The following is a 226,200-nucleotide window of genomic DNA, read 5'->3' as shown; positions in this document are numbered from 1 at the left end:
TCGAGCCCGTGCTCGGCGCCGCACATGTTGACCCTGCGGGCCAGACCGGCGTTGGAACAGCCGGCTTCCTGAATGAGAGCCTGCAGCCGTTCGTTCGGCTGCCGCGCGACGAGAGGCCTGGCGGCCATGGCGTACCCCCTGTGTGCGCCGAGAAGAACTCGATGAGAAGAACTCGGTGGAGAAGCCTCCCGATGAGGAAGCGTCCCGATGATCAATGCCCAGGAATGCGCCAAGGCATGACGAAATATGCGGGATTCACATAAATTCAGGTCGAACCACATGACTTAACGTCAACTGTCGGCAAACCGGGCCCCTGCCCGGGTTACTCCTGCATTGCTGCCGGTTGTCGATCCCACCCAGCTGGCTACCCATCCCCCGCGGCAGATCCGCATGCGCGCCCCCGCCCGTGCACCCATGCGCCCCGGATGCAGGATCGATGCGCCTGACCTGCGCGGTGCGCCCCCGTAACCCGAGGTGGCGGCGGGAGTTGAGTTCATCGTGGAAGAGACCATCACAGGCACAGGAGCCGCGCAGATCCCCAAGCAGCGCGGAGAACAGCTGCTCGACACCGCGGTGCGGTACGCGGAGGAACGCCACTGGGACGTGTTCCCCGGCACCTGGCTGGAGGCGTCCGAGGGCGTGGAGCGCTGCTCCTGCGGCGACGTCTCCTGCGCCCTGTCCGGTGCGCACCCGGCCCGCGAGGACTGGGCGACCCAGTCGACGGGGAGCGCGACGGTGGCCCGCCGCCTGTGGTCGAAACAGCCCAAGGCCTCGATCCTGCTGCCGACCGGCCGCACCTTCGACGCGCTCGACGTCCCGGAGACGGCGGGGTTCCTGGCGCTTGCCCGGATGGAGCGGATGGAGCTCACGCTCGGGCCGGTGACTCTGACGCCGAATCGCCGGATGCAGTTCTTCGTGCTGCCGGGGGCGACTGCGAAGGTGCCCGATCTGGTACGCAAGTCGGGGTGGCCCCCGGCTTCGATCGACCTGCGGGCGCTGGGTGAGGGCGACTGGGTCGCCGCGCCTCCGACCCGGTTCGGGCCCCATGGCGCTGTGCAGTGGGCCCGGCGGCCCACGCCTGCCAACCGGTGGCTGCCGGACGCGGAGGAGCTCCTCAGCCCGCTCGCCTATGCCTGCGGGCGCGAGGGGCGTCGCTGAGTTCCTCAAACGCCGGACGGGCTGATTCATCGCTGATGAATCAGCCCGTCCGGCGTTTGAGGACATCTTTGAAGCCGTCCGCAGGACTTTCGGGAAGGGGCGGGGTGGGGGACATATCTTTGGGCGCGTGACTGAAGACGCCGTACGCGTACAAGGGCTGTGGAAGCGATTCGGCGAGCAAGTCGCCGTGGCCGGGATCGATCTGGCCCTCCCGGCAGGGAAGTTCATCGGGCTCGTAGGGCCCAACGGGGCAGGCAAGACCACGACCTTGTCCATGGTCACCGGCCTGCTCAGGCCGGACCACGGGACCGTCGAGGTCGTCGGCCACGACGTATGGAAAGACCCCGCCGAGGTCAAAGCAAGGATCGGCGTGCTGCCAGAAGGGCTGCGGCTCTTCGAGCGATTGTCAGGCCGCGAACTCCTCGCGTACACGGGACGTCTCCGCGGCCTCCCCGGCGACGAAGTCGACAAGCGCGCCACCCAACTCCTCGACGTCCTCGACCTCGCCGGATCCCAGCACAAGCTGGTCGTCGACTACTCCACCGGCATGCGCAAGAAGATCGGGCTCGCGGCGGCGCTGCTGCACAATCCCGAAGTGCTGTTCCTGGACGAGCCGTTCGAGGGCGTCGACCCCGTCTCCGCCCAGACCATCCGCGGCGTCCTGGAGCGCTACACCGACTCCGGCGCGACCGTCGTGTTCTCGTCCCACGTCATGGAGCTCGTCGAATCGCTCTGCGACTGGGTCGCGGTCATGGCCGCGGGCCGCATCCGCGCGCAGGGCACCCTCGCGGACGTACGCGGCGACGCACCGTCCCTGCAGAGCGCGTTCCTCGAACTCGTCGGCGCGAACGGCCGGGACTCCGGGCAGTCCCTGGACTGGCTGGGCGGCGGCGCGGGCGGACCCCGATGAGTACACAGAGTACGCAGCGCACGCCCGACGCCACCGCGCTCACCCCCGTCTTCGTACGGCTGAAGCTGTCCCTCCTGCGCAACGGCCTGCGGCAGTCGTCCGGGCGGCGGGCCGCGTACATCGCCTCCGTCGTCGGCGCCCTCCTCCTGGCCGCGCTGCAACTGCTCGGCCTGGTCCTGCTGCGCGGCAACGAGCACGCGGCGACCGTCGTCGTCCTGCTGGGCGCCGTACTCGCGCTCGGCTGGGCGGTGATGCCGCTGTTCTTCCCCAGCGGCGACGAGACCCTGGACCCCACCCGTCTGGTGATGCTGCCGCTGCGGCCCGAGCCGCTGGTGCGGGCGCTGCTCGTCAGCTCGCTGGTCGGGATCGGGCCGCTGTTCACGCTGTGCCTGGTGGTGGGTTCGGTGATCGCGGTGGCGCACGGCGCGGCGGCGGTGGCGACCGGGGTGGTCGCGGCCGCCCTGACGCTGCTCGTGTGCGTGGCGCTCGCGCGGGCCGTCGCGGCCGCCAACATCCGTCTGCTCAGCAGCCGCAAGGGCCGCGATCTGGCGGTGCTCAGCGGGCTCGTCATCGCGGTGGGCGTCCAGGTCGTGAACTTCGGTGCGCAGAAGCTCGGCCAGTCGGGCGGGCTCTCGCGGCTCGATCCGGCGGCGGACGTGGTCCGGTGGATCCCGCCGGCGTCCGCGCTCGGCGCCGTGGACTCGGTGGGCGAGGGAGCGTACGGGAGGGGAGTTCTTCAACTCGCGCTCACCGCAGGTCTGTTGGTGGCGCTGCTGCGGTTCTGGCAGCGCAGCCTGACCCGGCTGATGACCTCGCCGGACGGCTCCACGCTGCAGGCCGCCGAGCCCACCCGCGACAAGGCCCGCGCCCACGGCCTGTCCCGCTTCCTGCCCGACGGGCGCACCGGGACGGTGATGGAGCGCAGCCTGCGCTACGTGTGGCGGGACCCCAAGACCAAGGCGGCGTGGGTGACTTCGCTCGCGATCGGGCTGATCGTGCCGCTGTTCAACGCGTTCCAGGGCACGGGGTCGGTCTACTTCGCCTGTTTCGCGTCCGGGATGCTCGGCATTCAGATGTACAACCAGTTCGGCCAGGACACCTCGGCCTTCTGGATGGTCGCGACGACGATCTCCTCGACGAAGGACGCGTACGTCGAACTGCGCGCGCGTGCCCTCGCGTTGATGCTGATCACCCTGCCGTACGCGGCCCTCGTCGTCGTCCTCACGTCGGCGGTGATCGGCGAGTGGCGGCCGCTGCCCGAGGTCCTCGGGCTCTCCTTCGCGCTGCTCGGCGCGATGCTCGCGACCGGGGCCTGGACCTCGGCGCGCTTCCCGTACTCGATTCCGCAGGAGGGCTACAAGAACGTGGCGCCCGGGCAGGCCGGGCTCGCCTGGATCTCCATCTTCGGCGGGATGGTGGCGGCGGCGCTGCTCTGCGCGCCCGTGATCGCCTTCACCATCTGGCTGCACAGCGCGGGCCACGCGGGCCTGACGTGGGTGCTGCTGCCGGTCGGGGCGGCGTACGGATACGCGCTCGTCCAGGGCGGGTTGCGGCTCGCGGCACCCCGGGTGGCGGGGCGGCTGCCTGAGATTCTGGCGGCGGTGAGCCGGGGCTGACCACCTGCCCGTCCCCGGACATGCAGACGACCCGCGGTCTCGGGTTCCCCTGGGGGGAGCCGGCCGGACGTACCGGCGAGACCGCGGGTCGGGTGACTGCTTGGGATTGGCCGGCTGCACGCTCAAGAGCGCGTGCTGGTCCGGCACCGCACAGAGTGCTGACGACGGGCCACTAGCCCGCAGTCACCTCACGCGTCCGGTTTCCATGCATCTGGCAAACCACCTCCCTTCTCGTGTGCCCCACACCTTAGGAACCCGCCCGGAGCCGTACAACCGAATTTCCGCACCGCAACGATTTCCTCCAACTTCCCCGAACTCGATGTGTTCTGGGTCACGTTCGAGTTCAATGATCCGTGTGCAGTGCATGCCGACAGGCGTACTCGTCCGCCAGGGGGTGGCCAGGTGAGTGCTTCCCGGCACAGTGGAACGACCGACTCCGTGGGCCCGGGCGACCCCGGCCCCGAGCCCGACCCCGAACCCGACCGTGACGGCCCCGGCTCCGACGACCTCCTTGCCGCGCTCCTCGACGGCATGGACGCCGCGCTCTGCGCCTTCGACGCGGACGGCGTGGTCACGCACTGGAACCGCGAGGCCGAGCGCATCCTCGGCTGGTCCGCCGCCGAGGCCGTCGGCCGCGACGGTTTCGCGGGCTGGGCGGTGCGCACGGCGGACGCCGAGGAGGTCCAGGGCCGGCTGCTCTCCGCAATGGGGGCGCCCGGCCGCCAGGTGCACGAGTTCGCCCTCCTGACGAAGGACGGCGGGCGGGTTCTCGTACGCACCCAGTCCGCTGCCGTACGCGGCCCCGACGGCAAGGCGGCAGGGGTCTACTGCGCCTTCAGCGAGGTCCATACGCAGATCGACCTCGAGCGCTCGATCGCCCTGAGCGAGGCCCTCTTCGAGGACGCGTCCTGGGGTGTCGTCCTGGTCGACGCCGACCTGCGGCCCGCCGTGGTGAACGCGCACGCGGCGCGCTCCCTCGGAATGGGGCGCACGGCGTTGCTCGGGCGCCCGCTCGGTGAGCTGATCGCGCAGGGCGTCGAGGAGCTGGAGGCCGCGCTGGCGCACGTCCTCGCGGAGGGCGCGCCGCCGTCCCCCACCGAGCTGTGGGTGACGCTGCGCTGCGGCGACGCCCCCGAGCGCAGGCGCTGCTGGCGCAGCGGCTTCCTGCGCCTTGCCTCGCCGCTCGCGGAGGAGCCGGTGCCGCTGGGCGTCGGCTGGCTCTTCCAGGACATCACCGAGGCCCGGCAGACCGAGCAGGAGGCGGCCCAACTCCGCTTCCGGGCCAACCAGTTGCATCGCGCGGCCCGCGCGGCCGCCGAGTGCGAGGACCCTCTCGAAGCGGCCTCGGTCCACCTGGACTTCGCCCTCGCGGGCTTCGCCGACCACGCGCTGGTCGACCTCGCGGCCGAGGTCGAGCCGCCCCGGCTTGTCCGCTCGGCCCAGACCCCGGCGGGCGGCGGCTCCCTCGGCCCGCTGCTCCCTCTCGCGAAGGCGGGGCTGCCGCTTCGGTACTCGGCCGGGCATCCCGCGCTGCAGTGCGTGGAGCGGGCCGGGTCGGTGCGGGCGAGTGCGACCGTGGGCGGCCCGCCCGTGGAGTGGGCCCGGGCCCGGCAGTGGCCCGAGGACTCCGTCCACGCCCTGTGTGCGGCGCTCCGCAGCCGGGGCCGGACGCTGGGGGTGGTGACCTTCCTGCGGGGCTCTGGGCGGGCACCCTTCGAGCGGGGCGACGCGATGTACGCGGAGAGCGTGGCGGTGCGGGTGGCTGGGGCTGTGGATTTGGGGGGGTAGGGCGGGGGGGCGGAGCGGCGGGGCGGAGCGGCGGGGCGGAGCGGCGGGCGGAGCGGAGCGGCGGGCGGAGCGGAGCGGCGGGCGGAGCGGGGCGGCGGGCAGGGCCAGGGCGGCGGGCGGAGCGGCGGGACGGAGCGAGGGCGCCGGGCGGAGCGGCGGGCGCCGGGCGGAGCGGCGGGCGGGGCGGCGGGACGGGGCGAGGGCGCCGGACGGAGCGGGGGCGCCGGGCGGAGCGAGGGCGCCGGGCGGAGCGAGCGGCCGGCAGGCAGCCGCAGTCAGCTAGTGGGGGAAAAGGGGCTGTGGAATCGGGGCAAATCGGCCACTTTTGTGCCCGTTTTCCCCCACTCAGCCCCAGCGGGTTCAGTGGCTCCCCAGCGGGTTCAGTGGCTGTAGAAGATGCGGGGGCCGTATTTCGCGAAGATGCGGCCGTTCCACTCGTGGCCGCCGTCCACGTTCCCGGAGCGTAGGAGCGGCGGAGTGACGCCCCGAGCGGCCAGCTCGCCCGCCGCAGTCGCCATCACGGCCTGCAGCAGGGCGTTCGTGACCACGCTGGACGCCGGTCCGAAGGAAGCCTCCACGCCGTCCACCGACAGCTCCGCATCGCCGATCGCGATCTTGTTGTCCAGGACGATGTCGCAGTGGTCCTTCAGGTACGTGCCCGAGACGTGCCGTGACTTCGTCTCCGTCGCGTACGCGACCGAGGTCACGCCGATGACCTTCAGGCCGAGCGCCCGCGCGTTCATCGCCATCTCCACGGGCAGCGCGTTCCGGCCCGAGAGGGAGATGATCACCAGTACGTCGCCGGGCTGGGCCGGTGAGGTGTCCAGGACCGCGCCCGCCAGGCCGTCGACCCGCTCCAGGGCCGATCCGAGCGTCGCGGGCATCACGTCGATGCCGACCACGCCGGGGACCGCCAGGAGGTTCATCAGGGCCAGGCCGCCCGCGCGGTAGACGATGTCCTGGGCGGAGAGCGAGGAGTGGCCCGCGCCGAAGGCGAAGAGCCGGCCGTCCGCCTGCACGGTGTCGGCGAGCAGCGCGCCGGCCGCGGCGATCGCCTCCGCCTCCTCGTCCCGCACCCGCTGCAGCAGACCGATCGCGGCGTCGAAGTACTGATCCGCCAGTGAGCTCATCGCCGAGGGGCCTTTCCCGGAGGGTGCGTGGAGGGGTGCATCGAGGGGTCCGTACGAACGTGCCGCGGATCACGTTGCGGTCTGGACCAGTGCCCTGTCAATACGGCCCGGCCGGGCCGTACGGAGCCGCTTCCCACTGGCGCGGCACGGTTGTCAGCGGTATGCGTCAGAATTGAGGTCAGGGCGAGCGCACGACAGGCGAAGAGCAACGAGCGACGCGATTACACGTCACAGCATCGAGGGGCACGTATGTCCGGACTGATCGACACTACGGAGATGTATCTCCGCACCATCCTCGAGCTCGAGGAGGAAGGTGTGGTCCCCATGCGCGCCCGGATCGCCGAGCGGCTCGATCAGAGCGGCCCGACGGTCAGCCAGACGGTGGCGCGCATGGAGCGGGACGGCCTGGTGGCCGTCGCCAGCGACCGTCACCTGGAGCTGACGGAAGAGGGGCGACGCCTCGCCACGCGCGTCATGCGCAAGCACCGGCTCGCCGAGTGCCTGCTCGTCGACGTGATCGGCCTGGAGTGGGAGCAGGTGCACGCGGAGGCCTGCCGCTGGGAGCACGTCATGAGCGAGGCCGTGGAGCGGCGCGTTCTGGAGCTGCTGCGGCACCCGACGGAGTCGCCGTACGGCAACCCGATCCCGGGCCTGGAAGAGCTCGGCGAGAAGGCCGAGGCGGACCCGTTCCTGGACGAGGGCATGGTGAGCCTCGCCGATCTGGACCCGGGCGCCGAGGGCAAGACCGTGGTCGTGCGCCGCATCGGCGAGCCCATCCAGACCGACGCCCAGCTGATGTACACGCTGCGCCGGGCCGGAGTGCAGCCGGGCGCGGTGGTCAGCGTGACGGAGTCCGCGGGCGGGGTGCTCGTGGGCAGCAGCGGTGAGGCGGCGGAGCTCGAGGCAGACGTCGCCTCGCACGTGTTCGTCGCCAAGCGCTGAGCCGGGGCCTCAACTACCCCATCCGCAGCGGGACTTGGGCGTTGAAATTGGGCGCCGAAAACCAAGACTCACTCTGCGGAATCGCAGCGGACGGACGATTTGCGTGCGAGGCTGTCGCGAGAGGCATATGACCTGAGGGGTCTTGACCGGGTGGGCGGCGAGGTCTGGCCGGGCCCGCCCATGTCTGCCCCCTCGGGTCAGGGGAGGGCAGAGAGATGGGCCGTACCAGCGCAGAGGGCCCCGGCGCCCTGCGGCGCCGGGGCCTGTCCTCCCCTGTGCCGACCCGGAGCCCCGAGCTCCCAGGGTCTGCACTCCCCTCGGACCGTTTTCCCCGAGCGGTCCGCCTCCCGCTGAAGATCTCCCCTCGGCAGCGCCGGTCAATCCTTGAGCGCGGTCACTCGAACGAGGGGTGTTCTCGCCAGAAACGGCCGTTTCGAATGGGGGTTCGATAACGTGCCCGTACGTTGTACGTACGCCCAGAGCGAGGGGGGTGCCGAAAGCCAATGGTGCGGCGCATCGACGTAACCGGAGCGGGTGGTGCACGCCTGGCCGCCTGGGAGTTCGCGGACCCTCCCAAGACCAGGGAGGTCGCGCAGGCTCCCGGCGTGCTGTTATTGCACGGCCTGATGGGCCGTGCCTCGCACTGGGCCGGCACCGCGCGCTGGCTCGCCGAGCGACATCGCGCGGTCGCGCTCGACCAGCGCGGACACGGACAGAGCGACAAGCCCCCGGAGGGGCCGTACGACCGCGAGGCCTATGTCGACGACGCCGAGGCGGCCCTGGAGCAGCTCGGGCTCGCGCCCGCCGTCGTCATAGGCCACTCCATGGGAGCGCTCACCGCGTGGCAGCTGGCCGCGCGCCGGCCCGACCTCGTGCGGGGTCTGGTCATCTGCGACATGCGGGCCTCGGCGCTCGGCGCCGCCTCCCAGCGGGAGTGGGCCGACTGGTTCCGGGCCTGGCCACTGCCCTTCGCCACGCTGGCGGACGTGCGCAAGTGGTTCGGGGAGGACGACCCCTGGGTCGAGCGGCCCAATCCCGCGCGGGGTTCTTTCTACGCCGAGGTGATGACCGAGTCCGACGACGGGTGGCGGCCCGTCTTCTCGCGGGATCAGATGCTGGTGTCGCGGGAGACGTGGGTGTACGACGCGCACTGGGAGGAGCTGGCCCAGGTGCAGTGTCCTGCGCTCGTCGTTCGGGGCCTGGATGGGGAGTTGGGCCGCGCCGAGGCCCAGGAGATGGTGCGCGTGCTGCCTCGTGGGGCGTACGCGGAGGTTCCTGATGCGGGACATCTCGTCCACTACGACCAGCCGGAGGCTTGGCGGGCTGCGATTGAGCCATTCCTGGACGGGGTTCTGACGGGCTGAATCCTCAAGCGCCGGACGGGCTGACGAATCAGCCCGTCCGGCGCTTGAGGACAGTCCTTGAAGCCGGCGGCAGCCTTACGGGAAGGGTCGGGTCGGGTCGGGTCGGGTCGGGTCGGGTCGGGTCGGGTCGGGTCGGGTCGGGGACTAAATCCCTTCGTACCCCGACACGTCCTGCGGACTACGCGAAGCCGGCCCCACGTACCGCGCCGAGGGCCGGACCAGCCGACCCGTCCGCTTCTGCTCAAGGATGTGCGCCGACCAACCCGCCGTACGGGCGCACGTGAACATCGACGTGAACATGTGCGCCGGCACCTCCGCGAAGTCCAGGACGATCGCCGCCCAGAACTCGACGTTGGTCGCGAGGACACGGTCGGGGCGGCGGGCGTGGAGCTCCGCCAGGGCCGCCTTCTCCAGGGCCTCAGCGACCTCGAAGCGCGGCGCACCCAACTCCCGCGCCGTGCGGCGCAGCACGCGGGCCCGGGGGTCCTCCGCCCGGTAGACCCGGTGGCCGAAGCCCATCAGACGTTCGCCCTTGTCGAGGGCCTGGCGGACGTACGCCTCCGCGTCACCCGTGCGCTCGATCTCCTCGATCATGCCGAGGACCCGGGAGGGCGCCCCGCCGTGCAGCGGCCCGGACATGGCCCCGACCGCGCCCGACAGGGCCGCCGCGACGTCCGCGCCCGTCGACGCGATGACCCGGGCGGTGAACGTCGAGGCGTTCATGCCGTGCTCGGCGGCCGAGGTCCAGTACGCGTCAACTGCCTTGACGTGCTTGGGGTCCGGCTCCCCGCGCCAGCGGATCATGAAGCGCTCGACCACCGTCTTGGCCTTGTCGATCTCGCTCTGCGGCACCATCGGCAGCCCCTGCCCACGCGCCGACTGCGCGACGAACGACAGCGCCATCACGGCGGCCCGGGCGAGGTCGTCACGGGCCTGCGCCTCGTCGATGTCGAGCAGCGGGCGCAGCCCCCAGACGGGAGCGAGCATCGAGAGCGCGGACTGTACGTCGACCCGGATGTCCCCCGAGTGCACCGGGATCGGGAAGGGCTCGGCCGGGGGCAGTCCGGGGTCGAAGGCGCCGTCGACGAGGAGGCCCCACACGTTCCCGAAGGACACGTGGCCCACCAGGTCCTCGATGTCGACGCCGCGATAGCGGAGCGCGCCGCCCTCCTTGTCGGGTTCGGCGATCTCCGTCTCGAACGCGACGACCCCTTCAAGACCGGGTACGAAGTCGGACATCAGGCGGCTCCTCGTGAAGTATGGGAAGTACTCGAACTGGTCGAAGTTCTCGAAGTACGCGACAGGATGCAGGGGCTTGCTTCCCCGGTCCGTCCCTGGACTCGAGGCCGGGCCCGGCCACTGAAGGGTGATGCCCCGTGGGGCAGGACGATATCCCTTAGTGCCACCCTTCGGGAGTTCCAACGGCACTGAGTGCCACAGGCCACACTCGACCGTACGCCGGAGCCGTACGGCAAGATGGTGTCGTGAATGATCGCGCACTCGACCCCGCCGCCATGCGTGAGCAGTACCGCAGCCAGGAGTTCGACGAGGTCGCCCTCGCGGACGAGCCCGTGGCGCAGTTCGCCCGCTGGTTCAAGGAGGCGGCGGACAGCGGTCTGCACGAGCCCAACGCGATGGTCGTGGCGACCGCCGATGCCGAGGGGCGGCCCAGTTCACGGACCGTGCTGCTCAAGGGATATGACGAGCAGGGCTTCGTCTTCTACACCAACTACGGCTCGCGCAAGGCCCGTGAGATCGAGGCCAACCCGTATGTCTCGCTGCTCTTCCCGTGGCATCCGATTTCCCGTCAGGTGATCGTCACCGGTACGGCGGAGCGGGTCGGGCGGGACGAGACGGCGGCGTACTTCCGGACCCGGCCGCACGGGTCGCAGCTCGGGGCGTGGGCCAGCGCCCAGTCGTCGGTGCTCGCCGGGCGCGAGGAACTCGATCGCGCCTACGCGGAGTTGGCGGCGCGCTACCCGGAGGGCGAGCAGGTTCCGGTGCCGCCGCACTGGGGTGGGGTGCGGGTGGTGCCGGATGCGGTGGAGTTCTGGCAGGGGCGGGCGAACCGGCTGCACGATCGGCTGCGGTACGTGGCTCTCGGCGAGGGCGGCTGGAAGGTGGAGCGGCTCTCTCCTTGAGGCCTCTGAGGGCTCCGCCCCCAGACCCCCGGATATTTGCCCCTCCCCGCCCCTTCCCTAAATCCTGCGGAGCTTGGGGTGGGTGGACTGAGGTCCTGGGGCTGCGCCCCAGACCCCCTTCGTCCTCAAACGCCGGACAGGCTGACTAGAGCGCCTCATCGATGAGGTTCGCCCACTGAGCCACCACCCGCTCCCGCCTCGCCCCGTCATCCGTCAGCAGGTTCGCCAGGCCCAGCCCCCGTGCCATGTCCAGCAGACCCTGCACCGTCTCGCGTACGCCCGGATGTGACTCGTCCGCGCCGAGCAACCGCACCGCTATCCGGTGGGTCTCCCGGCCCACCCGCGCCTCCAGCTCCGTCACCCGCGCGTGCAGCTGGTCCTCGTTCGATGCCGCGACCCACAGGTGCAGGGCGGCCCGGAACAGGGGGCCGGTGTAGAGGTCGACGAGGGCCGCGACCACGGAGCGGCGGTCCTCGGCGGTGAGGGACTTGAGGGCGGTCGAGCGCTGTTCGGCGACGTACTCGACGGCCGCCGTGAACAGGACCTCGCGCGTCGGGAAGTGGTGCTGTGCCGCGCCCCGCGAGACGCCCGCGCGCTCGGCGACGACGGAGACCGTGGAGCCCGCCCAGCCGAGGTCGGCGAGGCAGGCGACGGCGGCTTCCAGGAGGCGCTGGCGGGTGGCGCGACTGCGGTCCTGCTTGGGATGGCGGTCGGCCTGGGTCACAACACCCATGCGGGGTCCCGTCGTTCGAGGAAGGCGGTCATGCCCTCGCGGGCCGCGGGCGACGCGAAGAGCGAGGCCGAGCGCTGCACCAGGTCCTCCGCGTCGCGCTCGAAGGCTTCCAGGACTCTAGCCGTGACCAGGCGTTTCGCCTCCGCCAGGCCCTGCGGGGACGCCTTGCGCAGGCTTTCGAGTACGCCGGTGAGCGCGTCGTCGACGTCGTCCGCGGCCTCGGTGATCAGGCCTGCGGCGGCCGCGTGCTCCGCGTCGAAGCGTTCGCCCGTGAGGTAGTAGCGGGCGGCCGCGCGGGGTTCCATGCGGGGCAGGAGCGGCATCGAGATGACGGCGGGCGCGACGCCGATACGTACCTCCGTGAACGCGAAATCGGAGGTCCGGGAGGCCAGCGCGAGGTCGCAGGCGCCGAGCAGGCCGAGGCCGCCCGCGCGCGCGTGCCCGTCCACGCGGGCGACGACCGGCTTGGGCAGGGTCACGATCTGCCGCATCAGGTCGACGAAGGTGTACAGGCTGGGCGGCTCGCGCAGGTCGGCGCCCGCGCTGAAGGTGGACCCGGTGTGGGTGAGGACGACGGCGCGTACGTCCGGGTCGGCGGCACAGTCGGTCAGGGCCTCGGTGAGGGAGGCGACCAGCTTGGCCGAGAGGGCGTTGCGGTTGGCCGGGGCATCCAGGGTGAGTGTGGTGATGCCCCGGTCATGGCTGCGGATCATGAACTCTGCTTCTCCCTGTCACGCAGTTCGCGGCGGAGGATCTTCCCCGTGGCCGCGCGTGGCACCGCCTCGATGAACTCGACGCGGCGGATCTTCTTGTGCGGGGCCACCTGTTCGGCGACGTACGTCATGACGTCGTCGGCGGTGAGCCCGGTTGCCGGCTGGGGGACGACGAAGGCCTTGGGGATCTCCGTGCCCTCCTCGTCGTATACCCCGATGACGGCGGCGTCGGCGATGGCGGGGTGGGTGAGCAGGAGCGCCTCCAGTTCGGCGGGCGCGACCTGGAAGCCCTTGTACTTGATGAGTTCCTTCACGCGGTCGACGACGAAGAGCCAGCCGTCCTCGTCGACCCGGCCGATGTCACCGGTGTGCAGCCAGCCGTCGGCGTCGATCATCTCGGCGGTGGCCTGCGGGCGGCCGAGGTAGCCCTTCATCACCTGGGGCCCGCGGATGGCGACCTCGCCCACCTCTCCCGGGGCGGCGTCCTTGGCCGGGTCGCCGAGGGAGGTCAGCCGCATCTCGGTGGAGGCGATCAGCTTGCCGACCGTGCCGGGCGGCGGGTCGGTCGCCGCGAGGGGGACGACGTGGGTGACCGGGGACAGCTCCGTCATGCCGTACCCCTGCAGGATCGGGGGCAGCCCCAGCCGCTCGGAGCAGGCCGCGGCGAGCTCGGCGTCCAGGGGCGCGGCGGAGCTGATGATGTAGCGGAGCGAGGAGAGGTCGTACTGCGCGACCGCCGGGTGCTTGGCCAGCGCCAGGACGATCGGCGGGGCCACGAACAGGCCCGTGATGCGGTGCTTCTCGATCGCCGCGAGGAACGTCTCCAGGGTGAAGCGGGGCAGCACGACGACGGTCGCGCCGTGCCGCAGGGGTGCGTTCATCAGGGCGGTGAGGCCGTAGATGTGGAAGAACGGCAGCACGGCGAGGATGCGGTCGCCCGGGGCCATCTGGATCGACGGGTAGAGCTGGTTCAGGTTGGTGACGATGGAGCGGTGGGTGAGCATCACGCCCTTGGGGACGCCCGTGGTGCCCGAGGAGTACGGGAGTACGGCGATGTCCTCGGTCGGGTCGATGGCGATGTCCGGCTCGGGGGCGGTGGTGGTGAGCAGGAGGTCGATGAGGGAGCGGTGGCCGCTGCCCTCGCCCTCCTCGGTCGCCTGGTCGCAGATGAATATCTCCCTTATGCCGCCCGCGAGTTCGGCGGCGGCGCGGGCGGTCGCGGCGAGCGGGGAGACCGTGATGATCCAGCTTGCGTGCGCGTCGCGGAGCTGGGTGGCGAATTCCTCCGGGGTGTAGAGGGGGTGGACCGTGGTGACGCTCGCGCCGGCGCGGGCTGCGGCGTAGAAGGCCGTGGGCCAGGCGACGGTGTTGGGGCTGTGCAGGGCGATGACGTCGCCCTTGGCGACGCCGGCCTCTGCGAGGGCCGCGGCGAGCCTTCGGTGGGCGCTGTCGAGTTGGGCGTAGGTGAGGGTGGTGCCCTCGACTCCGTCGATCAGGGCGGGGATCTCGCCGAACTTGGCCGCTTGGCCCAGGACTGCGTCGTGGATGGGCTCGTTGACCGGGTCGACGTCTCCGAAGTCGCTGTGGAACACCATCTGTTGGGCCCTCCTGGTGCGGCGGGGTGGGTTGTGCGGTGGATTTTCTCCCCTACCCGCCCCTTCCCGTAAGGCTGCCGCCGGCTTCTAAAGATTGTCCTCAAACGCCGGACGGGCTGATTCATGGCTGATGAATCAGCCCGTCCGGCGTTTGAGGACACAGCTCCGCAGGATTTCGGGAAGGGGCGGGGTGGGGAACTAGTAGCTCTTCGGCAGCCCCAGCGTCTGATGCGAGACGTAGTTCAGGATCATGTCCCGGCTCACCGGAGCGATCCGGGCCACCCGCGAGGCCACGATCAGCGAGGCCAGCCCGTACTCACGGGTGAGCCCATTGCCGCCCAGGGTGTGGACCGCCTGGTCCACCGCCTTCACGCACGCATCCCCCGCCGCGAACTTCGCCATGTTCGCCGCCTCCCCCGCCCCCACGTCATCCCCCGCGTCGTACAGGGCGGCAGCCTTCTGCATCATCAGCCGCGCCAGCTCCAGCTCGACGTGCGACTGCGCGAGCGGATGCGCGATCGCCTGGTGCGCCCCGATCGGCGCCTTCCAGACCTGCCGCTCCTTCGCGTAGGAGACGGCCCGCCCCAGCGCGTACCGCCCCATGCCCACCGCGAACGCCGCCGTCATGATGCGCTCGGGGTTGAGCCCGGCGAACAGCTGCAGCAGACCGGCGTCCTCGTCCCCGACCAGGGCGGACGCGGGCAGCCGTACGTCGTCGAGCACGAGCTCGAACTGCTTCTCCGGGGCCTGGAGTTCCATGTCGATCTGGTGGCGCTGGAAGCCGGGAGCATCGCGCGGGACGATGAACAGGCAGGGCTTCAGCTTGCCCGTGCGGGAGTCCTCGGTGCGGCCCACGATGAGCGTCGCGTCCGCGATGTCGACGCCCGAGATGAAGACCTTGCGGCCGGTGAGCAGCCAGTCGTCGCCGTCCCGGCGGGCCGTGGTCGTGATGCGGTGCGAGTTGGAGCCCGCGTCGGGCTCGGTGATGCCGAAGGCCATGGTCCGCGAGCCGTCCGCGAGCCCCGGCAGCCACTCGCGCTTCTGCTCCTGGGTGCCGAAGCGCGCGATGACCGTGCCGCAGATCGCGGGCGACACGACCATCATCAGGAGCGGGCTGCCCGCCGCGCCCAACTCCTCCAGGACAATGGACAGTTCGGCTATGCCGCCTCCCCCGCCGCCGTACTCCTCGGGCAGGTTCACCCCGAGGTAGCCGAGCTTGGCGGCCTCCGCCCACAGTTCGTCGGGGTGCCCGGATTCGCGTACGACCTTGGTCATGTAGTCGCGGCCGTACCGCGTGCCGAGCGCGGCCACGGCGGCGCGCAGGTCCTTGTGTTCCTGGGATTCGATGACGGGGCTCATGCGATGTCCTCCTCCTGTACGACGGCCAGCAGGGCGCCGACCTCGACCTGGCGGCCGGGTGCGGCGTGCAGTGCGGTGAGCGTGCCGGAGACCGGAGCGGTGATGCGGTGCTCCATCTTCATGGCCTCCAGCCAGATGAGGGGTTGGCCCGCCTCCACCCGGTCGCCCTCGGTCAGCGACGCGGCGAGCCGGACGACCGTGCCGGGCATGGGCGCGAGCAGCGAGCCGGGCGCCCGGTGGTCGGCGGCCTCGGGGAAGCGGGGCAGGGCGGTGAGCGTCGTGCCGCCCACGTGGATGCGAGGGCCGTACGTCGACACCTCGAACTGCCGCTGAACGCCGTCGACTTCGAGGACGACCCGGTCGCGGGCGACGGCGACCACCCGTACCCCGTCCGCGGTGAGGCCGGCCCGGGTGTGCCGGTAGCGCACCTCGTGCTCGACGCCGTCCGGCTCGCTCCGGTACCGCTTGACCTGGTCCTGCGAGGGCAGGTTGCGGTAGCCGCCGAACCGGGACCGGCCGTGTGCGTCGGCGAGGGCTGCGGCGAGAGGGGCGTACGGGTCCCCGGCGGGCGCGGTGAGCTCGGCGAGGTGGCGTGTGTAGAAGCCGGTGTCCATGCGGGCCCCCGTGAACTCGGGGTGCCGCAGGGAACGTACGAGCAACTGGCGGTTGGTGACCGGCCCGTGGACGGCGGCCCGCTCCAGGGCGCCCGCCAGCTTGCGGATCGCCTCCGCGCGGGTGGGGGCGTACGCGACCGCCTTGGCGAGCATCGGGTCGTAGTGCACACCGATCGCGTCGCCGTCGGTGTAGCCGGTGTCCAGGCGACAGTATCTATCAGCCGCTTCGCGGCGGGCGGGCACGTCGAGGCGGTACAGGGTGCCGGTCTGCGGCGCCCAGTCGGCCGCCGGGTCCTCGGCGTAGAGGCGGGCCTCGACGGCGTGACCGCGCGGGGACGGAGGCTCCGGGTCCAGGGCCACCCCTTCGGCGACCTGGATCTGCAGGGCCACCAGATCGAGCCCGAACACGGCCTCTGTCACCGGGTGTTCGACCTGGAGCCTGGTGTTCATCTCCAGGAAGTGCGCCCGGCCGTCGTCGGCGACAAGGAACTCGACGGTTCCGGCCCCTTCGTACGCGGTCGCGCGCGCGGCACGTACGGCCAACTCCCCCAGCTCTGCGGTCACTTCTTTGCCCAGCCCCGGCGCGGGGGCCTCCTCGATGACCTTCTGGTGGCGGCGCTGGAGCGAGCAGTCGCGGGTGCCGAGGGCCCAGACCGTGCCGTGGGTGTCGGCGAGGATCTGCACCTCGACGTGGCGGCCGCCCTCGACGTACGGCTCGACGAAGACCTCGCCGTCACCGAAAGCGCTGAGGGCTTCGGCCCCGGCGGCCTCCAACTCGCCTTTCAGCGCCCCCAGTTCACGTACGACCCGCATCCCTCGCCCGCCACCGCCCGCAGCGGCCTTGACCAGCACCGGCAGGTCCGCCTCCGTCACCTCGCCCAGCGGCGCGAGGCCCATCAGCTCCTTGGCTCGGGGCTTGGACGCCATCGCCTCGATCGCCTCGGGCGGCGGGCCGATCCAGGTCAGGCGGGCGGCGCGGACGGCGCGGGCGAAGTCGGCGTTCTCGGAGAGGAAGCCGTAGCCGGGGTGCACGGCGTCCGCACCGGCGGCGAGGGCGGCCTTGACGATGAGATCGCCGCGCAGATAGGTGTCGGCGGGGGCCGCACCCGGGAGCCGTACCGCCGTGTCCGCCTCGCGTACGTGGAGCGCGTCGGCGTCCGCGTCGGAGTGCACGGCGACCGTGCCGATGCCCAGGTCACGGCAGGTGCGGAAGACACGGCAGGCTATCTCGCCGCGGTTGGCCACAAGTACCTTGGAGATCAAGGGTAGTTCCTCGGAGTTCAAGAGAGGTTTCCTCACATCCGGAAGACGCCGAAGCCGCCGCGCGCGCCTTCGACGGGGGCCGTGTGGATCGCGGACAGGCACAGGCCGAGGACGGTGCGGGTGTCGCGGGGGTCGATGACGCCGTCGTCGTACAGCCGCCCGGACAGGAACATCGGCAGCGACTCCGACTCGATCTGCTGCTCCACCATGGCGCGCAGCGCGGCGTCCGCGTCGTCGTCGTACGGCTGCCCCTTCGCGGCGGCGGACTGCCGGGCCACGATCGACAGGACGCCCGCGAGCTGCTGCGGCCCCATGACGGCGGACTTGGCGCTGGGCCAGGCGAAGAGGAAGCGGGGGTCGTACGCGCGGCCGCACATGCCGTAATGACCGGCGCCGTAGCTCGCCCCCATGAGGACGGAGAGATGCGGGACCTTGGAATTGCTGACCGCGTTGATCATCATCGCGCCGTGCTTGATGATGCCGCCCTGCTCGTACTCCTTGCCGACCATGTAGCCGGTGGTGTTGTGGAGGAAGAGGAGCGGGATGTCGCGCTGGTTGGCGAGTTGGATGAACTGGGCCGCCTTCTGCGACTCCTCGGAGAACAGCACGCCTTGCGCGTTGGCGAGGATGCCGATCGGGTAGCCGTGCAGCGCCGCCCAGCCGGTGACGAGGCTCGGGCCGTACAAGGGCTTGAACTCGTCGAAGTCGGAGGCGTCGACGATGCGGGCGATGACCTCGCGGGGGTCGAAGGGGGTCTTCAGGTCGCCGGGGACGATGCCGAGGAGTTCGTCCTCGTCGTACTTCGGCGCCTCCCCGGGTTGCGGATCGGCGTGTTCCTTGCGCCAGTTGAGGCGAGCGACGACCCTTCGGGTCTGGCGTAGGGCGTCGGGTTCGTCGGCGGCGAGGTAGTCGGCGAGGCCCGAGGTGCGGGCGTGCATCTCGGCGCCGCCCAGCTCCTCGTCGCCGGACTCCTCGCCCGTGGCCATCTTCACGAGGGGCGGGCCGCCGAGGAAGACCTTCGCACGCTCCTTGACCATGATCACGTGGTCGCACATGCCGGGGACGTACGCGCCTCCGGCGGTGGAGTTGCCGAAGACCACCGCGATGGTCGGGATGCCGGCCGCGGAGGACTGGGTGAGGTGTTTGAAGAGGGCGCCGCCCGGGATGAAGATCTCCTTCTGGGAGGGGAGGTCTGCTCCGCCGGACTCCACCAGGTGGATGGAGGGGAGGCGGTTGGCGTGGCCTATCTCGTGGGCGCGGAAGGCCTTCTTCAGGGTCCAGGGGTTGGAGGCGCCGCCTCTGACCGTCGGGTCGTTGGCGGTGATCAGGCATTCCACGCCTTCGACCGTGCCGATGCCTGTGATCATCGCGGCGCCGGTGGTGTAGTCGCTGCCCCACGCTGCGAGCGGCGACAGCTCCAGGAACGGGGTGTCCGGGTCCAGGAGGAGTTCTATGCGCTCCCTGGCGAGGAGCTTGCCGCGCTTTCGGTGCCGGTCGAGGTATTTCTGGCCGCCGCCTGCGAGGGCTTTGGCGTGTTCTGTGTCGAGCTCGGCGAGTTTGGTGAGCATGTGCTCGCGGTGGGCTTTGTATTCGGGTCCCGCGGGGTCCAGGGCGGTGGGGAGGGCGGTCATGGGTCACCTCGTTGGGTGCGGGTTGGTGGGTGGTTCCGGCGCTTTTGTCCCCTACCCGCCCCTTCCCGTAAGGCTGCCGCCGGCTTCAAAGGCTGTCCTCAATCGCCGGACGGGCTCCAAAGGAGCCCGTCCGGCGATTGAGGACACAGCTCCGCAGGATTTCGGGAAGGGGCGGGGTGGGGAAGGAAGAGTCACAAAAGATCCACCGGCACCTCGACCTCCCGCGCCCGCAGCCACTCCCCCAGCGCCTTGGCCTGAGGGTCGAACCGGGCCTGGGAGGCCACGCCTTCCCCCAGCAGGCCCGAGACCACGAAGTTCAGCGCCCACAGGTTCGGCAGCACATGCCGAGTCACCGGCAACTCACCGCATTCCGGCAGGAGTTCACGGAAGCGGTCGACCGTCAGCGCATGCGTCAACCACCGCCAGGCCGACTCGGAGCGAACCCACACCCCGACGTTCGCGTCACCCCCCTTGTCCCCACTGCGGGCCCCGGCGAGCAGCCCGAGCGGCACCCGCCGGGTCGCAGCCGGAGGCAAGGGCTCGGGCGGCGAAGGTGCCGGGACGGCCTCCAAGGGGAGGCCGACCGCAGGCGCGGGCACCGCGACCCGCTCCCCACCCGGCAGCACGGCGACATGCGAGACCTCGCCCTGCGGGACGTACTCCGCCGAGAACACCCCGTACGGCGCCCCTTTCCCGGGCGGAGCCGTCACATGGAAGCCCGGATAGCTGCCGAGCGCCAGCTCGATCGCCGCCCCGCTCACGGCCCGCCCCACGGCACGCTCGGAGGCGTCCCGCACGACAAGGCGGAGCAGGGCACTGGCCGTCTCCTCCGTCGCCGCGTCCGGCGCGTCCGTGCGGGCGAGCTCCCAACGGACCGACGCGGGGCGGGACTTGGCCCGCGTAAAAGCGTCCTCCACCTGGCCCTTCACCAGCTCGGCCTTGGCGTCGACGTCGAGCCCGGTCAGGACGAAGACGACCTCGTTGCGCCAGCCGCCGAGGCGGTTGAGGCCGACCTTGAGGGTGGGTGGCGGGGCCTCGCCCCGGACGCCGGAGATGCGGACCCGGTCGGGGCCGTCCGACGCGAGCCGCACCGTGTCGAGGCGGGCGGTGACGTCGGGGCCCGCGTACCGGGCCGGCCCGGTCTCGTACAGGAGTTGGGCGGTGACCGTGCCCACGTCCACGACGCCGCCCGTACCTTCGTGCTTGGTGATCACGCTGGAGCCGTCGGCCGCGAGCTCGGCGACGGGGAAGCCCGGCCGCCGGACGTCATGGCCGGTGAAGAAGGCGTAGTTGCCCCCCGTGGCCTGCGTACCGCATTCGAGGACGTGCCCGGCGACGACGGCCCCGGCGAGGGCGTCGTACTCCTTTGGCCCCCAGCCGAAGTGCGCGACCGCAGGCCCGGTGACCAGGGCGGCATCGGTCACGCGCCCGGTGACCACCACCTCGGCGCCGCCCCGCAGGCACTCCGCGATCCCGGCCCCGCCCAGATAGGCGTTGGCGGTGAGCACGCCCTCGCCCCAGCCTCCGCGCGCGAGCAGATCGTCGCCCTCGACATGGGCGACGCGCACCGGCACCCCGACCCGCTCGCTCAACTCCCGTACGGATTGGGCGAGTCCGGCCGGATTCAGCCCGCCCGCATTGGCCACGATCCGCACGCCCCGCTCCTGGGCGAGCCCGAGGCACTCCTCCAGCTGCCGCAGGAAGGTCTTGGCGTACCCGAGGCCGGGGTCGCGGAGCCGGTCGCGGCCGAGGATGAGCATGGTCAGCTCGGCGAGGTAGTCCCCGGTGAGGACGTCGAGCCGCCCGCCCGTGAGCATCTCGCGCATCGCGTCGAAGCGATCGCCGTAGAACCCGGAGGCGTTGCCTATCCGCAGCGGCTCACGCGGCGCCCCGCCCGCCTCACTCACCGGAAGCCCCCTTCGGCTCCCGCCCCTTCCCGGACGGCCCGGCGAAGACCTGTGCGATGTCCAGCCAGCGGTCGGCGTCGGGGCCTTCGGCGCGCAGATCCAGGTCGGAGCGGTGCGCGCGCTGGGTCACGAGGAGACAGAAGTCGTACGCACTCCCCGTCACCCGCTGCGGGGCGTCTTCGGGTCCGTACGTCCACAAGTCCCCGTTGGGGGCGGCGAGTTCGATCCTGAACTGCTCCCCCGGCGCCTCGATCCCGCGCACCCCGAAGGCGAAGTCCCGCGTCCTGACCCCGATGTGCACGACGTGCCGCAACCGTGCCGTCGGGGGCCGTACGACACCGAGCGCGTCGGCGACGTCCTGCCCGTGCGCCCAGGTCTCCATGAGGCGGGCGGTCGCCATGGAGGTGGCCCCCATGGGCGGGCCGTACCAGGGGAAGCGGACTCCGGGCGGGGCTTCCCGCAGGGCCTGTTGCAGTGCGTCGCGCCCTTCCCGCCAGCGGGCGAGGAGCCCGGCGGGCGGCAGGCCCGCGCCCTCCTCCGCCCCCTCGTCGACGAAGGAGTCGGGCGCGGCGAGCGCCACCTTGACCAGCTCGCCGAACCCCGCCGGATCGGTCACGGCGAGCAGTGCTGCGTGGTCGGTCCAGGCGAGGTGGGCGATCTGGTGGGCGATGGTCCAGCGTTCGGCGGGGGTGGGGCGGGACCAGTCGGCCGCCCCCAACTCCCCTACCAGGGCGTCGAGTTCAGCGCTCTCGTCGCGCAGATCGTCGAGCACGGACACGGGGTCGGACACGGCGCACTCCCCACACGGGACGTCGATGTGTGGGTGAGCATGGCAGCGCCACAAGAAACAATCAAGCGTGCTTGGATTATTCGGCCCGCCCGGTGACTACTGAGCCTCCCCAGCGACTTACTGAGCCTGCCCGGTCTCGGCAAGCCCCGCCTTCGCCCGCCCCACTTGAGTGCGCACCGCCCCCATGCTCGCCGCGACCACCAGCACGATGGCCAGCGAGTCGGTGAGGGACAGGCCCTGGCTCAGGATCAGGAAGCCGGCCGTGGCCGCGATCGCCGGTTCCAGGCTCATCAGGATGGCGAACGTCGATGCCGGAAGGCGGCGCAGGGCGAGGAGTTCCAGCGTGTAGGGCAGCACCGACGACATCACCGCCACGCCCGCGCCCAGCGCGATCGTGCTCGGCACGAGCAGCTTGGCGCCCGACTCCACGAACCCGAACGGCACGCTGAGCAGCGCCGCGAACGCCATCGCCAGGGCAAGGCCGTCCGCCTGCGGGAAGCGCCGGCCCGTACGGGCACTGAAGACGATGTACGCCGCCCACATCGCACCCGCCGCGAGCGCGAACGCCGCACCCACCAGGTCGAGTTCACCGAATCCCGCCCCTCCGGCGCCGCCGAGCAGGGCGACCCCCACGAGGGCGAGCGCGGCCCACAGGGCGTTGAGGGCGCGGCGGGACGCGATCACGGACAGGGCGAGCGGGCCGAGGACTTCGAGGGTGACGGCGTGACCGAGCGGGATGCGGTCGACCGCCTGGTAGAAGAGCCCGTTCATCAGGGCCATCACGGTGCCGAAGGCGACGACCGTGCCCCAGTCGGACCGCGAGTGCCCGCGCAGCTTGGGCCGGCAGACGACGAGGAGGATCACGGCCGCGGCGACGAGCCGCAGCGTGACCACGCCGAGCGCCCCGGCCCTCGGCATGAGCGTCACCGCGAGCGCGGCGCCGAACTGGACCGAGACACAGCCGGTGAGGACGAGCCCGACGGGCCCCAGCGAACGCCCTTCGGCCCGGCCCCCGCCGGGCCCCGCCAGGCCCGGCTCGGACACCGCCGCACTGCTGCTCACTGAACTCATTGGCGCTCGCCCCTTGCGTGCATCATCATGGACCTACGCGTCTAAGATACTGGACTACGTCAGGTCCGTGAACCCATTTAGGGACTGTCACCGAGCGCCTGGTCAGGAGCTGCCCGGGGCGACCGCGCGAGGCCTCAGCCAGTACCTCCAAGCGCCTCGTCCAGCACCTCCGCCAGGTGCCGCCCGCGCCGTTCCCCCAGGTCAGCGGCGGCCAGCTGCTCCAGCTGCGTACGGCACGAGAAGCCGTCCGCGAGGACCACGGCGTCCCGACCGGCCGCCCGCACCGAAGGCAGCAACCGCTCCTCCGCACAGGCCACGGACACGTCGTAGTGCCCGGCCTCGAACCCGAAGTTCCCGGCGAGCCCGCAGCACCCCCCGCTCAGCTCACCGACGAGCCCCGCCCGCTCCCGCAGCCTGCGCTCCGCCGCGTCGCCGAGCACCGCATGCTGATGGCAGTGCGTCTGGCCGACCACCTCACGGTCGATGCGCGGGGGCTGCCAGTGCGGGGCCAGCTCCTCCAGAGCCTGCGCGAACGTCCTTACCCGGGCGGCGAGTTGAGCAGCCCGGGGCTCGTCCTCGCCGAGCAGCTCGGGCAGGTCCGACTTCAGGGCGGCCGCGCAGCTCGGTTCGAGGACGACCAGGGGCAGATCGGGCGGTACGCGGTCGAGCGTGCGGCGCATGACCGTCCGGGCCCGGTCGAGCTGGCCGGTGGAGACGTACGTCAGCCCGCAGCAGACCTCGCGCTCCGGCAGCCCGACGCCGATCCCGGCCGCCTCCAGAACGCGCACGGCCGCCTGGCCGACGGACGGCGAGAGGCGGTCCGTGAAGGTGTCGGGCCACAGCACGACGGTCGGCCGCGCCCCGCTCGCTCCCCGCTTCCGGAACCACTTCCGGAACGTGCGCGGCGCCAGCCTCGGAAGCTGTCGCTCGGGCGCGATGCCACCGACTCGCTTGGCCAGAGCGGCCATTGGGCGGAGCCCGGCGACCGCGTTCGCCACCCGCGCGAAGGGCGCGGCGAGCCGCAGCCACCTCGGCAGCCATCCCATCGCGTAGTGCGCCGCCGGGCGCAGCCGCCCCTTGTAGTGCTGATGCAGGAATTCCGCCTTGTACGTCGCCATGTCGACGCCCACCGGACAGTCCGACCGGCACCCCTTGCAGGACAGGCACAGGTCGAGCGCGTCCCGTACCTCCGTCGAGCGCCAGCCGTCGGTGACGACCTCGCCCGCAAGCATCTCGTGCAGCAGCCGGGCCCGCCCGCGCGTGGAGTGCTCCTCGGCGCCGGTGACACGGAAGGAGGGACACATCACCGCCGAAGTCGCCGTCGCGTCACGGCACTTGGCGACCCCGACGCAGCGGCGTACGGCCGCCGAGAAGTCGCCGCCGTCCGCGGGATAGCCGAAGGCGACGTCGACGGGCTTGCGGGGCAGCGGGGCGAACCGCAGGTTCGCGTCGAGCGGCGCCGGGTGCACGAGGACGCCGGGGTTGAGGATGGCCGCCGGGTCCCAGAGGGCCTTGACCTGCTCGAAGACGCGCACGAGCTCGGGCCCGTACATCTTCGGTAGCAGCTCGGCCCGCGCGAGGCCGTCGCCGTGCTCGCCGGAGAGCGAGCCGCCGTGCGCGACGACCAGCTCGGCAAGCTCCTCGGAGAAGCGCCGGAAGCGGGCGATGCCCGGCTCGTCGAGGAGATCGAAGTCGATGCGTACGTGGATGCAGCCGTCCCCGAAGTGCCCGTACGGCGTCCCGCGCAGCCCGTGATCCGCGAGCAGCGCACGGAAGTCCCGCAGATACGCGCCGAGTCGGGCGGGCGGCACCGCGCAGTCCTCCCAGCCGGGCCAGGCCTCGGTGCCGTCCGGCATCCGGGTCGCGGTGCCCGAGGCGTCCTCGCGGATGCGCCACAGGGTGCGCTGGGCGGGCGGGTCGGAGACGACGAGGGCATCCAGGACGTCGGCCGCGCGCACGATCCGCTCGGCCCGCGCCCTCGCCTCCCCCTCGGTCTCCCCACCGGTCTCCACGAACAGCCAGGCCGCGCCCTTGGGCAGGCCTTTAGTACCTCGTACGAGATCCGCGGCCATGCCCTCCACGGTGAGCGGGCCGTACGGCAGCAGCCCGGCGGCGGCCTCGGCGGCGGCGCTCTCGTCGGGGTAGCCGAGCACGGCGAGGGCGCGGGCGCGGGGTGCCTCGACGAGCCGCACGGTCGCCTCGGTCAGCACGCCGAGGGTGCCCTCGCTGCCGCAGAAGGCACGGGCCAGGTCGGTGCCGTGCTCGGGGAGCAGAGCGTCCAGGGCGTACCCGCTGATCCGTCGCGGGAGCTCGGGGAACCCGGTGCGCAGGAGCGCCAACTCCCGCTCCACCAGGGCCCGCAGCCCGTCCGGGGCGCCCTGCCAGCCCTGGCCCAGGGTGCGGGTGTCCCCGGCGGCGGTGACGACCTCAAGCCCGTGGACGTTGTCGGCGGTCGTGCCCCAGGCCACGGAGTGCGAGCCGCAGGAGTTGTTGCCGATCATGCCGCCGAGGGTGCAGCGGCTGTGGGTGGAGGGGTCGGGGCCGAAGGTGAGCCCGTGCGGGGCGGCGGCTTCCCTGAGGCGGTCGAGGACGACGCCGGGCTGGACCTTGGCGGTCCGGGTCTCCGGGTCGAGCCTTTCGATCCTTGCCATGTGCCGGGTGAAGTCGAGCACCACACCGGTGCCGGTGGCCTGCCCCGCGATCGAAGTTCCGGCACCCCTGGCGACCACGGGGACGCCCGCGTCCCGGCAGGCGGTGAGGGTGGCTCGCACGTCGTCGGCGTCTCTTGGGGCGACCACCCCGAGGGGGATGCGCCGGTAGTTGGACGCGTCCATGGTGGTCAGGGCCCTGGCGGACCGGCTGAAGTCCACGTCTCCGCGGACGGTGCGACGAAGCTCACGCTCGATGCCCATGGGGCCATTTTTCACCCCACCCCGCCCCTTCCCGAAAGTCCTGCGGACGGCTTCAAGGATTGTCCTCAAACGCCGGACGGGCTGATTCATCAGCGATGAATCAGCCCGTCCGGCGTTTGAGGACACCGCCCGCAGGGCGGAAGGCAAGGCGGCGCAGCCTTACGGGAAGGGGCGGGGTGGGGGAAATCCCGGCCGGAGGCCGAGAACAGAGGGGACCTGGGGGCCGCCCCCGGGCGACCACGCCCTGGACACCCCGTCCCACGAGGTGGACCTCGAGAACCCCCGCCCCAAGGAGCCGCTAGGCTCCCGACGTGGCTGAGATCCAGATTCCCGCAGACATCAAGCCCAAGGACGGCCGCTTCGGCGCCGGCCCCTCCAAGGTGCGCCCCGAGGCGCTGGAAGCGCTCGCCGCCACCGGCTCCTCCCTCCTGGGCACCTCCCACCGCCAGGCCCCGGTCAAGAACCTGGTCGGCAGGGTCCGCGAGGGCGTCCAGAGCCTCTTCTCCCTCCCCGAGGGCTACGAGGTGATCCTGGGCAACGGCGGCTCCACCGCGTTCTGGGACGTGGCGACCCACGGCCTGATCGAGAACAAGTCGCAGCACCTGAACTTCGGCGAGTTCTCCTCCAAGTTCGCCAAGGCCGCGAAGCTCGCGCCCTGGCTGGCCGAGCCGACCGTCATCGCGAGCGACCCGGGCACCCACCCGGAGCCGGTCGCCGAGGCGGGCGTCGACGTGTACGCGTACACGCACAACGAGACCTCCACCGGCGTGGCCGCCCCGATCAAGCGGGTCTCCGGCGCCGACGAGGGTTCGCTCGTCCTGGTGGACGCCACCTCCGGCGCGGGCGGCCTGCCGGTCGACATCCGCGAGACGGACGTCTACTACTTCGCCCCGCAGAAGTCCTTCGCCTCCGACGGCGGCCTGTGGCTGGGCGTGTTCTCGCCGGCCGCGATCGAGCGCGCCGAGCGGATCCACGCGTCCGGCCGCCACGTGCCGGAGTTCTTCAGCCTCCCGACGGCGATCGACAACTCGCGCAAGAACCAGACGTACAACACCCCGGCCCTCTCCACCCTGTTCCTGCTCGCCGAGCAGCTGGACTGGATCAACGGCCAGGGCGGTCTGGACTGGGCCACGGCCCGTACGAAGGACAGCTCGACCCGCCTGTACTCGTGGGCCGAGGAGTCGAAGTACGCGACCCCGTTCGTGACGGACGCCGCCAAGCGCTCGCAGGTCATCGGCACGATCGACTTCGCCGACGAGATCGACGCGACCGCGGTCGCCAAGGCGCTGCGCGCCAACGGCATCGTGGACACGGAGCCGTACCGCAAGCTGGGCCGCAACCAGCTGCGCGTCGCGATGTTCCCGGCGATCGACCCGGCGGACGTCCAGGCGCTCACCGCCTGCATCGACTACGTCATCGAGAAGCTGTAGCCCGTACGTTTCCGAGAGGGGTCCGGCACTTCGGTGCCGGGCCCCTTTTCGTTGTGCCGGGCCCTTCGTTACGCGGCCTACATACGGCGTACGCATCCGTCTTATCCACCCCCTACGACCCTGTGGGACTTAGGTCCCAAAAATTGAGGCAAAGCACATCCTTTGCCTTGGTGAAGAGGTCAACTGCCAGTTGAATCAAGGGCCCAGGACCTTCTCCCCTGGCCTTGCTCTAGGGCAAAACCCCGGCGAAACCATGCGCGCAGGATGGGACTCATAACCAGTGCACCGCAGCAAATGCCCGGTACTGCAAGGAGATTCCACCCATGCGTAAGGCGCTCACCCTCTCGGCCATCGCCGTAGTCGCCTCGATCGGTCTGGCCGCCCCGGCGACCGCGTTCGCCGCCGACGCCACTCCCGCCCCGGCCCCCTCCAAGTCGGCGTCGGCCAAGTCCGACGAAGGCTCGGCGGCCCCGGTCGTCTCCATCACCTCGTCCCCGAAGGACAAGACCGGCTACAAGGCCGGCGACAAGGTCACGGCCAAGGTCACGACCAGCGGCAAGGCGAAGGTCACGGCCTCCTCCGACGCCCTCAGCGGCATCTCCGTCACCCCGGGCAACGGCGGCAACGACTACCTCGTCACCGGCACCGTGAAGTCGGGCTACGGTATCGGCACCGCCACCCTCAAGGTCACCGCCAACTACGGCGACACGGGCGCCGAGGGCAGCGCGAGCTTCTCGGTGAACACCGGCGGCGTGAAGCCCGACCCGGGCAAGGCGTCGATGTCCCTGTCCACGGACGGCGGCAAGGCCGGCGACAAGGTCCAGGTCGAGATCAAGACCGGCGACCTCCAGGGCACCCCCTACGTCAAGTCCGACGTGTTCGGCGGCAAGGTCTCCCTGACCCCGAAGCCCGGCTCGAAGGGTGTCTGGGGCGGTACCGCCACGGTGGCCAAGGACGTCAAGTCCGGCTACTACAAGGTGGACGGCTACGTCGGCAACCAGCTCGTCGACAGCGCCAAGTTCGGCGTCCAGGGCAGCGACACCCCCGCCCCGAAGCCCGGCCAGTCCTCCCTCGCGCTGAGCCCGGGCTCCGGCAAGTCCGGTGACAAGATCGACCTCACCCTGACCGGCTCCGGCAACCCGCAGAGCAGCTACTCCGCCAACTCGGCGGCCTTCGGCGGCAACGTCAAGCTGACCCTGGGCAAGGACGGCAAGTGGCACGGCCAGGCGACCGTCGCCAACGTGAAGGTCGGCGCCTACAAGGTGACCGCCAACTCCGGCGCCACGGCCACCTTCAACGTCACCGACAAGCACGTGAGCCCGGTCAAGCCGGTCAACCCCTCGGACCACAAGACCCCGAAGGGCTCGGTCAACACCGGTATGGCCCCGGCCGCCGGCAGCTCGTCCAACGCCGGTGACATCGCCCTGGGCGCCGGCGTCGCCGCCCTCGGTGCGGCCGGTCTGACCAGCATGGCGGTGCTCCGTCGCCGCAACAACAATGGCTGAGCCCGAGGCCATGCGCCCCCGCCAGGGCCGCCGTCGCGTGTACCGCGCGGCGGCCCTGGCGGGGGCCGCCGCCCTCGCGGTCGGCCTGGCGTCCGGCTGCTCGAAGTCCTCGGACGGCGGCGGCACCCAGCACGTCAACGCGGAGTCGGCGAGCGTGCTCACGCCGTCCGTGCCCAACCACATCGACATCCCCAGCATCAAGGTCGACGCCGACCTCGGCACGGTGGGCCTGGACGCGAACGGCCAGATGGAGACCCCGCCGTTCGACCAGCCGATGAAGGCCGACTGGTACAAGCAGGGCCCGACGCCGGGTGAGAAGGGTCCGGCCGCGATCGCCGGCCACATGGACACCGCGGACACCCCGAAGGCCGTGTTCTACAACCTCAAGGAACTGAAGAAGAACGCGGAGATCGACATCCGCCGCGAGGACGGCACGACCGCCGTCTTCAAGGTCGACGAGGTGGACACGTACAAGAAGGACCAGTTCCCGACGGACAAGGTCTACAACAAGACCGACAAGGCGGAGCTCCGCCTGATCACCTGCGGCGGCGACCTCACCAAGGACCGCCACTGGGACTCCAACGTCGTCGTCTTCGCGCACCTGACCGGCAAGGCGTAGGTATCGCAGGGCATTTCACTGCAGTACGCGAACGGGCTCGCTCCTCTTTCGAGGACGAGCCCGTCGGCGTACGACGGAAGAGGTCAGCGGCTCAGCGCCTGGAACCTGCGCACGGCGAGCGGCAGGAAGAGCGCGGTGAGCGCCAGTGGCCACACCACGGCCATCAGGACCGCGTGGTCCTGGATCCAGCTGCCGTCCCTGACCACGGGATAGCCGAACAGCTCCCGGGCCGCGGCGCCCGTCGAGGAGATCGGGTTCCAGGCCGCGACCGTCCCCAGCCAGCCCGGCATCGACGAGGTCGCCACGAAGATGCTGGAGATCATGGTGAACGGGAAGACGAGGGCGTAGAGCCCGCCGGCCGCCTCCGGGTTGGGCACCAGGAGGCCGAGCCAGACGCCCGCCCAGATCAGGCAGAACCTGAGCAGCAGGATGAGCGAGAAGCCGCCGAGCAGCGCGAGCGGGTCGCCGTCCGGGCGCCAGCCCATGGCGAGGGCGGTGAGCGCCAGGATCGTCAACTCGGCGCAGGCGACGAGGAGATCGGTGATCGCGCGCCCGGTGACGACTGCGGACGGCGCCATGGGCATGGAGCGGAACCGGTCGATGACGCCCTTGGTCGCGTCGTGCACCACGCTCGTCGCCGTGTTCATCAGGCCGAAGGCCATCGTCATCACGAACATGCCGGGCATCAGGAAGTCCCGGTAGCTGGCGCCCTTCTCCGCGCCGGGCGACTTCATGGCGCCGCCGAAGACGTACGCGTACAGCAGCACCGAGATGATCGGGAAGCCCAACTGCCAGACGATCAGGACGGGTTGGCGCTGGTAGTGGGTGAGGGTGCGGCGCACCACGTTCCAGGCGTCGACCACGGCCCAGTAGGCGCGCCGCTCGTCGCCGCTCTCGACACCCAGGTCGACCACGGGCCGCACGTCCACGGGCTTGGCTTCCAGTCCGGCGCTCATGCCGCGACCTCTTCCTTCTGCGTCGTAGCTGTCGCCACTGCCGTCCCTGCCGTCCCTGTCGTCTCGGTGGAGTCCGTACGGTGCCCGGTAAGGCGCAGGAACACGTCGTCGAGGCTCGGCCTGCGCAGGCCGATGTCCTCCACCTGGATGCCCTCGTCCTGCAGGGTGCGGGCCACTTCGGTGAGGGCCGCCACCCGGTCCCGCACGGGCGCGTGCACCCGGCGCTCGGGCCGGTCGGTCGCCGGTACGCCGTTGCAGACGCGGGCCACGACCTCGGCGATCCGCGCGAGGTCGGCGGGTTCGGTGGCGACGACCTCTATGCGGTCGCCGCCGACGCGGTTCTTGAGGCCGTCGGGGGTGTCGTCGGCGATGGCCCGGCCCTGGTCGATGACGGTGATGCGGGAGGCGAGCTTGTCGGCCTCCTCCAGGTACTGCGTGGTGAGCAGGACCGTGGTGCCGCCGGCCACCAACGCCCGTACGGCTTCCCAGACTTCGCCCCGGCCGCGCGGGTCGAGGCCGGTCGTCGGCTCGTCGAGGAAGAGCACCTCGGGGGCGAGGATCATGGAGGCGGCGAGGTCGAGGCGGCGCCGCATGCCGCCGCTGTAGTCCCCGGCGTTCTTGCCGGCCGCCTCCACCAGGTCGAACTGCTCCAGGAGTTCGCCCGCCCGCAGCCGGGCCCGGCGCCCGCCGAGGTGGAAGAGCCGGCCGAACATCTCCAGGTTCTGCCGCCCGCTGAGCGTCTCGTCGACGGCCGCGTACTGCCCGGTGAGACCGATGCGGCGGCGTACCGCACGGGGGTCCTTCGCGACGTCGAGGCCCGCGACCAGGGCCCGGCCGCCGTCGAACTTCAACAGCGTGGCGAGGACCCGCACGGCGGTGGTCTTGCCCGCGCCGTTCGGCCCGAGCAGTCCGTGCACGGTGCCCTTGTGGACGGTCAGGTCGAAGCCGTCGAGGGCGTGCTTGGTCTCCTGCTTGGTCCGGTACGTCTTGCGCAGGCCCTCGGCCTGCACGGCGTATCCGTTCTCGGGGTTCACGTTTTCCTCCTGGGCACGCTCGCCACCCCCTGCCGGGCGGCGAACTGAGTACACCGTACCCGATAACGAGTACACCGTACCCAGTTTTTGTGAAAGCGACTAGGCTGCCTCCCATGAGCAGCACGAAGGGCACGGAAACCAGCGGCAGCGGCGACATCGCGCGCAGCCTGGAACTCCTGTGGGGCACGGGCGCCCGGCCCAGCCGCGGCCCCAAGCCGGCCCTGACCCTCGACCGGATCGTGTCGACGGCCGTCGCGCTCGCCGACGCCGAGGGCCTGGACGCCGTCTCGATGCGCCGGCTCTCCACCGAGCTGGGCACCGGCACGATGTCGCTGTACCGGTACATCCCCGGCAAGGCGGAGCTGCTCGACCTGATGCTGGACCGGGTGCAGGGCGAGTCCCTCGGCGACGGCACGGCGACCGCGCCTGCGGACTGGCGGCTCTCCATCGAGTGCCTGGCCCGCGAACACCTCGCGCTGTTCCGCCGCCACCCCTGGCTGCTCAAGGTCAACCAGGCCCGCACCGTCCTCGGCCCGAGCGCGCTGCGCGGACTGGAGCTAGTGCTCGGACCGCTGCGCACGATGGGCCTGCGCGACCCCGAGCTGATCTCCGTGATCATCGCGGTGCAGAGCTATACGCAGGGCATCGCCCGCATGGAACTGGAGGCGGCCGAGGCGGTCAAGGAGACCGGTCTGAGCGACGAGGAGTTCTGGGGACGCCAGCAGCCCTTCCTCGAAAAGGCCATGCTCAGCGGCGAGTTCCCACTGATGGCCTCGCTCTCCGAGGACACCTTCGGCACGGACTTCGACCACTTCGAGTTCGGCCTGAAGGCTCTGATCGACGGCTTCCAGGCACTGGTTTCACAGCGCAGCGAAGAGTGACAGAACGCCCCTTCCATGCATGGATGGATGGCATGACGAACCCCAGCGAAAGCCCGAGCCCCGCGCTCGTACCCTTCGTCAAGCAGTACGCCGTCCTCCTCACCTCGCACAAGAAGGACGGCTCCGGCGTCGGTACGCCCGTGAACATCGCGGTCGAGGGCGACCACGCGTACTTCCGCACCTACGGCAAGTCCTGGAAGGTCAAGCGGATGCGGAACAACCCCGAGGTGGAGATCTGCCCCTCGACCATGCGCGGCGTGCAGACCGGACCCGAGATCAAGGCCCGGGTGCGGCTGCTCGACCGAGGCGGCGAGGAGGAGCGCCGCGCGCGCCGGGCGATCCTCCGCAAGTACCCGGTCATGCACGGCTTCCTGGTCCCGCTGTCGTGCAGGATCAGGCGGGACCGCCCGCTGCACTACGAGGTGCGGGTGCTGGGCGAGTAGCCCCCTGGGGCGGGTCGCCTAGGGCCTGTCCGGCGGATCTTCGCGGGCCCACGACGCCTGGCACGCGCCCCCAGCCTCCGGCCGGGGGTGCCCCCGCTCGCCGCACGCCCGAATCACCCAAGTACGTCCAGTACGAGGGCGATCCGGGCGCACGCCGAGAGCACGCACCAGACGCCGCGGGCTCTTCCGCGAAGATCCGCCGGACAGGCCCTAGCGCTTCCTGAAGAGTCGCTTGAGTCCGAAGGCCGCCACGATCGCGACGGCGAGGGCGAGGACGCCCATCTTGTAGTTGTCGCCGCCCCCGCCGTCGCCGGAACTGCCGCCCTTGGAGGGCGAGTTGGAGTCTCCGTTGCCGCTCGCACCCTCCACGGCGACCGGCTCCACGTCGCTCTCCGATCCCTCCGACCCGAACATCAGGGCCTTGCCGTCGGCCGCGTACGTCACCGACTCGCCCTGCCGCTGCAGCGGCACGTCGACCCGGCCGGCGCGTTTGGGCTTCCCGTCGTTCCAGTCGTACCCGGCCGCCTCGAAGTAGCTGCGCAGGACGAGCTTCCTGCCGTCCGGCGAGAAGGCGCCGTCGGTGGTCCACAGATCGATGTCGGCCATGCGCTTGAACACGTTGGTGCCGCGCGTGCTCAGCTCCGCGGGACCCTCGTAGAGCCCGCCGACGCTGTCCCGCTTCTTGTCGGCGATGTACACGCGCCCGGTCTTCGGGTGGACCATCAGCGCCTCGGCGTCGCGCGCCCCGTCCTCGTACTTCACGTCGTACTGCGTGGCCTTGACCGTGGTGTCCTTGAGCTCCTTGGGCTCGGGGAAGCGGTAGATCCACACGTGGTCCCACTTGCCGCCGAGGTTGTCGCCGATGTCGCCGACGTAGAGGTCCCCGTCCGGGCCGATCGACACGGCCTCCACGTCGCGCGGGGCGCCGACGCCCCGCATCGTCACGGTGGCGACGGTGTCGCCGGTCTTCGCGTCGACGGCGTAGAGGAAGGCGCCGTCGTCGCTGTCGTTGTGCGTCCAGTAGATGCCGGGGTGCTGCTTGCTCGCCGCGAGACCGCTGGACTCGGTGATCCGCGGGTCCTTGATCGTGAAGCTCTCGTCGTCGTCGGCGGCCGCGGGGCCCGCGGCCGTCAGCAGGACGAGGGCGGCAGCACCGGTCACACCCATGAGTGAACGCATGGCCCCAGCCTGCCACCCGGCTCGACCGCGTGCGTGCGCAGGCTCACATCGCAGGCAAGGGCCCCGATCGACGATGATGAGCGAATGCTCAGGATCATGTTCGTCGGCGACTCGCAGACCATCGGAAGCGCCGGCGAGCACACCTGGCGCCACCGCATGTGGCAGCACCTGCGGACCTCCTACGGCGCCCCCTTCCGCATCGTCGGCCCACGCACCGCGCTCTACGACCAGGCGACCGGCGCCCCGGACTCCTACGAGTACGCCGACCCTGACTTCCCGCAGCAGCACCTCGCGGGCTGGGGCGAGGGCTGGCTGCACATGACCCCGCTGATCGGCGAGAGCGTCCGCGCCGAGCGCGCGGACCTGCTCCTGATCTCGCTCGGCCTGATCGACCTCGGCTTCTACACGGACGCCGAGCAGACCGCCGCGAACGCCCGCGCCTTCATCGCCGAGGCCCGCCTCGCGAACCCCCGGGTGGCCATGGCGATCCTGCCGGTCATCCCCAACACCCGCGCCGACACCGACGCGGACTTCGCCGTCGAGGTCGACCGCTTCAACGAGCTCCTGGCCAAGCTGGTCGCCGACCTGGACACGGACCGCTCCCCGCTGCTGCTTGCCTCGCCCCCGGCGGCGTACGACATCAATTTCGACACGTACGACGGGACGCATCCCAGCGCCGACGGCGAGCACAAACTGGCGGCGGCCTTCGCCGACGCGATGTACCAGGGCTGGGAACTGGGCGGCCCGTACGAAGCCGCCTGAGGCCGGGGGTCAGGTGGCGCGGACGAGGCGGTTGGCGAGGGTCGACATCGTGTACGTGCCGATGCCGAGGACGACTTCCAGGGCGTTGCGCTCGGTGTAGCCGTGGGCCAGGAAGGCCTTGAGCTCGTCGTCGCCCACGCCGCCGTTGGTGGCGAGGACTTCGAGGGTGAACTGCCGTACGGCTTCCAGTCGTTCGTCGTCCAGCGGCTGCTCCTTGCGCAGGGCCGTGATGACGTCCGTGCCCGCGCCCAGCTGACGGAGCTTGCCGGTGTGCATGGTCACGCAGATGTGGCAGTCGTTGCGGGTGGCGACGGTCATGACGACGACCTCGCGGGCGACCGGTTCGAGGGTGCAGCTCTCGAAGACCTTGGTCAACTGCAGGAAGTTGTTGAGCAGTTCGGGAGACTCCGCGAGCCGGGCGACGGCGTCCGGGACCTTGCCGCCCATGGTCGAGGCGACCCGCTCCATGGTGGGGCGGGAGGCGGCGGGGGCGGTTTCCAGGGTGTGGGACACGAACAAGGTGAGGGCCTCTTAAGATAGACAACGTGGTTGACGACTCGAACGACTCGAAGGTAAACCAGGTTGACGGTCCAGGCAAGGGAAATAGGTGGGCGGGAAGTGGAACTGCCGCCTCCAGGGCGGGATTTGAACTCCCGCTCCTCCTCTTCGCGGGCTTCCGGCACCTCATCGACGAGCTGCACGCCGAGCTCGCCCGCCAGGGCCACCCCGACGCCCGCCCCGCTCACGGCTTCGCGATGCAGGCGATCGGCCGCGACGGCGCCACCGCCAGCGAGATCGGCCGCCGCCTCGGCGTCTCCAAGCAGGCCGCGGGCAAGACGGTGGACCGCCTGGTCGCGCTTGGCTACGCGGAACGGGCCGACGACCCGGCCGACGCACGGCGCAAGGTGGTCCGGCTGACGGAGCAGGGGTACGACATGCTGGCCCGCTCGGCGGCGATCTTCGAGCGGCTGCACGCGTCCTGGGCCGCGGAGTTGGGCGCGGGACGGCTGCGGGCGATGGAGGACGACCTTCGCGCCGTGGTCCCGCCGGAGGCGTTCCGCCTCGACGCGGCGGGCTGGCTTGCCGGGTCATGACAGCGGCCGCCGCCCTCGTACGGGACGAGGACGGCGGCCACGGATGAACCCCTGGGTCACCAGGTGATCAACTGCTGGATCACCAGGCGAAGGCCTCCGGGGAGGCGCCCGGCCCGGGGAAGATCGAGTCGAGGCCGGCCAGAACCTCCTCGCCCAGCTCCAACTCCACCGCACGCAGGGCGGATTCGAGCTGCTCGGCCGTACGCGGGCCGACGATCGGGCCGGTCACGCCGGGCCGGGTGAGCAGCCAGGCAAGGGCCGCCTCGCCGGGCTCCAGATCGTGCTTGGCGAGCAGGTCCTCGTACGCCTGCACCTGCTCCCGCACCTTGGTGTTGGCCAGCGCGTCCGCACTGCGCCCGCTCGCCCGGCGCCCTCCGGTGGTCTCCTTCTTGATGACACCGCCGAGCAGCCCGCCGTGCAGCGGCGACCACGGGATGACACCGAGGCCGTACTCCTGCGCGGCCGGGATGACCTCCATCTCGGCGCGGCGCTCGGCGAGGTTGTAGAGGCACTGCTCACTGACGAGACCGTACGAACCCAGCCTGCGGGCGGTCTCGTTGGTCTGCGCGATCTTCCAGCCGGGGAAGTTCGAGGAGCCCGCGTACAGGATCTTGCCCTGCGCGATGAGCGTGTCGACGGCCTGCCAGATCTCCTCGACCGGGGTGCGGCGGTCGATGTGATGGAACTGGTAGAGATCGATGTAGTCGGTCTGCAGCCGCTTCAGCGAGGCGTCCACCGCGCGGCGGATGTTGAGGGCGGAGAGCCGGTCGTGGTTGGGCCAGCTGTCGCCGTCCGAGCCCATGTTGCCGTAGACCTTGGTGGCCAGGACCACCTTGTCCCGGCGGCCGCCGCCCTGGGCGAACCAGGTGCCGATGATCTGTTCGGTGCGGCCCTTGTTGTCGCCCCAGCCGTACACATTGGCCGTGTCGAAGAAGTTGATTCCCGCGCCGAGCGCGGCGTCCATGATCGCGTGGCTCTCGGCTTCGTCGGTCTGCGGGCCGAAGTTCATGGTGCCGAGGACGAGTCGGCTGACCTTGAGCCCTGTGCGTCCAAGCTGCGTGTACTTCATGGCTTCAAGCCAACTGGTTCGAGTGCCCTCAAGGCAAGGGCGCGACTGCCGCCCGCCGGTCAGTAGTGGTAGCGAGCCTTGAGGATCTTCACTTCCTTGTCGTCCGCCCGGTAGACGAGGCGGTGCTCGTCGTCGATCCGACGGGACCAGTAACCGGAAAGATCGTCCATCATCCTGACGACCGTGGACGAGCCCTCGCGGTCACGGGCCACCGCCGTTCTTGGAGGTGATGCGCACCGGGTCGTGGTCGGTATTGACCCGCTCGATCAGGGAAAACAGCGTCGCCTTGGCTTCGCTCGCGCTGATGGTCATGGCACAACCTCTCCATATCGCACGAACGGCTGGCCGGACGTCGGCCTGCGGTGGCGAAGAGCTAACCTCGAAGGGTGGACCCTAAGACCCGAAACCGGATCATGGCCGGTGTGCTCGTGCTGATGTTCATCGTGGTGGCCCTGGCGTCGGCCCTCGGCTGAGTCAAGCGCCGGACGGGCCGATGAAATCAGCCCGTCCGGCGCTTGAGGACAATCTTTGAAGCCGGCGGCAGCCTTACGGGAAGGGGCGGGTAGGGGAAAATCCCTACGCGGCCACAGCCATCTGCTCCCGCGGAACGAACCGCACCCGCGGATGCCCATGGTGAAGGCCCACCTTCAGCCGAAGGTCACCCACCCGGGCAAGCACAAGCCCGACCGCGGCCGCGGCAACCGCCGCGACGAGCCCGCCCGCGGCGAAGCCGACCCGGGCGCCATACGTGTCGGTGACCCACCCGACGAGCGGCGCCCCCAGCGGCGTACCCCCGGTGAACACCATCATGAACAGCGCCATCACCCGCCCCCGCATGGCCGGCTCGGTGGCCATCTGAACGCTGGAGTTGGCCGTCACATTGACGGTCAGCCCCAACATCCCCATCGGCACGAGCAGCATCGCGAAGAGCCAGAACGAAGGCGCGAACGCGGCGACGACCTCGAGCAGCCCGAAGGCCAGCGCGGCAGCGACGAGCAGCCGCAGCCGAGAGGCCCCGCGCCGAGCGGCGAGCAGCGCCCCCACCAGGGACCCGGCCGCCATCAGCGTGTTGAACAGGCCGTACGTCGACGGGCCCGCGTGGTACACGTCCGTCACGAAGGCCGACAGCCAGATCGGGAAGTTGAACCCGAAGGTCCCGATGAACCCGACGAGCACGATCGGCCACACCAGCTCGGGCCGCCCCGCGACATAGCGGAGCCCCTCCTTGAGCTGGCCCTTGCCGCGCGGCGCCCGCTCCACCTTGTGCAGGTCGGCGTTGCGCATCAGCAGCAGGCCGACGATCGGCGCGAGGAACGACAGGCCGTTCAGCAGGAAGGCGTAGCCACTGCCGACAGCGGTGATCAGGACACCCGCGACCGCGGGGCCGACCAGCCGCGCCGACTGGAAGTTGGCGGAGTTCAGGCTGACCGCGTTGGCCAGCTGGTCCGGGCCGACCATCTCGGAGACGAAGGCCTGCCGGGCAGGGTTGTCGACGACCGTGACCAGGCCGAGGATGAACGCCGTCGCGTACACGTGCCAGACCTGGACGTGTCCGGTCAGGGTCAGCACGGCGAGCGCGACGCCGGTGAGGCCCATCGCGGACTGGGTGAAGAGCAGGATCCGGCGCTTGGGCAGGCGGTCCACGAGGACGCCGCCGTACAGGCCGAAGAGCAGCATGGGCAGCCATTGCAGCGCGGTGGTGATGCCGACGGCGGTGACGGAGCCGGTGAGGCTGAGCACCAGCCAGTCCTGGGCGATGCGCTGCATCCAGGTGCCGGTGTTGGAGACCACCTGTCCGGTGAAGAAGAGCCGGTAGTTACGGACCTTCAGCGAGCTGAACATGCTCGGCTTACGGGCAGCGGTGGCGGTCTCGGGGTGGGCGGTGGGATCGGGGGTGGCTGGTGCGGGTGCGGAGTCTGCTCCGTTTCCCGTACTCAAAAGCGTTCGCCTCCTTGCGGCTTTCGTCTTCCAGCGGCGCTCAGAGGCGTATCACTGGTTCTCTCTTACAGATGCGCGAGCTTCTCCAGTACGGGGGCGGCGGCGCGAAGCTTCGCCCACTCGTCCTCGTCCAGGTCCGCCGCCAGGCCGGCCAGCCAGGCGTTCCGCTTGCGGCGGCTCTCTTCGAGCATCGCCTCGGCGGTCTCGGTCTGGCTGACCACCTTCTGTCGGCGGTCCTCGGGGTGCGGCTCCAGCCTGACCAGGCCCTTTGCTTCGAGCAGGGCCACGATGCGGGTCATCGACGGCGGCTGTACGTGCTCCTTGCGGGCGAGCTCGCCCGGTGTCGCGGAGCCACAGCGGGCGAGGGTGCCGAGCACCGACATCTCGGTCGGGCTCAGCGACTCGTCGACGCGCTGATGCTTCAGTCGGCGCCCGATTCGCATGATCGCGGAGCGCAGGGAGTTCACGGCGGCTGCGTTGTCGCCATGGGAGAGGTCCGGCATGTTCGTTAGCATAACTCATTACCCTGACTAAAGAACACCCCATTTACCGCGAGCCCCAGCGCAGTACCGGTGGCCCTGCCAACAACATCACCCATATGAGTGAGGTGGCTCCGGAAAGTGACACACCGCGCGGTCTTCTGCCGCGACTCTGAGCCGCATGGGGACCAACGTGCTCAGCCTGCGGATAGACGGAGAGCTGCTCGACCGGCTCCGGGACCATGCGGCGAAAAGGGGAATGAGCGTCCAGGACTATGTGGTCCGGACGCTCATTCGCGACGACTTCGACGAGCGGTTCAAGACTGCCGTCGAGGAGACGGAGAGGTTCTACGGCGTGCCGTAAGCCATGACGGGCGCCGGCCGCGAGCCACGAGTGGCGCTACGCCGGGAACTTCCGGTCCACCCACCGGAACGCGAACTCCACCCCGGCCGCCGCCACCACCGCGACACCGACCGCCGCCCACGGCATGGTCGTACCGACGAGCCTCAGCTGGAAGAAGTCCTGCAGCCACGGGACGACCATCACCAGCATGAAGGCGAAGCCCATCGTGGCGATCAGGGCGATCCGCCACCAGGTGTAGGGCCGCGCGATGATCGCGAGGACCCACATCGCGATGAGGAACAGCGTCAGCGTCGCCGCACTGGTCTCCGCCTCACGGGCGCCCTCGCCCACGTAGTGGTGGCGGGCCAGAAGATACGTCGCGAAGGTCGCGACCGCGGCGATCGCGCCGCCCGGCAGCGCGTACCGCATCACGCGTTTCACGAAGTGCGGCTTGGCCCGCTCCTTGTTGGGCGCGAGGGCCAGGAAGAAGGCGGGGATGCCGATCGTGAGCGTCGAGAGCAGGGTCAGGTGGCGCGGCAGGAAGAGGTACTCGACCTGCGTACAGACCACGAGGAGCGCGAGCAGCACCGAGTAGACGGTCTTCACGAGGAAGAGCGTCGCGACCCGGGTGATGTTGCCGATGACCCGGCGGCCCTCGGCGACCACGGAGGGCAGCGTCGAGAAGCTGTTGTTGAGCAGCACGATCTGGGCGACCGCGCGGGTGGCCTCCGAACCGGAGCCCATCGAGACGCCGATGTCCGCGTCCTTCAACGCCAGGACATCGTTCACGCCGTCGCCGGTCATCGCGACCGTGTGGCCCTTGGACTGCAGCGCGCCCACCATGTCGCGCTTCTGCTGCGGGGTGACCCGGCCGAACACCGCGTTGTCGTCGAGGACCTTGGCCATCTCGGCCTGGTCCTTGGGGAGCGTGCGGGCGTCCACGGTGTTCTCGGCGCCCGGCAGGTTCAGCTTGCCGGCGACCGCGCCGACCGACACCGCGTTGTCACCCGAGATGACCTTCGCGTGGACGTCCTGGTCCTTGAAGTAGCGCAGGGTGTCCGCGGCGTCCGGGCGAAGGCGCTGCTCCAGGACGACCAGGGCGGCGGCATGCGCGCCCTCGGCGACCGCCGGGTCGTCGAGCTCCTTCTCGCTGCGGGCGAGCAGCAGGACGCGCAGGCCCTGCTGGTTGAGGGACTCGATCTCGGCGAGGGCGGGGTCCCCGGCCGGGAGCAGCACGTCGGGGGCGCCGAGCAACCAGGTCGAGTTCTCGCCGTCGCCCTCGCTGAAGCTGGCGCCGGAGTACTTGCGGGCCGAGGAGAAGGGCAGCGACTCCGTGCAGCGCCACTCCTCGCTGTCCGGGTAGGCGTCGATGATCGCCTGCAGGGACGCGTTCGGCCGCGGGTCCGATTCGCCGAGCGCGCCGAGGACCTTGCGTACGTACGTCTCGTCCTCGCGGTTCAGCGGCCGCAGCTCGGTGACGTCCATGCCGCCCTCGGTGAGGGTGCCCGTCTTGTCGAGGCAGACCGTGTCGACGCGGGCCAGGCCCTCGATCGCGGGGAGCTCCTGCACCAGGCACTGCTTGCGGCCGAGCCGGATCACACCGATCGCGAAGGCCACCGAGGTCAGCAGGACCAGGCCCTCGGGGATCATCGGGACGATGCCGCCGACGGTGTAGGCGATGGACTGCTTGAAGTTGTCGTCCTTGACGACGAGTTGGGAGATCACCAGGCCGATCGAGGTCGGGATCATCAGCCACGTCACGTACTTGAGGATCGTGGAGATGCCCGAGCGCAGCTCGGAGTGGACCAGGGTGAAGCGGGACGCCTCCTCGGCGAGCTGGGCCGCGTAGGCCTCGCGGCCCACCTTGGTCGCCTGGAAGGCGCCGCCGCCCGCGACCACGAAGGAGCCGGACATCACGGGGTCGCCGGGCTTCTTGATCACCGGGTCGGCCTCGCCGGTGAGCAGCGACTCGTCGATCTCCAGGCTGTCCGCCTCGACGGTCGCGCCGTCCACCACGATCTTGTCGCCGGGCCCGATCTCGATGAGGTCGCCGAGCACGATCTCGGAGGTGGACACCTCGACGGCCTTGCCGTCGCGGCGCACGGTGGGCTTGGCCTCGCCGATGACCGCGAGGTTGTCCAGGGTCTTCTTGGCGCGCCACTCCTGGATGATGCCGATGCCGGTGTTCGCGAGGATCACATAGCCGAAGGCCGTGTCCTGGAACGGCGCCACGAACATCATGATCACCCAGAGCACGCCGATGATCAGGTTGAACCGGGTGAAGACGTTGGCGCGGACGATCTCGCCCATGGAGCGGCTGGAGCGCACCGGGACGTCATTGACCTCGCCGCGCGCGACGCGCTCGGCGACCTCGGCGGCAGTAAGGCCGGTGGCCTTTCCTCCAGGTCCTGGCGGGGGTACTGGATGTACGGGATCCAGTTCGGCGCCGGCGTCAATGTGCGTCATGGATCCGACGGTACGGGGCGTGGGCGCCCTTCACCCGCCGAGTGGGCCGTATTCATGGGTGCGCGGCCGCAATTCCAACCTGGGTACTACAAAGATTTGGACCTTGGTAGGCCAACCGATCAGGCGTCGGTCGCGTCCGCGTCCGCGTCCGCGCCCCGCTTCGCTGCGGCCACTGCCGCGGCCTCCGCTTCGGCTTCCGCCGCGTGCCGCTTGATCGCGGCGTCGCGCCCCCGTACGTACCAGATACCGATCAGCCCGAGCCCCGCCCCGGCCAGACAGCACCACACCCACCAGGTCTGATCGCGGTCGTCGAACCAGCCGTAGAACGGCAGCTGCACCAGGAAGAGGACGAACCAGAGGATCGTGAGGCCCGTGATCGTCGCGACGACCGGGCCCTCCAGGGGCTCCGGCGCCTCGTGCTTCGCTGTCCACTTCGCCATGTGCACAGCTTACGAGGCGTGCCAGGCGGCGGTTGCACCCCTTGCCGCAGTGGGGTCTACGCGCGCAGATAGCAATTTGGGACTCGGTTATTCATACTGAAACAGCTCGAGTATGGCCAGTTTCATTCGTGTGATGACACAACCTGGACACAACACAGTCGGGCTCGGTCAGTTCCCCCCTCACCCCCCGAAGGTCACACATGTCCTCCTCGGCCACCGCTCCGGTCGACGCCCCCAAGTCGCCCGGTGGGCCCCCGCAGAACGGGCTCGACCGCTACTTCAAGATCTCCCAGCGCGGCTCCACGCTCGGGCGCGAGGTCCGCGGCGGCTTCGCCACCTTCTTCGCGATGGCCTACATCATCGTGCTGAACCCGATCATCCTCGGCAGCGCGAAGGACATGTACGGGCACCAGCTCGACAACGCCCAGCTGGTCACCGCGACCGCCCTGACCGCCGCGTTCACCACGCTCCTGATGGGTGTCATCGGCAACGTCCCGATCGCGCTCGCGGCCGGCCTCGGCGTGAACACGGTCGTCGCCCTGCAGCTCGCGCCGCGGATGTCGTGGCCGGACGCGATGGGCATGGTCGTCCTCGCGGGCTTCATCGTGATGCTGCTCGTCGCGACCGGCCTGCGGGAGCGCGTGATGAACGCGGTGCCGCTCGGTCTGCGCAAGGGCATCGCGATCGGCATCGGCCTCTTCATCATGCTGATCGGCCTGGTCGACTCGGGCTTCGTCTCCCGGATCCCGGACGCCGCCCACACCACGGTCCCGCTGCAGCTCGGCGCCGACGGCCACCTCAACGGCTGGCCGGTGCTCGTCTTCGTCCTGGGCGCGCTGCTCACGCTCTGCCTGATCGTCCGCAAGGTGCCGGGCGCGATCCTGATCTCCATCGTGGTGATGACGATTCTCGCCATGATCATCAACGCGGTCGCCACGGTGCCGAGTTGGGGCCTGACCACCCCGAAGTGGCCCGGCAACCCGTTCTCCAGCCCCGACTTCGGCCTGGTCGGCCAGGTCAGCCTGTTCGGCGGCTTCGGCAAGGTCGGCGTCCTCACCGGCATCCTCTTCGTCTTCACCGTGCTGCTCTCGTGCTTCTTCGACGCGATGGGCACGATCATGGGCGTCAGCGACGAGGCCAAGCTGACGGACGCCGACGGCAACATGCCCGGCATCAACAAGGTCCTGTTCGTCGACGGCATCGCGGTCGCCGCGGGCGGCGCGAGCTCCTCGTCGGCCACGACCTGCTTCGTGGAGTCCACGGCGGGCGTCGGCGAGGGCGCGCGGACCGGCTTCGCCAACCTGGTGACAGGCGGCCTGTTCACCCTGGCGCTGTTCCTCACGCCCCTTGCCACGATGGTCCCGTCCCAGGCGGCGACCCCCGCGCTGCTCGCGGTGGGCTTCCTGATCCTGTCCGGTTCGATCGGCGCGATCGACTGGAAGGACTACACGATCGCGATCCCGGCGTTCCTGACGATGGTGATGATGCCCTTCACCTACTCGATCACGAACGGCATCGGCATCGGCTTCCTCACCTTCGTCGTCCTGCGCCTGGCGGCGGGCCGGGGTCGTGAGGTGCCGATCGCGATGTACGCGGTGTCGGCGGTCTTCGCCTTCTACTACCTGATGCCGGCGCTCGGCCTTACGTAGTCGCTGCTCTTGAGCTGAGCCGAACAGCAGAGTGGGGCGCCCGGTTCTCCGGGCGCCCCACTCTGCTGTCTGCGTACGTCAGCTTCAGCGCACGTCGACGAAGTCGCTGGTCGCCGTCACGGCCGGGGTCGTGGACGTACCCGCGAAGGAGTAGCGGAAGTAGCCGTCGGCGGACGCCGTGACGGTCGTCTTCAGGGCGCCCGCGGAGCCCGACTTGACCGTCTTGAGCGTCGTGTAGCTGCTGGCGCCCTTCTTCTTGTACTGCAGCTTCACCGACTGGCTGGTGTAGCCCGCGTACTTGGACGTGTCCCAGTTGGCGCGGGTCAGGGCGCCGGTGACCGTGATGGTCTTGCCCTTCTTGACCGGCTCGGGAGACGCGTTGGTGCTGAGGCGGGAGGCGCGCTTGACGTACGCGCTGCCCGCCTCGTTCTTCTGGACCTTGTCGGCGTCGTTGCCCTGGGCCAGTGCCCAGACCTTCCACTTGCCGGCCAGGATGTTGCCGTAGATGTTCTTCTTCGGGTCGACGACGACCGTGATCTTGCAGGTCGAGGTGGTCGCGTCGACGACCGTGCAGGAGCCCCAGTCGGCGGACGGGACCGCGGAGCCGTCGATGCCGTTCTCGGCGTCGAAGTCCGAGCCGTGCCACAGCATCGCGGTCGCCCGCTTGATGCCGGAGTCGTCCGTCGCGGTGACGGAGATGGTGACCGTCTTCTTCTCTGTGGTGCCGACCACGATGTCCTTGCCGGCGTTGACCGAGATCTTCGTGATCTTGGTGTCGCCCACGGCCGAGTCCGCCTGCGCGGCAGGGACGGCCACGGCCGACAGGGCCAGGGCGCCGGTCACGATGGCGATGCGGGTGGTCTTGCGCACGTATATCCCCCCAGGGAAAGTTCAGGATTCAAGGGGACCTTACGTCCTTCACCTCGCGTTAACCATTGTGTTGATCAGCACCCGCCTCCCCGTACAACCCTTTGGCCTCGACGTATACATGCAGGTCAGAGGCCTCGTACGGATCAAGGGCCTCAGTCGAACCAGCGATCCCGCGCCAGCTCCGCAGTCCGTGAGGGATCTTCCAGCAGCGCCGCCACCTCGAACCGTCGCGGCCACTGCCCCGCCGCCCAGGCCAGGCCCGCCGCCACGCCCTCCAGGGTCGCCGCGTGCAGCACGCCGTCCGGGGTGCGGCGCCAGTCCAGCTCCACGCCGTCCGCGAGCAGCTCCTCGTGTTCGCGGTACGTCGCCGGGGTCGCGGGCCCGAGCAGGGTGCGGACCGAGTCCGGCACGGGGTGCTCGACGCCCTGACCTGCCACCTCCGCGGTGAGCGTCTCGCTGAGCCGGCGCACCTGCAGCAGCTCCGCGAGCTCCGCCGCCCGCGCGGGCCGCACCGGGAGCAGCGCCCGCCCGGCCGCGAGCGGCAACAGGTCCGGCGCGTCCGCGACCAGCGCGTCCGCCGCGTCCACCACGACCACCTCGCCGTCCTGCACCGCCCGCAGCTCGTCCGGCAGCGTCACCTGCTCCGGGTCGAGGTCGGCCAACGCCCCGTACAGCGCGTGCAGTTGGGCCCCGCCCACCGGCCGTGACGGATCCGCGAGGCGGCCCAGGAGCTCGGCGGCGCCGCCCGGCTCGTCGAGCAGCGCCGCGACCGTCGTGCGCACGCCGAGGGCGCGCAGCACCTGCTCGTCCTCGAAGCCGCTCGCGTCCGCCTCGTCGTAGAGGCCCGCGAGCAGCGGGTCTCCCCCGGCCGCGCGCAGTCCGGCCGGGCGGCGCCCGTCGAGCACCGGGTTTCCGCGCAGCCACCAGGCCGTGTAGGGACGTACGGACTCCGTCGTCCCGTCGGGAAGAAGGATCCGTACCCGCTGCGTCAGCGCGTCCCGCAGCGGCGGCTGCGAGAGCAGCGCGAGCGCCTCGGGCCAGCGGTCGTCGTCGACCAGGTCGAGGTCGCGTACGGCCACGATCTCCGTGGCGACCGGCGGCACCGGGGTGTCCGGGAGCCGGTCCAGGACGTCCTCGCACCACACGTCGACCGCGTCGAGTAGGCCCGCGTCGTCGAGTTCGGCGAAGTCGCCGTCCCGGGGCTCGAGTTCATCGGGATCGAGCACGACGTCCGTCGCCCGCACGAGGGCGAAGTTGGCCAGGACCCCGCACGCGGCGAGCGGCTGCTCGCCCCAGCGCTCGGCCAACTCGGCGTCGACTTCGCCCAGTTCACCCTCCCGTACGACCTGCGCGAAGGGACTGCCCGGCAGGATCAGCTCGCCCGCAGGGGCCGGCTCACCCTCGTCGTCCGGCAGCGCGAGGGCGCCCAGCCAGGGCTCGTCACCGGGCGCGAGGCCGGCGTCCCGCACCAGCGTGAGCACGATCTCCGCCAACTCGTCGGCGTCCGGGGCCTCTTCGTCCCAGGTGTCCCCCTCCAGCGAGGCGGCCACGGCGGCCCGCACCTGCGGCGTGGTCAGCACCGCGCGCGGGGTCGCGGGCAGGGCGCCCAGCTTCTCCAGCAGCGGATGGACGGCATCCGGGTGCGCGACCTTGAGGCCGAGCCGGGTCAGGTCGGCGGGGGTGTCCGGGCCGGGCAGCAGGATGTGGCGGGGGCCGATGGCCGCACGCCCGGCGCGGCGCGCCCCGAACTCGTCCTGGGCGGCGGCGGATTCGGCGAGCGGCACCGGGAGTCCGGTCAGCCGGTCCGGGTCGACGCCCGCGAGGGAGTCGTACAGCCGCCACCACCAGCCGGCCTCCCGCTCGATCCCGGCCAGCCGGTCGATGGCCTCCTGCAACGGCACCCGCGCCACGCCCAGCGTGCGCAGCTCGGCACGGCGCTCGAGCCCGGCGGGCAGCAGCATCGGGAGGACCTCGGCGAGGACCCGCACGGTGGCGGCGCCCGCCCCTTCGACGACCTCGGCCTCGAACGGGCGCAGGGCGGCGGGGACTTCGCGCTCCTCGGGGTCGTCGGTGGGCTCGGGCGGCACCGCCGGGGCCAGGAACGCGGTCCTCGGCAGCAGCTCCAGGATCGCCGCGCGCAGGGCCCCGTCCAGGGCCGCCTTGCCCAGCGGGCCGGGCACGAGGTCGATGAGGCCGGTCGTCACCGGGCGCCATTCGCCGAGGAGTTGGGTGTACGCCTGTGCCGCACGCCCCACCAGGAAGTCGGTGAGCGCGCCGGGCGCGGCATGGCGGCGGGTCGGGTCGAGCGGGAACGAGGCGATCAGCAGGGCCGGTACGCCGAGCGGCTCGTCACTCGGGGTCGGCGCGTGCACGACGGCGGCCGTGCGGGGACGTACCGGGTCCCCCTTCTCGTCCACCGGGACGGCCCAGGTGACCGTCCAGTGCGGGCGCAGCCGTTCCTCGGTGGGGCGGCCTTCGAGGAGGGCGCGCTCCAGCGGGCCGTTGCGCTCGATGGTGCGCCAGCGGGTGGTCTCGGTGACGCCGTCGCGGGTGTCGTCGATGCGGGCGTACGGGCCGTCGTGGCTGCGGGTCAGGGTGCGGGTGCCCGCGCTCGTCTCGACCACGACCTCGGTGAGGCCGGGCAGCGCGAGGAGCAGCGCGTCGTCGACGGCTTCCAGGAGGCGCTCGGCCAGGGCGGTCGCGGCCTCGTCGCGCAACGGCAGGATGACCGCGGTGTCGTACGTGTCCGGGGCCCTGCCCTCCGCGGGCAACGGGAGCCTCAGGAGCGGGACATGGCCCTCGCGGCGGCGCAGCTCGTCCGCCAGCTCGGGGCTGTCCGCCGCGGCCCGGGCGGCGAGTTCGCGGGCCTCGGCGAGGGACCAGCGGACGCCTCCGGTGCGGCTCACCACGGCGGGCTCGTCGGTCACGGCGAGGACGGCCGCGAAGCCGACGCCGAACCGGCCCACGGCGCGCTCGTCGTCGTCCCGCTTCGCGGAGGCCCGGAGCGTGCTCAGGGATTCGACGCCCTGGGCGTCCAGCGGGGCGCCGGTGTTGGCGGCGACGAGTACGCCCTCGTGGAGGGTGAGGCTCAGTCGGCCCTGGACGCCGGTGCGGGCTGCGGCGTCCGCGGCGTTCTGGGCGAGCTCGATGACGAGGCGGTCGCGGTAGCCGCCGAGGGCGAGGTCCTCCTCGGCGTTGGCGTCCTCGCGGAATCTGGCGGGGGCCTTGGCCCAGCTGTCGAGCAGGGCCCTTCGCAGGGCGCCGGTGCCGAAGGGGTCCGCCCCTTCAGTGGCGGGCCGCACGAACTTGCTCACGCTGGTCACCCTCATTCTTGGCTGGCGGTTCGTTGCCGCCCGAAGGTACCGCGTAGGAAATTTTCCCCTCCCCGCCCCTTCCCGACTGTGACATCAGCGGCCGCCGCCGCGGGCTGCGAAGCCTTCCGCCCTCCGGGCGGTGTCCTCAAACGCCGGACAGGCTGATTTCCTGCCGGCGGCAGCCACGCGGCGGAGCCGCATAGTGTCACCGTCGGGAAGGGGCGGGGAGGGGCCAAAAAAGCCTAGGAGTGCCCCAACTCCTCATCAGGCCCGGACGAATCCACCGAGCCCGAGTCCGCCGCAGGGCGAAGAGGGAGAACGTCCACGTTCATCGAGTCGAACACGTGCGGCGAGGGACGGATCGGCTTGGGCATGACTGCGGCCTCGGAGTGGCCACCGCACCCGTAGGCCAAGGAGACGACCCGCCCGTCCGCAGGTCCGAACTCGTTCGCGCACACACCGAAGGCCTGCTTCAGAGACCCGGCCAGCGGAACGAGGAAACCGCAGGAAACGCAGGAAGCCGGCGCGGCCTGGGCCATCGGGGTCTTGGCCCCGAAACCCTCCTCCCAGCGGTCGGCCGCGACATGCAGCCCGTACCGGGACAGCACCCGGGCCCGGCGCATGCCGAGCTCCTCCGCGACAGCCGCGATGGACCCCCGCGTGGGCACCAGCGGCAACGCGGCCACCGGACCGTCGGTGACCTCCGCGTCCTCAGCCTCGACGAGCTCCGCCATCTCCTCAGAGACCGGGGAGTTCGGCGGCGGCGTGTCCTCGCCGGAGTAACCGGGCTCCAGACGGAGGTCGTCCGCCTCGGTGGGCAGGAGATCGCCGGGGCCCATGTCGCCGGGGCGCAGCCGCTCGCTCCAGGGCACCCACTCGGGGGCGAGGAGGGCGTCGCTGCCGGGCAGCAGCACCGTTTCGTCCAGGGTGACGACCTTGGCGCGGGAGGCGCGGGCGACGGTGACGGCCCAGCGCCAGCCGCGGTAGCCGGGCTCCTTGCACTCGAAGAAGTGCGTGACGACCCGGTCCCCTTCGGACACCGCCTCGACGTGGGCGCCGACGATGCCGGGCGCCGCGGCCTCCTCGGCCGCCGTTCGGGCGAGTTCGACCGCCTCGGCGCACAGGCGGTCAGGGGTGCGGCTTCGCGTTGTCGCTGCGCTCACAGGTATCGCTTCTCTCCTACGCCGTCTCTCGAGTGCACCTTTTCCCGGCGACGGGGCGAACGGAGCGGACCAGGGGGCCGCGTCGACGTCCGCGCCCGGTCACTCTCGGGCGCACCTATGCCATCCATTCTGCGGGATAGCGAAGAGGCGCGCGGCCAAGAACAACCGCCGCTGGCGCGCTACGCACGCTACCCCCTCTTTGCAGCCAAGCCCACATCTCCCGGCAGGGCGGTCGGGCGACGGACGATGAACAGACGGGGATGTGTGCCCTCAGTTGGGGCACTATGACGGGGTGGCCAGCCCTTCGGAGGCACCCTCGTCCGAGACAGCAGGTCCGGTGCGCAGAGCGGGCCGGGCCGTCGGGCGCGCCCTGCATCTTCCGTTCACCGGCCCGGCCAAGGGAATCCGGCGGGTCACCCATGCGCATGGCGCGGGCGAGTCGGGCCTGGGCAAGCTGATCGAGCTGCATGCCGTCAACGGGGCGGGCGACGTCATGGTCACCGTGGCCCTCGCCTCCACCGTGTTCTTCTCGGTGCCGACGGACGAGGCGCGCGGCCGGGTCGCGCTGTATCTGGCGATCACGATGGCGCCCTTCACTCTGCTGGCCCCGGTGATCGGCCCTCTTCTGGACCGGCTGCCGCACGGTCGGCGGGCGGCGATGGCGGGCGCGATGCTGGCGCGGGCGCTGCTCGCACTGACCCTTTCGGGTGCCGTGGCGACGGGCAGCATCGAGCTGTATCCGGCGGCGCTCGGGGTCCTGGTGGCGTCGAAGGCGTACGGCGTGGTGCGCAGTGCGGTGGTGCCGCGGCTGCTGCCGCCCCGTTTCTCGCTGGTCAAGGCGAACTCGCGGGTGACGCTCGGCGGGCTGCTCGCGACCGGGATCGCGGCGCCGATCGGGGCGGGGCTGCACCAGATCGGGCCGTCGTGGCCGCTGTACGGGGCGTTCGTGCTGTTCATCGCCGGTACGTTCCTGTCCTTCACGCTGCCGCCGAAGGTGGACTCGGCCAAGGGGGAGCGCCGGGCGTTGCTCGCGGCGGACGCCGAGCACGTGCACCTCACGAAAGCGGCCCGTTCCCAGCAGGACGGGCCCAAGCTCGGGCTGCGTACCGTCGGGACGTCCGTGACGCACGGCCTCGCGGCCAATGCGACCCTGCGCTGTCTGTCCGGGTTCCTGATCTTCTTCCTGGCGTTCCTGCTGCGGGAGCACCCGATGTCGGGGCAGAGCGCGGCGGTGTCGCTGGGGATAGTGGGGGTCGCGGCCGGCGCGGGGAACGCGCTGGGCACCGCGGTCGGGGCGTGGCTGCGGACGCGGGCGCCGGAAGTGATCATTGTCACGGTGATCGCGGTGGTGCTCGGCGCGGCAGTGGTGGCGGTGGTCTTCCCTGGTGCGGCGGTCATCGCCGTGCTCGGCGCGGTGGCGGGCTTCGCGCAGGCCCTGGCCAAGCTGTCGCTCGACGCGCTGATCCAGCGGGACGTGCCGGAGCTGGTGCGTACGTCCGCGTTCGCCCGGTCGGAGACGACGCTGCAGGTGGCGTGGGTGCTCGGCGGGGCGATCGGGATCGCGCTGCCCTTGAACCGGGAGCTCGGCCTGGGGGTCGCGGCGGCGATCGTGGCGATCGGGTGGGCGCTGACCACGAAGGGGCTGCTGGTGGCGGCGCGGCACGGGGAGGGGCGGCGGGCCCGGGTGGAGTGAGCCCGTTCAGGCACGCTCCGCATACCCGGTACCCGTACCCGACAAAGTACCCGCGAGAAGTTGGCCGCGATGGCCCGCGGTTGCCTAGCCTGCTTGATCATGACCACCCAATCCGCTGAGCCTTCCGCCGCCGGCACCCCCGAACAGGCGGCTCCACCGGGGAAGTTCGCCTCCAAGGCGCCCGCCCGCGCCGCCGCCGGCACCATCGCCGTGGCAACCGCCGCCGCCGTGGCGGGACTTGTCCTGCTCGTGGCCGCCGGCGAGACGCTGGACCGGACCGTCCTGATCCCGCCGCTGGCCGCGAGTGCCGCCCTGGTCTTCGGGGCGCCGGCCCTGCCGCTGTCGCAGCCGCGCAGCGTGATCGGGGGCCAACTCCTTTCCGCGCTCACCGGGTTCGTGGTGCTCGCCGTGGGCGGGAGCTCGATGTGGGCGGCGGGGATCGCGGGCGGTCTCGCGCTCGGCGTGATGATGACCGCCCGGACCCCGCACTCGCCGGCCGCGGCGACGGCGGTGATCGTGGTCCTGGCCGAGCCGGCCCGGCTGCCGTTCCTGCTTCTGCTGCTGCTCGGCACCGTGCTGCTCGTCCTGGTCGGGCTGCTCGCCGGCCGCAGCGGGCGCACCGCCCCGTACCCCGCGTACTGGTGGTAGATCGGCCCTGGATCAGCCCCTGATGGCGCGGGCGTAGTGGCGGGCGGCCTTGTCGCGGTTGCCGCAGGCCGCCATGGAGCACCAACGACGGCTGCCGTTGCGGGAGATGTCGTAGAAGTGCAGGACGCACACCGGGCCCGCGCACAGGCGGATGCGGTCGGGCCGCTCCTCCAGGAGCCGTAGGTAGTTGTCGGCGGCGACCCAGGCGGCGTACCAGGCCGGGTCGTCCACCTCGACGGTGTGCAGCGGGCCCGCCGCGTCCAGCGCCCGCACCGTCCGGCCGTGCGCCAGTACGGAGTTGAGCGCCGCGAGGCCTTCCGGGTTCGCCAGGTCCGCCGGGCCATCGATCAGCGCGGCCAGGGCCTCGCGCGCCGCCAGGAGCGCACGCAGGGTCGGCGGGTCGGCCCGCACCTCATGCCCCCGCAGCTCGTGCGCCACGGTCGGCACGGTCAGCCAGACGGCCAGTCCCCCGGTGGAGTCCAGCAGGTCGTGCGGGATTCCACCCGTGTTCCAGCGGGTGTTGAGCAGGTCTATCGACATGGGCTCACCGGCCAGCGGCCTGGGGTCCTGGTCCGTCATCGAAGCCTCCTTGGGTCCGTCCGGCGGACCACCGAAGGCCCGTCTAACCACTCTCGCACACTTAGGGGGTTGACGACTCCGAGAACTAACCTCTAATGTCACCTTTACCGGTTAGGGCGTTCCCCCCTCCTGGCCGGCTTCCAGACTTGCCAGACTTTGAGAGAAGGCAGCTGAACATGACCGTCATCAACGCCATCAAGACCGGCCACGTCGGCCTGAACGTCACCGACCTCGACCGCTCGGTCGACTTCTACGTCAAGGTCTTCGGCTTCGAGGTGATCGGCGAAGGCCGCGAGAAGGGCAAGGAGTTCGCGTTCCTGGGCCGCGACGGCCAGCTGCTCGTCACCCTGTGGCCGCAGAGCGAGCTGAACTACGACGCCAACCACGCGGGCCTGCACCACCTGGCCTTCCAGGTGGAGACCCCCGAAGAGGTCCTCGCGGCCGAGGAGGTCCTCAAGGGCCTGGGCGCCGAGTTCGCGTACGAGGGCGTGAAGCCGCACGGCGAGGGTGCCGCCTCCGGCGGGATCTTCTTCGTCGACCCGGACGGCACGCGCCTGGAGATCTACGCGCCCACCGGTGCCGAAGAGGCCCACGCGCCCACCTCGGGCGCCCCGACCTGCGGCTTCTTCTAAACCGCGAAGCCCCTGGGACAGGCCCTAGTCACCAAGAAGAATCCAGAAGAGAGGTAAGGCCGTGGCCACCTATCACCGCGGAGAGCTCACCGTTCAGGACCGGGCGGGCCTCGCCGAGCAGGCCTCGTTCTCGCTCGGCGGCATCGGGGCCGTCGTCCCGGACGTGGCCGCGGCCTTCCTCGCCGAACAGCCGATGATCGTCGTCGGCGGGGCTGATGCGGCGGGCCAGATCTGGTCCACGCTGCTCACCGGCGAGCCGGGCTTCCTGAGCGCCCCCGACCAGCAGACCCTCACCATCGACGCGCGGCCCCTGCCCGGCGACCCCCTGGCCAAGCTGCTCGGGGAGCAGGACGCGAAGGTCGGCATGATCGCCATCGAGCCGGCCACCCGGCGCCGGATGCGGATCAACGGCACGTCGCGGCCCACCGAACGCGGCCTGCGCGTCACGCTCGACCAGGTCATCGCCAACTGCCCGAAGTATCTGCAGAAGCGGGACTTCACCCTGCTCCCGCAGTACGAGTGGCAGGCCGGCACACCGCAGGGGCTCACCACCGAGTTGAGCACCGCACAGCAGCTCGCGGTCACCACCGCCGACACGTTCTTCGTGTCGACCACCTCCCCCGCCGGGGACGCCGACGCCTCCCACCGGGGCGGCAACCCCGGCTTCGTCCAGGTCCTGTCCCCCACCCATCTGCGCTGGCCGGACTACATCGGCAACGCCATGTTCCTCACCCTGGGCAATCTGGAACTGCACCCCGAGGCCGGCCTGGTCTTCCCCGACTGGGAGACCGGCTCGATGCTCCAGCTCACCGGCACCGCGCAGACCAACTGGGACACCGACGAGCGGGCCCGGATCCCCGGCGCCCAGCGCCTGGTCGACTTCTACGTCACCGGCGTACAGGAGACCCCGAACGCCCTGCCGCTGCGCTGGTCCGAGCCCGGCTACTCACGCTTCAACCCGCCCACCGTCTGAGGAACCACTCACTGCCCGCGGAACCACCCACCGCCCGAGGGAGCATTGCCATGCAGATCACCGTCGACATGAACCTGTGCGAGAGCCATGGGCAGTGCGTCTTCGCTGCGCCCGAGATCTTCTCCTTCGACGACGAGGACTACCTCGTGTACGAGGCCACCGCGTCCGACGACCTCCTCGCCAAGGCCGAGAAGGCCGCGGCCGTCTGCCCCGTGCGCGCCATCCAGGTGCACGCCGCAGCCGGTCAGGGCGCGGCATGAGACGCATCGTCGTCGTCGGCGCCTCGCTGGCCGGCCTGCGCACCGCCGAGGCGCTGCGCGCGCAGGGGTTCGCGGGTGAGCTGACGCTCGTCGGGGACGAACCCCATATGCCGTACGACCGTCCGCCGCTCTCCAAGGAGTTGCGGATCGCCCCGCTCGACGTGGCCGAGGACCTCGACGCCCGCTGGCTCATCGGCCGGCGGGCGGTCGGCCTGGACATCGGTCGCCGCACGGTCGCCCTGGAGGGCGGCGACACGGCCGCGTATGACGAGATCGGGTACGACGGTCTTGTCATCGCGACCGGCACCGCGGCCCGTCAGTGGCCCGGGCAGCCGCTCCCCCAGGGCGTGTTCACCTTGCGCGGCCTCGACGACACCCTGGCCCTGCGGGCCGAGCTCACCGAGGGCCGCCGCCTGGTCGTGGTCGGCGCCGGGTTCCTCGGCTCAGAACTCGCCGCAGCCGCACGGGAGTTGGGCTTGGAGGTCACCCTCATCGAGGCCGCCGAGCAGCCGTTGCAGCGCGCCGCGGGGTCTCAAGTGGGGGCGTACGTCGCCGAGTTGCACCGCGCCGCGGGGATCGCCCTGCACACCGGGTGCACCGTGCGGGAGTTCCGGACCGCCCCCGGCACCGACCGGATCGGGTCGGTCACCCTCGACGACGGGACGAGCCTGCCCGCCGATCTGGCCGTCCTCGCGCTCGGCGCCGAGCCCGCGACGGGCTGGCTGGCCGGGTCCGGGCTGCGGCTCGGCGGCGGGGTGCACGCGGACGCGTATCTGCGAGTTCTGCGCGCCGACGGCGTCCCCGAGCCCGGCATCGTGGCCGCCGGTGACGTGGTGAACCTGCCGCAGCCGCTGGCCGGCGGGGCGCGGCTCGCGCTCGGGCACTGGGCGGACGCCGTCGAGCACGCGGGTACCGCCGCGTACTCCCTGCTCAATCCGGCCGATCCCCGGCCCCACCAGGGCATTCCGTCCTTCTGGTCGGATCTGCACGGGGTGAAGTTCCGGTCGGTGGGGTTGCCTGCGGCTGCCGATGAGGTGCGGGTGGTCGAGCTCGACGTTGCGTCGCGGCGTGTCGAGGTGACTTACCACTTCCGTGGGCGGCTGGTGGGGGCGCTTACGGCCCGCCGTACGGGGCGGCTTGCTGCCTACCGGCAGGAACTCGCTCCGCGGGTGGGCGAGTTCGTCAACTGACGGCCGGTGGGGGCTGGGCGCGCAGTTCCCCGCGCCCCTTACGGGGCACGAACCCCCCGGCCTGTCGCCCTCAGCTCCGCGTTCTCCCTCTCCAGCTCGTCCAGGCGCGCCCGAAGCGGGCGTACCGCCTCCTGGACCTCGTCCTCGGAGAAGCGGGGGGTGAGGTGCTGGCTGCAGTTCCAGTCGTACGCCTCCACGTCGATCACCATCACGCGCTCCACGACGGCGCGGTACTCCGCGTCCCGCACCGCCGTGAGCAGCTGCGGCTCGTCCTCGGCCCGTACCGTCCGGGCCCGCCCGTAGATCTTCAGGCGGGCCCGGCGCGGGTAGTCGATCAGGAAGAGCGCGACCCGGTCGTCGTGGTCGAGGTTGCCGGTGGTGATGTACTGCTTGTTGCCCCGGAAGTCCGCGAAGGCCAGGGCCCGCCCCCCGTCCAGCGGCCGCAGGAACCCCTTGGGGCCCCCGCGGTGCTGGACGTACGGCCAGCCGGTCTCGCTGATGCTGGCAAGGTAGAAGCTGTCCCGCTCGCCGATGAACCACTCCTCGTCCTCGCCTAGCCGGTCCGCCTCGCGCGGACCCGAGGCGGCCATCCGGTCGTAGCCGCGCACGCTGCCGTGCTCGGCCTGGTGGCCGCGGACCTGGCTGGTGAAGGCGATCTGGGCGTATCGGCTAGTCATGGCTCCTCTTCGGGGCGGGGGTCAACTGGGCGGTGTGCCCAGGCAGTTGGTATCAGCCGAGGAAGTTGGCGGAGACCTCGTCGGCCACCGAGTAGCCGAGCTTCAGGGCCGCGTCGTTGTCCCAGCGGAAGTGCACGCCGGAGTAGACGCGGCTGTCGGCCTTCTCCTGGGCGGCGGCGCTGAAGCTCTTGAAGCTGCGCTTGACGCCCTTGGCGTTCGGGTCGTCGGTGCCGGCGGTGAAGGCGATGTCGTCACGGCCGTAGTAGCTCTTCATCGCACCGGCCCACGCGGCGACGATCCCGGAGTGGCCGGAGACGTGCGTGGGGAAGGCCGGCGAGAAGTGGGTACCGGCGGCGTTCACGGACAGCGGGCGCCAGTTGGGGTCGGCGACCGTCTTGTCGTTGCCGTCGGTGTCGGCCAGGTTGATCGCGCTCTCCGGACGCCACAGGTCCAGGTCACGCTCGTACTTGGAGTCCCAGACCGCGATCGAGGAGTCGGCGAGGGCGATGTTGACCAGCGTGAGCAGCTTGGCGCTCTTGGTCGAGTCGACCGTGAACTGGCGGTTCTGGTAGATCACGATGGTGTGGTCGATCTGCTGGCCGACCGGCTTGTAGGTGCCGTCCAGGTCGTTGGCCCAGTAGCGGGCGATCTGGGTCTGGTCGGCGGTGCGCTCGGTGGACTCGGCGCCGCCGAGCCGGCGGACCTCGTCGACCTGCTTGACGTACTCGTCGCTCTTCAGCAGCTCCTCGACGCTGGACTCGCCGTGCACGCTGGTCGGACGGTACTTGGAGCCGGAGGCCAGGGCGAAGGGCTTGACCCGGCCCCAGTTGGGCGCGCCCGCGGCGGGGGTGCTGCCGGGGGTCGGGCGCCAGTGGCCCGGCTGGTTGACCGGGGTGTACGGGGTCGCGTCGGAGGCGCCGTCGTTCGCGCGGGCCGCGAGGATGGCGTCCGCGGTCTTGGTGCCGACCGAGCGGCCGAGCTCCTTGTCGGCCGCGGTGCCGCCGACCTGCTTGGCCTTCGCGGCGTTGTACTCGTCGTCGAAGTTCTGGTTGGGGAAGACACCCTTGAGTGCCTTGTACGCGGCCTCGTCGATGGCCGACTCCAGCGCGCCGGTCCGGCCGGAGGCGCCCGGGACGGTGGTGAGGTAGGGCTTGCCGGTGGGCCTGATGGAGTTCACCGCGTCATAGATGGCGATGTTGGTGATCGCGCTGCCGCGGGTGAGCGGGCCGGGGGTGCCGCCGTGTGCGCGGAAGGCGTCGAGGATCACCTTGTTCCAGTAGATGACGTGGTCGGTACGCACGCCCTCCTCGCTCTCGGCGGGGCCGGCGACGGCCTGGGGCAGCGCGGTGGCGGCGAGGCCCGCCACGGCCAGCGAGAGCGTGGCGGTGCGTATGAGGGTGCGGTGTCGCTTCCGCGGGTTCGACACGGTAATTCCTTTCAGCGATGACGCGAGGAATTCCCGCGCGCTGCAAGGAAGTTAGCAGTGAAATCGGGCAACTCAATGGGGCCTATGCCGATTCCTGGTATCGGAATTGCCGATGGGAGCAGGGTCGTTGAATGCCTAGAGTTTTTAACACCCCCCAGGAAATTGTTACTTGAAAGGCAACAACCTCATGAAGAGCACCAAGACCATGAAAGCCACGAAGAGCACGATGAGCACGAAGAAGTCCCGCTTCCTCGCCGCGGCCGCACTCACCGTCGCCGTACTGGGCACCGGAATCGCTCAGGCCAGCCCGGGCAACGACATCACGGCCGAGACCACCGCCGAGGGCCACTTCGTCACCCCGCAGAGCTTCAAGGTCCGTGCGGCCGATCACGTCGTGGAGCAGACCCTCCGGATCCAGCCGGGCGGCGCCACCGGCTGGCACGTGCACCCCGGTGTGGTGGTCCTGACCGTGCAGAAGGGCACGATCATCCGCTACAGCGCGGACGGCAACCGTGAGGTGTTCCCGCAGGGCTCCTCGTTCATCAAGACGGGCAACCTCCCGCTGAACGGGGTCAACGAGAGCAGCGAGGAGATCGAGCTGCACCTGACGTACATCCTGCCGAAGGGCGCTCCGCTGCGTTACGAGCGTCCGGCGCCGAGCTGGTGGAACGAGCGCAAGGCCAACTGACCTGCGTACCGGGCCAATAGGCCGACCGATCCGTACACCGAGCTGCGGCCGCCCCGACGGGGGCGGCCGCAGTTCGGTCGTTTCAGCTGACCCGGCCGATCGCCTCGCCAGGTCAGCTGGCCCGGCTGAGCGCCTCGCCGGGTCAGCTGGCCCGGCTGAGCGCCTCGCCCGGCTCGGCCTGCCCCGCCGACGCGGGCGGCACCGGCGGAACCGGCGGTACGCCGGGCGAGCCCGCGCCCGGGCCGCCCGCCCCGGCCGCCTGACCGGTGCGCCGGGCCAGGTCGAGCATGGCCGTCAACGCGGGCGGCAGCCAGGGCTGTTCGACCCAGATCATCCGCACCGTGGAGCGCAGGCGGGGCACCTCGTCGAGGACGAAGACCTCACCGTTGGCGATCTCCCGCTCCACTGCCTGCGCCGGCAGCAGCCCGACGAACGAGCCGGTACGCATCAGCTCCAGGGCCCCGCCGACCGAGCCCGCCTGCATCACCTCCGGCCGCACGCCATAGCCCCGCTCCAGCGAGGACAGCAGCAGATCCTGCGAGGCACAGGTGGTGTCGACCTGCAGAATGCGTGCCCCGCGCAGGGTCTTGGACAGATGCCGGCCGGGCCCCCGCAGCGCCGAACTGGCCACACACACCAGGTCGATGGGGTGCAGATCCTGCAGCGCGATGCCGGGCCGCCCCTCCCACTCGTGGTCCGGCATGGCGAGCAGCAGGCCCATGTCCAGCCTACCCGCGGCGACTTCGTCGACGATCCGCGCCGCGTCCATCCCGACCGGCGACACCTCCACCCGCGGATAGCGGTAGCGGCACTCCCAGATGAGCTTGGTGGCCTCCTGGTCCATCAGGAACGCGGCCGCGCCGATCGACACCCGGCCGCTGATCTCCCCGCCTGCGGCGAGGGCCGCGGACAGCTCGTCGACGACGGACAGCATCCGGCTCGCGTAGTTGCGGAAGGTCTCTCCCGCCTCGGTGAGCCGCACCCCGTGCGGCAGGCGTTGGAACAACGGCACCCCGGCCTGCGCCTCGAGTGCCCTGACATGAGAAGTGACAGTCGACTGCGAGTAGCCCAGGCGCCGGCCTGCCTTCGTGATGCTGCCGGCCCGCGAAACTTCCCAGAACGTACGCAACTGATACATGGCGATGTCCACGCTGGTGGCTCCCTCCGGGCGCTCCCACGCCCCCTTCCGGCCATGGTGCCGGGGCTCCGGCCCAAGTCCTTGAATCCTGCTTGTACTTCGTCACCTGCCCTATCGGGATTGCCGCGCTCCCCCCATCGGGATGCATGACGGTCCACGCCGCGACCCCGCTCCTAAAGTTGTTCATGAAGCGAACGGGGCGGCCGGGAAAAGGGCCGCACAACATTCGCGAAATTCCCTCGAAGAAAAAGGAACAGGGCATTTCCATGTCTGAAATCGAGCTCATCAAGAACGTCTTCCGCAGTGGCTTCGAGCTGACCGACATCGAATGGTCGACCTGGTCGGAGCCGGGCCGCGCGGGCGTCGAGCACCACATTCTGTGGGCGCCGGACGAGGCGAGCGACGAGGACTCGGTCGGCCTGCTGCTGCGTTTCCCGAAGAATGCGCACGGCGATTTCCACGAGCACCTCGGCTATGAGCTGATGCTCGTCCTGGACGGCCGCCTCGACCACAGCGACGGCACCAGCTATGTCAAGGGCGACCTGGTCGTCGAGGGCCCCAGCACCCAGCACCAGATGTCCAGCGAGACCGGCTGCACGGTCCTCGCGATCCGCACCAAGCCGGCCGAGGCCCGCACGCCCGAGGCGGGCATCCGCGAGGTCTCCGAGCCCGAGCTCGCGAACGCCTGAGCGGCCTCGCCCTTCGCCTTCGGTACATCAACTCCCGCATCCAAAGCATCAACTCCCGCACCCCGCACATTGATTGAGAGAGGTCCATGTCTTCGCTCACCCCGGCCGGCGATATACGCCCGGCCGACCGCAAGGCCGGCCGGCGCGTACTCGTCTCCAGCGTGTCCTCCGACTCGCACACCTGGAACCTGGTCTTCCTGCAGCTCCTGCTGGAGGAGATGGGCCACGACGTCGTCAACATCGGCGCCTGTGTCCCGGACGACCTGCTGATCTCCGAAGTCCGGGCCAACCGGCCGGACATGGTCGTCATCAGCAGCGTCAACGGGCACGGCCACCTGGACGGCCGCCGGCTCATCACCCGGCTCCGCGAGGAGTCCGACCTCGCGGACCTGCCCGTCGTCATCGGCGGCAAGCTGGGCATCAGGGGCGCGGAGAACAGCGCGTACGGGCCGGAGTTGATGGCCGCGGGCTACACGGCGGTGTTCGAGGACACGGCGGGCATCGCCCCGTTCCGCCGCTACCTGGAAGGCGCGCACACACCGGACCACACGCACGCGCCACGCGCGCTCGCCGGGAGCGCGGCATGACCCTTCCCGCATCCGCGGGCCGGACTGTTCCGCGGCGGCTCACCGCACCCTTCGGGGCTGCGGTCGGCGCCGCCGCGGCGCAGGGCCGACTCGTCGTACAGCCCCGCATGGGCATCGGATACGTCCCCGAAATGCTCGGCGGACTCAAGGCCGTACGGTCGGCGAACGCCACCGCCGTCGGCACCATCACCCTCGACAGCTACACCCGCGTCGGCGACCACGACTCGGCCCGCAAGGCCTTACGCGAAGGCTCCGACCTCAACGGCTTCCCGATCGTCGCGCACGGAGCCGACACCACCCGCGCGATGCTCGCCGACCTGGTCGCCCCCGAACCGTTCAGCGACACCTTCGCGATCCAGGTCCGGCACGGCTCACCGCTGCCCGTCGGCATCGTGCAGGCCCTCCTGGACGCCGGACTCGACGCGACCGAGGGCGGCCCCGTCTCGTACTGCCTGCCCTACAGCCGCACCCCGCTGCGCGAGGCCGTCGACGCCTGGGCGCGCAGCTGCGAACTCCTCGCCGAGCGCGTCGAGGGCGCCCACCTGGAGAGCTTCGGCGGCTGCATGCTCGGCCAACTCTGCCCGCCCAGCCTGCTGGTGGCGATCTCGCTCCTCGAAGGCATCTTCTTCAAGCAGCACGGCCTGACCAGCATCTCCCTCTCGTACGCCCAGCAGACCAGCTTCACCCAGGACGTGCACGCCATCGCCGCCCTGCGTCACCTCGCGGGCCAGTACCTCGGCGGTACGGACTGGCACGTAGTCCTCTACTCGTACATGGGCGTCTTCCCGCGCACCGAGGAGGGCGCGCTGGGCCTGCTGCGGGAGAGCGCGGTGCTCGCCGCCACCACCGGCACCGAGCGCATGATCGTGAAGACCCCGGCCGAGGCCCACCGCATCCCGACCGTCGCGGACAACGTCCTCGCCCTCGAAGAGGCCTCCCTCGCCGCGACCGGCGTCACCCGGCAGACCCCGCCCCCGCTCTCCGACAACCCGGTGTACGCGGAGGCCAGGGCCCTGGTCGAGGCCGTGCTCGAACTCGACGACGACCTGGGCGCCGCCTTCCTCAAGGCCTTCGCCCGCGGCTACCTCGACGTGCCGTTCTGCCTGCACGCCGACAACGCCCAGCGCACCCGCAGCTACATCGACGGCCAGGGCGAGCTCAAGTGGCTCAACCCCGGCTCGCTGCCGATCCCGGCACCGGAGAAGACGGGCTCGTCCCGCCTGGGCGCCGACGACTTCCTCGGGATGCTCTCGCACGTCCAGCAGACCTTCGACACCGCAGCTCTCGAAGGTTCGCATCGCCCCACCGCCCACGCCCTGCCCACGTACAAGAAGGACCTGCCGTGACCACCGACCTGCCCGAGCCCACCGACATGCCCGCCGACCTGACCTCCGAACTGCCCGCCTACGACGCGGACTTGTCCAGCGGCGAACACCCGTACACCATCGCCGTCGTCGGCACCGGCCCCCGCGGCATCTCCGTCCTCGAACGCCTCGCCGTGCACCTCACCGAGCGCGAGCGGCCGGCCGACGACCGCCGGGTCTCGATCTTCGCGATCGACGACACGGAGGTCGGCGCGGGCCGGGTCTGGCGCACCGACCAGGACGAGTGGTTCACGATGAACACGGTCGTCGCCCAGGTCACCATGTACTCCGGCGTCCCGGACGGCGGCCCGGCCCGGCCCGGCGCGGGCCCCTCGCTCGGCGAGTGGATCCAGGGGCGGCACGAGCGGTTCGGCGAGCCGCTGCTCGGCCCCGACGACTACGCATCCCGACTCCGGTACGGCCAGTACCTGCGCGCCGTCTACGACTCGATCGCGGCCAACCTGCCCGACCACGTCGACCTGATACCGGTCCGCGCCCGCGTCGAGCAGCTCTCCAAGCAGGACGGCGGCGGCCACGTCCTCGCCCTGAACGCGACACCGCACCTCATCGAGGCCGACAAGGTCCTGCTCGCCACCGGCCACCCGCTCAACGCCCCCGACCCCTTCGAGTCGGACATGCTCGACTTCGCGGTCCGTCACCCGGGCCTGCGCTACTACTCCGGCGACTCGGCCGCCGACATGGACCTGGCGGCGATCCCGGCGGGCGCGCCGGTCGGCATCCGCGGCCTCGGACTCTCCTTCTACGACGTCATGTTGAGCCTCACCGTCGGCCGAGGCGGCACCTTCGCCGCCGACGGCAGTTACGTCCCCAGCGGCCGCGAACCCCGCATCTTCACCGGCTCGCGCAGCGGACTGCCCATCCCGGCTCGCGGCCGCAACCAGAAGCGCCCCGACCACACCCACAAGCCGCTCTTCCTCACCTCGGCGGCGGTCTCCGAGGCCCGCCACCGTCGCATCAAGCAAGGCGGCAGCGGCAAGCTCCGCTTCGACGAGGACGTACTCCCCCTGCTCCTGCAGGAGGTCGAGCACGTCTACCGCACCACGCACGAGCGCACCGACCCCGGCGCCGAACTGCCCCCGCTGGACCTCCAGGCACTCGCCCGCCCCTTCGCCGACAAGCACTTCAACGGCCCCGACGCGTTCCGGGCCCGCCTCCTCGACGTCATGCGGGCCGACCTGGACCAGGCGGCGCTCGGCAACTTCGACGGACCGCTGAAGGCCGCGCTCGACGTGCTGCGCGACATCCGCAACGTGGTCCGCGAGGCCGTGGACTACAACGGCCTGCAGCCCGACTCCCACACCGACGAGTTCCAACGCGCCTTCCTGCCGGTCAACGCCCTGCTCTCGGCGGGCCCGCCGGCCGAGCGGGTCCGGCAGCTCGTCGCCCTCATCGAGGCCGGGGTCGTCGAAGTCGCGGGCCCGGCAACGCAGTTCACGGCCGACGAGGCGGCGGGCCGCTTCCGGGTCTCCTCGCCCCAGGTGACCGGCTCCTCCCACGTGGTGGACTTCCTGATCGACGCCCGTATCCCCACCCCCGACCTGAACCGCGACACCTCCCTCCTCATGCGCACCCTGATCGCGGACGGCACGGTCAGCGAGTACGTCCTGGAGGCCCCGGACGGCGGCGCCCCCGAGCCGACGGGCGGCCTCAACGTCACCCTCACCCCGTTCCACGTCGTCGACGCCAAGGGCGTCTCGGACCACGACCTGTACGCGCTCGGCATCCCGACCGAGCACACCCGCTGGTTCACCCAGGTCGGCAGCGGAAAGCCGGGCCTGAACACCCTGTTCCGCAGGGACGCGGACGCGATCGCCACGGACATGCTCCTCGGCCTGGACCGCGCCGAGCGCGAAGCAACCGTACGAGAGCCCGTGATCGCGACGGCCGGCCGCGCCTGAGCCACCACCCACCGGCAGTCAGCCGGGTACGAGGCGCGAGGGGTCGGGTCGGTAGGTACGTGCTCGACGCGTACCGCACCACCTGCAATTGCCCGCGGCGAGCACGTACCTACCGACACGGCCCCGACCACGAACGAACCGGCGGCAACGAACCGGCGGCAACGACCCGGCAGCAAGCAGCCGAAGCCCCGGTCGGGCCCGACCGAAAAGCACCCAAGCCCAGCGCCCAAGCCCAACCCAGGAGCCCAGCCGTGCCCACCCCCACCCTCACCCTCGCCCTCCCCGCCCCGCCGGCAGGCCCCCGCCCCGGCCGCAACCCCGAGGCCACCGCCGCCTTCCGCACAGCACGCGACACCCTCCTGAGGCACCGCGACGACCCCGACGCGGCCGTACGCGAGTTCCGCCCGCCGACCACCGGCTGGTTCAACTGGGCCCTCGACTGGTTCGACGCCATCGCCGACGGCAACGACACCACCGCCGTCCTGGTCCTGGACGAGGACGGCGAACACCGCGCCGGCTACGCCGAACTCTCCCGCCGCTCCGACCAAGTGGCGCTCTGGCTGCGCGAGTTGAGCGTCCGGCGCGGCGACCGCGTCCTCCTCGCCCTCGACAACGGCCTCCCCCTGTACGAGACGATGCTCGCCGCGATGAAGCTCGGCGCGGTGGTCGTCCCCACCTACACGACCGTCACCCCCGACGACCTCGCGGACCGCGTGGAGCGCGCCCAGGTCCGCCACGTGGTGGCCGCGTCGGCCCTCACCGGGCGCTTCGCGAAGGTGCCCGGCCACTGGACCCCGATCGCGGTCGGCGCCCCCGTCCCCGGCTGGCACGACTACGGCGACGTACCCGCCACCACGGAACCCTTCGAGCCGGACGGCCCGACCGCCGCGGACGACCCGCTGTTCGTCTACTTCACCTCGGGCACGACCTCCCGCCCCAAGATGGTCGAGCACACCCACACCAGCTACCCGGTGGGCCACCTCTCGGGGATGTACTGGAACGGTGTGCGCCCCGGCGACGTGCACCTCAACATCTCCGCGCCCGGCTGGGCCAAGCACGCCTGGAGCTCGTTCTTCGTGCCGTTCAACGCCGAGGCCACGGTGGTCGCCGTGACCCCGGACCGCTCAACTCCCGCCGACATCCTGGACGTTCTGCGCACCCACCCGGTGAACGTCTTCTGCGCGGCCCCGACCATCTGGCGCGGCCTGCTCGCGCACGGCCTCGGCGAGGCACCGCCCGCGCTGCGGGAGGCCGCCTGCGCCGGCGAACCCCTGGAGGGCTCGCTGCTCGACGCGGTGCACCAGGCGTGGGGCGTGTACGTACGCGACGGCTACGGCCAGACCGAGACGACCGGCCAGCTCGGCCACGTCCCGGGCCGCCCCCCGAAGCCCGGCACGATGGGCCGCCCGCTGCCCGGCTACACGATCGCGGTCCTCGACCCGAAGACCGGCACCCCCGTCGCGCCGGGCGCCACGGGCGAGTTGTGCCTCCCCCTGGAGCCGCGCCCGATCGGCGTGATGAACGGCTACGTCGACGACCCGGCCCGCACCGCGAAGGCGTTCGCCGACGGCTACTACCACACGGGGGACCTGGTGAACCTGGGCGAGGACGGCGAGCTGCGCTACGTGGGCCGCGACGACGACATGTTCAAGTCGTTCGACCACCGCATCTCCCCGCTGGAGCTGGAACGGGTGCTGCTCGCCCACCCGTCGGTCGCGCAGGCGGCGGTGGTGCCGGTGCCGCACCCGGTCGGCGTGTGGATCCCCAAGGCCTTCGTGGTCCCGACCGACCCTGCGGCGGCCGCCGTGTCAGCAAAAGACCTGTTCACGGCGGTGGCCGAGGAGCTGCCCCCGGAGAAGTGGGTCAAGACGCTGGAGTTCGCGGACCGTCTCCCCGTCACGGTCTCCGGCAAGATCCGCCGCGCAGAGCTGCGGACGGCGGGAACGCTGGGGGGCCGAGAGTTCGCGTTCTCGGAGTTCGTGTTCGGCGATGTCTGAGGCGGCGGGGTGGTGACACGGCCACCACCGCCCGCCCGATAGCCTCTGCCCATGACCTCCCTGCTCTCTTCCGCCAAGGCCCGCCGGACCGCGGCCGCTCTCGGCGCCGTGTCGGCCGGACTCCTTGTTCTCTCCGCCTGCGAGAAGCCCTCCCCGATGGCGACGCTGACGGTCGGCGACAAGTCGGTGTCGTCCGAGGCGTCCTGCTACGCGCACAGCAAGACCCTCGCCGACGGCAAGATCCAGGACTGCCTGCAGAAGGGCGGCAAGAAGACCCTCACGGTCGGCATGGACGACAAGGTCCGCTTCGGCGTCGACCCCGAGGTCGCCGACAACGGCTGGGTGCTGTTCGTGAACGGCAAGCCCATCGAGGGCGAGGCGTACAAGAAGACGTACCGCTCCATCCCGGGCAGCGTGTTCTTCTCCTCGGGCCAGGACGCGATGGGCGGCCAGACCGCTCCGCTGGACAAGGCGAAGGTCGCCATCCTCGAACTCAAGGACAAGTCCGTGAAGGGCGTCTGGCAGTTCGAGTTCAAGAAGGGCAAGTAGCACCACCCCATGCGCATCCTGGTCGTCACCGCCGTCCCCGCCGAGGCCGACGCCGTACGCGCCGGGGCATCGGGCCTTGACGTCCTGGCCGCCGGGGTGGGCCCCGCCGCGGCAGCCGTCGCCACCGCGACCGCACTCGCGAAGGCGCCGAACGACAGGCGGTACGACCTGGTGATCTCGGCGGGCATCGGCGGTGGCTTCCAGCCCGCGGCGCCGGTCGGCTCGCTCGTCGTGGCCGACCGGATCGTCGCCGCCGACCTGGGCGCCGAGACCGCCGAGGGCTTCGTCCCGGTGACCGACCTCGGCTTCGGATCGATCGCGCACGATCCGCCCGCTGATCTCGTACGCCGCCTCGTCGCCGCAGCCGGCGGGGCAGCCGGGACCGTCCTCACCGTCTCCACCGTGACCGGCACCGCCGAGCGGGCGGCCGAGCTGGCCGCCCGCCATCCGGGCGCCCTGGCCGAGGCGATGGAGGGCTTCGGCGTCGCCGAGGCCGCGGCCGCGCACGGCCTGCCCGTCCTCGAAGTCCGGGCGATCTCCAACCCGGTCGGCCCGCGCGACCGCGCCGCCTGGCGCATCGGCGACGCGCTGGCCGCCCTCACCGAGGCGTTCGGCAAGCTCGTGCCCGTACTGAATGAGCCGGAGCCGGGAGGCACCCCATGACCCTGGACATCGCCTACTCGCCGTGCCCGAACGACACCTTCGTCTTCGACGCCTGGGCGCACGGCCGGATCCCCGACGCCCCCGCGCTCGACGTGACGTTCGCGGACATCGACCTCACCAACGGCATGGCGGAGCGCGGCGAGTTCAACATCCTCAAGGTGTCGTACGCGGTCCTGCCGTACGTCCTCGACGAGTACGCCCTGCTCCCCTGCGGCGGCGCGCTCGGCCGGGGCTGCGGGCCGCTGGTGCTCACGCGCGAGGCCGGGGTCGACCTCACCGGGAAGACCGTCGCGGTGCCGAGCGAGAAGTCGACGGCGTACCTGCTCTTCCGCCTCTGGGCGGCCGACGTCCTTCCGCAAGGTGTGGGCGAGATCGTCGTCCTGCCGTTCCACGAGATCATGCCCGCCGTGCGGGACGGCCGGGTCGACGCCGGACTGGTGATCCACGAGGCGCGCTTCACGTACCAGAACTACGGACTGCACCGCCTCGCCGACATGGGCGAGCACTGGGAGGCCACCACGGGCCTGCCGATCCCGCTCGGCGCGATCATCGCGAAGCGCTCGCTGGGCACCGAGACCCTCAAGTCCCTTGCGGAGGCGGCCCGTACGTCGGTGCGGATGGCCTGGGACGACCCGGAGGCCTCGCGGGCGTACGTGCTGGAGCACGCGCAGGAGATGGACCCGGCGGTCGCGGACCGGCACATCGGGCTCTACGTGAACGAGTTCACGGCCGACCTCGGCGAGGACGGCTACGCGGCGGTGCGCGGACTGCTCACACGCGCCGCGGCCGAGGGGCTGGTACCGCCCCTCGGCCGCGATGCACTGTCGTTCCCGTAGTCGTACGCCCTATATGCCCACCCGTCGCCCGACCGCCACCCCTCAACGAGCCTGCTGCGCAGGCGCGCTATATATCAAGTTGATCGGCAACGGCCCGCAGCATGCCAGCGATCTTCGCGCCATGTGCCTTGTCGGGGTAGCGGCCCCGCTCCAACTGCTGCGAGACGCTCTCGAGCAGGGTCGTCAGGTCCTGGACGATGGACGCGAGCTCGTCCGGCTTGCGCCGCTGGGCCGCCGCGACCGACGGGGCCGGGTCCAGGAGCACCACGGACAGGGCCTGGTCGCCGCGCTGACCCGCGACCACTCCGAACTCGACGCGCTGACCGGGCTTGAGCGAGTCCACGCCGGCGGGGAGCACGGACGAGTGCACGAAGACGTCACCGCCGTCGTCGCGGGAAAGGAAGCCGAAGCCCTTCTCACTGTTGAACCACTTGACCTTGCCGGTAGGCACGTCTGTCCTCGTCCTCGCGCTTGTTGGGGCCATGGGGGCCGGATCCTGCTGGACCCTGCGCTCCCAGCCTATTGTTCCCGGCGCCGGTGACAAGACTGATTACTTCACCGTCAGACGCCGACGGCCGGATCCTTTCGGGCAGGGAACTACCCTGGTCGCGTGAGCAACACACCTTCTGCCCCCGGTGACCGTCTCGTCCGGACCGGCGCGATCATCTTCTTCGTCGGAGCGCTGGCCACTTTGGTCACAGTGGCCCCTTTGTTCCTGGGTACCGATCCGTTTCCGCCAGTCGCGTACGCGGTCTGCATGCTGATGGGCGTGGGCTTCGCGGTCGCCGCGGCGGGTGTCTTGAAGTCGATCTCCGTACAGCGCCGTCAGGCGCGCTCGGCGTCCGCCGCGCAGTAGTCCGCGAGCCAGTCCGGGAACTCGGTGAGGTCCGCGAGGACCACATCCGCGCCGGCCGTACGCAGCTCGTCGGCGCTGCACGGACCGGTCGGCACGGCCACCGAAAGGGCGTCCGCGGTACGCGCTCCCCGTACGTCGCCGACATGATCGCCGACGTACACCGAGGCGCCGTACTCGCTCAGCGCCTCCGCCTTGGCCTCCGCCCACAGCCAGCCGATCACCGCGTCCGCCTCGATGCCGAGGTGCGCGAGATGGAGCTTGGCGCTCGGCTCGTGCTTGGCCGTGACGACGATCGCCCGCCCGCCCTGCGCCCGCACCGCGGCGACGGCCTCACGGGCGCCCGGCATCGCGGGGGTCGGCGTGATCGCGAAGCCCGGATAGATCTCCCGGTACCGCTCGACCATCTCCGGGATGCGCTCCTCGGGGAACCAGTACGCGAGTTCCGTCTCCAGCGGCGGGCCGAGCCGCGTCACCGCCAGGTCCGCGTCGATGGGGACGCCCGTCTCGGCGGCAAGCTCCAGGTAGGCAGCCTTGATGCCGGGCCGGGAGTCGATCAGTGTCATGTCGAGGTCGAATCCGACGGTGGGACCGGCGGGACCTGAGTGCGCGTGAGCTGCCTGGGATGCCATACCGGCCATTGTGCCGAGTCCGGGCCCGGGCACCCGCCCCGTACACTTAGCCAAGCCTAATCTCGCTCGCATACGCCTCGTACCGCTACGAAAGGGTCAGATGGCCGCCCCTCCCCCCACCGGTGCCCGACGCGCCCTCGTGGTCCGACGCATCGGCTGGACGGTGGCGGCGCTCGCGGCGCTCTGCCTCGCGGTGCTGCTCTCCCTCGGCATCGGCGCCCGCGCGATCGCACCCTCCGCCGTCTTCGACGCACTCCTCAACGGCGGGCACAGCGACGCCGCCGACGTCGTACGCGAACTGCGGGTGCCGCGCACATTGATCGGCCTGATGGTGGGCGCCGCGCTGGGCCTGGCCGGCACTGCGCTGCAGGGCATCACCCGCAATCCGATCGCGGACCCGGGCATCCTCGGGATCAGCCAGGGCGCCTCGGTCGGGGTGGTCCTTGCCATCGCCTTCGCCGGGGTGCACACGCTCACCGGGTACGTCTGGTTCGCGTTCGCGGGCGCGGCCGTCGCCTCGGTCGCCGTGTACGCGATCGCCTCCAGCGGGCGGGGCGGTGCGACACCGGTGAAGCTGGCGCTCGGCGGTGCGGCGATCAACGCGCTGCTCGTCTCCGTCACGATGGGCGTCCTGACGACGAAGGCCGCGGCGCTCGACGAGTTCCGCTTCTGGCAGGTCGGCTCGGTCGCCGGGCGCGACACCGAAGTGGTCGGACAGACCTGGCCGTTCTTCCTGGTGGGCGTGGTGCTCGTGGTGTCCGTCGCGCGCGGTCTGGACGCACTGGCGCTCGGCGAGGACGTGGCGAAGGGCCTCGGCCAGAACGTCGCGACGGTCCGCGTCGTCGCAGGCCTCGGCGCGACGATCCTCACGGGCATCGCGGTCGCGGCAGCAGGCCCCATCGCCTTCATCGGCCTGGCGGTCCCGCACATCGCCCGCGCCATCGTGGGCAGCGACCACCGCTGGGTCCTCCCGATGGCGGCCCTGATCGGCCCGGTGATGCTCCTGATCTCAGACGTGATCGGCCGCATCATCTTCCCCCCGAGCGAGGTCCCGGCAGGCGTGATGACGGCCCTGATCGGGGTGCCGTTCCTGGTGACGTTGGTACGTCGGAAGGCGGTGGCGGCATGACGAACGACGCCCCGAAGCCACCGCAGACGCCATCCGGCGAAGGCGAGAACCCCACCCCCACCGCTACCGCTACCGCTGTGGGCAATCGTTCCGCAGGGCGGAACGGGTGGGCACAGCCCGAAGTTGCCGGATCCCGTCGACGTGTACGCCCGGCTGGTTACAGCCTGATCCGCCTAGGCCGCACGACCTTCCTCGTGCACAGGCGTGCAACCACGATCGCCGCAATCCTCGCCCTGCTCCTCGCAGCAACCTGCATCGCCTACCTCTGCATCGGCGAAAGCTTCGTAAGCCCGACCGAAGTGGTCAAGGTGATCCTCGGCCGACCCAGCCCCGACGAGCTGGTCGTGGAAACCCTCCGCCTGCCCCGCCTGACAGTGGGCGTACTCGTAGGCCTGGCCTTCGGCGTCGCAGGCGCCCTGATCCAGACGGTCGCGAGAAACCCCCTCGCCAGCCCCGACATCATCGGCATCAGCCAGGGCGCGAGCGCCCTCACCGTCGGAGCCATGACCTTCGGCGTGACGTCGTACGCCGTACTCCCGTACCTCTCCGTCCTGGGCGGAGTCACAGCCGCAGCACTCGTCTACCTCTTCGCCTGGCGAGGCGGCCTGCACGCCACCCGCTTCGTCCTCATCGGCATCGGCTTCGCCATCGCGCTGCGCTCGATCACCACGCTCTTCATGACGAAGGGCGACTACCTGGTCGCCCAGCAGGCCCAGATCTGGATGACCGGCTCCCTCAACGGCCGCGGCTGGCCGGAGGCCGACAGCCTCGCGCTCGTCCTCCTGATCCTGATCCCCGCGATCGCCTGGGCCGCCCGCGCCCAGCGCACGGTCAGCATGGACGACGACACGGCGACGGCACTGGGCGTACGCCTGGGCAGAGTCCGCCTGGGACTCGTCGCGCTCGGCGTGATCCTCGCCTCCGTCGCCACCGGCGCCGCGGGCCCGGTCGACTTCGTGGCGCTGCTCGCCCCGCAGATCGCCCGCCGCATGACGCGCACCGCCCAGATCCCGCTCGTCTGCAGCGCACTCATGGGCGCGGTGATCGTCGTCCTCGCCGACCTGCTGGCCCGCCGCCTGTTCTCACCCACGGAACTCCCGGTCGGTGTGCTGACCGCAGCAGTGGGAGCCCCGTACCTGATCTGGCTGATCATTCGCAGCCGTACGACCGTCGGAGGATCGAAGTGACCCGGCTCCAGACAACCGAGTTGACCCTCGCGTACGAGGACCGCACGGTCGTCCACGACCTGGACCTCGCGGTCCCCGACGGCCGGGTCACCGTCATCGTCGGCCCCAACGCCTGCGGCAAGTCGACCACCCTGCGCGCCCTCGGCCGGCTCCTGAAGCCCAGGAAGGGCGCCGTGCTCCTGGACGGCACCGAGCTCACCAAGCTGCCCACGAAGAAGATCGCCCAGCAGATCGGCCTGCTCCCGCAGACCCCGGTCGCCCCCGAGGCGATCACCGTCGCGGACCTGGTGGCGCGCGGCCGCCAGCCCCACCAGCACTGGTGGCAGCAGTGGTCGGACGACGACGAGCGGGCGGTGACGGAAGCGATGGAGCGTACGGACGTCTCCGCACTCGCCGAGCGCTCCGTCGACGAACTCTCCGGCGGCCAGCGCCAGCGCGTCTGGATCGCGATGGCCCTCGCCCAGGAGACCGAACTCCTCCTCCTCGACGAGCCGACGACCTATCTCGACATCTCCCACCAGGTCGAAGTCCTGGACCTGGTACGCCAGTTGGCTGATACATCTTTCAAGGGTGGCAAGGACGACAAGGGCCGCACGGTCGTCGTGGTCCTGCACGACCTCAACCAGGCCGCCCGCTACGCCGACCACCTCGTCGCGATGAAGGAGGGCCGGATCGTCGCCGAGGGCGCGCCCCGCGACATCGTCACCGCCGAGCTCGTACGCGAGGTCTTCGGCCTGGACTGCGTGGTCGTGCCCGACCCGGTGACCGGCTCCCCCTTGATCGTGCCCGGCGCCCCCTGGAGCGCCGGGCGCCCCGAACCCGCCGAAGAACCGGCCGAAGAACCCACCGAAGAACCGGTCGAAGAACCCACCGAACCTGCCGAAGATCCTGCCGAAGCCAACCCCACGCCTCGAAAGGCCTCGCCATGACCCCCCTCAGCCGCCGCACCCTCTCCCTCGGCGCTGTAGCCGTGGCCGGCGCGCTCGCGCTCTCCGCCTGCGGGTCCGACAACAAGGGATCCGACACGTCCGCGTCGGGCGCCACCCACACGGTCAAGACCGCCATGGGCGACGTGAAGGTCAAGGACAAGCCGGCGCGCGTCGTCGTCCTCGACACCGCCGAGCTGGACTCCGCGATCACGCTGGGCGTCAAGCCGGTCGGCGCCACGCACGCGGACGTCGAGTCGGGCTTCCTCAACTACCTTCCCAAGGGCAAGGTTTCGGGCATCAAGGACGTCGGCGCGATGATGACGCCCAACGTCGAGGCCATCGCCGCGCTCAAGCCCGACCTGATCCTCACCAGCAAGGTGCGCCACGAGAAGCTGTACCCGCAGCTCAGCGCGATCGCGCCGACCGTCATGACCGAGTCCACCGGTGAGCCCTGGAAGGCCAACTTCCAGGTCCACGCGGACGCGCTCGGCAAGAAGGACGAGGCCGCGAAGGTCGTCGGCGCGTACGACAAGCACGTGGCCGATGTGACGGCGAAGCTCGGCGGCAAGAAGAAGGCCGCGGCCACCGAGGTGAACATGGTGCGCTTCGTCGAGGGCACGGACATCCGCATCTACGGCAAGAAGAACTACATCGCCACGATCCTCGCCGACGTCGGCCTCGGCCGCCCCGCGATCACGGACAAGGCGAAGGACGGCTTCTCGTACGACGTCAGCCCCGAGAAGATCGACCTCGCGGACGCGGACGTCATCTTCCACTCCACGTACGGCGATCCGGCGAAGGCCAAGGAGACCCAGGTGACGGGCGGCGCCCTGTGGAAGGGCCTGAAGGCGGCGAAGGACAACAAGGTCTTCGCGGTCGACGACCAGCTCTGGGTGCAGGGCATCGGCTACACGGCGGCCGGCAAGATCCTCGACGAACTGCAGACGGACCTCACCAAGTAGCCGGCCAAGTAGTCGGCCAAATAGTCAACGGGCAGTTCTACTCGGGCCGTTGCCTCTGCGATCTCCACACCAGGAAGAGCGCGGAGGCGACGGCCGCGACGCGGACCACCCACGGCAGGGTCTGTTCGAGCGCGTCCCGCATCCCGTCCTCCGGGACGGCCTCGCCCCAGCGCCCGCCGACCCGCCCCCACAGCCAGACCACCCCGCCCGCGGCGACCAGGCCCGGCAGGCCGAGGACCGCGAACTTCCGTTCCAGGGGGCCGAGTCGACGCGAGGTGTAGGCGAGGACCCAGCCGATGCCGAGGGCCGGCCACCACTCGGTGCGCACTGCGCCGGCGACGAGGGCGAGGGCGGCGAACAGCAGTATCGGGTTGGCAAGGCGGGCACCGCCGCGCTCCTCACCCTCGAACCCGCCCCTGCGCAGCCGCAGGAACCGACGCCGACGTACCGGCGCCTCCTCCCCTTCGTCGAACTCCTCGTCCCCCTCCCCCTCCCCCGCCTCTTCCTCGAACTCGTCGTCATCCTCGTGCTCATGGCTCTTTTCCGGCTTCTCCCGCGGCGGCCGCAGTATTTCGGGAATCTCTACGCCGCCCACGAAGCCGGGAACGGAGTCCGAGGGCCCGAAGGGGCTGGAGTCGACCCGCCACCAGTCCGGCTCCGACCCGCTCGCCCCCAGCTCGTCCGCGCCCGCGAGGTGCGGCGGCATGGCCGCGGTCGGCGAGGGGCCGTCCGGGACTTCGGGCTCGGCCTTGGTCCTGGCCCTGCCCGCGCGGGGCCCCGGCACCTTGCGCAGGAGGCGTCGGCTCGACGGCTCGGCCTCGTCCGCGCGCTGCTCGGGCACGATGACGGTGAGGTCCGCGGGGCCCGCCCCGGCGGCCCGGTCGACGAGTTCCTCGGGGGTGCCGAGGCGCCCCAGGATGCGCCGGACTCCGGCGGGCCCGTCCCCCACGGCCTTCGCCCGCCGCCGCTCGATCTCGGCCCGCGCCTCGTTGACCAGCCGCATCCGCGTGCCGGACGGCAGCTTCCGCTGCTGGGCGAGGTCGCCGACCCGGCTCAGATAGTCGAAGACGAGCTGATCGCTCTCGATGCCCACGGGGTCCCCCAAGTCCTTTCCAGGGAGCGTACGTTGCAGCATCCCACGCAATCCGCCCCGTCCGGCACGCCCGGCATGCCATCCGGCACGTCCGACATGCCGTCATGCCGTCATGCCGTCATGCCGTCCAGCCCGTCCGGCATCCCTGCAGCCCGTCCCCCTATCCCTGCAGCCCGCCCGCCATCCCTTCAACCCGTCCCGCCATCTCCTCAACCCGCCCCCACCCCTTCAACCCGTCCCCATATCTCTGCGGCCCGCCCGCCGTCTCTTCAGCCCGTCCGGCGTTTGAGGACACCGCCCGCAGGGCGGAAGGCGGCGCAGCCTTACGGGAAGGGGCGGGGAGGGGCGAAAGAAGGGGCCCGGGGCGGAGCCCCGCGACGCCCACCGGACCGGGGCCCGACCTACGACAGCCGAGAGCGGAACCTACTACCGTGGGGCGGATGAGGACCGAGAGCAACACCCCGGGCGGAGCCCCGCGCACGCTGGCCGAAGAGCTGAGGCAGCGCGACGACGAGTCGCTCGCCGCCCTGCTGCGGGCCCGCGGCGACCTGCTCAACCCGGTCCCCGGCGACCTCACGCAGCTCGCCACCCGAGCCGGAACCCGGGCCTCCGTGGTCCGCGCCCTCGAACGCCTCGACACCTTCGCCCTGCAGAGCGCCGAAGCCCTCGCGGTCGCGCCCGACCCGGCGACGTACGAACAACTCCTCGCCCTGCTCACGGGCGACGAGGGCGACACGTCCATCGAGGCCGCCCTGCCCCACGCCCTCGGCGTGCTGCGGGCGCAGGCCCTGGTGTGGGGCGGCGACGACCGGCTCCGCCTGGTGCGCACGGCCCGCGAACTGCTCGCGCCGTCACCCGGGCACCCTTCCCCCACCGGCCTCGGCCCGACCGTGGCGGAGGCGACGGCCGGGATGTCGCCGGGCCGGCTGCAGCAGTTGATCGCGGCGGCGGGCCTGAAGCCGACGCACGACGGGGTGTCCGCGGTAACGGCATTGGCCTCCCTCTTCGACGACCGTACGCGGATGTCGGCGCTCCTCGACGAGGCGCCGGTGGACGCCCTGGAGGTGCTCGGCCGGCTGACCTGGGGCCCGCCGCACGGCCAGGTCACCGCCAACCCGGCCCCGCATGTGCGCTGGCTCCTCGACCGCGGCCTGCTCCTGCCGACCGCGCCGGGCACGGTGGTGCTGCCGCGCGAGGCGGCGCTGCATCTGCGGGGCGGGCGGGCGCACCGGGCGGCCGAGCCGTTGCCGCCGCAGATCACGGCGGCGGCCGAGCACCGGCCGCAGGTGGTCGACTCGACGGCGGCGGGCCAGGCGTACACCGCGCTCGCGACGGTCGAGGAACTTCTGAAGGAGTGGCACGAGGGCGGCCCGGCGGTGCTGCGCTCGGGCGGTCTGAGCGTGCGGGACCTGAAGCGGACGGCGGTCGCGCTCGACGTGGCGGAGCCGATGGCGGCCTTCTGGGTCGAACTGGCTTATGCGGCAGGCTTGTTGGCGTCGGACGGCGAGGCCGACGAGCGGTACGCCCCGACACCCGCGTACGACGAGTGGCTGGAGACGCCACCCGCCGAGCGCTGGTCCCGCCTCGCCTCCGCCTGGCTGATGGCGACGCGCACCTCCGGCGTGGTGGGCGGCCGCGACATCAAGGAGCGCGCCCTGTCGGCACTCGGCCCCCACCTGGACCGCTCGGCGGCCCCGGAGGTCCGCCACCGCGTCCTCACCCTCCTGTCGGCCCTCCCCGAGGGCGCGTCCCCCACCCCGACCGGGGTCCTGGACCGCCTCCGCTGGGAACGCCCCTTGCGCGGCGCATCAGCACAGGGACAGGGAACGTCCGACCTACGGTCCCGCCTGGCCCAATGGACGCTGAACGAGGCGGAGTTGCTGGGAGTGACAGGTCGCGGCGCCCTGTCCTCACACGGGCGAGCACTGCTCGGCACCCCGGCAAATCCATCAAGTCCGGCAAACCCAGCCCGTCCGGCGCTTGAGGACACCGCCCGCAGGGCGGAAGGCGGCGCAGCCCTTGGGGAAGGGGCGGGGAGGGGAGAAAACCCCACCCAAGCCGAGCTGAAGATCCGAGCAGCCCTGGCCGCGGAACGCCTGACCCCCCTCCTCCCCGAGCCCCTGGACCACGTCCTACTACAGGCAGACCTCACAGCCGTGGCCCCAGGCCCCCTGAACCGCCCCCTGGCGGAAGCGCTGAGCGTCCTCGCCGACATCGAGTCAAAGGGCGGCGCCACGGTCTACCGCTTCACACCCGGGTCGGTGCGGCGAGCACTGGACGCCGGAAGGGCAGCCTCCGACCTGCACGCCTTCCTCGCCGAACACTCAAGGACCCCGGTCCCCCAACCCCTCACCTACCTCATCGACGACGTGGCCCGAAAGCACGGCCACCTGCGAATCGGCGCCGCCTCCGCCTACGTCCGCTGCGACGACGAGTCCGTCCTCAACGAGATCCTCGCCGACAAGCGCGCCCAGGGCCTGACCCTGCGCCGCCTCGCCCCCACCGTCCTGGCCACCCAGGCAGACCCGGGCACGCTGCTCGACGGCCTGCGCGCGATGGGCTTCGCCCCCGCGGCGGAGTCCGCCGACGGCGACGTACTGATCACCCGCGCGCACGCCCACCGCACCCCGCCCCGCACGGCCCCCGAGCCCGTCCCCGAGGGACCGCCGGTCCCGGACGACACGCTGCTCGGCGCGGCCGTACGCGCCATCCGCGCCGGCGACCTGGCATCCACCGCACCGCGCAAGCCCGTCACCCAGGGCGGCCTCCCGGGCGAACTCCCGCGCACCACCTCGGCGGAGACCCTTGCCACGATGCAGGCCGCGGTCATGACCGGGGACACGCTCTGGATCGGGTACGTCAACGCCGAGGGCTCCGCGAGCCAGCGCGTGATCGCCCCGATCCGGGTGGAGGGCGGCTTCGTGACGGCGTACGACCACACGGCCGACGAGGTGCGCACCTACCCGCTGCACCGCGTCACGGGCGTCGCGGAACTGGCGGAGGACGGGGCCTGAGCCCCGCCCTCGTACAGCCGGAAAACATCGAACGGGCCTGCCCGGACGGTCAGTTGCCCTGATCCTCCGCAAGCAGCTCGTCCGCGTCCATGATCCGGTACGCATACCCCTGCTCGGCCAGGAACCGCTGCCGGTGCGCCGCGAAGTCCTGGTCGATGGTGTCGCGCGCGACCACGGAGTAGAAGCGGGCCTCGTGCCCGTCCGCCTTCGGCCGCAGCACCCGGCCGAGGCGCTGTGCCTCTTCCTGCCGCGACCCGAACGTGCCCGACACCTGGATGGCGACGGTCGCCTCCGGCAGGTCGATGGAGAAGTTCGCGACCTTCGACACCACGAGGACGCTGATCTCGCCCTCGCGGAAGGCGCCGAACAGCTTCTCGCGCTGCGCGTTGCTGGTCTCGCCCTTGATGACGGGGGCGTCCAAGTGCTCGCCCAGCTCGTCGAGTTGGTCGATGTACTGGCCGATGACGAGGGTCTGCTGGCCCGCGTGCTTGCGTACCAGCGCCTCGGTGACCTTCCGCTTGGTCGCGGTGGTCGCGCAGAACCGGTACTTCTCCTCGGCCTCGGCGGTCGCGTACGCGAGCCGCTCGGAGTCCGTCAGATTGACGCGGACCTCGACACAGTCGGCGGGCGCGATGTAGCCCTGCGCCTCGATCTCCTTCCAGGGCGCGTCGAACCGCTTGGGCCCGATGAGCGAGAAGACGTCCGACTCCCGTCCGTCCTCGCGTACGAGGGTGGCGGTCAGCCCGAGCCGCCGGCGGGCCTGCAGATCCGCGGTGAACTTGAAGACCGGCGCGGGCAGCAGATGCACCTCGTCGTAGAGGATCAGGCCCCAGTCGCGGGAGTCGAAGAGCTCCAGGTGCGGATAGACGCCCTTCCGCCTCGTCGTGAGGACCTGGTACGTGGCGATGGTGACGGGCCGGATCTCCTTCCGGGTCCCGCTGTACTCGCCGATCTCCTCCTCGGTCAGGGACGTCCGCTTGATCAGCTCGTGCTTCCACTGGCGGGCGGAGACGGTGTTGGTGACGAGGATGAGCGTGGTCGCCTTGGCCTCGGCCATGGCCCCGGCGCCGACGAGCGTCTTGCCGGCTCCACAAGGCAGTACGACGACACCGCTGCCGCCGTGCCAGAAGTTCTCCACGGCCTGCTTCTGGTAGGGCCGCAGCGACCAGTCCGACTCGTCGAGCTCGATGGCGTGCGCCTCGCCGTCGACGTACCCGGCAAGGTCCTCGGCGGGCCAGCCCAGCTTCAGCAGGGTCTGCTTGATCTGGCCCCGCTCGGAGGGGTGCACGGCGACGGTGTCGGGGTCGATCCGGGCGCCGACCAGCGGTGTGACCCGCTTCGACCGCAGGATCTCCTCGAGGACCGGCCGGTCGGTGCTCGTCAGCACGAGCCCGTGCACGGGGTGCTTGCTGAGCGTGAGCCGTCCGTACCGGTCCATGGTCTCGGCGACGTCGACGAGCAGCGCGTGCGGCACCGGGTACCGGCTGAATTCCACCAGCGCGTCCACGACCTGCTCGGCGTCGTGCCCGGCGGCGCGCGCGTTCCACAGGCCGAGCGGTGTCAGCCGGTAGGTGTGGATGTGCTCGGGCGCCCGCTCCAGCTCGGCGAAGGGCGCGATGGCCCGGCGGCAGGCGTCGGCCTGCTCGTGGTCGACCTCGAGGAGCAGGGTCTTGTCGCTCTGGACGATCAACGGGCCTGAGTTCACGCGTCACCCTTTCCGGTGGGGCAAACCTCCAGTGTGCCGCATGTCGGTGGGGAGCCTGATACCTAATGGCAGAGCAGGGTACGGATGGCAGCAGTACTCTGTTTATGGATCCTGTTGTTCTTATATAACGGAGGTGCCGTCATGAGCCTGACCACCATTGACATCGACGACGACGCGTTGGCAGAGCTGATGCGGGTGACCGGCATAAGGACCAAGAAGGAGGCCGTCAACATGGCCATCCGGGAGGTCGCCGAGCGGAACAAGCGGATCGCCGCCATCGAGTACTACGCCGAGCAGGCCAAGGACTGGGACTACGAGGGCTGGAAGCAGCGACGCGACGCCGAGAAGGGACGGGTCAGGTAGGTGATCCAGTACCTCATCGACTCCTCCGCGCTCTGGCGCATTCAGCGCTCCAAGGAACTGCGCACCGCCTGGACCCCCGTGATCAGCGCGGGGTCCATCGGATCCTGCTGGCTTCAGCGCGCCGAATTCCGCGCGTCGGCACGAAGCGGCGCCGAGTACGACCGCATGACGGACATGTTCGCGACGCTCTACCCGGATGTGCCGGTCCCCAAGTCCGCGCCCCAGTGGATCGAGTCCACCCAGTACAGACTGGCCCAGGCGGGCGAGCACAAGGCCCTGTCCGCGCTCGACCTGGTCATCTCGGCAACGGCGGCGTTCCATCACCTGACGGTGCTGCACGACGACAACGACTTCGCGACTGCCGCCCGGACCGCCCGCGACCTCCGCGAGCGCAACATCCACAACATGCCCTGAGCCTGCCGCCGAACATGCCCTGAGCTGCCGCCGCGCTCCTACCCGCGCAACACCCCGGCCCCGACCTCCGAATCGGCCCCCCGGGGCTTCGGCACCATCGACGCCACGGACTCACGTCGCCGCCCCGCCACCACCAGCGGCAGCGCAAGCGCGAGCAGCGCGTACGGGGAGGCGAGCGGCTGCAGCCACCACGGGTAGTGCAGGTCCAGATCGCCCTGGTGCGGCATGATCCAGAAGGAGCGGGCCATGAACACGACCAGCACGAGGACCGCCATCTTCAGCCGCTCCTCCGCGATGAGCACCGCGAGCAGCGGCACGCACCACACCCAGTGATGGGACCAGCTGATCGGCGACACCAGGAGCGCGGTCAGCGCCGTGACCAGCACCCCCCACGGCTCGCTCGTGCGCTGGGCCCGCCGGGCCAGCCACAGCCCGCCGGCCCCGAGCAGCGCGGCGGGCGCGAGCCACAGCGGCCCCGGCTCCGGGTCGCTCAGGAGCCGGGCGACGAGGCCCTGCAGCGACTGGTTGTCGATGATCCAGGCCTTGCCGACCCGGGTGGTCTCGAAGATCCGCCGGGACCAGAACTCCACACTGGCGCCGGGCAGCACGAGCACCCCGAGCAGGGTGGCCCCGACGAACGAGGCGACGGCCGTGCCGGCCTCGCGTACCCGACCGGTGATCAGCAGATAGACGACGAAGATCCCGGGCGTCAGCTTCACCGCGGCCGCGATCCCGAGTGCGAACCCCTTGCCGACGGCACCGGCCGGCCGGGACAGGTCCCACAGGACGAGGCAGGCGAGGGCCAGGTTGATCTGGCCGAAGAGCAGGGTCTGGAAGACGGGCTCGAGCCACAGGCCGACCGCGGTGGCGGCGAGCACCAGCCAGGGCTTCGCCGGGACCTTCGCGAACCGGAAGGAGAGGTGCACCAGGAGCGCGAGCAGCGCGGCGTTCCCGATGACGAAGGCGGCCTTGAGGACCGACACGGGCACCCAGGTCGCCGGCACGAAGAGGATCGCGGCGAACGGCGGGTAGGTCGCGGGCAGCGCCCACTGAGTGACGGTAAATCCGTACAGATCACTGCCGTTGGCGACGGCGGCGCCCTCGGCCCGGTAGACGAGTATGTCGGCCATCGGGGTGGGCTGGAGGAGGCACAGCGCGGCGAAGGCGGCGAGAGAGACTGCGAGCAGCGCGCCCGACGCGAGGGTTCGGGGCGAGCGGAGATGCGTGGCAGTCGGGAAAGTCACGGGCGTGACCCTAGTGGATCAGCGGGGCCCGAGGCCTACGACGAGGCGTCGCCGAAGTGAAGGAAATCCGGCGCGGTCACGGCTCCGCGGTGCCGACGGTCACGGCTCAGCGGTGCCGGCGGACACCGGCCTCGGTCTCCTCGGCGTACTCCCCGAGGACGACCACGCCTATCGCTGCGCCGGCAAAGACCTTCACGGCGCGCAGGGCGTCGCCGACGCGGGGCTTGTGCTGCGTGCCGGTCACGGCGGTGGCGCCGCGGGGCCGGACGGGGGCGGGGGCTGGGTGGAACGTTGCGCTGCTCATGACTCAATTGTCGAATTCCGGCATACGTAGCACATCGACCTCTGGGCTGAATCGCCGGGCCCCCGGCATCCCCCCAAAGACAGAGGGAGTCCCCTACGGGGAGGACGTACGGCCCGGATAAAAAACCCGTTGGCACGGTGGGCATCCGGTGATCTAGACTCCTCCGTTCCCCGGCCTCCCCAGCGGAGTGCTGCTGCCCGGACGGAAACCGGGCGGCTGCCTATGTCCCGCGCACACCAGCGCACACCCGTGCACATACGGAGGCAGCACCCCATGTCCGGCCCCATGCCCGACCCCCTGCCCGACCCCCTGGCCCGCGAGCGCGCCCACCTCACCGCGTCCCGTACCGCCCTGCGTGCCATGCGCGCGGACGTCGAGGCCCTGGACATCCGCGATGTCACCGCGAACTGGGTCAACGCCGCGGTGCTGCAGAGCCAGATCGACGACCGCATCAAGGCCCTCGCCGACCTCTCCCACACCCCGCTCTTCTTCGGCCGCCTCGACTATCTGCACGCGGTCGGCGCCGAGCAGGCAGAAGGTGCGGAGGGCGAGCGTTTCTACATCGGCCGTCGGCACGTGCACGACGCCGACGGCGACCCGATGGTGATCGACTGGCGCGCCCCGGTCTCGCAGCCCTTCTACCGGGCGTCCAAGAAGGACCCCCTGGACGTGGGCCTGCGCCGCCGCTTCGGTTACACCGGCGGCGAGCTGACCGCGTACGAGGACGAACACCTCTCCGACCCGGCCGAGGCGGCCCAGACGAGCAAGCTGCTCCAGCAGGAGATCGAGCGCCCGCGCGTGGGCCCGATGCGCGACATCGTGGCGACGATCCAGCCCGAGCAGGACGAGATCGTACGTTCCGGCCTCGGCGGCACCGTCTGCGTCCAGGGCGGCCCCGGCACCGGAAAGACGGCGGTCGGCCTGCACCGAGTCGCGTACCTCCTGTACGCGCACCGTGAACGCCTCGCCCGCACCGGCACGCTCGTCATCGGACCGAACAAATCCTTCCTGCACTACATCGAGCAAGTCCTCCCGGCCCTGGGCGAGTTGGAGGTCAAGCAGGCCACGGTCGACGACCTGGTCGCGCACGTCGAGGTGCGGGGCGCGGACGAGGCCCAGGCGGCGGTGGTCAAGGGCGACGCCCGCATGGCGGAGGTCCTGCGCCGCGCCGTCCGCTCGCACGTGACGCTCCCCACCGAGCCCTTGATGGTCGTACGCGGCTCACGTCGCTGGCGCATCCCGGCCCACGAACTGGAGGCGATCGCCCAGGAGTTGCTGGACCGCGACATCCGCTACGGCGCCGCCCGTGACGCCCTGCCGCAGCGCATCGCGCACGCCGTCCTGGTCCGCATGGAGCAGGCGGGCGAGGCGCCCGACGACCGGGTGCAGGACGCGGTGGCGCGGGGCACCGCGGTGAAGGCGGCGGTCAAGGCGATCTGGCCGCCGGTCGACCCGGCCAAGCTGGTCCTTCGCCTGCTCGCGGAGCCGGAGTTCCTGGCCGCGCACGCGGACGGCATCCTGTCCGAGGACGAGCAGAAGACCATCCTCTGGACGCTGCCTGGATCTGGAAAAAGGGCGGCCCGCTCGGCGAAGTCGGCCAAGTGGTCCCTGGCCGACGCGGTGTTGATCGACGAGGCTCAGGACCTGGTCGCCCGCACCCACTCCCTCGGCCATGTCGTCCTCGACGAGGCGCAGGACCTCTCCCCCATGCAGTACCGGGCGGTGGGCCGCCGCTGCACGACGGGCTCGGCGACGATCCTCGGCGACCTGGCGCAGGGCACCACGCCCTGGGCGACCAGGAGTTGGGCCGAGGCGCTCACGCACCTCGGGAAGTCCGAGGCGGTGGTCGAGGAGCTGACGGCCGGTTTCCGCGTACCGCGCGAGGTGATCGCGTACGCGTCCCGGCTGCTGCCGGACATCGCGCCGGGCCTCGCGGAGGTGTCGTCGGTACGTGAGGCGCCGGGCTCTTTGTCGGTACGCCACGAGACCGACGACCTGGCCGCGGCGGCGGTCGCGGCCTGCGTGGAGTCGCTGGCGCACGAGGGATCGATCGGCCTGATCGCGGCCGATGCCCGCATTCCCGTACTGGCGAAGGCACTTGAGGAGGCCGGCCTCACCTACCTGGACCCGGGCGAGGAGACCACCCCCGACACCCGCCTGACCCTGGTCCCCGCGTCCCTGGCGAAGGGCCTGGAGTACGACTACGTGGTCCTCGACGAGCCCTCGGCGGTGGTGGCGGGCGAGCCGGACGAGCGGACGGGCCTGCGCCGCCTGTACGTGGCCCTGACCCGTGCGGTCTCGGGCCTGACCGTGGTGCACGGCACGCCGCTGCCGGAGCAGCTCCGCTAGGTGTTCCCGTCGGCCGGCTGTCCCCGTCGGTCAGCCGTTCCAGGCGGTCAGGCGTCCCAGGCGGCCAGGCGTCCCAGGCGGTCAGGCGTCCCAGTCGGCCAGGCGCCAGATCTCCTCCATCAGGGCCACGGCACCCTCGGTGTGCCGGACCCGGAACGCGGACATCTTGGGGGTCGGGAATCCCCACGGCGACCAGGGCCCGAGCGCGAGCGCCCCGAAGGCGTCCCAGTTCGTGTCGGAGGGGTCCTCGGACAGCTCGGCGTCCGTCCCGACCAGGGACTCGGCCGTGATGCCGAGCGCCTTCAGGACGGCGTGCGGGTCGCCCGTCAGATCCCAACGGTCGCCGCCCCAGCCCTCGGAGTGCAGCGTCGGCCCTTCGGGGAGGTAGACGGTGTGCTCGTGGTGATCCGCACCCATGTCGGAGTCGACGGACCCGATGATCCGGGCGTCGGGGTAGCGCTCGCGGAGGGCTTCGGTCTGTTCGAGTACGGGGCAGTCGTTGCCGTTGTCCACGAGGGCGGGGTCGGATATGCCGATGACGTTGCCCCAGCAGCCGACGGTGATGACGTCCAGGTCGGCCCGCGTCCACGGGGAGCCGCCCGGGAGGGCGTCGGTGAGGGGGAGCTCTTCGAGGACGGCGTCCACGGTCCCGAAGGCCTCGGCGAACTCCCGGGCCCGCACCGGGTCGTGGGGCGCGAGCTCCTTGACCGTGACATGTGTGCTGGGCCCGGTGCCGACGGGGAAGGGCGGGCGGACGAGGGTGATGGTGTACTCACCGTGCCCGCGCACCTCACGGTCGGCCGGAACCGTCCAGAAGTTGTCTTCGCTCATGGCCGCCACGGTAGGGCCGAGCACTGACAACCGCCGTCCGCGTGGCGGGAGTTGTCAGGCCTGGTACTCGGTGAGATCGATCGCATGGATCTGCAGCTGATGGCCGAACTCGGGATGGACCACATCGCGCTCCAGCGTCATCCCCAGCTTGCGCATGACGTTCCCGGAGGCGGTGTTACCGGTCCGGTCGATGCTGATGACGCGATCCAGGCCCCGGTCCTGAAGGGCGAACTCCAAGGTGGCCTGGGCGGCTTCGGAGGCGTACCCCTGGCCCCAGAACTGCCGGCCGAGCCGCCAGCCGATCGCCACCTCGTGCGCCAGCTCGGGCAGGAAGGTGGGCACGGAGAGCCCGGTGAATCCGGCCAGCTCGCCGGACCCGAGCAGCTCGACGGCGAAGAGCCCGAACCCTTCGTCGTCCCACTCCTCCTCGACCCGCTCCAGAAACTCGGCGGTCTCCTCAAGATCCTGGACGTCCCCGTCCCCGATCCATTGCATGACGGCGGGGTCGGCGTTGATCTCGGCCATGGGCACGAGGTCGTCGTCGCTCCAGCGGCGAAGGATGAGGCGGGGGGTGCGGATCTCGGTCATGAACCGATCTTCCCCCCACCCCGCCCCTTCCCGAAATCCTGCGGAGCTTCAGGGCTCATTCATCAGCCCGTCCGGCGTTTGAGGACAATCTTTGAAGCCGGCGGCAGCCTTACGGGAAGGGGCGGGTAGGGGAAAATTACGCGTCCACGGCCGCACGCCACTCAGCCACGGCGGCAGCCGAAACCGGAGCCGACCACCCGGAGGGCCGCGCCGCACTCCCGATGTGGAACGCGTCGACACCCCCCGCCTTCAACTGCGGAAGGTGCGAGAGGGCCAGCCCTCCGCCCACCAGAATCTGCGGCTCATACCCGGGCTCCCCACGCCGCGAGGCCTCGGCCAACAGCGTAGGCATCCCCTCATCGACCCCGCCGGCGGCACCCGCCGTCAGATACGTATCCAGCCCCGGCAACTCCCCAAGCTGCTTCCGCAACGAGTCCCGATCGGCGGCCCGATCAATGGCCCGGTGGAACGTCCACCGCGCCCCGTCCAGCGCCTCGACAACCCGCTCCACGGCACCCAGATCCGCCCCACCCGTCTCATCGAGGAAGCCGAGCACGAACTCGTCCGCGCCCTCCGCCCGAAGTGCCCGCGCAGAACGCACCAGCGCATCCACGTCCCCGGCATCCCCGGCGGCAAAGCCGTCCGAGGCCCGCAGCATCACGCGCAGCGAGATATCCACGGAGGAGCGGATCGCGGCAAAGGTCTCCAGGGACGGCGTGAGCCCGTCCGCGGCCATGTCCGAGACCATCTCGAGGCGGTCCGCACCTCCGGCCTGGGCGGCGATCGCGTCCTCGGCGTCGAGGGCGATCACCTCCAGGACTGCACGCTTGCTCATGGGACCCCAATCTCACTGAAGGCGGCTACAGGACTTATAGGTCTAGTCCAATAGTCCAGAGTACGCGCCCCAGAGCCGCCCCGGGTGCCGATCAGCGCCGATCAGCCCTCGATCGGCCCCGATCAGTGCGCATGCCCGGACTCGCCTTCCTCCTCACGCCCCGCCCCGGCCCCCGAGTCGGAGCCGGCCACGGCCCCACCCGCAGTCACCGTGAACGCCGCCGTCCGCACCTCTCCACCGTGCTTGAAGTCCAGGAAGAGCCGGTACGCGCCCTTGCTCGGCGCGGTCGCCGTGAAGGAGACCTCCGGGCCGGGCCCGCCCTCGTTCGGGTGGACGTGCAGATAGGCGAGGTCCCCGGAGCGCAGCGCGACGAGATGTCCGTACGCCCCCAGATAGGGCTGCAGGTCCGTCACCGGCTTGCCCCCCTTCGCCACGCTGAGCCGCAGCTCACCGGCCTTGCCGGGGGTCAGCTTCCCGGCGAGCTTCACCTCGTAGCCGTCGACCTCGTCGACCGCGTTCACCGCGGGCAGCTCGCGCGGCGCGTACTTCCCGGAGACGGCCAGGTCCGACCCCAGCGTCAGCCCTTCCTTCGCGCCCTTCGCCTTGAAGTCGGCGAACACCCGGTAGCCGCCCGCCTGCTCCAGCTCCACCGGCGTGGACCAGGTCCCGTCGGCGGCCCGCGTGGGGTGCAGATGCCGGAACACCCCGAGGTCCCGGGACGCGATGATCAGGTGCAGTTCCTTCTCGTGTTCCCGCTCGTACGCGGTGACCTTGCGCCCCGCGTCGTCCTCGATGGCGAAACTGAGCGTGGCGCGCTTGCCTGCGTCGAGGCGGCGGGTCTCCAGGTCGAGGGTGTAGCCGCCCTGGGACACCTGCAGCCCACCGGGAATCTCGACGGCGGCAGCCCCACCCTCGGCCGCCCCCTTCCCCTTCTCCCCGTGCCCGGCATGCGAGGCGCCGCCCTTGTCCGCCTTCGCCACGACGGGGTCGACCCCGCTGCCCACTCCGTACGCGGTGCCGAAGGTGGCGGCGAGCGCGGCCGCGAAGACGGTGATCTTCAGTCCGGTGTTCATGACGAGCTCCTGTCGATGCGATGCCTGATGTGCGATGCCTGACGTGCAATGCCTGACGTGCAATGCCTGACGATGCACATGAAGATACCCCCTAGGGGTATGAAGTCAAGCGGTGGGAGCCCCTTGCATCGAATGGGGTGGGGGGGTATACATGAATCCAGCACGAGAGATACCCCCAGGGGGTACTCGGAGCAGTGTCACCAAGACCGGCCAAAGCAAAGACTCACCACGACCGAGGAGCAGAACATGTCCACCCCGACCCGGGAAGCGGCCAGCGTCGAGCTCGCCATCGGCGGCATGACCTGCGCCTCCTGCGCCGCCCGCATCGAGAAGAAGCTCAACCGCATGGAGGGCGTCGAGGCGACCGTCAACTACGCCACCGAGAAGGCGAAGGTCAGCTTCCGTGAGGACATCGCGGTCCAGGACCTGATCGCCACGGTCGAGGCGACCGGCTACACGGCGAAGGAGCCGGAACCGCCGAGAACAGCGGCCGGCCCCGGCGACGTACCGACGGCGGAACAGGAGGAGCAGGCGGCCGCGGACGAACTGCGCCCCCTGCGCCAGCGCCTGACCGCGGCCGTCGCGCTCGCCGTCCCGGTGATCGCCATGGCGATGATCCCGGCGCTGCAGTTCGAGTACTGGCAGTGGCTGTCACTGACCCTCGCCGCGCCCGTGGTGACGTACGCCGCCTGGCCCTTCCACCGGGCCGCCTGGACGAACGCCAAGCACGGCGCGGCGACGATGGACACACTGATCTCGGTCGGTACGTCGGCGGCCTTCCTCTGGTCGCTGTGGGCGCTGTTCTTCGGCACGGCGGGCACGCCCGGCATGACACACCCCTTCGAGCTGACCATCGCCCGCACGGACGGCGCGGGGAACATCTACCTCGAAGCGGCAGCCGGTGTGACGGCCTTCATCCTGGCGGGCCGCTACTTCGAGGCCCGCTCGAAGCGGAAGGCGGGCGCGGCGCTCAAGGCGCTGCTGCAGCTCGGCGCGAAGGACGTCACGGTCATCCGCGCGGACGGCGGCGAAGAGACCATCCCCACCGCCGAGTTGAAGGTCGGCGACCGCTTCCTGGTCCGGCCCGGCGAGAAGATCGCCACGGACGGCCTGGTGGTCGAGGGCTCCTCGGCCGTGGACGCGTCGATGCTGACCGGGGAGTCGGTACCGGTGGAGGTCGCGGTCGGCGACGCGGTGACCGGCGCGACCCTGAACGCGGGCGGCCGCCTGGTCGTCGAGGCCACCCGGGTCGGTGCCGACACCCAACTGGCCAGGATGGCCAAGCTCGTTGAGGACGCGCAGAACGGCAAGGCGGCGGCCCAGCGGCTCGCCGACAAGATCTCCGGCGTCTTCGTCCCGGTCGTGATCGGCCTCGCCCTCGCCACCCTCGGCTTCTGGCTCGGCAACGGCTCCGGACTGACCGCCGCCTTCACCGCCGCGGTCGCCGTCCTGATCATCGCCTGCCCCTGCGCCCTGGGCCTCGCCACTCCGACCGCGCTCATGGTCGGCACCGGGCGCGGCGCCCAACTCGGCATCCTGATCAAGGGCCCGGAGGTCCTGGAGACGACCCGCAAGGTCGACACGATCGTCCTCGACAAGACCGGCACGGTGACGACGGGCCGCATGGCTCTGCTCGCCACGCACACCGCTGAGGGTGTTCCGGAGTCCGAAGTCCTGCGCCTGGCAGGCGCGTTGGAGCACGCCTCGGAGCACCCCATCGCCCAGGCGGTCGCCGCGGGCGCTGTTCAGCAGATCGGTGCGCTGCCCACCCCGGAGGACTTCACCAACGTCGCCGGCCTCGGCGTCCAGGGCGTCGTCGAGGGCCACGCGGTCCTGGTCGGCCGCGAGAAGCTGCTCGCCGAGTGGGCGATCACGCTCCCCGTGGAGCTGGAGCGCGCCAAGGCCTCCGCCGAAGCCGCCGGCCGTACGGCCATCGCGGTGGCCTGGGACGGCGAGGCCCGCGCGGTCCTCGAGGTCGCGGACGCGGTGAAGGAGACGAGCCCGGAGGCCATCCGGCGCCTGCGCGCGCTGGGCCTGACCCCGATCCTCCTCACCGGCGACAACCAGGCGGTTGCCGAGTCGGTCGCCGCGGAGGTGGGGATCGCCCCGGAGCACGTGATCGCGGAGGTCATGCCCGAGGACAAGGTCGACGTGGTCAAGCGGCTCCAGTCGGAGGGCAAGTCGGTCGCGATGGTCGGCGACGGCGTCAACGACGCGGCGGCGCTGGCACAGGCTGACCTGGGGTTGGCCATGGGTACGGGTACGGATGCGGCGATCGAGGCGGGCGATCTGACGCTCGTACGCGGTGACTTGAGGTCCGCCGCGGACGCGATCCGGCTCTCGCGGAAGACGCTGGGCACGATCAAGTCGAACCTGTTCTGGGCCTTCGCCTACAACGTGGCGGCGATTCCGCTGGCGGCGGCGGGGCTGTTGAACCCGATGATCGCGGGGGCGGCGATGGCGTTCTCGTCGGTCTTCGTGGTGGCGAACTCGCTGCGGCTGCGGGGGTTCAAGGCGGCGTAGCTCTCCGGAGGTTCTACCGAAAGCTCTCAAGCGCTGGACGGGCTGACTTGGTCAGCCCGTCCAGCGTTTTCGTCTGCGGCGTTTTCGTCCGAGGCGCTCTCGTCCGAGGCCCCTGGCGAAGCCGCGCCTTGAGGCCTGAGGCCTGAGGCCTGAGGTAACTGCTCAACTGCTCAACTGCCTGATTGCGTGGCTGGGGTGGGTGGGTGGTTGCGCGGACCTCCGTCTGTTTCGTTGTCGGCTGCGGGTGTTCGGTGGCTGGCTTTCCCCAACTGATGTCAGTACGGGGCCCAGGAGGAAAGTTGCCGGTGATGGAAGAGGTGGGGGAAGAGCAAAGACAAAAGACAAAAGACCGCAGCGAGAGAAGGGGATGGAGGGGGGAGGGGGAGGGGGCTGGAGGGGAAGTGCGGGCCCGGCGGGGGGAGGTGCGGGCTTGGGACGGGGAAGTGCGGGCCCGGTGGGGGAAGTGCTGGCCCGGGGCTGGGAGTGCGAGCCCGGGAGGGGGGAGACGCGAGCCCGGTGGGGGGATGCGGGCTCGGGACGGGATAGTGCGGGCCTGGTGGGGGAGGCGCTGGCCCGGGACGGGGAGATACGGGCTCGGGACGGGGAAGTGCGGGTCCGGTGGGGGTGGGCGGGGGCTCGGAGGGCGGGCGAGGGCCCGAAGGGCGGGCGAGGAAAGGGGACGGGCGAGGACTTGGGGGCGGCTGGGGGCTCGGAGGGCAGGCTGGGGGCCTAGTGGGGGAAAACGGGCAACAGAACCACCACAAAAGGGACGCTCTCGCGCCCCATTCCCCCCACTAAGCCTCCAGACCCCGCCCTCCGCCGCCTCGCGGCAGGAAAGGGGCTCACCTAACGGGCAAACCGGGCACCCCGACGCCACCTTCCGCCCGGCCAGCCCCAGCCTCCCGGTCCCGGGCTCACGTCTCCCCCTCCCGAGCTCACACCCCCTGTCCCGGGCCAGCGCTTCCCCCGCCGGGCCTGCACTTCCCCGCCCCGAGCCCGCATCTCCCCCCACCGGACCCGCACTTCCCCGCCCCGAGCCCGCGTCTCCCCCCACCGGACCCGCACTTCCCCGTCCCGGGCCCGCGTCTCCCCCTCCCGAGCCCGCACTCCCAGCCCCGAGCCAGCACTTCCCCCCGCCGGGCCCGCACTTCTCCGTCCCGGGGCCCGCATCTCCCCCCGTCGGACCCGCACTTCCCCGTCCCGAGCCCGCGTCCCCCCTCCCGAGCCCGCACTTCCTTCCCCGCCGGGCCAGCGCTTCCCCCACCGAACCCGCACCTCCCCGTCCCGAGCCCGCACCTCCCCCCACCGGCTCGCGTCTCCCCCTCCTGAGCTCGCACTCCCCGTCCCGAGCCCGCACCTCCCCCCGCCGGGCCTGCACTTCCCCTCCATCCCCTTTCTCTCGCTGCGGTCTTTGTCTTTGCCCTGCCCCCGCCTCTTCCATCACCGGCAGCCACCTCCCCGGGCCCCGTACTGACAGCAATTGGGGAAAGCCAGCCACCGAGCGCCCGCAGCCAGCAACGAAACAGACGGAGGTCCGCGCAACCACCCACCCCCACCAGCCACGCAATCAGGCAGTTGAGCAGTTGAGCAGTTGCCCCTACCCCCACCCCGATCGCCCACCCCTCCGCCGCGCCCCCGCCCCAAGCTCACACCACACGACCTAGCCGGAATCCCGCTCCCCACCCCACCCCCACCTCCCCGCGAGGGCGGACACGAGCAACAGCCGAGAACCGTGTGCACCACCCCGCGCAGCAACGAGTTCGGCGACACGGTCCAGCTGGGCCAGTGGATGAGCGACGCGTCCAGGTTCCCCCGCTACCGCCCAACGCACTGAGCCACCCCGAACCACCCTTATGGAAAGGGCACTTCGAGGTGGCTCCAAGCGATCCGCGTTCCCGTGGCTACACATGGACCCCCTCGTCCACAGCCTGTGCAGAACGGCCCGAGCCCGAGCCCGAACCGCGCATCACCAGCAACGTGACAACCCCGCCCAGCGCCGCGACGCCCGCCGCCCCGACGAACGCGGCCCGGAACCCATCCGTCAGCGCGCCCAAGTCCCCCAGCTGACCGGCACCTCGCGAGGTGGCAAGAGCGGTCAAAGCCGCCAGCCCCAACGCCGACCCCACCTGATAGGTCGTGTTCACGATCCCGGACGCCAACCCCGCCTGCTCCTGCGGAGCCCCTGAAAGCGCGGCCATCATCGCCGGGATGTAGGCCAGCGACATCCCGAGCGCGGCCACCAGCGACGCCGGCAGCACGTCCACCACGAACGACCCGGTGGGCTCCACGGCGGACAGCCACACCAACCCCAGCGCCAGGACCAACAACCCCGCCCCGATCAGCGACTTGGCGCCGAAGCGGGCCAGCAGCCTGGCCGTGATGGCGGTCATGAAGATCATCAGCAGTACGGTCGTCGGGAGCAGGGCCGCCCCCGACGCGAACGCGCCGTATCCCAGCACCTGCTGCAGGTAGAGGTTGAGGAAGTACCACATCGGAATCCAGGCCGCGCCAAGGAGCGCCATCGCCAGGTTCGACGACCCGAGCCGCGGCACCCGCCAGATCCCGAGCGGCATCAACGGCTCCCGCACACTCCGCTGAAGGACGAAGAAGAGCCCCAACAGCCCAGCAGCGCCCACAAGTTGGAGGACCGTACCCGCCGATCCCCAGCCGACCTCCGGCGCCCGCACCACCGCGAACACAGCGAGCGCGAGCCCCGCCGTGACCGCCGCAGCCCCGAGCACGTCCACGGAACCGCCCCGCCGGCCCACCTCGGGCAGCAGCTTCACGGCCGCCAGCGTGGCGACGCCGATCGGTACGTAGATGATGAAGATCCACGGCCAGCTCAGCCACTCGGTGAAGACGCCCCCGAGGAACACGCCCGCCGTACCGCCGGCCGGCGCCGCGGCACCGTACAGCGCCATCGCCTTGCCGAGCTCCTTCGGGTCGTGCGCGAAGAGCATCATCAGCAGGGTCATCGCAGCGGGCGCGATCAGCGCACCGCCCACGCCCTGCACGGCCCGCCCGACGACCTCGACCCAGGCGGTCTGCGCGGCGGCCGCAACAACAGACCCCCCGATCAGGACGACCCACCCGGCGCTGAACACCCGTCGCGCGCCGAGCAGATCGGACAGTCGCCCACCGAGCAGCAACAGCCCGCCGAACGCGATGACGTACGCGTTGAACACCCACTGCAACTCGCCCTGCGAGAAGCCCAGATCCTCGCGCATCTTCGGCAGGGCCACTCCGATGATGCTCGTATCCATGATCACCATGAACTGCGCGGCGGCGAGCACGAGCAGTGCCCACCAGCGACGCGGGTTTGTGGTTGGCATTTCCACCCCGACCTTTCCCTCTCGACTCAGCCATATACCCCTATGGGGTATAGCTGGATGAACGAGACGGGAAGCTAGCATGCCCCCAGGGGGTATGCAAGAGCGGGATGTCGATGGGGAGTTGGGAGATGTCCGAGGGGGGAGTCGGCGGAGGGGCGGTCACCTTTCCCGCACCCCACCCGTCGCACGAGTGGAAGCACCAGCCCGGACCCACGGCCCGGACCCACGGATCGCAGCTACCACTCAGGAGAAACCGATGTTCACCGCATACGTCGCCGTCGCAGCCGTCACCATCGCAGCGAACGTCTACGACTCCGTCATCAGCCTGCTGCGCACCGAGGCGGTCCTCGCCAACTCGGCCAAGGTCGGCGTGCCCGAGTCCTGGCTGACCCCGCTGGCCCTGCTGAAGCTCGCAGGGTCGGCGGGGCTGCTCCTCGGTCTGCTCGGGGTGCCGCTCATCGATGTCGCCGCGGCGGCCGGCCTCGTGGCCTTCTTCGTGGGCGCGCTGATCACTCACGTACGCGCCCGCGTCTTCTACAACATCGCGTTCCCAGGGGCCTATCTCGCCCTGGCGATCGCCTCGTTGGTACTGGCCCTCTAGGGCGTGTCCGGCGGATCTTCGCGGAAGAGCCCGCGGCGTCTGGTGCGTGCTCTCGGCGTGCGCCCGGATCGCCCTCGTACTGGACGTACTTGGGTGATTCGGGCGTGCGGCGAGCGGGGGCACCCCCGGCCGGAGGCTGGGGGCGCGTGCCAGGCGTCGTGGGCCCGCGAAGATCCGCCGGACACGCCCTAGGGCCTGTCTTCAAACTCCCGTCGTCGCCCGAAGGGCGGCCTTGCGGCGTCTGGTGCGTGCTCTCGGCGTGCCGGGCGGAAGTCCTCGTACCGGGCGTACTCGGGCTTTCGCCCGGTGCGGCGAGAGGGGGTCCCCCCTGCTCGAAGAGCTTGGGGGAGCGTGCCAGGCGTCGCGAGGCAGACGGGAGTTTGAAGACAGGCCCTAGCCCCCGAACAGATTCAGCTCGGCCACCTTCGCCCCCGCCAGCTCATACCGAACCCCGATCACCGGCCGCCCGGCGCACAGCCGGACCAGGGTCGCGGCATCCCCGATGAACCGGGCCGGAGTCCGCTCCCCGGAGGCCACCCCGAGCACCAGCGGCTCGTCACGCCCGTCCAGGTCCGCGTGTACGGGAATGCCATTGCCCTGCTGCGACGTCAGCACCAACAGGTCGAGGGCGTACGCCAACCCCTCCCCGGCATAGGCACCGGGCTCGCCCAGCGCCTCCCGTACGTCCCCCGCGTGAATCCACTCCCCCAGCGCCACCGCATCGAACAGCCCACCGGACTTGGCGATGACCGGCCCGGCCTCACCCATCGCCCGCTCCAGCTCGTCGACGACCTCCTGGTTCGACCAGGAGGCGCGCTCGGCGATGTCCCGGTCATTGCCCTCGGGCGAGAACGCGCCTTCCTCGAAGCGGCTCTCGATGACGCGCATCAGGGCCGAGCCGCAGTGCGCGAGCACATCGCGCACGGTCCAGCCGGGACAGCAGGTCGAGAGCGCGAAGTCGTCGTCGGGCCGGGACCTCAACAGCGGTATCAGGGCGTCTCGTTCGGTCCGGAGGAGCAGCCCGGGAAGCTCAGGATCGTGAGTGTCAGCCATGGCCGCACAGTACGGTCCGCCCCCGGACATCTCCATGGGCCCGCACCGGTTGTCGGTGACGTTGCCCTATCCGTTGGACCCGGTCAGCTTCCCGGTCGCCAGCAGCTCGTCCTTGCCCGGGGAGCGCAGGGCGAAGGTCAGGTCCTTACTGCTCTTGGTTCGGGTGATGTTGAAGAGCGGGCCGTCCTGAGCGCAGCCCTCGCCGGATGGGCCGGCCTGAAGCTGCCCCGGGGTGACGTACAAGTGCTTCGGCTCTTCGCTCGCTCGGACCTCCAGCACGGTGAACGCCTGCGCCAAGTAGAGGCACATCCTCACCGGTGTCCCGGCCGGCTGGATACTGATCTGCACGCCGCGCGGGCCGGGACCATGGCCGATCGCCACCCCGACCACCTCGTATTGGGGGTCGCCCGATGGATCGTAGGCCCACTGTCCGTTGAACTTGTCGAGCGCCTTCACCTTCGGGTCGACAGTCCCGTCCTTGACGAAGGTGCTCTTGATGTTGTCGCCGGTCACGGTGGCCTTGCCGTCGCCTGGATTCTTGAGAGTCATGGCAGGCTGCCGCTTCTCGCATTCCCCGAACTCACTCTTCGGCTCGGCGCGCTTCAAGGTGGAGGCACTCACGCTCACCTCGATCGAGGTGGCGCCCGGCTCTTTGCCGGTGGATGCCGAGGTCAGGGTGGGCTGGTAGACGCACAGGCGGCCGAGGCCCAGCACGGAGTACTCGGCCTTCTGATCGACACGGGCGCCCTTGTCGAGTGTCAGCCGGGTGAGCAACGACGCCGGGGCCCCTGTGGCCTTGTCCTCAACGTCGGTCTCCTGAACGCCCACCCAGCTACCGACGAAGCCTTCCGGCACGGGCCTGGCCGTGCTCCCGCCGCCACCGTCACCGTCCCCGGAGGAGCCGTCCTTCCAAGGACTGAGAGCGACCAGCACACCCCCGATGAGCACGACCGCGGCGGCAGCCGCGGCGACGATGACAGCGCGTCGGCGCCGGGGAGTTGGCGGCCGGCCGGCCCCGTCGACGCCTTGGGTGGGCGCGTAGTGCGGGAAGGCCCCGGGCGATGGTGGCGCCGGAAGTGGAGGCGCCTGGTGGGCCGGGTAGGGGTTCGGCGATGTGGGCGTGGCGGTAGGAGTCTGCAGGGGCGCCGGAGCGGGCGTGGCCGGCAGCGGCTGCGGTCGCGACGGGGCGAAGTCCAGCAACTGGGCCGAGCTGCGGCCGAGTTGGGCGAGCACTTCGCCCGGGAGCCAGGTGGCGGACGTGCCGGTGGCGGTGCGGGTGACGAGGTCCTGCGGGGTGGGCCTGGCGGACGGGTCCTTGCGCAGGCACTCGCGTACGAGCGGCAGCAGGGCTTCCGGTACGCCGACGAGGTCGGGCTCTTCCTCGGCGACACGGAACATCAGCGCGTGCAGTCCGCTGTCGACGGTGCCGAAGGGCGAACGTCCGGTCGCGGCGAAGGCGAGGACCGAGCCCAGGCAGAAGAGGTCGGACGCGGGAGTGAGGCGCTGCCCGCGCACCTGCTCCGGGGACATGAAGCCCGGGGATCCGATCACCGCGCCGGTGCGGGTCAGTGGGCCCTCCGTGAGGGTTTCCAGGGCGCGGGCGATACCGAAGTCGATGACGCGCGGGCCGTCCACGGTGACCAGGACGTTGGACGGCTTGAGGTCCCGGTGGATCAGCCCGGCCCGATGGATGTCGACCAGTGCGTGCGCGAGGCCCTCGGCGAGGAAGCGTACGGACGCCTCGGGCAGCGGCCCGAAGTCCTTGGCCACGACGTCGTGCAGGGACGGGCCGGGCACGTACCGCGTCGCCACCCAGGGCACGCGCGCCTCGGTGTCGGAGTCGAGCACGGCGGCCGTCCACGCCCCGCCCACCCGCCGGGCCGCGTCCACCTCCAGTGCGAACCGCCTGCGGAAGTCGGGCTGCGCGGCGAACTCGGCCTGCACGACCTTCACCGCGACGGTCCGCCCGCCCTCGGAGCGGCCGAGGTAGACGAGGCCCATGCCGCCCGCGCCGAGACGGGCGATCAAGCGGTACGGGCCTATGTGTGCCGGGTCCTCGGCGATCAGCTGTTCCACGTGAGCAAGCTAGCCCAACTATCCAACAGGGGTAGGGGCATCGTCCCAGCCGGGGCCTCTCCGTGACTGGGCCTAGGCTCAGCGCATGGCCGACCTTGAAGCCGCCCTGCACACCCGCTGGGCCGAGACCCTGCTCCGGGCCCGCGCGGGGGCCGCGCACCCGGACCCCGCTCCGTACGCCGCGAACCTCCTCGCCCGCTGGGCCGAACCACAGCGCAAATACCACACCACCGCCCACCTGATCGCGGTCCTCGACCACGTCGACGTACTGGCAGAGCATGCGGCCGACGCCGATCTCGTACGCCTGGCCGCCTGGTTCCACGACGCGGTGTACGCGCCCGACCGGTCGGAGAACGAGGAGCGCTCGGCCCGACTCGCCGAACGCGCCCTTCCTGAGGCCGACTTGGGGCCGGAAGGCACCGCCGAAGTGGCCCGCCTCGTCCGCCTCACCCTCACCCACGACCCGGCGCCCGACGACGCCAACGGCCAGGTCCTCTGCGACGCCGACCTGGCGATCCTCGCCGCCGACCCGGAGGCGTACGCCGCGTACACGGCCGCCGTACGCGAGGAGTACGCCTTCGTCCCCGCCGAGGCCTTCCGCTCCGGCCGGGCCGACATCCTGGCCCAACTCCTCGCTCTGCCCCGCCTGTTCCACACTCCGCACGGCCGGGCGCACTGGGAGGAACCGGCTCGCCGGAATATCGCTACCGAGCTGGAACTCCTCCGCGCATAATCACGCCGTGACTGACGACCAGCAGACCTCCCTCACCCTGCCCACCACCCGCCTCACCCTCATCGAGATCACCCCGGACCGCGCCACCAATCTCAGCCTCGGCGGCCCCGGTGGCTTCACCTGGATCGCGGGCGGTCCGGAGGAGGGCACGCGGACCGGGGCGGGGATCGCGGCGAAGGCGGCGGCCGAGGGGGCGTATGTGCCTGGCTGGGGGGCCTATGCGCTGGTGCGGCGCTCGGATGGGCGGGCGGTGGGTGCGATGGGCTTCCACGGGCCGCCTCTCGCGGGGCAGGTCGAGATCGGCTACGACGTCGTGGCGTCGGCTCGCCGCCAGGGTTACGCCACGGAGGCCCTCCAGGCCCTGGCGGCCTGGGCCCTGACCTCCCCCGAGGTCACCTTGGTCTTCGCCCGCACGGAACCGGGCAACCTGGCATCCCAGGGCGTCCTGGACCGGGCGGGCTTCACCCGGGCCTCGGAGACGGCCGAGGGGCCCCGGTTCGAGCTGCGGGCCTGACCTGCCTTTTCTTCCCCTCCCCGCCCCTTCCCGAAAGTCCTCAAGCGCCGGACGGGCTGATAAATCAGCCCGTCCGGCGCTTGAGGACAGTCTTTGAAGCCGACGGCAGTCTTACGGGAAGGGGCGGGGAGGGGCGAAAGAAGGCCCGTCCGGCCAGGACCGGGGGCCCGGGGGCAGCGCCCCCGCGAGCACGCTGAGGCAAGGCTCACACCACGGCAGGGAATGCCACTCCCAACCCAAGCGTTCACTCCTGACATGCCCAACCAAGCGGAGCGAACCCGCATGCCCCTGGCCGTATACATGCTCGGCCTAGCCGTCTTCGCCCTGGGCACCAGCGAATTCATGCTCTCCGGCCTCCTCCCGCCCATCGCCGACGACATGAACGTGTCGATCCCCCAGGCGGGCCTGCTCATCTCGGCCTTCGCGATAGGCATGGTCATCGGAGCGCCGGTACTCGCCGCGGCCACCCTCCGCCTCCCCCGCAAGGCCACCCTGATCGCCCTGATCACGGCCTTCGGCCTCGGTCAGATAGCAGGGGCCCTGGCCCCCACGTACGAAGTGCTCTTCGCCTCCCGCATCCTCAGCGCGCTGGCCTGCGCCGGCTTCTGGGCGGTCGGCGCCTCGTCGGCCGTCGCGATGGTGGCGGTGACCCAGCGGGCCCGCGCCATGGCCGTGATGATCGGCGGCCTGTCGATCGCGAACGTCCTGGGCGTCCCGGCCGGTGCCTTCCTGGGCGAGCACCTGGGCTGGCGCTCCGCGTTCTGGGCGGTGGGCGGGGCCTCGGCCGTGGCCCTGGTCGGCGTCGTCACGCTCATCCCGCGCATCCCGCTCCCGGCCGAGAAGCCCCGGCTCAAGAGGGAGCTGAGCATCTACAAGGACGGCCAGGTCTGGCTGCAGGTGGCCCTGGTCGCCCTCGCCGGCGGCGGCGTCTTCTGCGCGTTCAGCTATCTCGCACCGCTCCTCACGGACGTGTCGGGCCTGTCCTCGGGCTGGGTCCCGACCGTCCTGGCCCTGTTCGGCATCGGCGCGCTCCTGGGCACGATGCTCGGCGGCCGGATCGCGGACGCCAACCTCTTCGGCGTGCTGTTCAGCGGCATCCTCGCCTCGACGGTGTTCCTGGCCGTCCTCGCGGTGTTCGCGGGCACGGCGGCGGTCGCCGTCGCGCTGTCGTTCCTCGTCGGGTTCTCGGCGTTCTACACGGCCCCGGCCCTGAACGCCCGGATGTTCAACGTGGCGAGCGCGGCCCCCACCCTGGCCGCCGCGACGGCCACGGCTGCGTTCAACGCGGGCAACGCCTTCGGCCCCTGGCTGGGCGGCACGGTCATCGACGCGGACTTCGGCTACCGCTCCCCGGCGTGGGCGGGGGCCCTGCTGACGCTGGCGGCGCTGGTCCTGACGTACGCGGCCCTGCGCTGGGAGCGCAGCACGTCGAAGCCGTCGCGCCCGCTGATGCACAGCCCGAACGTGCCGAGCCCGAACGTGCCGAGTGCGAACGCGCCGAGTGCGCTGAACGACGACCCCAGCCCCGCCAACGCCGTCGCCGGACGCCCCGAATAGGAACCTTTACTCCGCTTTTGCCCTCTTCAAGGGCATGGCAGGGGACACCACAAGGCTCACGGGCCTCGACGCGGCACGCGGCATCGCAGTGCTGGGGATGTTCGCCGTCCACGTCGGCCCACCCCCGGAGCCGATCGGTGCGGGATGGCTCCTCGTGGCGGCCGACGGCCGGGCCCCGGCCGTCTTCACCCTGATCGCGGGCTTCTCCCTGGCCCTGGCCAAGCAACGACAGCGGCAGCGCGAGGGCTGGCGCCCCCTCCTGATCCGCAGCGCGATCCTCGGCCTCCTGGGCCTGCTCCTCGCCGGCCTCTCCCCCGGCATCCTCGTCATCCTGGCCTTCTACTCGGTGTACTTCCTGGCCGCCGAGCCCTTCACCCGCCTGCGCACCCGCACCCTCGCGATCATCGCGGCCGCGAGCGCCGTCGTGGGCCCCGTGGCCTCGTACGTCCTCGGCGACCTGCTCGGCCACCGCACCTCGGGCCGCGGCGGCACCCCGGTCCCGCAGGACCTGGCGAGCTGGAGCGGCTTCGGCGAGATGGCCGAGAAACTGCTCCTGACCGGCGCGTACCCGCTGCTGACCTACTTCCCGTACGTCCTCATCGGCCTGGCCCTGGGCCGCCTCGCCACCCGCACCGGATCACGCCCGGCGGGCCTGCACCACCCCCGCACGGCCTGGCTCCTCACCGCATGGGGAGCCGCCGCCGCGCTCGCCGGATACGGACTGTCCTGGCTCCTGGTCGAGAAGGGCGGCGCCCGCCAGGGCCTCCTCGCCGCGATCGCCCGTGAGCACCCCTGGGCGCTGGAGCGCGACGACCCGATCGGAGCCGTCCTCGGCAGCCAGTACGGAGCCATCCCCTCCACCTCCTGGGACTGGCTCGCGGTGGCCGGACCGTACAGCCAGACCCCGCTGGAAACCCTCGGCAACGCGGGCGTCGGCGCCGCCCTGATCGGCCTCGCCGTGGCTCTCGCCCGCGCCCCGCTCGCCGCGCGCGTGCTGCGGCCGCTCGCCGCCGTGGGCACCATGGCCTTGTCGGTGTACGTCGTGCACGCGCTGGCCCTGGCCTTCGCCCTGCACGGCTGGACCGGCTGGGACGCGCTCAAGTGGTTCAGCGTCACGGCGGTGCTCGCCTGCTGCGTCTGGCAGTACGCCCTGCGCGGCACACCGCTGAAGCGCGGCCCGCTGGAGTGGGCGCTGCGCGCCCTGTCGTCGCCGCCCCGCAAGGCCTGAGCACCCGAGGACCCGAGGACCCGCTGAGCCCATGAAGATCCGACTCCGACCCCGCGCGCGCTCCCTGGCCGCGCCGGCCGCTCTGTGCCTGTTCGCGGCCGCCGCAACGGGCTGCTCCAGTGTCTTCGCGCCCGAGCCGCAGACCGATGCCACCGCCTCGGAAGGGCTGCCGATGGTGGGCGTCCTGGTGGCGGACGGCGATCACTGGTGCACGGCCAGCGTGGTCGACAGCCCGGGCCGGAACGTGATCGCCACGGCCGGGCACTGCGTCATGAACGTGACTGAGGACGGCACGGTCGAGGACCTCACCGAACAGGACCTGGCCTTCGCGCCGGACTTCCAGGGGGCGGGCAAGGGCAAGCATCCGTACGGGCTGTGGCGGGTGAAGGGCGCGTACCTCGACGACCGCTGGAAGCACCAGGCCGACGACCGCGCGGACTACGCCTTCCTCACCCTCGAACCGGACGGGCAGGGGCGCAACGTCCAGGACGTGGTGGGTGGTTCGGTGCCCGACTTCACGTCCGGGTTCGACCGCGAGGTGACGGTGTACGGCTATCCCGACGCCGAGCACAACCCCGACAACCAGCAGATCTCCTGCCGCACCCGGACCTCGCAGGACGAGCAGCAGCCGTTCATGCTGAGCATCAAGTGCGGCGGATTCTGGGGCGGCACCAGCGGCAGCCCCTGGCTGACCGACTTCGCGGGACCGGGCCGCAGCGGCCGCATGATCGCGGTACTCAGCGGCGGCGAGACGGACGACGAGTCGACGGCGGTCCTCTTCGACGAGGCGACGAAGAAGGTGTACGAAACTGCGGTCAAGGCCGGCCAGGACGGCTAGGCCGGCGCCGGGCGTCCCTTGGGCCGCCGCAGCCCCGCCTCGGTGAGGAGCCGCACCACTTCCCGGCTCGACACCTCCACGGCCCCCGCCCGCACCGCATCCTCATACCGGTGCGAGGGCACGTCGTAGTGATCGCGCTCGAAGGCCCGCCGAGGACACCCCACCCGCTCGGCGAACGCGTGCAGCTCGTCGTACGACACGTCGCTGATCAAGTGGGACCACAGCCTGCCGTGCCCCGGCCAGGTCGCCGGGTCGATGTAGACCGTCACCGCGGAACCGTCCCGAGCGACCCCACCGCGGCCACCACGACCCCCGCCTCGCTGCACACCCAGTGCGGATCGGGCCCCAACTCGGGCTCCACATCGAGCGCATGGGGATCCCCGCTGCCGCACACGGGACACAGCGGCCAGCGACCCTGACGTTCGAGAAGCGCGTCCTGTACGTCCTGCGCGACGAGCCCCGCCACATAGCCGACCCCTTCGGGCCACTGCTCGACCCACCACCGGCGGTGCGCCACCGCGTCCTCGACGACGGAGACGACATCGGCCTCGGCTACATCGCCCGCCACCAGGTCGGCGAGCACGAGCGCGCGGGCCGCGTGCAGCGCCCGCTCCAGTGGGGAATCCATGCAGCCATTGTGCGCCCCAGCGGCACCAAGCCCGAAAGAGTCCCGTCTGTCCCCATCCGCCTCCTCCGCCTCCCCCGCCTCCCCCGCCTCCCACCCGCACCGGCACTGGTGCCGCGGCCGAAGGTCCTCGCCCCGCACGGGCCCTATGGACTCTTGACGACATAAGGAGACGGAAAATATCTTTCAGGCGTGAGCAATGACGTGAAGGAAATTTTCAGCGGGGCGGCCCCGCCCGCCCCGGCCGCGCTCGCTGCCAAGGTGCGGACCCTCGCTCCGTCCATGACCCGCTCGATGCAGCGGGTCGCCGAGGCCGTCGCCGGTGACCCCGCGGGCTGCGCGGCCCTGACCGTCACCGGGCTCGCCGAGCTCACCGGCACCAGCGAGGCGACCGTGGTCCGCACGGCACGCCTCCTCGGCTACCCCGGCTACCGGGACCTGCGGCTCGCGCTCGCCGGGCTCGCCGCCCAGCAGCAGTCGGGCCGGGCGCCCGCGGTGACCGCCGACATCGCCGTGGACGACCCGATCGCGGACGTCGTCGCGAAGCTCGCGTACGACGAGCAACAGACCCTCGCCGACACCGCCGCCGGCCTCGACATGAGCCAGCTCTCGGCCGCCGTCGCCGCCCTGGCCACCGCCCGCCGCGCGGAGATCTACGGCGTCGCCGCCTCCGGCCTGGTCGCCCAGGACCTGGCGCAGAAGCTGCTCCGCATCGGCCACATCGCGCACGCCCACTCCGACCCGCACCTGGCCGTGACGAACGCCGTGACCCTGAAGGCCAAGGACGTGGCCATCGCGATCACCCACTCCGGTTCGACGGGCGACGTCATCGAGCCGCTGCGGGTCGCCTTCGAGCACGGCGCGACGACGATCGCGATCACCGGCCGCCCGGACGGTCCGGTCTCGCAGTACGCCGACCACATATTGACCACTTCCACGGCCCGCGAGAGCGAACTCCGCCCGGCCGCGATGTCCTCCCGTACGTCCCAACTCCTGGTCGTGGACTGCCTGTTCGTCGGCGTCGCCCAGCGTACGTACGAGTCCGCGGCGCCCGCCCTCGCCGCGTCCTACGAGGCCCTCGCGCACCGCCACAGCCCACGCAGCAGCAACCGCTAGCCACCTCGCCCCAACCCCCCGCCGCACCCCGTACACGAAAGAGCCGCAACCCTCATGACCTCCACCACCCCTGACAACTACGGTGCGCTGCGCGCCCAGTTGGCCACCCTCACCACCGAGGCGTTCCGCCCTGAGCTCGCCGAGATCGACCGCCTCTCCACGCTGGAGATCGCCCGCACGATGAACGGCGAGGACGCCTCCGTCCCGACCGCGGTCGCCGAGCAGCTGCCCGCCATCTCCGCCGCGATCGACGCCACCGCCGAGCGGATGGCCCGCGGCGGCCGCCTGATCTACGCGGGCGCGGGCACGGCGGGCCGGCTCGGCGTGCTCGACGCGAGCGAGTGCCCGCCGACCTTCAACACGGACCCGTCCGAGGTGGTCGGCCTGATCGCGGGCGGGCCCACGGCGATGGTCACGGCGGTCGAGGGCGCCGAGGACTCCAAGGAGCTCGCGGCGGCCGACCTGGACTCCCTTTCCCTCACCCCCGACGACACGGTGGTGGGCATCTCCGCCTCCGGCCGCACCCCGTACGCGATCGGCGCGGTCGAGCATGCGCGGGCGGGCGGGGCGCTGACGATCGGCCTGTCCTGCAACGCGGACAGCGCGCTCGCGGCGGCGGCCGAGCACGGCATCGAGGTCGTGGTCGGGCCCGAACTCCTCACCGGATCCACCCGGTTGAAGGCGGGCACGGCCCAGAAGCTGGTCCTCAACATGCTCTCGACGATCACGATGATCCGCCTCGGCAAGACGTACGGGAACCTGATGGTCGACGTACGCGCCTCCAACGAAAAGCTCCAGGCCCGCTCACGCCGCATCGTGGCGCTGGCGACGGGGGCCTCCGACGAGGAGATCGAGGCGGCCCTCGCGGCGACGGACGGCGAGGTCAAGAACGCGATCCTCACGATCCTGGGCCAGGTGGACGGCCCCACGGCGGCCCAACTCCTCGCCGAGTCCAAGGGCCACCTCCGCGCGGCCTTGGCCTCTACCGACAACTAGCCCCGCGCGCTGTGGGCAGTCGTTCCGCACCGCACCGCTGTGGACAGTCGTTCCGCACCGCACCGCTGTGGGCAGTCGTTCCGCAGGGCGGAACGGGTGGGCACAGCCCGAAGGCGCCGAGTGCGCTGAACGTATGGCTAGCCCCGCCCACGTACAGCACGCGCTGAACGACAGCCCCGCCCAGCCAAAGCCACCGCACAAGCCCCCCGCACAGCAAGGCCGCACCACATGAGCACCGAGAACAAGAACCGCGACACCGCAGCCGCGATCCTCCCCCTCGTGGGCGGCGCAGCCAACGTCACCTCCATCGCCCACTGCATGACCAGGCTCCGCCTGACCCTGCGCGACCGCGCAAAGGTCCAGGACGAGGCCCTGAAGGCCCTCCCCGCCGTGATGGGCGTCGTCGAGGACGACACGTACCAGATCGTCCTGGGCCCGGGCACGGTAGCCCGAGTGACCCCGGAGTTCGAGCAGTTGGTCGAGGAGGGGAGGGCGACGGCCCACCCGACCTCCGCCGAAGACCTCGCGAAACAGGGCACAGCCCTGAAGGCGGCCCAGAAGGCCAAGAACGCCACCCCCTTCAAGCTCTTCCTGCGCCGCATCGCCAACATCTTCGTCCCCCTGATCCCCGCCCTGATCGGCTGCGGCATCATCGCCGGCTTCAACGGCCTCCTGGTCAACCTGGGTTGGCTCCCGACCGTGACCCCGGCCCTCGCCGCCATGGCCTCCGGCTTCATGGCCCTGATCGCGGTCTTCGTCGGCTTCAACACGGCGAAGGAATTCGGCGGCACCCCCATCCTCGGCGGAGCCGTCGCCGCGATCATCGTCTTCCCCGGCGTCGCGAACATCGAGGCCTTCGGCCAGAAGCTCTCCCCCGGCCAGGGCGGCGTCCTCGGCGCGCTCGGCGCCGCGGTCCTGGCGACGTACGTCGAGAAGTGGTGCAGGAAGTGGGTCCCGGAGGCGGTGGACGTCCTCGTCACGCCCACCCTCACGGTCCTGATCTCCGGCCTGGTCACGATCTTCGGCCTGATGTTCCTGGCGGGCGAGGTCTCCACGGGCATCGGCACGGCGGCCAACTGGCTCCTCGACAACACCGGCGCCTTCGCGGGCCTCGTCCTCGGCGCCTTCTTCCTGCCCCTGGTCATGCTGGGCCTGCACCAGGCCCTGATCCCCATCCACACCACGCTCATCGAGCAGCAGGGCTACACCGTCCTGCTGCCGGTCCTGGCGATGGCGGGCGCGGGCCAGGTCGGCTGCGCGATCGCGGTCTACCTCCGGCTGAAGCGGAACACCTCGATCCGTACGACCATCAAGTCGGCTCTCCCCGCAGGCTTCCTGGGCGTCGGCGAGCCCCTCATCTACGGCGTCTCGCTGCCCCTCGGCCGCCCCTTCATCACGGCGTGCGCGGGCGGCGCGGCGGGCGGCGCGTTCATCGGGATGTTCTCGATGCTGGGCGACAAGGTCGGCTCGACGGCCATCGGCCCGTCCGGCTGGGCCCTGTTCCCCCTCCTGGACGGCAACCACGGCCTGGGCACGACGATCGCGATCTACGCGGGCGGCCTGCTGGTCGGCTACACGGTGGGCTTCGTGGCGACGTACTTCTTCGGCTTCAGCAAGCAGATGCTGGCGGAGCTGAACGTGGCGGAGCCGTCTGCGGTCGCGGCGGCGCCGGCCGAGGAAAAGGCACCGGCGACGGTGTAAGCAGACACCCTCAAGCTCTCCTCAACTGCCGCTCCCCTCCCTTGCGTTACCCGTATGATCACCTCGCTTCGAGGGTCGACGGGGAGGACGGGGCGGCATGGGGGTTTCCGGAGTGTCAGGCCCGGCGCAGATCGGACCATTCCGGGTGGTGGCCGAGCTCGGACAGGGCGGTATGGGCCGGGTGCTCCTGGGCATCGCCCCCGACGGCCGCCTCGTCGCGGTCAAGCAGGTGCACGCCGAACTGGCCGGGGACGACGGCTTCCGGACCCGGTTCCGGCGCGAGGTAATGGCCTCCCGGCAGGTGTCCGGCGCCTACACCGCACCCGTGGTCGACGCCGACCCGGACGCGGCGACGCCGTGGTTCGCCGCGCAGTTCGTGGCGGGGCCCTCGCTGAGCCAGGCCCTGGACGCCGTGGGCGCGCTGCCGCTGGAGTCGAGCCGGCTGCTCGCGGCCGGGCTCGCGCAGGCGCTGGTCGACGTGCACCGGGCCGGACTCGTCCACCGGGACCTCAAGCCGTCCAACGTGCTGCTCGCCGAGGACGGCGTACGCGTCATCGACTTCGGCATCGCGCGGGCGGCGGAGGGGCAGACGAAGCTCACGCACACCGGCGTCATGGTGGGCTCGCCCCCGTTCATGGCCCCGGAGCAGGTGGACGGACGCCAACTGACCGCTGCCGCCGATGTGTTCTCGCTGGGCTCGACCCTCGTCATGGCCTGCACCGGAAGGCCGCCGTTCGCGGGCACCTCGGTGCCGGGCATCCTCTACAACGTCGCACACTCCGAGCCCGACCTGAGCGCGGTGCCGCCCGGCATGCTGACGCTGATCGAGCCGTGCCTGGCCAAGGATCCGGCGCAGCGTCCGTCCCCGCAGGACCTGCTCTCGATGATCGGGCCGGTGCGGCCCGCGGCGCGGCCGTGGCCGGAGGCGGTGCACCAACTCGCGCTCGCACAGCGGACCGAGATCGATCGGTACGTCACCGGGGCGGGCGGCAGCACGACGTTCACCGGCGCCGCGCCCCCTCATGCCGCACCTCCTCATGCCGCATCTCCTCATGCCCCAGCCACCGTTGCCTCGCCCGCCGATGCCGCCCCGTTCAGCCCCACAGCGCCCAGCGCCACCCCCTTCGGCCCCGCTTCCCCCCACCACGCCCCCACCATGACGGCGGCCGCCCAGGCCTCGCACCTGCCCGCCGCTCCCCCGCACCCGGCGTATCAGGGGTATCAAGGGCATCAGGGGTATCCGTCGCCACCCGCGCCCCCGCCCGCCCCCGGCTCACGGCGCAAGCGCCTCGCATGGATCGCCGGAGGATCCGTCGCCGCGCTGGCCACCGTCATCGCGCTGCTCGCGACGTTCCTGCCGCCGGAGTTGAACCCGTTCCACACGGAGGTCGTCCCGACGCCGGGCAACAAGCCGCTTTCCGAAGTCGCCGACAAGTTCACCGACCGCCCCGCGTCTTGCAAGGAGATCGCGGGTGAGGTGAAGGTGCCGGCCGAGTTCGCGCTCTTGCCCAACCAACCCGGCACCGAAGTCTCGGACCAGGAGGACTACGACGACAAGGCCCCTTACCAGGAGGGCCGCTGCATCTGGCAGAGCCGCTCCGGCGACAAGATCGACCTCACGTGGGACCGGTTCCGGACGGCGAAGGGCAAGACCGGCGCGGAGCGGTCGAAGAAGCACCACGAGGGCCTCTACATCACCGGCACCACCCACCGCGAGGACGTCGGGGCCGGCCAGGAGGCGTTCTGGCACGGCGACCCGAATCCCAGCAACTGTGTGCTGTACGTACGGGACGTCAACTTCAACGTGTTCCTCGCCGTGGAGGGCTCCGCCTACCCCAACGGCGACAAGTGCGAGGCCCTCGCCGTAGACGTCGCCAAGGGCACCTTCAAGGCGGCGGCGTGATGAAGCCACTGGGCCCGGCCGACCCGGCCACGGCCGGACCGTACCGGCTGCTCGCCGAGCTCGGCCAGGGCGGCATGGGCCGGGTGCTGCTCGGCGCCGCACCGGACGGCCGCCTCGTCGCGGTCAAGCAGGTGCACGCCCGGTTCGCCGCCGACGACGGGTTCCGCGCCCGCTTCCGCCGCGAGGTCGCCGCATCGCGCCAGGTGTCCGGCGCCTACACGGCGGCGGTCCTGGATGCCGACACCGAGGCCCAACTGCCTTGGCTGGCCTCGGCGTTCGTGGGCGGCCCGTCACTGGGCTCGGCGGTGGAGGACGCCGGGGTGCTGCCCGAGGCGGCGGTGCGCCGGCTCGCCGCGGGTCTGGCCACGGCACTGGTCGAGATCCACCGCGCCGGCATCGTCCACCGCGACCTCAAGCCGGAGAACGTGCTGCTCGCCGCGGACGGCGTACGCGTCATCGACTTCGGCATCGCCCGGGTCGCCGAGGGCGCGGAGGCCACCGCCCTCACCCACACCGGCTGGATGGTCGGCTCACCCTCCTTCATGTCGCCGGAGCAGGCGGAGGGCCAGGAACTCACCCCGGCGAGCGATGTGTTCGCGCTCGGCGCGGTCCTCGCGATGGCGGCCACCGGCGACAGCCCGTTCTCGGGCACCTCGATGGCGGGGACCCTCTACAACGTCGTCCACGCCGAGCCCGACCTGACGACGCTGCCGCCGGGGCTTGCCGCCCTCATCGGACCGTGCCTGGCCAAGGCCCCCGCCGACCGGCCGACCCCGCAGCAACTCCTCGCGCTCCTCGGCCCGATCACACCCGCCGAACGGCCCTGGCCGCCCTCGGTACACGGCCTGATCGCCACCCAGCAGACCGAGATCGACCGGCTGCTCGACGCCACGGACCGCGCCCCCGCCCCGGACCCGTACTCCCCCACCTGGGTCTCTCCCCCTGCTCCTGCTCCTGCTCCTGCTCCTGGCCCAGGCTTCGGGCCACCGCTGCCTTTCGCGGGTACGCCCCCACGCGGACGCAAAATGAAGATCACGGCCCTCGTGCTCGCGGGCGTGCTCGCCGTCGCGGGCATCGGCGTCGGCGCGTACGTACTGACGAATCGCGGCGACGACACGGACGCCTCGTCCGGGCCGCCCGACAAGTACACGAAGATCCCGACCTGCGCGGAGGCGGCCGGTCAACTGGGGCTGCCCGAGCGGGATAAGAACCAAGACTCGTCCGGAGACAGCACCAAGGCGGCGTCGACGGGCTGCACCTGGATGGGCACGCAGGATCTCGGGAACGGCTATGTCCTGGAGAACGCCTATACGCTCGCCCACGTCAGGTGGACCCTGGAGCGCACCGTCGGAGACGACAAGAACGCGACCGGCCTGCAGCGCGAGGAGTTCGCAGAGGACGCGGCCGACGGCACCCGCGACAGCGGACTCGGCATCGGCGACGAGGCGTACTGGGAAGGGAGCAACCCCGCCCCCGACGAGCACTGCGAACTGCGCGTGCGTGACGGCAACATGATCGTCTGGGTGAGACTGGGCGGCGACGAGCACCCGGAGTCGACCTGCAAGGCGGATGCCGCGGAGATTGCCCGCGCGGCCCTGGCGGCCATCCCGGACTGAGCTACCCAAACCAGCCCGTCCGGCGTTTGAGGCCGCCCAAACCAGCCCGTCCGGCGTTTGAGGACGAGCGCGAAGCGCGATGGGGGTCCGGGGGCACAGCCCCCGATCATTGACCCGCACCCACCCCAGCTCCGCAGGATTTAGGGAAGGGGCGGGGAGGGGCAAAAAACCGCGAGGGCGGCACCCTCCCCCGAAAGGGAAGGCACCGCCCTCGCGTACAGCCAGCGAGCTAGCTATGAACGCCCGATCCGCGAGGATCAGAAGTCCATGTCACCGCCCGGCATGCCACCCGGAGCACCGCCGGCAGCGGCCTTCTCCGGCTTGTCGGCGATGACGGCCTCGGTGGTGAGGAAGAGCGCAGCGATGGACGCGGCGTTCTGCAGAGCGGAACGCGTGACCTTCGCCGGGTCGATGATGCCCTCGGCGATCATGTCGACGTACTCACCGGTCGCGGCGTTCAGGCCGTGACCGACGGGCAGGTTGCGCACCTTCTCGACGATGACGCCACCCTCGAGACCACCGTTGACGGCGATCTGCTTGAGCGGGGCCTCAAGGGCGAGACGCACGGCGTTGGCGCCGGTCGCCTCGTCACCCGTGAGCTCGAGCTTCTCGAAGACCGAGGAGGCCTGCAGCAGGGCCACGCCACCACCGGCGACGATGCCCTCTTCGACGGCCGCCTTCGCGTTGCGAACGGCGTCCTCGATGCGGTGCTTGCGCTCCTTGAGCTCGACCTCGGTCGCGGCACCGGCCTTGATGACCGCCACGCCGCCGGCGAGCTTCGCGAGGCGCTCCTGGAGCTTCTCGCGGTCGTAGTCCGAGTCGGACTGCTCGATCTCGGCGCGGATCTGGTTGACCCGGCCGTTGACCTGGTCGCTGTCACCGGCACCGTCGACGATGGTGGTCTCGTCCTTGGTGATGACGACCTTGCGGGCACGGCCCAGAAGGTCGACGGTCGCGTTCTCGAGCTTGAGACCGACCTCCTCGGAGATGACCTCGCCACCCGTGAGGATCGCGATGTCGTTCAGCATCGCCTTGCGGCGGTCGCCGAAGCCCGGAGCCTTGACGGCGACGGACTTGAAGGTGCCCTTGATCTTGTTGACGACCAGGGTGGAGAGCGCCTCGCCCTCGATGTCCTCGGCGATGATCAGCAGCGGCTTACCCGACTGCATGACCTTCTCGAGGAGCGGGATCAGGTCCTTGACGGAGCCGATCTTCGAGTTGGCGATCAGGATGTACGGGTCGTCGAGGACGGCCTCCATACGCTCCATGTCGGTGGCGAAGTACGCCGAGATGTAGCCCTTGTCGAAGCGCATGCCCTCGGTGAGCTCCAGCTCCAGACCGAAGGTCTGGGCCTCCTCGACCGTGATGACGCCTTCCTTGCCGACCTTGTCCATCGCCTCGGCGATGAGCTCGCCGATCTGGGTGTCGGCGGCGGAGATGGAGGCCGTCGAAGCGATCTGCTCCTTGGTCTCCACGTCCTTGGCCTGCTCGAGCAGGGCGCCCGAGACGGCCTCGACGGCCTTCTCGATGCCGCGCTTGAGGGCCATCGGGTTGGCACCGGCGGCCACGTTGCGCAGGCCCTCGCGGACGAGCGCCTGGGCGAGAACGGTGGCGGTGGTCGTACCGTCGCCGGCGACGTCGTCCGTCTTCTTGGCGACTTCCTTGACCAGCTCGGCGCCGATCTTCTCGTACGGGTCCTCGAGCTCGATCTCCTTGGCGATGGAAACACCATCGTTGGTGATCGTGGGGGCGCCCCACTTCTTCTCGAGGACGACGTTGCGGCCCTTGGGGCCAAGGGTGACCTTGACGGCGTCGGCGAGCTGGTTCATCCCGCGCTCGAGACCGCGCCGTGCCTCCTCGTCGAACGCGATGATCTTGGCCATGTGAAGTGGTCCTCCCGGACAGGGGTGGATTGCTCCGGATCGTGTCGGCGCCCGCGACGGACGGCCTGCATCCCTTGTGGTTCCTTGCCCCACCCGGTCTGCGGACCTCACCGGCCCGATCCAAGTCGTGAAGAGTGAGAGTTTGTCACTCTCACTCGTAGAGTGCTAACGCCAATGATTAGCACTCGCCTATGCCGAGTGCAAGCGAGTCTCGAAGATCCCCAGCTCAGAGGGGTCCGGACACAACAGACCCCGGACACAGCGGAGGGTCCGCACCCCTATGGGATGCGGACCCTCCGTCACGTCGTTGCAGAAGCGCGCCGGCGCGATCTAGGCTGCTACGCGGACCATGTCCGCCTGCGGCCCCTTCTGGCCCTGCGAGATCTCGAATTCAACTCGCTGACCCTCTTCAAGGGTGCGGTATCCGTCCATCTGGATCGCGCTGTAGTGGACGAATACATCCGCACCACCGTCGACCGCGATGAAGCCGTACCCCTTCTCCGCGTTGAACCACTTGACGGTGCCCTGAGCCATGCCTAACTCCCCTATTACTGGCCCTTGCACAGATCCGCACTTCGCGGATCCGGGTCAGACCTCACCCCCCGACAGGTGGGGGTGTGCGCCGGAACGCGTCGACCGCCGCTGAATGTATCTGTCCAACTGCCGTCTGCAACAGGTCAATCGGACGAGAATTCTGGGCACGCCTGATCGGTAATATGTGGAGAATTTGGCCCGACTCAGGGCAACTCGGGCCTGACAAAGGGAATGAATAGCGCAAATAGCGTGAGCACTTTGGCTACTTCTCACCGTGCACGCGGAGAGTTCTCATATGCTCCCGGCACTCTCCATGCACGCTCTGCGCCAATGGCGAACCTGTATTCCCAACTGTACCGCGCTCAACCATGCAGAATTGCCCCCTCCACTTCTCGTGGAGAGGGCAATTCGGATAACTGAGGGTGATCAGCAACCGCCGGCGACCGCGGGGATGATCGAGACGCCCGCACCGTCCGGGGTCGCGGTGGCGAGGCCCTGCTCGAAGCGGACGTCGTCGTCGTTCACGTACACGTTCACGAAGCGACGCAGCTTGCCCTGGTCGTCCAGGACGCGGGCGGCGATCCCGGAGTGGTTCTTCTCCAGGTCGGCGATGACATCGGCGAGGGTGGCCCCCTCGGCCGCGACCTCGGCCCGGCCGCCGGTGTAGGTGCGCAGGATGGTGGGGATGCGGACGTTCACGCTCATGGTGTTCACCTGTCTAGATCCAGCCCGTCCGGCGTTTGAGGACATCTTTTGAAGCCGGCGGCAGCCTTACGGGAAGGGGCGGGGTGGGGGAAAAATCAGCTGTCGAGACCAGCCGCACGGAACGCGTCCAGCGAAGGCTTGATCACGGCAGTGGCCTGCGAGGTCTCGGCAACGGCGTCGAGGGTCTTGAGCCCGTCACCCGTGTTCAGCACGACCGTCGTGAGGGTCGGGTCGATGAGCCCGGCCTCGACCAGCTTCTTGGTCACGCCCACCGTCACACCACCGGCGGTCTCCGCGAAGATCCCCTCGGTCCGGGCGAGCAGCTTGACCGCCTCGACGACCTGCTCGTCGTTCACGTCCTCGATCGCACCACCCGTGCGGCGCGCGATGTCCAGGACGTACGGACCGTCCGCCGGGTTGCCGATCGCGAGGGACTTGGCGATGGTGTTCGGCTTCTGCGGCCGTACGACGTCGTGGCCGGCCTTGAAGGCGACGGACACCGGCGAGCAGCCCTCGGCCTGGGCACCGAAGATCTTGTACGGCTTGTCCTCGACGAGGCCCAGCTTGATGAGCTCCTGCAGACCCTTGTCGATCTTCGTGAGCTGGGAGCCCGAGGCGATCGGGATGACCAGCTGGTCGGGCAGCTGCCAGCCGAGCTGCTCGCAGATCTCGTACGCGAGGGTCTTGGAGCCCTCGCCGTAGTACGGGCGCAGATTGACGTTGACGAAGCCCCAGCCCTCGCCCAGCGGGTCGCCGATGAGCTCGGAGCAGAAGCGGTTCACGTCGTCGTAGTTGCCGTCGATGGCGACGAGCTCGCCGCCGTACACCGCGGCGCTGACGACCTTGCCCTGCTCCAGGTCGTGCGGGATGAAGACGCAGGAGCGGAATCCGGCGCGGGCGGCCGCGGCGCCGACGGCACCCGCGAGGTTGCCCGTGGAGGAGCAGGAGAGCGTGGTGAATCCGAAGGCGCGGGCGGCCTCGAGGGCCTGGGCGACGACGCGGTCCTTGAAGGAGTGCGTCGGGTTGCCGGAGTCGTCCTTGACGAACAACTTGCCCGGCTCGACGCCGAGTTCGCGCCCGAGGTTGTCGGCCTTGACCAGCTTGGTCCAGCCCGGGTTCAGGTTCGGCTTGTCGGTGACGTCCGCGGGGACGGGCAGGAGCGGCGCGTAGCGCCAGATGTTCTCCGGGCCGGACTCGATCTTCTTGCGCAGCGCCTCGGGGTCACCGACGGGGAGGTCGTACGCGACCTCGAGCGGGCCGAAACACAGTTCACAGGCGAAAATGGGACCGAGCGCGAAGCGCTCGCCGCATTCGCGACAGGAGAGTCCGGAGGCAGGTCCGAGATCGACGGTGTTCGCAGCGCCTTCGACGGAGGTCGTAGCGGCTTCAACAGTCTGTACAGCCATGATGGCGAGGCCCTTTCTCCTCATCTTCCTCATGGCGAACGTCGCCATGAGACGGATTTGGCACCTTCCCGAGTCAGGGCCTCGCGTCGCGCAGCGAGTACTGACTGGAGGGTTGCCGGGGCTTCAACGGGCCGTTTCCCTCTGCCCCTCTGGATGAGCGGTATTCGGTTGTCAGCAGGGACCCCCGGCATGCGGTGGTCATCTGCGTTGTTCAAGACTGTAACCGAAGGCCCCAACCGTTGAGATAGTCGTCCGAACCGCGAGATGGATCACACCGGACCACACCGGACCACACCCCTGGGAGTAGGCAGACGTGCTGGAAGAGGTGGAGCGCTGGCTCGAGAAGCGCTCCTGGTCGGCAGCTGACCGCCCGCTTGCGCAGGTCATCGCGGCCAAGCGCGGCACGACGGTGAGCGTCGTGCTGCCCGCGCTGAACGAGGAGGAGACGGTCGGCGACATCGTCCGGACGATCCGGAGCGAGCTGATGACGCCCGCCGCTCCGCTGGTCGACGAACTGGTCGTACTCGACTCGGGCTCCACCGACGGCACCGCGAAGATCGCGGCCGAGGCCGGGGCGCGGGTGGTTGCGCGGGACTCGGTACTGCCCCGGATACCGGCCGTGCCCGGCAAGGGCGAGGTGCTGTGGCGCTCGCTCATGGTCACCGGCGGTGACATCGTCTGCTTCGTCGACGCGGACCTGAAGGACTTCTCGCCCGACTTCGTCTCGGGGATCGTGGGCCCGCTGCTCACCGACCCCGAGGTGCAGTTCGTCAAGGCGATGTACGACCGCCCGCTGGGGGACGCCCCCGGTCAGGGCGGCCGGGTCACCGAGCTGGTGGCCCGCCCGCTGCTCAATCTCCACTGGCCCCAACTCGCCGGATTCGTCCAGCCGTTGGGCGGCGAGTACGCGGCCCGCCGGGAGCTCCTCGAGCGGCTGCCGTTCCCCGTCGGGTACGGCGTCGAGCTGGGCCTGCTCGTCGACGCCCTGCACACCGTGGGCCTGGACGCTCTCGCGCAGGTCGACGTGGGGGTCAGGAAGCACCGGCACCAGGACGGGCAGGCGCTGGGGCGGATGGCCGCGGCGATCTACCGCACCGCCCAGCTGCGGCTCTCCCGAGGTCATCTCGTACGGCCCGCGCTCACCCAGTTCGAGCGGGGCGAGGACGGCTTCGTACCACAGACGCATCCCGTGGATACGGAAGAGCGGCCTCCGATGCGCGATATCAGTGAGTACGCGGCGCGTCGCGCTGCATAGGCTAGGCAATTCGGAGCATTTGTCTAGCTTTACCACTTATGTGGCTCAGACATCAGACAGGAAGGCCGCGGCGCCGCAGCGCCGCTACCCGGATCGCCGGTGCGGCGATCGCCCTCGCAACCGCCATCACCGGCCTGGGTGCGGCGAACCCCGCGTCGGCGGAGGTGATCGAGCCCTTCGCGAAGCGCTACGACGAATCCCTCTACGGGGACTTCAAGACCATCGGCAACACGGTCCTCGACTGCCCGACCAGCCCGCCCGACGTGGTCGCCGCCTGCAAGGAGACCCAGGCGGCCCAGGGCACCAAGAACAACAACAACTTCGTCGAGCGGCGCATCAACGCCTCCAGCCTGACGGGCACCTTCGACTCCAGCACCGGCCAGGTGACCATCCCGCCCGGCGCGAAGGTCGACTACGCGCGCCTCTTCTGGGGCGGCAACGCCGGCACGCACCGCTTCGGCAGGACCGTGCGGAACATCTGTGACCTCAACCGCGAGGGCAACCTGCCGGTCGACTACGCTCCCGGCGACCCGCTCACCACTCGCCCGATCATCCGGGTCGGTGGCGGTACGCAGTCCGAGGTGAACGTCGAGAACGCGGTCCGCACCCCCAACGCCACCCAGGGCCCGCACTACTACACCGCCGAGGCCAACGTCACCAGCTCCTTCGCGGGCGCGCCCACCGGCAGCCCCGTCGAGGTCGCCGTCGGCAACGTCTGGGCGCCCACCGGGCAGGGCTGTGTCGGCGGCTGGTCGCTGACCGTCGTCTACAAGTACGACGCCCCCAATGACCAGTACGCACCCGACCGCCGCAACGTCTACATCTGGGGCGGCCATGTCATCCAGCGCTCGGTGCGCACGCGGGCGGAGGCCGCCACGACGATTCCGGTCGACGGCTTCCTGCGGACCGAGGGCGAGATCCACGCCGCCGTGACGGCGTACGAAGGCGACTGGAACACCAGGGGCGACCAGTTCCTGGTCGACGGCCAGCCCGTCACCGAACCGTCCAATGGCAGGAAGGACAACTTCTTCGTCAGCGAGGACGACGGCGCGGTCAGTCCGAAGTACAAGAACAACCTGAGCGTCGACGCCAAGGCCTTCGAGGTGCCGGACGGCGCGATCCCGGAGGGCGCCAGATCGGCCACGCTCACCTTCACCAGCACCGGCGACGTCTACGTCCCCTCGCAGCTGGCCCTCTCCGTGCCGGTGCCGGACCTGGAGGTCACCAAGACCGCCAGCCCCGCGAAGGTCGCCCCGGGTGGCACCCTGACCTACACGGTCAAGGCGAAGAACATCAGCAAACTGCCGTACCCCGGCGCCAAGTTCTCGGACGACCTGACGGACAACCTGGACGACGCGACGTACAACAATGACGCGAAGGCGTCCATGGGCGACGTCTCGTACAGCGAACCCAAGATCAGCTATCTCGGGGACATCCCGGCCGGTCAGACCGCGACCATCACCTACTCGGTGAAGGTCAACGACCCGAAGACCGGCGACGGCAAGCTGAAGAACAACGTCGACGTCGAGTCGCCGCGCTCCAACTGCGAGAACGGCTCCACCGATCCGAGCTGTGGCAGCACCCCGCAGATCGTCGACCCGAAGCCGCCGGTGGTGCCGCAGCTCCAGATCATCAACAGACCCAGCGATCCGGTGGTCCCGCCGTGCTCCTCGGTCACCAACACCATCACCCTCACCAACAAGTCCGCCTACCCGCGCAAGGCCGCGCAGATCCGCTTCCCGGTCAAGCCCGGCGGCACCCCGAAGCCGAGCAGCGGGACGATCACCAAGTCGGGCGGGTTCTACATCTGGAAGGGCGATGTCCCCGCGCACGGCAAGGTCACCATCAAGCAGCTGGTGAAGGCGTCCTGCACGCCCGGCGGCGTCGTGGTGATCACGGTGACGGGTGACGTGCCGAAGACCACCTGCCCGATGACCAAGCGGGCGGGCGGCGGCACCGACCCGTGCACCTCGGTCATCATCAGCAAGCGCGTCCAGGGTCGCGCCGTCCCGCCCCAGCTGGCCGAGACCGGCGGCGACGAGCGGACGCTGTTGTACGGCGGGCTCGCGGTGGTCCTGTGCGGACTCGGCGCACTGGCGCTGGCTGCCGCGCGTGGGCGTGATCGCGACTGATCCCGTCTGATCGCCACTGATCCACTGGCTTGATCGATACGGCCGGGCTCCCTCCTGGAGCCCGGCCGTACGTTTGAGCGTTTACGGCACGGGCTAGGTTCGCGTCATGGCTTCCGAGCACGGTGCAACGGTTCTTGTCGCGTCCAATCGCGGCCCGGTGACGTATGCCGTACGCGACGACGGCGGCCTCGACGCGAGGCGGGGCGGCGGCGGTCTGGTGTCCGGCCTGTCTGCGATCGGCTCCGACGCGGACTCGCTGTGGATCTGCGCGGCGCTCGGCGAGGGCGACCGGGAGGCCGTGCGGCGCGGGGTGGCGGAGCCCGGCGTGCGGATGCTCGCGATCGACCCGGACGTATACGCCGACGCGTACAACGGCGTCGCCAACTCGACGCTCTGGTTCGTCCACCACCTGCTCTACCAGACCCCCCTGGAGCCCGCCTTCGGGCCGGAGTTCCAGCGCCAGTGGGAGTCGTACCGCGCCTACAACCGGGCCTTCGCCGAGGCGCTCGCGGCGGAGGCCGCGCCGGATGCGGCGGTGCTCGTGCAGGACTACCACCTGGCCCTCGTCCCCGGCATGCTGCGGGAGTTGCGGGCCGACCTGCGGATCGGGCACTTCTCGCACACGCCGTGGGCGCCGGTGGACTACTTCCGGATGCTGCCGGACTCCGTCGCCGAGGAGCTGCTGCGCGGGATGCTCGGGGCGGACCGGCTGGCCTTCCTGACCCGGCGCTGGGCCGACGCGTTCGTGGCGTGCGCCTCGGAGGTGGTCGGCGGGGTCGGGGACACCCGGATCGGGGTGCACGGGCTCGGCGCCGACGCGGACTTCCTGCGGGAGCGGTCGCGGCAGGCCGATGTGGAGTCGCGGCTCGCGGATCTGCGGGCGCAAGTGGGCGGGCCCGACCGGCGGACCGTCGTGCGGGTCGACCGGACCGAGCTGTCCAAGAACATCGTGCGCGGGCTGCACGCGTACCGGCTGCTGCTCGACTCCCGGCCCGAGTGGCGGGGGCGGGTGGTGCACATCGCGTTCGCGTACCCGTCGCGGCAGGATCTGGCGGTGTACCGGGAGTACACGGAGGAGGTCTCGCGGCTCGCCGAAGCGATCAACTCCTCGTACGGGACGGCTGATTGGACCCCGGTCCTGCTCCATGTGAAGGACGACTTCGCGCGGTCGCTCGCGGCGTACCGGCTGGCCGATGTGGCGCTGGTGAATCCGATTCGGGACGGCATGAACCTGGTGGCCAAGGAGGTGCCGGTCGTGTCCGACGAGGGGTGTGTGCTGGTGCTTTCGCGGGAGGCAGGGGCGTGTGCGGAGCTGGGTGAGGACGCGCTCGTGGTCAACCCGTATGACGTTTCCGGGACTTGTGAGGCTCTGCATGAGGCGCTCCTCATGGCTCCGGAGGAGCGGGCCTCCCGGACGAAGCGGCTCGCTGCCGCGTCCACCGCGTTGCCGCCTGCCGCGTGGTTCCTGGATCAGCTGGAGGCGTTGCGGGGCTGACTTAGTCAGCCCGTCCGGCGTTTGAGGACAGTCTTTGAAGCCGGCGGCAGCCTTACGGGAAGGGGCGGGGTGGGGAACTAAAGGCGCTCAGCCAGCGCGGACAGAAAGCCGACCACCGCCCCCGGCCCGGCAAGGGCCAGATCCGCCCGCTCCGCGAGCTCCGGCACATCCACGCTGCCGCTGCACAGCAACAGCCCGGCCATCCCATCGGAGCGAAGCTTCTCCACCGCCGCGAACGCCGGCAGATCGCCCAGATCGTCCCCGGCGTACAACACCGACTCCGCCCCCACCTCCCGCGCGTACGCGGCAAGGGCGACCCCCTTGTCCATCCCCGGCGGCCGCAACTCCACCACGAACCGCCCGGGTTCAGCGATCAGCCCATGCCGGGAGGCCAGCTCGGCCAGCGGCCCGCGTACCGTCTCGAACACCTCGGAAGGGTCGTCCGCGCGGCGCGTGTGCACGGCGACCGCCCGCCCCTTCTCCTCGATCCACGTCCCCCGCCACGCCCCCAACTCCTCCAGGAACCCGGGGAGTTCGGCCCGCACGGCGGCAACCCCGGACGGTACGTCCGGCGCGGTCACCACGCCGGACACGGCGTCCCAGCGCTCGGCGCCGTAATGGCCGAGGACGACCAGGTGCTCAAGGCCCGGCACCCCCGCGAAGCCGCCGTACCGCACGGCCACCCCGGCGGGCCGCCCCGTGACCACCGCCACCGAGGCCACGCGCGGGGCGAGCGCGGCGAGGGCCGGGACCGCGCCGGGGTGGGCGCGGGCCTGCTCGGGGTCGGGGACGATCTCGGCGAGGGTGCCGTCGAAGTCCAGGGCGATCAGGGCCCGTTCGGGCCGCGCCAGGAGCGCGGCGAGGCCCTCGCGGCCGGCGGGCGTCGAAGGGGACGGCAGGTCAGGCGTGCGCGGGTGCGGATGGCTGGCCATGGCTTGACCCTATCGAGCGGGGGCGGGGCGCACCCATGCTCTATCGGGTCACGATCGACGCTGTATCCGTACTCGCATCCGTACTCGCATCTGCACTCGCATCCGCACCCGTGTCCGTACTCGCATGCGCACTCGCGCCCGCGTCACTGGCGGCGCTCGCGCCGCTCGTCCCTGATCCGGCGCAGCCGGTTGACCGTCACCGGGTCGTGGGCCAGGGCGCGCGGATCGTCGAGCAGCGCGTTCAGCAACTGGTAGTAGCGGGTGGGCGATATACCCAGCTGCTCCCGGATCGTCCGCTCCTTGACGCCGGCCGAGGGCCAGCCGCGCCGCTCCACGGCAAGAACGGCAAGGTCACGGTCGCTGAGCTCGGTCATGCGAAAAACCCTAGCCGCGCCCACTGACAACGGGCGCGGCCCCACGGGGAGCAGGCGAGGCCTACTCCTCCTCGCTCTGCGCCGCCACCGCCTCGTTCTGCAGCTCGGTCAGCACCGACCTCGGGTTGCCGCCCTTCTCGACGGTCTTGCCGATCTGCTGCTTGATGTCCGCGTTCACCCGCGCCCAGGACGTCTCGCCCACCGGGTAGAACTCCGACGTCGGCAGCTCGTCGAGGAATTCCTTGAGGTGCTTCTGCTTGGGGTCGGCGCCGATCGCCTCGGCCGCCGAGACGGTGACGGGCGGGATGCCGTAGCGCTCGGACCAGTCGACGACGTTCTTCTGCTCGTAGACGAAGTCGAGGAACGTGCCGATCTCCTTCTGGTGGCCGTTCTGCTTGAAGGCCATCATCCAGTCGGCGACGCCCAGCGTGCCCTTGGCGTTCCCGTTGATGCCGGGCATCGGCGCCGTGTCGAAGTTCAGGCCGGCCTCCTTGGCCTGCTTGAGTAGCGCGGGGTGCCCGCTGAGCATGCCGACCTCGCCCTTCGCGAAGGCGTCGAAGGCGTCCTGCCGGTTGAGCTTGCCGGGGGCCACCGGACCGGTGAGGTCCGCGCCGACCAGGTCGTCCCGCAGCCACTCGAAGGTCTTGATGTTCTCCTGCGAGTTGATCCGGTACGTCCCGGATCTGTCGGTGTAGCCACCGCCGCCCGCGAGCATCCAGATCATCGCCTCGGCCTGCGCCTCCTCGCGTCCGAGCGGCAGCGCGAACGGGTACTTGGCGTGCCCCTGGCTCTTCAGCCGCGCGGCGTCGGCCGCGAGTTCCGTCCAGCTCTCGGGGGCGTCGGAGATGCCGGCCTTGGCGAACAGGTCCTTGTTGAAGAAGAGCAGCCGGGTCGAGGAACCGAAGGGCATGCCGTACTGATTGCGCCGGTACTCGCCCGCGTCGGTCAGCTGCGGGAGGAAGTCGGACTGGGTACGGATGGAGAGCACGTCGTCCGCGGCGTACAGCTTGTCCTGCGCGGCGTAGTCGGCGTACGCGCCGATCTGCGCGAGGTCGGGCGCCTTGTCGTCCTTGACCATCTCGGCGACCTTGGCGTCCACGTCGCTCCAGGAGTAGACGTCGACGTCGACCTTGATCTTCGGGTTCTTGGCCTCGAAGTCGGCGACGAGCCCGTCCCAGTACTTCTGCGAGCTGTTGGCGGAGCTGTCGCCGTAGTTGGCCGCGACGAGCTTGAGTGTCACCTCGTCGGAGTCGCCGGACGAGCCGCAGCCGGCCAGCGTCACCGTCATGCCCAGTGCGGCTGCCGCCGCCGTCAGCCCCGTAATGCGCCGCTGCACCGCTGTTCCCACCCTTGCTGGTTCCGTTCCGGACGCGGCGAGTTTCCCCAACGTCCTCGCACAAGGTCTACACCACTCACATATCGCTTGTGCAACGAAGGGCAGCCATTGCCCGCCCACGGCCCCGACTGCTATGCACATCACGTCGATCGACACCCTGCTCGCACACATCGGGTGACGCGCCGGGTGACGGGTCGGCACCCTGCTCTTACGTTCCGTACGTTCCGCTCAAGGAGCCGCCGCGCATGTCACGTACCGCCGCAGAAATAGCCACCCAGCCCGCCTGTTGGCGCCGGGCCGCCGAGTTCGCCGCCGACTTCGAGGGGCTGCCGCAGCCCGGTGAGCGGGTCGCCGTGACCGGCTGCGGGACCTCGTGGTTCATGGCGATCGCGTACGCGGCGCTGCGGGAAGCCGCAGGTCAAGGCGAGACGGACGCCTTCGCGTCGTCGGAGTTCCCGGTGGGCCGGACGTACGACCGGGTCGTGGCGATCACCCGTTCCGGCACGACGACGGAGGTCCTTGACCTGCTCGGCGCGGTGCGCGGCAAGGTCCCGACCCTCGCCCTGACCGCCGATCCCAAGACTCCGGTCATGGAGGCCGCCGACACCGTCGCGGTGCTCGACTTCGCCGACGAGGAGTCGGTGGTCCAAACCCGCTTCGCGACGACCGCGCTGGCCTTCCTGCGGGCGGGACTTGGCGACATCGCGGGGGTCAAGTCGGTCGCCGAGGCGGCCCTCGACGCGGAGCTCGCGGTCACCGAGCCGCTGCCGGACGCCGTGGTCGGCGCGGAGCAGTGGACGTTCCTGGGGCGCGGCTGGACGTACGGTCTCGCGCTCGAGGCGGGCCTGAAGATGCGCGAGGCGGCGGGGGCGTGGACCGAGTCGTACCCGGCGATGGAGTACCGGCACGGGCCGATCTCCATCACCGGCCCCGGCCGGGTGGCCTGGATGTTCGGTGAGCTGCCGGAGGGGCTCGCGGGGGATGTCGACCGGGTCGGCGGGCATCTCGTGGCACGCCAGGATGCGGACCCGCTGGCCGAGTTGGTGCGGGCGCAGCGGCTCGCCGTGGCGCTGGCCGAGGCGCGCGGGTTCGACCCGGACCGGCCGCGGAACCTCACGCGGAGCGTGATCCTCGCCTGATCCGCACCGGAAATCGGGGTGACGGGGCGCGGGTGACGCGGGATCATGGGCGCATGCCTGGTCCCTACGTCATCCGCGGCTCCGTCTCCCTGCCCGAGGCCGAGCTCATGTGGCGTTTCTCCCGGTCGTCCGGGCCGGGGGGCCAGCATGTGAATACGTCGGACTCGCAGGTGGAGCTCCGCTTCGACCTGGCGAAGACGTCCGCGCTGCCGGATGTGTGGAAGGAGCGGGCCCTGGAGCGGCTCGCGTCCCGCCTCGTCGACGGGGTGGTGTCGGTCCGGGCGTCCGAGCATCGGTCGCAGTGGCGGAACCGGGAGATGGCTGCGACGCGGCTCGCGGCGCTGCTTGCCGAGGCGACTGCGCCGCCTCCCCGTCCTCGCCGCGCGACGAAGATCCCCCGCGGGATCAATGAGCGCCGGCTGCGCCAGAAGAAGGCACGCTCGGACACCAAGCGGGGCCGTTCCGGACGTGACTGGGGCTAACTGCTTTTGCCCCTCCCCGCCCCTTCCCGAAATCCTGCGGAGCTGTGTCCTCAAACGCCGGACGGGCTGATTCATCAACCATGAATCAGCCCGTCCGGCGCTTGAGGACAGTCTTTGAAGCCGACGGCAGCCTTACGGGAAGGGGCGGGGAGGGGGCAAAATCAGCCCAACTGCCGGTACCGGCCCCGGAAGTACGTCAAGGGCCCACCCTCCGCGCTCTGCAGGGACGCGGTCAGCACTCGGCCGATGACCAGCGTGTGGTCCCCGGCGGGGACGCGGGACTCCGTCTCGCACTCCAGCGTCGCCAGCGCACCGCGAACCAGCGGCGCCCCGGACAGCGGCCCCCGCGCGTACGGGATGTCCTCGAAGAGCAACCGGTCGCTGATCCGCCCCTTCATCGCGAAGCGGCCGGCGATGTGCCGCTGGGACTCGGACAGGACCGAGACGCCCCAGCGGGGCCGCTCCGCGAGGAGGTCGTCCATGCGGGAGCCGTCACGCAGGCTGACCAGGACGAGGGGCGGGTCGAGGGACACGGACATGAAGGCCGTCGCCGTCATGCCGACGTCCTCGCTGACCGGACCGTCCTCGCCCAGCGGGGCCTCTGTCGCCGTCACCAGGACCACACCCGCGGCGAGGCGGGACATGGCGGCGCGGAACTCTTCGTTGCTCACCCCAACAGGATGAGTCTTCGCAGCGGTGGACACGACCAAGACGCTAGTGCCGCCCCGCACACCCCCGCATCGGGCCACAGCCCGAGCCAAGTCCTAGGCCCCGAGTCCCGGTTCCGTATGCTGACCGCACACGCACCGCACACGCTTTGCGTTCAGGAAACGTACGCAGAGATCACCATTCCGCACGCACCCCCTTCACCCCCGCTGTGACTTGAGTCACAGGACTCATATTTTGTTGACCCTGTGTACCGAGTGGGCAGCTCGCTGTGATTCAGTGGCTGAGGCAATCAGACACTGAGGACGACACTGAGGAAGCTGCGAATCCTGGAGTTGCTGTCGAGGTCTCGGGGAGAGCGAGCATGGAGACCGAGTCGGAGCCTTATGTCCGTCTTGCGACCCTGCGGCAGCTGCATCAGGTAGTCGCGGACCTGAATACGGCACGGAGCCTGGCGGACACGCTGCAGACCGTCGCCGACGGCGTCGTGGGCGGCCTCGGTTATGAGCTGGCATGCGTCAATCTCGTACGTCCTGACGGTGATCTCGTCGTTGCCGCCTTCGCGGGCAGCGCCGCCGCCGAGGCCCTCATCACCGGACGCGTGGGATCCCGCGCCTCCTGGGAACGCCGGCTCTCCATGGGCGAGGGCTGGGGCTCGCTCCGCTTCGTCCCGCACACCGAGGGCTGGGTCCTCATAGAGGACGACGTACCGCAGTGGCACACGGACGGCCCGGAGCCCCGCTTCGAGGACGAATGGCACCCCCGGGACCGGCTCTACGCACCGATGTACGCCACCGGATCGTCCGGCGGCGAGCTGCTCGGCGTCATCTCGGTCGACCGCCCGCGCAACGGCCGCCTCCCCGGCGCCTGGGGCCGCGAGGCGCTGCAGATGTACGCGTTCCAGGCCGCCATTGCAATCAGCAACGCGCGACTTCGAGCAAACATGCAGCGCGCCCTGGTCAGGCTCGAACGCGAGCAGCAGGCGCTCAGGGCGAGCGAGGAGTCCTTCCGGCAGGCCTTCGAGTACGCCCCTTCGGGCATGGCCATCGCCGAGATGGGCGGTGATCAGCACGGGCGGATTCTGCGTACGAATGACGCTTTGTGCCGTCTTCTGGGGCGGCCCGCTTCCGCCATGCGGCGCTATTCGTTCTCGGATCTCGTGCATCCCGAAGACATCGGGACGCTCCTGCGCACCTCCGCCGAGGGCGGGCGCGCGGAGCTGCGGCTCGGGCGGCGCGACGGGACGTACCTCTGGGTCTCGCTCAGGAACTCCGTCGTGGCGGACGCCGCGGACGGCCCCCGGTTTCTGCTCACCCACGTCGAGGACATCGAGGAGCGCAAGCGCCGCGAGCTGCAGCTCGCCCACCGCGCCTCGCACGACTCGCTGACCGGCCTGCCCAACTCCGCCGAGCTGCGCGCCCGGCTCAGCTCCCGGCTGTGCAGCAAGCCGCAGTCCGAGCAGCTCAGCGCGATCGACTCACTGGACGCGGCGTACGGCGCGGGGCCCGCGTTCGACGGCACTTTGACCGGATCACCCACGTACGACAGCAATGGTCACGGTTTCGACTACGGGAACGGGGTCGGGAGCGGGCACGGTCCCTCCGCGATCGGCCAAGGCATGTACGACTCCGGCTACGACCACCACGTGCACACGGTCGCGCCCGAGGGCGAGACGGACGACGGCACCAAGGGGCTTGCCGTTCTCTTCTGCGACCTGGACGGGTTCAAGTCCATCAACGACCGGTTCGGGCACCACACCGGGGACGCGGTGCTCATCGAGGTCGCGCGCCGGCTGACGAGCGTGGTGCGGGACGGGGACACGGTCGCCCGACTCGGCGGCGACGAGTTCGTCGTCCTCGCCGACGGACTGGGGCGGGCCGATGCGCAGGACCTCGCGGTCCGGCTGCGGAACGCGATCATTCCGCCCATCCGGGTCGACGGCCGCGCGGTCCGGGTCGGCGCCAGCTTCGGCATCGGGTGGGCACACTGCGGCATGACGGCCGACGAAGTGCTGCAATCCGCCGACCAACGGATGTACATCGAGAAACGATCTCGTGCCAAACAGCACAGGCGCGCTGGATAGTCGCAGGTCAGCCTGTCAGTGAGGTCAACGCCACCCGTTTGGGTCACCCCGAGCGGGTAGGCTCGCCGGATCGAAGTCCGCTGACCTGATCGCTGACCTGATCCACGTACGCGACCTGCCTGAGGAGGCCCTGGGGATGACCACGCCCGGTAACAACGGCGCGAGCACGCCCGAGGACGACGACCCGTTCGGCTATCTGTACGAGGACGGTCGGGCGAACGGCGCGACCCCGCCGAGCGGCGGCGGTGGCTACGGCTACCCGGGGCAGGGCCGCACCTACAACCAGGTGCGCACGGTGGGCGAGCGCCAGTACGGGGTCCCGCCCCAGCAGCCGCCCGCGCCCGCCTACGACCAGGGCCACTACGCGGCACCCGAGACCTTCCCCGGCGGCCAGACCACGCGCCAGCAGCCGCTGCCGGGCGACCAGGGCGGCGGCCGCGGTCGTGGCGGCGGCCCCAACACCAAGGGCCTGCTGATCGGCGCGATCGCGGTCGTGGCCGTGGTCGTCGTCGGCATCGGTGTCGCGCTGATCACCGGGGACGACGACAAGGGCGACGAGGCCGGCGGCGACACCAGCGGCGGCACCACCGCGGGCCAGAGCGTCAAGCCCAGCGAGGAGCCGTCGAAGCCCGCGGAGGACGTCGAGCTGCCGAAGGACGACGCGAAGGCGCTGCAGCTGGCTGGTGGGACGGCCCCCGACAGCACCATTCCGGGCTCCAGGTCAGGCACGTATGTCGCGGGCCTCAACAACCCGGGCGCCTCGGCGACTTGGACCGTCAACGGCATCCCGAAGGACGGCAAGTACAGGCTGAAGGTGTACTACGGCGTGCCCGGCAAGAAGATGTCCACCACGCTGTCCATCAACGGCAAGATGCAGGACCGCAAGCTGAACCTGGACAACTTCGGCCACGGCCCCGAGGGCGACTGGGAAAAGGGCTGGACCAACACCTGGGCCAACATCCTCCTCAACAAGGGCACCAACACGATCAAGATCTCCTGCGAGACCGGAGACACGTGCGACGTGAACCTCGACCAGGTGGAGCTGGTGAAGGGCTGGAAGTAGTCCCGCCCTCCCCCGTTCCCTTTCAGCTCAGCGGTCCCACGTTCAGCCCAGCAGCCCCAAGAAGTGCGCCACCGTCCCGGCCATCGCCTCGCGAGCCGGGACGAGGTATTTGCGGGGGTCGACCGCCGAGGGGTGTGCCTCCAGGTAGGCGCGGGCCGCGCCCGTGAAGGCCGTGTTGAGGGCCGTGCCCACATTGATCTTCACCATGCCGGAGGCGACGGCCTCGCGTATCTCCTTGTCCGGTACGCCACTTGAGCCGTGCAGCACGAGCGGGACGGGGACGGCCGTCTTGAGTGCGGCGATCAACTCGTGGTCCAGGGCCGCCGTACGTTCCGTCATGGCGTGCGAGGAGCCGACCGCCACGGCGAGGGCGTCCACGCCGGTGTCCCGGACGTACGCCGCCGCCTCGGCCGGGTCGGTGCGGACGCCGGGCGCGTGGGCGTCGAGCGGGGGCTCGCCCTCCTTGCCGCCGACCTTGCCGAGTTCGGCCTCGATCCAGATGCCGCGCTCGTGGCCCCAACGTACGGCTTCCGCCGTGGCCTTGACGTTGTCGCCGTAGGTCAGCTTCGACGCGTCGAACATGGCGGAGCTGAACCCTGCGGGGTGGGCCTGGCGGAGGAGGTCGACGGATTCGACGTGGTCGAGGTGGAGGGAGAGCCTTGCCTTTGAGGCGCGGGCGACGGCTGCGGTGGCTGCGGCTATCGGGGACAGGTTGCCGCCGTGGAACTTCACGGCGTTCTCGGAGATTTGCAGGATCGCGGGCCTGCCTGCCCGGGCGGCGCCTTCGGCGATGGCTTCGGCGTGCTCCAGTGTGATCACGTTGAAGGCGGCGATTCCCTGGCCTGCGGCCTGCGCTGCCGCTATGAGCTCAGCGGTGTTTACGAGTGGCACGTTGCTCCCCAGTTCCGTTTTGTTTCCCCACCCCGCCCCTTCCCGAAATCCTGCGGAGCCTTCCGCCCTTCGGGCGGTGTCCTCAAACGCCGGACGGGCTGATTGATGAGCCCTGATACGTCAGTCCTGGCAAATCAGCCCGTCCGGCGTTTGAGGACATCCTTTGAGCCGTCCGCAGGACTTTCGGGAAGGGGCGGGGTGGGGAAGGAAGAAATCTGAGCCAGCAGCTCCGCGTACGCCGACGCGTCGAACTCGCCCGCCGCAGGCGCCAGTACGGTCGCCACCGACAGGGCGACCGCGCGGGCCAGTCGGGCCGGCCAGGGCTCGCCCTCGACCAGGCCGGCCAGCAGACCCGCCACCGCCGAGTCACCGGCACCCGTCGGATTGCCCTGCACCCGGGCCGGCGGGGCCACCCGCCAAGCCCCGTCGGGGGTCGCCGCGAGCAGCCCTCCGGGGCCGAGCGAGGCAACCACCGCATGGGCCCCGCGACGCCGGGCGTCCCGCGTGGCCTGCAAGGGGTCGTGGGAGCCCGTGAGTTCGGCCAGCTCGTCCGCGTTCGGCTTGACGATGTCGGGGCGGGCGGCGATCCCGCGCCGCAGCGGTTCGCCGCTCGTGTCGAGCAGGACCGGGACGCCGACCGTGCGCGCGGCACGTATGAGATGGGCGTACGCGCCGACCGGGACCCCCGGCGGCAGGCTGCCGCACAGGGCCACCGCGGAGGCGCCGCGCAGGAGTTCCTCGTACGAGGTGAGGAAGGTCCGCCACTCGGCGGCCGAGACCAGCGGGCCGGGTTCGTTGAGCTGGGTCGTGTCGCCGGTGGCGTCGTCCACGACGGCGATCGTGCGGCGGGTGGCGCCCGCGCACGGGGTCAGCGCGTCCCGGATGCCGGCGAAGGCGGCGAGCTGCTCGCTCAGGACCCGGCCGGTCGAGCCGCCCGCGAAGCCGCAGACCGTCGCCTCGTGGCCGAGCGAGGCGAGCACCCGGGCCACGTTGAGGCCCTTGCCGCCGGGGCGCTCGGTGACGTCGGTGACGCGGTGCGAGGAGTGGGCCGTGAGGCGCGGGACGCGATAGGTGAGGTCCAGGGCGGTGTTCAGCGTGACCGTGAGAATCACGGGTTCCACCCCCGGATGACCAACAATAGGTGCGCGTGCCGGAGCTGATCATGCCAAAGAGAAGGCGGCTGGCCCAGACCTCCGGACCAACCGCCTGCTCAGCAACGTACGCCTAAATCACCCAAGTTGGGGCTCAATAACCCATTCGCCCTTGCGCATGACGCCGACGAGGGCGAACTCGGAGTCCAGGACCACCAGGTCGGCGTCCTTGCCGGGTTCGAGGGAACCGATCCGGTCATAGGCGCCGAGCAGCTTCGCCGGGTTCACCGAGATCGCCTGGACGATCGACTCGACCGGCAGCTTGTCGATCGTGGCCGCGCGCTTGAAGGCGCGGTCCAGGGTGAGCGTGGAGCCCGCGATGGAGCCGGGGGTCCCGTCCTCGGTGACGAGGCGGGCCACGGAGTCCTTCACCTCGACGGCGAGCGGGCCGAGCATGTACTCGCCGTCGCCGAAGCCGGCCGCGTCCATCGCGTCGGTGATCAGGGCGACCCGCTTGGCGCCCGCGTGGTGGAAGGCCAGCTGGAAGGCGGCGGGGTGCAGGTGCGTGCCGTCGTTGATCAGCTCGACGGTGACCCGCTCGTCCTCCAGGAGGGCGGCGATCGGGCCCGGGGTGCGGTGCTCCAGGTGCGGCATCGCGTTGAAGAGGTGCGTGGCGACGGTGGCGCCCGCGTCGATGGCCTCCACGGTCTGCTCGTACGTCGCGTCCGTGTGCCCGATCGCGGCGATCACGCCGTGCTCGGCCAGCAGGCGCACCGAGTCGATGCCGCCGCGCATCTCGGTGGCAAGCGTGAACATCCGGGCCTGGCCGCGCGCCGCGTCCATCAGCTTGCGCACGTCGGCCGGGTCGGGGTCGCGCAGCAGGGTCTCGTCGTGGGCGCCCTTGCGGCACGGCGAGATGAAGGGGCCCTCGAAGTGGATGCCCGCGAGGTCGCCCTGCTCGGCCAGCTCGGAGAGGAAGCCCGCGCGTTCGGCGAGGAAGTCCATGGAGCCGGTGACGGTGGAGGCGACGAGGGTGGTGGTGCCGTGCTCCTGGTGCGTACGCACGCCCTTGAGTACGTCGTCCGCGGTGCCGGAGGTGAAGGAGGCGCCGCCGCCGCCGTGGTTGTGGATGTCCACGAAGCCGGGGACCAGCCAGTGTCCGGTGAGGTCGACGGTGGAGGCGTCGTCGGGGGCGTGGCCCGCGATCTTCGTGCCGTCGACGATGACCCGGCCGTCGGTGAGGGTTCCGGTGGGCAGCACCACCCGGGCGCCGGTGAGTACCTTGCGTGCGGCCATCAGGTGGTTACCTCCGAGGACGGGTGGGGGTGCTGGGCCGGGACGGCCCCTTCTTGCAGCTTGAGCAGGTCCCAGGCCAGCAGGCCCGCGCCCAGACAGCCCGCGGTGTCCCCGAGTGCGGCGGGGACGATCTCGGGCAGCGTCTGGAAGGTCACGATGCGGCGCTCCACGGCCGCCCGCAGCGGTACGAACAAGGTTTCCCCGGCTTCGGCCAGCCCGCCACCGATGATCAGGGTGTGCGGGTCAAGCAGGGTGAGCGCCGTGAGCAGGCCGTCGGCAAGGGCCTCGATGGCGTACTGCCAGACCTCCTGGGCCCGCGGGTCGCCGGACTCGACGGCCTTCGCGCAGTCCGCGGCGTCCGCGTCCGGGTCACCGCTCGCTTCGGCCCAGGCCCGGCTCACCGCGGCGGCGGAGGCAAGCCGCTCCAGACAGCCGCGCTGACCGCAGCTGCAGGGGGGGCCATCCGGGCGTACGACGATGTGGCCGATCTCGCCCGCACCGCCGTGCGAGCCGGGTTCGATGACGCCCTTGATCCCGATGGCCCCGGCGATGCCGGTGCCGAGCGGGACGAACAGGAAGCGGTCGGCGCCCTGACCCGCCCCGATCCGCCCCTCCGCGAGCCCGCCCGTGCGGACGTCGTGGCCGAGCGCCACGGGGATGCCGCCGAGGCGTTCGCTCAGCAGGGCGCGCAGCGGGACGTCGCTCCAGCCCAGATTGGCCGCGTACACCGCGATGCCGCGCTCGGCGTCGACGATGCCCGGGATGGCGACTCCGGCGGCCGCGGCGGGCTCGCCGAAGCGCTCCTCGCCGTACGCGCGCAGCTCGGCGGCGAAGTCGAGGATCGACTCGACCACGGCGTCGGGGCCGCGCTCGCGTCCGGTGGCGCGGCGGGCTTCGTGCAGCAGGGCGCCGTCGGTGCCGACCAGGGCGGCCTTCATTCCGGTGCCGCCCACGTCGAGGGCGATGACATGTCTCACGGGGGACAGTGTCGCGCGCCGGACCTCGAAAGGTCTAGTCCACTCACCGGATCCGGTGATCGCGGGCTTTGCAAAGAAAGTAAAGCGAGATGGAACCTGACAGTCCCCCATTGGCGTTAAGGGGGATGACGGTAGCTTCGTCTCCAGTACGAAGTCCGTACTACGCAGCACCTAGGGGAAAGGGACCTCCATGGCTGTAAGCCTGTCCAAGGGCGGCAACGTCTCGCTCACCAAGGAGGCGCCGGGTCTGACCGCCGTCACCGTGGGCCTCGGCTGGGACGTCCGCACCACCACCGGCACCGACTTCGACCTCGACGCCTCCGCCATCGCGCTCAAGGCCGACGGCAAGGTCTTCTCGGACGGCCACTTCGTCTTCTTCAACAACAAGGCGACGCCGGACCAGTCCATCGTGCACACCGGCGACAACCGCTCCGGTGAGGGCGAGGGTGACGACGAGCAGATCAACGTGAACCTCGCGGCCCTGCCCGCCGACATCGACAAGATCGTCTTCCCGGTCTCGATCTACGACGGCGAGACCCGCGCGCAGAACTTCGGCCAGGTGCGCAACGCGTACATCCGCATCATCAACCAGGCCGGCGGCGCCGAGATCGCGCGCTACGACCTGAGCGAGGACGCGGCCACCGAGACCGCGATGGTCTTCGGCGAGCTGTACCGCAACGGCGCGGAGTGGAAGTTCCGCGCGGTCGGCCAGGGCTACGCCTCGGGCCTCTCGGGCATCGCCTCGGACTTCGGCGTCAGCATCTGACGTACGTCCGCACAGAGCGTGCAATGACGAAGGGCCCCGGCGGCATCGGTCGCCGGGGCCCTTCGTCGTCCGCTGTCGCACAGTCGTACGCTGCCAGACATGATCCTCGAACCGCTCCCGGTCCACGACGGCGCGCTGCCCGGCCCCGTCCTCACCGAGGTGACCCGGCTCTACGCCTCCAACCACGCGTTCTTCGCGCTCAGCGGCGACTTCCCGGACCCGGCGCACATCACCGAGGAGCAGGTCGCGAAGTCCCTCGCGGACGAGCTCGCGCATCCCTCGGCCGAGGTGCTGCTCGCCCGTTACGAGGGCAAGCTGGTCGGCCTGGTGGCCCTGCTCGGGCGGCACCCGGACCCCAGCGACCCCGATCCGTGGATCGGGCTGCTCCTGGTCGACGGGCGGGTGCACCGCAAGGGCATCGGGCGGGAGTTGGTCCGGCTGATCGAGGAGCGCCTGCGGGAGGCGGGCCGCGAGGCGGTGCGCCTGGCCATCCTGGAGAACAACGACCAGGCGGGCTGGTTCTGGACCAACCTCGACTACGAACTCATCGGGTACGCCGAGGACTTGGCGCTGGAGCGGCCTTGCGTGCTGATGCGCAAGGAGCTTTGAGCCGCTGCCCGACTCCTGCGGCTCCTCCGACTCCTCCGACTCCTACGGCTTCTTCGGCTTTCCGTTGCCGTACAGCCAGGGGCCCCAGATCGAGTCGAGCTTCTTGCCGGCCTTCTCCTCCACGTACGCGGTGAAGTCCGCGGTGTTCGCGTTGGAGTGGCGGTACTTCTTGGTCCAGCCCTGGATGATGTCGTAGAACTTGTCGTCGCCGACGGCCTGGCGGATCTTGTGGATCACCATGGCGCCGCGGTTGTAGACCGGATCCCCGGAAATGGCCTTGGCGTTGGTGGGCTTGGCGGGCGGGAACTCCCAGAGAGCCTCGGGGTCGATCTCGAATTCTTCGAGGGCGTCGCCCTTGCCCGCGTAGATCTGGTCGAAGATGTCCTGCGCCGAGTAGTCGCCGTAGGTGTCCTCCTCCCACAGCCACTCCGCGTACGTCGCCAAGCCCTCGTTGAGCCACATGTCCTGCCACGACTTGGGCGTGACGGAGTCGCCGAACCACTGGTGGGCCAGCTCGTGGACGAGGGTCGACTCGTCGGGGGAGCCGTCGAAGACCGGCTTGGTCTGGGTCTCCAGGTGATAGCCGATGTCGTCGTCGCGCTCGACGACCGCACCGGTGGAGGAGAACGGGTACGCGCCGAAGTTGTCCTCCCCCCACTTCATGACGTCGGGGATAACGGCGAGGACTTCCTCGCTCTCCTCCGCCCTCGTCGGATCGACGGCCGTGTAGACGGGCAGCCGCCCGGCCTTCAGCTTCACGTCCGACTTCTTGACCTCGTACTTGCCGATCGCGGCCATCGCGAGATAGCTCGCCATCGGCTCGGCGTTGTGCCAGACGAACGTGGAGCGGCCGTTCTTGCCGGGCCGCGTCTCCTTCAACTCCCCGTTGGACACCGCCGTCAGGCCCTTCGGGACCGTGATCTCGATGTCGTACGCGGCCTTGTCGCTCGGGTGATTGTTGGCGGGGAACCAGGCCATCGAGCCGGTCGGCTCGCCGAGGCCGATCGCGCCGTCGGCCGTGTAGAGCCAGCCCTCCGTCGAGTCGTCCGCATCGGTGATCGTCTCGGGCTTGCCCGAGTAGCGGACGGTGGCCTTGAAGGTCTCGCCCTTGCGCAGGTCGTCGTCCGGCCGGACGGTCAACTCGTGGGCCGCGCGGTTGAAGCGGGCGGGCTTGCCCTCGACGGTGACCTTGTCGACGTTCAGGCCCTTGAGGTCGAGGTTGAAGGCGCTGAGGTCCTGTGTCGCGCGGGCGGTGATTTCCGCTTCGCCCGCGAGCTTCTTCGACTCCGGGTCGTAGTCGACCTTCAGGCCGTAGTGCGCGACGTCATAGCCGCCGTTGCCCAGCTTGGGGAAGTACGGATCGCGTACGCCCGCGTCGCCCGGCTTTCCCGTGACGGCGGAGCCGGAGCAGGCGGTGAGGGCGGTCAGGGCCAGCGCGGTGAACGCGGCCGCCCCGGCCATGCGTACGCGAGATCGATTTTCCACGGACTGGATCTTATGCGGCATATACATGGTTTGAACAGGTCTGTGGAGTTACCTACCGCTTTGCGCGCGAAGCCGGTGGAACGGCCCGGACGGGGGCCGTTCCACCGGCTAGATGCGAACCGGCTCAGCGAGGTTCCACGCCCTCGCGATTACCTGGTGTTGCTTGGTGCAGCTCGGCGTTGCTCGGTGCTGCTCGGTGTTACTTGGCGAGGGAGGCCACGCCGGCCTGGGCGAACTTCTCGTCCAGGTCGCCGCTCGGGGCGCCGGCGACACCGATGCCCGCGATCGGGGCGTTGTCGGCCTTGACCGGGGCGCCGCCCGCGAGGAAGAGGGTGCCGGGGATGTCCTTCAGCGTCGGGGCCTGCTCCAGGCGCTTGGCCAGCTCCGAGGTGGGGGCGTTCCAGGAGACGGCGGTGAACGCCTTCTTCTGCGCGGCCTCGTAGGACTGCGGGCCGGCACCGTCGCCGCGGAGGGTGACGATGGTGTTGCCGTTGCGGTCGACGACCGCGACGGAGACGCGCTGGTTCTCCTTCTTCGCGGCGTCCAGGGTGACCTGCGCGGCCTTGGTCGCGGCCTCGACGGTCAGGTGCGTGGACTGCTGCAGGTTGCCCTTGCCGGCGTCGGCGGTCACGGCGGCGGGGGCCGCGGCCGGGGCCGCCGCGTTGGCGGAGAGGCTGCCGAAGGCGCCGGCGGCGACGGTGGTGGCGACGGCCGTACCGATGAGGACACGGGCGCGCAGCGAAAGCTTCTTCATGGTGGGTCCTTCGGGTGTGAGTCTCGGAGTGAGCGGTTCGCGTTGCTGCGAGCGGCTCACGTTGCTGCGTGTGCTGCTCGCTTGCTCTGCTTCGATCCTCCGGCCGGAACCGGGCCCAGGCGGTCGACGTACCGGCTGCGGTCGCCGCGCACGATGGACGACAAGGCCGTCATCCGATCGGTTGATGCGGGGGTGGTCCGGACGGGGACACGATCGAGCTTCGGCAGCGCGTACGACGAGGAGCGACAGCGCGTACGACGAAGGAGCGACGTGGAGCGACCGGTGGCACAGCACGCGCGGAGCGGGCCCGTCGACCCCGATGCCCGCTGGCTCGCCCCCGTCATGCACATGGCGTTCTTCCTGCTGCTCGGCGCCTCCCTGGCCCGCTTCCTGATCCGGCACCCGGGCGAGACCCGCACGCCGTGGATCATCGCGCTCAGCGTCGGCCTCGCCCTGCTCCACGTGCTCGGTCCGGCCCTCGGCTCCCGTCCGACACCGCGCCGGGTCGCGTGGCTCGCGGCGGTCGTGGGGGTGTGGATGGTCCTCGTCGTCCTCGCGCCGAGCTTCGCGTGGTGTGCGGTGCCGCTGCTGTACACCGGACTGCGTACGTTGCCGTCGCGTCCTGCGCTCGGCCTGGTGGGCGTGCTCACCGCGTTCGTCGTGGCCGCCCAGCTCCGCCTCGCAGACGGCTTCGACCCGAACCAGGTGCTCGCACCGCCCGCGGTCGCCGCGATCGCGGTGTCCGTCTTCGTCCACACGCAGCGCCAGGCCGAACGCCTCGCCGCGACCGAGCGCCGCGAGGGCACGCTCGCCGAGCGCCAGCGCCTCGCCATGGAGATCCACGACTCGCTCGCGCAGGGACTGTCCAGCCAGCAGATGCTGCTGCAGGCCGCGGACCGGGTGTGGGACGCGAATCCGGACAAGGCCCGTGCGCATGTACGTACGGCCGAGTCCTTCGCCGAACGGAACCTGGCCGAGGCCCGCCGCTTCGTCCACGACCTGGCACCGGCCGACCTCGCGTCGGGGGGCGGCCTGGTCTCGGCCCTGCGCGGGCTGGCCTCGCGGGAGTCGGGGGCGGGGCTCGGCCCCGAGGTCCGGGTGCGCGTCGACGGGACGCCGCTGGCGCTGCCCGACCGGGTGGAGTCGGCGCTGCTGCGGATCGCGCAGGGGGCGCTGGCGAATGTGCGGGAGCACTCGGGGGCGGAGTTCGTCGCGCTGACGCTCAGCTATCTGGAGGACCAGGTGATCCTGGATGTCGCGGACGACGGGCGTGGCTTTGACCCTGACGGGTCGGTGGCGCGCGGCGTACGGGGGCATGGGCTGCCGGCGATGCGCGCGCGGGTGCGGCAGTTGGGCGGGGCCCTGATGGTGGAGTCCCGGGCCGGGGAGGGGACAGTGGTCTCGGCGAAGGTTCCGTTCGTGTAGTTATGTTCCCCACCCCGCCTTATGTTCCCCACCCCCACCCCGCCCCTTCCCGAAATTCGGCGAAGCCTTCCGCCCTCCGGGCGGTGTCCTCAAACGCCGGACGGGCTGATTGATCAAGCTCGGCCGCAGCAAGGAGCCCCATGACCGTCCGCATCCTCCTCTGCGACGACCACGTAGTGGTCCGCGCAGGCCTGCTCGCCCTCCTGGGCAGCGCCGAAGACATCGAGGTCGTCGGCGAGGCCGGCACCGGCGAGGAAGCCGTCGCCCTCGCCACGAAACTCAAGCCGGACGTGGTCCTCATGGACCTCCAGCTGGGCCCCGGCATCGACGGCGTCGAGGCCACCCGCCAGATCGCCCCCACCGGCGTACACGTCCTGGTCCTGACCACGTACGACACGGACGCCGACATCACCCGCGCCATCGAGGCCGGCGCCACCGGCTACCTCCTCAAGGCCGAGCGCCCGGAGGAGCTCTTCGCCGCGATCCAGGCCGCCGCGCAGGGCCGTACGACCCTGTCCGCGCCCGTGGCGAGCCGCGTCATGGCCCGCATGCGCAGCCCCCAGCCCACCCTCACCGAACGCGAGCTGGAGATCCTCGGCGAGCTGGCCCGGGGCCTCGGCAACCGCGAGATCGCCCGCGCCCTGTTCATCAGCGAGGCCACCGTGAAGACCCATCTGGGCCGGATCTACGACAAGCTCGGCGTGGACACCCGCGCGGGCGCGGTGGCGGTGGCGAAGGAGCAGCGCCTGCTGTCCTGACCTCCCCCGTCCACAGGGCGTGCTCCGTCCACGGGGCGTGACACCATCACATACGTGCTCGACATCGGCTACGCCCTCTCCAACCGCTTCCCCGACCCCCCGCAGACCGACTACCGCAGCGTGGACGTCCGCACGCTGCGGCACGACCTGTTCTGCGGCGACGTCTATCTCGCCGACACCAAGGCGGACCGGGAGCTGTCCACAGCCTGGGGATGGGTGCCGGTCCTCGACTTCGCGTGGGCGCTGTGCGACATCGTCGAGCGCATCGACCAGGACCCGCGGGGCAGCCGCGCCGCCCGGCCGCAGTTCGCGGAGCTCGACTTCACCGAGTCCACGGACTGCATGGTCTTCGAGCGCCGCTTCGGCTGGGTGGACATCGAGGCCGACTGGCAGCCGGAGGGCGAGCCCCCGCTGACGTTCTCGCACAGCCTCCTGCGCCGCGAGGCCCGCGACTTCCTCCAGGACGTGATCGCGGACCTGTGCGATCTGCACGAGGACCTGGCGGAGAACCCGGCGATCTGGGACCTCCAGGCCCGCTTCCCGCGCGTTGCGTAACCATGGGGGCATGGCACGACAAGGCAAGGCCCAACAGGTGAAGCAGGCCCGGCGGCCGGAGATCCAGCTGCCGCCACTCAGGGACTTCGGCGGCGCGGGCGAGGAGCTCGAACCGGACGGGGACTACGACGGCCTGGTCTTCGCGGAGGTCGACCTGGGGCGGCAGGACGGGCCCGGGGCACGCTTCCTGGACTGCGCGTTCGAGGGATGCGCCCTGGACGGGACCGGGCTGGCCGGCGCCCGCTTCATCGACTCCGTACTGACCGGGCCGCGCGGCGTGGGGACCGATCTGTCGGGGGCCTCGCTGCGCGATGTCGAGCTCGTGGACGCGCGCATGGGCGGGGTCCAGCTGCACGGCGCGGTCCTGGAGCGCGTACTGATCCGGGGCGGCAAGATCGATTACCTCAACCTGCGAGAGGCCCGGCTGCGCGACGTCGTCTTCGAGGGCTGCGTCCTGCTGGAGCCCGACTTCGGCGGGGCCGCGCTGGAGCGGGTCGAGTTCGTGGACTGCGTGCTGCGCGGGGCGGACTTCACCGGGGTCCGCATGAAGGACGTCGACCTGCGCCAGGCTGCCGAACTGGGCATCGCGCGGGGCGTGGAGCGCCTGACGGGCGCGGTGATCAGCCCTGCCCAACTACTGGACCTGGCCCCGGTGTTCGCGGCACAGATCGGCGTACGGGTTCTGTAGCCCCACAAGGACCACGGCGAGCTACGCCCCGTCAGAGGCGCGGCGAGCTGCTCCCCGTCAGAGGCGCGGGGAACTGCTCCCCGTCAGAGGCGCGGGAAACTGCTCCCCGTCAGGGGCGCGGGAAACTGCGCGCCTGGCCACGGACCACCTCATGCCCAAATCCCAGCGATGTCACATCCCCGCCCCCCTCACCCGTCTCCCTGACAAGGACCCGCAGCGCCCCCGCGAAGAGGGCCCGCACCTGCAAGGAGACGCCCCATGCCCCAACGCACGCGCCAGCTCACCGTCATCGGCGGCGGCTTCGCCGGACTCACCGCGGCGATCACCGCCGCCGAGGCGGGCGCCAGGGTCCGGCTGTGCGAGTCGCACGACACCCTCGGCGGCCGTGCCCGCACCACCGAAACCGACGGCTACCGCACCAACGAAGGCCCGCACGCCCTCTACAACGGCGGCCCGCACTGGGCCTGGCTCAAGCAGCGCGACCTCATCGGCCCGCTCGCCCCGATCCCCCCGCTGCAGGCGGCCAGGCTCCGCCTCCACCACAAGGGCGAACTCCGCCGCGTACCGCCCCTCGCCATGCTGAAGCTGCTGCGCCGCAAGCCCGAACAGGCGCCCGTGGACGTCGACTTCCACACCTGGGCCACCGCCGAGGTCGGCGAGGAAGGAGCCAGGGCGGCCGCCAACTTCGCGGCCGTCGCGCTCTTCCACCACGACCCGGGCGCGCTCTCCGCGGCCTTCGTCCACGAGCGCCTTCGCCGCGCCACCAAGGTGCCGCCGGAGGCGCACTACCCGCGCGGCGGCTGGAGCTCGGTCATCGAGCGGATGGTGGCACGCGCGTGGAACCTCGGCGTACGGGTCGAGACGCGGGCCCGCCTCACCGACGTACCCGCCAACACCCCCACCATCGTGGCCACTTCGCTCCCCGCCGCCCGCGCCCTGCTCGGCGACGACTCGCTGCGCTGGGACAGCGGACGGACCGCGCTGATCGATCTGGCGGTACGTTCCCGGAGGGGCGACGCCTTCATCGTGTCGGACCTCGACCGGCCCGGCTGGATCGAACGGTTCAGCGCCGGCGACCGCACCCTCGCACCCCGGGGCGAGCAGGTGATCCAGGGCCAAGTCCCCATCGCCCCGGGCGAGTCGAAGGCCGACGGCGTCCGGCGCGCCGAGCACCTCCTCGACCTCGGCTTCCCGGGCTGGCGCGAGCGCGTCCTGTGGCGTCGCGAAGCCCTCGCCGCAGGACGGACCGGGGCGGTCGACCGGCCGGGCACCACCTGGCGGGACCGCCCGGCCATCGACCGCGGCAACGGCGTCTACCTCGCGGGCGACCAAGTGGCGGCGCCCGGCGTCCTGTCGGAGGTGTCCTTCACCAGCGCCATCGAGGCGGCGACGCTCGCCCTGCGGGCCGGCCACCGGATCGCCGCTTGACCTCGACCAAGCTTGAGGTAGCAGGCTGACTCCCGTACCGACGCACTGACAGGGAAAAGCAGAAGCACCCAGGGGAGTCACCATGCACGCCGTCCGCCTGCACGCCTTCGGCCCGGCCGAGAACCTCACCTACGAGAAGACCGAGGCACCCGAGCCGGGCCCCGGCCAGGTCCGCATAGCCGTGAAGGCGGCCGGTGTGCACCTGCTCGACACCGCGATCCGCGAGGGCATGCAGGGCCCGCTGCCCCAGCTCCCCGAGCTGCCCACCATCCCCGGCCGCGAGGTCGCGGGCGTCGTCGACGCACTCGGCGAGGGCACCGACCCGGCCTGGCTCGGCAAGCGCGTCGTCACCCACCTCGGCTTCGCGCCCGGCGGGTACGCCGAGCTCGCGGTGGTCGGCGCCGAGCGGCTGCACGAGATCCCGGAACGGCTCGACGAGGCGGCGGCCGTCGCGATGATCGGCACCGGGCGTACGACGATGGGCATCCTCAACTTCGTTGATCTGGGCCCCGATTCGGTGGTCGTCGTGCCGGCCGCGGCGGGCGGCATCGGCTCGCTGATCGTGCAGTACGCGAAGAACGCGGGTGCCACGGTCATCGGCCTGGCCGGCGGCCCGGCGAAGGTCGCGCTCGTCGAGGGATACGGCGCCGACCTCGCGCTCGACTACAAGGACGCCAACTGGGCTGCTCTTGCAGGGAAGTTCCTCGCCGACACCGACCGCCGGGCCACGGTCGTCTTCGACGGCGTGGGCGGCGACGTGGCCCGCGCGGCGGTCGACCTGCTCGGCCCCGGCGGCACGCATGTCGTCTTCGGCTGGACGGCTGAGGGCATCGACAGCGGGGGCGACGCGGTCTACTCCGAGGCGGAGTTCGCGGCTCGCGGCGTCAGCTCGGTGCCGGTGCTCGGGCCGGCGATGATGGCGAAGGCCGGGGGTGGCGACAACCCGGTCCGGGTACTGGAGCTGGCCGCGCTGGAGGAGGCAGGCTCCGGCCGCCTCACCCCGGCGGTGACCCGCTTCCCCCTGGCGGAGGCGGCTGCGGCCCACCTGGCCCTGCAGAACCGGGGGACGGTGGGCAAGGTGGTGCTGGAGCCGTAGGGACTTTTTCCCCGCCCCGCCCCTTCCCGAAAGTCCTCAAACGCCGGACGGGCTGATTTATCAGCCCGTCCGGCGTTTGAGGACAATCTTTGAAGCCGTCCGCAGGACTTTCGGGAAGGGGCGGGGCGGGGAGAAAATCAAGCCCCCAACCGCACCAACGCCTCATCCGTCAGCCGATACGTCGGCCACTCATCCAGCCCCCGCGCCCCCAACGACTTGTAGAAGTCGATCGACGGCTGATTCCAATCAAGCACAGCCCACTCAAGCCGCTGATACCCCCGCTCCACACAAATCCGCGCAAGCTCAGCCATGAGCGCCTTCCCATGCCCCCCACCCCGCGCCGAAGGCCGTACGTACAGGTCCTCCATGTAGATGCCGTGCACCCCACGCCACGTGGAGAACGTCAGGTACCAGAGCGTGTACCCGACCACCCCGCCCGCCTCGTCCTCCGCGATCAGCGCGTACGCCGCCGGGGACGGACCGAACAGGGCCTGGTGGATCTGGGCCTCCGTGGCCCTTACCTCGTGCAGTGCCTTCTCGTACTCTGCGAGCTCACAGATCATGGCGTGAATCGCGGGTACATCGGCTGCTGTTGCATGACGGATCATGCCGCACAAGCTAACCCGCGCGGTGATGTCACATTCCAGCCAGTCCATACGTCGGGACGGTCATGAGCGACATACAGAGCACGCAGAAGAGCCAGAGCCAGAAGATCCTCCTCGCCGGCGCCAGCGGCGTCTTCGGGCAGCACGTCGCCCGCGCCCTCACCGAGGCCGGCCACCAGGTCGACGCACTGGGCCGGGGCGCCGGGAACGAAGTCAGCGCCGACCTCATGAACCGCGACGCCCTGCTGCGCGCCGTCGACGGCAAGGCGTACGACACGGTGATCCACGGGGCGACGGCCCTGCGCAAGCCGCCCATGCGGCACCAGGACATGCACGCCACCAACGCCCTGCGCATCGACGGCATGAAGAACCTGGTCGCCGCCGCGCAGGCCACGGGGGCGGGCCGTCTCGTGGTCGAGTCGATCGCGATCGGGTACGGCTACCGGGACTTCGGGGACCACGAACTCGTCGAGGACAAGGACGAGTTCGCGCCGCGCGGCAGCGCGCCCAAGCTGGAGGCGCACCTCGCCGGCATGCGGATCAAGGAAGAGCTCGCCTTCGGCACCGAGGGCATCGAGGGCGTCTCGCTGCGCTTCGGCCTCTTCTACGGCGCGGGCGGCACCGAGAACCTGGTGAAGATGCTCAAGGGCCGCAAGCTGCCGGTCACGAACGACAAGGGCCACGTCCTGCCCTGGATCAACCTCAGCGACGCCGCGTCCGCGACGCTGGCCGCCGTGGAGCGGGGCCGCGCCGGCCGGGCGTACAACATCGTGGACGACTCCCCGATGGGATTCAGTGCCCATGTGCGGGCCGTTGCCGAGGCGTTCGGCACACCGAAGCCGATGACCGTGCCGCTGTGGCTGATGAAGCCGGCGTCGTACGCGCACACGATGATGAACATCTCGCTGCACGTGTCGAACGAGCGGGCCAAGCAGGAGCTCGGCTGGAGCCCGCAGTACGCCTCCTCGGCCGACGGTCTGCGCGCCCTGGCTCAGAACGCTCAGAACGCTCAGAACCGCGGGAACAGCTGAGCTCAGCGCCCCAGGAACAGCCGAGCAATGGCGAACTGCTCCCCCTCAAGGCCGTCCAACTCCTCGTCCTCGATCTCCCACAGCAGGTTCTGCAGCGCCCGGCCGAGGACCCAGGCCCTGGCCCGGTCCCGGTCGAGGCCCAGGACCTCGGTCATCAGGTCGAAGCGGTAAGGGACTTCGGCGAGGTCGAAGCGGTTGTCGAGGGCGGGCATCAGATCGAAGCCCGGGTCGCCGGCGAGCGGCTTGGGGTCGATGGCCAGCCAGGGCTCACGGTCGGCGGCCAGGATGTTGTCGTAGTGCAGGTCCCAGTGCAGGAGCCGGTCCCCGGGCTCGTCCGCGACCTCCCGCACGGCCGCCGCGCACCCCAGGATCACCTGTCGCTGAGCCTGCTCGGGAACCGATGCGAGCGCTGCCGGTACGCCGTCGAGCATGCGCCGCGCGATGGCGCCGAGGGTGCGCATCCCGGCCGGGGCCTGCACGGCGGTGAGCCGGGCGAGCAGTTCGGCCAGGATCTGGACGGCCTTGCGCGAGTCCTCCACCGTCGAGAGGTGCCGGGTCTCGTCGAGCCGTTCGAGCAGCATGGTGTTGGTCGCCGGATCGTCGTCGAGGAGGCGTACGGCACCCGCCCCGTCCCAGATCCGCAGCGCGACCGGCTCCCCTTCGCTCTCCTCGTCGAGGAGTTGCATCTTGAGCGCCGCGGGGGTGCCGTCGGCGCGGGTGACGGGGAGTACCAGCGAGGCCATTCCGTACATGGAGGGGCCGGTGGGCGTCAGTTGCCAGGCGTCGAGGAAGTGGGCGGCGCGGTCCGGGAGCGCGGCGATGAACGCGCGGCCGGGTTCGCCGTTGTACTTGGTCTGGGTTTCGACGAGCTCTTCCGGAATGTCGATCACGCCGCCGATCCTAGGCGCGTGCATCAATCCCTTCATGCGTATTTCTCCCCGGTCCAAGGGCCGGTCCAAGGGCCGATCCGTGGGCCGATCCGTGGGCCGGTCCGTCGGCCGGGCCCTCGGTCCCGTGCGGCGCTACGTCCGCAGCGCCCCGGGGACGTACATCTGGCTGGGCGCCCTGTTCGTGACCACCGTCGCGGTGCGCCACATGTCGCCGGAGTTCGAGGAGGAGTTCCTGCGGCAGCGCTCCACCAACATCCATGAGCTGTCCAGGAACCCGGTCCGGGTGCTGATCTCCAGCGCGTTCTGGATCGACGGCGACAGCTGGCTGCCGTACGCCGCGTACTACACGGTCTTCCACGCGCAGGCCGAACGCTGGCTCGGCACGGCCCGCTGGGTCGCCGTGTGCGGGGCCTCGCACGTCCTTGCCACGCTGATCAGCGAGGGCGCCCTGCTGTGGGCGATCCGGCACGGGCACGCGCCCGCCTCGGCGGTCAACACCCTTGATGTGGGCGTGAGTTACGCGCTCGCGGGGGTGGCGGCGGTGCTCGCGTACCGGATCCCTTCGCCCTGGCGCTATCCGTACGCCTTCGCGGTCCTGGTCGTGTACGGCACCCCGCTGATCAACGGCAGGACCTTCACCGACCTGGGCCACTTCACGGCGGCGCTGATCGGGCTCGGGTGCTTCTTGCTGGTACGCGGCCGGCCGCGGCGCCCGCTGTTCAGTTGAAGCCCGCGTCCTTGAGGGCCTTGGCGAAGCCGTCCGCCGTGAACAGCCCTTCCTTCGTCTGGAGCTGCTTGTCGCCGAGCAGGACCGCGGGCGTGCCCTGCAGGCCGCTGTCCACGAAGGCCTTGTTGGACTTGGTCACCCAGTCCTTGTACGTGAGCTCCTTGACGGCCTTGTCGAAGGCGGCGCCGCGCAGGCCGGGCACCTTGTCGGCGATCTTCAGCAGATCTTCCTCGCCGAAGGCGCCCTTGGAGCCCTCGGTGGGCTGGTTCGCGTACACGGCCGCGGCGAACTCCGCGAACTTGCCCTGCTCGAGCGCGGCCCGCATGGCGTTGGCGGCGCGCGTCGAGCCGCCCGTCTCCCCCTGGTCGAGGAAGGACGCGACGGTGTACTCGGCCTTCACCTTGCCGCCCTCGATCGCCTTGGCGAGGGCCTCGCCGCCGCCCAGCTCGAACTTCGCGCAGTACATGCACTGCGGGTCGAGGTAGACCTTGACCGTGTGCGGGGCGTCCGGCTTGCCCACGATCACCGTGGTCCCGTCGTCCGCGAGCTTGGCCGGCAGCTTGGCGAGGACGTCGGCCGCGGCGGGCGCCTTGAAGGTCATCGCCGCCGAGCCGCTGTCCTTGCCACCGTCCCCGCCGGAGCAGGCCGCGGCCCCCGTGCCGATCAGGACGGCGGCGGCCACCGCGGTGAGGGTGCGGGCTACGCGACGTACAGCCATGGAGTAAAACCTTCCAAACGGGATATTCCATCCAATGTAGACGGTGAAATCCCCCTCGCCGTTCCCTCACCACAGGGGTGCAGTACCTTCCCGCCATGACAGCGAACGGCGGCATCTCCTTCTGGCACGCACAGCAAGGCCTCCCCACGCCGCGCGAGCCCCTGCCCGGGGACAGCAGCGCGGACGTCTGCATAGTCGGCGGCGGATACACGGGCCTGTGGACCGCGTACTACCTGAAGCAGGCCGTGCCGTTCCTGCGCATCACGGTCCTGGAGCAGAAGTTCTGCGGCTACGGCGCCTCGGGCCGCAACGGCGGCTGGCTCTACAACGGCATCGCGGGCCGCGACCGCTACGCCAAGCTGCACGGCCGCGACGCGGCGGTCCGCCTCCAGGAGGCCATGAACGACACGGTCAGCGAGGTCATCCGCGTCGCCGCCGAGGAGAAGATCGACGCCGACATCCACCACGGCGGCGTACTCGAAGTGGCGTACACCCCGGCCCAGTTGGCCCGCCTGAAGGCCTTCCACGAGGCGGAGGCGGCGTACGGCGAGAAGGACCGGCTGCTCCTCGGCGCCCGCGACACCGCGGCCCGCATCCGCGTCCTCGGCGCGGTCGGCTCCAGCTGGACACCGCACGGCGCCCGCCTGCATCCCGCCAAGCTCGCCACCGGTCTCGCGCGGGCCGTCGAGGCGCTCGGCGTGACGATCCACGAGTCGACCCCGGTCACGGAGATCAAGCCGAAGCACGCGGTCACCCCGTACGGCACGGTCCGCGCGCCCTACATCCTGCGCTGCACGGAAGGCTTCACCGCCGCGCTCAAGGGCCGGCGCCGCGACTGGCTCCCGATGAACTCCTCGATGATCGTCACCGAGCCGCTGCCCGCCTCGACCTGGGAGTCCATCGGCTGGGAGGGCCGCGAGACGCTCGGCGACATGGCCCACGCGTACATGTACGCCCAGCGCACGGCCGACGACCGCGTCGCCCTCGGCGGGCGCGGCGTCCCCTACCGCTACGGCTCCCGGACGGACAACGACGGCCGTACGCAGCCGTCGACGATCGCCGCGCTCCAGGACCTCCTGGTCCGCCTCCTCCCCCCGACCGCCGGAGCCCGCATCGACCACGCCTGGTCGGGGGTGCTCGGGGTGCCGCGCGACTGGTGCGCCACGGTCACGCTGGACCGCTCGACGGGGCTCGGCTGGGCGGGCGGCTATGTCGGCTCGGGCGTGGCCACGGCCAACCTCGCGGCCCGTACGTTGCGCGATCTGGTGCAGCAGGACTCCGGTCAGGGGCTGGCCACGCCCCTCACCGAACTCCCCTGGGTCAACCACCGGGTCCGACGCTGGGAGCCGGAGCCCTTGCGGTGGCTGGGGGTTCAGGGCATGTACGCGGCGTACCGGGCGGCCGACCGCAGGGAGGCCGCCGGCAACATGGGCTCGACGGACCGCATCGCCCGGTGGGCAGACCGCATGTCGGGACGTGGCTGAGGCATCTCCTTTCCCCACCCTGCCCCTTCCCGTAGGGCTGCCGTCGGCACAAATCAGCCCGTGCTGAGGCATCTCCTTTCCCCACCCTGCCCCTTCCCGTAGGGCTGCCGTCGGCACAAATCAGCCCGTGCTGAGGCATCTCCTTTCCCCACCCCGCCCCCTCCCGTAAGGCTGCCGCCAGCACAAATCAGCCCGTGCTGAGGCATCCCCTTTCCCCACCCCGCCCCCTCCCGTAAGGCTGCCGCCAGCACAAATCAGCCCGTGCTGAGGCATCCCCTTTCCCCACCCCGCCCCCTCCCGTAAGGCTGCCGCCAGCACAAATCAGCCCGTCCGGCGTTTGAGGACAAAGGGGGCCAGGGGCGAAGCCCCAGGCTGTCCGCAGGACTTTCGGGAAGGGGCGGGGAGGGGAAAAGCTCTTCCTTTCGGCAGAGGGGCGGATCGCCCGCAAGGTGCAGGGGTTTCCCACAAGGCCCAACCGATAATTGGCGGTATGCCACCCCCCACCCCTTCGCCGCACCCCCCGCGGAGCGACCCACACACCGGGCGGGCCCTCGCCGAGGCCTTCGGCGCCGGGGTGCTGATGATCGTCACCTTCATGGCCATGAACGGCTTCGGCAGCGACCTGGGCCACAAGGAGGTGCTGCTGCTCGGCATGATCGCGCTGGCCCTGTTCGTGGTGCGCCGCAGCTACCCGGTCCTGAGCGTCCTCGGCCTGGCCGCGCTGATGGCGGTACTGCCCGCCGTGGGCCTGGTCACCGCGATCGCCGCGTACACCACGACCCAGCAGCTGGTGGCACCGCGCAGACGGATCGCCCTGCTGCTCTCGGCAACCGCCCTCGCCATGCTGACCTGCTTCACCCTCGCGCCCCGCCTGGCGATCGGCAGCCAGCTCTTCGGCCTCGCGCTCGGTGCCGTCCTCGCGGCGACCACGGTGATCGTGCCCGGCCTCGTCGGCACCTCGGCGGGACAGCAGGGCCGCCTCCTGCAGGCCCTGCGGGAACGTACCGCCGCCGCCGAGCAGGCCCAGCGGCTCGCGGACAGCGAATCGCGGATCCATGAGCGCTCCCGGATCGCCGCCGAGATGCACGACCTGGTCGGCCACCGCCTCAGCCTGATCTCGCTGCACGCCGGCGGACTCGAGATGGCCCTGCAGAAGGAGTCGCCCGAGCTCCGCGAAGAGGCGGCGCTGGTACGTGTCGCCACCAAGGACGCGATGAACGAGCTGCGTGAAGTGCTCGGCGTACTCGGCCCGTTGGGCCGCGACACCGGCACCGACACGCTCACCGACGCGACCGGCACCCGCGCCGACATCGAGGCCCTGGTCGAGGAGTCCCGGCGCGGCGGCATCCCCGTCGACTTCGACTGGGACGGGCCCGACCTCGACATCCGCGAGGCCCGGGTACGGCGCGCGGTGCACCGGGTGGTGCGCGAATCGCTGACGAACGTGCACCGGTACGCGGCCGGGGCGCATGTCACCGTCGCGGTCACGCACACCGACGAGCACGTGGGCATCCGCGTACGCAACGGCCTGCCGCCCACGCCCCCCGCGGCCACCACCGGACTCGGCTCCGGGCGCGGTCTGACCGGGCTGCGCGAGCGGGTCACGCTGCTCGGCGGGTTCCTGGAGGCGGGGGCCACGCCCAGTGGCGGGTTCCTGGTGGAGGCGGCGATCCCCGCAGACCCGGGGCCAGGGCCCGGCGCCTCGGACGAGACGGCGCGGGCGGACTGGGTTCAGGACCCGGCAGGCGGTCAGCGCCGCAGTCTCTCGGCCGTCCAGCGACGCGTCGCCGGGGGCATCTCGGGGCTGCTCGGCCTCGCGGGGATCGGCGCGATGATGCTGTTCGGGATGCTCCTGGTCGACCAGGCGAAGCCGGGGCCCGACTACCGGCCGCCGGACCCGCCGAAGATCGGGGATTCCCGGTCGCAGGTCACGGCGGCCGTGTACGGCGACAACGAGCTGTCCCGCGCGGCCGCACAGGGCCGGGAGCCGGCCCGCCCGAAGGACGCCACCAGCTGCATCTACCCGTTCGCCGGACACGGCGAAGTACTGCCGGACCAGGGCGACATCGAGCTCAGCCGGTACTGCTTCCGTGACAACACCCTGATCTCCATCGACCACTTCAAGGTGCCCCTGGTCACCGAACCCACCACCGACCCGACCCCCTCTCCCGGGAGCACACCATGACCGACCGCGCCACCACGCCCCAGGGCCAGCCGATCCGCGTCCTGCTCGCCGACGACGAGGAGATGATCCGGCACGGCGTCCGGCTGATCCTGCGCCATGCCGAGGGCATCGAGGTGGTGGCGGAGGCGACCAACGGCGCCGAGGCGATCGACCTCGCCGCCGAGCACCACCCGGACGTCGCGCTCGTCGACATCCGCATGCCGGTGCTCGACGGGCTCGCCGCCATCGGGCCGTTGACCGCCCTGGACCCCGCTCCCCAGGTGGTCATGCTGACCACCTTCGGCGACGACGACAACGTCGCCCGCGCCCTGCAGTCCGGGGCCACCGGGTTCCTGCTGAAGGACGACGGGCCGCAGGAACTGATCAGCGCGGTACGCGCGGCCGCGGGCGGCGACGCGGTGCTCTCCCCCGGCGTCACCGGCAGCGTCATCAAGCGCATGCTGCAGGGCGGCGGCGCCACGGCCGGCAGCTCTGCCCCGGCCGATGAGCGCCTGGCCCAACTCACCGGCCGGGAACGGCAGGTGCTCGCCCTGCTCGGCGACGGGCTGCCCAACCTGGAGATCGGCCTGCGCCTCGGCATCGGCGTCGGCACGGTCAAGACGCACGTGGGGTCCATCCTGGAGAAGACGGGCTCCGGCAGCCGCGTACAGGCGGCACTTCTCGCGCATCAGGCGGGGCTCACGCGCTGAGCGCCGCCTGTGCCGAATCCGGCCTCAGGAAGCTGAAACCGGCCTCTTCCCTAAGGAAGAGGCCGGGTAGTCCCCGAGAACTACCCCGCAAGGCCCCGCCCGACCTTCGACCGGCCGGGCATTCACGCCCTGAGGCCTACGGATCGGGGGATCTCCGCGCCCAGCATTGAGGGGAGTTGACCGTCCCCCTCCAGGAGTCCCCATGTCGCAGGCAGCCGCAGCCGCCCACGCTCCCCTGAACAACGCCACCGTCGCCGCCGCCCGCGCCACCGATCTGAGCAAGGTCTACGGCGCGGGCGAGACCCGGGTGGTCGCCCTCGACTCGGTCTCGGTCGACTTCGGCCGGGGCAGGTTCACCGCGATCATGGGGCCGTCGGGCTCGGGCAAGTCGACGCTGATGCACTGCATGGCGGGCCTCGACTCCATCACCTCGGGCTCCACCCGGATCGGCGACACCGAGCTGACGAGCCTGAACGACCGGGCGCTGACCCGGATCCGCCGCGACAAGGTCGGCTTCGTCTTCCAGGCGTTCAACCTGCTGCCCACGCTCACGGCGTACGAGAACATCACGCTCCCGATGGCGATCGCGGGCCGCAAGCCCGATCAGCAGTGGGTCGAGACGGTCGTGAACACGGTCGGCCTGTCCGGCCGGCTCGGCCACCGCCCCAGCCAGCTCTCCGGCGGCCAGCAGCAGCGCGTCGCCGTGGCCCGCGCCCTCGCGTCGCGGCCCGAGATCATCTTCGCGGACGAGCCGACCGGCAACCTCGACTCCCGCTCGGGCGCCGAGATCCTGGGCTTCCTGCGGGACTCCGTACGGGAGTTGGGCCAGACCGTGGTGATGGTCACGCACGACCCGGTGGCCGCCGCCTACGCGGACCGCGTGGTCTTCCTCGCCGACGGCCGCCTCACCGACGAGCTCCTGGAGCCGACCGCCGAGGGCGTCCTGGACCGCATGCGGCTCTTCGACGCCAAGGGCCGTACGAGCTGACGCATCGCAAGACCACCGGCCGCCGCCCCTCCGTACAACAGGACTGACACCACACCATGCTGCGTACAGCCCTGCGCAACGTCCTTGCGCACAAAGCCCGATTGATCATGACCGCGCTCGCGGTCATGCTCGGCGTCGCCTTCGTCGCCGGCACCCTCGTCTTCGGTGACACGGTCACCAACTCCTTCCGCAACGCCTCGGCCAAGAGCCTCGACGGCGTCGCGGTCTCCGTGCAGGCCCAGGACGGCCCGACCGACGGGGCCCCCAGGCAGCAGGACGACGAGAAGCGCTCCACCGCTCTCGACGACAAACTCACGGACAAGATCGGCCAGTTGCCCGGCGTCGAGTCCGTACGCCCCACCGTCAACGGCCGCGCCACCCTCGCCGACAAGGACGGCCGCCCGGTCAACGCCGACAACAGCTGGCAGAACCTGGCGACGAACTACGTCCCCGGCAAGGACGGCAAGGACCCCCACTACCCCCTGAAGACGGGCCGCGGCCCGGCCTCCGCCGACGAGATCGTGCTCGACGCGAAGACCGCCGAGAAGGCCGGCTACAAGACCGGCGACACCGTGCGGTTCGCCATCGACGGCCCGGCGTTCACCAAGAAGCTGGTCGGCACCGTCGACACCGACGACCCGCGCGTGACCGCGGGCGGCAGCCTCGCCCTCTTCGACACGAAGACGGCACAGAAGCTGTACCTGCGCCCCGGCCAGTACGACGAGCTGGTGGTCCGCGCCACTCCCGGCACCGACGACCAGGCACTGACCAACGCCGTCCAGGCGGTGCTCCCGAAGGACAAGGCAACGGCCACGAGCGGCGCCCAACTCGCCGCCCAGCAGTCGCAGCAGATCGCCGACAGCACCAAGGCACTGACCAAGATGCTCCTGGTGTTCGCCGGGATCACCCTGTTCGTCGGCATCTTCATCATCGCCAACACCTTCACCATGCTGATCGCCCAGCGCACCCGGGAGATCGCCCTGATGCGCGCGGTCGGCGCCTCCCGCCGACAGGTCGTACGCTCCGTCCTCATCGAGGCGGCACTGCTCGGCCTCGGCGCCTCGGCGGCCGGCTTCGCACTCGGCCTCGGCATCGCCTCGCTCCTGCCCGCGCTGCTCAACGCGGGCGGCGCCGGCCTGCCCGACGGCCCGCTGGTGATCGGCCCCGGCGCGGTGATCGCGTCCCTCGCGGTCGGCGTCGTCGTGACCGTCCTGTCGGCGTGGCTGCCGTCCCGCAAGGCCGCGAAGGTCGCCCCGGTCGAGGCGATGAGCTCCGTCGACCTCGCGACGCCGCCGCGCGGCCTGATCATCCGCAACATCATCGGCACGCTCATCGGCGGCCTCGGCGTGCTCGTCATGCTGTACATCTCCACGCTCAAGGACGGCTCCGAGAGCAACCTCATGATCGCCATGCTCGGTTCGGGACTCACCCTGGTCGGCGTGATCATCCTGGCCCCGCTGCTCTCGCGCCCCCTGGTCCAGCTGGCCGGCAAGGCCACCACCCGGCTGTTCGGGGCGAGCGGCAAGCTCGCCAAGGAGAACGCGCTGCGCAACCCGCGCCGCACCGCCGCCACCGCCTCGGCCCTGATGATCGGCCTCACCCTGATCACCGGCATCACCGTGGCCGGCGTCTCCACCCAGGAGGCCGCGGCCAAGAGCTCCACCCAGGGCATGAGCGCCGACTACCGCATCGACAACACCAGCTACTCCGGGCTGAGTTCGGACTCCGCCGAGAAGCTGGGAGAGGTCCCGGGCGTCGTGGCGTCGAACCCGATGACCTCCGCACCGGTCGACGTGAACGGCACCTTCGCGGTGATGACGGGCTCGGACCCGGCCCAGCTCGGCAAGGTCACCGACCTGAAGTTCACCGGCGGCTCGCTCGACGACGTCGGCCCGGGCCGGATCGCGGTCTCGGACGAGTACGCGAAGAAGCACGGTGTCGGCGTGGGCGACACCCTCGACGCGAAGTACACCTTCGGCGACGAGAAGGCGAAGGGCACGCACAAGCTGCGCGTCGTCGGCGTGTACGAGGCCAACCCGACCGTGAACGAACTGCTCGGCGCGACGAGCGACGTACAGCCGTACTCGTACACCCCGAAGAAGATCGACAGCATCCTGGTCAAGGCCGAGCCCGGCAAGGCAGCCGGCCTGGAGCAGGACCTGCGGGACGCCCTCGGCAACAGCCCGCTGCTGAAGGTCCAGAACAAGGACCAGCTGGTCAAGGCCGAGGCCGGCACCATCGACCTGATGCTGAACATGATCTACGGGCTGCTCGGCATGGCCGTCGTCATCGCGGTGCTCGGCGTGATCAACACCCTGGCGATGTCGGTCTTCGAGCGCACCCGGGAGATCGGGATGCTGCGCGCGATCGGCCTCGACCGCGCCGGCATCAAGCAGATGGTCCGCCTCGAATCGGTCGTGATCTCCCTGTTCGGCGCGGTGCTCGGCATCGGCACGGGCATCTTCCTCGCCTGGGCCGGCGGCAGCCTGGCTGCGGGCTCGATGAAGAGCTACGAGATGGTGCTGCCCTGGGGCCGCCTCGGACTGTTCCTGCTGCTCGCCCTGGTGATCGGCGTACTGGCCGCGATCTGGCCGGCCCGACGGGCGGCCCGGCTGAACATGCTGGAGTCGATCCAGGCGGCGTAGCAGCACCGCTCCCTACCCGGCAGACGCACCGCCACCTGCCCGGCAGAAGCACCACCACCCGCAAAAGCAAACGCCCCGATCTCCTGGAGACCGGGGCGTTTTGCCTGCTGGAGCCCCCTATCGGATTCGAACCGATGACCTACGCATTACAAGTGCGTTGCTCTGGCCAGCTGAGCTAAGGAGGCCTGCGACGCATGGGCGAACCCGTACGGAAGAGGCTTCAACACTCTACACAGAGCCCTTCGTGACCGGCCACGGAGTTGCCCCGGCCCACACCGGGTGGATCCCACAAATTCGCACACGCCTACTGACACCGGCCCACCCGCCAGGTACCGTCAGCCGCAGTCCAGGCACTGGACTACACCACTCGCCCCGCGATCCAGCGGAGCGGGCCACCACCTTTACTCGGATCGTCCGGCACGTTCCTGCCGGTGAAGGGGGCTTCACAGCCATGGCAACCGTCTCGTTCAACAAGGCCACCCGCATTTACCCGGGCGGCGACAAGCCGGCCGTCGACCAGCTCGAACTCGACGTCGCGGACGGCGAGTTCCTCGTTCTCGTCGGCCCCTCCGGCTGCGGCAAGTCGACCTCCCTGCGCATGCTCGCGGGTCTCGAGGACGTCAACGCCGGCTCCATCCACATCGGTGACCGCGACGTCACACACCTGCCGCCCAAGGACCGGGACATCGCCATGGTGTTCCAGAACTACGCGCTCTACCCGCACATGTCGGTCGCCGACAACATGGGCTTCGCGCTCAAGATCGCGGGCGTACCGAAGGCCGAGATCCGCCAGAAGGTCGAGGACGCGGCGAAGATCCTGGACCTCACCGAGTACCTGGGCCGCAAGCCCAAGGCCCTCTCCGGTGGTCAGCGCCAGCGTGTGGCGATGGGCCGCGCGATCGTCCGTGAGCCGCAGGTCTTCCTCATGGACGAGCCGCTGTCGAACCTCGACGCCAAGCTCCGCGTCTCGACCCGTACGCAGATCGCCTCGCTCCAGCGCCGCCTCGGCATCACCACCGTCTACGTCACCCACGACCAGGTCGAGGCCATGACGATGGGCGACCGTGTGGCGGTCCTCAAGGACGGTCTGCTGCAGCAGGTCGACACCCCGCGCAACATGTACGACCGCCCGGCCAACCTCTTCGTCGCCGGCTTCATCGGCTCCCCCGCCATGAACCTGGTCGAGGTCCCGATCACCGACGGCGGCGTGAAGTTCGGCAACTCCGTCGTCCCGGTCAGCCGCGAGGCCCTGTCCGCCGCGGCCGACCGCGGCGACCGCACCGTCACGGTCGGCGTCCGCCCGGAGCACTTCGACATCGTCGAGCAGAACGGCGCCGCCGCGAAGTCCCTGACCAAGGAGACCGCGGACGCCCCGGCCGGCATGGCGGTCCGGGTCAACGTCGTCGAGGAGCTCGGCGCCGACGGCTACGTCTACGGCTCCGCCGAGGTCGGCGGCGAGCACCAGGACCTGGTCGTCCGCGTCAACGGCCGCCACGTCCCGGACAAGGGCACCGAGCTGCACGTCGTGCCGCGCGCGGGCGAGACCCACGTGTTCTCGACGTCGACGGGCGAGCGCCTCAGCGACTGACGCACACACCAACTCGTACCCCGAACTCCCTTGAGGGGCCCCGCACTTCGGTGCGGGGCCTTCTCGCGTTCCGGACCGGGCCCCGCCCTAACTCCCGCCGAACTCCCGTCGCACCCCCGCGCAGGTGTCGACAAATACCCCGGCACACCGCCCATTTCGACCCCTGTACGTCAACACGGAATTCGAAAGGGGCCCTCGAACCGTCCCTCGTTCCGGTGACCAAATGTCGCCAAATCATCACCGACCGCTACGCTCACTCGCGTGAAGCCCTCCAACAAGCCGCTGCACCGACGTGGCCCCGCCCGTCGGATCGGCCGAACCCTCGCCATGGTCCTCCCCGTCGTCCTGGTGCTCTCCGGGACGCTCGCGGTCACCCGAGTCAACTGGTCGGGCAGCTCCGGATCGGTGCTCGCCGCCTCCTCCGAGGACGCCTCGGTGCGCGCCAAGTCCCGCGCCCCGCAGGACGTTCTGCGCGACAAGCTCCTCCAGGAGCTGCAGGAGAAGAACCCGGGCGTCGCCCTCACGCACCTCCAGCAGGCCGTCGACGAGCGCCCCTCGCTCGCGCAGCACTGCGTCGACCTGGCCCGCGCCCTGGGCCGCGCGGCGGTGCACTACTACGGGCCGACGAAGGCCCAGTCCTACTCCCGCCCCGTGTGCGACACGGCCTTCGCCACAGGTGTCTCCAGGGCGAGCTGACCGCCGCTGGGGCGACGCCCGCTGACCGCCGCGCCGACCGCTGCGGGGGCGACGCCCCAGCTCGCCCCCGCAGGCAGCGCCCCGCATAGAGTGCGGCCATGACCGCCGCACCCGAAGCAGCCCACCCGACCCAGGCCGTGATCCTCGCCGGAGGCCAGGGGTCCCGGCTGCGCCCGTACACAGACGACCGGCCGAAGCCGATGGTCGAGATCCCCGGCACGGGGACCCCGATCATCGGCCATCAGCTTTCCTGGCTCGCCGCGGAGGGCGTGACCGACGCGGTCGTCTCCTGCGGCCATCTCGCCGAGGTCCTCAAGGACTGGCTGGACTCCGCCGACCTCCCGCTGAACGTCACCACGGTCGTCGAGAAGGAGCCGCTGGGCCGAGGCGGCGGCCTCAAGTTCGCCGCCGCCCACCTCCCGCACGCCGACCGCCCCTGGTACGCGACGAACGGCGACATCTGGACCCGCTTCTCGCTGCGCGACATGGCGGCCTTCCACGCCGAACGCGACGCCCACGCGACCCTCGCCCTGGCCCGCCCCCGGATTCCGTGGGGCGCCGTCGAGACGGACGCGTTCGGCCACATCACGGACTTCATCGAGTCCCCGCCGTCGCCGTATCTCATCAACGCGGGCGTGTACGTCTTCTCCTCGGCCTTCGCGACACTCCTGCCGGACCTGGGCGACCACGAACGCACGACGTTCCCGCGCCTGGCCCGCGAGAAGAAGCTCGCCGGCTTCCCGCTGCCGCAGGGCGCGTACTGGCGGGCGATCGACACGGCCAAGGACCTCACCGAGGCGGCAAAAGAGCTAGCCGCTCAGGCCCACTAGCCAAGTGAGGGAAAAGGGGCGGAAATCCGGGCACTTTGTCCCGTTTCCCCGCCCCTTTCCCCCCACATAACGCTCGCCTCATCGGCTGCCGGCCCCGGCTCCCGCTCCCGGCCTGGCTCCGGCTCCCGGCTCCCAGCCCGGCTCCGGCTCCCCGCTCCCGGCCCCGGCTCCCAGCCCGGCTCCCCGCTCCCAGCCCGGCCCCCGCTCCGCTCCCGGCCCCGACCCGGCTCCTCGGCTCCCCCGGCGCCCCGGCGCCCCGCCGCCCCCGGCTCGCGGCCTCTCCGCCGCCCGCCGCCCCGCCGCTCCCGCCCCGCCCCCCGCTCAGGTCGGCGCTCCGCTCAGGTCGGCGCCCCGCTCAGGCCGACGCTCCGCTCAGCCCAGCGCCCCCTACCCGAGCAAACCGCCCACGAGCCCCGGCTCCTCCTCGCCGCCACCCGAACCGCCTGAGCCGCCGGACCCGCCGGTCGACCCGCCTCCGCCCGTGGAGCCACCCCCGCTGGACGTAGGCCCGCTGGAAGCGGCCGGCGGCTGCGACTGCGGGGGCGCCTGGCCCGAGCCCTGGGTCTGGCTGGGCTGGCTGACGCCCACGGAGCCCGACTCGCGGACCGTCCCCGGCGCGGAGGACGAGGTCGACGGGGAGGCCGAACTGCCCTGCGTCGGCGACCCGGAGGCCGTCGGGTCCTCTTTTCGCTTGGCGTCGCCCCGCTTGCCCGGCTCCTCCGGCAGCGGCGAGCCCGGCAGCTCGTTGCGCGGCGCCTGGTCCGGGCCCGGCACGGTGATCTTGTCCGAGTCGCGCACCGCACCGCCGAGCAGCGACCCGAGCAGCAGCGTCAGGCCGACCACGACGGTCCCGAGGAGCAGACCGCGCCGAAGGACTCGGCGGCGCAGCTCCCAGAGCTCGGCGCGCGGGCCGAGGGTGCGCCAGGCCTCGCCGGCCAGGCGTCCGTCGAGCGAGTAGACGGGTGCGCCCGCGATGATCAGCGGGCTCCAGGCGGCGAGGTAGATGATGTCCGGCGCGTCGTACGCCGGAACGGTCTTCCAGCTCACGGTCACGAGCAGCGCGGCCGAGAGCAGCGCCCCGACCACGGCGGCGACCCGCTGCCAGAGCCCGCAGACGGTCAGCACGCCGACGATGACCTGAAGGAACGCGATGCACAGTCCGGCGCCGACCGGGTGCTGCAGCGCGAAGTCCCGCAGCGGCTCGGCGAGGCCCCAAGGGTGCAGCGAATTCAGCCACTTGACCATGGAGCCGCGCTCGCCGCCGTCGAAGTAGACGGGGTCGCAGAGCTTGCCCATGCCGGCGTAGATGGAGATGAAGCCGAGGAAGACGCGCATCGGGAGGAGCACAACGCCGAGGTTCATCCGGCGCCCGGGGTAGTACGCGTGGCGCACCGCGTCCGAGCCGTGCCGCCGGGAGGCGTTCTCGTCGCCGCCGTCCTCGTCGTACTCGTCGAACTCGTCGTACCCGTACGGCTCTTCGTCGTACGCGCCGCCCACGGGCTGCATCGCGGGCAGCAGCCGGGTCTCGTCGCCGCCGGGGTCGCGGGGGGCGACGACCTGGGGGATCACCGTGGTCTCGTCGGGATCCATGCGCGGGTCGATGCGCGGGATGACCTGGGTGTCGGCCCCGGCGAAGCGGCCGCCCGATGTCTCGAACTCCTCGCCGTGGCGCACCCCGGAGCTCCGCACGGCCTGCAGCAGGCCGGTCGCTCCGGGGTCGCCGGGGGCGGACTTCCCGCTCCACACGACGGGCGCGCGACGGCGCCCGCCCGCGCCCGCGCCGGCTGCCGCGCCTGCGACGAGGGGCATGAGCGCGGTCTGCGCGTCGGCCCCCGCACTCGCCAACTGCCTTGCGATGCGCGCGGATCGGGGCGGTTTGGCGGTGGGGAGCTGCACGCGGAAGCTCGCGTGGTTGACGATGACCTGGGCCGGGTCGCACGGCACCTTCACCATGCTCAGCGCGGGAGCGTCGTCGAATCCCGACGGTGTTCTGGTGTCCACACTCATCTAACCGAGTGATGTGTGTTTAGGACACTGCCTTGACGGGGCCGATCTGTCCGGGCCCCGTCAAGATCCCCAAGAAATCCTAGGCGCGACGCCGAGCGGCCTCGTACAGCACAACTCCCGCAGCCACACCGGCGTTCAGCGACTCCGCGCCACCCGGCATCGGAATCTTGACCAGGTAGTCACAGGTCTCGCCGACGAGCCGCGACAGGCCCTTGCCCTCGCTGCCGACCACGATGGCGACCGGGCCGCCGAGCGCTTCGAGGTCGCCGACCTCGTGCTCGCCGTCGGCGGCGAGGCCGACGATGGCGACGCCCGCCTTCTTGTACGCCTCCAGGGCGCGGGTGATGTTCGTGACGCGGGCCACCGGGGTGCGGGCGGCGGCGCCGGCCGAGGTCTTCCAGGCGGAGGCCGTCATACCGGCCGCGCGCCGCTCGGGCACGACCACGCCGTGGCCGCCGAAGGCCGAGGCGGAACGCACGATGGCGCCCAGGTTGCGCGGGTCGGTGATGCCGTCGAGGACGACGATCAGCGGGTCCTCGCCCTCGTCGTACGCGGCCGCCGCCAGGTCCTCGGCGTGCGCGTACTCGTACGGCGGGACCTGCAGGACGAGGCCCTGGTGGTTGAGCCCGTTGGTCATGCGGTCGAGCTCGGCGCGCGGCGCCTCCATGAGGTTGATGCCGCCGCGCTCGGCGACGAGCTGCAGCGCCTCACGCACACGCTCGTCGTTGTCGATGTACTGCAGGACGTACAGCGTGTTCGCCGGTACGCCCTCGCGCAGCGCCTCGACGACGGAGTTGCGCCCGACGACCATCTCGGACGAGCCCTTGCCGCCACGGCGGGGCGTGGGACGCCGGGCCTCGTGCTTGGCCTTGGCGTTGGCGATGCGGTTCTTCTTGTGCTTCTTGCGCGCTTCGGCGGGCGGGGTCGGACCCTTGCCCTCGAGGCCGCGACGCCGCTGGCCACCGCTGCCGACCGTCGCACCCTTCTTGTTGCTGGTGCGGCGGTTCCTGCGCTGGCTGTTCCCGGCCATGACCTACCTGTTTCTCAATGACAGCACTGACTGCATGCGTGCGTACGTATATGAAGTGTGCCGCCCGGCGGACCGGGCGGCACTTTGCCGAGGTGCGGGCTCAGCGCGGGCCGAGCGTCCAGCGCGGCCCTTCCGGGCTGTCCTCGATGACCAGGCCCGACTGCTGGAGCTGGTCGCGGATGGCGTCGGCGGTGGCCCAGTCCTTGCGGGCGCGGGCCGCCTCACGCTGCTGGAGCACGAGCCGTACGAGGGTGTCGACGGCCCCGTGCAGGTCCTCGCCCCCGTTGCCCTCGCCGGCCCAGTGCGCGTCGAGCGGGTCCAGGCCGAGGACGCCGAGCATGGCCCGGACCTCGGCGAGGCGGGCGACCGCCGCTTCCTTGTCGTCGGCGGCCAGGGCGCTGTTGCCCTGCCGGACCGTGGTGTGCACGACGGCGAGCGCCTGCGGCACCCCGAGGTCGTCGTCCATGGCCTCGGCGAACGCGAGCGGCACCTCGGCCGCGGCCTCGACCGGTCCCCCGGCCTTCTCGACCACGCGCTGGATGAAGCCCTCGATCCGCGCGAACGCGGACTCGGCCTCGCGCAGGGCCTCCTCGCTGTACTCGATCATCGACCGGTAGTGCGGGGTTCCGAGGTAGTAGCGGAGCACGATGGGCCGCCAGGCCTTGACCATCTCGCTGACGAGCACGGAGTTGCCCAGCGACTTGGACATCTTGTCGCCGGCCATGGTCACCCAGGCGTTGTGCACCCAGTACTTGGCGAACTCATCCCCGAAGGCCTTGGCCTGCGCGATCTCGTTCTCGTGGTGCGGGAAAATGAGGTCGAGCCCGCCGCCGTGGATGTCGAAGGCGGAGCCCAGGTACTTGTGGGCCATCGCCGAGCACTCCAGGTGCCAGCCGGGACGGCCGCGTCCCCAGGGGCTCTCCCAGTCGGGCTCCCCCGGCTTGGTCGCCTTCCACATGGCGAAGTCGCGCGGGTCGCGCTTGCCGGTGATGCCGTCCTCGGCGGGCTGACGCATCTCGTCGAGGTCCTGGTTGGACAGCTCGAGATAGCCGTCGTACGAGCGCACGTCGAAGTAGACGCTGCCGTCGGCCTCGTACGCGTGACCGCGCTCGATGAGGCCGCGCATCATCTCGACCATCTCGGTGATGTGCCCGGTCGCGCGCGGCTCATAGGTGGGCGGCAGGCAGCCGAGCCCGTCGTAGGCGGCGTTGAACGCGCGCTCGTTCTCGTACCCGATCGACCACCAGGGCCGGCCCTGCTCGGCCGACTTCGCGATGATCTTGTCGTCGATGTCCGTCACGTTCCGCACGAACGTGACGTCGTAGCCGCGGTACGTGAACCAGCGGCGCATGATGTCGAAGTTCAGCCCCGACCGGATGTGGCCGATGTGCGGGGCCGCCTGGACGGTAGCGCCACACAGGTAGATCGAGACACAGCCCTGCGTGAGCGGGATGAAGTCACGGATCTGCCGGGCGCTGGTGTCGTACAGGCGAATGGTCACGCCTTCAAGGGTAGTGGGCTTCGGGCAGTGCCCCGCGACCCTTCCGGGACCGCGGGACCACTTTGTGACCGAGCCTTTAGCGAGGCGCCGGTGGAGGCGCCTGTCAGATGCGCCCGACGACCTTGCGCGGGGTGATCCGGACGACCACGCGCGGGGCGTCATTGGCGGAGGACGGGTTGAATTCGGCGTACTTCTTGCCGGTGTACTTGACGGCCAGCTCGTCGATGAGCTCCTGCCCGCCCTCTTCGGTCATCTCGACGGAGCCACGGATCTCGGCGTAGGCGTACGGGTTGTCGGCGGGCTGCACGACGACCGTGAGGCGCGGGTCGCGGCGCAGGTTCTTCTCCTTCTGCCGCCCGACGGTGGTCGAGAAGAGCACGTCGTCACCGTCCCGCTTCACCCAGACCGGCGAGACCTGGGGGCTGCCGTCGGGCTGGATGGTGGCGACGGTGATGAAGACGGGGCTGTCGAGGAGCGCCTTGAGCTCGGCGGAGAGTTCGGCGGACATGCGGGGGCCTCCCGAGGCTTTGTTGAGGGCTGTACGAGTACCCAGATATCCCAGATACTCCGCGAGCGCCCCGCTCGCCCCCCGCATTTCCGGCCTTCTCAGCGTGTACGTACGACCAGGGCGGTGGCGATCGCCTGCAGCCCCTCGCCCCGGCCGGGGAAGCCCAGGCCGTCGGTGGTCGCCCCGGACACGGACACCGGCGCGCCCACGGCCTCGGAGAGCACCTTCTGCGCCTCGTCGCGCCGCTTGCCGATCTTCGGTCGCGGGCCGATGACCTGGACCGCGACGTTGCCGATGGTGAAGCCCGCGTCGCGCACGATCCGGGCCGCCTCGGCGAGCAGGGTCAGGCCGGAGGCGCCGGACCACTCCGGGCGCCCGGTGCCGAAGTGCTGCCCGAGGTCGCCGAGGCCCGCGGCGGAGAAGAGCGCGTTGCAGGCGGCGTGTGCGACGACGTCGGCGTCGGAGTGCCCGGCGAGACCGGGCCCCTCGCCCTCCCACTTCAGGCCGGCGCACCACAGCTCGCGGCCCTCTTCGAAGGCGTGGATGTCGGTGCCGATGCCGACCTGCGGAAGCAGCGGAATCCCGGAAGTCTCAGAAGCCATCGTTGGCCCTCCTGCGGGCGAGTACGGCCTCGGCCAGGACGAGGTCGAGGGGGCGGGTCACCTTGAACGCCTCTTCGTGGCCGGGCACGACCACCACGGGCAGGCCCAGCTGCTCGACCATGCTGGCGTCGTCCGTGACGTTGTCGGTGACCGTCTCGTGGGCGCGTACGAGCAGGTCCCGGTCGAAGCCCTGCGGGGTCTGTACGGCCCGCAGCCGGGCCCGCGCGGGCGTGGCCACGACCGGCTCCGGGTCGCCCGGCGTCGCGGCCGGCTCGACCTCCTTGACGGTGTCCGCGAGGGGCAGCGCGGGAACCACCGCCGGGGCCCCGGCGCGCACCGCCTCGATCACCCCGTCCACCGTGTCGACCGGCACGAGCGGCCGGGCGGCGTCGTGCACGAGCACCGTGTCGATGCCGGGCGGCAGCACGTCGAGCCCGGCCTTCACGGACTCCTGGCGGCTCTCACCGCCGGGCACGACCAGGTAGTCGGTCCGCTCGGGCAGCGTGTGCTCGGCGAGCAGCGCCTTCACCTCGGCGGCGCCGTCCGACGGCGCGACCACGATCACGAGCGAGACGGCCCGCGAGGCGGCCATCGCCCGGATCGCGTGGATGAGCATGGGGGTGCCGTTCAGCGCGCGCAGCGCCTTGGGGGCACCGGGGCCGAGCCGGACCCCGCGTCCGGCCGCGGGGATGACCGCGGCGGTGCGGGCGGGGGGCCGGGTTGCGGGGGATTCGTCTGACATCACGTCCACGTTCAGGTTTGTGTCCTTGGGCGACATGGGTATGGCCACACCGTGCCGGGCGCGACGCCTTGACCGGGACCCTTCCGTGACATCCGGTCGAGCTGTTGTCCATAGCGGGCCACGCCCGCGGGCACCAGGGGCCAGCTGTCCGGGCCCGGCACACCATAGGGGCCGGCTCACCCTATGCGGGGAAGATCTTCACGTACGGACATCTTTCGGGTCTCGTACGCACACTTTCGGGTACGGACATGCCGCAGTGCCCGGCAACACAGTCTGTGGAACAGAGCTGGTCAGCGGGCACCGCGGCATGGTGTTGCTGTACTGCTTTTACTGCTGTTTCAGTGCCGTCGCGTCAGGACGCGAGAACTTCGTCGAGCAGGGCCTCGGCCTTGTCCTCGTTGGTGTTCTCCGCGAGGGCGAGCTCGCTCACCAGGATCTGACGAGCCTTGGCGAGCATGCGCTTCTCACCGGCCGACAGACCGCGCTCGCGCTCACGACGCCACAGGTCACGCACCACTTCGGCGACCTTGATGACATCGCCGGAGGCGAGCTTCTCGAGATTTGCCTTGTAGCGACGGGACCAGTTAGTGGGCTCCTCCGCATACGGTGCGCGCAGCACCTCGAAGACCCGGTCGAGCCCGTCCTGACCAACAACGTCGCGTACGCCGACGAACTCCGCATTGTCCGCTGGCACACGAACCGTCAGGTCGCCCTGGGCGACCTTCAGCACCAAGTAGGTCTTGTCCACGCCTTTGATCTGGCGAGTTTCGATGGCCTCGATCAGCGCGGCCCCGTGATGGGGATAGACCACGGTGTCGCCAACCTTGAACGTCATGTGACAGGTACCCCTTCCGTGGCTATCCAGGGTAACACGGAAACGGCGGCTTCTGAATGGCGTTTTCGCAGGTCAGGGCATATCTCGGGGCTTGACAACAGCAACAGGAACGTGCTGCGGAGGCTTTGCGGAGGCGGGTATTCGCAGGTCGGAGTGGTTGTCCGGGGAGGCAGAAACGCGAACGTTACAAGCGTCGCGCACCCTCCCCAAGAGGTCGAACGTCCCGTTTTGCACGCTTCCAAGAGAGGGGGTTCCGCTACTCCGTTCGATGACTGGAGAGGCGTACGGGGCGGATGGGAGAGGAATCCGGAATTGATCACTGCGGCTGTACTGAACCTGTAGTGAACGGCGATGATCAATTCACCGGAGGCCCTCACCGGGACGCCCGCATTCCTTACCCGAAATCGGGGATGCGGTCGACGTGATGGAAATGTGAATGCTGTACGAGATCGCAATCGGCCACATCACGGGGCGGGTTCGGGCGGACGCCGTCCGGCGGTAGCGACGAGTCGGGTGTGGCAGTAGGGGCGGGTCGGGTGCGGTGGGCCGACGACGGGTCGGTAACCTATGCCCGCTGATGACCTTTAGCACCGTCTTACGGTCGTCCGCACCACCCCAAGTTCGCCCACGTTCAAGGAGATGCCGCCGCCGTGAGCCGCAGCCTTCGACGCGGCGCCCTCGCCGCCACCGCCCTCGTGTTCTCGATCGCCACACTCGCCGCGTGCGGTGCCGGCAACGACGCACAGACCCTCGGTGTCCGGCCGGACAACGCCGCGACCTCCGCCGACGACGGCAAGATCAAGATTCAGAACGCGCTGGTGATCACCCAGCCCGAGCTGGAGTCCACCGGCCCGGCCGTGGTCTCCGCGACGGTGTTCAACAACGACGACAAGCCGCAGACCCTCGACTCGGTGAAGATCGACGGAACCGCCAAGGAGGCCAAGCTCAGCGCCGCCAAGGGCAACGGCCCCGTCACCATCCCGGCCGGCGGTTCGATCGTGCTCGGCGGCGAGGGCAACCCCTCCGCGGTGCTGCCCAGCAGCCGGGAGGCCGTGAAGGACGGCAACGCCCAGGCCGTCACCTTCAGCTTCAGCGAGTCCGGCAACGTCACGCTGCGGACCTTCGTGGTCCCGGCGTCCGGCTACTTCGACAAGTGGGGCCCGTCCGAGATCCCCGAGGCCCCGGACGCGAAGCCGTCCGAGAGCGCGAGCTCCTCGGAGTCCGGCAAGCCGGGCGGCATCGCCTCCGGCGAGCCCGACCCCAACGAGGACGCGTCCGGCTCCGCCTCGCACAGCGCGGGCTCGGGCACGCCGACCGGGTCGGCCTCCCACAGCACGGGCACCGGCCACTGAGCACGGCGTACAGCTGAACAAGCAGGCATGGCGAAGGGCGGGCACCCGGTGGGGTGCCCGCCCTTCGTCATGCCTGCTCAGTCAGCCGGCCGGCCCGCGGTTTACGGCTCGAACTTGTAGCCCAGACCGCGCACCGTCACCAGGTACCTCGGGGCGCCCGGGTCCGGCTCGATCTTTGCGCGCAGGCGCTTGACGTGGACGTCCAGGGACCCCTTTTCGACGCACCCCTCGCACCGCTGCGCGGGCTTCGGAGCGCTGCGCCGGACTCCGTCCGTCGACCCCGTGCGTGCCCACGACAGCAGTCGGGCAGCCGCGCGGGGCGGCGAACCACCATGGCTCCCCGCCCCGTCGACGTCGACCAGTCCGGCCCGCGGTTTACGGCTCGAACTTGTAGCCCAGACCGCGGACCGTCACCAGGTACCTCGGGGCGCCCGGGTCCGGCTCGATCTTTGCGCGCAGGCGCTTCACGTGGACGTCCAGGGTCTTGGTGTCGCCGACGTAGTCCGCGCCCCAGACCCGGTCGATCAGCTGCATGCGGGTCAGTACGCGGCCCGCGTTGCGCAGCAGCATCTCCAGGAGGTCGAACTCCTTGAGCGGCAGGTCGACCTTGGAGCCGGAGACCGTGACGACGTGGCGGTCCACGTCCATCCGGACCGGGCCCGCCTCCAGGGCGGCCGGGGTGACCTCCTCGGGCTCGCCGCGGCGGCGCAGGACCGCGCGGATGCGGGCCACCAGCTCACGGGAGGAGAAGGGCTTGGTGACGTAGTCGTCGGCTCCTATTTCCAGCCCGACGACCTTGTCGATCTCGCTGTCCTTGGCCGTCACCATGATGACGGGGACGTTGGAGCGGCCGCGCAGCTGGCGGCAGACCTCGGTGCCGGGCAGGCCCGGCAGCATCAGGTCGAGCAGCACGAGGTCGGCGCCGTTGCGCTCGAACTCGTCCAGGCCGTCGGGGCCGGTGGCCGCGATGGCGACCTCGAAGCCCTCCTTGCGGAGCATGTAGGAAAGGGCGTCGGAGAAGGATTCCTCGTCCTCGACGACTAGCACTCGGGTCACGGAAGGACCTCCGGGGCAGGGATCGGCTCGCGGGTCTCGCGGGCCGAGCGGGGCGGGGTGTCGTAAGGCCGGTCGTGGTCCTCTTCGTCGAGGGCACCCGTTCCTTCGGGGCTGAGTGGCGTACGGTCGCGGACTGCGCCCGCTTCCGGCAGCCGCAAGGTGAAGGTGGAGCCCTGTCCCTCGGAGCTCCAGACAGTGACTTCCCCGCCGTGCGAGGCCGCCACGTGCTTGACGATGGCGAGTCCGAGGCCGGTGCCTCCGGTGGCTCGCGAGCGCGCCGGGTCGACGCGGTAGAAGCGCTCGAAGATGCGCTCCTTGTCCTTGTCGGAGATGCCGAGGCCCTGGTCGGTGACGGCTATCTCGATCAGGTCGCCGCCGGGGGCGTTGACCCGTCGCGCGGCTATCCCCACGCGCGTACGGGCCGGGCTGTAGTTCACGGCGTTCTCGACGAGGTTGCCGAGGGCGGCGGCGAGCTGGCCTCGGTTGCCCCAGATCCGCAGGTCGGCGGTGCCCCCGGCGGCCATGGTGATCTGCTTGGTGCCGGCCTGGTGGCGGCAGCGGTCGACGGCCTCGGCGACCAGCTCGTCCACGCGGACGGGCTCGGCGTCCTCCAGCGGGTCGTCGTTCTGCACCCGGGAGAGGTCGATGAGCTCCTGGACCAGGTTGGTCAGGCGGGTCGCCTCTATCTGCATCCGGCCCGCGAAGCGCTCGACGGCCTCGGGGTCGTCGGAGGCGTCCATCACGGCCTCGGAGAGAAGGCTGAGGGCGCCCACCGGGGTCTTCAGCTCGTGGCTCACATTGGCCACGAAGTCCCGGCGTACGGCCTCGATGCGGCGGGCCTCGGTGAGGTCCTCGACCAGGAGGAGGACCAGGCGGGAGCCGAGGGGCGCCACCCGGGCGGACACCGCGAGGGCCTCGCCCCGGCCGGTGCCGCGGCGCGGCAGGTCGAGCTCGACCTGGCGTATCTCGCCGTCGCGGCGGGTGTCGCGGGCCATCTGCAGCATCGGTTCGACCGCCAGCTTCCCGCCGCGTACGAGACCGAGTGCGTACGCCGCCGAGCTGGCCTTGACGACGGCATCGGCCTCGTCCAGGACCACCGCGGAGGAGCGCAGCACGGAGAGCACCGTGTCCACGCCCGGCGGGAGTACGGCGTCGGTGTGCAGGGAGGTCCGGGTGGGGCGTTTCTGGTCGCGCTCGCTCCAGCGGAACGCCAGCATGGCGATGACACCGGTGCACACTCCGGCGATCGCAGCCGCTGCGGCGACCGCCGCGTTCACGTCCATGCCTCCAGGTTATGCACCCCGTAAGCCCCGGCCACACCGGTGAGGCTGTCATCTCGAACACTCGTCGCCGAGAGTTCACTGGTGGTACCCGATTGGTTCATTTGGGTGGCGCGGCTGTCCCGGGATGGGCTGGGGTGGGGGTTGTGCGGGGCGTGCGGGGGTCGGGGCGCGTCGCCCAGAGTTCACCTTGGTGACAGGGGTGATTCACATGGGGTGCCGGTTCCGGTCGCGTTCCGGCCGCACCGTGGGAGCGTGGGGTCAGAGCCCCGGCACGTACGTACTAAAGGGGGCCGAAGGGTTATCGGCAAGCCCCCGGCACGTCATCACGAGAGGGACTTCCATGCGGGACGCGTACCACGAGGAACTTGATTCGATCGGCGAAGGCCTTGTCGAGATGGCCCGTCTCGTCGGGTCGGCGATCGGGCGCGCCACCACGGCCATGCTCGACGCGGACCTGAAGCTCGCCGAGAGCGTGATCGCCGCCGATCAGAAGGTCGACGATCTGCAGCACGACCTGGAGGCGCGCGCCATAGCACTGCTCGCCCGCCAGCAGCCGGTCGCCACGGATCTGCGGATCGTGGTCACCTCGCTGCGGATGAGCGCCGACCTGGAGCGCTCGGGCGACCTGGCCCAGCACGTGGCCAAGCTGGCCCGGCTGCGCTTCCCGGCCACGGCGGTGCCGCACGACCTGCACGCCACGATCCTGGAGATGGGCCAGCTCGCGCAGCGCCTGATGGCGAAGGCCGCCGAGGTCGTCATCACCAAGGACATCGACCTGGCGATGCAGCTGGAGCAGGACGACGACGAGATGGACCTGCTGCACCGCACGCTGTTCCAGCACCTGATGGACGACCGCTGGAAGCACGGCATCGAGACGGCCGTCGACGTGACGCTGCTGGGCCGCTACTACGAGCGGTTCGCGGACCACGCGGTGTCGGTGGCCAAGCGTGTGGTCTACCTGGTGACGGGTGAGCACGCGGACGAGCTGGCGGAGGCGACGGCGCAGGCGGCCGAGGGCGCGTAGCCGCTGCGTCTGCTGCGTCTCTTTCTCTGTACGTCATGTCGGCGGGGCCCGACCGCTTCGGTGCGGTCGGGCCCCGCCGGCGTATGTCCTACGTGTCCTGCGCGTCCTGCGCCGCTAGCTCAGCCGCCGCACTGGCACGGCGCTCCGGACTGGCAGCCGCAGCCGCAGCCGGAACCGCAGCCGCACGCGCCGAGCAGGGGCAGGGGCTTGCGCTCGGCCACTTCGACCGGGCGGCCTTCCTGCTGGGCGTCGGTCGTCGGGGTGTCGGCCATGGGGACCCTCCTCGAAGGCGCTGTTGCCTGTGCCCAGTTCATGCCCACTGGGTCGGGCGCATCAACGGCGCACGGGGGCTCGGATCAGGCCGACGGGTGGTCTCCCTGTGACCTGGCTGTGCGGCCCTGTGGGGAGTTGATGGAGAAGTGACATGGCGCGGTCAGGATGCGGCCTCGCCCCGACCTTGATCAACTAGCCTGCCGAGCCGACCTATTGATGATCGACTCCGCCTTCGGGCGGGGACAACTCAAGAAACGGGGGCGAGCTCTGTGCTGCGCGGACAGAGGCGAGGACGAGGAGGTCGGCCGGGTCCTCGGACGATGGGTCACGCGGCAACGCGTCCTCGACGGCGAGTGGTATCAAGTCGTCGTCACCCGGTAGAGAGGGCGGAGAGTTCGATGACTGCCGACATGGCATCCCAACTGCACACCTGGCTGCACGAGTTCAGCGACCTGGGGTTCTGCCTGACGTTCAGCCGGGGCAAGAACGCGGAAGCGGTCATGCGTGCTTACGGGATGGATCCCGCGCGGGCCCGGGTGCTGTCCCTGGACGACATGATGCAGGTGGAGCCCGACGAAGCGGACGGCACAGTCATCAGGTTCGGGCAGAACGGCAGTTGGGGGTACTCGCTCGAGTACATCGGGATCGAGGGCGGCCGGGATCCGGTGCTGTCCCGCCTGTCCGAGGGCTCCGAGACCGTGGTGCTCGGCCCGACCGCCCGTGGAATGACGCTGTTCCACCACGCCAGGGACGGGGTGGAACTGAGCTCCTTCGAGCCCATGGCCCCGCACGCCACCCAACGGGGCCCGGGGCCGCACCTGCTGGCCGACCTCATGCAAGAGGTCTGCGACACCTGGGGCGACGGCGACTGGGGCGACGGGCCCGAACCCGGGGAAAGTCTGCTCCGCATCGTGCAGGACCAACTCGGCGAGCTCCCCGGACCAGAGGTACTCGGCGCCCCGGCGCTCACGGCCTACCTCGCCGACGCGGACCGCCTCCCCAGGCCGCCCTCGCCCCCGCCGACGTACAACCCGAACAACGAGGGCCTCGGCCGCAGGCTCGGCGGCGGCTATCTGACGGACTGACGGCCCACAGCCGGCCCAGGAAACGCGAAGGCCCCTGATCTGCGCTTAACGCGCAGATCAGGGGCCTGATCGCAAGAACTACTTCTTCTTGCCCTGGTTCTTCACGGCCTCGATCGCGGCCTTCGCGGCCTCCGGGTCGAGGTACGTGCCGCCCGGCTTGACCGGCTTGAAGTTCTCGTCCAGCTCGTACGCGAGCGGGATGCCCGTCGGGATGTTCAGGCCCGCGATGTCCTCGTCGGAGACGCCGTCGAGGTGCTTGACCAGGGCGCGCAGCGAGTTGCCGTGGGCCGCGACCAGGACGGTCTTGCCGTCGAGGAGGTCGGGGACGATGCCGTCGTACCAGTACGGCAGCATGCGCGTGACGACGTCCTTGAGGCACTCCGTCTTCGGGCGCAGCTCCGGCGGGATCGTCGCGTAGCGCGGGTCCTCGGACTGCGAGAACTCGGTGCCGTCCGCGAGCTCCGGCGGCGGGGTGTCGTACGAGCGGCGCCAGAGCATGAACTGCTCCTCGCCGAACTCGGCGAGGGTCTGCGCCTTGTCCTTGCCCTGCAGGGCGCCGTAGTGGCGCTCGTTCAGGCGCCAGCTGCGGTGGACCGGGATCCAGTGGCGGTCCGCGGACGTCAGCGCGAGGTTCGCGGTGCGGATGGCGCGCTTCTGGAGCGAGGTGTGCAGTACGTCGGGGAGCAGGCCGGCGTCCTTGAGCAGCTCACCGCCGCGGACCGCCTCCTTCTCGCCCTTCTCCGTGAGATTGACGTCCACCCAGCCGGTGAACAGGTTCTTCGCGTTCCACTCGCTCTCGCCGTGGCGGAGGAGGATCAGCTTGTACGGTGCGTCGGCCATGACCACGAGCGTAATCGAACCCCCGGCCCCCTCGCGCGCGCAGCCAGTGGGCGGACGATTGACGGTTCCCGCTAATTGAGTGGCCTCCGGGGACCTCGGACTCGTAACTTGTGATCACCGCCTGAGCCGCTTACACACCACTTGTTTCCGGGGGATTCCCATGTCTGTCGCCGCCATGAGACGCGCCGCACGAGAAAGCGTCTCGGGTCTGCCCCGCGATTTCTGGTGGCTGTGGACCAGCACCCTGATCAACCGGCTCGGGGCCTTCGTCGCCACATTCATGGCTTTGTACCTGACCCTGGACAGGGGCTACTCGGCCTCGTACGCGGGACTTGTGGCCGCTCTGCATGGGTTCGGCGGGGTCCTTGGGACCCTGGGCGCCGGGGTGATGACGGACCGGCTCGGGCGGCGGCCGACGATGTTCCTCGCACAGGGCGCGACCTCGGTGAGCGTCGCGGTGCTCGGGTTCATGGTGCATCCGGTCGCGATCGCCGGCGTGGCCTTCGTGGTCGGCGTGGCCGCCAATGCCTCGCGGCCCGCCGTGCAGGCGATGATGGCCGACATCGTGAAGCCCGAGGACCGGGTGCGGGCCTTCGCGCTCAACTACTGGGCGATCAACCTGGGCTTCGCCCTCTCCTCCATGGGCGCGGGTTTCATCGCCCAGTACAGCTACCGCGCGGGCTTCCTCGGCGAGGCCGTGCTGACCATGGCGTGCGCCGTGCTGGTCTTCCTGAAGCTGCCGGAGTCGCGGCCGGTGCGGAGCGTCGTACCGGACGGGGCCGCGAAGGCGGCCGAGCCCGAGGTCAGCATGGGGACCGTGCTGCGGGACGGGCGCTTCATGGGCGTCGTCGGGCTCTCCTTCCTCATCTCGCTGATCTTTACGCAGAGTTACGTGGGTCTGCCGGTGGCGATGGGCGAGGCCGGGTTCTCGCCGTCCGACTTCGGGTTCGCGATCGCGGTGAACGGCGTCCTGATCGTCGCCCTGCAGATCCCCGTCACCCGCTTCATCGAGCACCGCAACCCGCAGAAGCTCCTCGTCATCTCCGCCCTCCTCGCCGGGTACGGCTTCGGGCTCACCGCCTTCGCCGGGTCCATCGGGGCGTTCGCGGTGACCGTGTGCGTGTGGACGCTCGCCGAGATCATCAACGCGCCGACCCAGATGGGCCTCGTCGTCCGGCTCTCGCCGGTGCACGGACGCGGGCGCTACCAGGGCATGTACTCCCTGTCCTGGTCGGTCGCGGCGCTGGCCGCGCCGCTCATGGCGGGTGTGGTGATCGATCGCTTCGGGGCGGAGTGGCTGTGGGGGGCTTGTGCGGTGCTCGGGACCGTGGCTGCGGTGGGGTACTGGGCGCTGATGCGGGGGCTTCCGGCGCAGGTTGCGGAGTCGCCGGCGCCGGAGTCGTCGCCCGAGCCTTCGCAGGCTGAGGCGGCTGCTGCTCCCACCTCCACCGCTGCTGCCGTGTAGGGCGCGTACTTCATCCCCTCCCCGCCCCTTCCCTAAATGCTGCGCAGCTTTCCGCCCTGCGGGCGGTGTCCTCAAACGCCGGACGGGCTGAGTGATGCCGGCGGCAGCCTTACGGGAAGGGGCGGGGAGGGGAAAATGTCTTAGAGCCCGCGCTGAGCCTCGTACAGGTTCAAGGGCCGTACTCCGCCCGGGCTGCCGTATGCCTCGGTGCGGGAGTGGAGGGCGCCGGTGAAGTCGGGGACGTCGGTCTGGTCGAACTCGCGGACCGTGGAGATCGCCACCGTCGCGCTGTAGGGCGCGATCTCGTCGAGCTTGATGAGGCCCGCGCGCTCGTTCGTCACCGTCACGTTCCAGTGCGTGAAGCGGGCTCCGTACAGCGGCCCGGCGCTCGCGTCGCCGCCGTGCCGGCCGTCGTTGGTGACCGTGATCTGCGTGCGTACGTTGGCGAAGGGCATGCCCCGGTGCGTGTCGAAGGTGCCCATCTCCATGTGGCCGCGGGACCAGACGTTGTACGAGGACAGGCCCTCGACGTTGATGCCGTGCAGCTGCGTGCCGGCCGGGGCGGGGACCGTGCGGGCAGCGATCGTGAAGTCCTCGACGAGGTTGTCGTGCGAGCCCTCGCGGCAGAAGTACGGGTGGTGCGAGCCGCGCCCCTCCACGCGGGTGCGGCGCAGCGTGCAGGCGGAGGCGGCGACCAGGCCGAAGCCGTTGTCGACGTGCCGGACCGTGATGTCGTCGGCCCAGCAGTCGTAGGCGCACTGGAAGGTGACGCCGTTGTGGCCCTTGTCGAGGAGGTGCGGGGACTGCGGGGTCTCGACTGCTTCGAGGGTCAGGCCCTCCACTCCGGCCCCGGTGAGCGGCGCCACGTGCGTGGTGAGCCTCGGATCCCATTCCGGGCGTACGTCCAGCGGGAGGGGCCGCTCCAGTGTCACCTCGCGGCCTTCGACGCGGGTGATGCGTACGGGCCACTCGTAGGGGACGTACGACGTCAGCTTGGTCTTGTCGTCCCAGGTGTACGCCTCGGGGCCGGGGCCGCCGCCCGCCATGTGCGCGAGGAGGGTGTGGTCCGCGTCGTCGGCGAGGCGCAGGAGGACGAGGTCGCCGGGTGTGAGGCGGGCGGGGTCGGTGACGGTGACCGAGCGGTCGCCGCGCCGCCCCGCCTCGACCCCGGTCAGGGTGTCCCACTCGTCGCGCTTGTTGCCGGTCCAGCCCTCGAAAGGCCAGGCCTTCGCCTCGATCGCCCTGGTGAGGGAGTCCCAACGCCCCTTCGGGCAGAGCCAGATGAGACCGCCGGCCCAGGACCAACTGGACTTGTCGCCGCCGTAGCGGGAGCCGTAGGGGCCGATCAGCTCGGTCAGGTTCTTGGTGGCGCGCAGGGTGGTGCGGGTGCTGCCCGCGCCGCGCAGGACGACGTTGCTGTACGCGAGATGGATGAGCCCGTCGATGCGGTACGTGCCCGCCGGGACGAGGACCGTGCCGCCGCCCGCGCGGCCCGCGGCGGCGATGGCCTCGTTGATCGCGGGGGCGGAGTCCTGCGAACCGTCGCGCGTGGCGCCGTACTTGAGGACGTTGGCGACGACGGGGCGGCGGGGGAAGCGGGCGCCTCCCTTGTGGCCTGCGCGGCCCACGTACGGGATCTGGGGGTGGGTGTAGGGGGTGCGGCTGAACTCCCGCCAGAGCTCTGCCGTTTCGGGGCGTGGGGCGGTGGAGCCCGGGGCTGCCGAGCTCGGGGCGGTGGAGCCCGGGGCGGCTTTCGCGAGGCCGCCTGACGTGGCTGCGGCCGCCGCGACGGCCATCGCTCCGGTGAGCAGTCCGCGTCTGCTGAGGTTCTCCATACCCACGCCGCCTTTCATGGATGTGAACACTGTTCAGGTCTGCGTTGGCGGTGAGCATGGCACGGCGGCGCGGAGCTGGGTAGAGGCTGCGCTCGCCCGGCAAGCAGCTTGCGGGAGAGGCCAGTTGAGAGGGGCGATCGGCTGCCTCACGGAAGTTCGGGCAGCGTCGATTTCCGGCCGCAGCGCGGCTTCAGGTGGCCGAGTTCCACATATCGCAGCTGGTGGCCGGGCCCATACCTTGCGTCATGCACGCTGATCAGCGGCGACTTCGACTCCGTCCTGGCGGCGTCGTCATTCTGAAGGGGAGCAGCATGGCAACTGGCACAGTGAAGTGGTTCAACGCCGAAAAGGGATTCGGCTTCATCGCCCAGGACGGCGACGGCCCGGACGTGTTCGTCCACTTCTCCGCGATACAGGCGGACGGCTACCGCTCGCTGGAGGAGGACCAGAAGGTGGAGTTCGAGATCACCCAGGGCCCCAAGGGGCCCCAGGCCGACAACGTTCGCGTCGTCTGACGCATCCGACTCCCGGCGCCCCGCACCACCGGTGCGGGGCGTCCTCCAGTCGTCGCCCCTACTCGCCGCGAGGCCGGGTCAGGTGTGTGAACGCGTCCAGGTTGCGGGTCGATTCGCCGCGCGAGACGCGCCATGCGTACTCGCGCCGGATGGCGGTCGCGAAGCCCAGTTCCAGGAGGCGGTTGAAGGAGCCGTCCGCCTCCTCCAGGACCGATCCGAGCACACGGTCGATCTCCGGCGGGGTCACCGCGGACAGGGGCAGCTTTCCGGCCAGGTAGATGTCGCCGAGCGAGTCGATCGCGTAACTCACGCCGTACAGACGGAGATTGCGCTCCAGGAGCCAGCGGTGGACGCCCTCCGCGTTCTCGTCCGGGTGGCGGATCACGAAGGCGTTCAGCGAGAGGGAGTGCTTGCCCAGGCGGAGGGAGAGGGTCGTGGAGAGCTTGCGGGTGCCGGGGAGTTTGACCACGTACGAGCCCGGCTCGGGCATCTCCCATTCGAGCTCGGCCTCGGTGAGGACCTGCTCGATGATCTGCTCCATGACCTTTCGTTCGTCAGCCATGGTGTGAGCGTACGTGGTGGCGGTGTTCGTGCATCGCCGCGGTGTAGACGTCCGCCGTCGCCGAGGCCGCCGTGTCCCAGCCGAAGGACTGGGCGTGCCGGGCGGCCGCCCGGCCCATGCGGTCGGTGAGGTGCTCGTCGTCGACGAAGCGGTTCAGGATGTGCGCGTACGCCGCCGGGTCGTGCCCGTCGACGAGGAAGCCGGTGACTCCGTCGCGTACCGCCACCGGAAGCCCGCCCACCGCCGCCGCGAGCACCGGCGTGCCGGCCGCCTGGGCCTCGATCGCGACCAGGCCGAACGACTCGCTGTAGGACGGCATCACGAGGACGGATGCCGCCCGGAACCAGTCAGCCAGGGCGTCCTGGCCGACGGGCGGGTGGAAACGTACGACGTCGGAGATGCCGAGGCGGGCCGCCAGCTTCTGCAGCCCCTCCGGCTTCGCGAGGCCGCTGCCCGACGGGCCGCCGACCACCGGGACGACGAGGCGGGAGCGCAGCTCGGGGCGCCGCTCCAGCAGGACCGCGACGGCGCGCAGCAGGATGTCCGGGGCCTTGAGGGGCTGTATGCGACCCGCGAAGAGCGGGATCAGGGCGTCTTGTGGGAGGCCGAGGCGCTTACGGGCCGCCGCGCGGCCGTCGGCGGGGCGGAAGCGGTCGAGGTTCACGCCCGGGTGGACGACCGCGACCTTGCCGGGGTCCGCCTCGTAGTGGCGTACCAGCTCGTCCGCTTCCTCGTCGGTGTTGGCGATGAGGCGGTCGGCGGCCCGGACTATCTGGGTCTCGCCGATGACGCGGGCGGCCGGCTCGGGGGTGTCGCCGTCGGCGAGCGCGGCGTTCTTGACCTTGGCCATGGTGTGCATGGTGTGGATGAGCGGTACGCCCCAGCGCTCGGCGGCGAGCCAGCCGACGTGGCCGCTCAGCCAGTAGTGCGAGTGGACCAGGTCGTAGTAGCCGGGGCGGTGGCCGGCCCACGCCTGCATCACGCCGTGCGTGAACGCGCAGAGCTGGGCGGGGAGTTCCTCCTTGGCGAGGCCCTCGTAGGGGCCCGCGTCCACGTGCCGGACCAGGACTCCGGGGGCCAGCTCGACCTTGGGGGGCAGTCCGCCGGTGGTCGCCCGGGTGAAGATCTCGACCTCGACGTTGATCGCGGCGAGGCGCTTGGCGAGCTCGACGATGTAGACGTTCATGCCGCCCGCGTCGCCCGTGCCGGGCTGGTGCAGCGGCGAGGTGTGCACGCTGAGCATCGCCACTCGGCGGGGCCTGCGGTGGTGCCCGCCGGGAAAGCTGCCCGGGAAGCTGCCCGGAAAGCGCAGACGGGGTGGGGCACTGCTGGTGAGACGTTCGCCGAGCCGGGTCACGTACTGGCTCACGTGGCGGTCCTCCTGTGGCGAGCGGGCAGGACGGAGAGCGGGCGTACCTCGCCGTCCAAGGCGGAAAACACCGGAAGGCTCGCGTCCATTTCCGGTTTACCAAATCAATACCATTGTCCGCTCAACCTTCTACGGTGTCGCTCGGCCCTCGGTGGACCCCCTGGCGGCCCTGGATTGGGGCCCTCTCGGACCTGGATTGGGGCCCTCTCGGACCTGGACCCGGACCTGGATTCGGGCCCTCTCAGAAAGGGCCGGATACTGGGAGGCATGCCCCGCCCCTCCCCCTCCCGCCCCGTCGGGACCGTCACGCGCGGGACCACCAACCCCAACCGGCTGCGCCGCATGGACCGCTGGATCGCCCACACCCACGGGCGCACGCTGGACTCCGCGGACCGGCCGCTCGCCGTCGATCTGGGCTACGGGGGCGCGCCCTGGACCGCCGTGGAGCTGCTGCACCGGCTGCGTTCCGCCGCCCCCGCCGTCGAGGTCGTCGGGATCGAGATCGACCCGGCGCGGGTCGCGGGCGCCAAGCCGTACGAGACCGAGGGGCTGACCTTCCGGCACGGCGGGTTCGAGGTGCCGGCCGAGCGGGCGCCGCTGCTGATCCGGGCGGCCAATGTGCTGCGGCAGTACGACGAGGAGCAGGTCGCGGCGGTCTGGGAGCGGCTGTGCGGGCGTCTCGCGCCCGGCGGGCTGCTCGTCGAGGGCACCTGCGACGAGATCGGGCGGCGCCACGTATGGGTCGCGCTCGGCCCCGAGGGCCCGCGGACGGTGACCTTCGCGACCCGGCTCGGCTCCCTGGAGCGGCCCTCGGACCTGGCCGAGCGGCTGCCGAAGGCGCTGATCCACCGCAATGTGCCGGGCGAGCCGGTGCACGCGTTCCTCGCCGACTTCGACCGGGCGTGGGCGGCCGCGGCACCGTATGCGTCGTACGGGGCGCGGCAGCGCTGGATCAGGGCGGTGCGGGATCTGTCGGGCCGCTGGCCGGTGGTGGACCGGGCAGCGCGGTGGCGGCAGGGGGAAGTCACGGTGGCGTGGGAGGCGTTGGCGCCTGGCGCCGTCAAGGGGTGAGTCCTCGTTTGTGAGTTCTGTCTGAGACTTCTGTATGGCTCTGTCGGATTCGGAGCAGGCATGGCACCATCCGCCGAGGCGTGCATAAGTTACTGACGAGCCATCAGTTGTGGGGGCATGGGCGTGATGGGCGTGATCCGTAAGCGAAACTCCGCCATGGCAGTCATCGCGTTGGTGTGCGCGGGATCGGTGCTGGCCACACCGACGGCGGCGTACGCGAAGCCGACTCCCAAGGACGACAAGTCCCTTGAGGAGGTCCGCAAGGAGCTCGACAAGCTCTACCACGACGCCGCCGTCGCCACCGACGCGTACAACGCGGCGGAGGAGAAGGCCGACAAGCAGTCCGGCGAGATCGTGAAGCTGGCCCGCGCGATCGTCGCGGGCCAGGAGAAGGTCGACCGCCTCAAGGCGCGCGCCGGCGCCGCGGCCCGCGCCCAGTACCGCGGCGGCGGCCTGCCGCCCGAGGCGCAGCTGTTGCTCAGCGACGACCCGCAGCAGTTCCTGACGGGCGCGGGACGACTGCGCCAGGGCGCGCACGCCACCGAGGGCATGCTGAGCGACCTGAAGCGGACCCAGGAAGACCTGAAGACGTACGCCGCCGACGCGTCCGACCACTGGAAGACGCTCGAGGCGGGCCGCAAGAAGCAGGACAAGGCCAAGAAGGACATCAAGGCGAAGATCTCGGCCGCCAAGAAGCTCGAGGGCAAGCTCGAGAAGGAGGAGCGCGCGCGGCTCCTCAAGCTCGAGGAGGAGGCCGAGTACAAGCAGCAGACGGCCTGGCTGAGCTCCGGGGTCCTCGACGAGATCAACGGGCGGGCGTCCGGCCGCGGCAAGAAGGCCGTCCGGTACGCGACCGCGCAGGTCGGCAAGCCGTACGTCTGGGGCGCAGAGGGCCCGGGTTCCTTCGACTGCTCGGGGCTGACCTCGCAGGCGTGGGCGTCGGCCGGGCGCGGCATACCGCGGACCTCGCAGGAGCAGTGGCGGCAGCTGAAGCGGATCGCCGTCAAGGACATGCGGCCCGGCGACCTGATCATTTACAACGACGACGCCAGCCATGTCGGGATGTACATCGGCGAAGGCGCAATCGTGCACGCGCCCCGGCCGGGGCGGAACGTGACGATCGCGGGCGCGGGGTCGATGCCGATCCTGGGGGTCGTACGGCCCGACAAGTAGGCGCATTCGGCCTGCGGGTGTGCCGGGTCGGACGCCGGAAGATGTGCCAGGTCAGGTGCCGAAAGGTGTGCCAGGTCACGTGACCTGGCACACGCAGGCAACCCGCGCGGCGTGATGTTCGTCATTACTCATGAGGACCCGTGAGGACTTCTCCTGACCAATTGCGGTAGGGGATGCGGCATATGACACCGGCTCTTTGCCGATCGCCATTCCAAACCGGTGTCGGGTACCGCTAAGGTCCCCGTCTGGTGGGGCGACGTTTATCCGAGTCGTTCCGCCGCGCCCTCGGGGGGAGGGAAGGAAACAGGACGATGCCCGTACCCATACCGCGGCAGAGAGCGATCCCGGCCGTGGAGAGTGGTCAGGCTCAGCCGCTGCCAGTACCCACTGCCGTTCCGGACAGCGGTCCCGGCCTCACGCTGCTCGTGATCGAGGACGACCCGGCCCAGGCGCTGAGCGTGCCCGAGCTGCTCGACGCCGCGGGCAAGCCGATCCGCATCCGCACCGCCCGCAACCTCACCGAGGCCGAGCGGCTGCTCACCGACGACGTGCACTGCATCCTGCTGGACCTGGCGCTGCCGGTGTCGGGCAGCGGTTCGTCGTCCACAAACGGTTCCGGTCCGGCCGACCCGGCCGACGCCGCGGAGCTGACCACGCTGAAGCGCGTCCTGCGCCTGGCCCCCAAGCACGCCGTGCTCGCGCTCACCGCGTCCGACGACGCCGAGCGGGGCGGGGAAGCCGTGCGGATCGGCGCCCAGGACTACCTGTTCCGCGAGGAGCTGGACGCCCGGGTGCTTACCCGGGCCATCCGGTACGCGGTCGAGCGCAAGCGCGCGGACATCGCCCAGCGCCGGCTCACCGAGTCCAAGCTGCGCGCCCAGGAGAACGCCCGCCTGGAGCGCGGTCTGCTGCCCACGCCGCTGCTAGACGGGGCCTCGCTGCGGTTCGCAGCGCGCTACCGTCCCGGCCGTTCGCGGGCGCTGCTCGGCGGGGACTTCTACGACGCCGTACGCACCCCCGACGGCACGGTGCACGCCATGATCGGCGACGTATGCGGTCATGGTCCGGACGCGGCGGCCCTCGGGGTCGAACTGCGCATCGCCTGGCGTGCGTTGACCTTCGCGGGGCTCTGCGGGGACGAACTGCTCTCGACTCTCCAGAAGGTGCTTGAGCACGAGCGGCCCGACGACGAGATCTTCGCGACGCTCTGCACGGTCGACATCTCGCCCGACGGGCGGCGCGCGGGGCTGTGTCTGGCGGGGCATCCGTCGCCGCTGATCGCCCGGCAGGGGCGGCTCGCCGAACTGCTCCCGTACGAGAACAGCGGGCCCGCGCTCGGTCTGCTGCCCAAGGCCCGCTGGCCTCGCCAGCAGGTCGAACTGGGCGGCGCCTGGAGCCTGATGCTCTACACCGACGGCCTCATCGAGGGGCGGATCGGGCAGGGCAAGGAGCGGCTCGGGCAGGACGGGATGGTGGAGATGGTGCGGCGGCAGCTCATGGAGGGGCTGCGCGGGGAGGAACTCCTCGAGTCCGCGGTGAGTGAGGTCCGGGCCCTCAACGGGGGCGAGCTCACTGACGATGTGGCCGTCGTGCTGCTGTCCCGGGGTTCGGGCTGATTTTTGCCCCTCCCCGCCCCTTCCCTCAAGGCTGCCGCCGGCTTTTGAAGATTGTCCTCAAACGCCGGACGGGCTGACAAAGTCAGCCCGTCCGGCGTTTGAGGACAATCAGCGATCAGCGGCCGCCGTTGTACGGCCCGTACGGACCGTCGCTGCTGCTCCCGCCACCCCTGCGGCCGCCACCCTTCCCGGAGGCCTGCCGCAGTGCGGGACGTACGTCCACGATGTAGACGATCGATGCGATCAGGCCGATGACCGGCAGGAACGACATGATCGAGAACAGATAGCTGACCACCAGGGCGATGCCCAGGATGATCAGCCAGAACGGCTTCGTCTGCTTGTCCGCGGCGCGGAACGCGTCCTCGCGGTGGATCGCGGCGTCGACCAGGCCGAAGGCGGCGAGACCCATCAGCACGATCTTGATGAGGCCCAGGAATCCCGCGAAGCCCATCATCAGCATGCTGCCCGTAGTCACCATGTAGCTCACCGCCCGTTCGCCTGATCCAGTCGATAACAACGCCCGTCACCGTACCTGCAGAACGGGCCGGGCATCCCCAGGGTGCCCGGCCCGTCCCCTTACGGCCTCACTTGGCGGGCGGAGTGGTCTTCTTCGCCGCGGTCTTGCGGGTCGTGGCCTTCTTCGCCGGGGGCTTCTTCGCGGGCTCGGCCTTGGCCTCGGCGGGCTTCTCCTCGGCGGGCTTCTCCTCCGCCTTGGGCTCCGGGTCCGGCTCGACCGCGACCGCGAGCTCCTCGATCTCCTCGGCCACCTCACCGCGCCAGGTCTTCACGGCCTGCTCGCCGCGCTCGGCGACCTCTTCGTACTTCTCGCGGGCCTTCACGGCGTACTCGGCGGCGACGCCGACGCCGCGCAGCGCCAGGTCCTGGGCCTGCTCGGTGAGCTTCTTCAGGTCGCCGTCCAGGGCGCCGAACACCTCGTTCACCTTGGCCTGCAGGGTCTCCCCCGCCTCCTTGGCGCGCGCGGTGGCCTTGTCCTGGACTTCCTTCGGGTCGGTGTTGCGCAGGTCCTCGATCTTGGCGGGGGCCTCGGCCTGGATCTTCTCGATCAGGGCCGGGACCTTCTGCGCCTGCTGGGCGACGATGTCGACCGTGCCGGCGGCGAAGTAGAGGGGGGTCGGGTCGCTGAGGGTCTTGCGGATGTCGTCCTTGATGGCCATGGCTGTGGTCCTCCGAGGGCTGTGAGGGTCAGGTTCGCGGGTCGGCATCACTGCCGTCGGCCGTGCGGGGGCCGTCTTCAGCGGTGTCCTTGTCCGTAGCTGCCGCGTCGTCTGTGACTGTCGCGTCGCCACCGAATCCGTTCTCCTTGCGGAAGGACTCGTAGATCTGGAGCAGCACCTGCTTCTGCTTCTCGTCGATGGTCGGGTCGGCGAGGATCGCGGCACGCGTCTCCACCTCGTCCCGGTCCCGCTCGTCGAGGATCCCGGCCTGGACGTACAGCGTCTCGGCGGAGATCCGCAGGGCCTTGGCGACCTGCTGCAGCACCTCGGCGCTGGGCTTGCGCAGGCCGCGCTCGATCTGGCTCAGATACGGATTGGACACGCCGGCGGCGTCGGCGAGCTGCCGCAGGGAGAGCTGGGCGTTGCGCCGCTGCTCCCGCAGGTACTCACCGAGGTTGCCGACGTTGAGTGATGCCATGCCTCGATGGTGCAGCATCGGCGCTAACTATTGCAAGCAAATGCTTGCAATAGTGCTCCACGGCACACGAGGGCGTACGGCACCCAATGGCACTTGGCCCCTCACGGATGGAATCGCTCCGGACGGAAGTCCGCAAGCAGCTCATCTCGCTTCCCGCTGAGGATCTCCGAAGCAAGCAGCCGGCCGATCACCGGCCCGAGCGTGATGCCACTGTGGGAAACAGCCTCGTAGTAGCCCGGCACAGACGGCACCGCTCCCACCGAGGGGTATCCGTCGGCCGGGATGGGCCGGTCGACCACCCGTGTCTGTGTGATCCGAGAGGTGCCGAGCTCAGGGACGACGTGCCGAGCCAGCCCGTGGAGCAACTGTGCGAGTTCCGTTGGATCTTCGCCGGTATCGATGAGTGCGTCGATCTCGCGGCTGTGGAGGACCACCGAGGCATCTCCGTCAGGACGGATCTCGATGTGAGGCGCGTGCATGGCCCGATGAACCGGGACCTGAGCACAGTCGATCCGGGTGACGACGCCGGGTTCCCGGCGCATGGGCAAGTGTCGTGCAACTAGCTCGGCGACGTGTGCGGCACCGGGGCCCGCTGCGTTCACGACGACGTCGACGTCGAGTCGGCTCCCATCGGACAGTGCAACTGTCCTGATGCTCCCGTCGGCACCGGTGCCGATGTCACAGACCGTGGTGCCGGACCGGAGCTCGGCGCCGGATGCGACGGCCTGACCGACCAGGCGGCCGACGAGATGACGTCCGTGCACCCAGGCTTCGTCGGGGTAAAACACGACCGGGACCTCACCGGGCACCGTGAGCGCAGGTTCGAGGCGGCGGCGCACCTCGGCCCCTGTGTACACCTCGGCCCGGTAGTCCCAGCTCGCCAGCAGGTCGGCCGTCTCCAGGAGCTTCGCTTCCGCTGTTGGATCGTCTGCCCAACGCAGATGGCCGCTGGGATTCCACCATGAGTCCGGCCCGATGGTCCTGGCGAGCTCACGGTGGGCCGCCATGCCTGCGACGTTCAGGTCGAAGTAGGACTTGCGCGCGGTCTTGTTGCTGGCATTGGCCCAGGAGAACGACCAGTTGGTGACGCCCTCGCCCGGCCGGCCTGCGTCGATGAAGACCACCTCGGCGCCGTACCGGGTGAGGTTCCAGCCCACGCAGGCTCCGAGGATGCCTCCTCCGATCACAGCAACACGTTCAGGCTGCTTTGCGGACCCGATCCTCACGAACACCGCCTTCCCAGATCACGGGCGAACTCCCGTTCCCAGCATGCAAGACCACGTTGCAGCCCACTAGTCGCGGAACGTCACAGATCACCGGTTCTGGCACAGCTTCTGGCACAGCTTCTGACTGCCATCGGCAGGTTGCGCGTGCTCGCCCACCCGTTGCGCTTGAACGTGCTGGCCCTGCTGCGTCAGCGTGGTCCGTCCACGGCGACTCGGATCGCCGATGAGCTCGGGATCAACCCTGGTTCGGCGAGCTACCACCTGCGTCGTCTCGCGGCAGGCGGGCTCATCGTGGAAGTGCCGGACCGCGGCACGGGACGCGAACGATGGTGGAAGTCCGCGCACCGCCAATCGATCCACGACCCGGCCACCGAGCCCACGGAACAACGCGAAGCCGGACGCGCCTACGCGCATGCCGTCGGGCATGGGGTGGATCGCGAGCGCGTTCAGCGTCGGAGCCGCGGCCTCCGCGCTGCTGCTCACGGTGTGGGCTCGCATCCCACGCGCCGGGCTGGCGATGTCCGGCGCGTTGTTCATCACGGCCGTGGGAGCGGTCGCCTTGGGGCACGCGCGATCCCTGCCCTTCGCCGTCGCGTTCGGCGCGTTGATCGGGCTGACCAACGGGATCACCGCGACGGTGACCGGTGCCCTGATCCAGACGGAGACCGACCCCCGGTATCTGGGCCGGGTCACCTCGGTGACGACTCTGTGTGCACTGGGCCTCGCCCCGGTTCTCTTCCCCCTCGTCGGCGTCACGGTGGCCGTATGGGGCGCCGCCATGTTCTTCACCGTGTGCGGTGGAATCAGCTTGCTCGCCGCGGTGTTCGGCGTCTCTGTCGCAGTGTTGCGTCGAGCCGAGCTCCAAGAGCCCCAGGAGGCCCTTCAGGTAAGCGCCACCCAGTCACGCCCCGAGGACGATCTCCGAAGTTGACGACAACTTGCCCGCCAATGCCCACCAGGTCGAACCGTGGGCCCATGGCAGCGCTCAGCCCTCGGACTCACGCACCCGCTGCGCCTCCCGGCTGAGCGCCCACGCGTCCGCCACCGGGCCCATGTGCCCGAGCTTGTCGGGGTTGATCACCGAGCGGATCTGCTGGATCCGGCCGTCGAGCACGTCGAGCACCAGGGCGTTGAGGACCTTGCCGTCCCGCGTGCGGAGGACCGCGCCGGGCTGGCCGTTGACCTCCTGCGGCTCCAGCTCCACGCCGATCCGGAACAGCGAGGGAACCGTGAGGGCGAGCATCTGGGCCACCCGCTCCTCGCCGAAGATGTCCTTGCCCCACTGCGGCGCCTTGCCGCCGCCGTCACCGGCCATCTGCACGTCGGCGGCGAGCAGTTCGCGCAGACCCGCCACGTCGCCCGCCCGCAGCGCCTCGAAGAAGCGCCCCGCCAGCTCGTCCCGCTCCTTGCGGTCCGCCTCGAACCGGGGGCGCCCCGCGTCCATGTGGCGCCGTGCCCGCACCGCGAGCTGACGGCAGGCCGCCTCCGACCTGCCGACCGCCGAGGCGACCTCGGGGAAGCCGAACCCGAACACCTCACGCAGCACGAAGACCGCCCGCTCCAGCGGGCTGAGCCGTTCGAGCAGCAGCAGGGCCGCCATCGACACCGAGTCGGCCAACTCCGCGGAACGCGCCGGGTCTTCATAGGGGTCGCTGAGCAGCGGCTCGGGCAGCCACTGCCCCACGTACTGCTCGCGGCGGACGCGGGCCGAGCGCAGTACGTCGATCGAGATGCGGGTCACCACGGCGGAGAGGAAGGACTTGGCCGAGGTGGGCCGGGTCGAGGTCGCCTCGTAGCGCAGCCAGGTGTCCTGGACGGCGTCCTCCGCCTCGCTCACGCTGCTCAGGATCCGGTACGCGATCGAGAACAGCAGCGGTCGCAGCTCCTCGAACTCCTCGGCCCGGGTCATACCGTCGCCGCCTGCTCCGCCAGTGCTCACTTCGGCCCCCTCGGCCTCGACTTCACTCTCTTCCCACCCGAGACGAGACAGCCTCGCCCCCTGTGACACGCGAGCGTCAAGCCGTCTCCGCGACCCCGATCTGGACCCCGCCCAGCGCCTCCCGCTCCGCCACGACGTCGATCTTCGCGATGAGCCCGTCCTCGCCCACCGTGAAGGCGAGCACGAGCCGCAGCCGCCCCTGCGGTGCCATCGCGAGGCCCACCGCGCCGTCGAGCAGTGCGAGCCCCGTGAACCGGGCCCGCCCGGTCGCCGCCATCGCGCCCCGCGCCACCGTCTCCGCCCCGCCGACCAGGATGGGCTCGGCGCTGGGCACGACCATCCGGTCGGCGTGCAGCACCACATCGGGGTGCAGCAGCGCGACCAGCGCCTCGAAGTCGCCGCCCCGGGTGGCCGCGAGGAAGGCCTCGACGACCTTGTGCTGCCGGGCCAGATCGGGCGCCGGCACGGGAGTTCCGCCCTTGACCCGCCGCCGGGCCCGGCTGGCGAGCTGGCGGACCGCGGCCGGGGTGCGCTCCAGCATCGGCCCGATCTCGTCGAAGGGCACCTGGAACATGTCGTGCAGCACGAAGGCGAGCCGCTCCGGCGGGGCCAGCGTGTCCAGGACCACCAGCATGGCCACGCCCACCGAGTCGGCGAGCAGCGCCTCCTCCTCCGGGTCCACCGCCTCGCCCGCGCCACCGGCCGGGTCGGGAACGTACGACTCCAGCGGATCCTCACGGCGGCTGTCCCGCGAGCGCAGCATGTTCAGGCAGAGCCGGGTGACGACCGTGGTGAGCCAGGCGGCGAGATTCTCGACCTCCGCGACATCGCTGCGATTGAGGCGTATCCAGGCCTCCTGCACCGCGTCGTCGGCCTCACTGAGCGAGCCCAGCATGCGGTAGGCGACCGCGCGCAGCCGGGGGCGCTCCTCCTCGAACCGGGTGATCAGCGATGGATTCTCGTTCATCTGTCACATTCCTCGAACGCGGCGGGTCGTACCAGTGAAGGCAGGCAAGAGCAGACGACGAGAACCTACTGGAGCGGTCATGACGACAACCATCCTGGTCACCGGCGGCACCGGCACCCTCGGCGGCCATGTGCTGCCGCTGCTCACCGAGGCGGGCTGCCGGGTGCGGGTGCTGAGCCGCAACCCCCGGGAGAACAAGAGCGGTATCGAGTACGTCGCTTGCGATCTGCTCGCCGACGACGGTGGTCCGGATCTCGACGCGGCGCTGGACGGCATCGAGGTCGTCCTGCATCTCGCGGGCGGCCCCAAGGGCGACGACGTCGCGACGCGCAACCTGATCGCGGCCGCCCAACGAGCCGGGACTGTACGCCACTTGGTCTACATCTCGGTGATCGGCGCGGACACCGTCCCGCTGGGCTACTTCAAGGCCAAGTTCGACGCGGAGCGGGCGATCGTCGACTCGGGCATCCCGTGCACCGTCCTGCGGGCCGCGCAGTTCCACGACCTGGCCCTCAAGACGGTCCGGGCGATGGCCAAGCTGCCGGTGGTGCCCGCCCCGGGCGGCCTGCGCTGGCAGCCGGTCGACTCGCGCGAAGTGGCCGCCAGGCTGGTCGAGTTGACGCTCGGCGCGCCCGCCGGGCGGGTGCCCGATCTGGCAGGCCCCGACGTGTACGCCCTGGGCGACCTGGCCCGCGGCTACCTCGGCGCGCGCGGCAAGCGACGCCCCCTGCTGCCGGTCCGGATGCCCGGGAAGGTGGGCAAGGCCTACCGGAGCGGGGTCAACCTGACCCTGGAGGGGGCCACGGTCGGGACGCGGACGTGGGAGGACTTCCTGGCCGAGCGCGTTGCGTGACGTACGGGTGGGCGAGCCCCCGCGATCACCGAGGCTCGCCCACATATCCGTACGCCCTACGCGCTTGTCCGTACGTCCTACGCGCCTACTCGTTGTGCAGCACCTTCGCGATCGTCAGCCGGGCCGCCGACCGGGCGGGAATCAGCGCCCCGAGCACCGCGAGCGCGACCCCCGCCAGTGCCATGGCCACGAGCTGCGGGGCGTGCCAGACGTCCATCAGGCCCTCCGGCAGGGTGAGTTCGGCCGCGTCGATCATCGCGGGCAGCACCAGGTGGTACGCCCCCATCCCGAGCGGGATCCCGATCAGGCCGCCGACCAGGCCGAGCGCCGCCATCGAGGTCACCACCATCGACGTGACCTGGCGCGGGGTCATCCCGATCGACTTGAGCATGCCGAGGTCGCGGCGCCGGTCCCGGGTGTTGAGGACGACGGTGTTGAAGACGCCGAGGGCCGCCACGATCGCGAGCAGCAGAGTGAGGACCGAGATCATGCCGATGATGCCGGTGGTCACACCGTTCGTCGTGGGCATGGGATCGGGCAGCAGGCCGGGGTCGGCCTTCTTGACCGCCGTGTCGTACGCGGCGACGTCGGCGCCGGGGGCGAGCCCCACCTCATAGTGCGTGGCGCGCTGGTTCGGCGCGAGGGCGGCCAGGTCGGCCCAATCGGCTTGCAGGGCATAGGAGTTGCCGCTCACGTTGAGGCCGACGAGGGTCAGGCTCCGCTGCTTGCCGTTCAGCGTGAAGCTGACCCGGTCGCCGAGTTCCAGGTCGTGCTTGGCCAGGAACTGCGAGCCGACGACGGCCTCTCCGGGGCCGCGCAGCCAGCGCCCCTTCACCACCCGGGCCGCGGGGCTGCGCTGGTCCCCGCGGTAGAACTCGCCGAAGGAGCGCTCCGCGTATCCGGCGATCTTCAGCGGCACCCGCGCCGAGGGGGACACCCGCTCGGCGCCCGGCAGCGAGAGCAGCAGCTTCTCCACCTCGCTGTCGGTGTGCTTGGGGGCCCGCTCACCGTTGTCGGGCTGGCCGACACCGATCGTGGTGTCGACCCGGCCGGCCTTCAAGGTGGTCTCCCCGAAGTCGGCCAAGGTGCTGGAGAGCCCGGTCGCGAGGGTCACCGTGGTCACCCCGAGCAGGACCGCCGACAGGGTCAGCCCGCTGCGTCCGGGCCGGGCGAACGGCCAGCCGAGGCCGAGGCTCACCGAGCGCGGCAGCCGGGTCCCGGCCAGCCAGCGCTGAACGCGCCGGCCACGCCCGGCAGTTGGCGCGCTGCCCGCGCTGATGGCCCGCGCCGCGGAGAGGTGGTGGGCGCGCAGGGCCGGGGCGAGGGCGGCGAGGGCGACCACTGCGGGCATGCCGGCGAGCGTGACGACGTACACCCAGGAGCTCATGCCGACGTCCAGGCCCTCGGCCTGTATGCCGTTGAACGCGCCGTCCAGGAGCGGCTCTGCGGCGAGGCCGCCGAGGAAGGTGCCGAGGATGCCCCCGACGGCCGCCGGGGTCAGGACCATCACGAGGTAGACGGCGGCGACCTGGTTCGGCGTGAAGCCGAGCGCCTTGAGGACGCCGATGTGCCGGAAGCCCGAGACGACCGCGCCGCTCACCACGTTGGCGACGATGAGGACCGCCACGATCAGGCCGAGAATGCCGAAGCCCATCAGGAAGGGCACGTACGCCGAGGCGATCCAGCCGACGTCCTTCTTCACCGCCAGATACGTCTGTGAAGCCGCCAGGGACTTCGCGGGGAGCTCGGCCGTCGCGGCCTTGAGGGACGCTTCGAGCTGCCCGGCTGTCGCGGATCGGTCGAAACGGTAAAGGAGTTGGGTCGCGTTCGGGTGCAGCGCCTCGATCTGGCCGGGCACCACCCAGGCCTCGCCGGACCGGCTCACGCTGGAGGCGACGCCGACGACCTTGAGCTTCAGGCCGCCGTCGAAGGTGAGGGTCTGCCCCACCACGTCCTGGAAGCCGTAGCCGAAGACGATCTCGCCGGGCCGCTCGGCCCAGCGGCCGTGGGACAGGCTCACCCGGTCGACCTCGCCCCCGGGATCGGCCCGCCCGACGACCACGACCGGACCGGACGGGTGCCCCCGCTCCTCCGGCACTTCGAGCACGGCCTGCTTGAAGGGCCCGGCGACGGCCGCGACTCCCGGCCGCTCGGCCGTCCCCCGCAGCTCGTCCTGCGACACCTTGTCCGGGTCGAAGGAGGCCACCACATGGGCGCCTTGCTGCCGGTCGAAGGCCCGGTCGAAGGGGGCCGAAGCCGCCTCTAGGAGGCCGAGCGCGACCACGATGACGACGGACGAGGCGAAGACCACCAGCCCGATCACGAAGGTCTGCAGCCGGCGCCGCCGCACGGCCGCGCGGGCGGCCCGCCACACCGCGCTCATGCCTGCACCCCCGCGGCGTCCAGGGTGCGCTCGTCGGCGATCCGGCCGTCGGCCATGCGGATCACCCGGCTCGCACACCGGGTGGCGAGCCGCTCGTCGTGCGTGACGAGGAGCAGCGTCTGGCCTATCTGGTTGAGGTCGAGCAGCAGGTCCATCACCTGCTCCCCGGAGCGGCTGTCCAGGGCGCCGGTCGGCTCGTCGGCGAGCAGCAGTGCCGGGCGGTTCATCAACGCCCGTGCCGCGGCGACCCGTTGGCGCTCACCGCCGCTGAGCACGGCCGGGTAGGCGTGGCGGCGGTCGGCGATGCCGAGCTCGTCGAAGAGTTCCAGGGCGCGGCGGCGGGCCTGGCGGGCGGGGGTGCCGGTGAGCTGGGCGGCGAGGGCGACGTTGTCCAGGGCGGTCAGGTCGTCGATGAGGTTGAAGAACTGGAAGATCATGCCGATGCGGTGGCGCCGGAAGAGCGCGAGGCCCTTCTCGCCCAGCTTCCCCAAGTCCTCGCCGTGCACGAGGATCTTGCCGGAGGTCGGCCGGTCCAGGCCCGCGACCATGTTCAGCATGGTCGACTTGCCGCAGCCGGAGGGGCCCATCACGGCGACTGCCTCGCCGGCCCGGATCTCCAGGGACATGCCGTCGAGGGCCGCGGCCTCCCCGTACTCCTTGCGGACGTTCTCCAGGCGCACGACCGCCTGCTCGGCGCCGCCGTCTTCACTGGTCATCGACTTGGTCATGGCAGGAAGGTATGCGGCGCCACAAGGACCGGGCATCGGCCCGTCGATGCAATGTCGACGGCGGGTCATCCTGGAGATGTACGTGGCTGATGTACGCGGCTGATGTACGCGGCTGATGTACGCGGCTGATGTACCCGACTGTTGTACGTGCAAAGCTGGGGCCCGTGGGGGATTCAGGAACGACATTGCTGGTGGGAGCGCTCGCGGTGGCCTGCGCGGCCGCGGGCCTGCTCGTGCTGGCACTGGTACGGGCCCGGCGGGAGCACCGGCGGGCACTGGGTGAGCGGGGCTGGCTCCTGGAGCGGGAGCGGGAGAGCGCGGCCCAGGTGGCGGTGGACGCCGAACGCGCCCGCATCGCCCGCGAGTTGCACGACATCGTGAGCCACAACGTGAGCCTCATGGTGGTCCAGGCGAGCGCGGCCCGCGAGGTCATGACGGTGCTGCCGGACGAGGCTGCGGCGGCGCTGCGGGCGGTGGAGGGGGCGGGGCGGGACGCCATGACGGAACTGCGGACGATCCTCGGCCTGCTGGCACCATCGCAGAGCGGGGACGACGGGGCGTACGAGAGCGTGGCCTCCCAACCGGGCCTTGCAGCCGCCCAGTTGGAACCGGATCCCGACTCCCCCGACCTGGCCCCACAGCCCACCCTCACCCGCCTCAGCGCCCTGGTGGACCGCATCGCCTTCGCGGGGCTGCCCGTGGAGGTCCGCATCAGCGGGGAGCCGCGTCCGCTCCCGGCGGGCGTCGATGTGACGGCGTACCGGATCATCCAGGAAGCGCTGGTCAACGCCCTCAAGCACGGTGAGGCCGACCAGGCCGAGGTGACCGTGCGCTATGCGCCGCACTCGCTCCGGGTGGAGGTCCTCAACTCCGGCCCGAGCGTGCTGACCGGCGGCTCCCCCGGCCGCCCTGCCGGCGACGGCGCCGGACGCGGGCTGCTCGGGCTGCGGGAGCGGGTCTCGGTGTACGGGGGCGAACTGGACGCCCGGCGCCGGCTGGGCGGGGGCTTCCGGGTCCGGGCCCGGATTCCGTTGGACGGGCAATGAATCTCCGCTGGACGGCAATGGATCTCCGCACCCAAGCCCACCTCCCACCAGCACCCTCCCCCAAAGCCCACCACTCACCCGCACCCTCCCCCAAAGGCCACCGATGACAGCCCCGACCCCGCCAACGCCCCGCGTACTCATAGCCGACGACCAGGCCCTGGTCCGCACCGGCTTCCGCCTGATCCTCACCATGCGCGGCATAGACGTCGTGGGCGAGGCAGCCGACGGCCTCGAGGCGATCCAGGCCGCCCAGGACCTGAAGCCCGACGTCGTCCTCATGGACATCCGCATGCCCCACATGGACGGCCTGGAGGCGGCCCGCCAGATCCTCGCCAGGCACCCTGACTGCCGCATCCTGATGCTGACCACTTTCGACCTCGACCAGTACGTGTACGCCGCCCTGAAACTGGGCGCGAGCGGCTTCCTGCTCAAGGACGTCACGCCCGAACACCTCGCGGCCGCCGTCCACCTGGTCAACACCGGCGACGCCCTGCTCGCCCCCACCATCACCCGCCGCCTCGTCGAGCGCTTCGCCGAAGAGGCCGCCACCGCGCGGCCCGCCGCCCCGCACCGCGACCTGGCCGCGCTCACTCCCCGCGAGCGGGAGGTCCTCGCCCTGATGGGCCGGGGCCTCTCCAACGCCGAACTGGCCGGGAACCTGACCCTCAGCGAGGCCACCGTGAAGACCCACGTAGCCCGCATCTTCGCCAAACTGGGCCTGCGCGACCGCGCCCAGGCGGTGGTCCTCGCATACGAAACGGGCCTGGTGACGCCCGGCGAGGCGGACTAGCGCAACGGACCGGCACAGCGGACCGGCACAGCGGACCGGCACAGCGGTCTGGCGCAACGGTCTGGCGCAACGGACCGGAAGGCCGCCCGCGACCTTTCCGCGCGCTGTATGAGTGGTCGCCGTTACAAACCCGGCGGAGTGCCGTGATGCCCGGCTCGTACGTTTCCTTACGTAGCCCAGAACCAGCCCCGACCGACCGGGGCACTGGCCGAAAAGGAACACCTGCCATGCGTCTGCCCCGCACCCCCCGCGCCCTCGCCGTCGCCGTGATCGCCGGCACCGTCGTGCTCGCCCCCGCGAGCGCCGCGTTCGCCAACAGCCCGGTGACCCCGGCCAAGGCCGAGACCACGGCCGACGCCTCGGCCCAGGCCAAGACCAAGGCCAAGTACTACATCCACCTCTCCGGCGGCGACACCGTGGCCCTCGACCCGTCGGGCCTCACCGCCGAGATCGGCGCCAACTCCCCGGTGGGCCGGCTCTCCGTGACCCGCCCCGGCCCGGTCAAGAGCGGCTACTCGGGCTGGACGTACCGCCTGTTCGTCCCGGCGAGCAAGCCCGACCTGAACCCGCCGCACGTGGTGGCGACGTACCAGGGCAAGCTCATGCAGAAGATCTACTTCACGCCCGACGGCAAGAAGCCGGTGCCGGTGGCCCCCATGAACGCCATGACCCCGACGGGCGCCGTCAAGGCGGGCGCGGAGTCCCTGCCGGTCGAGGGCCGGAGCAATACCGGTGCCCGGAACAGTGACGCGATTCTGCTCGCCTCGGGCGGGGGTGCGGCGGTGGCCGCGGGCCTGGGCTTCGGCGCGATGCGTCGCCGGCAGGAGAACAACTGAGGCTGAACCCACTTACGACACGGGGCTCCGCCCAGGACCCCGCTCCTCAATCGCCGGAGGGGCTGGATTTGGCGGCAATCCAGAGGGCCGGTCAGAACGGCAATTGCCTGCTGTACACCACATCCAGCCGCGAAACCGCCCTGGTCAACGCCACATACAGCCGCTCCAACCCCCGCTGCTCCGCCTCCACCACCGCCGCCGGCTCGACCACCACCACATGGTCGTACTCGAGCCCCTTGGCCATGGAGGCCGGCAGCACCGTCACCCGCGCACCGAGCTCATCGGGCCCCGCCGTCTCCATCCCCGCCCCGGCCAGCGCCGACCGCAGCCGCGCCACGGCCGAGTCCGCGGCGATGACCCCGATCGAGCCCTCCCGCCCCAGCGCATCCCGCACCGCATCGACCGTGGCGGCCACCGCTTCGGGCACCTCGCGCACCCGCAACTCGCCGTCCTTGCGCAGGGATCGCGCGGGCGGTACGTCGACGTCGATCACCCCGAGCAGCCGATTGGCCAGCCCGACCACGGCCGCGGGCACCCGGAACCCGGTGGTGAGCGGGGCGAGCACCGCCTCCGGCTTTCCCAAGTGCCGCAGCAGAGAAGGCCAGTCGCGCGCAGCCCACGGCGTGGTCCCCTGCGCCAGATCGCCGAGGACGGTCAGCGAGCCGAAGGCCGCGCGCCGCGCGATGGCCCGCGCCTCCATGGGTGAGAGGTCCTGGGCCTCGTCGATCACGATGTGCCCATAACCCTCCGGGTGCTCGATGAGGCCGGCGATCTCGTCGAGCAGCACCAGGTCCGCCGCCGACCACTTGGCCGACTTCCACGACCGGGGCGGCTTGGCCCACAGGAGCGCCTTCTGCTCCTCGCAGTCGAGGATCCCGTCGGCCGCGGTCGCCAACGCCTCGTGACCGGTGAGGAGTTCGGCGAGCACTTCCTCGGGGGTCGCCTTGGGCCAGACCGCGTCGACGAAGGCGGACACCGGCCGGGCCCGGCCGATCTTCTGCAGCCAGGTGTTGTTGACCGGCCACGCCCGCCGTTCGGCCTGCTCCTGGATCAGCCGTACCGCCCTCGTCCGTACGCGCTCGCGTCCGATCGCGTACGGCGGCGCCTCGGCCCGCACGTCCTCGACGATCTGCTCCAGCGTCCCGAGCCCGATCCGCCAGCGGTACGAACCGTCCGGCACCGCAAGCGAATCCACGGGCGCCGCCACTCGCGCGTACAGCGCCCGACGCAGCACCTCGGCCATGCGCGCGTCGTGCTTCACGGCCGCGGCCCGCTCCTCGTCGCTCCCCCGCACCGGCTGCCGGGCGATCTCGTCGAGCACGGTGGACTGCCGTACGCCGGTCTCACCGAGGGCCGGGAGCACCTCCGAGATGTAGGAGAGGAAGGTGCGGTTGGGGCCGAGGATGAGGAGTCCGGAGCGCTGGATGCGCTGCGGGTGCGTATAGAGGAGGTACGCGGCCCGGTGCAGGCCGACGGCGGTCTTGCCGGTGCCCGGGGCGCCCTGGACGCAGACGGAGGTGCCGAGTCCGGCGCGTACGAGGTCGTCCTGCTCGGGCTGGATGGTCGCGGCGATGTCCCGCATCGGACCGACGCGCGGGCGCTCGATCTCACCGGCGAGGATCGCACTGGGCCCCGCCGACTCGCCCTCCACGCCCGGGTGTTCGCCCGTCACTATCAGGTGTTCGTCCTCCATCCCGGTCAGGTCGCCCGAGTCGCCGAGGCTGCCGGGCGCCCATCCGAAACGGCGGCGCACCGCCACGCCCTGCGGGTCGCGGGCGCCCGCTTGGTAGAAGGCGCGGGACACGGGCGCGCGCCAGTCGACCACCAGGGGTGGGGCGGCGGGGTGTTCGGTGATGCGCAGACGGCCGATGTGGTAGCTCTGCGCGCGATGGTCCCCGGCCGTCGCGGGGTCGTCCGCGAAGTCGAGGCGGCCGAAGAAGAGCGGCCCCTCGGGGAGTTCGCGCATGGCTTTGGCATGGCTGCGGAAGCGGTATCCGAGCACCTCCGCGTCGGCGCCGGACGCCGAGACGTCCTCACCGACCACGACCTGCTCGACCGCACCCTCGACCATCGCGGTCAGGGCGGTGCGGCAGGCGTCGTGGAAGGTCCGTTCCTGGCTGAGTGCACGGTCGAGCGAGTCGAGTGAGTCCATGCCGAAGAGAATAACGTAACCGAGTAACATTTGTAACCCGTATTCATCTGCCGTACGATGCGGTGCATGGCAGCAGCAGGGGCAGGGGCAGGGATGGAAGCAGGGACAGCGGCGATGGGCCTGCGCGAGCGCAAGAAGCAGCGGATGTACGCCGAGCTCAGCGAGACGGCCATCGCGCTCTTCCTGGAGAAGGGCTTCGACAAGGTCTCGGTGGCCGAGATCGCGGCGGCGGCCGAGATCTCCAAGCCGACCCTGTTCCGGTACTTCCCGGCCAAGGAGGACCTGGTCCTGCACCGCTTCCAGGACCACGAGGACGAGGCGAGCCGCATCGTGGCCGCACACCCACAGGGCAAGGCGGCCCTGGACGCGCTGCGGGACCACTTCCTCGCCGGACTCGCACAGCGCGACCCCGTGACCGGGCTCAACGACCACCCGGGAGTGCTCGCCTTCATGCGGCTCCTGTACGGGACACCGTCCCTGGTGGCCCGGATGCACACGTACCAGACCCGCTCGGAGGCGGCCCTCGCCGAGGCGCTCGGCGGTGGGATCGGGGCGCTGCTCGCGGCCGGCCAGATCGTGGCGGTGCAGCGCACGCTCGCGCTGGAGAACTGGCGCCGGGTCGCGGCGGGCGAGAGCGCGGACGCGGCGTACGAGGACGCGGTGACGGCGGCGGAGCTGGGCTTCGGTCAGTTGCGGAACGGGCTTGACCTCAACCTAAGTTGAGGTCACAGACTCCTCCCATACCGACCGACGTACTCACGTACGGACTTACGGATTTACGGCGAGGAGTGAGCGACATGCGCGTGGCACAGGTGACCAAGTTCGGTGGCCCCGAGGTGATCGAGACCATTGAGGCACCCGACCCGGTGGCGGGCCCCGGCGAGGTCGTGATCGATGTGGCGTACGTCGACACCATCTTCGTGGAGACGCAGATCAGGTCCGGCTGGGGCCAGGAGTACTTCCCGGTCGAGCCTCCGTACGTGCCGGGTAACGGCGTTGCGGGGACGGTCCGCGAGGTCGGCGAGGGCGTCGACGAGGCCTGGATCGGGCGCTGCGTCGTCTCTTCGTCCGGCTTCACCGGGGGTTCCGCCGAGCGGGTCGCGCGGGCCGTGGACACCCTGACCCCGGTGCCCGCAGGCCTGGAACTGCGGGATGCGGCCGCCCTGATGACCGATGCCGTCACCGCTCTCGGCCTGCTCGACGTGACCGGCGTCGAGCCGGGCGAGAAGGTGCTGCTCCTGGGCGCCTCGGGCGGCATGGGCACCCTCCTCGTCCAGCTGCTGCACGCCCGCGGGGCCGAGGTCGTGGCCGTGGCCCGCGGGGAGCACAAGCTGGCGCTGGTACGGGAGTTGGGGGCGGACCACGCCATCGACGCGACGTACGAGGACTGGCCCGAGCAGGCCCGCAAGGCGCTCGGCGGGGGCGGCGCGGACGTCGTGCTCGACGGCGTGGGCGGCCGACTCGGCACCGCCGCCTTCCCGTTGGCCGCCGACGGCGGGCGCTTCTCCGCGCACGGCGCCCCGACCGGCGGCTTCGCACCGCTCGACCAGGCCGAGGCGGAGCGTCGCGGCATCACCCTGCTCGGCATCGGCAACCTGCAGTTCGACCCGGAGGACCAGCGGCACCTGCGGGTCAGGGCCTACGCACAGGCGGCCGAGGGACGGCTGCGGCCCATCATCGGCGAGGCCTTCCCGCTGGACCGTACGGCCGACGCGCACACGGCGATCGAGGCTCGGACGCTGCTCGGGAAGGTGCTGCTCGCAGTGTGAGGGCGGGGCGCACTCACCGGCGCACAACCGGCGTACTCGGACACGCGCAACGGGCGCAGTCACACACGTACGGCCAGCAGAGGGCGCAGTCACACACGTACGGCCGGCAGAGCATTCAGAACCGGAAAGCGGGTTCTGAATTCCGGACAGTGGAATCCGGAGGCCTGACAGCGAGTAGTCCAACCCCGGACAATGAGGGGGTGGACTACTTGCGCGGCATAACCGTGACGCTCCGGCCCGCCACCGTGGACGACCTGCCCGCCTTCCGGGCCGCGCTCGACACCGAGGAGGTCGCCCGCTGGTGGCACTGGCCCGATCCGGCGGGCGATCTCGCCGACCCGGAGCAGCATCAGCTCGCCATCACCGTCAAGGGCGAGACGGTCGGCATGATCCAGTGGGACGAGGAGACGGACCCGGACTTCCGGCACGCCTCGATCGACGTCTTCGTCCACCCGGACCAGCACCGCCTCGGCTACGGCACGGACGCCATCGTGACCCTGGCCCGCTGGCTGACCGACGTCCGCGGCCATCACCGCCTCACCATCGACCCGGCGGCGGAGAACGAGCCGGCGATCGCCTGCTACCGGCGGCTCGGCTTCCACCCGGTGGGGGTGCTGCGGCAGCAGTGGTTCGACCACCGGCGGGGCGTGTGGGCCGACGGGCTGCTGCTCGACCTGCTCAAGGGCGAGCTCAGCGGCGAGCTCACGGGCAGGCTCAGCAACGCCACGCTCAACGACGCCACGCTCAACGACGGGAGTTGACCAGGACCTCGATCCCGTCGAGGAGGCGGTCGAGCCCGAAGTCGAACTCGGCGTCCGGCTCGTCCGCGTGCTGCAGCACGCCGGATGCGAGGACCCGGGTGATCGCCGGGAAACCCTCCGGATCGGTGAGCGCGGCCAGCGTCCGCGCATAGCCGCCCATCATCTGGTCCGGCGTCGCGCCGCTCTCGGTGAGTGCCGCGTCGATGTCGGACATGATCGTGGCCTCGTTGCGTACGAAGCCGCCGACCAGCATGAGCAGCCCGAGCTTCTCGCCCTCCTCCAGCCCGGTGCCGGCGAGGGCGGACAGGCCGCCCTCCATCCAGGCGAGCTGCCTGGGCGAGGCGGGCGGCCCGGAGACCGGGATGCGCAGGACCCACAGATTGCGGTGGAAGATCGCGCGCTGGCTGCGGGCCCAGTGCGCGAGCAGGTCGCGCCAGCCGGTGACATCGCCCGGCGGGGCGGGCGGCTCCGGCGTCACCGCCTCCAGCATGAGGATGTACAGCTCGTCCTTGGCCCCGACGTACCGGTAGAGCGACATCGTCGAGACGCCCAGCTCCTTGGCGACCCGCCCCATGGACACGGCGGCCAGCCCCTCGCTCGCCGCGAGGGCGACCGCCGCATCCACGATGCGCTCCAGGCTGAGCCCCGGCTTGGGCCCCTTGGAAGGACGTTCCCGCAGGCCCCAGGCCATTTCCAGACTCGGTGACAGCCCCGTGCCGTCACTGCCTTCCCGGCCCATACGCCGCCTCCCTCGCGCCTGATCACCGCCGTCTACCGCCGTCTACCGGCGTCTACCGGCGTCTACGGCCATCGGCTTGACGCACATCCTAGTTCTGCGTAACCCTTACACAGTAATGCGTAAGGGTTACGCAATAGAGAGGTGGGCGTGATGGAAGACGAGACGGAAGGTGTGCCGGGCGGCGCGACGGAAGGCGTGCGCACCCCCGCCATCCGGGCAACGGACCTGCGCAAGAGCTACGGCGAGGTCGAGGTCCTGCGCGGCCTCGACCTCACCGTGCCGAGCGGCAGCGTCTACGCCCTGCTCGGCCAGAACGGCTCCGGCAAGACCACGACCGTCCGCATCCTGGCCACCCTGACCACGCCGGACTCGGGCACCGCGACGGTCGCCGGGCACGACATCGGGGCGGACACCACAGAAGTCCGGCGCGCGATCAGCCTCACCGGCCAGTTCGCGGCGGTGGACGAGATGCAGACCGGCGCCGAGAACCTGCGGATGATGGCCCGCCTGACCCGGCTGCCCCGCGCGGCCGCCCGCACCCGGGCCGCCGAACTCCTGGAGCGCTTCGACCTGACCGAGGCGGGCGACCGCCGGGTGAAGACGTACTCGGGAGGCATGCGCCGCCGCCTCGACCTCGCCGCCTCCCTGGTCGGCGAACCCGAGGTGATCTTCCTGGACGAGCCGACGACGGGCCTCGACCCGCGCAGCCGGCAGGAGCTGTGGCGGGTGGTGCGCGAGCTGTCGACGCAAGGCACGACGGTGTTCCTGACCACGCAATACCTGGAGGAGGCCGACCAGTTGGCCGACCGCATCGCCGTGCTGCACGGCGGGACGCTGGTCGCCGAGGGCACCTCGGACGAGCTGAAGCGACGGGTCGCGGGCCACCGCCTCGACGTGGTCCTCGCGGACACGGCGAGCTATCAGCGCCTCGCACCCAAGGCGACGCACCGCGAACCCGACACCCGCACGCTCGGCTTCCCCACGGACGGCGACGCTCGCGAAGTCCGCTCCCTCCTCGACGAGTTGGACCCTTCCCGAACCACCATCGAGCGCTTCTCCCTCCACACCGCAACGCTCGACGACGTATTCCTGGCGCTCACACCCCCTGGCACTTCCACCGGCCCTTCCACCGGCCCTTCCACCGGCAAGGAGCTGACCCATGTCTGACGCCGCCCTGGTCATGACCGGCCGCTCGCTGCGCATCAGCCGCCGCAACATCGACGCGCTGATCACCGCGCTGGCGCTCCCGGTAATGCTGCTGCTGATCTTCGTCTACTTCTTCGGCGGCGCCATCAACACCGGTACTCAGTACGTCACTTACGTCGTCCCCGGCGTGCTGCTGCTCTGCGCCGGCTTCGGTTCGGCGAACACCGCCCAGGCCGTCGTCGAGGACCTCAAGAGCGGCATCATCGACCGCTTCCGCTCCCTGGACATCGGCGGCGCCGCGATCCTCACCGGCCATGTGCTGGCGTCCGCCGCCCGCAACATGGTCGCCACCGCCCTGGTCTTCGCCCTCGCCTTCGCGATCGGCTTCCGCCCCTCGGCGTCCTTCGGCGCCTGGTGCGCCGCCATCGGAGTGCTGCTCGCCTTCATCCTGGCCCTGTCCTGGCTCTCGGCAGCGGTGGGCCTGCTCGCCAAGTCCCCGGAGGCGGCAGGCGGCTTCACCTTCTTCGTCAGCTTCCTGCCCTACCCGAGCAGCGCCTTCGTACCGACCGAGTCGATGCCGGGCTGGCTGCGGGGCTTCGCCGACCACCAGCCGGTGACCAAGGTGATCGAGTCCCTGCGGGGGCTGCTGCTCGGGCAGCCGGTCGGTTCGACGCCCTGGGCGGCGCTGGCCTGGTGTGCGGGGATCCTGGCGGTTTCGGTGGGGGTTTCGGGGGTGCTGTTTCGGCGGCGTACGGGGTGAGGGGTTACGTCCGCTTGACGATGTGCGTCGGGTCGACGGTCTACGTCGGGCGGCGCTCGCCCTGAGGCAGGGCGAGCGCCAGAAGGGGATTGGCAGTGGGCCGCCGGGTCAGACCCAGCGAGGCCGTGGCATCCGCAAGGGTCATGGCGTAACGGGCCACCGCACGCTGGACGTTGGGGGCGTCGAGGGAGCCGGTGACCAGGCGGTCCAGGTCTACGTAGGCGGAGCGGACGATCTCGATCCAGCGGTAGACGCGCTGGTCGTCCCGCCAGCCCGTGGTGTACACCTCGGGCAGATTCCGGCTCCAGCGGGCGAACATCCGGGCGCGGATCTCGGGCCGGGTGGGCGTGAGATGCATATGGCGGACCAGGTCGTAGAGCGGGTCGCCGACCATCGCCATCTCCCAGTCGATGAGGGTGAGGCCGTCGCTCCGGCGGACCAGGTTCCATGGGTTGAGGTCGCCGTGCAGGAGGGTTGCCTGACGCTTGACGACCTGGTGCCGAGCCAGGATCTCCTGCAGCCGGGTCCCGTCCGGCAGGCCGAGGACGCGGGCCATCTCCTTGGACTCCTTGGGCAGGTCGGAGACCAGGCGGGACACCTCCCCGCTCAGCCAGCTGTAGAAGTCCAACTGCCGTGCGGCCGGGTCGAGTTCCTCGAAGTCCACCTTGATGAGCTCGTGCAACTGGTCGACCAGGTCGTCGGCCTCGTGCGGCAGCAGACCGTGTACGGGGTGGTTGGGCGGCCGGAACCCGCCCCCATGGCCCGCGCTCGCGTCGGACTCCCAAGAGGGGCCTTCGTAGGAATGAAGAGCAAAGGGCTCCCGCAGGCTCGAACCCGTCGGCCGGTAACCATCGGGGGGATGGCTGCTCCCCAGGGCGAGCACACGCGGCGCCCGGACCTTGGCCTCCGATTCGTGGATGGCGCCGAGCACTTTGTGCTCACTGAGGAAGCTCCGCTCCCTGCGGCCCTCCGCCTTGATCTCGCGCCGGACCACGGCCGGTTCGGTGAAGCCGTCGACCCGTACGACCGTGTTGAGGTGCGCCGTGCCCTTGAGTACACGATCGGCGGGGGCGGCGCCCTCGGCGAGGAGGGCCTCGAGCACGGCGTCGTCGGAGAACCCGGCGTGCTGCCGCATGCGTACGTCCGGCTCCCAGCCGATCGTGGGCACCCAGGGGTCGCGCCCGCGCGCGGCGAGCAGGGCCGCCTGCCGGCGGAAGAGGATCCGCTCGATCTCCTCGGTGTCGGGGATCCGGGTCAGGCGCAGCGGCTCGGCCGCGGCGGCCAGCGCGCGCCGGACGGCCTCGACCCCGGCGGTCAGGCGGGTGGGGTCGAGCGAGCTGCCCAGTGAGTCCGCCGCCCTTATGACGTCGGGGTAGACCGACTGGGCCCGCTCGAAGTCGACGTAGTGGCGCAGGTCCCGGCTCAGTCCGGCGACGGCCTCGGGCCGGACCGCCTCGACGGCCGTGGCCCAGGCCTCGATCACCTCGTCCCACTGGTCGAGCGGGTACTGCATCCGCACCAGGTGGGTGGCCAGGTCGTGCAGCGGGTCGCCATAGCCGGCGAACTCCCAGTCGACACCGACCAGCGGGGGGTCGCCGCCATAGGACACGATCACGTTGTCCCGGTGCAGATCGGTGTGGAGGAGGCTGTACGGCCGACGAGTCATGGCAGGCACCCGCTCGGCGAGCCGTCGCATCGCGTCCTCGGGAATCCCCAGCGCCGCGAACAGCCCACCAAAGGCAGGCCAATTGGGCTGCCTGATCTTTTGCTCGGCGGCCCCGGCGAGGGTGCGCAGAAAAGCCCTGGGGTCCCGCCCCACACGTGGCCAGCCGTCCGGCAGCCGCGGCAGGTCGTCCCGGCGTACGGTGGTCAGCTCGGCCAGCAGCCCGGCCAACGCCTTGACCTGGAGCGGGTCGACGGGCTTCCCGTCCGGGCAGATCGCGGAGAGCGGTACGCCCTCCACATAGCTGTGCACCGCACTCCCGTCACGCCGTGCCAGGCACTCAGGGACGTACGGCAACACCCCGTCGAGCGCGGTCAGGATGTCGGCCTCGACCGGCCAGGTCCGGATCACCACGGACAACGCGTCGCGCCTTCGCTCCCGGACCAGCACCGGGACACCGGGCGAGCGGCCCACATGGGGTGCCATCTGCACCGTCAGCGGGACGAGGAAGTTCCGGTTGTGGTGCCCCCGGGTCATCTCCCCGTGGACCCTCGCGTGACGTACGAACGCGTCGTACGCATCATCCGCCGATCCCCCTCGCGGAGGGGGACCTGGAACAGGCGATGCGTCACCCACGGACCCTCCTGGATGCACACGCGGGACGTCAGACTGCTTGGCGTTGCACACCCTAGTGTCCGGCTTCGGGTATCCCCTGCCACAACAGGAGAATGCAACCCTTGAGTGGATTGTCGGTGGAGCAATCCCGGACTCAGCCGGTCAGACGCAGTCCTCCGCGAGCAGGTTCCAGCAGGAGTCGAACCAGGCTTGCATGGAGGTGACGAAGACGGAGCGCTGGGAGCGGGGGTCGTCGTCCTTCACGAAGTGAGCGAGGGGCGAGCCCAGGCCGAGGACGTCGAGGGCCTCGATCTCCTCACCGCTGTCGAGCAGGATCGGGCGCTCCAGGACCTCGTACGGACCGAACAGCGCCTCCGTCCCATTGAGCAGGTACAGCTTGTTGGCCGGGGTCAGTGGTACTCGGCGGATCTCCAACCGGGTGGCAGGCACCAGCCTCTCGACTTGAAGGTCCCGCAAGAGGGTCCGCAGCGAGTAGGTGTGCCTGCGGGTGATCTCTTTGAGACGCTCCTGCGGGCGCGTGTCGTCGCTGTCGTTCTTGGCACGCGGATAGGGGTGCGGTATCGCTTCCGACGGCAGGAGCATGCGCACGTTGATCTGGTCGGGGGAGATCACCCCGGCACGTACCCGTTCTGCCTGCAGCCTGATGTGGGTATCCAGCGATTCAGACGTCAGCGTGAAGACATCGAGGCTCACCCGCGGGCTCTCGAAGGCGGCCGAGATCAACGGGCCGAGCGTGATCGGCTCCCCACGGTCCTGCGGCGGACTCGAGCGGACTTCCTGGGCCCGCACCACGCGCGAGCCGCTGCCCTGCCGGGACTCGATCCACTCCTCGTTGACCAACTCCGCGAAGACCCGCTGGATGGTGTCCCGGGAGACATGGAGCTCCTGGGCCAGTTCACGCTGCGAGGGAAGGCGATGCCCCATGGGATAGGTGCCGTCGGACAGCCGAGCGTGCAGCACGTCGGAGACGCGCTGGAACTCCTTGCCGCCTCCGTCGCCGGCCCGACCGTCGCTCACAAGCCGACCGTACCTCCACCAGTCAGCCTACAAACCACTTTCAGTCAAATCTCATATGCCATAGGCCTGTTGGTGTCCTGATCTTCTCGACCGGGGACAACCACTTCAAGTCCAATCAGTCCAATTGGCAGGGAAGTGGGTGGGGAGAATGATCGCGGTCGAGCTGGTGACGGGCTTGCTGGTCATGTGGGTGCAGCAGACGGTGCAGCTGAAGGGCGGGGCCCTGGCGCTGATCGGCCTGCTGCTGATCGGCGTCGGCGTTCGCGCGCGCAGCACTGCCTGCGCGGCGGTGGGGGTCACCTTGGTCGCGGTCTCGCCGGCTCAGCTGTGAGGCCTACTCGCCGTGCGGCCGGCGGCGGACCAGCTTGAGCACCGGCTCCAGCGAGCCGACCACGTGCTCGGCCCCGGCCGCCCGGAGCCGCTGCTCGCGGCGCTCGTCGCGGCCGTAGCCCAGGAAGGCGACCCCGGCCTTGCGCGCCGCCTCGAAGTCGGCCGGGGTGTCCCCGATCATCAGGGAGCCCGCCGCGTCCGCACCCAGGGAGTCGAGGGCTCGGTAGACGCAGTCGGGATGCGGCTTGAGGCGGTGCAGCTCGTGCGAGCGGCCGTAGATGTGCCCGGCGAAGCAGCGTGAGAGGGAGCGGATCTCCAGGTAACGCCGCACCGCACCCTCGGAGTTGTTGCTGGCGATCGCGAGCCCCACGCCCAGCGCGCTCCAGGTCTGGATGAGCACGTCCGCGTACGGAGTGGGGTAGGCCGTGTCCGCGGCACGTAGCTCCTCCGCTGCGAGCGTGGCCTCGAAGGCGTGCAGGACGGCGCCCTCCGTGTCACGAGCGTCGGCCTTGTGCAGCAGGGAAATCGGGTCCGCCGCCCCTCTCTCGTCCTTGGTCAGGAGCGCACCCCGGCCCTCGGCGTCGAGCCAGGACTCCAGGTTTTCGGAGACCTGTTGCGCCGAACGGCCCGCGAAGAGTCGGCAGATGGGCCCGTCGAAGTCGAAGAGCACATTCTCTGCCGCCCAGACCAGCCGCTTGAGCTCTTCGGTCACCTGGCCCACCCGCATCGAATCGATTCTCGAATCAGCAGTCACCTAAGAGAGTGTCAGGTCCAGGCTGATCGTGTTCCAGAGGGCGTCGAACCACTTCTGCGACTCCTGCACATACGCCTCGTCCCGCTGCCCCGCCCGCTGCTCGAACGAGAAGAGCAGCGACTGCGTGCCGAGGACGTCGAACATCTCGAAGCGGGCGCTGTCGATCTCCTCCTCGCGCTTGGTCACCAAGTAGTACGCGAAGAGCGCCTCGCTGCCGTTGAGCAGATAGAGCTTGATCGGCGGCGTGAACGGCAGGGCCTTGAACTCGACCTGTACATCGATGCCGTGCGAGGACCGCAGGGCCTGCAGATTGTGCCGCAGCACCTGGCCCTGGGCGTTGCGCTGGGCCAGCCAGCGGCTGTGTACGGGGTTGCCGTCGTCCGGTTCCTCGGTCGCCACCGGGAAGGCCAGGTCGATCTGGCTGCTGGGCAGCAGGATGCGGACGGTCACGGACTCGGGGTGCAGCCGGCCCTCGTGGATCTGGCGGAGCGGCTCGCCGAGGGCCAGCATCAGGGTCTCCGCGGTGAGACAGATCGCGTCGATGCGGACCTGCCGGGCGGAGAACGCCTCGGTCATGCGCGGAGCCAGACCGACCATCGTGGGCTGCGGCTCCGCCGCGGCCTGGGTGGCGGCGGCCGCGACCTGCGGCGGGCTGCCCTTGGTGACATTGATCAGCAGCCCGTCGTCCGCGAGGGCCTTCAGTGCCGCGCGGATCGCACCGCGCTCCACGCCGAACTCGTCTGCCAACTTCGCCTGAGTTGGCAACCGGCTGCCGGGGGGCAGGTCACCGCTCTTGATGCGGTCGCGCAGCTCGTCGGCGATGTCCTGGTACGAGGGCTTTCTGCCGTTCACCACAACGTTCTCCTGGGTCACGACCAAACGGTACAACTCCCAGCCATCTCCCGTCAGGTGTTGGGAAGTTGTTTATGACTGGTGACCAAGTGGGGACAACTTCAATGGAGTTGGTTACCAACTCAGCCAAGATGGCAAGGGAGGGGGAAGCAGGATGCCTTTCATCGCCTTACTCGGTGCCACCTTCGTGGTGGGGTTCGAGTCGCTTGTCAGCTGGCGGTACGGACCGATGGGGATCATCGGTCTGCTACTGCTCACCATCGGCATCAAGGCCAGGAATCCCACGTGCAGCTCGATCGGAGCGATAGTGCTCGTCCTCATGATGACGCGACCCGCGCCCTGAGGGCTCTTGCCCTGACGATCCGTGTCCCGATGATCCGTGTCCTGGCGATCCGTGCCGCGGCTCGGACAGCAGCAGGTCCTGGCTGATCGTGTTCCACAGCGCGTCGAACCACAGATGGGACTGCTCGACGAAGGTGGTGTCGCGCAGTCCGGCCCCCCGCTCGAAGGCGAAGAGCATCGACTGGATGCCCTGTGCGTCGTACATCTCCGTGTACTCGTGGTCGATCTCCTCACCGCGCTTGGTGAGGGTGTAGTACGCGAAGAGCGCCTCTTCGCCGCCGAGCAGATAGAGCTTGACCGGCGGCGTGAACGGCAGCGCCCGGAACTCCACATTCACATCGATGCCGTGCGAGGACCGCAGCGCCTGCAGATTGTGCCGCAGCACCTGGCCCTGGGCATTGCGCTGGGCCAGCCACTTGCTGTGCACCGGGTCGCCGTCGGCCGCACGCGGACCATTGACCCGGACCGGGAAGGCCAGGTCGATGTTGCGGCTCGGCAGCATCACCCGTACATCGATCCTGGCCGGTTTTCGCTGTCCCGCGTGGATCTGCCGCAGCGGTTCCCCGATGGCCAGGGTGAGCGAGACGGAGGTGAGACAGATGGCGTCGATCACGACGTGCTCCCGGGCGAACGCCTGGGTGATCCGCGGCCCGAGCGTCACCATGGTGGGCTGCGGCGCCGAGCCCGGACCTGCGAAGGCATGCGTCACCCGGTCGGCGACCGTCGCCGGGCTTCCCTTGGTCACATTGGCCAGCAGATGCTCCGCCTGCAGGGTGCGCAGCGCCTCACGGACCGCACCGCGCTCCACGCCGAACTCGTCTGCCAACTTCGCCTGGGTGGGCATCCGTTGGCCGGGCCGCAGCCGTCCGGACCTGATCCTGGACCGCAGTTCGTCGGCGACCTCGCCGGGGGACTTCTTCCGCTCGGGCCGCTCGGGCCGCTCAGGCCCCGCAGGTCGCGCGCTTCTGCCCGCGCCATTCACCTCGGCGGCGTCGTCGACCTCTCGGGTCTCGGCGTCGGCCTGAGCGTCGCGTGCGACGCCATGGGCAGCAGGCTCCAAGCTCACATCAAAACTGTACAACTTCCCGCCATCTTTGGGCAGTTGCAGTGAAGGTGGTGTTAGAGCCATTCCTTGCGGAGATAACTCCAGTGAGTTGGTTACCAACTTGATGAACATGGTCAGAAGTCCTAGAGGTTGGCCACCAAGAGACCTGGCTGGCGGCGGAACCTCACAGGACGCCAACTGGACCGTCAGGGGGACGTCATGCCGATCATCGCCATCGCCATCGCAGCACTCGCCATCCTCTTCGAGCAGCTCATCCAGTGGAAGTACGGACCGCTCGGCATCATCGCGTTCGTCATTCTGACCATCGGTCTCAAGGCGAAGAACACCTGGTTCAGCAGCATCGGAGCCGTCCTCATCGTCGCGCTCCTCGCCCAGTCCGGCTGACCGGGCTCCCTTCCGGAGGGGAGCCGGGAGCCCGGTTCAGCCAAGGCCTTCTGCGACTTTCCTCAAACGCCGGACGGGCTGACCGAGTCAGCCCGTCCGGCGTTTGACGTCGTCCCTCAGAACGCCGCGCGTATCTCGCCCACCTCGACGCCCCCGCCCAGCAGCGGCGACCGCCCGATCCGGTCCACCACAGGGGCGTCGACGCCCAGCATCCGCAGGGAACGGGCCAGCACGGGCCCGAGCGCCCTGGTCGAGCCGTCGTCCACCTTGAACGCCAGCGCCCGCCCGTCCGGCAGCGCCACCGCCTGGACCGCCTCCGCCCCCATCTTCGACAGGGAACCCGGCACCTCCCGCATCAGCCAGGTGTCGGGGCGACGCGTCCCGGCGACGAACTCCGGATGCGCGCGCATCGCATCCGCGACCCGCCGCTCGGCCGTCCCTTCCGGAGCGAGCACGAAGTGCCGGAAGGCACGCGCGAGGCCCACCAGGCTGATCGCCATCAGCGGCGCCCCGCACCCGTCCGTGCCCACGGAGGCGACCCGCTCCCCCGCGGCCTCCTCGACCACCTCACGTACAAGCAGCTGCAACGGGTGGTCGGCAGCCAGATAGCTCTCGGTCGGCCACCCGTTGTGCGCGCACGCGGCGATCATCGAGGTGTGCTTGCCCGAGCAGTTCATGGTGACCCGCTCCCGCACCTGCCCGGCGGCCAGATACGCCTCGGCCTCGACCGCGTCGAGCGGCAGGTCCGGCGGGCACTGCAGGTCGGACTCGGACAGCCCGTGCTGCGCCAGCATCTTGCGTACGAGATCCAGGTGGAAGGGTTCCCCGGAGTGGCTTGCGGCGGTCAGCGCCAGGCGTTCGCCCGCGAGGTCGAGCCCGGCCCGCAGGATGGCCGCGGCCTGCATCGGCTTGTTGGACGAGCGGGGATAGACGGGCGCGGCCGGATCGCCGATCGCAAGGTCCACACTCCCGTCGGCCGCGAGCAGGACCAGTGAGCCCCGATGATGGCCCTCGACGAAGCCGGAACGTACGACTTCGGCAAGGACCGGCGGTATGGCGGCAGGGCTGGCAGGAGCGGTGGAGGTCATCGTCGGCCTTCCGGGGCGGTGCGGGCCCGCTCCCGAGACCGGTGGGTCAGGTGAGCAGGTCGTCTACTTGTGCTTCGCCTTCACGGTACCTGCGGGCGATCTCCGCACTGCAATCGTCGGCGGTGCGCTGGAGGCGCTGCCGGCGCCGGGAAACCTGCTGTTCGTAGCGGACCAGGCGTCCCATCGCGGTGTGCAGCTCTTCGTCCGTCCGGGCGTCGAGGTCGCTCAGCTCGACCTCGGAGAGCATCTCGGCGGCAAGGCGCCGGTACTCCTCACCGTGCGGGGTGCCGAGCGTGACGTGGCGGGCGGAGGAGCGGTGCGTGGAGGGGGCGTCGGTGAGGATCTCGGAGAGCCGCTCGACGACGGCGGCCTCGGGGGCGGGCGCCGCCGGGTCTCGGCGGCGGGCGATCTCGGCCCGCAGGATGTCGATGCGTCCCTGGAGCAGGCGGCGCACATAGCTCAGGTCCGCCTCGTCCTGCTGGGACGCCCGGCGCAGTCCGCGCAGCTCGGGCAGGCGCAGGACGGCCAGGTCGTGATCGGGGACCTCGGGCAGCCGGCCCCCGCCGCCGCCCGGGCTGCCGGTGCGCTGGGTGGGCGGCCGGGGCGTGACCGGCCCGGCGCTGCGCGCGGTCGGTACAGAGCCGGACGGCTGCCCGGTGCTCGGTGTGCTCATGGCGTCTGTCCGTCCCCTCGACCGGTGCGGCGCACCGCGTGTGCAGCATGGTGCCACCCCGCGTGCCCGAGATGTGGCGGAGTGCACTCGATCGGACCCGGATAGGTGCATGGCATTAATTGGCGGATAGGCCGAGGGAGTGTGACGTACCGATTCCGCTTTACACGGCGCCGGGATTTGCCCTACGCGCCGTGCACGGCACCGGAAATTGCCCTGCGCATGTGCCCACGCATGTGCCGGCGCACTGCCCGCGCATGTGCCTCACATGTCGAGCAGCACCGTGAAGGGCCCGTCGTTCGTCAGCGAGACCCGCATCTGCGCCCCGAACCGCCCCGTCGCCACCGTCGCGCCGAGCGAGCGCAGCTGGGCCACGACCTCCTCGACGAGCGGCTCGGCCACATCGCCGGGGGCGGCCGCGTTCCACGTGGGACGGCGGCCCTTGCGCGCATCCCCGTACAGCGTGAACTGGGAGATCACGAGCAGCGGTGCGTCGATGTCGCTGCATGACTTCTCGTCGGCGAGGATGCGCAACGACCAGAGCTTGCGGGCGAGTTGGGCCGCCTTCTCCTTGGTGTCCTCGTGCGTGACGCCGACCAGGACGCAGAGCCCTTCGCCGTCGATCTCCCCGACCGTCTCCCCCTCGACGACGACGCTCGCGCCGTCCACCCGCTGGACGACCGCCCTCACGGCTCGACCACGACTTCCTGCGCGGCGGCCGTGGTGTCGACGAGCAGGTCGGCGTCCAGGGGTACGTTCCGCTTCACCAGGGCCAGGGCGATCGGGCCCAGCTCGTGGTGGCGGGCCGAGGTCGTGACGAAGCCCAGCTTGCGGCCCTCGGGCCCGTCCGCGGCGAGGCGGATCTCGGCGCCGTGGCCGGGCAGGTGCACCTCGCTGCCGTCGAGGTGCAGGAAGACCAGGCGGCGCGGGGGCTTGCCCAGGTTGTGCACGCGGGCGACCGTCTCCTGGCCGCGGTAGCAGCCCTTCTGGAGGTGCACGGCGGTGCCGATCCAGCCCAGCTCGTGCGGGATCGTACGGTGGTCCGTCTCGAAGCCGAGGCGCGGGCGGTGCGCCTCGACGCGCAGCGCCTCGTGGGCGAGCAGGCCGATGGCGGGGCCGTGCCCGTCGGCGTACGACTCCAGAGAAGCGCGCGGCAGGAAGAGGTCGCGGCCGTACGCGGTCTCCCGGACGGTCGCACCCTCCGGGACCGGCGCGATCGAACCGGCCGGGACGTGCACGACCGCGAACTCCTCGGTGCGGTCGGCCACTTCGACCCGGTAGAAGAACTTCATCGACTCCAGGTACGCGATCAGCTCGTCCTGCGTGCCCGGCTCGATGTGCGCCCACGTGGTCTCGCCGTCGTCGACCAGATAGAGCGCGTGCTCGATGTGGCCGTTCGCGGAGAGGATCAGCGCCTCGGTGGCCTGGCCGGCCGGGAGGTCGGTGACGTGCTGGGTGAGCAGCAGGTGCAGCCAGCTGAGGCGGTCGTCGCCGGTGACGGTGAGGACGCCGCGGTGCGAGAGGTCGACGAATCCGCTGCCGTCGGCGAGGGCGCGCTGCTCACGGAACAGGTCGCCGTAGTGCGCGGCCACGCCTTCGTCGACGCCTTCGCCCGCGACGGCGCCGGGCAGGGACAGCAAGGGGCTCTTCATGTTCACTCACCCTACGACCCGTACGCGGACCGTCTTATTCCCCGGCCCCCGGGGCTGTCGTACGAGCCTCGCCCGCCTTGGCCTTCTTGGTGCAGTCCGTGCACCGGCCGAAGATCGCGAAGTGCTTCATGTCGGTGTCGAAACCGAAGGTGTCGCGCAGCTTCTGCGTGAACTCGGCGGCGACGTCGACATCGGCCTCGATGACGTTCGTACAGTCCCGGCAGACCAGATGGATGTGGTGGTGCCGGTCCGCCAGGTGGTAGGTCGGGGCGCCGTGCCCGAGGTGCGCGTGGCTGACCAGGTCCAGCTCTTCGAGGAGTTCGAGGGTGCGATAGACGGTCGAGATATTGATGCCCGACGCCGTCTTGCGCACTTCGCCCAGAATGTCGTCCGGGGTCGCGTGCTCCAGGGCGTCCACGGCTTCGAGCACAAGCTGCCGCTGCGGCGTCAGCCGGTAGCCGCGCTGCCTCAGGTCGCTCTTCCAGTCGGTGCTCACCACACGGCCAGTCTAGGCGGCACTCTGCTCGAGGAGCGCTTGAGTTCTGCGGACGACGTCTTCCAGGCGGTACGGCTTGGTGATCAGCAGTACGCGGACGGGGTGCGCCTCGCGGTGCAGGATGCGGGCGACCTCGTGGCCGTCGAGCCCCGGCAGCTCGGCGTCCAGGACGACCAGATCGGGCGTCGGCGCCCCGGCGCACGCGGCGTTGAGGGCCTCGACACCGCTGGCCACGGGGATCACTTCGAGGCCGGCCAGCTGCAGCGTCTGGGCGAGCTGCGCACGGATGAGGGGCTCGTCGTCGGCGAGAAGCACTGTGGCGGGACCGGTCACTCCTCCAGGAGTACCGGCCCCGCCTCAAAGGAACCTGAGAATTCTCTGCGTACTGCTTGAGTAACGCGATCTACTTGAAGAACGCGATGCCGTCGTCCGGCAGATCGCCCAGGTTGCGCGCCATCGCGGCGACGTCCTCGGGCGAGACGACCTTCTTCAGCTGCGCGGACATGTACGGCCGCAGCGGCACCTCGGGGGTCTGCTTCTCGCCCACCCACATGAGGTCGCTCTTCACATAGCCGTAGAGCCGCTTGCCACCGCTGTACGGACCCGAGGCGGCGGTGCGCGCGACGGCGTCCGTGGCCAGGTCGATCTGCGGCTTCTTGTCGGCGAGCTCGCCGTACCAGACCTCGACGACACCGTCGTCGCGGACCATCACGACCTCGACCTTGCGGTCCTTGTCGATGCGCCAGAAGCCGGACTCGGACTCCAGCGGCTTGACCTTGTTGCCCTCGGCGTCGAGGACCCAGGTGTGCGAGTGGTACTCGAGGAAGTCACGGCCGTCTTGGCTGAAGGTGACCTCCTGCCCGAAGTTGCACTTCTCGGCACCCGGGAAGTCGGAGACGCCCGCACCGGCCCAGTTTCCGAGCAGGAAGGCGAGCGGTCGGAGGTCAGGATGGAGGTCGGACGGGATCTCGATCATGAGCGGCTTTCAGTACAGGTGTCAGTGCAGGTCAGTACGGGTGATGGTCAGCGCTGACCCTGGTACAGCTTCTTCACGGTCAGCCCGGCGAAGGCGAGAACGCCGACGCAGACCAGAACCAGCAGGGCTGAGAAGAATGCCTCAAGCACGTGGTGCTCCTCGATGAGCGGGATGGGCAGTAAAGGGCCGGGCCCCAGCTTAGTCGGCGTGGGCCCGGCTCTCTCTGTGAGGTCGGCCGCGTGGGCCGCCCGCCCCGCAGGTCAGCCGAGGAGCTGGTTCTGCAGGATCACCGTCTGGTGGAAGGGGACCGCCTCGGCGGCGCCCTTCCTGGACTGGACGATCAGGGCGAGGGTGTCGCCGGCGACGACGTAGGCCTGACGGGTCTGGTCCTTGCCCCGGGGCTTCGTCTCGTCGTAGACGTCGAGCTCGGTGCCTTCGACGGTGACGTTCTCGGGGAAGGCCTTGTCGATCTCGGCTTCCTTGACGCCGGTGAGCAGGCGGTTGGGGTCGAGGCCGCCGCCCATCTCAGTCTGGTAGTAGTCGATGGCCCAGGGCCCGGTCTTGAAGCGCAGCAGATAGATCTGCGTACGGGTGCCGTCGGGCATGGTCCAGCCACGGGCCGCGATGTGCCGCAGCGCACTGCCGTCGAGGGCTGAGCGCAGGCTCTCGCGCTCGACCTTGTCGTACGCCGCCAGATAGCGGCCGACCGGCAGCCAGCCGCCCTTGCCCCGCAGGCTCCGGTCCTCCTTGGCGCCCTTGGGCAGCGGCAGGAGGAGCTTGCGCAGGTCGGCGTGGTGGATCTCGGCCTCGTTCGTGTCCGAGAGCCCGGCGACGGGCGCCCCCTCGGGCAGCGGCGGCTTGACGATCTCCGGGTAGTCCCAGCGCCCGTCGCTCTCGGTGGCGAGGCCCGGCAGATCGGTGCGCGTCTTCTCGGTGACGGCGTACGCGGACGCCGCTCCGAAGGCACCGAAGGCCACGACGGCGGCGGTCCAGCGGAGGACTGCGCGCAGGATCCGGCGGTCCTTCTTGGCGGGTGCCTCGGGTGCGTCGGGGGCGGGCTCCGTGGTGGCGACCAGTTCGACGGGGCTGATCTGCTCGGTCAGCCCATGCCGCTCGGCCTGCCCGGTCTGTCCGGCCTGCTCGGTCATACGTACTCCCCCGGGGCGTCGATGTGGTCGAGCTGGTCGCGCAGCAGGACGGCCGCTTCCTCGGTGTCGAAGGGCTTGGCCCCGTACGCCGTGAAGGAGACGAGCACGTTGTCGACGTGGGCCGTGCAGAACATCTGGTCGAGCTTGTTCTTGGAGTCCTTGGGCGGCAGGAAGCACTGGGCGTTCTTGTGGCCCTCGATCTTCGGGCCCTTGCGCAGGTAACCCCGGAAGGCATCGGCCAACTCGCCCTGGAACTCGGTGAGTTCGCGCAGCGCCTTGCCGTTCTTCATTTGCGCCAGCGTGATTTCGGCGACGAACGTGTCGCCGTACTCGCCCTGGTACGAGCGCATGCCGATGCCCTCGATGCGCAGCCGGTCGATGGCCTTGCGGTGGCTCCGGCGCTCGGTGGCCGACAGGCCCCGCCCGGTCTCCTTGAGCACCGCCTCGGCTTCCCTGCCGCTCAGCACCACGTCATTGCCGTACTCATCGATGTCGGGGCCGAGTTCATACTGGCCCGGGACCGGGAGCAGCCTCTTGGCGAGCGCGGTGTCGGTGCGTCCCTCGGCGGTCCAGCGCGAGGCGTCCTTGCCGGGCTTGGCGTCCTTCGGCTTCTTCCAGGCCTTGGTGGGGGCCGTACGGTCGGCGTCGTCGACCTTGACCACGGTGTAGCCGATGCCGGAGCCGAGCGCGGCGAGGGCCAGGACGGTGGTCAGGGCGAGGGTGAGCGCCCGACGTGGGCGCCGGGGCGCCGAGGTCTCCGGGGAGCCTTCGGCATCCGACGGGTCCGAGGGCTCCAAGTGCTCGGAGGACTGCAGGATTTCAGGCTGGGTCACAGTCGCTCCCACTGGCGCTCGGCGAGGTCCATGGCGCGCTTCATGCTGATCGGGCGGGTGTCCGACAGATAGATGTGCATGACCACATCGCCGCTGCGGGCATGGGCGGCGGCGTGGTAATTCGGCAGGTAGCCGGCCTTGCGACGGGGCTCATCGGCGACGTAGACCGAGCCGTCGATGCTGCCCGGAATGGCCTTCTCACTGCTGTCCTCGGCGGCGAACCCCTGTTGCACACTGAGGTGTTCAGCGGATTTGAGCGTGCTCTCCTCCCTGAACTGGACCAGCTGGATCGTCACGGCCGAGTACCCCTGGACCCAACGGACCTCCGCCGTGCGCCGGATCTCCGCCTCGCTGAAGTTGCTGAAGGCGCTGCCCGGCCTCGTGTAGCCCTGGGCGAAGTCGTCCAGCCTGACCCAGCGGCTCTTGCCCCCGGTCGTGCCCTTGGGCCGCTTGAGCAGCAGCTTGCGCAGGTCCACCTCGTGCTCGGCCTGACGGTCCACCTCGGGCACCGGCGCCTCGGCCACGCTCTTGGCCTGCCGCACCTCGTGCTGCGAGAGCGGTCCGAGGCCCGTGGGCTTCCGGTCCGCCTGGATCACATAACCGGTGCAAACCCCCGCGACCACGCCCAACAGGGCCCCCGCCGCGACCAGCATGAGCGCACGTCCGCGCCGCCGCTCCGGTCTCTCCGGTGCCTCCAACTGCGTTTCCAACGTGTCCCCCCACAGGACTTACAGGACTTAGAAGCGCAGCTTCCGTATCTGCGCGCACACAAGACCCACCAGTCCCACTGAGGGTTGTGCACCCGCTGATTACGATTCGGAAATGGCCGAACGCTACTGAGGCGGCCGGCGCTTCTTGCCGTCGAGTTCGTCCCACCAGTCGTCCGACTTCCGGTCCCCCGAGGGGTCGTCCCACCAGCGGTCCTCAGGACCACGCCGGTTGGCGACGATCGCGGCGAGCGGCGGGATGACCATGGCGACCACGCACATGCCGACGGCGACGGGAATCGACCAGAGGCGTACGACCGCCCAGGCCAGGACGAACAGGGCCAGGCAGGCGCCCATCATGGCGAAGTAGACGTGCCGCCTTCGCGCGTACATGTCTCCAGCGTAAGCCGGACCGTGAGCAGGAAAAAGCCGGAGGACCGCACCCTCGTCCTGGTAAGCGTCCAACCCCCAGGGGTGCGGCCCTCCGGCCGTTCATTGAGCCACGTGCACCGCCGTCACACGGCGATGGCGACCTCCGCCAGACCGCCGGTCTGCGCGACGACCTTGCGGTCCGCCGTGCCGCCGGGCACCAGGGCACGCACGGTCCAGGTGCCCTCGGCCGCGTAGAACCGGAACTGGCCGGTCGCCGAGGTCGGGACCTCGGCGGTGAACTCGCCGGTCGAGTCCAGGAGCCGTACGTAACCCGTGATGGGCTCGCCGTCGCGGGTCACCTGGCCCTGGATGGTGGTCTCACCGGGCTTGATCGACGCGGCGTCGGGGCCGCCTGCCTGCGCTCCACACATAAGTCACTGCCTCCGGAAGTCAGTTGAGGGGGGAGGGGAGAGGGACGTCAGTTGGCGCCGAGCTCGATCGGGACGCCGACGAGGGAGCCGTACTCGGTCCACGAGCCGTCGTAGTTCTTGACGTTGGCCTGGCCGAGCAGCTCGTGCAGCACGAACCACGTCAGGGCCGAGCGCTCACCGATGCGGCAGTAGGCGATGGTGTCCTTGGCCAGGTCGACCTGCTCGTCCTCGTAGAGGGCCTTGAGCTCGTCGTCCGACTTGAAGGTGCCGTCGTCGTTGGCGTTCTTCGACCACGGGATGTTGCGGGCGCTCGGCACGTGGCCGGGGCGCTGCGACTGCTCCTGCGGCAGGTGCGCCGGGGCGAGCAGCTTGCCGGAGAACTCGTCGGGGGAGCGCACGTCGACCAGGTTCTGCGAGCCGATCGCGGCGACGACGTCGTCACGGAAGGCGCGGATCGCGGTGTTCTGGGCCTTGGCCTTGTACTCGGTGGCGGCGCGCTGCGGCACCTGCGAGCCGTCGACCAGGTCGCGGGAGTCGAGCTCCCACTTCTTGCGGCCGCCGTCGAGGAGCTTCACGTTCTCGTGGCCGTAGAGCTTGAAGTACCAGTAGGCGTACGAGGCGAACCAGTTGTTGTTGCCGCCGTAGAGGACGACCAGCGTGTCGTTGCCGATGCCCTTGGCCGAGAGGAGCTTCTCGAAGCCCTCCTGGTCGATGAAGTCACGGCGCACCGGGTCCTGGAGGTCCTTAGTCCAGTCGATCCGGATGGCGTTCTTGATGTGGTTCTTCTCGTACGCGGAGGTGTCCTCGTCGACCTCGACGATGGCGACCTGCGGGTCCTCGATGTGGGCCTCGACCCAGTCGGCGTCTACCAGGACGTCGCTGCGGCTCATGTGCTTTCTCCTCCGGGGCAGTTACGGCGGGGCATGCATGCGGGATGGCGGGGTGCGGGTGCGCGCAGAGGCGCGGGGTGACCCCGAGTCATCTCGAGTGCGAGATTCGGCTCAAGGGGTCCGGAGAAAGCGGGAGTTGTCCGTCCCGCTCAGACGGTGCGACAGAGCATGGCGGCGACGCGGCACAGGTCTACTGCCCGCCGCTTCGTGAGGTCCGCCTGTCGCTTCATGCGCTCGATCGTAGGGACGTAGGGGCGGCTCTGTCACCGGTGCTCCGAATAGTGAGACGCGATCGTCCACATAGCAAGACGAAAGCGGCCCCGAGCCTGCTGCCGCAAGGCTTCGGGGCCGCTGTAGCGCCCATCACATCTGCGGTACGGACGACTCCGTCTCGCAGTTCGGACTCACTCGCAGATCGGGCTCAGCCGGCGAGATTCACGTTCAGGGCCGTGCCCGAGATGGCCACGCCCTCCTCGACCGCCTCGACCTTGTCGAGCTTGATCCCGGTCGGCAGGCCCTGCACCTTCTGCTCGAAGTCCGTGATCTCGCGGATCACGCGCTCCGGGAGCGGGATGGCCAGGACGCCCAGGTCCAGCTTCTTCGGGATGCTGTCGGCGTCGACCTTGATGGTGTCGCCGCCCTCGACGTGGGCCGAGCTGAGCACGTCGATCTGCTTCTTCGCGCCGCCGCCGCTGATCTCTACCCTGACCTTGATCTTGCCGTTGCCCCCGTCGGAGAGGCCGACCACCTTGGCGGTGGCGCCCAGGCCCAGCTTGGCCGGCTCGACCTTGGCGGCCTTCAGGAGCTCGGCGTAGGCGATGCGCGCGGAGCCGGTGGCCCGGGCGGCGGTGGCGGAGCTGAAGTTGTCGGAGAGCGTGACCCCCGTCGCCTGTGCGTTCAGCTCGTCGATCAGCACCTTGTCGCCCCCGTTGGAGGCCTCGTACCCCCCGATGCCGATCTCCACCTCGTCGAGCTCGCCGCCCGCGATCTGGGTCAGGAAGGGAAAGCCCTTGATCGAGACGTCGGGCTTCTCGGCCAGGCCCTCGCTGGCCTGTACCTTCTTCGCCACCTCGTCCTCTGCGTAGCCGACGGCGATGCGGTCGGCCGCCACGAAGATGGCGCCCAATATGACGGCGATGATGGCAACTATTCGCAAGGCGCGCATGTTTCGGTCTTCCCCCACCTCAGCTGTCTTTGGCGCGAGCCTAAACGACTGGTCCCCCGCGCGGCTTGCGGCGGGGGACCTGTCGATCACCTGTGACGTGCGGGGAGACCTACGTCTCAAGCCTGTGTCTCAGCCGATCGCGCGGCCCAGCAGGTACACCGCGGGAGCCGCTGCGGCCAGTGGCAGGGCGACGCCCGCCGTCATGTGGACGAAACGGGACGGGTAGTCGTAGCTCGCCACCCGGTGCCCGACCAGCGCGCACACCCCGGCGCCGAAACCGAGCAGCGCGCCCTTGGTGCCGAGGTCGGTCATCCCGCCGACCGCGATACCGGCACCCGCGGCGGCCAGCAGCGCCACCACGACGGAGGCCGCGGTGGGCAGCGGCAGTACCCGCGCGACGACCGCGGCGGCGACGGCGACCGCACCCACGGACACGGCCGCATCGTCCGCCGCCAGATACCCGGCACCGAGCACGGCGAGCGCGGCCGAGGTCACGGTCGCCATCAGCCCGTACATCCGCTCGTCCGCACCCGCGTGGCTGCGCAGCTGCAGGACGAGCGTGAGCAGCACCCACACGCCGAGCGTGCCGAGGATCGCGGCCGGCGCGTTCTCCCGGCCGGCGACGAGCACCGCGGCATCGGCCGTCAGACCGCCCGCGAAGGCGAGCGCGATGCCCTGCCGGGCGGGCCACATGCCGTTGAGCCGGAACCAGCCCGCGGCGGTCACGGCCTGCAGCAGCACCAGCGGCACGAGCAGCGCGTAGTCGTGCAGCGCGGCACCGCCCGCGAGCAGCAGACCGAGCGCCGCGGTGAGGGCGGCGGGCTGCATGCCGGGCTCGATGATCGGCGACCGGCCCTCGGCGCGGGCGCGCTGGGCGTCGGTGATGCGGGCGTTGCCGGTGGTGGTGGCGGGGCCGTAGCCGGAGGCCGCCGTGGCCGCCGGGGGCGGGGTCTGGGCGGGTGCGGGCTGCGGGGCCTGGGCCGGGGCGGCGTAGACGGATGCCTCGTAGGCGGCCGCGTCGTACGCGGAGCTGTCGTACCCGGAGCTGTCGTACCCGACGGGGGCCTCCGGCGGGAGCGGGCCGGCGCCGTACCCCTGCTGGGGCAGGTACGCGGTCTCCTCGGCGGGGGCGGCCGTGGGGGCCTGCAGCTGGGTGTCCCAGGTCTGGCCCTGGAAGGTCTGCGTGTACTGCTGCTGCTGATGTTGTTGCTGTTGCTGCTCTTCGTAGCCCTCGGGCCACTGCTGCTGCTGTTGGTGCGGCTGATGCTGCTGATACGGGTCGTACGACCCGTCGTACGGCTGGTTCGTCATGGTGTGCGGGTCACCCTCCTGCGAACGGCGGGAGCACCTCGACCGTGCCGCCCTCGGCCAGGCGTACCGTCTCATGGTCTCGGGTACCCACGGGGTCACCGTCGATGAGGAATGAGCATCGCTGCAGTACGCGGACGAGTTCGCCGGGGTGTCGCTGCCGCGCTCCGGTCAGGGCTTCGGCGAGCGTCGCCGCGTCGTAGGGCTCTTCGGCGAGCCCTGCGGCCTGCTTGGCCGCGGCCCAGTATCGGATGGTGCCGTTTGCCATCGCGGCGCTCCTTTCGCGTTCGTTGCTGCGTACCAATGATGCGGCCTGTGGGTGGGTGCCCGGAATTTTCCCCTCCCCGCCCCTTCCCGTAAGGCTGCCGCCGGCTTCAACGGCTGTCACTGATGTCCTCAAACGCCGGACGGGCTGATTCATCAAGCCGCCCAAGCCGCGATCCGCCGCAGCAATGCCTCCCCCGCCGCATGCTCCGCATGACCCATCCCCGGCTCCAGCCACAGCTCGGCCCCACCCCCGGCGGCAGCCGCAAGCATCCGCGGATGGTCCAGAGGGAAGTACGGGTCACGGTCGCCGTGGACCACGAGCAACGGCGTAGGCGCGATCAAGGGGACCGACTCCACCGGCGACAGCGGCACCGGGTCCCACTCCTGGGAGTGGATGCGGGTGCGGAGCCCGAGCCTCCCCACCAGACGCCCCACCGGATTCATCACCACGAAATGCAGGCGCCGCATGGGCGCGGTCCCCCGGTAGTACCACCGCGCGGGAGCACTCACCGCGACGACCGCATCCGTACGCGCGTCCATGCGCCCCGAGTCCTCCGTGCGCCCCCCGTGCGCCGAACCCGCGCCACCGCCGTGCAGCGCCGCGTGCCGGAGCACCACGGATCCGCCCATCGAGAAGCCGACGGTGACCACCCGGGTGTGCCCGAGCGAGCGCGCCCAAGCGACCGCCGCCGCCAGATCGAGCACCTCGCGGTCGCCCACCGTGGAGCGTCCGCCGGACTTGCCGTGCCCCCTGAAGGAGAACGTGACCACGGCCGCGTACTGCGCGAAGACGCCCGCGGCCCGCCGCACATGAGGCCGCTCCAGATCGCCCGTGAAACCGTGCGCGAGCACGATCGCCAAGCCCTCGGCCCCCGTCGGACCGGGCTCGTACGCGGCGTCGATCGGCACACCGTCCGACGTACGCAGGGTCACCCGACGGACGCGCCCGGTGGGCGTCAAGGCTCCGTCAGGAGTGATCGTTGGCACAAAAGATCGCGCTGTTCTACCTGACAGGGGGGAACTCATGTGGGCTATTCTCCTTGGCAGAAGGATCCGGGCAGCGCAGCCCCCGGGTCCTTTCGTGCTTTCTGGCAGGGTCCGCAGACCGGCCCGGCAGGCACGCAGCACCGGTGGACCCCAGGGCGCGGGGGCCGCCAACCGGCAGCGTGATGACGCAGTACGAAGCAGTGCCGCAAACGTCCTCGCAGGGACCGAGGAGGAACCAGACGTTATGGGCGAGCGAACCGTGCACGACAGTCAGACGACCCAGGCAGGTGGGGCGCGATGAGTTCTCTGCTGCTCCTGACCAATGCCCTTCAGCCGTCGACGGAGGTGCTCCCCGCTCTCGGCCTGCTCCTGCACAACGTGCGAGTGGCTCCGGCGGAGGGGCCCGCACTCGTCGACACCCCGGGTGCCGATGTCATCCTCATCGACGGCCGGCGTGATCTTCCCCAGGTACGCAGCCTCTGTCAGCTGCTGCGTTCCACGGGCCCCGGCTGCCCGCTGATCCTCGTCGTGACGGAGGGCGGTCTCGCGGCCGTCACCGCCGACTGGGGCATCGACGATGTGCTGCTCGACACCGCAGGTCCGGCCGAGGTCGAGGCACGCCTCCGGCTCGCGATGGGCCGGCAGCAGATCACCGGCGACGACTCCCCGATGGAGATCCGCAACGGCGACCTCTCCGTCGACGAGGCGACGTACAGCGCGAAGCTCAAGGGCCGGGTCCTCGACCTGACCTTCAAGGAGTTCGAGCTCCTCAAGTACCTGGCGCAGCACCCGGGCCGGGTCTTCACCCGCGCCCAGCTCCTCCAGGAGGTCTGGGGCTACGACTACTTCGGCGGTACGCGCACGGTGGATGTGCACGTACGACGGCTGCGGGCCAAGCTCGGCCCGGAGCACGAGTCGCTGATCGGGACGGTCCGCAACGTCGGCTACCGCTTCGTCACCCCGGAGAAGCCCGACAAGGGCGCCCGGGCCGCGGACGAGGCGAAGGCCAAGGCGGCTGCGCTGCCGGAGCCTGCCGAGGAGACGGTGCCGAGCGCCCCCGCGACCGTGGCCGAAGCGGTACCCGTTCGACCTGTGAAGCGGTAGCTCTCCCCGCGTAGACTGCGCGCGTGGCCAAGGTGACGCGGGATGATGTAGCACGACTGGCGGGGACATCGACCGCGGTCGTGAGCTACGTCATCAACAACGGACCCCGGCCGGTCGCCCCGGCCACGCGCGAGCGGGTACTCGCCGCCATCAAGGAGCTGGGCTACCGGCCCGACCGGGTTGCCCAGGCCATGGCCTCGCGGCGCACGGACCTCATAGGCATGATCGTGCCGGATGCCCGTCAGCCCTTCTTCGCGGAGCTGACGCACGCCGTCGAGCGGGCGGCGGCCGAGCGCGGTCAGATGGTCCTGGTCGGCAACTCCGACTACCTCGACGAGCGCGAGGTGCACTACCTGCGGGCCTTCCTCGGCATGCGCGTCTCCGGCCTGATCCTGATCAGCCAGGGCCCCAGCGAGCACGCCGCCGCGGAGATCGAGGCCTGGGACGCACGCGTCGTCCTGCTGCACCGCCGTCCCGAGGCCATCGAGGACGTCGCGGTCGTGACGGACGACATCGGTGGCGCGCAGCTCGCCACCCGGCACCTCCTGGAACACGGCTACGAGTACGTCGCCTGCCTCGGCGGCGTCGAGTTCACGCCGATGATCGGCGACCCGGTCACCGACCACGTCGAGGGCTGGCGCCGGGCCATGGCGGAGGCGAACCTCTCCACCGAGGGCCGGCTCTTCGAAGCCCCGTACAACCGCTACGACGCCTACAAGGTCGCCCTCGAACTCCTCGCGGGCCCCGACCGCCCGCCGGCCATCGTCTGCGCGACGGACGACCAGGCGATCGGCGTGCTGCGTGCGGCCCGCGAGCTGCGCATAGACGTCCCCGGCGAGCTGGCGGTCGCGGGCTTCGACGACGTCAAGGAGGCGGCGCTCACCGACCCGCCCCTGACGACGATCGCCTCGGACCGTCCCGCGATGGCCCGGGCCGCCGTGGACCTCGTCCTGGACGACTCGCTCCGGGTCGCGGGTTCGCGCCGCGAGCGCCTGCGCCGGTTCCCCTGCCGTCTGGTCGTACGCCAGTCCTGCGGCTGCCCGTAACGTCTCTGCGGCTGCCCTTAGCTCTGCGGTCTCTGCGGGCTCTGCGGGCTCTGCGGTCTCTGCGGTCTCTGCGGTCTCTGCGGTCTCTGCGGTCTCTGCGGTCTCTGCGGTCTCTGCGGTCTCTGCGGTCTGGATCTTATTTCGGGCATACAGGCTTCTGCCGGGCTTCTCAGGGCACACTCAGGGAGCTCTCATGATCCGTGGCGAAGCTTTGAGACATGACCGAGAGCCCCCGCCGCAACGGCGACCACCCCGAGCAGCAGCAGCCCTCCTACGACTCGTCCGCGTACGGTTCGTCCGCGTACGGCTCCGCGCACCACGGCGGTACGCCGGCCCCGGGCGCCTATCCCCCGCCCCCGGCGCACACCCCGCAGCAGCCGGTGAGCGTCGCACCCGGCACCACCGTGTGGCCCGGCTGGGGCTCGGCGGCCGGCGCGGGTGGACACGGCGGACATGACGGCGGTACCGCGCAGTTCGCCGCCGAGCCCGCCCCCGAGCAGGGACCCGGCGGCCACGCGACCAGGAAGCGCGCCCGCGGACCCGTCGCGCTGCTCGCCGCGGTCGCCCTCGCCGCCGCGGCGGTCGGTGGCGGTACGGCGTACGCGGCCCAGGAGCTCTTCGGCCAGAGCGGCTCGAACGGCAGCGGCATCAACGTCAGCAACACCTCCGCCAACAGCGGCAAGAGCGGTGTCGCCGGCGTCGCCGACGCGGTCAGCCAGTCCATCGTCGAGGTCAACGCGACCTCGGGATCCGGCAAGTCCACCGGCTCCGGCGTGATCATCACGTCCGGCGGCGAGATCATCACCAACAACCACGTGATCGCCGGCGCCACCTCGGTCAAGGTCAAGCTGAAGGACGGCAAGACGTACGACGCCAAGGTCGTCGGCACCGACAGCGACAAGGACCTCGCGCTGCTCAAGGTCGAGGGCGCCTCCGGCCTGAAGGCCGCGACGCTCGGCGACTCGGACAAGGTCAACGTCGGCGACCAGGTCGTCGCCATCGGCTCCCCCGAGGGCCTGACCGGCACCGTCACCAGCGGCATCGTCTCCGCCAAGGACCGCGACGTCACCGTGGCCAAGGGCGACGACGGTCAGCAGCAGCAACAACAGCAACAGCAGGGCGGCGGCTGGCCGTTCGAGTACGGCGGCCAGCAGTTCAACGGCGACACCGGGTCGAACAAGACCACGTACAAGGCGATCCAGACCGACGCCTCGCTCAACCCCGGCAACTCCGGCGGCGCCCTCATCGACATGAACGGCAACATCATCGGCATCAACTCGGCCATGTACTCGCCGAGTGCGTCCTCCGGCTCCAGCTCGGGCAGCGTCGGCCTGGGCTTCGCGATCCCGATCAACGACGTGAAGGCCGACCTGTCCAAGCTGCGCGGCGGGTCCATGACCTGAGCGACCGCGGCAACCCCGGTACTTCGAGGCCCCGGCCCTTCGAGGAGGACCCCATGACCGTCACCGTCAACCGCATCCGGCACGCCCTCGCCGCCAGCCTCGGCTGGGGCGACCCCGGCGATCCGACGCTCGCCCTCTCCTTGGCGGGCGCGCTGCACGCACCCGAACCCCGAGCCCCCGAAGTGGCGGCGACGGAACACGTGCGCAAGCCCACGAGGCGGACACACGGCAAGCGCTCGCGGGCCGTGCGAGGCTGAGAACACCGGCCCCTGATCACTTACACCATGAGGAACCGACACCCATGAGCCCCGCCGAAGGCGACCAGCAGCGCATTCTCATCGTCGACGACGAGCCCGCCGTCCGCGAGGCGCTGCAGCGCAGCCTCGCCTTCGAGGGCTATGGCACGGAGGTTGCCGGGGACGGCATCGAGGCCCTGGAGAAGGCCGCGGCGTACGCCCCCGACCTCGTGGTCCTCGACATCCAGATGCCGCGCATGGACGGCCTCACCGCCGCGCGTCGGCTCCGCTCGACCGGCTCGACGACGCCCATCCTGATGCTCACGGCGCGGGACACGGTCGGGGATCGGGTGACGGGGTTGGATGCCGGCGCCGACGACTATCTGGTCAAGCCCTTCGAGCTGGACGAACTCTTCGCCCGGATCCGGGCGCTGCTTCGGCGCAGCTCGTACGCGGCCACGGCGCTCGGGGCCGAGGAATTCTCCGGCGACGTACTCGAGTTCGCCGACCTGAAGATGAATCTGGCGACGCGGGAGGTCACGCGGGGCGGGCGGACCGTGGAGCTGACCCGGACCGAGTTCACCTTGCTGGAGATGTTCCTGGCCCACCCTCGACAGGTGCTCACGCGCGAGCAGATCCTCAAGGCGGTGTGGGGCTTCGACTTCGAGCCGAGCTCCAACTCCCTTGATGTGTACGTGATGTACCTGAGGAGGAAGACCGAGGCGGGGGGTGAGCCTCGGCTGGTTCATACCGTGCGTGGGGTGGGGTATGCGTTGCGGGCTGGGGGCGGGGAGTGATCAAGCGCTTCAGGGCACTGCCCCTGCGGTCGAGGCTGGCGCTCCTGGTGGCCACGGCGGTGGCAGTCGCGGTGGCGGCTTCGGCGGTGGCTTGTTGGTTCGTCGTGCGCAACGCGCTGTACGACTCGCTGGACGACTCCCTGGCCCAGGACCGGGCTTCGCTCAACAGCCAGTTGGTGGCCGACCTGGCCCAGCGCGGCCAGTGCCGGGCCTCGGGCCCGATCCTCGCCCCCGACTCGGAAGACCCGGCGGCCAAGGCCCTGCGGCTGACCATCCAGGTCGTCGATCCGCAGGGCCACAGGTGCGTGATCAGGGGCGAGGCGCTCAAGGTGGACACCTCCGACACTCGGGTCGCCGCCAACGAGTCGGAAGACTCGCTGCACAACGCCAAGGCAGCCGACGGCACCGAGTACCGTGTCCTCACCTATCACCTGGAGAACTACACCTCAGGCGCCGTCTCGCTGGGTCGGCCGCTCACCGAGGTGAACGACACCCTCTCCAACCTCACCTGGTTCCTCGTCTTCGTCGCCGGTATCGGAGCGGTCGGCGCCGGAATCGCCGGCCTCTGGGTGGCCCGCACCGGCCTGCGTCCCGTCGACGACCTCACCGAAACCGTCGAACACGTAGCCCGCACAGAAGACTTGACCGTCCAGATCCCCGCCGAAGGCGACGACGAAATCGCCCGCCTCTCCCGCTCCTTCAACGCGATGACCGCCGCCCTCGCCTCCTCCCAGGAACGCCAGGCCCAGCTCATCGCCGACGCCGGGCACGAGCTGCGTACCCCGCTCACCTCCCTGCGTACGAACATCGAGCTGCTCGCCCGAAGCGAGGACACCGGCCGCGCCATCCCCCCGGACGACCGCAAGGCCCTGCTCGCCTCGGTGAAGGCCCAGATGACCGAACTGGCCGCCCTCATCGGCGACTTGCAGGAGCTGGCCCGCCCGGACACCGGGCATGCGGCGAAGGTCCAGGTGGTCGGGTTGCACGAGATCGTGCAGGCGGCGATCGAGCGCGCCCGGCTGCGCGGACCGGAGCTGACGATCACAGCCGAGCTCGACCCCTGGTTCGTACGGGCCGAGCCACCCGCCCTGGAGCGGGCCATCGTGAACATCCTGGACAACGCGGTGAAGTTCAGCCCGCCGGGCGCCTCGATCGAAGTCTCCCTGGCCAAGGGCGAGTTGACGGTACGGGACCACGGCCCCGGCATCCCCGCGGACGAGCTCCCGCACGTCTTCGACCGCTTCTGGCGCTCACCCTCGGCGCGAGCCCTGCCCGGGTCGGGCCTCGGGCTGTCAATCGTGGCGCGGACGGTGCAGCAGAGCGGGGGCTCGGTGGAGCTCCGGGCCGGGGAGGGCTGCGGGACGGTCGCGTCGGTGTCGCTGCCGGGTGCGCCTACGCCTCCGCCATCTGCCGGGTGAATGCCGCCCAGGCCTTGGCCGGGAACACGAGGACGGGGCCGGACGGGGACTTGCTGTCGCGGACGGGGACCAGGCCGGGGTAGTTGTCGGCTACCTCGACGCAGTCGTTGTCTCCGCCATGGCTGTACGACGACTTACGCCATGCAGCAGTGCCGAGATCGAGCGGATGCGTCATGATCGGTGCTCCTCCAAGACATCCCTGACGAATGCGAGTGAGTCGGACGGGGACAGCGCCAGATCTCGCAGCCGATCGTAGGACAGTCGTTCCCGCAGGGCCCCGTCCTCGTCCGCGATCAACTCACCGCACCCGTTGCCTTCCCTGTAGGCAACGGCACTCCCGTCGCCCTGCCAGAGCAACGTCAATGATCCGGTCATGTGGTGGTGCACGCCCACGGAGAAGGGCAGCACATGCAGCGTCACATTGGGCCACATCGCGACGGCCTCGATGCGTAGTAGCTGGTCATCCCAGGTCTTCGCCCGGGAAGCAGGCCGCCGGAACGCAGACTCGTCCATGATGACGCGCACATCGGGCAGCGGTTTCTGCTGAAGCAGGTACTGCCGCCCAAGGCGTGCCGCCACCATTTCCTCGACCAC

General features: G+C 70.6%; 212 protein-coding genes, 1 tRNA gene, 6 pseudogenes and 1 riboswitch (2 of these 220 cut by a window edge). Of the genes and pseudogenes, 105 read left to right on the top strand and 114 right to left on the bottom strand.

The features are described 5' to 3' along the window. A protein-coding gene (locus OG430_RS27875) for a transcriptional regulator (protein ID WP_327355352.1) crosses the window boundary here: on the bottom strand, positions 1-128 show its start. It extends 1,261 nt beyond the left edge of the window; the window shows 128 of its 1,389 coding nt (coding positions 1-128); the start codon lies at positions 126-128; the stop codon falls past the left edge of the window. 370 nt (positions 129-498) lie between these two features. On the opposite strand from OG430_RS27875, the gene OG430_RS27870 reads away from it, so the two are divergent. The 4 genes from OG430_RS27870 to OG430_RS27855 all read left to right on the top strand — a co-directional run bounded on the left by OG430_RS27870 (position 499) and on the right by OG430_RS27855 (position 5,472). Next, positions 499-1,158 carry a bifunctional DNA primase/polymerase gene (locus tag OG430_RS27870; protein ID WP_327355351.1) on the top strand — a complete coding sequence of 220 codons (660 nt, stop codon included), beginning with the start codon at positions 499-501 and terminating at the stop codon, positions 1,156-1,158. Between the two features lie 127 nt (positions 1,159-1,285). Continuing rightward, a complete protein-coding gene (locus OG430_RS27865; protein WP_327355350.1) occupies positions 1,286-2,068 on the top strand; it encodes an ABC transporter ATP-binding protein in 783 nt (260 codons plus the stop codon). Beyond that, a complete protein-coding gene (locus OG430_RS27860; protein ID WP_327355349.1) occupies positions 2,065-3,684 on the top strand; it encodes a transporter in 1,620 nt (539 codons plus the stop codon). Before OG430_RS27865 ends, OG430_RS27860 begins: the two co-directional genes overlap by 4 nt. A gap of 402 nt (positions 3,685-4,086) precedes the next feature. After that, positions 4,087-5,472 carry a PAS domain-containing protein gene (locus tag OG430_RS27855; RefSeq protein ID WP_327355348.1) on the top strand — a complete coding sequence of 462 codons (1,386 nt, stop codon included), beginning with the start codon at positions 4,087-4,089 and terminating at the stop codon, positions 5,470-5,472. 380 nt (positions 5,473-5,852) lie between these two features. Here OG430_RS27855 and OG430_RS27850 read toward each other — a convergent pair whose 3' ends face one another. Then, positions 5,853-6,602: an SIS domain-containing protein gene (locus tag OG430_RS27850; RefSeq protein ID WP_327355347.1), complete on the bottom strand. Its 750-nt coding sequence runs from the start codon at positions 6,600-6,602 to the stop codon at positions 5,853-5,855. Positions 6,603-6,851: 249 nt separating this feature from the next. Here OG430_RS27850 and OG430_RS27845 point away from each other — a divergent pair, with 249 nt between their 5' ends. Beyond that, the gene (locus OG430_RS27845; protein WP_327355346.1) at positions 6,852-7,544 is read left to right on the top strand and encodes a metal-dependent transcriptional regulator; all 693 of its coding nucleotides are present in this window, start codon (positions 6,852-6,854) and stop codon (positions 7,542-7,544) included. A gap of 503 nt (positions 7,545-8,047) precedes the next feature. After that, positions 8,048-8,908 (top strand): alpha/beta fold hydrolase, encoded by an 861-nt coding sequence (locus OG430_RS27840; RefSeq protein ID WP_327355344.1) that lies wholly within the window; start codon positions 8,048-8,050, stop codon positions 8,906-8,908. A 144-nt stretch (positions 8,909-9,052) separates the two neighbouring features. On the opposite strand, the gene OG430_RS27835 is transcribed toward OG430_RS27840, so the two are convergent. Then, complete coding sequence (locus OG430_RS27835; RefSeq protein WP_327355343.1) at positions 9,053-10,147, bottom strand: citrate synthase 2; 1,095 nt, start codon at positions 10,145-10,147, stop codon at positions 9,053-9,055. Positions 10,148-10,422: 275 nt separating this feature from the next. On the opposite strand from OG430_RS27835, the gene pdxH reads away from it, so the two are divergent. Further along, positions 10,423-11,049: a pyridoxamine 5'-phosphate oxidase gene (pdxH, locus tag OG430_RS27830; RefSeq protein ID WP_327359245.1), complete on the top strand. Its 627-nt coding sequence runs from the start codon at positions 10,423-10,425 to the stop codon at positions 11,047-11,049. A gap of 145 nt (positions 11,050-11,194) precedes the next feature. On the opposite strand, the gene OG430_RS27825 is transcribed toward pdxH, so the two are convergent. The 10 genes from OG430_RS27825 to OG430_RS27780 form a co-directional block, all read right to left on the bottom strand. Continuing rightward, positions 11,195-11,782, bottom strand: coding sequence for a TetR/AcrR family transcriptional regulator (locus OG430_RS27825; protein WP_327355342.1), 588 nt, complete (start codon positions 11,780-11,782; stop codon positions 11,195-11,197). Continuing rightward, a complete protein-coding gene (locus tag OG430_RS27820; protein WP_327355341.1) occupies positions 11,770-12,495 on the bottom strand; it encodes an enoyl-CoA hydratase family protein in 726 nt (241 codons plus the stop codon). The genes OG430_RS27825 and OG430_RS27820 overlap by 13 nt, the downstream gene beginning before the upstream one ends. Continuing rightward, positions 12,492-14,090, bottom strand: a complete 1,599-nt coding sequence (locus OG430_RS27815) for an AMP-binding protein (RefSeq protein ID WP_327355340.1) — start codon at positions 14,088-14,090, stop codon at positions 12,492-12,494. Before OG430_RS27815 ends, OG430_RS27820 begins: the two co-directional genes overlap by 4 nt. Positions 14,091-14,288: 198 nt before the next feature. Beyond that, positions 14,289-15,449, bottom strand: coding sequence for an acyl-CoA dehydrogenase family protein (locus tag OG430_RS27810; protein WP_327355339.1), 1,161 nt, complete (start codon positions 15,447-15,449; stop codon positions 14,289-14,291). Beyond that, positions 15,446-17,326 carry an acetyl/propionyl/methylcrotonyl-CoA carboxylase subunit alpha gene (locus OG430_RS27805; RefSeq protein ID WP_327355338.1) on the bottom strand — a complete coding sequence of 627 codons (1,881 nt, stop codon included), beginning with the start codon at positions 17,324-17,326 and terminating at the stop codon, positions 15,446-15,448. Before OG430_RS27805 ends, OG430_RS27810 begins: the two co-directional genes overlap by 4 nt. Positions 17,327-17,358: 32 nt before the next feature. Continuing rightward, positions 17,359-18,957 (bottom strand): acyl-CoA carboxylase subunit beta, encoded by a 1,599-nt coding sequence (locus OG430_RS27800; protein ID WP_327355337.1) that lies wholly within the window; start codon positions 18,955-18,957, stop codon positions 17,359-17,361. A gap of 191 nt (positions 18,958-19,148) precedes the next feature. After that, entirely contained in the window at positions 19,149-20,864 is a 1,716-nt protein-coding gene (locus tag OG430_RS27795; RefSeq protein WP_327355335.1) for an acyclic terpene utilization AtuA family protein, read from the bottom strand. Then, entirely contained in the window at positions 20,857-21,654 is a 798-nt protein-coding gene (locus OG430_RS27790) for a TIGR03084 family metal-binding protein (protein WP_327355334.1), read from the bottom strand. Before OG430_RS27790 ends, OG430_RS27795 begins: the two co-directional genes overlap by 8 nt. Positions 21,655-21,771: 117 nt before the next feature. Continuing rightward, positions 21,772-22,725 carry an EamA family transporter gene (locus tag OG430_RS27785; protein ID WP_327355333.1) on the bottom strand — a complete coding sequence of 318 codons (954 nt, stop codon included), beginning with the start codon at positions 22,723-22,725 and terminating at the stop codon, positions 21,772-21,774. A 134-nt stretch (positions 22,726-22,859) separates the two neighbouring features. After that, positions 22,860-25,637 (bottom strand): FAD-binding and (Fe-S)-binding domain-containing protein, encoded by a 2,778-nt coding sequence (locus OG430_RS27780; RefSeq protein WP_327355332.1) that lies wholly within the window; start codon positions 25,635-25,637, stop codon positions 22,860-22,862. Positions 25,638-25,948: 311 nt separating this feature from the next. Here OG430_RS27780 and serC point away from each other — a divergent pair, with 311 nt between their 5' ends. The 3 genes from serC (at position 25,949) to OG430_RS27765 (ending at position 29,191) form a co-directional block, all read left to right on the top strand. Beyond that, positions 25,949-27,067 carry a phosphoserine transaminase gene (serC, locus tag OG430_RS27775; RefSeq protein ID WP_327355331.1) on the top strand — a complete coding sequence of 373 codons (1,119 nt, stop codon included), beginning with the start codon at positions 25,949-25,951 and terminating at the stop codon, positions 27,065-27,067. A gap of 323 nt (positions 27,068-27,390) precedes the next feature. Continuing rightward, complete coding sequence (locus tag OG430_RS27770; protein ID WP_327355330.1) at positions 27,391-28,572, top strand: hypothetical protein; 1,182 nt, start codon at positions 27,391-27,393, stop codon at positions 28,570-28,572. Further along, a complete protein-coding gene (locus OG430_RS27765) occupies positions 28,565-29,191 on the top strand; it encodes a class F sortase (RefSeq protein ID WP_327355329.1) in 627 nt (208 codons plus the stop codon). The genes OG430_RS27770 and OG430_RS27765 overlap by 8 nt, the downstream gene beginning before the upstream one ends. 83 nt (positions 29,192-29,274) lie before the next feature. Here OG430_RS27765 and OG430_RS27760 read toward each other — a convergent pair whose 3' ends face one another. Together OG430_RS27760 and OG430_RS27755 are read right to left on the bottom strand one after the other, a co-directional pair. Next, positions 29,275-30,147: an ABC transporter permease gene (locus OG430_RS27760; protein ID WP_327355328.1), complete on the bottom strand. Its 873-nt coding sequence runs from the start codon at positions 30,145-30,147 to the stop codon at positions 29,275-29,277. Then, positions 30,144-31,181 (bottom strand): ATP-binding cassette domain-containing protein, encoded by a 1,038-nt coding sequence (locus tag OG430_RS27755; RefSeq protein ID WP_442816563.1) that lies wholly within the window; start codon positions 31,179-31,181, stop codon positions 30,144-30,146. The genes OG430_RS27760 and OG430_RS27755 overlap by 4 nt, the downstream gene beginning before the upstream one ends. A gap of 113 nt (positions 31,182-31,294) precedes the next feature. Here OG430_RS27755 and OG430_RS27750 point away from each other — a divergent pair, with 113 nt between their 5' ends. Both OG430_RS27750 and OG430_RS27745 read left to right on the top strand, forming a co-directional pair. Next, the gene (locus OG430_RS27750; protein ID WP_327355327.1) at positions 31,295-32,062 is read left to right on the top strand and encodes a TetR/AcrR family transcriptional regulator; all 768 of its coding nucleotides are present in this window, start codon (positions 31,295-31,297) and stop codon (positions 32,060-32,062) included. A gap of 32 nt (positions 32,063-32,094) precedes the next feature. Continuing rightward, the gene (locus OG430_RS27745) at positions 32,095-32,505 is read left to right on the top strand and encodes a PPOX class F420-dependent oxidoreductase (RefSeq protein ID WP_327355326.1); all 411 of its coding nucleotides are present in this window, start codon (positions 32,095-32,097) and stop codon (positions 32,503-32,505) included. Positions 32,506-32,715: 210 nt separating this feature from the next. Here OG430_RS27745 and OG430_RS27740 read toward each other — a convergent pair whose 3' ends face one another. After that, the gene (locus OG430_RS27740; protein WP_327355324.1) at positions 32,716-33,684 is read right to left on the bottom strand and encodes a WD40 repeat domain-containing protein; all 969 of its coding nucleotides are present in this window, start codon (positions 33,682-33,684) and stop codon (positions 32,716-32,718) included. Between the two features lie 84 nt (positions 33,685-33,768). On the opposite strand from OG430_RS27740, the gene OG430_RS27735 reads away from it, so the two are divergent. Next, positions 33,769-34,446: an SGNH/GDSL hydrolase family protein gene (locus OG430_RS27735; RefSeq protein ID WP_327355323.1), complete on the top strand. Its 678-nt coding sequence runs from the start codon at positions 33,769-33,771 to the stop codon at positions 34,444-34,446. A 9-nt stretch (positions 34,447-34,455) separates the two neighbouring features. Here the strand turns inward: OG430_RS27735 and OG430_RS27730 are convergent, their stop codons facing one another. Beyond that, positions 34,456-34,914: a carboxymuconolactone decarboxylase family protein gene (locus tag OG430_RS27730; protein WP_327359243.1), complete on the bottom strand. Its 459-nt coding sequence runs from the start codon at positions 34,912-34,914 to the stop codon at positions 34,456-34,458. Between the two features lie 68 nt (positions 34,915-34,982). Here OG430_RS27730 and OG430_RS27725 point away from each other — a divergent pair, with 68 nt between their 5' ends. Further along, the gene (locus tag OG430_RS27725) at positions 34,983-35,540 is read left to right on the top strand and encodes a MarR family winged helix-turn-helix transcriptional regulator (RefSeq protein WP_327359241.1); all 558 of its coding nucleotides are present in this window, start codon (positions 34,983-34,985) and stop codon (positions 35,538-35,540) included. A gap of 79 nt (positions 35,541-35,619) precedes the next feature. Here the strand turns inward: OG430_RS27725 and OG430_RS27720 are convergent, their stop codons facing one another. The 5 genes and pseudogenes from OG430_RS27720 to OG430_RS27700 all read right to left on the bottom strand — a co-directional run bounded on the left by OG430_RS27720 (position 35,620) and on the right by OG430_RS27700 (position 39,050). Then, positions 35,620-36,609, bottom strand: a complete 990-nt coding sequence (locus tag OG430_RS27720; protein ID WP_327355322.1) for an aldo/keto reductase — start codon at positions 36,607-36,609, stop codon at positions 35,620-35,622. Positions 36,610-36,668: 59 nt separating this feature from the next. Beyond that, positions 36,669-36,773: pseudogene (locus tag OG430_RS27715) on the bottom strand (Txe/YoeB family addiction module toxin); the annotation flags it as partial. Between the two features lie 37 nt (positions 36,774-36,810). After that, the gene (locus tag OG430_RS27710) at positions 36,811-36,921 is read right to left on the bottom strand and encodes a type II toxin-antitoxin system Phd/YefM family antitoxin (protein WP_442816562.1); all 111 of its coding nucleotides are present in this window, start codon (positions 36,919-36,921) and stop codon (positions 36,811-36,813) included. A 264-nt stretch (positions 36,922-37,185) separates the two neighbouring features. After that, positions 37,186-38,547: an MFS transporter gene (locus OG430_RS27705; protein ID WP_327355321.1), complete on the bottom strand. Its 1,362-nt coding sequence runs from the start codon at positions 38,545-38,547 to the stop codon at positions 37,186-37,188. A 65-nt stretch (positions 38,548-38,612) separates the two neighbouring features. Continuing rightward, positions 38,613-39,050 carry a MarR family winged helix-turn-helix transcriptional regulator gene (locus OG430_RS27700; RefSeq protein ID WP_327355320.1) on the bottom strand — a complete coding sequence of 146 codons (438 nt, stop codon included), beginning with the start codon at positions 39,048-39,050 and terminating at the stop codon, positions 38,613-38,615. 157 nt (positions 39,051-39,207) lie between these two features. Between OG430_RS27700 and OG430_RS27695 the strand changes: the two genes are divergently transcribed. Beyond that, positions 39,208-39,390 carry a ribbon-helix-helix protein, CopG family gene (locus tag OG430_RS27695; RefSeq protein ID WP_327355319.1) on the top strand — a complete coding sequence of 61 codons (183 nt, stop codon included), beginning with the start codon at positions 39,208-39,210 and terminating at the stop codon, positions 39,388-39,390. Positions 39,391-39,426: 36 nt separating this feature from the next. On the opposite strand, the gene OG430_RS27690 is transcribed toward OG430_RS27695, so the two are convergent. Both OG430_RS27690 and OG430_RS27685 read right to left on the bottom strand, forming a co-directional pair. Next, positions 39,427-41,835, bottom strand: coding sequence for an HAD-IC family P-type ATPase (locus OG430_RS27690; RefSeq protein WP_327355318.1), 2,409 nt, complete (start codon positions 41,833-41,835; stop codon positions 39,427-39,429). 119 nt (positions 41,836-41,954) lie between these two features. Then, a complete protein-coding gene (locus tag OG430_RS27685) occupies positions 41,955-42,275 on the bottom strand; it encodes a DUF2530 domain-containing protein (RefSeq protein WP_327355317.1) in 321 nt (106 codons plus the stop codon). Between the two features lie 200 nt (positions 42,276-42,475). On the opposite strand from OG430_RS27685, the gene OG430_RS27680 reads away from it, so the two are divergent. Next, on the top strand, positions 42,476-43,924 hold the full coding sequence (locus OG430_RS27680) for an NCS2 family permease (protein ID WP_327355316.1): 1,449 nt from the start codon (positions 42,476-42,478) through the stop codon (positions 43,922-43,924). An 84-nt stretch (positions 43,925-44,008) separates the two neighbouring features. On the opposite strand, the gene OG430_RS27675 is transcribed toward OG430_RS27680, so the two are convergent. The 3 genes from OG430_RS27675 to OG430_RS27665 all read right to left on the bottom strand — a co-directional run bounded on the left by OG430_RS27675 (position 44,009) and on the right by OG430_RS27665 (position 49,271). Further along, positions 44,009-44,794, bottom strand: a complete 786-nt coding sequence (locus OG430_RS27675; protein WP_327355315.1) for a DUF5707 domain-containing protein — start codon at positions 44,792-44,794, stop codon at positions 44,009-44,011. Positions 44,795-44,946: 152 nt separating this feature from the next. After that, a complete protein-coding gene (locus OG430_RS27670) occupies positions 44,947-48,108 on the bottom strand; it encodes a sacsin N-terminal ATP-binding-like domain-containing protein (RefSeq protein WP_327355314.1) in 3,162 nt (1,053 codons plus the stop codon). Between the two features lie 242 nt (positions 48,109-48,350). After that, on the bottom strand, positions 48,351-49,271 hold the full coding sequence (locus tag OG430_RS27665) for a DUF3027 domain-containing protein (RefSeq protein ID WP_327355313.1): 921 nt from the start codon (positions 49,269-49,271) through the stop codon (positions 48,351-48,353). Positions 49,272-49,563: 292 nt separating this feature from the next. Between OG430_RS27665 and OG430_RS27660 the strand changes: the two genes are divergently transcribed. Both OG430_RS27660 and OG430_RS27655 read left to right on the top strand, forming a co-directional pair. Next, complete coding sequence (locus OG430_RS27660) at positions 49,564-50,964, top strand: MFS transporter (protein ID WP_442816561.1); 1,401 nt, start codon at positions 49,564-49,566, stop codon at positions 50,962-50,964. 99 nt (positions 50,965-51,063) lie between these two features. Further along, a complete protein-coding gene (locus OG430_RS27655) occupies positions 51,064-51,612 on the top strand; it encodes an HPP family protein (protein ID WP_327355312.1) in 549 nt (182 codons plus the stop codon). A 12-nt stretch (positions 51,613-51,624) separates the two neighbouring features. Here the strand turns inward: OG430_RS27655 and OG430_RS27650 are convergent, their stop codons facing one another. Next, on the bottom strand, positions 51,625-52,191 hold the full coding sequence (locus OG430_RS27650) for a CGNR zinc finger domain-containing protein (RefSeq protein WP_327355311.1): 567 nt from the start codon (positions 52,189-52,191) through the stop codon (positions 51,625-51,627). A 176-nt stretch (positions 52,192-52,367) separates the two neighbouring features. On the opposite strand from OG430_RS27650, the gene OG430_RS27645 reads away from it, so the two are divergent. The 4 genes from OG430_RS27645 (at position 52,368) to OG430_RS27630 (ending at position 55,246) form a co-directional block, all read left to right on the top strand. Further along, positions 52,368-52,823 (top strand): VOC family protein, encoded by a 456-nt coding sequence (locus OG430_RS27645; RefSeq protein WP_327355310.1) that lies wholly within the window; start codon positions 52,368-52,370, stop codon positions 52,821-52,823. Positions 52,824-52,884: 61 nt separating this feature from the next. Further along, positions 52,885-53,796, top strand: coding sequence for a pyridoxamine 5'-phosphate oxidase family protein (locus tag OG430_RS27640; protein WP_327355309.1), 912 nt, complete (start codon positions 52,885-52,887; stop codon positions 53,794-53,796). 50 nt (positions 53,797-53,846) lie between these two features. Further along, complete coding sequence (locus OG430_RS27635) at positions 53,847-54,056, top strand: ferredoxin (RefSeq protein WP_327355308.1); 210 nt, start codon at positions 53,847-53,849, stop codon at positions 54,054-54,056. After that, positions 54,053-55,246, top strand: a complete 1,194-nt coding sequence (locus OG430_RS27630; protein ID WP_327355307.1) for an NAD(P)/FAD-dependent oxidoreductase — start codon at positions 54,053-54,055, stop codon at positions 55,244-55,246. The genes OG430_RS27635 and OG430_RS27630 overlap by 4 nt, the downstream gene beginning before the upstream one ends. Before the next feature lie 38 nt (positions 55,247-55,284). Here OG430_RS27630 and OG430_RS27625 read toward each other — a convergent pair whose 3' ends face one another. Continuing rightward, the gene (locus OG430_RS27625) at positions 55,285-55,923 is read right to left on the bottom strand and encodes a pyridoxamine 5'-phosphate oxidase family protein (protein WP_327355306.1); all 639 of its coding nucleotides are present in this window, start codon (positions 55,921-55,923) and stop codon (positions 55,285-55,287) included. A gap of 52 nt (positions 55,924-55,975) precedes the next feature. Further along, complete coding sequence (locus tag OG430_RS27620; RefSeq protein WP_327355305.1) at positions 55,976-57,349, bottom strand: vanadium-dependent haloperoxidase; 1,374 nt, start codon at positions 57,347-57,349, stop codon at positions 55,976-55,978. 187 nt (positions 57,350-57,536) lie between these two features. Here OG430_RS27620 and OG430_RS27615 point away from each other — a divergent pair, with 187 nt between their 5' ends. Then, the gene (locus tag OG430_RS27615; RefSeq protein ID WP_327355304.1) at positions 57,537-58,037 is read left to right on the top strand and encodes a cupin domain-containing protein; all 501 of its coding nucleotides are present in this window, start codon (positions 57,537-57,539) and stop codon (positions 58,035-58,037) included. A 142-nt stretch (positions 58,038-58,179) separates the two neighbouring features. Here OG430_RS27615 and OG430_RS27610 read toward each other — a convergent pair whose 3' ends face one another. Then, the gene (locus OG430_RS27610; RefSeq protein WP_327355303.1) at positions 58,180-59,187 is read right to left on the bottom strand and encodes a LysR family transcriptional regulator; all 1,008 of its coding nucleotides are present in this window, start codon (positions 59,185-59,187) and stop codon (positions 58,180-58,182) included. A 254-nt stretch (positions 59,188-59,441) separates the two neighbouring features. Here OG430_RS27610 and OG430_RS27605 point away from each other — a divergent pair, with 254 nt between their 5' ends. The 8 genes from OG430_RS27605 (at position 59,442) to OG430_RS27570 (ending at position 67,779) form a co-directional block, all read left to right on the top strand. Continuing rightward, complete coding sequence (locus OG430_RS27605) at positions 59,442-59,864, top strand: cupin domain-containing protein (RefSeq protein WP_327355302.1); 423 nt, start codon at positions 59,442-59,444, stop codon at positions 59,862-59,864. An 86-nt stretch (positions 59,865-59,950) separates the two neighbouring features. Then, a complete protein-coding gene (locus OG430_RS27600; RefSeq protein ID WP_327355301.1) occupies positions 59,951-60,451 on the top strand; it encodes a cobalamin B12-binding domain-containing protein in 501 nt (166 codons plus the stop codon). After that, positions 60,448-61,797 (top strand): methylaspartate mutase, encoded by a 1,350-nt coding sequence (locus OG430_RS27595; protein WP_327355300.1) that lies wholly within the window; start codon positions 60,448-60,450, stop codon positions 61,795-61,797. Before OG430_RS27600 ends, OG430_RS27595 begins: the two co-directional genes overlap by 4 nt. Next, positions 61,794-63,734 (top strand): FAD/NAD(P)-binding protein, encoded by a 1,941-nt coding sequence (locus OG430_RS27590; protein ID WP_327355299.1) that lies wholly within the window; start codon positions 61,794-61,796, stop codon positions 63,732-63,734. The genes OG430_RS27595 and OG430_RS27590 overlap by 4 nt, the downstream gene beginning before the upstream one ends. 251 nt (positions 63,735-63,985) lie before the next feature. After that, entirely contained in the window at positions 63,986-65,731 is a 1,746-nt protein-coding gene (locus OG430_RS27585; protein WP_327355298.1) for an AMP-binding protein, read from the top strand. Positions 65,732-65,782: 51 nt separating this feature from the next. Further along, a complete protein-coding gene (locus tag OG430_RS27580; RefSeq protein ID WP_327355297.1) occupies positions 65,783-66,280 on the top strand; it encodes a DUF2771 domain-containing protein in 498 nt (165 codons plus the stop codon). Between the two features lie 9 nt (positions 66,281-66,289). After that, positions 66,290-66,943 (top strand): futalosine hydrolase, encoded by a 654-nt coding sequence (locus OG430_RS27575; RefSeq protein ID WP_327355296.1) that lies wholly within the window; start codon positions 66,290-66,292, stop codon positions 66,941-66,943. Next, complete coding sequence (locus OG430_RS27570) at positions 66,940-67,779, top strand: 1,4-dihydroxy-6-naphthoate synthase (protein ID WP_327355295.1); 840 nt, start codon at positions 66,940-66,942, stop codon at positions 67,777-67,779. Before OG430_RS27575 ends, OG430_RS27570 begins: the two co-directional genes overlap by 4 nt. A 67-nt stretch (positions 67,780-67,846) precedes the next feature. On the opposite strand, the gene OG430_RS27565 is transcribed toward OG430_RS27570, so the two are convergent. Beyond that, entirely contained in the window at positions 67,847-68,230 is a 384-nt protein-coding gene (locus OG430_RS27565; RefSeq protein ID WP_327355294.1) for a cold-shock protein, read from the bottom strand. A gap of 159 nt (positions 68,231-68,389) precedes the next feature. Between OG430_RS27565 and OG430_RS27560 the strand changes: the two genes are divergently transcribed. Beyond that, positions 68,390-68,635 carry a hypothetical protein gene (locus OG430_RS27560; protein WP_327355293.1) on the top strand — a complete coding sequence of 82 codons (246 nt, stop codon included), beginning with the start codon at positions 68,390-68,392 and terminating at the stop codon, positions 68,633-68,635. On the opposite strand, the gene OG430_RS27555 is transcribed toward OG430_RS27560, so the two are convergent. After that, entirely contained in the window at positions 68,605-69,273 is a 669-nt protein-coding gene (locus OG430_RS27555; RefSeq protein ID WP_442816560.1) for an HAD family hydrolase, read from the bottom strand. The two genes, OG430_RS27560 and OG430_RS27555, sit on opposite strands and share 31 nt — an antisense overlap. 91 nt (positions 69,274-69,364) lie before the next feature. Here OG430_RS27555 and OG430_RS27550 point away from each other — a divergent pair, with 91 nt between their 5' ends. From OG430_RS27550 to OG430_RS27535, 4 genes are all read left to right on the top strand, one after another. Then, positions 69,365-70,393 carry a FecCD family ABC transporter permease gene (locus OG430_RS27550; RefSeq protein ID WP_327355291.1) on the top strand — a complete coding sequence of 343 codons (1,029 nt, stop codon included), beginning with the start codon at positions 69,365-69,367 and terminating at the stop codon, positions 70,391-70,393. A 194-nt stretch (positions 70,394-70,587) separates the two neighbouring features. Further along, entirely contained in the window at positions 70,588-71,580 is a 993-nt protein-coding gene (locus OG430_RS27545; protein WP_327355290.1) for a FecCD family ABC transporter permease, read from the top strand. Then, on the top strand, positions 71,577-72,509 hold the full coding sequence (locus OG430_RS27540) for an ABC transporter ATP-binding protein (protein WP_327355289.1): 933 nt from the start codon (positions 71,577-71,579) through the stop codon (positions 72,507-72,509). Before OG430_RS27545 ends, OG430_RS27540 begins: the two co-directional genes overlap by 4 nt. After that, positions 72,506-73,471, top strand: a complete 966-nt coding sequence (locus OG430_RS27535) for an ABC transporter substrate-binding protein (protein WP_327355287.1) — start codon at positions 72,506-72,508, stop codon at positions 73,469-73,471. The genes OG430_RS27540 and OG430_RS27535 overlap by 4 nt, the downstream gene beginning before the upstream one ends. Before the next feature lie 37 nt (positions 73,472-73,508). Here the strand turns inward: OG430_RS27535 and OG430_RS27530 are convergent, their stop codons facing one another. Next, positions 73,509-74,564, bottom strand: coding sequence for a hypothetical protein (locus tag OG430_RS27530; protein ID WP_327355286.1), 1,056 nt, complete (start codon positions 74,562-74,564; stop codon positions 73,509-73,511). A gap of 440 nt (positions 74,565-75,004) precedes the next feature. Between OG430_RS27530 and OG430_RS27525 the strand changes: the two genes are divergently transcribed. After that, entirely contained in the window at positions 75,005-77,578 is a 2,574-nt protein-coding gene (locus tag OG430_RS27525; RefSeq protein WP_327355285.1) for a helicase-associated domain-containing protein, read from the top strand. Between the two features lie 49 nt (positions 77,579-77,627). Here the strand turns inward: OG430_RS27525 and OG430_RS27520 are convergent, their stop codons facing one another. Continuing rightward, a complete protein-coding gene (locus OG430_RS27520; RefSeq protein ID WP_327355283.1) occupies positions 77,628-79,283 on the bottom strand; it encodes a DNA repair helicase XPB in 1,656 nt (551 codons plus the stop codon). A gap of 141 nt (positions 79,284-79,424) precedes the next feature. Between OG430_RS27520 and OG430_RS27515 the strand changes: the two genes are divergently transcribed. After that, positions 79,425-79,646 carry a type II toxin-antitoxin system VapB family antitoxin gene (locus tag OG430_RS27515; protein ID WP_327355282.1) on the top strand — a complete coding sequence of 74 codons (222 nt, stop codon included), beginning with the start codon at positions 79,425-79,427 and terminating at the stop codon, positions 79,644-79,646. Further along, the gene (locus tag OG430_RS27510; RefSeq protein WP_327355281.1) at positions 79,647-80,060 is read left to right on the top strand and encodes a PIN domain-containing protein; all 414 of its coding nucleotides are present in this window, start codon (positions 79,647-79,649) and stop codon (positions 80,058-80,060) included. Between the two features lie 38 nt (positions 80,061-80,098). Here the strand turns inward: OG430_RS27510 and OG430_RS27505 are convergent, their stop codons facing one another. Continuing rightward, positions 80,099-81,247: a glycosyltransferase 87 family protein gene (locus tag OG430_RS27505; protein WP_327359238.1), complete on the bottom strand. Its 1,149-nt coding sequence runs from the start codon at positions 81,245-81,247 to the stop codon at positions 80,099-80,101. 163 nt (positions 81,248-81,410) lie between these two features. Beyond that, on the bottom strand, positions 81,411-81,608 hold the full coding sequence (locus tag OG430_RS27500) for a hypothetical protein (protein ID WP_327355280.1): 198 nt from the start codon (positions 81,606-81,608) through the stop codon (positions 81,411-81,413). A gap of 273 nt (positions 81,609-81,881) precedes the next feature. Here OG430_RS27500 and OG430_RS27495 point away from each other — a divergent pair, with 273 nt between their 5' ends. Then, positions 81,882-83,957, top strand: a complete 2,076-nt coding sequence (locus OG430_RS27495; protein ID WP_327355279.1) for a HelD family protein — start codon at positions 81,882-81,884, stop codon at positions 83,955-83,957. A gap of 81 nt (positions 83,958-84,038) precedes the next feature. Here the strand turns inward: OG430_RS27495 and OG430_RS27490 are convergent, their stop codons facing one another. The 4 genes from OG430_RS27490 to OG430_RS27475 form a co-directional block, all read right to left on the bottom strand. Continuing rightward, positions 84,039-84,788, bottom strand: a complete 750-nt coding sequence (locus OG430_RS27490; protein ID WP_327355278.1) for a DUF6333 family protein — start codon at positions 84,786-84,788, stop codon at positions 84,039-84,041. Between the two features lie 54 nt (positions 84,789-84,842). After that, positions 84,843-85,376: a GNAT family N-acetyltransferase gene (locus tag OG430_RS27485; protein ID WP_327355277.1), complete on the bottom strand. Its 534-nt coding sequence runs from the start codon at positions 85,374-85,376 to the stop codon at positions 84,843-84,845. A 136-nt stretch (positions 85,377-85,512) separates the two neighbouring features. Then, a complete protein-coding gene (locus OG430_RS27480; protein ID WP_327355276.1) occupies positions 85,513-86,211 on the bottom strand; it encodes a copper homeostasis protein CutC in 699 nt (232 codons plus the stop codon). Positions 86,212-86,333: 122 nt separating this feature from the next. After that, positions 86,334-87,284 carry a hypothetical protein gene (locus OG430_RS27475; RefSeq protein WP_327355275.1) on the bottom strand — a complete coding sequence of 317 codons (951 nt, stop codon included), beginning with the start codon at positions 87,282-87,284 and terminating at the stop codon, positions 86,334-86,336. A 246-nt stretch (positions 87,285-87,530) separates the two neighbouring features. On the opposite strand from OG430_RS27475, the gene OG430_RS27470 reads away from it, so the two are divergent. Next, a complete protein-coding gene (locus OG430_RS27470; RefSeq protein ID WP_327355274.1) occupies positions 87,531-89,807 on the top strand; it encodes a heavy metal translocating P-type ATPase in 2,277 nt (758 codons plus the stop codon). A 1,901-nt stretch (positions 89,808-91,708) separates the two neighbouring features. On the opposite strand, the gene OG430_RS27465 is transcribed toward OG430_RS27470, so the two are convergent. After that, positions 91,709-93,139, bottom strand: a complete 1,431-nt coding sequence (locus OG430_RS27465; protein ID WP_327355273.1) for an MFS transporter — start codon at positions 93,137-93,139, stop codon at positions 91,709-91,711. A 256-nt stretch (positions 93,140-93,395) separates the two neighbouring features. Here OG430_RS27465 and OG430_RS27460 point away from each other — a divergent pair, with 256 nt between their 5' ends. Then, entirely contained in the window at positions 93,396-93,740 is a 345-nt protein-coding gene (locus OG430_RS27460; RefSeq protein ID WP_327355272.1) for a DoxX family protein, read from the top strand. Positions 93,741-94,133: 393 nt separating this feature from the next. On the opposite strand, the gene OG430_RS27455 is transcribed toward OG430_RS27460, so the two are convergent. Both OG430_RS27455 and OG430_RS27450 read right to left on the bottom strand, forming a co-directional pair. After that, the gene (locus OG430_RS27455) at positions 94,134-94,793 is read right to left on the bottom strand and encodes a maleylpyruvate isomerase family mycothiol-dependent enzyme (protein ID WP_327355271.1); all 660 of its coding nucleotides are present in this window, start codon (positions 94,791-94,793) and stop codon (positions 94,134-94,136) included. Positions 94,794-94,859: 66 nt separating this feature from the next. Beyond that, positions 94,860-96,869, bottom strand: a complete 2,010-nt coding sequence (locus tag OG430_RS27450) for a serine/threonine-protein kinase (protein WP_327355270.1) — start codon at positions 96,867-96,869, stop codon at positions 94,860-94,862. An 85-nt stretch (positions 96,870-96,954) separates the two neighbouring features. Here OG430_RS27450 and OG430_RS27445 point away from each other — a divergent pair, with 85 nt between their 5' ends. The 5 genes from OG430_RS27445 to OG430_RS27425 all read left to right on the top strand — a co-directional run bounded on the left by OG430_RS27445 (position 96,955) and on the right by OG430_RS27425 (position 101,739). Next, the gene (locus OG430_RS27445) at positions 96,955-97,602 is read left to right on the top strand and encodes an HD domain-containing protein (protein WP_327355269.1); all 648 of its coding nucleotides are present in this window, start codon (positions 96,955-96,957) and stop codon (positions 97,600-97,602) included. A gap of 7 nt (positions 97,603-97,609) precedes the next feature. Next, the gene (locus OG430_RS27440; protein ID WP_327355268.1) at positions 97,610-98,116 is read left to right on the top strand and encodes a GNAT family N-acetyltransferase; all 507 of its coding nucleotides are present in this window, start codon (positions 97,610-97,612) and stop codon (positions 98,114-98,116) included. Positions 98,117-98,398: 282 nt separating this feature from the next. Then, positions 98,399-99,673 (top strand): Cmx/CmrA family chloramphenicol efflux MFS transporter, encoded by a 1,275-nt coding sequence (locus OG430_RS27435; RefSeq protein ID WP_327355267.1) that lies wholly within the window; start codon positions 98,399-98,401, stop codon positions 99,671-99,673. Positions 99,674-99,707: 34 nt separating this feature from the next. Beyond that, entirely contained in the window at positions 99,708-100,901 is a 1,194-nt protein-coding gene (locus OG430_RS27430; RefSeq protein ID WP_327355265.1) for a heparan-alpha-glucosaminide N-acetyltransferase domain-containing protein, read from the top strand. Between the two features lie 31 nt (positions 100,902-100,932). Beyond that, positions 100,933-101,739, top strand: a complete 807-nt coding sequence (locus OG430_RS27425) for a trypsin-like serine peptidase (protein WP_327355264.1) — start codon at positions 100,933-100,935, stop codon at positions 101,737-101,739. On the opposite strand, the gene OG430_RS27420 is transcribed toward OG430_RS27425, so the two are convergent. Together OG430_RS27420 and OG430_RS27415 are read right to left on the bottom strand one after the other, a co-directional pair. Beyond that, positions 101,736-102,008, bottom strand: a complete 273-nt coding sequence (locus OG430_RS27420; RefSeq protein WP_327355263.1) for a DUF4031 domain-containing protein — start codon at positions 102,006-102,008, stop codon at positions 101,736-101,738. The genes OG430_RS27425 and OG430_RS27420 overlap by 4 nt on opposite strands. Then, positions 102,005-102,367: a hypothetical protein gene (locus OG430_RS27415; RefSeq protein WP_327355262.1), complete on the bottom strand. Its 363-nt coding sequence runs from the start codon at positions 102,365-102,367 to the stop codon at positions 102,005-102,007. Before OG430_RS27415 ends, OG430_RS27420 begins: the two co-directional genes overlap by 4 nt. A 189-nt stretch (positions 102,368-102,556) precedes the next feature. Here OG430_RS27415 and OG430_RS27410 point away from each other — a divergent pair, with 189 nt between their 5' ends. The 5 genes from OG430_RS27410 (at position 102,557) to OG430_RS27390 (ending at position 109,696) form a co-directional block, all read left to right on the top strand. Beyond that, positions 102,557-103,480: a MurR/RpiR family transcriptional regulator gene (locus tag OG430_RS27410; protein ID WP_327355261.1), complete on the top strand. Its 924-nt coding sequence runs from the start codon at positions 102,557-102,559 to the stop codon at positions 103,478-103,480. A gap of 54 nt (positions 103,481-103,534) precedes the next feature. Further along, the gene (murQ, locus tag OG430_RS27405) at positions 103,535-104,476 is read left to right on the top strand and encodes an N-acetylmuramic acid 6-phosphate etherase (RefSeq protein ID WP_327355260.1); all 942 of its coding nucleotides are present in this window, start codon (positions 103,535-103,537) and stop codon (positions 104,474-104,476) included. A 228-nt stretch (positions 104,477-104,704) separates the two neighbouring features. Beyond that, positions 104,705-106,177, top strand: a complete 1,473-nt coding sequence (locus OG430_RS27400; RefSeq protein ID WP_327355259.1) for a PTS transporter subunit EIIC — start codon at positions 104,705-104,707, stop codon at positions 106,175-106,177. A 148-nt stretch (positions 106,178-106,325) separates the two neighbouring features. Continuing rightward, on the top strand, positions 106,326-108,080 hold the full coding sequence (locus OG430_RS27395) for a serine/threonine-protein kinase (RefSeq protein ID WP_327355258.1): 1,755 nt from the start codon (positions 106,326-106,328) through the stop codon (positions 108,078-108,080). After that, a complete protein-coding gene (locus tag OG430_RS27390; protein WP_327359237.1) occupies positions 108,080-109,696 on the top strand; it encodes a serine/threonine-protein kinase in 1,617 nt (538 codons plus the stop codon). Before OG430_RS27395 ends, OG430_RS27390 begins: the two co-directional genes overlap by 1 nt. A 257-nt stretch (positions 109,697-109,953) precedes the next feature. Here the strand turns inward: OG430_RS27390 and groL are convergent, their stop codons facing one another. From groL to thrC, 4 genes are all read right to left on the bottom strand, one after another. Further along, on the bottom strand, positions 109,954-111,579 hold the full coding sequence (gene groL, locus OG430_RS27385) for a chaperonin GroEL (RefSeq protein WP_327355257.1): 1,626 nt from the start codon (positions 111,577-111,579) through the stop codon (positions 109,954-109,956). 330 nt (positions 111,580-111,909) lie between these two features. Continuing rightward, entirely contained in the window at positions 111,910-112,113 is a 204-nt protein-coding gene (locus OG430_RS27380; RefSeq protein WP_003949956.1) for a cold-shock protein, read from the bottom strand. A 426-nt stretch (positions 112,114-112,539) separates the two neighbouring features. Next, positions 112,540-112,818, bottom strand: coding sequence for a MoaD/ThiS family protein (locus tag OG430_RS27375; protein WP_327355256.1), 279 nt, complete (start codon positions 112,816-112,818; stop codon positions 112,540-112,542). Between the two features lie 95 nt (positions 112,819-112,913). Then, positions 112,914-114,224, bottom strand: a complete 1,311-nt coding sequence (thrC, locus tag OG430_RS27370) for a threonine synthase (RefSeq protein ID WP_327355255.1) — start codon at positions 114,222-114,224, stop codon at positions 112,914-112,916. A gap of 17 nt (positions 114,225-114,241) precedes the next feature. Then, positions 114,242-114,384, bottom strand: a riboswitch (SAM riboswitch). Positions 114,385-114,537: 153 nt separating this feature from the next. On the opposite strand from thrC, the gene OG430_RS27365 reads away from it, so the two are divergent. The 3 genes from OG430_RS27365 to OG430_RS27355 all read left to right on the top strand — a co-directional run bounded on the left by OG430_RS27365 (position 114,538) and on the right by OG430_RS27355 (position 119,106). Further along, positions 114,538-115,479 carry a glucosyl-3-phosphoglycerate synthase gene (locus OG430_RS27365; RefSeq protein WP_327355254.1) on the top strand — a complete coding sequence of 314 codons (942 nt, stop codon included), beginning with the start codon at positions 114,538-114,540 and terminating at the stop codon, positions 115,477-115,479. A 38-nt stretch (positions 115,480-115,517) separates the two neighbouring features. Then, positions 115,518-117,611 (top strand): DUF7927 domain-containing protein, encoded by a 2,094-nt coding sequence (locus tag OG430_RS27360; RefSeq protein WP_327355253.1) that lies wholly within the window; start codon positions 115,518-115,520, stop codon positions 117,609-117,611. 106 nt (positions 117,612-117,717) lie between these two features. Beyond that, positions 117,718-119,106, top strand: coding sequence for an alpha,alpha-trehalose-phosphate synthase (UDP-forming) (locus OG430_RS27355; protein ID WP_327355252.1), 1,389 nt, complete (start codon positions 117,718-117,720; stop codon positions 119,104-119,106). A gap of 77 nt (positions 119,107-119,183) precedes the next feature. Here OG430_RS27355 and otsB read toward each other — a convergent pair whose 3' ends face one another. The 3 genes from otsB to OG430_RS27340 all read right to left on the bottom strand — a co-directional run bounded on the left by otsB (position 119,184) and on the right by OG430_RS27340 (position 121,748). Then, positions 119,184-120,038: a trehalose-phosphatase gene (gene otsB, locus OG430_RS27350; RefSeq protein ID WP_327355251.1), complete on the bottom strand. Its 855-nt coding sequence runs from the start codon at positions 120,036-120,038 to the stop codon at positions 119,184-119,186. A gap of 143 nt (positions 120,039-120,181) precedes the next feature. After that, positions 120,182-120,412, bottom strand: coding sequence for a DUF3263 domain-containing protein (locus tag OG430_RS27345; RefSeq protein WP_327355250.1), 231 nt, complete (start codon positions 120,410-120,412; stop codon positions 120,182-120,184). Between the two features lie 61 nt (positions 120,413-120,473). Next, on the bottom strand, positions 120,474-121,748 hold the full coding sequence (locus tag OG430_RS27340) for an extracellular solute-binding protein (protein WP_327355249.1): 1,275 nt from the start codon (positions 121,746-121,748) through the stop codon (positions 120,474-120,476). Between the two features lie 245 nt (positions 121,749-121,993). On the opposite strand from OG430_RS27340, the gene OG430_RS27335 reads away from it, so the two are divergent. Continuing rightward, the gene (locus tag OG430_RS27335) at positions 121,994-122,887 is read left to right on the top strand and encodes an SIS domain-containing protein (protein ID WP_327355248.1); all 894 of its coding nucleotides are present in this window, start codon (positions 121,994-121,996) and stop codon (positions 122,885-122,887) included. Positions 122,888-122,940: 53 nt separating this feature from the next. Further along, positions 122,941-123,369 (top strand): alternative ribosome rescue aminoacyl-tRNA hydrolase ArfB, encoded by a 429-nt coding sequence (gene arfB, locus OG430_RS27330; protein ID WP_327355247.1) that lies wholly within the window; start codon positions 122,941-122,943, stop codon positions 123,367-123,369. A gap of 161 nt (positions 123,370-123,530) precedes the next feature. Here the strand turns inward: arfB and OG430_RS27325 are convergent, their stop codons facing one another. After that, positions 123,531-124,013 carry a flavin reductase family protein gene (locus OG430_RS27325; RefSeq protein WP_442816734.1) on the bottom strand — a complete coding sequence of 161 codons (483 nt, stop codon included), beginning with the start codon at positions 124,011-124,013 and terminating at the stop codon, positions 123,531-123,533. 386 nt (positions 124,014-124,399) lie between these two features. Between OG430_RS27325 and cdgB the strand changes: the two genes are divergently transcribed. Continuing rightward, positions 124,400-126,118 (top strand): diguanylate cyclase CdgB, encoded by a 1,719-nt coding sequence (cdgB, locus tag OG430_RS27320; RefSeq protein ID WP_327355245.1) that lies wholly within the window; start codon positions 124,400-124,402, stop codon positions 126,116-126,118. Positions 126,119-126,254: 136 nt separating this feature from the next. After that, positions 126,255-127,181, top strand: coding sequence for a carbohydrate-binding protein (locus tag OG430_RS27315; protein ID WP_327355244.1), 927 nt, complete (start codon positions 126,255-126,257; stop codon positions 127,179-127,181). A 42-nt stretch (positions 127,182-127,223) separates the two neighbouring features. Here OG430_RS27315 and OG430_RS27310 read toward each other — a convergent pair whose 3' ends face one another. The 4 genes from OG430_RS27310 to OG430_RS27295 all read right to left on the bottom strand — a co-directional run bounded on the left by OG430_RS27310 (position 127,224) and on the right by OG430_RS27295 (position 131,436). Beyond that, a complete protein-coding gene (locus OG430_RS27310; protein WP_327355243.1) occupies positions 127,224-128,072 on the bottom strand; it encodes a class II fructose-bisphosphate aldolase in 849 nt (282 codons plus the stop codon). Positions 128,073-128,206: 134 nt separating this feature from the next. Continuing rightward, complete coding sequence (locus OG430_RS27305) at positions 128,207-129,184, bottom strand: 1-phosphofructokinase family hexose kinase (RefSeq protein WP_327355241.1); 978 nt, start codon at positions 129,182-129,184, stop codon at positions 128,207-128,209. A 117-nt stretch (positions 129,185-129,301) separates the two neighbouring features. Then, positions 129,302-130,459 (bottom strand): N-acetylglucosamine-6-phosphate deacetylase, encoded by a 1,158-nt coding sequence (gene nagA, locus OG430_RS27300; protein WP_327355239.1) that lies wholly within the window; start codon positions 130,457-130,459, stop codon positions 129,302-129,304. Next, positions 130,459-131,436 carry an ROK family protein gene (locus OG430_RS27295; protein WP_327355237.1) on the bottom strand — a complete coding sequence of 326 codons (978 nt, stop codon included), beginning with the start codon at positions 131,434-131,436 and terminating at the stop codon, positions 130,459-130,461. Before OG430_RS27295 ends, nagA begins: the two co-directional genes overlap by 1 nt. Before the next feature lie 190 nt (positions 131,437-131,626). Here OG430_RS27295 and OG430_RS27290 point away from each other — a divergent pair, with 190 nt between their 5' ends. Further along, on the top strand, positions 131,627-132,202 hold the full coding sequence (locus OG430_RS27290; protein WP_327355236.1) for a TerD family protein: 576 nt from the start codon (positions 131,627-131,629) through the stop codon (positions 132,200-132,202). A gap of 99 nt (positions 132,203-132,301) precedes the next feature. After that, positions 132,302-132,811, top strand: a complete 510-nt coding sequence (locus tag OG430_RS27285) for a GNAT family N-acetyltransferase (protein ID WP_327355235.1) — start codon at positions 132,302-132,304, stop codon at positions 132,809-132,811. A gap of 42 nt (positions 132,812-132,853) precedes the next feature. Here OG430_RS27285 and OG430_RS27280 read toward each other — a convergent pair whose 3' ends face one another. Further along, positions 132,854-134,272, bottom strand: coding sequence for a M1 family metallopeptidase (locus OG430_RS27280; RefSeq protein WP_327359236.1), 1,419 nt, complete (start codon positions 134,270-134,272; stop codon positions 132,854-132,856). A gap of 223 nt (positions 134,273-134,495) precedes the next feature. Next, positions 134,496-135,050 carry a GlcG/HbpS family heme-binding protein gene (locus OG430_RS27275; RefSeq protein WP_327355234.1) on the bottom strand — a complete coding sequence of 185 codons (555 nt, stop codon included), beginning with the start codon at positions 135,048-135,050 and terminating at the stop codon, positions 134,496-134,498. A 270-nt stretch (positions 135,051-135,320) separates the two neighbouring features. Between OG430_RS27275 and OG430_RS27270 the strand changes: the two genes are divergently transcribed. The 6 genes from OG430_RS27270 (at position 135,321) to OG430_RS27245 (ending at position 141,000) form a co-directional block, all read left to right on the top strand. Next, the gene (locus OG430_RS27270) at positions 135,321-136,475 is read left to right on the top strand and encodes a sensor histidine kinase (protein ID WP_327355233.1); all 1,155 of its coding nucleotides are present in this window, start codon (positions 135,321-135,323) and stop codon (positions 136,473-136,475) included. A 140-nt stretch (positions 136,476-136,615) separates the two neighbouring features. Further along, positions 136,616-137,233 carry a response regulator transcription factor gene (locus OG430_RS27265; protein WP_327355232.1) on the top strand — a complete coding sequence of 206 codons (618 nt, stop codon included), beginning with the start codon at positions 136,616-136,618 and terminating at the stop codon, positions 137,231-137,233. 54 nt (positions 137,234-137,287) lie between these two features. Next, complete coding sequence (locus tag OG430_RS27260; RefSeq protein ID WP_327355231.1) at positions 137,288-137,788, top strand: hypothetical protein; 501 nt, start codon at positions 137,288-137,290, stop codon at positions 137,786-137,788. Positions 137,789-137,798: 10 nt separating this feature from the next. Next, a complete protein-coding gene (locus OG430_RS27255) occupies positions 137,799-138,476 on the top strand; it encodes a pentapeptide repeat-containing protein (RefSeq protein ID WP_327355230.1) in 678 nt (225 codons plus the stop codon). 258 nt (positions 138,477-138,734) lie between these two features. Beyond that, complete coding sequence (locus OG430_RS27250) at positions 138,735-139,904, top strand: FAD-dependent oxidoreductase (protein WP_327355229.1); 1,170 nt, start codon at positions 138,735-138,737, stop codon at positions 139,902-139,904. An 82-nt stretch (positions 139,905-139,986) separates the two neighbouring features. After that, positions 139,987-141,000: a zinc-binding dehydrogenase gene (locus OG430_RS27245; protein WP_327355228.1), complete on the top strand. Its 1,014-nt coding sequence runs from the start codon at positions 139,987-139,989 to the stop codon at positions 140,998-141,000. Positions 141,001-141,137: 137 nt separating this feature from the next. Here the strand turns inward: OG430_RS27245 and OG430_RS27240 are convergent, their stop codons facing one another. Continuing rightward, positions 141,138-141,608, bottom strand: coding sequence for a GNAT family N-acetyltransferase (locus tag OG430_RS27240; RefSeq protein WP_327355227.1), 471 nt, complete (start codon positions 141,606-141,608; stop codon positions 141,138-141,140). Positions 141,609-141,670: 62 nt separating this feature from the next. Here OG430_RS27240 and OG430_RS27235 point away from each other — a divergent pair, with 62 nt between their 5' ends. Then, complete coding sequence (locus OG430_RS27235) at positions 141,671-142,636, top strand: NAD-dependent epimerase/dehydratase family protein (protein WP_327355226.1); 966 nt, start codon at positions 141,671-141,673, stop codon at positions 142,634-142,636. Positions 142,637-142,638: 2 nt separating this feature from the next. Here the strand turns inward: OG430_RS27235 and OG430_RS27230 are convergent, their stop codons facing one another. Then, complete coding sequence (locus tag OG430_RS27230) at positions 142,639-143,550, bottom strand: aminoglycoside phosphotransferase family protein (protein ID WP_442816733.1); 912 nt, start codon at positions 143,548-143,550, stop codon at positions 142,639-142,641. 55 nt (positions 143,551-143,605) lie between these two features. On the opposite strand from OG430_RS27230, the gene OG430_RS27225 reads away from it, so the two are divergent. Next, on the top strand, positions 143,606-144,253 hold the full coding sequence (locus OG430_RS27225; protein ID WP_327355224.1) for a rhomboid-like protein: 648 nt from the start codon (positions 143,606-143,608) through the stop codon (positions 144,251-144,253). On the opposite strand, the gene OG430_RS27220 is transcribed toward OG430_RS27225, so the two are convergent. Continuing rightward, positions 144,246-144,971: a thioredoxin domain-containing protein gene (locus OG430_RS27220; protein ID WP_327355223.1), complete on the bottom strand. Its 726-nt coding sequence runs from the start codon at positions 144,969-144,971 to the stop codon at positions 144,246-144,248. The two genes, OG430_RS27225 and OG430_RS27220, sit on opposite strands and share 8 nt — an antisense overlap. A gap of 95 nt (positions 144,972-145,066) precedes the next feature. Between OG430_RS27220 and OG430_RS27215 the strand changes: the two genes are divergently transcribed. The 5 genes from OG430_RS27215 to OG430_RS27195 all read left to right on the top strand — a co-directional run bounded on the left by OG430_RS27215 (position 145,067) and on the right by OG430_RS27195 (position 152,962). After that, on the top strand, positions 145,067-146,455 hold the full coding sequence (locus tag OG430_RS27215; protein WP_327355222.1) for an NAD(P)/FAD-dependent oxidoreductase: 1,389 nt from the start codon (positions 145,067-145,069) through the stop codon (positions 146,453-146,455). 490 nt (positions 146,456-146,945) lie between these two features. After that, positions 146,946-148,640 (top strand): sensor histidine kinase, encoded by a 1,695-nt coding sequence (locus tag OG430_RS27210; protein WP_327355221.1) that lies wholly within the window; start codon positions 146,946-146,948, stop codon positions 148,638-148,640. Next, positions 148,637-149,329, top strand: a complete 693-nt coding sequence (locus OG430_RS27205; protein WP_327355220.1) for a response regulator transcription factor — start codon at positions 148,637-148,639, stop codon at positions 149,327-149,329. The genes OG430_RS27210 and OG430_RS27205 overlap by 4 nt, the downstream gene beginning before the upstream one ends. A 202-nt stretch (positions 149,330-149,531) precedes the next feature. Further along, positions 149,532-150,317, top strand: a complete 786-nt coding sequence (locus tag OG430_RS27200) for an ABC transporter ATP-binding protein (protein ID WP_327355219.1) — start codon at positions 149,532-149,534, stop codon at positions 150,315-150,317. Positions 150,318-150,373: 56 nt separating this feature from the next. Then, positions 150,374-152,962 (top strand): ABC transporter permease, encoded by a 2,589-nt coding sequence (locus OG430_RS27195; protein WP_327355218.1) that lies wholly within the window; start codon positions 150,374-150,376, stop codon positions 152,960-152,962. A 108-nt stretch (positions 152,963-153,070) separates the two neighbouring features. Here OG430_RS27195 and OG430_RS27190 read toward each other — a convergent pair. Further along, positions 153,071-153,147, bottom strand: a tRNA-Thr gene (locus OG430_RS27190). Between the two features lie 266 nt (positions 153,148-153,413). Between OG430_RS27190 and OG430_RS27185 the strand changes: the two genes are divergently transcribed. The 3 genes from OG430_RS27185 to OG430_RS27175 all read left to right on the top strand — a co-directional run bounded on the left by OG430_RS27185 (position 153,414) and on the right by OG430_RS27175 (position 156,076). After that, positions 153,414-154,550, top strand: coding sequence for an ABC transporter ATP-binding protein (locus OG430_RS27185; protein ID WP_327355217.1), 1,137 nt, complete (start codon positions 153,414-153,416; stop codon positions 154,548-154,550). A 261-nt stretch (positions 154,551-154,811) separates the two neighbouring features. Next, complete coding sequence (locus OG430_RS27180; protein ID WP_327355216.1) at positions 154,812-155,246, top strand: hypothetical protein; 435 nt, start codon at positions 154,812-154,814, stop codon at positions 155,244-155,246. A 98-nt stretch (positions 155,247-155,344) separates the two neighbouring features. Continuing rightward, positions 155,345-156,076, top strand: a complete 732-nt coding sequence (locus OG430_RS27175) for a nucleotidyltransferase family protein (RefSeq protein ID WP_327355215.1) — start codon at positions 155,345-155,347, stop codon at positions 156,074-156,076. Between the two features lie 387 nt (positions 156,077-156,463). Here OG430_RS27175 and OG430_RS27170 read toward each other — a convergent pair whose 3' ends face one another. The 7 genes from OG430_RS27170 to OG430_RS27140 all read right to left on the bottom strand — a co-directional run bounded on the left by OG430_RS27170 (position 156,464) and on the right by OG430_RS27140 (position 163,301). Beyond that, the gene (locus tag OG430_RS27170; RefSeq protein ID WP_327355214.1) at positions 156,464-158,083 is read right to left on the bottom strand and encodes a DoxX family protein; all 1,620 of its coding nucleotides are present in this window, start codon (positions 158,081-158,083) and stop codon (positions 156,464-156,466) included. A 79-nt stretch (positions 158,084-158,162) separates the two neighbouring features. Next, entirely contained in the window at positions 158,163-159,113 is a 951-nt protein-coding gene (rlmB, locus tag OG430_RS27165; protein WP_327355213.1) for a 23S rRNA (guanosine(2251)-2'-O)-methyltransferase RlmB, read from the bottom strand. A gap of 100 nt (positions 159,114-159,213) precedes the next feature. Continuing rightward, positions 159,214-160,614: a cysteine--tRNA ligase gene (gene cysS, locus OG430_RS27160; RefSeq protein ID WP_327355212.1), complete on the bottom strand. Its 1,401-nt coding sequence runs from the start codon at positions 160,612-160,614 to the stop codon at positions 159,214-159,216. 103 nt (positions 160,615-160,717) lie between these two features. Then, positions 160,718-161,122: a PPOX class F420-dependent oxidoreductase gene (locus OG430_RS27155; protein ID WP_327355211.1), complete on the bottom strand. Its 405-nt coding sequence runs from the start codon at positions 161,120-161,122 to the stop codon at positions 160,718-160,720. A gap of 98 nt (positions 161,123-161,220) precedes the next feature. After that, the gene (gene ispF / locus OG430_RS27150; RefSeq protein WP_327355210.1) at positions 161,221-161,724 is read right to left on the bottom strand and encodes a 2-C-methyl-D-erythritol 2,4-cyclodiphosphate synthase; all 504 of its coding nucleotides are present in this window, start codon (positions 161,722-161,724) and stop codon (positions 161,221-161,223) included. Continuing rightward, positions 161,714-162,466: a 2-C-methyl-D-erythritol 4-phosphate cytidylyltransferase gene (gene ispD, locus OG430_RS27145; protein ID WP_327355209.1), complete on the bottom strand. Its 753-nt coding sequence runs from the start codon at positions 162,464-162,466 to the stop codon at positions 161,714-161,716. Before ispD ends, ispF begins: the two co-directional genes overlap by 11 nt. A 352-nt stretch (positions 162,467-162,818) precedes the next feature. Next, positions 162,819-163,301 carry a CarD family transcriptional regulator gene (locus OG430_RS27140; protein ID WP_003953493.1) on the bottom strand — a complete coding sequence of 161 codons (483 nt, stop codon included), beginning with the start codon at positions 163,299-163,301 and terminating at the stop codon, positions 162,819-162,821. Between the two features lie 650 nt (positions 163,302-163,951). On the opposite strand from OG430_RS27140, the gene OG430_RS27135 reads away from it, so the two are divergent. After that, the gene (locus OG430_RS27135; RefSeq protein WP_327355208.1) at positions 163,952-164,653 is read left to right on the top strand and encodes a DUF461 domain-containing protein; all 702 of its coding nucleotides are present in this window, start codon (positions 163,952-163,954) and stop codon (positions 164,651-164,653) included. A 101-nt stretch (positions 164,654-164,754) separates the two neighbouring features. Here OG430_RS27135 and OG430_RS27130 read toward each other — a convergent pair. The 3 genes and pseudogenes from OG430_RS27130 to OG430_RS27120 all read right to left on the bottom strand — a co-directional run. Beyond that, a pseudogene (locus OG430_RS27130) lies at positions 164,755-164,862 on the bottom strand (winged helix-turn-helix domain-containing protein); the annotation flags it as partial. Positions 164,863-165,028: 166 nt separating this feature from the next. Further along, positions 165,029-165,709, bottom strand: a complete 681-nt coding sequence (locus tag OG430_RS27125) for a response regulator transcription factor (protein WP_007382946.1) — start codon at positions 165,707-165,709, stop codon at positions 165,029-165,031. Next, positions 165,706-166,992 (bottom strand): sensor histidine kinase, encoded by a 1,287-nt coding sequence (locus OG430_RS27120; RefSeq protein ID WP_327355207.1) that lies wholly within the window; start codon positions 166,990-166,992, stop codon positions 165,706-165,708. The genes OG430_RS27125 and OG430_RS27120 overlap by 4 nt, the downstream gene beginning before the upstream one ends. A gap of 340 nt (positions 166,993-167,332) precedes the next feature. Between OG430_RS27120 and phoU the strand changes: the two genes are divergently transcribed. Then, positions 167,333-168,016: a phosphate signaling complex protein PhoU gene (gene phoU / locus OG430_RS27115; RefSeq protein ID WP_327355206.1), complete on the top strand. Its 684-nt coding sequence runs from the start codon at positions 167,333-167,335 to the stop codon at positions 168,014-168,016. A gap of 119 nt (positions 168,017-168,135) precedes the next feature. Here phoU and OG430_RS27110 read toward each other — a convergent pair whose 3' ends face one another. Then, a complete protein-coding gene (locus OG430_RS27110) occupies positions 168,136-168,288 on the bottom strand; it encodes a hypothetical protein (RefSeq protein WP_327355205.1) in 153 nt (50 codons plus the stop codon). A gap of 399 nt (positions 168,289-168,687) precedes the next feature. Here OG430_RS27110 and OG430_RS27105 point away from each other — a divergent pair, with 399 nt between their 5' ends. Next, positions 168,688-169,374 (top strand): DUF6461 domain-containing protein, encoded by a 687-nt coding sequence (locus OG430_RS27105; RefSeq protein WP_327355204.1) that lies wholly within the window; start codon positions 168,688-168,690, stop codon positions 169,372-169,374. A 78-nt stretch (positions 169,375-169,452) separates the two neighbouring features. Here OG430_RS27105 and OG430_RS27100 read toward each other — a convergent pair whose 3' ends face one another. Beyond that, positions 169,453-170,214, bottom strand: coding sequence for a phosphoglyceromutase (locus OG430_RS27100; protein ID WP_327355203.1), 762 nt, complete (start codon positions 170,212-170,214; stop codon positions 169,453-169,455). Positions 170,215-170,374: 160 nt separating this feature from the next. On the opposite strand from OG430_RS27100, the gene OG430_RS27095 reads away from it, so the two are divergent. Continuing rightward, positions 170,375-171,679 (top strand): MDR family MFS transporter, encoded by a 1,305-nt coding sequence (locus OG430_RS27095; RefSeq protein ID WP_327355202.1) that lies wholly within the window; start codon positions 170,375-170,377, stop codon positions 171,677-171,679. Between the two features lie 140 nt (positions 171,680-171,819). On the opposite strand, the gene OG430_RS27090 is transcribed toward OG430_RS27095, so the two are convergent. After that, entirely contained in the window at positions 171,820-173,514 is a 1,695-nt protein-coding gene (locus OG430_RS27090; protein WP_327355201.1) for a glycosyl hydrolase family 28-related protein, read from the bottom strand. Between the two features lie 311 nt (positions 173,515-173,825). Here OG430_RS27090 and OG430_RS27085 point away from each other — a divergent pair, with 311 nt between their 5' ends. After that, on the top strand, positions 173,826-174,029 hold the full coding sequence (locus OG430_RS27085; protein WP_327355200.1) for a cold-shock protein: 204 nt from the start codon (positions 173,826-173,828) through the stop codon (positions 174,027-174,029). 58 nt (positions 174,030-174,087) lie between these two features. On the opposite strand, the gene OG430_RS27080 is transcribed toward OG430_RS27085, so the two are convergent. Further along, complete coding sequence (locus OG430_RS27080; protein WP_327355199.1) at positions 174,088-174,591, bottom strand: YbjN domain-containing protein; 504 nt, start codon at positions 174,589-174,591, stop codon at positions 174,088-174,090. After that, positions 174,584-175,960, bottom strand: a complete 1,377-nt coding sequence (gene mshA, locus OG430_RS27075) for a D-inositol-3-phosphate glycosyltransferase (RefSeq protein WP_327355198.1) — start codon at positions 175,958-175,960, stop codon at positions 174,584-174,586. The genes OG430_RS27080 and mshA overlap by 8 nt, the downstream gene beginning before the upstream one ends. A gap of 267 nt (positions 175,961-176,227) precedes the next feature. Here mshA and OG430_RS27070 point away from each other — a divergent pair, with 267 nt between their 5' ends. The 3 genes from OG430_RS27070 to OG430_RS27060 all read left to right on the top strand — a co-directional run bounded on the left by OG430_RS27070 (position 176,228) and on the right by OG430_RS27060 (position 179,820). Next, positions 176,228-177,031 carry a class I SAM-dependent methyltransferase gene (locus OG430_RS27070; RefSeq protein ID WP_327355197.1) on the top strand — a complete coding sequence of 268 codons (804 nt, stop codon included), beginning with the start codon at positions 176,228-176,230 and terminating at the stop codon, positions 177,029-177,031. Positions 177,032-177,157: 126 nt separating this feature from the next. Further along, positions 177,158-178,204 (top strand): C40 family peptidase, encoded by a 1,047-nt coding sequence (locus tag OG430_RS27065; protein WP_327359235.1) that lies wholly within the window; start codon positions 177,158-177,160, stop codon positions 178,202-178,204. A gap of 311 nt (positions 178,205-178,515) precedes the next feature. Beyond that, entirely contained in the window at positions 178,516-179,820 is a 1,305-nt protein-coding gene (locus OG430_RS27060; RefSeq protein WP_327355196.1) for a PP2C family protein-serine/threonine phosphatase, read from the top strand. A gap of 115 nt (positions 179,821-179,935) precedes the next feature. On the opposite strand, the gene OG430_RS27055 is transcribed toward OG430_RS27060, so the two are convergent. The 4 genes from OG430_RS27055 to OG430_RS27040 form a co-directional block, all read right to left on the bottom strand. Further along, entirely contained in the window at positions 179,936-180,280 is a 345-nt protein-coding gene (locus OG430_RS27055; protein WP_327359234.1) for a DUF2516 family protein, read from the bottom strand. A 124-nt stretch (positions 180,281-180,404) separates the two neighbouring features. Continuing rightward, positions 180,405-180,995 carry a hypothetical protein gene (locus OG430_RS27050; protein WP_327355195.1) on the bottom strand — a complete coding sequence of 197 codons (591 nt, stop codon included), beginning with the start codon at positions 180,993-180,995 and terminating at the stop codon, positions 180,405-180,407. Positions 180,996-181,023: 28 nt separating this feature from the next. Then, entirely contained in the window at positions 181,024-181,473 is a 450-nt protein-coding gene (locus OG430_RS27045) for a helix-turn-helix domain-containing protein (protein ID WP_327355194.1), read from the bottom strand. A 101-nt stretch (positions 181,474-181,574) separates the two neighbouring features. Next, positions 181,575-182,660, bottom strand: coding sequence for an NAD(P)/FAD-dependent oxidoreductase (locus tag OG430_RS27040; RefSeq protein WP_327355193.1), 1,086 nt, complete (start codon positions 182,658-182,660; stop codon positions 181,575-181,577). 183 nt (positions 182,661-182,843) lie between these two features. Here OG430_RS27040 and OG430_RS49510 point away from each other — a divergent pair. Both OG430_RS49510 and OG430_RS27030 read left to right on the top strand, forming a co-directional pair. Next, a pseudogene (locus OG430_RS49510) lies at positions 182,844-182,960 on the top strand (helix-turn-helix domain-containing protein); the annotation flags it as partial. A gap of 157 nt (positions 182,961-183,117) precedes the next feature. Further along, positions 183,118-183,630: pseudogene (locus OG430_RS27030) on the top strand (MFS transporter); the annotation flags it as partial. 54 nt (positions 183,631-183,684) lie between these two features. Here OG430_RS27030 and OG430_RS27025 read toward each other — a convergent pair. Further along, a complete protein-coding gene (locus OG430_RS27025; protein WP_327359233.1) occupies positions 183,685-184,608 on the bottom strand; it encodes an RNA polymerase sigma-70 factor in 924 nt (307 codons plus the stop codon). Between the two features lie 106 nt (positions 184,609-184,714). After that, positions 184,715-185,605 (bottom strand): sigma-70 family RNA polymerase sigma factor, encoded by an 891-nt coding sequence (locus OG430_RS27020; protein ID WP_327355192.1) that lies wholly within the window; start codon positions 185,603-185,605, stop codon positions 184,715-184,717. Between the two features lie 79 nt (positions 185,606-185,684). Between OG430_RS27020 and OG430_RS27015 the strand changes: the two genes are divergently transcribed. Further along, positions 185,685-186,458, top strand: coding sequence for an SDR family oxidoreductase (locus OG430_RS27015; protein WP_327355191.1), 774 nt, complete (start codon positions 185,685-185,687; stop codon positions 186,456-186,458). A gap of 85 nt (positions 186,459-186,543) precedes the next feature. Here the strand turns inward: OG430_RS27015 and OG430_RS27010 are convergent, their stop codons facing one another. Both OG430_RS27010 and OG430_RS27005 read right to left on the bottom strand, forming a co-directional pair. Continuing rightward, complete coding sequence (locus OG430_RS27010; protein WP_327355190.1) at positions 186,544-188,841, bottom strand: ABC transporter permease; 2,298 nt, start codon at positions 188,839-188,841, stop codon at positions 186,544-186,546. Continuing rightward, entirely contained in the window at positions 188,838-189,569 is a 732-nt protein-coding gene (locus OG430_RS27005) for an ABC transporter ATP-binding protein (protein ID WP_327355189.1), read from the bottom strand. The genes OG430_RS27010 and OG430_RS27005 overlap by 4 nt, the downstream gene beginning before the upstream one ends. Before the next feature lie 164 nt (positions 189,570-189,733). On the opposite strand from OG430_RS27005, the gene OG430_RS27000 reads away from it, so the two are divergent. From OG430_RS27000 to OG430_RS26990, 3 genes are all read left to right on the top strand, one after another. Next, entirely contained in the window at positions 189,734-190,615 is an 882-nt protein-coding gene (locus OG430_RS27000; RefSeq protein ID WP_327355188.1) for a sensor histidine kinase, read from the top strand. 103 nt (positions 190,616-190,718) lie between these two features. Next, a complete protein-coding gene (locus OG430_RS26995; RefSeq protein WP_327355187.1) occupies positions 190,719-191,405 on the top strand; it encodes a response regulator transcription factor in 687 nt (228 codons plus the stop codon). A 227-nt stretch (positions 191,406-191,632) separates the two neighbouring features. Beyond that, positions 191,633-192,241: a hypothetical protein gene (locus OG430_RS26990; protein ID WP_327355186.1), complete on the top strand. Its 609-nt coding sequence runs from the start codon at positions 191,633-191,635 to the stop codon at positions 192,239-192,241. Between the two features lie 91 nt (positions 192,242-192,332). On the opposite strand, the gene OG430_RS26985 is transcribed toward OG430_RS26990, so the two are convergent. Beyond that, complete coding sequence (locus tag OG430_RS26985) at positions 192,333-194,393, bottom strand: HelD family protein (RefSeq protein WP_327355185.1); 2,061 nt, start codon at positions 194,391-194,393, stop codon at positions 192,333-192,335. A gap of 57 nt (positions 194,394-194,450) precedes the next feature. Between OG430_RS26985 and OG430_RS26980 the strand changes: the two genes are divergently transcribed. From OG430_RS26980 to OG430_RS26970, 3 genes and pseudogenes are all read left to right on the top strand, one after another. Then, the gene (locus OG430_RS26980; protein ID WP_442816559.1) at positions 194,451-195,116 is read left to right on the top strand and encodes a TetR family transcriptional regulator; all 666 of its coding nucleotides are present in this window, start codon (positions 194,451-194,453) and stop codon (positions 195,114-195,116) included. Positions 195,117-195,190: 74 nt separating this feature from the next. Further along, complete coding sequence (locus OG430_RS26975; RefSeq protein WP_327355183.1) at positions 195,191-196,162, top strand: zinc-binding dehydrogenase; 972 nt, start codon at positions 195,191-195,193, stop codon at positions 196,160-196,162. 209 nt (positions 196,163-196,371) lie between these two features. Continuing rightward, positions 196,372-196,857 (top strand): annotated as a pseudogene (locus tag OG430_RS26970) (GNAT family N-acetyltransferase); the annotation flags it as partial. A 49-nt stretch (positions 196,858-196,906) separates the two neighbouring features. Here the strand turns inward: OG430_RS26970 and OG430_RS26965 are convergent. Next, a complete protein-coding gene (locus tag OG430_RS26965; protein ID WP_327355181.1) occupies positions 196,907-197,662 on the bottom strand; it encodes a TetR/AcrR family transcriptional regulator in 756 nt (251 codons plus the stop codon). Between the two features lie 150 nt (positions 197,663-197,812). On the opposite strand from OG430_RS26965, the gene OG430_RS26960 reads away from it, so the two are divergent. Then, positions 197,813-198,829, top strand: a complete 1,017-nt coding sequence (locus OG430_RS26960; RefSeq protein WP_327355180.1) for an ATP-binding cassette domain-containing protein — start codon at positions 197,813-197,815, stop codon at positions 198,827-198,829. After that, positions 198,822-199,568, top strand: coding sequence for an ABC transporter permease (locus tag OG430_RS26955; protein ID WP_327355179.1), 747 nt, complete (start codon positions 198,822-198,824; stop codon positions 199,566-199,568). The genes OG430_RS26960 and OG430_RS26955 overlap by 8 nt, the downstream gene beginning before the upstream one ends. Positions 199,569-199,608: 40 nt before the next feature. Here the strand turns inward: OG430_RS26955 and OG430_RS26950 are convergent, their stop codons facing one another. Further along, positions 199,609-201,768 carry a phosphotransferase family protein gene (locus OG430_RS26950; RefSeq protein ID WP_327355178.1) on the bottom strand — a complete coding sequence of 720 codons (2,160 nt, stop codon included), beginning with the start codon at positions 201,766-201,768 and terminating at the stop codon, positions 199,609-199,611. 240 nt (positions 201,769-202,008) lie between these two features. Beyond that, positions 202,009-202,884 carry a winged helix-turn-helix domain-containing protein gene (locus tag OG430_RS26945; RefSeq protein ID WP_327355177.1) on the bottom strand — a complete coding sequence of 292 codons (876 nt, stop codon included), beginning with the start codon at positions 202,882-202,884 and terminating at the stop codon, positions 202,009-202,011. 148 nt (positions 202,885-203,032) lie between these two features. On the opposite strand from OG430_RS26945, the gene OG430_RS26940 reads away from it, so the two are divergent. Next, positions 203,033-203,215: a hypothetical protein gene (locus OG430_RS26940; RefSeq protein WP_327355176.1), complete on the top strand. Its 183-nt coding sequence runs from the start codon at positions 203,033-203,035 to the stop codon at positions 203,213-203,215. A gap of 3 nt (positions 203,216-203,218) precedes the next feature. On the opposite strand, the gene OG430_RS26935 is transcribed toward OG430_RS26940, so the two are convergent. Then, positions 203,219-203,941, bottom strand: coding sequence for an HAD family hydrolase (locus OG430_RS26935; protein ID WP_327355175.1), 723 nt, complete (start codon positions 203,939-203,941; stop codon positions 203,219-203,221). A gap of 27 nt (positions 203,942-203,968) precedes the next feature. Continuing rightward, positions 203,969-204,847, bottom strand: coding sequence for a winged helix-turn-helix domain-containing protein (locus OG430_RS26930; protein ID WP_327355174.1), 879 nt, complete (start codon positions 204,845-204,847; stop codon positions 203,969-203,971). A gap of 127 nt (positions 204,848-204,974) precedes the next feature. Between OG430_RS26930 and OG430_RS26925 the strand changes: the two genes are divergently transcribed. Next, positions 204,975-205,163 (top strand): hypothetical protein, encoded by a 189-nt coding sequence (locus tag OG430_RS26925; RefSeq protein ID WP_327355173.1) that lies wholly within the window; start codon positions 204,975-204,977, stop codon positions 205,161-205,163. Positions 205,164-205,226: 63 nt separating this feature from the next. On the opposite strand, the pseudogene OG430_RS26920 reads toward OG430_RS26925, so the two are convergent. Then, positions 205,227-206,144, bottom strand: a pseudogene (locus tag OG430_RS26920) (FadR/GntR family transcriptional regulator); the annotation flags it as partial. Positions 206,145-206,426: 282 nt separating this feature from the next. Between OG430_RS26920 and OG430_RS26915 the strand changes: the two are divergent. Beyond that, a complete protein-coding gene (locus tag OG430_RS26915) occupies positions 206,427-206,612 on the top strand; it encodes a hypothetical protein (RefSeq protein WP_327355172.1) in 186 nt (61 codons plus the stop codon). A gap of 116 nt (positions 206,613-206,728) precedes the next feature. On the opposite strand, the gene OG430_RS26910 is transcribed toward OG430_RS26915, so the two are convergent. The 18 genes from OG430_RS26910 to OG430_RS26830 form a co-directional block, all read right to left on the bottom strand. Continuing rightward, entirely contained in the window at positions 206,729-207,700 is a 972-nt protein-coding gene (locus tag OG430_RS26910; protein ID WP_327355171.1) for an asparaginase, read from the bottom strand. A 46-nt stretch (positions 207,701-207,746) separates the two neighbouring features. Then, positions 207,747-208,373, bottom strand: a complete 627-nt coding sequence (locus OG430_RS26905) for an RsiG family protein (RefSeq protein WP_327355170.1) — start codon at positions 208,371-208,373, stop codon at positions 207,747-207,749. 261 nt (positions 208,374-208,634) lie between these two features. Further along, positions 208,635-209,060, bottom strand: a complete 426-nt coding sequence (dtd, locus tag OG430_RS26900) for a D-aminoacyl-tRNA deacylase (RefSeq protein ID WP_327355169.1) — start codon at positions 209,058-209,060, stop codon at positions 208,635-208,637. Continuing rightward, positions 209,057-210,022, bottom strand: coding sequence for a CAF17-like 4Fe-4S cluster assembly/insertion protein YgfZ (gene ygfZ / locus OG430_RS26895; protein ID WP_327355168.1), 966 nt, complete (start codon positions 210,020-210,022; stop codon positions 209,057-209,059). Before ygfZ ends, dtd begins: the two co-directional genes overlap by 4 nt. A 34-nt stretch (positions 210,023-210,056) precedes the next feature. Beyond that, positions 210,057-210,521 (bottom strand): Fur family transcriptional regulator, encoded by a 465-nt coding sequence (locus OG430_RS26890; RefSeq protein ID WP_327355167.1) that lies wholly within the window; start codon positions 210,519-210,521, stop codon positions 210,057-210,059. Positions 210,522-210,530: 9 nt separating this feature from the next. After that, positions 210,531-210,851 carry a response regulator transcription factor gene (locus OG430_RS26885; protein ID WP_327355166.1) on the bottom strand — a complete coding sequence of 107 codons (321 nt, stop codon included), beginning with the start codon at positions 210,849-210,851 and terminating at the stop codon, positions 210,531-210,533. A gap of 70 nt (positions 210,852-210,921) precedes the next feature. After that, the gene (locus OG430_RS26880) at positions 210,922-211,494 is read right to left on the bottom strand and encodes an FABP family protein (protein ID WP_327355165.1); all 573 of its coding nucleotides are present in this window, start codon (positions 211,492-211,494) and stop codon (positions 210,922-210,924) included. Between the two features lie 260 nt (positions 211,495-211,754). Next, positions 211,755-212,642 carry a hypothetical protein gene (locus tag OG430_RS26875; RefSeq protein WP_327355164.1) on the bottom strand — a complete coding sequence of 296 codons (888 nt, stop codon included), beginning with the start codon at positions 212,640-212,642 and terminating at the stop codon, positions 211,755-211,757. After that, complete coding sequence (locus OG430_RS26870; protein ID WP_327355163.1) at positions 212,639-213,475, bottom strand: hypothetical protein; 837 nt, start codon at positions 213,473-213,475, stop codon at positions 212,639-212,641. The genes OG430_RS26875 and OG430_RS26870 overlap by 4 nt, the downstream gene beginning before the upstream one ends. Continuing rightward, on the bottom strand, positions 213,472-214,128 hold the full coding sequence (locus OG430_RS26865) for a hypothetical protein (RefSeq protein WP_327355162.1): 657 nt from the start codon (positions 214,126-214,128) through the stop codon (positions 213,472-213,474). The genes OG430_RS26870 and OG430_RS26865 overlap by 4 nt, the downstream gene beginning before the upstream one ends. A 180-nt stretch (positions 214,129-214,308) precedes the next feature. Then, complete coding sequence (locus tag OG430_RS26860; protein ID WP_327355161.1) at positions 214,309-214,575, bottom strand: DUF3099 domain-containing protein; 267 nt, start codon at positions 214,573-214,575, stop codon at positions 214,309-214,311. A gap of 122 nt (positions 214,576-214,697) precedes the next feature. After that, positions 214,698-214,985, bottom strand: coding sequence for a DUF1416 domain-containing protein (locus OG430_RS26855; protein WP_327355160.1), 288 nt, complete (start codon positions 214,983-214,985; stop codon positions 214,698-214,700). A gap of 47 nt (positions 214,986-215,032) precedes the next feature. After that, positions 215,033-215,875, bottom strand: coding sequence for a sulfurtransferase (locus tag OG430_RS26850; RefSeq protein WP_327355159.1), 843 nt, complete (start codon positions 215,873-215,875; stop codon positions 215,033-215,035). A 149-nt stretch (positions 215,876-216,024) separates the two neighbouring features. Then, a complete protein-coding gene (locus tag OG430_RS49505) occupies positions 216,025-216,105 on the bottom strand; it encodes a putative leader peptide (protein WP_350203226.1) in 81 nt (26 codons plus the stop codon). Between the two features lie 191 nt (positions 216,106-216,296). Continuing rightward, positions 216,297-217,040, bottom strand: a complete 744-nt coding sequence (locus OG430_RS26845) for an LmeA family phospholipid-binding protein (protein ID WP_327355158.1) — start codon at positions 217,038-217,040, stop codon at positions 216,297-216,299. Between the two features lie 129 nt (positions 217,041-217,169). Next, positions 217,170-218,351, bottom strand: coding sequence for a hypothetical protein (locus OG430_RS26840; protein ID WP_327355157.1), 1,182 nt, complete (start codon positions 218,349-218,351; stop codon positions 217,170-217,172). Positions 218,352-218,361: 10 nt separating this feature from the next. Further along, on the bottom strand, positions 218,362-218,616 hold the full coding sequence (locus tag OG430_RS26835; RefSeq protein ID WP_327355156.1) for a MoaD/ThiS family protein: 255 nt from the start codon (positions 218,614-218,616) through the stop codon (positions 218,362-218,364). Between the two features lie 152 nt (positions 218,617-218,768). Beyond that, on the bottom strand, positions 218,769-219,641 hold the full coding sequence (locus tag OG430_RS26830; protein WP_327355155.1) for an alpha/beta hydrolase: 873 nt from the start codon (positions 219,639-219,641) through the stop codon (positions 218,769-218,771). A gap of 258 nt (positions 219,642-219,899) precedes the next feature. On the opposite strand from OG430_RS26830, the gene OG430_RS26825 reads away from it, so the two are divergent. From OG430_RS26825 to OG430_RS26800, 6 genes are all read left to right on the top strand, one after another. Then, positions 219,900-220,706 (top strand): response regulator transcription factor, encoded by an 807-nt coding sequence (locus OG430_RS26825; protein WP_327355154.1) that lies wholly within the window; start codon positions 219,900-219,902, stop codon positions 220,704-220,706. A 23-nt stretch (positions 220,707-220,729) separates the two neighbouring features. Next, complete coding sequence (locus tag OG430_RS26820; RefSeq protein ID WP_327355153.1) at positions 220,730-221,752, top strand: LacI family DNA-binding transcriptional regulator; 1,023 nt, start codon at positions 220,730-220,732, stop codon at positions 221,750-221,752. Between the two features lie 218 nt (positions 221,753-221,970). Then, positions 221,971-223,155 carry a S1C family serine protease gene (locus OG430_RS26815; protein ID WP_327355152.1) on the top strand — a complete coding sequence of 395 codons (1,185 nt, stop codon included), beginning with the start codon at positions 221,971-221,973 and terminating at the stop codon, positions 223,153-223,155. A gap of 53 nt (positions 223,156-223,208) precedes the next feature. Further along, complete coding sequence (locus tag OG430_RS26810) at positions 223,209-223,412, top strand: hypothetical protein (protein WP_327355151.1); 204 nt, start codon at positions 223,209-223,211, stop codon at positions 223,410-223,412. A gap of 44 nt (positions 223,413-223,456) precedes the next feature. Further along, positions 223,457-224,188 carry a response regulator transcription factor gene (locus OG430_RS26805; protein ID WP_327355150.1) on the top strand — a complete coding sequence of 244 codons (732 nt, stop codon included), beginning with the start codon at positions 223,457-223,459 and terminating at the stop codon, positions 224,186-224,188. Beyond that, the gene (locus OG430_RS26800; protein ID WP_327355149.1) at positions 224,185-225,606 is read left to right on the top strand and encodes a HAMP domain-containing sensor histidine kinase; all 1,422 of its coding nucleotides are present in this window, start codon (positions 224,185-224,187) and stop codon (positions 225,604-225,606) included. Before OG430_RS26805 ends, OG430_RS26800 begins: the two co-directional genes overlap by 4 nt. Here the strand turns inward: OG430_RS26800 and OG430_RS26795 are convergent. Next, positions 225,581-225,781 (bottom strand): DUF397 domain-containing protein, encoded by a 201-nt coding sequence (locus tag OG430_RS26795; protein WP_327355148.1) that lies wholly within the window; start codon positions 225,779-225,781, stop codon positions 225,581-225,583. The two genes, OG430_RS26800 and OG430_RS26795, sit on opposite strands and share 26 nt — an antisense overlap. Continuing rightward, positions 225,778-226,200, bottom strand: partial view of a helix-turn-helix domain-containing protein gene (locus OG430_RS26790; RefSeq protein WP_327355147.1) — the 3' portion only. Its footprint extends 402 nt past the window's final position; only the last 423 of its 825 coding nucleotides appear in the window; the start codon falls outside the window, past its right edge — the gene reads right to left on this strand; the stop codon is at positions 225,778-225,780. Before OG430_RS26790 ends, OG430_RS26795 begins: the two co-directional genes overlap by 4 nt.

It is taken from the genome of Streptomyces sp. NBC_01304 (genome assembly GCF_035975855.1).
GTDB lineage: Bacteria > Actinomycetota > Actinomycetes > Streptomycetales > Streptomycetaceae > Streptomyces.
Note: the sequence above shows the minus strand (reverse complement) of the source record. Positions and strands in the feature narration are given on the sequence as shown.

Bases quoted from the DNA above. Each gene is read 5' to 3' on its own strand.
- OG430_RS27575 (WP_327355296.1), top strand. From the start codon at position 66,290: ATGCGCATCCTGGTCGTCACCGCCGTCCCCGCCGAGGCCGACGCCGTA.
- OG430_RS26825 (WP_327355154.1), top strand. From the start codon at position 219,900: ATGAGTTCTCTGCTGCTCCTGACCAATGCCCTTCAGCCGTCGACGGAG.
- OG430_RS27500 (WP_327355280.1), bottom strand. From the start codon at position 81,608: ATGAGCAGCGCAACGTTCCACCCAGCCCCCGCCCCCGTCCGGCCCCGC.
- OG430_RS27765 (WP_327355329.1), top strand. From the start codon at position 28,565: ATGGCTGAGCCCGAGGCCATGCGCCCCCGCCAGGGCCGCCGTCGCGTG.
- OG430_RS27230 (WP_442816733.1), bottom strand. From the start codon at position 143,550: ATGCACGCGCCTAGGATCGGCGGCGTGATCGACATTCCGGAAGAGCTC.
- OG430_RS27745 (WP_327355326.1), top strand. From the start codon at position 32,095: ATGACGAACCCCAGCGAAAGCCCGAGCCCCGCGCTCGTACCCTTCGTC.
- OG430_RS27235 (WP_327355226.1), top strand. From the start codon at position 141,671: ATGAGCGACATACAGAGCACGCAGAAGAGCCAGAGCCAGAAGATCCTC.
- OG430_RS27210 (WP_327355221.1), top strand. From the start codon at position 146,946: ATGCCACCCCCCACCCCTTCGCCGCACCCCCCGCGGAGCGACCCACAC.
- OG430_RS26950 (WP_327355178.1), bottom strand. From the start codon at position 201,768: ATGACCCGGGGGCACCACAACCGGAACTTCCTCGTCCCGCTGACGGTG.
- OG430_RS27345 (WP_327355250.1), bottom strand. From the start codon at position 120,412: ATGACCGAGCTCAGCGACCGTGACCTTGCCGTTCTTGCCGTGGAGCGG.
- OG430_RS27835 (WP_327355343.1), bottom strand. From the start codon at position 10,147: ATGTCCGACTTCGTACCCGGTCTTGAAGGGGTCGTCGCGTTCGAGACG.
- OG430_RS26875 (WP_327355164.1), bottom strand. From the start codon at position 212,642: ATGACCGAGCAGGCCGGACAGACCGGGCAGGCCGAGCGGCATGGGCTG.
- OG430_RS27255 (WP_327355230.1), top strand. From the start codon at position 137,799: ATGGCACGACAAGGCAAGGCCCAACAGGTGAAGCAGGCCCGGCGGCCG.
- OG430_RS27650 (WP_327355311.1), bottom strand. From the start codon at position 52,191: ATGACGGACCAGGACCCCAGGCCGCTGGCCGGTGAGCCCATGTCGATA.
- OG430_RS26795 (WP_327355148.1), bottom strand. From the start codon at position 225,781: ATGACGCATCCGCTCGATCTCGGCACTGCTGCATGGCGTAAGTCGTCG.
- OG430_RS27635 (WP_327355308.1), top strand. From the start codon at position 53,847: ATGCAGATCACCGTCGACATGAACCTGTGCGAGAGCCATGGGCAGTGC.
- OG430_RS27315 (WP_327355244.1), top strand. From the start codon at position 126,255: ATGACCACGCCCGGTAACAACGGCGCGAGCACGCCCGAGGACGACGAC.
- OG430_RS27280 (WP_327359236.1), bottom strand. From the start codon at position 134,272: ATGGCCGGGGCGGCCGCGTTCACCGCGCTGGCCCTGACCGCCCTCACC.
- OG430_RS27080 (WP_327355199.1), bottom strand. From the start codon at position 174,591: ATGGCTGACGAACGAAAGGTCATGGAGCAGATCATCGAGCAGGTCCTC.
- OG430_RS26990 (WP_327355186.1), top strand. From the start codon at position 191,633: ATGCGTCTGCCCCGCACCCCCCGCGCCCTCGCCGTCGCCGTGATCGCC.
- OG430_RS26935 (WP_327355175.1), bottom strand. From the start codon at position 203,941: ATGCGGGTGGGCCAGGTGACCGAAGAGCTCAAGCGGCTGGTCTGGGCG.
- OG430_RS26955 (WP_327355179.1), top strand. From the start codon at position 198,822: ATGTCTGACGCCGCCCTGGTCATGACCGGCCGCTCGCTGCGCATCAGC.
- OG430_RS27390 (WP_327359237.1), top strand. From the start codon at position 108,080: ATGAAGCCACTGGGCCCGGCCGACCCGGCCACGGCCGGACCGTACCGG.
- OG430_RS27335 (WP_327355248.1), top strand. From the start codon at position 121,994: ATGTCACGTACCGCCGCAGAAATAGCCACCCAGCCCGCCTGTTGGCGC.
- OG430_RS27860 (WP_327355349.1), top strand. From the start codon at position 2,065: ATGAGTACACAGAGTACGCAGCGCACGCCCGACGCCACCGCGCTCACC.
- OG430_RS27680 (WP_327355316.1), top strand. From the start codon at position 42,476: ATGTCCTCCTCGGCCACCGCTCCGGTCGACGCCCCCAAGTCGCCCGGT.
- OG430_RS27185 (WP_327355217.1), top strand. From the start codon at position 153,414: ATGGCAACCGTCTCGTTCAACAAGGCCACCCGCATTTACCCGGGCGGC.
- OG430_RS27655 (WP_327355312.1), top strand. From the start codon at position 51,064: ATGACCACCCAATCCGCTGAGCCTTCCGCCGCCGGCACCCCCGAACAG.
- OG430_RS26865 (WP_327355162.1), bottom strand. From the start codon at position 214,128: ATGCTGGTCGCGGCGGGGGCCCTGTTGGGCGTGGTCGCGGGGGTTTGC.
- OG430_RS26880 (WP_327355165.1), bottom strand. From the start codon at position 211,494: ATGATCGAGATCCCGTCCGACCTCCATCCTGACCTCCGACCGCTCGCC.
- ygfZ (WP_327355168.1), bottom strand. From the start codon at position 210,022: ATGAAGAGCCCCTTGCTGTCCCTGCCCGGCGCCGTCGCGGGCGAAGGC.
- OG430_RS27430 (WP_327355265.1), top strand. From the start codon at position 99,708: ATGGCAGGGGACACCACAAGGCTCACGGGCCTCGACGCGGCACGCGGC.
- OG430_RS27265 (WP_327355232.1), top strand. From the start codon at position 136,616: ATGACCGTCCGCATCCTCCTCTGCGACGACCACGTAGTGGTCCGCGCA.
- OG430_RS27085 (WP_327355200.1), top strand. From the start codon at position 173,826: ATGGCAACTGGCACAGTGAAGTGGTTCAACGCCGAAAAGGGATTCGGC.
- OG430_RS27840 (WP_327355344.1), top strand. From the start codon at position 8,048: ATGGTGCGGCGCATCGACGTAACCGGAGCGGGTGGTGCACGCCTGGCC.
- OG430_RS27630 (WP_327355307.1), top strand. From the start codon at position 54,053: ATGAGACGCATCGTCGTCGTCGGCGCCTCGCTGGCCGGCCTGCGCACC.
- OG430_RS27290 (WP_327355236.1), top strand. From the start codon at position 131,627: ATGGCTGTAAGCCTGTCCAAGGGCGGCAACGTCTCGCTCACCAAGGAG.
- OG430_RS27600 (WP_327355301.1), top strand. From the start codon at position 59,951: ATGTCTTCGCTCACCCCGGCCGGCGATATACGCCCGGCCGACCGCAAG.
- OG430_RS27550 (WP_327355291.1), top strand. From the start codon at position 69,365: ATGGCCGCCCCTCCCCCCACCGGTGCCCGACGCGCCCTCGTGGTCCGA.
- OG430_RS27220 (WP_327355223.1), bottom strand. From the start codon at position 144,971: ATGGCTGTACGTCGCGTAGCCCGCACCCTCACCGCGGTGGCCGCCGCC.
- OG430_RS27400 (WP_327355259.1), top strand. From the start codon at position 104,705: ATGAGCACCGAGAACAAGAACCGCGACACCGCAGCCGCGATCCTCCCC.
- OG430_RS26985 (WP_327355185.1), bottom strand. From the start codon at position 194,393: ATGGACTCACTCGACTCGCTCGACCGTGCACTCAGCCAGGAACGGACC.
- OG430_RS27090 (WP_327355201.1), bottom strand. From the start codon at position 173,514: ATGGAGAACCTCAGCAGACGCGGACTGCTCACCGGAGCGATGGCCGTC.
- OG430_RS26830 (WP_327355155.1), bottom strand. From the start codon at position 219,641: ATGAGTTCCCCCCTGTCAGGTAGAACAGCGCGATCTTTTGTGCCAACG.
- OG430_RS27095 (WP_327355202.1), top strand. From the start codon at position 170,375: ATGTCTGTCGCCGCCATGAGACGCGCCGCACGAGAAAGCGTCTCGGGT.
- OG430_RS27495 (WP_327355279.1), top strand. From the start codon at position 81,882: ATGTCCGGCCCCATGCCCGACCCCCTGCCCGACCCCCTGGCCCGCGAG.
- OG430_RS27195 (WP_327355218.1), top strand. From the start codon at position 150,374: ATGCTGCGTACAGCCCTGCGCAACGTCCTTGCGCACAAAGCCCGATTG.
- OG430_RS27065 (WP_327359235.1), top strand. From the start codon at position 177,158: ATGGGCGTGATCCGTAAGCGAAACTCCGCCATGGCAGTCATCGCGTTG.
- OG430_RS27415 (WP_327355262.1), bottom strand. From the start codon at position 102,367: ATGGATTCCCCACTGGAGCGGGCGCTGCACGCGGCCCGCGCGCTCGTG.
- OG430_RS26915 (WP_327355172.1), top strand. From the start codon at position 206,427: ATGCCGATCATCGCCATCGCCATCGCAGCACTCGCCATCCTCTTCGAG.
- OG430_RS27380 (WP_003949956.1), bottom strand. From the start codon at position 112,113: ATGGCTCAGGGCACCGTCAAGTGGTTCAACGCGGAGAAGGGGTACGGC.
- OG430_RS27580 (WP_327355297.1), top strand. From the start codon at position 65,783: ATGACCTCCCTGCTCTCTTCCGCCAAGGCCCGCCGGACCGCGGCCGCT.
- OG430_RS27435 (WP_327355267.1), top strand. From the start codon at position 98,399: ATGCCCCTGGCCGTATACATGCTCGGCCTAGCCGTCTTCGCCCTGGGC.
- OG430_RS27710 (WP_442816562.1), bottom strand. From the start codon at position 36,921: ATGACCATCAGCGCGAGCGAAGCCAAGGCGACGCTGTTTTCCCTGATC.
- OG430_RS27485 (WP_327355277.1), bottom strand. From the start codon at position 85,376: ATGACCGAGATCCGCACCCCCCGCCTCATCCTTCGCCGCTGGAGCGAC.
- OG430_RS27470 (WP_327355274.1), top strand. From the start codon at position 87,531: ATGTCCACCCCGACCCGGGAAGCGGCCAGCGTCGAGCTCGCCATCGGC.
- otsB (WP_327355251.1), bottom strand. From the start codon at position 120,038: ATGGCCAGCCATCCGCACCCGCGCACGCCTGACCTGCCGTCCCCTTCG.
- OG430_RS26860 (WP_327355161.1), bottom strand. From the start codon at position 214,575: ATGTACGCGCGAAGGCGGCACGTCTACTTCGCCATGATGGGCGCCTGC.
- OG430_RS27490 (WP_327355278.1), bottom strand. From the start codon at position 84,788: ATGAGCGAAGACAACTTCTGGACGGTTCCGGCCGACCGTGAGGTGCGC.
- OG430_RS26905 (WP_327355170.1), bottom strand. From the start codon at position 208,373: ATGAGCACACCGAGCACCGGGCAGCCGTCCGGCTCTGTACCGACCGCG.
- OG430_RS27570 (WP_327355295.1), top strand. From the start codon at position 66,940: ATGACCCTGGACATCGCCTACTCGCCGTGCCCGAACGACACCTTCGTC.
- OG430_RS26810 (WP_327355151.1), top strand. From the start codon at position 223,209: ATGACCGTCACCGTCAACCGCATCCGGCACGCCCTCGCCGCCAGCCTC.
- OG430_RS26975 (WP_327355183.1), top strand. From the start codon at position 195,191: ATGCGCGTGGCACAGGTGACCAAGTTCGGTGGCCCCGAGGTGATCGAG.
- OG430_RS27360 (WP_327355253.1), top strand. From the start codon at position 115,518: ATGTGGCTCAGACATCAGACAGGAAGGCCGCGGCGCCGCAGCGCCGCT.
- OG430_RS27205 (WP_327355220.1), top strand. From the start codon at position 148,637: ATGACCGACCGCGCCACCACGCCCCAGGGCCAGCCGATCCGCGTCCTG.
- phoU (WP_327355206.1), top strand. From the start codon at position 167,333: ATGCGGGACGCGTACCACGAGGAACTTGATTCGATCGGCGAAGGCCTT.
- OG430_RS27735 (WP_327355323.1), top strand. From the start codon at position 33,769: ATGCTCAGGATCATGTTCGTCGGCGACTCGCAGACCATCGGAAGCGCC.
- rlmB (WP_327355213.1), bottom strand. From the start codon at position 159,113: ATGGCCGGGAACAGCCAGCGCAGGAACCGCCGCACCAGCAACAAGAAG.
- OG430_RS27695 (WP_327355319.1), top strand. From the start codon at position 39,208: ATGGGGACCAACGTGCTCAGCCTGCGGATAGACGGAGAGCTGCTCGAC.
- OG430_RS26845 (WP_327355158.1), bottom strand. From the start codon at position 217,040: ATGCGCGCCTTGCGAATAGTTGCCATCATCGCCGTCATATTGGGCGCC.
- OG430_RS27020 (WP_327355192.1), bottom strand. From the start codon at position 185,605: ATGAACGAGAATCCATCGCTGATCACCCGGTTCGAGGAGGAGCGCCCC.
- OG430_RS27250 (WP_327355229.1), top strand. From the start codon at position 138,735: ATGCCCCAACGCACGCGCCAGCTCACCGTCATCGGCGGCGGCTTCGCC.
- thrC (WP_327355255.1), bottom strand. From the start codon at position 114,224: ATGGCTGTACAGACTGTTGAAGCCGCTACGACCTCCGTCGAAGGCGCT.
- OG430_RS27245 (WP_327355228.1), top strand. From the start codon at position 139,987: ATGCACGCCGTCCGCCTGCACGCCTTCGGCCCGGCCGAGAACCTCACC.
- OG430_RS27005 (WP_327355189.1), bottom strand. From the start codon at position 189,569: ATGACCAAGTCGATGACCAGTGAAGACGGCGGCGCCGAGCAGGCGGTC.
- OG430_RS27455 (WP_327355271.1), bottom strand. From the start codon at position 94,793: ATGGCTGACACTCACGATCCTGAGCTTCCCGGGCTGCTCCTCCGGACC.
- OG430_RS26835 (WP_327355156.1), bottom strand. From the start codon at position 218,616: ATGGCAAACGGCACCATCCGATACTGGGCCGCGGCCAAGCAGGCCGCA.
- OG430_RS27845 (WP_327355346.1), top strand. From the start codon at position 6,852: ATGTCCGGACTGATCGACACTACGGAGATGTATCTCCGCACCATCCTC.
- OG430_RS26960 (WP_327355180.1), top strand. From the start codon at position 197,813: ATGGAAGACGAGACGGAAGGTGTGCCGGGCGGCGCGACGGAAGGCGTG.
- OG430_RS27175 (WP_327355215.1), top strand. From the start codon at position 155,345: ATGACCGCCGCACCCGAAGCAGCCCACCCGACCCAGGCCGTGATCCTC.
- OG430_RS27025 (WP_327359233.1), bottom strand. From the start codon at position 184,608: ATGACCCGGGCCGAGGAGTTCGAGGAGCTGCGACCGCTGCTGTTCTCG.
- OG430_RS27825 (WP_327355342.1), bottom strand. From the start codon at position 11,782: ATGGGTGTTGTGACCCAGGCCGACCGCCATCCCAAGCAGGACCGCAGT.
- OG430_RS27730 (WP_327359243.1), bottom strand. From the start codon at position 34,914: ATGGAGCGGGTCGCCTCGACCATGGGCGGCAAGGTCCCGGACGCCGTC.
- OG430_RS27850 (WP_327355347.1), bottom strand. From the start codon at position 6,602: ATGAGCTCACTGGCGGATCAGTACTTCGACGCCGCGATCGGTCTGCTG.
- arfB (WP_327355247.1), top strand. From the start codon at position 122,941: ATGCCTGGTCCCTACGTCATCCGCGGCTCCGTCTCCCTGCCCGAGGCC.
- OG430_RS26995 (WP_327355187.1), top strand. From the start codon at position 190,719: ATGACAGCCCCGACCCCGCCAACGCCCCGCGTACTCATAGCCGACGAC.
- OG430_RS27800 (WP_327355337.1), bottom strand. From the start codon at position 18,957: ATGACCGCCCTCCCCACCGCCCTGGACCCCGCGGGACCCGAATACAAA.
- OG430_RS27750 (WP_327355327.1), top strand. From the start codon at position 31,295: ATGAGCAGCACGAAGGGCACGGAAACCAGCGGCAGCGGCGACATCGCG.
- OG430_RS27780 (WP_327355332.1), bottom strand. From the start codon at position 25,637: ATGGGCATCGAGCGTGAGCTTCGTCGCACCGTCCGCGGAGACGTGGAC.
- OG430_RS27140 (WP_003953493.1), bottom strand. From the start codon at position 163,301: ATGACGTTCAAGGTTGGCGACACCGTGGTCTATCCCCATCACGGGGCC.
- OG430_RS27325 (WP_442816734.1), bottom strand. From the start codon at position 124,013: ATGTCCCGCCTCGCCGCGGGTGTGGTCCTGGTGACGGCGACAGAGGCC.
- OG430_RS27615 (WP_327355304.1), top strand. From the start codon at position 57,537: ATGAAGAGCACCAAGACCATGAAAGCCACGAAGAGCACGATGAGCACG.
- OG430_RS27625 (WP_327355306.1), bottom strand. From the start codon at position 55,923: ATGACTAGCCGATACGCCCAGATCGCCTTCACCAGCCAGGTCCGCGGC.
- OG430_RS27375 (WP_327355256.1), bottom strand. From the start codon at position 112,818: ATGAGCGTGAACGTCCGCATCCCCACCATCCTGCGCACCTACACCGGC.
- OG430_RS27815 (WP_327355340.1), bottom strand. From the start codon at position 14,090: ATGGTGTTCCACAGCGACTTCGGAGACGTCGACCCGGTCAACGAGCCC.
- OG430_RS26855 (WP_327355160.1), bottom strand. From the start codon at position 214,985: ATGTGTGGAGCGCAGGCAGGCGGCCCCGACGCCGCGTCGATCAAGCCC.
- OG430_RS27100 (WP_327355203.1), bottom strand. From the start codon at position 170,214: ATGGCCGACGCACCGTACAAGCTGATCCTCCTCCGCCACGGCGAGAGC.
- OG430_RS27685 (WP_327355317.1), bottom strand. From the start codon at position 42,275: ATGGCGAAGTGGACAGCGAAGCACGAGGCGCCGGAGCCCCTGGAGGGC.
- OG430_RS27070 (WP_327355197.1), top strand. From the start codon at position 176,228: ATGCCCCGCCCCTCCCCCTCCCGCCCCGTCGGGACCGTCACGCGCGGG.
- OG430_RS27475 (WP_327355275.1), bottom strand. From the start codon at position 87,284: ATGAACACCGGACTGAAGATCACCGTCTTCGCGGCCGCGCTCGCCGCC.
- OG430_RS27525 (WP_327355285.1), top strand. From the start codon at position 75,005: ATGAGGACCGAGAGCAACACCCCGGGCGGAGCCCCGCGCACGCTGGCC.
- OG430_RS27155 (WP_327355211.1), bottom strand. From the start codon at position 161,122: ATGTCCGCCGAACTCTCCGCCGAGCTCAAGGCGCTCCTCGACAGCCCC.
- OG430_RS27480 (WP_327355276.1), bottom strand. From the start codon at position 86,211: ATGAGCAAGCGTGCAGTCCTGGAGGTGATCGCCCTCGACGCCGAGGAC.
- OG430_RS27050 (WP_327355195.1), bottom strand. From the start codon at position 180,995: ATGGCCATCAAGGACGACATCCGCAAGACCCTCAGCGACCCGACCCCC.
- OG430_RS27810 (WP_327355339.1), bottom strand. From the start codon at position 15,449: ATGAGCCCCGTCATCGAATCCCAGGAACACAAGGACCTGCGCGCCGCC.
- OG430_RS27720 (WP_327355322.1), bottom strand. From the start codon at position 36,609: ATGAAGTACACGCAGCTTGGACGCACAGGGCTCAAGGTCAGCCGACTC.
- OG430_RS27105 (WP_327355204.1), top strand. From the start codon at position 168,688: ATGACTGCCGACATGGCATCCCAACTGCACACCTGGCTGCACGAGTTC.
- OG430_RS27700 (WP_327355320.1), bottom strand. From the start codon at position 39,050: ATGCCGGACCTCTCCCATGGCGACAACGCAGCCGCCGTGAACTCCCTG.
- OG430_RS27170 (WP_327355214.1), bottom strand. From the start codon at position 158,083: ATGAGTGTGGACACCAGAACACCGTCGGGATTCGACGACGCTCCCGCG.
- murQ (WP_327355260.1), top strand. From the start codon at position 103,535: ATGACCTCCACCACCCCTGACAACTACGGTGCGCTGCGCGCCCAGTTG.
- OG430_RS26805 (WP_327355150.1), top strand. From the start codon at position 223,457: ATGAGCCCCGCCGAAGGCGACCAGCAGCGCATTCTCATCGTCGACGAC.
- OG430_RS27740 (WP_327355324.1), bottom strand. From the start codon at position 33,684: ATGCGTTCACTCATGGGTGTGACCGGTGCTGCCGCCCTCGTCCTGCTG.
- OG430_RS27460 (WP_327355272.1), top strand. From the start codon at position 93,396: ATGTTCACCGCATACGTCGCCGTCGCAGCCGTCACCATCGCAGCGAAC.
- OG430_RS27690 (WP_327355318.1), bottom strand. From the start codon at position 41,835: ATGACGCACATTGACGCCGGCGCCGAACTGGATCCCGTACATCCAGTA.
- OG430_RS27555 (WP_442816560.1), bottom strand. From the start codon at position 69,273: ATGGCCGGTATGGCATCCCAGGCAGCTCACGCGCACTCAGGTCCCGCC.
- OG430_RS49505 (WP_350203226.1), bottom strand. From the start codon at position 216,105: ATGAAGCGACAGGCGGACCTCACGAAGCGGCGGGCAGTAGACCTGTGC.
- OG430_RS26910 (WP_327355171.1), bottom strand. From the start codon at position 207,700: ATGACCTCCACCGCTCCTGCCAGCCCTGCCGCCATACCGCCGGTCCTT.
- OG430_RS26980 (WP_442816559.1), top strand. From the start codon at position 194,451: ATGCGGTGCATGGCAGCAGCAGGGGCAGGGGCAGGGATGGAAGCAGGG.
- OG430_RS27760 (WP_327355328.1), bottom strand. From the start codon at position 30,147: ATGAGCGCCGGACTGGAAGCCAAGCCCGTGGACGTGCGGCCCGTGGTC.
- OG430_RS27110 (WP_327355205.1), bottom strand. From the start codon at position 168,288: ATGGCCGACACCCCGACGACCGACGCCCAGCAGGAAGGCCGCCCGGTC.
- OG430_RS27820 (WP_327355341.1), bottom strand. From the start codon at position 12,495: ATGATCCGCAGCCATGACCGGGGCATCACCACACTCACCCTGGATGCC.
- groL (WP_327355257.1), bottom strand. From the start codon at position 111,579: ATGGCCAAGATCATCGCGTTCGACGAGGAGGCACGGCGCGGTCTCGAG.
- OG430_RS27275 (WP_327355234.1), bottom strand. From the start codon at position 135,050: ATGAAGAAGCTTTCGCTGCGCGCCCGTGTCCTCATCGGTACGGCCGTC.
- OG430_RS27215 (WP_327355222.1), top strand. From the start codon at position 145,067: ATGACAGCGAACGGCGGCATCTCCTTCTGGCACGCACAGCAAGGCCTC.
- OG430_RS27355 (WP_327355252.1), top strand. From the start codon at position 117,718: ATGGCTTCCGAGCACGGTGCAACGGTTCTTGTCGCGTCCAATCGCGGC.
- OG430_RS27200 (WP_327355219.1), top strand. From the start codon at position 149,532: ATGTCGCAGGCAGCCGCAGCCGCCCACGCTCCCCTGAACAACGCCACC.
- ispD (WP_327355209.1), bottom strand. From the start codon at position 162,466: ATGTCAGACGAATCCCCCGCAACCCGGCCCCCCGCCCGCACCGCCGCG.
- OG430_RS26965 (WP_327355181.1), bottom strand. From the start codon at position 197,662: ATGGGCCGGGAAGGCAGTGACGGCACGGGGCTGTCACCGAGTCTGGAA.
- OG430_RS27770 (WP_327355330.1), top strand. From the start codon at position 27,391: ATGCGTAAGGCGCTCACCCTCTCGGCCATCGCCGTAGTCGCCTCGATC.
- OG430_RS27785 (WP_327355333.1), bottom strand. From the start codon at position 22,725: ATGAGTTCAGTGAGCAGCAGTGCGGCGGTGTCCGAGCCGGGCCTGGCG.
- OG430_RS27605 (WP_327355302.1), top strand. From the start codon at position 59,442: ATGTCTGAAATCGAGCTCATCAAGAACGTCTTCCGCAGTGGCTTCGAG.
- OG430_RS27045 (WP_327355194.1), bottom strand. From the start codon at position 181,473: ATGGCATCACTCAACGTCGGCAACCTCGGTGAGTACCTGCGGGAGCAG.
- OG430_RS27285 (WP_327355235.1), top strand. From the start codon at position 132,302: ATGATCCTCGAACCGCTCCCGGTCCACGACGGCGCGCTGCCCGGCCCC.
- OG430_RS27120 (WP_327355207.1), bottom strand. From the start codon at position 166,992: ATGGACGTGAACGCGGCGGTCGCCGCAGCGGCTGCGATCGCCGGAGTG.
- OG430_RS27535 (WP_327355287.1), top strand. From the start codon at position 72,506: ATGACCCCCCTCAGCCGCCGCACCCTCTCCCTCGGCGCTGTAGCCGTG.
- OG430_RS27425 (WP_327355264.1), top strand. From the start codon at position 100,933: ATGAAGATCCGACTCCGACCCCGCGCGCGCTCCCTGGCCGCGCCGGCC.
- cdgB (WP_327355245.1), top strand. From the start codon at position 124,400: ATGGAGACCGAGTCGGAGCCTTATGTCCGTCTTGCGACCCTGCGGCAG.
- nagA (WP_327355239.1), bottom strand. From the start codon at position 130,459: ATGGCCGCACGCAAGGTACTCACCGGCGCCCGGGTGGTGCTGCCCACC.
- OG430_RS27515 (WP_327355282.1), top strand. From the start codon at position 79,425: ATGAGCCTGACCACCATTGACATCGACGACGACGCGTTGGCAGAGCTG.
- OG430_RS27645 (WP_327355310.1), top strand. From the start codon at position 52,368: ATGACCGTCATCAACGCCATCAAGACCGGCCACGTCGGCCTGAACGTC.
- OG430_RS26925 (WP_327355173.1), top strand. From the start codon at position 204,975: ATGCCTTTCATCGCCTTACTCGGTGCCACCTTCGTGGTGGGGTTCGAG.
- OG430_RS26850 (WP_327355159.1), bottom strand. From the start codon at position 215,875: ATGAGCCGCAGCGACGTCCTGGTAGACGCCGACTGGGTCGAGGCCCAC.
- OG430_RS26840 (WP_327355157.1), bottom strand. From the start codon at position 218,351: ATGACGAACCAGCCGTACGACGGGTCGTACGACCCGTATCAGCAGCAT.
- ispF (WP_327355210.1), bottom strand. From the start codon at position 161,724: ATGGCTTCTGAGACTTCCGGGATTCCGCTGCTTCCGCAGGTCGGCATC.
- OG430_RS27010 (WP_327355190.1), bottom strand. From the start codon at position 188,841: ATGAGCGCGGTGTGGCGGGCCGCCCGCGCGGCCGTGCGGCGGCGCCGG.
- pdxH (WP_327359245.1), top strand. From the start codon at position 10,423: ATGCGTGAGCAGTACCGCAGCCAGGAGTTCGACGAGGTCGCCCTCGCG.
- OG430_RS27015 (WP_327355191.1), top strand. From the start codon at position 185,685: ATGACGACAACCATCCTGGTCACCGGCGGCACCGGCACCCTCGGCGGC.
- OG430_RS26940 (WP_327355176.1), top strand. From the start codon at position 203,033: ATGATCGCGGTCGAGCTGGTGACGGGCTTGCTGGTCATGTGGGTGCAG.
- OG430_RS27240 (WP_327355227.1), bottom strand. From the start codon at position 141,608: ATGATCCGTCATGCAACAGCAGCCGATGTACCCGCGATTCACGCCATG.
- OG430_RS27055 (WP_327359234.1), bottom strand. From the start codon at position 180,280: ATGCTGATGATGGGCTTCGCGGGATTCCTGGGCCTCATCAAGATCGTG.
- OG430_RS27060 (WP_327355196.1), top strand. From the start codon at position 178,516: ATGCCCGTACCCATACCGCGGCAGAGAGCGATCCCGGCCGTGGAGAGT.
- OG430_RS26815 (WP_327355152.1), top strand. From the start codon at position 221,971: ATGACCGAGAGCCCCCGCCGCAACGGCGACCACCCCGAGCAGCAGCAG.
- OG430_RS27595 (WP_327355300.1), top strand. From the start codon at position 60,448: ATGACCCTTCCCGCATCCGCGGGCCGGACTGTTCCGCGGCGGCTCACC.
- OG430_RS27445 (WP_327355269.1), top strand. From the start codon at position 96,955: ATGGCCGACCTTGAAGCCGCCCTGCACACCCGCTGGGCCGAGACCCTG.
- OG430_RS27465 (WP_327355273.1), bottom strand. From the start codon at position 93,139: ATGCCAACCACAAACCCGCGTCGCTGGTGGGCACTGCTCGTGCTCGCC.